The sequence below is a fragment of the Actinokineospora fastidiosa genome, from assembly GCF_014648415.1.
GTDB lineage: Bacteria > Actinomycetota > Actinomycetes > Mycobacteriales > Pseudonocardiaceae > Actinokineospora > Actinokineospora fastidiosa.
Map to the genome: position 1 here is coordinate 1568704 of NZ_BMRB01000002.1, position 226020 is coordinate 1794723.

Below are 226020 nucleotides of genomic sequence, written 5' to 3' on the forward strand. Positions count from 1 at the left end.
CGGTCCCCGGCTGTCGGTGCTGCGCGCGGCGCTGTCCGGGGTCGCCGACCGGGTGACGATGATCGACATGGCCGAGGCGGGCCGCAATCCCGGCCGGATCATCGCCGGGGTCCTGCGCCGCTTCGCCGACGAGCACCCCGGGACCCACGTGCGCATCATCGGCGAGCCGATCTGGCCGGGGCGCACCGCCGACGAGTACCCGGCGTGCGCCCAGCACGAGGCGCTGATCAACGCGGCGTTCACCGGCCGCGATCTGACGATCGTGTGCCCGTATGACGTGGTTGGTCTCGATCCGCACGTGGTGGCCGACGCGCGGGTTACCCATCCGCTGGTGTGGGAGGCGGACAGCCGTTATCCCAGCGACGACTACGCCCCCGAGCGCGTCATCGCCCACTACAACCAGCCGCTCGACGGGCGGGCGGACGCGGTCGCCATGACGGTCACCGAGGTCAACCAGATCACCGAGGCCCGCCGGTTCACCACCGCCCACGCCCGCGCGCTCGGCCTGGCCGAGGAGCGGGTGGCCGACCTGGAGCTGATCGCGACCGAGCTGGTCACCAACAGCCTCATCCACGCCACCGGCTCCTGCGTCCTCCGCCTCTGGCGCCACGGCGACCACCTGGTGTGCGAGGTCCGCGACGCGGGCCACCTGTCCGACCCCCTGGCAGGCCGCCGCCCCGCCCCCGGCGACCAGCCGTTCGGCCGAGGCCTCCTCCTGGTCAACGAACTCGCCGACCTGGTCCGCGCCCACACCACCCCCACCGGCACCACCCTGCGCGCCCTGCTCCGCCTGGTCCGCTAACCGGTCGAGGTACCGGACCACGCCCGCTCCGGCAGGCTCACTGACCGGGCAGGCGGGAGAAGGCCATGAAGCGCGCCGCTCTGGCTCGATTCGATGACCAGCGGGAAAGGTCGCCCCGCTCTACCGGCCGGGGCGCGCCACCACGAGCCCGCACGACCTGCTTTCGCTCAGGAAGATCCACCGACCGATTCAGCGACTCTTGCCGGGCGAGCCCACACGCCCACTCCGGCCAAGCGGGTGGGCGCCGCCCGGGCCGGGGCTGCCTCCCCTGCCGCGCCCCAATCCGGCGCTGATCCCGCCTGCCGGGTGGCGGATCGCGCCCGAAACACCACCACCGCGCACACCGTCCCACGTGCCACACCGAAACCGTGCTGAGCAACCGCAAGCCACGCCCGAACCACCACCAGCACCCCGGGCAGAGCCGCGTGCCTTACCCGAATCGGGCACTGCTCCAGCCTGCGGCCCACGCCTGGAAACACCACACCCGCGGCGGTGCGGGTCAGCCTGCCGGGCGGTGGGCTGCGTCGGGGAACATCAGGAGGGCGCGGAGGGCGGTGCCGAGTTCGGTGACGTCGGCCGGGTCCGTCAGGGAGCGGCCCAGTTCGTCGGTGACGCGGCGGAGGCGGTGGCGGACGGTGTTCGGGTGGCAGTACAGGCGTTGGGCGGTCAGCCGGGTCGAGCCGCCGCAGGTGTACCAGGTGTGCAGGGTCGACAGCAGGACATCGCGGTCGTCGAGGGCCAGTACGGGGCCCAGGACCTGTCGGGCCAGTTGGGCTGAGGTCTCCGGCGCGCCCGCCACCAGGCCGGACAGCGGTGACTGGTCGAACTGGGCGACCTCCGCCGACCCCCTGGGCAGCGACGCCAGGGCCACCCTGGCGAAGTGCAGGGCCTGCGCGGTGTTCCCCAGGCCCGCGTACACCGGGCTCACCCCCACCCGCGCGGTCAGGTCGGCGCGCAGGACGTCCAGGACCGGGGTCAGGACGCCGTGCAGGGAGACCACGCCCACCTGCAGGTCGGGGGTCAGCCGCCAGGCCGAGGCCAGGTGCGCGTCGCGCAGCCGCGCCTCCACCCTGGGCAGCGGCTCCTGGCCGAGCCCGGTCACCTCGGCGGCGACGACGGCGAACGTCCCGTCCAGCGGCAGGTCGAGCAGCCGGGCGATGTCCCAGAGCGAGGCGTCGGTCCCGCCCGCGAACAGCGCCTCCACCAGCGCGGACCGCTGTTTGTGCCGGATCAGCGCCAGTTCGGCGTTGGCCTCGCGGTACTCGCTGGTCACCGCCTCGCTGAAGGCGTCGAACAGCCGCCAGGTGGTGCTCGCCGCGCCGACGACGGCGCGCAGGGCCTCCGGGTCGTCGCCTGCGAGTTCGACCAGCCGGTCCCAGATCAGCGTGAAGCCGATGCGGAACGCCCGCAGCACCTCCGGCAGCGGCGCGCCCTGGGCGGCCCGCTCGCGCGCGGTCACCCGGGCGGGGGGTCAGGTCGGTCGCCCCGCGCAGGCCGGTCAGGGCCGCGCGCAGGTTGGCCGCCACCGAGGCGTGCAGCCGCTCGACCGGGACCACCGCGCCGTACACGGCCATCTCGGCCTCGATCCGGGCGCAGGTGACCGCGGTGAGCGCGTCGACCTCCCGGTCCACCCGGTCGATCAGCTCGGCCACGCGGTCGACGCTGGACACCGGCGCCTCCTCAGTCGTCGTTGTCAGTACAACGACGACCGGGGGCGTCGGGTATCAGCCGAACCGCACGCAGCCCAGCCGGGCGCCCGCCGCGCCGCCCACGTGGGTGTGGTGCTCGTGCAGCACGATCGAGTCGGCCTGCCGGTCGCCGAAGGTCCACGCGACGCGGGAGACCGCGAGCGCGCTGCCGCGCCGGTTGGTGGTGAAGTCGAGCCAGACCTCGTTGCGCGGGTTCGCGTAGGCCGGGTCGGTCGAGGGCTGGTTGGGGTCGGGGACGTTCTGGAAGTGCGGTCCCGAGTCCGCCGGGTTCGGTCCGCACGGGCGGACGTGCACGTGGGCGCCGTACTCGGTGTTCGGCGGCAGGCCGGTCACGGCCAGCGCGACCACCGTCCGCCCGCCCAGGTCGTAGGAGAGCACCGAGGCCCGCGCGCCGACCGGGACCCGGTCCAGCGAGTAGGTGACGGCGTCGGCACCCGGCCGGTACTGCTCGAACACCGCCGTCCGCGCGTGTCCGCCCTCGGCCGACGCGGGCTGCGCCGCTGCCGACGCGGGCACCGCGCCCAAGGCACTCATGATCGTCGCAACAATTAGCGCTCGCACGAGTCGAGTGTTGTCACCCGGGGACAACCCGTCAACTCAGAGCGATGGACCTGCTGCACACAGTTAAACCGTCGTGTTTACGTCTCGTCCCGACTCTCGGGAATCACGATCACGGTCGGTTCCACCCGCTCGGCGGGGACCACGATCGAGTCGATGACGCCCGCCCGGCTCGCGGCCCTGCGCAGCAGCCGCTTGCGCACCAGCGCGCGGGTCGGCGGGAACAGCAGCGTCAGCGCCAGCACGTCGCTGATGAGCCCCGGGACGAACACCAGCACGCCCGCGGCGGCGATCAGCATGCCGTCGACGACCTCGCGGTCGGGCGCCCGGCGGGCGAACACCGCCTGTTGCAGCGCCCCCAGCGCCCGCGCGCCCTCGCGGCGCAGCAGCCAGCCGCCGAGCAGCGTCGCGGCGACCAGGAGCAGGATCGTCGGCAGCACGCCGACCAGGCCGCCGATCCACACCAGGACGGTGATCTCGACGGCCATCGCGAGCAGCAGCAGCACCAGGACCGGCACGGCGGGCCTCCTTCCACGTCTGTACCGGTTCAACGCGCGAACGGGCCCAAACATCCCCGCACCCGCGAAACCGCAGGTCAGGGGCGTTCTGGCGGCGCTGACCCCGTCAAGGGGCACGTGGCGATTTTCACGCGCGCCGTTCGGCCTATCCCGGATACGAACATTTCACACTATTGTCATGAGAACCCCGGAAGATCCCGGGGCGCCAGACGGCGACGGGACCGTGCCAGCGCAGTCCGCCCGACGCTCATAATCACGACATAGCGTCCGCACAGTGAAGTGCGTTGATGACTCGCGCCCGTCGCCAATGGGGTCCGACGGCCGCGCTCCGCACGACGAGGTGCGCTCAACCGCCCGATGCCCGGGCAGTCCAATGTCGCCGGAAGATTCCGGGGACGCCACCGGGCGCGGGGTCCCCGGTGCGCCGCCCTGGCCCCTGGTCCCCGCCTGCCCGCTCGCGTTCCCGCCATATGGGAGGGCCGCTAGCGTGACGACCCGCCAAGACCACCTGCGCGGTGGTCTCTACGACGAGCAGTACGAGCACGACGCGTGCGGTGTGGCCTTCGTGGCCGACCTCACCGGCCGCCGAGACCACGGCATCGTCGCCAAAGCTCTCGTCGCCCTGCGCAACCTGGAGCACCGCGGGGCCCGCGGCGCCGAGCCGGACACCGGCGACGGCGCGGGCATCCTGATCCAGGTGCCGGACGCGTTCTTCCGCGCGGTCGTGGACTTCGAGCTGCCCGCCGCGTACGCCGTCGGCACGGCGTTCCTGCCCGTGGACCCCGACGCCCGCGCCGCCGCCGTCTCAGCCGTTGAGACGATCGCCGCGGAGGAGGGCGCCGTCGTCCTCGGCTGGCGCGAGCTGCCGGTGCGGCGCGAGCACTGTGGAGCCACCGCCGCCTCCGTGATGCCGCACTTCGCGCAGCTGTTCATCGCCGCCGCCGACGGGGTCGACGGGATGGCGCTGGAGCGGCTGGCGTTCTGCGTGCGCAAGCGCGCCGAGCGGGCCGCCGACGTCTACTTCCCGAGCCTGTCCTCGCGGACCATCGTCTACAAGGGAATGCTCACCGAGCCGCAGGTCGCCCTGTTCTTCCCCGACCTGACCGACGAGCGGGTCACCAGCTCGATCGGCCTGGTGCACTCCCGCTTCTCGACCAACACGTTCCCGTCGTGGCCGCTGGCCCACCCCTACCGCTACGTCGCGCACAACGGCGAGATCAACACCCTGCGCGGCAACCGGAACTGGATGGACGCCCGCGAGGCGACCCTGGCCACCGACCTGATCCCCGGCGACCTGCGCCGGATCCTGCCGGTCATCACCCGGGGCGCCAGCGACTCGGCGTCCTTCGACGAGGTGCTGGAGCTGCTGCACCTCGGCGGCCGCCCGCTCCCCCACGCCGTGCTGATGATGATCCCCGAGGCGTGGGAGAACCACACCACGATGGACCCCGCGCGGCGGGCGTTCTACGAGTTCCACTCCACCCTGATGGAGGCGTGGGACGGCCCGGCGCTGGTGTCCTTCACCGACGGCACCCAGATCGGGGCGGTGCTCGACCGCAACGGCCTGCGCCCCGCCCGGTACTGGGTCACCGAGGACGGCCTGGTCGTGCTGGCCTCCGAGGTCGGCGTGCTGGACATCGACCCGACCGCGATCGTCCGCAAGGGACGGCTGGAGCCGGGCAGGATGTTCCTGGTCGACACCGCCCAGGGCCGGATCATCGACGACGAGGAGATCAAGGGCGAGCTGGCCGCCGCGCACCCCTACGGCGAGTGGGTCGAGCGGGGCCTGGTGCGGCTGGAGAGCCTGCCCGCGCGCGAGCGCGAGGTCCCGACGCACGACTCGCTGGTGCGCCGCCAGCAGGCCTTCGGCTACACCGAGGAGGAGCTGGCGCTGCTGCTGGAGCCGATGGCCCGCACCGGCGCCGAGCCGATCGGCTCGATGGGCAACGACGCCCCGCTCGCGCCGCTGTCGAGCGACCAGCGCCCGCTGTACGACTACTTCAGCCAGCTGTTCGCCCAGGTCACCAACCCGCCGCTGGACGCGATCCGGGAGGAGCTGGTCACCAGCCTCGGCACCCAGCTGGGCGCCGAGCCGAACCTGCTGGCCCCGGGCGCGGACTCCTGCCGCCGGATCACCCTGCCGTTCCCGGTGCTGGACAACGACGAGCTGGCCAAGATCGTCCACGTCAACGACGACGGGGACCTGCCGGAGTTCCAGTCCGTCACCATCCACGGCCGCTACGCCGTGCGCGGCGGCGGCGACGCGCTGCGCGAGCGGCTGGGCGAGATCCGCGCCGAGGTGTCGCTGGCGATCCGCGACGGCGCCCGGATCGTGGTGCTGTCCGACCGCGGCGTCGACGCCGACCTGGCGCCGATCCCGTCGCTGCTGCTGGTGGGCGCGGTCCACCAGCACCTGGTGCGGGAGAAGACGCGCTCGCAGGTGAGCCTGGTCGTGGAGACCGGCGACGCCCGCGAGGTGCACCACATCGCCCTGCTCGTCGGCTACGGCGCGTCCGCGGTCAACCCGTACCTGGCGATGGCCACGGTCGAGGAGATGGCCGAGCGCGGCCGGATCCCCGGCGTGGACGCCAGGCAGGCGACCCGCAACCTGATCAAGGCCCTCGGCAAGGGGCTGCGCAAGACCATGTCGAAGATGGGCGTGTCCACTGTGGCCTCCTACCACGGCGCGCAGATCTTCGAGGCGCTCGGCCTGGGCCCGGAGGTGATCGACGCCTGCTTCACCGGCACCACGTCGCGTCTGGGCGGCGTCGGCTTCGACGTCCTCGCCGAGGAGGTGGCGCGCAGGCACCGGGCGGCGTTCCCGGCCGACGGCGTGCGCGCCAGCCACCGCGAGCTGGCGGTGGGCGGCGACTACCAGTGGCGCCGCGAGGGCGAGCCGCACCTGTTCAACCCGCAGACGGTGTTCAAGCTGCAGCACTCCACGCGGACGGGCAAGTACGAGATCTTCAAGGAGTACACCCGGCTCGTGGACGACCAGTCGGCGTCGCTGAAGACGCTGCGCGGGCTGTTCGCGTTCAAGGAGGGCGTGCGCCCGCCGGTGCCGATCGAGGAGGTCGAGCCGGTCAGCTCGATCGTCAAGCGGTTCTCCACCGGCGCGATCTCCTACGGCTCGATCTCCCAGGAGATGCACGAGACGCTGGCGATCGCGATGAACCGGCTGGGCGCGAAGTCCAACACCGGCGAGGGCGGCGAGGACGCCGAGCGGCTCTACGACCCCGAGCGGCGCTCGGCGATCAAGCAGGTGGCCTCCGGCCGCTTCGGCGTCACCAGCGAGTACCTGGTCAACGCCGACGACATCCAGATCAAGATGGCCCAGGGCGCCAAGCCCGGCGAGGGCGGCCAGCTGCCGGGCACGAAGGTGTACCCGTGGATCGCGCGCACCCGGCACTCCACGCCCGGTGTCGGGCTGATCTCGCCGCCGCCGCACCACGACATCTACTCCATCGAGGACCTGGCGCAGCTCATCCACGACCTGAAGAACGCCAACCCGAGGGCGCGCGTCCACGTGAAGCTGGTGTCCGAGGTCGGCGTGGGCACGGTCGCGGCGGGGGTGTCCAAGGCGCACGCTGACGTCGTGCTGATCTCCGGGCATGACGGCGGCACTGGCGCGTCCCCGCTGTCGTCGATCAAGCACGCGGGCGGGCCGTGGGAGCTGGGCCTGGCCGAGACGCAGCAGACGCTGCTGGCCAACCGCCTGCGCGACCGGATCGTGGTGCAGACCGACGGTCAGCTCAAGACCGGCCGCGACGTCGTGGTGGCCGCGCTGCTCGGCGCCGAGGAGTTCGGCTTCGCGACCGCGCCGCTGGTGGTCTCCGGCTGCATCATGATGCGGGTGTGCCACCTCGACACCTGTCCGGTGGGCGTGGCCACGCAGAACCCGGTGCTGCGCGAGCGGTTCAGCGGCAAGGCCGAGCACGTGGTGAACTTCTTCGAGTTCATCGCCCAGGAGGTGCGCGAGCTGCTGGCCGCGCTGGGCTTCCGGACGCTGGCCGAGGCCGTGGGCCACGCCGAGCTGCTGGACACCCGGGCCGCCGTCGACCACTGGAAGGCCAGCGGGCTCGACCTCTCGCCGATCTTCCACGTGCCCGCGCTCGCCGAGGGCGCGGCCCGCCACCAGGTCGTCGCCCAGGACCACGGGCTGGAGCGGGCGCTGGACAACACGCTCATCCAGCTCGCCGAGGGCGCGCTGGAGTCCGGCGACAAGGTGCGGCTGGAACTGCCCGTGCGCAACGTCAACCGGACGGTGGGCACCATGCTCGGGTCCGAGGTGACCCGGCGCTGGGGCGGCGGCGGGCTGCCCGACGACACGATCGAGGTGACCTTCACCGGCACGGCGGGCCAGTCCTTCGGCGCGTTCCTGCCCGGCGGCGTGACGCTGCGGCTCATCGGCGACGCCAACGACTACGTGGGCAAGGGCCTCTCCGGCGGGCGCGTCATCGTGCGGCCGCACCCGGAGGCGCAGTTCGCCGCCGAGCAGCACGTCATCGCGGGCAACGTGATCGGCTACGGCGCCACCAGCGGCGAGATCTTCCTGCGCGGCAAGGTGGGCGAGCGGTTCTGCGTGCGCAACTCCGGCGCGCTGGCCGTCGTCGAGGGCGTGGGCGACCACGGCTGCGAGTACATGACCGGCGGGCGCGTCGTCGTGCTCGGGCCGACCGGGCGCAACTTCGCGGCGGGCATGTCCGGCGGCATCGCCTACGTGCTCGACCTCGACGCGGGCCGGGTCAACCCGGAGATGGTCGACCTCGACCCGCTCGACGCCGACGACCACGACTTCCTGCGCGAGACCGTGGTGTGCCACCAGGCCGAGACCGACTCGGCGGTGGCCCGATCGGTGCTGGCCGACTGGGACAGCGTCGTCAGCCGCTTCACCAAGGTGATGCCCAAGGACTACAAGCGCGTGCTGGCCGCGCGCGCCGCGGCCGAGGCCGAAGGCCGCGACATCGACCAGGCGATCATGGAGGCCGCTCATGGCTGACCCCAAGGGCTTTCTGACCACCCCTCGGGAGAACGCCCCCTCCCGCCCGGTGTTCCTGCGCCTTCAGGACTGGCGCGAGGTGTACGACGAGTTCGGGAACGAGCGCGTGGCCAAGCAGGCCGGGCGCTGCATGGACTGCGGCATCCCGTTCTGCCACCAGGGCTGCCCGCTGGGCAACCTGGTGCCGGAGTGGAACACCCTGGTCTGGCGGGACGACTGGCGCGCGGCGGCCGAGCGGCTGCACGCGACCAACAACTTCCCGGAGTTCACCGGCACGCTGTGCCCCGCGCCCTGCGAGGCCGCGTGCGTGCTGGGGATCAACCAGGACCCGGTGAGCATCAAGCGGGTCGAGATCTCGATCGTGGACCGGGCGTGGGACGAGGGTTGGATCACCCCGGTCCGGCCGGTTGCCCGCACTGGCAAGACGGTCGCGGTCATCGGGTCCGGCCCCGCCGGGCTGGCCGCGGCGCAGCAGCTGACGCGGGCGGGCCACGACGTGGAGGTCCTGGAGCGCGCCGACGCCATCGGCGGGCTGCTGCGGTACGGGATCCCCGAGTTCAAGATGGAGAAGTCCCGGCTGGACCGGCGGCTGGAGCAGATGCGGGCCGAGGGGACGGTGTTCCGCACCAACATCAACGCGGGCGTGGACGTCACGGCCGCCGAGCTGCGCTCGTCCTACGACGCGGTGGTGCTCGCGGGCGGCGCGACGGCGTGGCGCGACCTGCCGATCCCCGGGCGCGGGCTGACCGGGGTGTACCAGGCCATGGAGTACCTGCCGCTGGCGAACAAGGTGGCGGCCGGGCTGCTGGACCGCTCCCCGATCGACGCGGCGGGCAAGCACGTCGTCGTCATCGGCGGCGGCGACACCGGCGCCGACTGCATGGGCACCGCCCATCGGCAGGGGGCGGCGTCGGTGACGCAGCTGGAGATCATGCCCAAGCCGCCGTCGTCCCGCCCGGAGTCCACCCCGTGGCCGACCTACCCGATGCTGTACCGGGTGTCGTCGGCCCACGAGGAGGGCGGCGAGCGGGTCTACTCGGTGTCCACGACGGAGTTCGTCGGGGAGGGCCACGTGCGGGCCCTGCGCCTGACCGACGTCCGCGCCGAGGGCGGCCGGTTCGTCCCGGTCCCCGGCACCGAGCGCGAGATCCCGGCCGACCTGGTCACCCTGGCGATGGGCTTCGTCGGCCCGGAGAAGTCCGCCCTCCTCGGCGACCTGGGCGTCGACCTCGACGACCGGGGCAACGTCGCCCGGGGCGCCGACTTCCAGACGTCGGTCCCCGGCGTCTTCACCGCGGGCGACATGGGCCGGGGCCAGTCCCTGATCGTCTGGGCCATCGCCGAGGGCCGCGCCGCCGCCGCGGGCGTCGACGCCTACCTCACCGGCCGCCGAGTCCTCCCCCGCCCCATCGCCCCCACGGACCGTCCGCTGGTCTAGGGGTTGTGTGACCGGACGGGCCCGCAGTCGACGATGCCTGCGGGCCCGTTCTCTATTCCGGGGCCAGGAATTGCCGCCACCTCGCGCTTAGCACGCGCCACGTGGGCGGGTCGACGGTTCGGACGCACGAGTGGTGGTCGGTCGCCCGACCGCCTGCTTGCTTGCCATCCAGTCCGCTAGGCAGGGGCCCGCCTGGGGCTGGTCCCCTGCCCAGTGGGCCCTCTAGCCCAGCGTCACCGGGAGGGTGGAGAGGCGCCAGGTGCCGGGGTCGGGGGTGCGGTGGGGGGTGCCTGCGAGGGCGAGGTTGGGGTGGTGGCGTAGGAGGGCGGAAAGGGCGAGTTCCGTTTGGACTCGGGCGAGGGGTGCGCCCAGGCAGTAGTGGGGACCGTGGGCGTAGGCCAGGTGTTGGGCTGGCGGGCGGGTGATGTCGAGGGTGGCGGGGAAGGCTCGGGGGTCGTGGTTGGCGGCGGCGATGGAGGCGGTGACGGGCTCATCCGCGGGGATCGTGGTGCCGAAGAAGTCGACGGGCTCGCGGGTGTAGCGGGGTGTGGTGAGGAGTTGGGGGCTGCACCAGCGGGTCAGTTCCTCGACGGCGGTTGGCATCAGGGTGGGGGTCTCGCGGAGCAGGGCGAGTTGGTCGGGGTGGGCGAGCAGGGTCTCGACGGCGTTGGCGATGAGGTTGGTCGGGGTCTGGCCCGCGAGGACCAGGTGCCAGACCAGGGTGACCAGTTCGGTGTCGGTGAGGCGGTCGTCGTCGTTGACCTGGATGAGGTCGGAGAGCACGTCGTCGGCGGGTTCGGCCCGGCGGCGGGCGACGGCGGACTTGGCGCCCTCGATGATCGCGGGGATGGCGGCCATGAACTGCGCGCCGAAGCCCGCCGCGACGGCGGCGCCGTGGGTGCGCCAGTCGGCGCGGTCGGCTTCGGGGATGCCGATGAGCTCGCAGATCACCTCCATCGGCAGCGGGCGGGCGAAGTCGGCGACCAGGTCCGCCGGGTCGGGCAGCTCCGCTGCCAGCCGCTCGACGATCCGCTCGACGCGCCCGCGCACGGCCTCGGCCCTGCGCGCGGAGAACGCGGGCGCGACCAGCCTCCGCAGCCTGGTGTGCTCCGGGCCGTCCTTCTCGGCCATCGTGTGCAGGTACGGCTCCACCTCCGGACCCAGCGGCGGCCGCTGGAAGCTGTCGGCACGCAGCTCGAACCGGGGGTCGCCCAGCATCGCCCGGACGCCCTCGTGCCGCGTCACCACCCACAGCGACCGCATCCCCGGGACCACCAGCCGGGCGAGCGGCCCGGCCTCCCGCGCCTCCCCGTACACCCCGAACGGGTCCCCCAGCACGCGCGGGTCGGTCGCGTCGATCTCCAGCACCGGCACCTCCAGATGATGAGAACATATGATGTGAACATCCGAATGATGCCATCATCTGGATGATGCCATCATATGATCTCAACATCTGGATGATGTGGTCATATGGTGACATCATCTGGGCTGCTATCTTGATCGGCGAAGCACGAGGCGCCAGGGAGGATCACGTGGCCAAGCAGACGAGGCTCGCCACCCGCGAGGGCAACCGGGCGAAACTGATGGCCGCCGCCCGCGCGGAGTTCGCCGAGCGCGGGTACCCGGCGACCAAGGTCGACGCCGTCGCCGCCCGCGCCGGCCTCACCCGGGGCGCGGTGTACTCGAACTTCCCCAGCAAGCGCGCCCTCTACTTCGCCGTCCTCGCCGAGGACGCCGAGGCAGCCGCCGCAGACGGCGGGCAGGCCAGGAAGAAGACCCAGAAGGACGCCCTCGGCGCCCTCGCCCGCGCGTTCGTCGCCCGCCTGCCGCTGGCCACCGCGCCCACCCACCTCGGCGCGCACCTGCTCTCCGAGGTCATGGCCGACGACCGCACCCGTCAGGCCTACACCCAGCTCATGAAGCTGTCGGCGCTGCAGATCGGTTTCGCGCTGGGCCACCTGGGCGGGACCCGCCCGCGCGTGCGCCAGGCCGAGGCCGCGCTGACGATCCTGGAGGGCGCGCGCCAGTTCGCCGCCGCCGCGCCCGGGCTGGTCGAGCCGTTCCACATCGTGCAGACCTGCGAGAACCTGCCCGACCTCGAGACCGCGTGGCGGTTCCCGGACCAGCTGCCGCCCACCAAGGTGCTCGACGACCCGTGGTCGCCCGGCGATGCGACCGACCTCGCGCACGACGCGCCCGCCGACCTGACGAGCACCGGCCTGGTCGCCATCCTGGGCGTGCACCGGCTCTCCGCCATCGAGGAGGCCATCCGCGAGATGCCGGACAACGAGGACATCACCCTCGTGGTGGTCTCCGCCGACCCCGGCGAGCTCGTCGGCCTGGTCCGGCTCACCGTCGCCGAGACGCGCGCGCACCTCCGCCAGGCGTTCCCGCCCGCGAGCGTGCCGCGCCTGCGCGTGGTCGTGGACCCCGACGGCACGATCGCCGCCGCGGCGGGCGTCACCGGTGTCTCCGACACGACCGAGGTCGCGCTCCGCATCGCGGGCGGTCGGATCAAGCTCCGGTCGGAGGGCTTCGCCGCCTGCGCCGCGAGCAGCCTCCACGACACCAAGGCGCCGCGGTAGCCGGGTGCCCGCCGCCGGGCGGACCTATCGTGGGTCCGCACGGAGGAGGCAGGCCATGTCCGTCGACGTACGCCCGGTGACCCTGATCCGCCGACCGCGCGCCGAGGTCGCCGCGTTCATGTTCGACCCGGCCAACGACCTGCGGTGGACCGGCGGCATCCGGTCGAGCAGGCCGGACCGGCCGGGCCCGCTCACCACCGGGATGACGGTCGAGCGCACGGCGCGTTTCCTCGGCCGCGACTTCACCTACGGCTACGTCGTCACCGCGCACGAGCCGGGCCGCATGGTGGAGCTGGACGTCGAGCGCCCGTTCCCCATGCGGATCCGGTACGAGCTGGCCGACGCCGAGGGCGGCACCGAGGTGGCCATCGACGCCAGCGGTTCGCCCGGCCGGTTCTTCGGCCTTCTCACGCCGCTGCTGCGCAAGCAGGTCCACCGCGCCATCAGCGCCGACCTCCGGCGGCTGCGCTCGTGCCTGGAGGAATCTCCGTAGAGTCGGGCGCATGCTCCTGTGGATCAACGGGCCGTTCGGCTGCGGGAAGACGCAGACTGCCCACGAGCTGCGCCGACGCCTGCCCGGCAGCGTCATCTGCGACCCGGAGATGGTCGGCTTCGGCCTGCACCGGATGATGCCCGCCCACCTGCGCGAGGACTTCCAGGACCTACCCGCGTGGCGACAGGGCGTCTACGAGGTCCTGTCGCTCACCCTGGCCAAGCACGACGTCATCGCGCCCATGACCCTGACGGAGCCCGCGTACTTCGACGAGATCGTCGGCAGGCTCCGCGACGACGGCCACGACGTGCGCCACTTCTCCCTGCTGGCGGATCGGGAGACGATCCTCAACCGCCTGCGCGAACGCGGCTTCGGCCACCTCCTCGCGTTCATGGCGGGCAAGGACGCCCCGCTACGCCGGGAGAGCTGGGCGGTGTCGAAGCTCGACCACTGCCTGGAGCGGCTGAGCGGCCCCGAGTTCGGTGAACACGTCTGGACGGACGAGCCGTCGGTGGCCGAGGTGGCCGACCACATCGCTGCCCGAGCGGGCCTGCACCTGACCCCGAACACCGACAGCCCCCTCCGCGGCGCCGTGCGGCGGGCTTGGGTCGGGGTGAAACACATCCGCCTGATCACTTAGCCGGGCGAACGAGCACCGACCGGTGGAGGCTGGCGGCGACGCGGAGCTGCCGAACCCGTGGGCGGCGAGTCGGCGCTGCTGGGGGCAGGTGGAGAGGTTGGCGGGAGCAGGACCGATTCGGCACGGGCGCAGCTGCGCGCTGGACCGCCGGACCAGGTGGGCGGACTCCGGCGGGAGCCGCTTCGGCACAGGCATCGCTATGCGCCAGCCTGCCGGGCTAGGCGACCCGGGTTCGCGGAAGTAGGGCCAGCACACGGCCGCCGCTGCGCGTCGGCTGTGCCGGACCAGGTGGGCGGGAATCGCGCGTCAGGCCCGGTTCGATACGGCTGGGGGCTGCGACGGCAGCCCGGCGACAGCAGCTCGCCGACGGCAGCCCGGCGGCGAGCTGCAACGGCTCGGCAGCTGCTGCAACGGCTCGGCGGCGGCTCGGCTGCTACTGCAGCGGCACCTCGGCTGCGACAGCTCGGCAGTTACCGCAGTGGCAGCTCGGCTGCGGCTCGACGGCTGCTGGAGCGGCAGCTCGGCGGCGGCGGCTGCGGCAGCTCGGCTGCTACTGCAGCGGCGGCTCCGCGGCTGCTGCGGCGGCAGCTCGACTGCTGCTGCGGCTCGACTGCTGCTGCGGCTCGCCAGCGGCTGCTCGCCAGCGGCTCGGTTGCTGCGGCGGCGGCCGGACCAGGTGGCCAGGCAGTTGCCGTCCAGCTGAATCGAGCCGGGGTGGGGAGGACTCGTCCACCTGGACCGGCAGACCGGTCAACAGTGCGACTTCCGCCCGAACACGCCGACACCACCCCGAACCGGCCGATCCCTGCGCGACCGCGCGGGCCGCGCTGGGCGACGAGCGGCTGGTCGGCACAGCGGTCGGCAGGCACCCGCCTCCCCAGCCGCCTAGTCCGACGGGCGGGCGATCACCGAGAACTCCGTGCCGAACGGGTCGAGCAGGACGGCGAAGCGGCCGTAGATCATGTCCTCGGTGTCGACCACTCGGCCGCCTGCCTTGATGGCCTTGGTGGCGGTGTCGTCGGTGTCGGCGACCTCGAAGGTGGTGGACCAGCGGGAGCGGTGGGCGGTCTGCGAGCCCATGATGCCGCCGATCTCGTGGCCGTCGGGGCGGCGGAGGAAGGTGAAGTCCATCGACGGGAGGTCGGGGTTGGTGTCGAGGGTGAAGTCGAAGACGGTGGCGTAGAACCGGCGGGCGGCAGCGGGGTCGGGGGTGGTGAGGTCGTTGCGCACCAGGGCGCCGGGTTCGTTGACCACCTCGCAGCCGACCATCTTCTTGCCCTGCCACAGGCTGAACGGGGCGCCGACGGCGTCGACGGCGGCGGCCATCACGCCGAGGTCGGCCATGGCGTCGGGCTCGTTGACGATCCGGCCGCCCGCCTCCCGCACCTTCTCCGCCGTCGCGGCGCAGTCGTCGGTGGCGAGGTAGACGTTCCACCAGTGGTCCGGGCCCTCGGCGTAGCCGGAGATGCCCGCGACCTTGCGGCCGTCGAGCAGGGCGACGCTGTAGCCCGACCAGTCCTCGAAGTCCCACCCGAAGACGGCCTGGTAGAACTCCTGGCCGCGGGCCAGGTCGGGGATGCCGAGGTCCACCCAGGTCGGGGTGCCGAGGGGCTGGTTCTCGCTGACGTGGCTCATGCCCCCACGCTAACCGGGGTCACCGACACTCGCGTGGGTTCGCCGCGCGCGGGGCCGGGTAGCCGGGTGGATGGCCGATTGCGCGATCACCTTCGTCGGCACCGCCACCACGCTGCTGCGGCTCGGCGGGTTCACCGTGCTCACCGACCCGAACTTCGTGCGGCGCGGCCAGTGGGTCCATATCGGACACGGCCTGGTCAGCAGGCGCAGGACCGATCCCGCGCTCACCATCGGCGAACTGCCGCCGCTGGACGGTGTCGTGCTGTCGCACCTGCACGGCGACCACTTCGACCGGGTCGCCCGCCGCGACCTGCACCGCGACCTGCCGGTGTTCACCACCGAGCACGCGGCGGGGAGGCTGCGCGGCAAGGGCTTCACCGAGGCCGTGCCGATGCGCACCTGGCAGGAGCGGGTCCTGGACAAGGACGGCGAGCGCCTGCGCGTCACCTCGCTGCCCGCCGTGCACACGCGGGGTCCGCTGGCCGGGCTGCTCCCGCCGGTCATGGGCACGCTGCTGGAGTACGAGCCGCCGGACCGCGCGCCGCTGCGCGTCTACCTCAGCGGCGACACGCTCCCCTTCCCCGGCATCGCGGGCATCGCCGAGCGCTACCCGCACATCGACGCCGCCGTGATCCACCTCGGCGGCACGAAGATCCTCGGCATGCTGCTGTCCATGGACGGCGAGCGCGGCGTCGACCTGCTGGACATGGTGCGTCCCAAGAAGGCCCTACCCGTGCACTACGACGACTACGGCCTCTTCCACTCGCCCCTGTCGGACTTCACCCACGAGGTGGAGCGCCGCAAGCCCAGCGCGACGATCGAATACCTGTACCGAGGTCAGACCAAGCCCCTCTAGATGCGCGCCAGGAAGTCCTGCAGACGCGCGCGCAGGTCGGCGATCTCGGCCACGGTGACGTCCGTGTCGCGGAACAGCCCGCCCGGGACCTCGGCGACGCGCCCGCGCAGGGCCGCGCCCTCGTCGGTCAGCTCGACCACGACGCTGCGCTCGTCGTCGGCGCTGCGGGTGCGGCGGAGCAGGCCCGCGGCGGCCATGCGCTTGAGCAGCGGCGAGAGCGTGCCGGAGTCCAGCCGCAGCTCCTCCCCCAGCTCCTTCACCGTCCGCCCGTCGCGCTCGTAAAGGGCGAGCAGGACCAGGTACTGCGGGTAGGTGAGCCCGAGTTCGTCGAGCAGGGGGCGGTACCGGGCCGTCATCGCCCGGGACGCGGAGTACAGCGCGAAGCACAGCTGTTGCTCCAGCGTCGGCGAGACGGCCACGGCTACCTCCGGATGCTCAGGCGACCACCAGGTCGACGTCGATGTTGCCACGGGTGGCCTTGGAGTAGGGGCACACCTGGTGGGCCTTGGCCACCAGGTCCTCCACAACGGACCGCTCGACGCCGGGCACCGTCACGGTCAGCCGCACGCCCAGGCCGAGGCCGTCGGCGGACTTGCCGATGTCGACGGACGCGGTGACCTGCGAGCCCTCGACGGACGCCCCCTCCTGCCGGGCGACGAGCTGCAGGGCGCCGTGGAAGCACGCCGAGTAGCCCGCGGCGAACAGCTGCTCGGGGTTGCTCGCCGCGCCGCCCGGGCCGCCGAGCCCGGTCGGCACCGCCAGGTCCTGATCGATGACGCCGTCGGACGAGCGCACGTGCCCGCCGCGACCCGCACCGGTGGCGGTCGCCTCTGCGGTGTAGAGCACCTTCATCGCTTGACTCCTTCGCGGTCGACTACCCACAAAGCTAGTCTGCAATTAAGTTGTGCACAACTCGAAGTGGCGGGGCTTACCCGGGGCGGACCCCGGGCAACTCCCCTACATGTTGATCATGTGACCGGCGAGGCCGTGGACGGCCTCCTTGACGGCCTCGCCCAGCGTCGGGTGCGCGTGGACGTTGCGGGCGACCTCGTGCACGGTGAGGTCCCACTGCTGGGCCAGGGTCAGCTGCGGCAGCAGCTCGGTGACCTCGGGCCCGATCAGGTGGCCGCCGAGCAGCTCGCCGTGCTTGGCGTCGCTGATCAGCTTGACGAAGCCCACCGGGTCGTTGAGGCCGTGCGCCTTGGCGTTGGCGGTGAAGGGGAACTTGGCCACCTTCACGTCGTAGCCGCGCTCGCGGGCCTGCGCCTCGGTGTAGCCGAAGCTGGCGATCTGCGGCTGGCAGTAGGTCGCCCTCGGGATCATGACGTAGTCCAGCTCCATGGTCTCCGCGCCCGCGATCGTCTCCGCGGCGATGACGCCCATGGCCTCGGCCGTGTGGGCCAGCATCAGCTTGGCGGTGACGTCGCCGATGGCGAAGATGTGTGGCACGGAGGTGCGGCAGAAGCCGTCGATGTCGATGGCCTTGCGCTCGGTCAGCCGGACGCCGGTCTTCTCCAGGCCGTAGCCCTCCACGCGCGGGGCGAAGCCGATCGCCTGGAGCACCTTGTCGGTCTCCAGCACCTGCTCCTGACCGCCCTTGGAGACGGTGACGCGCACCTTCTCGCCGCTGTCGTCGATGGACTCGACGCGGGTGCCGGTGAGGACCTCGATGCCCAGCTTCTTGTACCGGCGGGCCAGCTCCTTGGACACCTCCTCGTCCTCCAGCGGCACCATCCGGTCGAGGAACTCGACGATGGTGACCTTCACGCCGTAGTTGTGCATCACGTACGCGAACTCGACGCCGATGGCGCCCGCCCCCGCGATGACGATGCTCTCCGGGAGCGTGTCGCTGAGGATCTGCTCCTCGTAGGTGACGACGCGGTCGGACAGCTTCGTGCCGGGCAGCAGCCGGGTCGTCGCGCCCGCGGCGACGATGGCGTGGCCGAAGGTGACGGTCTCGGTGCCGCTGTCGGTCTTGACCTCGATGGTGTTCGGGTCGGTGAACGTGCCCCAGCCGAAGAACTGGGTGATCTTGTTCTTCTTCATCAGGTAGTGCACGCCCTTGACCCGGCCGTCGGCGACCGTGCGGCTGCGGGCGAACGCCTTGCCGTAGTCGAAGCGCAGCGAGCCCTCGACCTGGATGCCGAGCGTGTCGGCGTCGTGGGACAGGATGTGCGCCAGCTCCGCGTTGCGCAGCAGTGCCTTGGACGGGATGCAGCCCACGTTGAGGCAGACACCGCCCCAGTAGCGCTCCTCGATGATGGCAGTGCTCAGCCCGAGCTGCGCCGCCCGGATGGCGGCCACGTAGCCGCCCGGCCCGGCGCCGAGGACCACGACGTCGAAGTGTGTGCTCATACCGCCCACACTATTGCCCGCGCCGGTGTTGTCAGGTGCGTGCCCGTCCGAGTTCGGCGAGCACCGAGGCGACTACCTGCGGTGAGGAGAGGTCGCGGCCGGGCACCCGGGCCGTGTGCACCCCGGTGGTGGCCGGGAGGTCTCCCCCGCCGACCACCACCAGCGTGCGCACGATGTGGGAGAACTCGGCGAGCACGCCCGCGGCGAACTCCGCGAGTTCGGCGTCGGCCACGATGTGGGTGCGCACCCGTCGGTCGGCGAGGGTCTCCAGCACGTCCTCGACGGCCTCGGGGCCGGTCTCCGGCCCGGGCGTGGCGCACCAGGCGATCTGGAACGAGTCGGTCAGCGGGACCCAGGCGGCGGGGATGTCGTCCGGCCTGGACCCGGCGGCATCGAGCACGACGAGAGCGGGGCCGTACTCGAGTCCGCGCCACAATGGGCGCGGTGGGAGCCTGAGGGGTAGCAAAGCCGCCTCCGGAAGGTCGGGGGTTCGGCTGAGTAGTACCCATTAGCGTGAGTTTCAAACCCGAACCGGTCATGTTCTTTCAGTCAACGGCGTGGCGGCGGGCGGTGCGCGGGCCTACTGTTTGGCGTACAGGGAGAACTCGGGGAGGGTCCGTGGCACGACCGGTCTGGGCAGGCGCCATCAACTTCGGCCTGGTGACCGTGCCCGTGGAGCTGTACAGCGCGACGGAGGACCACACCATCAGCTTCCGCCAGTTCGAGCGGGGCACCTCCGACCGGATCCGCTACAAGCGGGTCAACGAGCGCACCGGCAAAGAGGTCGCGTACTCCGACATCGTCAAGGGCGCCGACCTCGGCGGCGGAGAGTACGTGATCCTGGAGCCCGACGAGCTCGACGCCATCGCCCCGGGGCGGTCGCGGACGATCGACATCAGCGCGTTCGTCGACCTCGACGAGATCGACCCGATCTACTTCCAGAAGACGTACTGGCTCAGTCCCACGAAAGAGGAGTACGGCCGCGCCTACAGCCTGCTCCTGCAGGCGATGCGGAAGACGAACAAGGCCGGGATCGCGTCGTTCGTCATGCGTGGCAAGGAGTACCTGACGGCGCTGCGGCCGGGTGATGAGCTGCTCATCCTGACGACCCTGCTGTTCCCCGAGGACATCAGGAACCCGGCGAAGGAACTGAAGTCCATGCCGGAGCTGGTCTCCGCGCGCGGCAAGGAACTGGACATGGCGGTCTCCCTGGTCGAGTCCATGGCCGAGGACTGGACGCCGGAGAACTACCACGACACCTACACCCAGCGCGTCGAGCAGCTCATCGAGGACAAGCGCCAGGGCCGCACGATCGTGGCCGAGGAGGAGCCCGCCGAGCCGACGAAGGTCGTGGACCTGTTCGAGGCCCTGAGCGCGAGCGTGGAGAGCCGCAAGAAGGGCAAGACACCCACCCCGAAGAAGGCGGAGCCGGAAGAGGACCTGTCCGAGCTGACCAAGGCCGAGCTGGAGAAGCTGGCCAAGGACCTCGACATCAAGGGCCGCTCGAAGATGACCCGCGAGGAACTGGAGAAGGCCATCGAGAAGGCAGGCACCAGGGCGGCGTCGTAGGCGGGTAGCGAGGCCGGTGCTGTAGAGGCGGCAGCGGGGCCACGGCGAGGGCCAGCAATGCGCCCTGCTGGCGGACGGCAAGGCCACGCCGAGGGCTGGCAACGGGGCCAGGTCGTAGGCAGGCAGCGAGACCACCGCAGACGGCCAGCGAGCCGCGCCGCTGGCGGACAGTGACGCCGAGGGCTGACAGCGAGACGAGGTTGTAGCAGGGCAGCGAGGCCAGCGAGGCGCGCCGCTGGCGGACCGCAACGCCACGCCGAGGACTGGCAGCGCGGCCATGCCGTCGTCGGCGGAGAGCGAGTCGGGGATTGGCAGCGAAAGCACGCTATCGGCGCGTGGCGAAGATGCGTCGCGGGCGGGCAGCGGGCCACCCGTTGGTGGGCGAAAGAGCGCGGCGGGGGCGAGCGGCGCGAGCACGCCTTCGGCGGGCAGCCAGACCACGCCGTCCAGCAGGCGGCGAGACCATACCACCGGCACCCGGCGAGACCACACCACCGGCACCCGGCGAGACCACACCACCGGCACCCGGCGAGACCACACCACCGGCACCCGGCGAGACCACGCCGTCCAGCAGGCGGCGAGACCACACCACCGGCACCCGGCGAGACCACACCACCGGCACCCGGCGAGACCACACCACCGGCACCCGGCGAGACCACGCCGTCCAGCAGGCGGCGAGACCATACCACCGGCACCCGACGAGACCACACCACCGGCACCCGGCGAGACCACGCCACCGGCACCCGGCGAGACCACGCCACCGGCATCCGGCGAAGCCCCGCCGCAGGCGGGCGGCGAGACCAACCGATGGTGGGCAGGGTGGGCGGTGGTGGCGTGGGCATGGCGGTCGGTGATGGTGCGTGGGTGGCTGCAACCGCTGGGTGCTTGTTGCGCGGAGGGCCGGTCAAAGCGGGACTGAGCAGGCGTGGGGAGCTGGTCAGGGGGTGGTCAGCCACTCCCTGTCGGTCGGTGGTTCTGTGGCTGGTGCGCCTCGGCGGGGTGGGTCAGGATGCATGGCGGTCGGCCGTTCTCGGTCCCACCGGGATGAGCCTGGGGTCCACGGTTCCGGCTAGCCAGGCGCGTAGGGCGTCGTTGAACAATGCGGTGTCCTCGATGTTCCAGATGTGGTGCATCCCCGGCGCGAGTCGGAGGATGGATTGGGGGGCGGCTTTGGCGATGTCGGTCAAGGACCGCCGGACGGCGGCTGACTCCTTCTGGCCTGCGATCGCGAGCAGGGGGCCGGTGTAGCGGCCCAGGTCCGCTGGCACGCCGCCCGCGCACACCTCGGCGTTCATCGCGGCCGCGGTCTCGCGGCGTACGGAGAGGCCGTGGGCGACGTACTGGGTGCGGGCGTCCGCCGGGATGCCGAACGCGGCGGCCTGGCCGCGCCAGAACCACGGCATCTGGCAGAAGGCCAGGTGGACCTGGCAGATCAGGCGCAGTCCGACGCCCGCGCGGGTGAGCGGCGCGCCCGTGAGGAACGCCGAGCGCACCCGGTCGGGGTGTCGGGCCAGCAGGCGCAACGCCGTCACCGCGCCCAGCGAGAGCCCGACTAGGTCGAACGGACCCTCGACGTGGGCGGCCACCCGGGCGACGACGTCGTCGGCCGCCGCGTCCAGGCCCGGCCAGTCCTCGCCGACCCGGGCGCCGAAGCCGGGCAGGTCCGGGGTGAGGACCATCCGGTCGGTGAGCGCGGGGAGCTGCGGCTCCCACATCCAGTTGCCGACGTTGCCGCCGTGGAGCATCACGACCGGGCGACCCGCCGCGGGGTGGTGCACCTCGGGAAAGCGGGTCATGCCAGCTCCTCCTCGACGGCGTCGAGCCAGGCGAGTTCGGTGCGCAGGTGGGCGATGCCGTTGTCCAGCGTGGCGAGGCGCAGCCGGGCCGCGCGGTCGGGCGCGTCGGCCTCGGCGCGCAGCCGCTCGAAGCCCGCCAGCCGCGCGCTGGTCGTCTCCCTGCGGCCCGCGATGAGCGCGCGGAAGCCGTCGTCGTCGAGGTCGGCGCCGAAGAACACCCTGGCGAGGAACGGGTCGCGCTCGACCTGGCGTTCCGGCGCGCTTTCCAGCCACGCGGCCAGCGCCGCCCGCCCGGCGGCGGTGATCCGGTGCTCCTGGCGGTCGGGCGCGCCCGCGCCCGCGACGGTCTCGACCTCCGCGAGGCCGTCGGCGACGAGTTGGGCGAGGGTCCGGTAGATCTGGGCCTTGTCGGCCGACCAGAAGTGCCCCACGGTCGAATCGAAGTGCCGCTTGAGGTCGTATCCGGTCATGGGCGCGATGGCGAGCAGCCCCAGGATGATGCGGGAGAGAACCACGCCACTAGTAGACAAGTCCCCTAGGAGATTTGTCAACTAGCAGCACCGCGGGCGGTGTCCTGGGACCTGGACACCGCCCGCGGCTTCAGCGGGTATTCAGTTGTCGACTACCCCCTACAGCGGCGGGTAGGCGTTCGCCATGAGCTCCTGGAACTGGGCGGAGAACCAGTGGCCCGACAGCGGCGCGTTCGGCAGGGCGCCCGACGGGTTGTTGCCGTTGCGGGGGTTGCCCTGGTAGGTCGGGTCGCACATGCGGTCGAAGCCCTTGCCCTCGTCGTTCGGGATCTCCTCGCTGGCGCCGTCGGACTCACCCGGGGGCTTGATCCAGACGTAGGCGTCGATGCCCGGCTCCGGGGCGGCCTTCGGCCGCTCGCCGAGGCCCGCGCCGGACTGGTTGCACCAGTTGCCCTTCTGGATGCGCCGGTCGATCCGCGACTCGTTGACGTAGGTGTCCGGGTTGGTGGACGTCGACTTCGCGGTCGGGCGGTTGGGGCCGCCCCAGCCGTTGCGGGAGGTGTCGATCAGCATGCCGATGGTCGACGGGAAGCCGTTCTTGATGAGTTCGGCGCGCATGCCGGTGGCGAAGCCGAGCTCACCGTTGAAGTCGTTCCAGTCGACCCACTTGGCCTGCTCCTTCACCGGGCGGCCGTTGACGATGTCGTCGACCGTCCAGTAGGGCTCGCGCAGGGCGGAGTAGTTCGCGGTGTTGGTGATGAAGCCGTGGACCATGTCCAGGCGCGCGCCCTCGCGGCCGTTGATCGAGGCGAACATCCGCGCCGAGGCGTGGAAGTTGTCGTACTCGGGGACGGGGTCGCCCCAGCCGATCCAGCCGTGGTGGCCCGCGTCGATGTAGTTGTAGACGTTCGGGATCGCGCCACCGAGGTTGGCCACCGCGTAGGCGACGCCGTTCTGGTAGTTCTCGTTCTGCTTCATCACGTCGCAGTTGGCAGTGGCCGTCGCCCTCGGCGTCACGTTGGTGACGATGTTGGGCAGCGAGTCGATCTCGATGACGGCGACGATGCGCAGCTCGGAGTACTGCGGCCGGGACAGGATGTCCGCGATCACGTCGATGTACTCGCTCTTGTAGCGCGGCAGCTCCGTCGGGCCGAGCTCGCCGTTGGAGGCCAGCGCGGCGCAGTCGCGGCCGGGCAGGTTGTAGATGACGACCTGGAAGACGAGCTCACCGGTGGGCGAGGCCGCCAGCTGGCGAACAGCCTCGTCCAGGTGGTCCTCAAGACCCATGGAGCCCGTGGTCGGCGAGTCGTTGCCGTGGATGGCGCTGATGCGGTCCATCCAGACACCGGTGGGCTGGTTGGCGATCCGCGAGCCGCCCGGCTCGGCCTGGGCGCGGGCCTTCCACTGCGGGTTGACGTACACGCTCGCGCCGACGTACGGGTTGTCCACCTTCTGCCCGGGCGGGTTGTCGCCCGTGGTGGTCGTGGTCGTCGTGGTGGTGGTCGTCGTGGTCGACGTCGTCGTGGTGGGCGGGACGTTGCCGGTGCAGACGGTCCCGTTGAGCCGGAACTGCGTCGGCGCCGGGTTGGACCCGGTCCACGAGCCGTTGAAGCCGGGGGTGACCGTCGCGCCGGTGGCCAGGGACGGGCTCCATCCGGGGTTGCGCACCGTCACGCGGTTGCCGGACTGGGTGAACTCGCCGTTCCAGCCCTGCTGGATCCGCTGCCCCGCCCCGAAGTCCCACTCCAGGGTCCAGCCGCCGCTGATCGCGTCACCGAGGTTGGTGACGGTCACGTTGGCCCCGAACCCGCCGGGCCACTGGCTCGACACGGCATAGTTGACCCGGCAGCCGGGCGCGGCGTTGGCGGTGGTGGTGCCCGCCACGACAAGCGTCGCGGACAGGGCGGCCACCGAGGTCACCGCCATCGCCGTGGCCAGCTTTCGGGATCGGCCAATCTTGCGCAGACTCATGCATCGCCTCCTTGCGAGCAGATCGCCGTTTGAGAGCGCTCCCACTAGAAGTGGATCGTTCCGACATCCGCCGCAAGACTGGGTGGTTGCAGGTTGGGAGCGCTCCCAGCAATGACCGTAACGCAGGACACACCACGGTGACAAGACCGTCACGAGAGGAAACTGGGAGCGCTCTCAGTTCTCGTCAGGCCGTGATCAGCACTCGATCACGTTCAGCGCGAGCCCGCCGCGCGCGGTCTCCTTGTACTTCGTGTGCATGTCGGCGCCGGTCTCGCGCATGGTCTTGATGACCTTGTCGAGGTGCACGACGTGTGTCCCGTCGCCCTGCAGCGCCATCCGGGAGGCGTGGATCGCCTTGGTGGAGCCGACCGCGTTGCGCTCGATGCACGGGATCTGGACCAGGCCGCCGACCGGGTCGCAGGTCAGCCCCAGGTGGTGCTCCAGCGCGATCTCGGCGGCGTTCTCGACCTGCGCGACGCTGCCGCCGCGCACGGCCGTCAGCCCGGCGGCGGCCATCGCGGCCGCCGAGCCGACCTCGCCCTGGCAGCCGACCTCGGCGCCGGAGATCGAGGCGGTCTCCTTCAGCACCACGCCGACCGCGGCCGCGGTGAGCAGGAAGTCGACGACGCCGTCGTCGGACGCGCCGGGGATGAACTTGGCGTAGTAGTGCAGGACCGCGGGGATGATGCCCGCCGCGCCGTTGGTCGGGGCGGTGACGACCCGGCCGCCCGCGGCGTTCTCCTCGTTGACCGCCAGCGCGAACAGGCTCACCCAGTCCATGACGTAGAGCGGGTCGTGCGCGCCGTCCTCGGAGAGCAGCTTCTCGTGCAGCGCCTTCGCCCGGCGCGGCACCCTCAGCCCGCCCGGCAGCACGCCCTCGGCCGCGCAGCCGCGCTCCACGCAGTCGCGCATGACCGCCCAGATGGCCAGCAGCCCGGAGCGGACCTCGGCCTCGGTGCGCCAGGACAGCTCGTTGGCCAGCATGACCCCGGCGACGGACAGCCCCGAGGACTCGCAGTGCGCCAGCAGTTCCGCGGCCGTGCGGAAGGGATAGGCGACCGGCGTGGTGTCCGCGGAGATCACCGGGCCGTCCGCGGAGGACTCGTCCTTCACGAAGCCGCCGCCCACGGAGTAGTAGGTGCGCGCGGCCAGTTCCGCGCCGGAGGCGTCGTAGGCGGCAAACGTCATGCCGTTGGGGTGCAGCGGAAGCGACTTGCGGCGGTGCAGCACGAGGTCGTCGTCGAAGGAGAAGGGGATCTCGTGGGCGCCCAGCAGGGAGATCCGCCCGGACGAGCGGATCGCCTCGACCCGGGCGGGGACGGACGCGGTGTCGACGTCCTCGGGCCGCTCCCCCTCCAGCCCCAGCAGCACGGCCTTGTCGCTGCCGTGCCCGTGCCCGGTCGCGCCGAGCGAGCCGAACAGCTCGCAGCGGACCCGGGCGACCCGGGGGAGATCGATGCCGGAGACGAACATCAGGGCGGCCCGCATGGGGCCGACGGTGTGCGAGCTCGACGGCCCGATACCGATGCTGAACAGATCGAAGACGCTGACGGCCACGACGTTGGGACCTTCCACACTACGCCGGGTGGGGCCGGGTCACGGCCCCACCCGGTCGGGCTCAGCCCAGCTCTGGATAGAGCGGGCGGCGCTTGACCAGCAGGTCCACGCGCTCGCGCAGGGTCTGCTTGGTCGCCTCGTCGAAGTCGGGACGAAGCGCGATGGCGATGATGTCGGCGACCTCGGCGAAGTCCTCGGCGTCGAACCCCCGGGTGGCCAGCGCGGGCGTGCCGATGCGCAGCCCGGAGGTGACCATCGGGGGGCGCGGGTCGAACGGGACCGCGTTGCGGTTGACCGTGATGCCGACCGAGTGCAGCCGGTCCTCGGCCTGCTGGCCGTCCAGCGACGACTCGACCAGGTCGACGAGCACCAGGTGCACGTCCGTGCCGCCCGAGGACAGCTTGACGCCGACCTCGCGGCAATCCGGCCGGGACAGCCGCTCGGCGAGGATCTTCGCCCCCTCCAGCACGCGGCGCTGGCGCTCGGCGAACTCCTCGGACGCGGCGATCTTGAACGAGACCGCCTTGGCCGCGATGACGTGCTCCAGCGGGCCGCCCTGCTGGCCGGGGAACACCGCGGAGTTGACCTTCTTGGCCAGCTCCTTGGTGCACATGACCACGCCGCCGCGGGGTCCGCCGAGGGTCTTGTGCGTGGTGGTGGTCACCAGGTGGGCGTGCGGGACCGGGCTGGGGTGCAGCCCGGCGGCGACGAGCCCGGCGAAGTGCGCCATGTCGACCATGAGCAGCGCCTCGACCGCGTCGGCGATCTCGCGGAACTTGGCGAAGTCGAGCTGGCGCGGGTAGGCCGACCAGCCCGCGATGATCAGCTTCGGCTTGTGCTCGGCGGCCAGCGCGGCGACCTCGTCCATGTCGACCAGGCCGGTGTCCTTGTCGACGTGGTAGGCGACCACGTTGTAGAGCTTGCCCGAGAAATTGATCTTCATGCCGTGCGTCAGGTGCCCGCCGTGGGCCAGGTCGAGGCCCAGGATGGTGTCGCCCGGCTTCAGCACCGCCATCATCGCCGCGGCGTTGGCCTGCGCGCCCGAGTGCGGCTGGACGTTGGCGTGCTCGGCGCCGAAGAGCGCCTTGACCCGCTCGATCGCCAGCGTCTCCACGACGTCGACGTGCTCGCAGCCGCCGTAGTAGCGGCGGCCCGGGTAGCCCTCGGCGTACTTGTTGGTCAGCACCGACCCCTGGGCCTCCAGCACGCCCAGCGGCGCGAAGTTCTCCGAGGCGATCATCTCCAGGGTGTTCTGCTGCCGACGCAGCTCGGCGTCGACCGCCGCGGCGACCTCGGGGTCGACCGTGGCGAGGTCGGCGGAGAAGGAGGTCATGTCTAGCCCTCTTCCTTGGTCAGCTCGGCGTAGCGCTCGGCGTCGAGCAGCTCCAGGTCGCCCGCGACGCGGAACCGGAACAGCCAGCCGTCGCCGAACGGGTCGGTGTTGACCAGCTCGGGGCTGTCGACGACGGCCTCGTTGATCTCGACGACCTCGCCGTCGGCGGGCGCGTACAGCTCGCTGACCGACTTGGTGGATTCGATCTCACCGCACGGCTGACCGGCCGTGAGGTTGTCGCCGACCGCGGGCAGCTGCACGTACACCACATCACCGAGCGCGTTGGCGGCGTATGCGGTGATGCCAACGGTAGCCGCCGCCGGGTCGGCGGCGTCGACCCACTCGTGCTCCTCCGTGTAGGACAGGTTCTGCGGGTTGCTCATGTCGGTGTCGACTCTCCTGGTCAGGCGGGACGCTGGTAGAAGGGCAGGGCCACGACCTCGACGGGGGCCTTCGCGCCCCGGATGTCGACGGTCAACGCCGTCCCCGGAGCGCTCAGCGCGGCGGGGACGTAGGCCATCGCGATCGGGTGCCCGAGGGTCGGCGAGAGCGCGCCGCTGGTGACAGTACCGACCTGGGCGGAATCGGCGTCGAGCACGGAGTACCCGTGTCGGGGGGCGCGCCTGCCCTCCCCGCGCAGGCCGACGAGCGCCCGGTCGGTCTCCTGGCGCTTCTCCAGCGCCGCGCGGCCGACGAACTCGGGCTTCTCGAACTTGACGACGCGGCCGAGACCGGCGTCGAACGGGGTCAGCTCGGCGGTGAGCTCGTTGCCGTAGAGCGGCATCCCGGCCTCGAGGCGCAGGGTGTCGCGGCAGGCCAGCCCGGCCGGGGTCGCGCCGCGCTCGGCGCAGGCTGCCCAGATCTCGGGCGCCTGCGCGGCCGTGGCGTAGATCTCGAAGCCGTCCTCGCCGGTGTAGCCGGTGCGGGCAAGCAGGACGTCGTGGCCCGCGGCGGTGGCGGGCATGCTCGCGTAGTACTTCAGCCCGTCCAGCGTGGCGCCGGTCACCGCGGCGACGATCTCCGCCGACGTCGGGCCCTGCACGGCGATGAGCGCGTACTCCGCGGAGCGGTCGGTGACGGTGGCGTCGAAGTCGGCCGCCCGCTCGGTCAGCGCGGCGACGACGGTGGCCGCGTTGGAGGCGTTGGCGACGACCATGTACTCCTCGTCGGCCAGCCGGTAGACGACCAGGTCGTCCAGCACGCCGCCGTCCTCCGCGCAGAGCATCGTGTAGCGGGCCCTGCCGGGCTTGACCTTGGACAGCGTGCCGACCAGGGCGAAGTCCAGCGCCGCGGCGGCCTGCGGGCCGGTGACGGCGATCTCGCCCATGTGGCTGAGGTCGAACAGCCCGGACGCGGTCCGCACGGCCTTGTGCTCGGCCAGCTCGCTGCCGTACCGCAGGGGCATGGACCAGCCTGCGAAGTCGGTGAACGACGCGCCCAGCGACTGGTGGACCTCGTGCAGCGGGGAGGGTGTGCTCATGGCCTGGCTGGCTCCTTCGGCGCGCGGGAATCGAGACGGCAGCGTGCCACGGTGGACAGGCTGCCGCTGGGTGATGGGAGACGCGGCGAAGGCGGGCGGACTTCGGGCACCAGAGCTCCTGCGGTTCGACGGGTCGGGAGGACCCGCTTCGGTGGCGGAACTCCCCCTCTGTCATCGGCACCTGAGAGCTTCGCCGTCGAGACGGCTTGCACCGTGGGTGAGGCGCTGACCGCGCGCCTGCTTTCCAGAGTGGCCTGGCCTGGGACGGTAGCTTTACCTGAGAGATTCCGGGGAGTTTGCTCCTTCGGTGCCCCGCTCGCTGGCGGAGGCTCTCCCGTCCTGGCTCGTTGCGGCCCTATATGCGGTTGTGCAGGGCAGACACTAGTCCAGGCGGAACCCGAACGGAAGTTCCAACCGGTGCGCGGCCAGCAGCTCGGTGTCGGCGAGCAGGTCGCGGGTGGGTCCGTCGGCCACGACGACGCCGTTGTCGATCAGGACCGAGCGCGGGCACAGCTGCAGGGCGTAGGGCAGGTCGTGGGTGACCATGAGCAGGGTGCGGTCCAAGCCGAGCAGCACCTCGGCGAGCTCGCGGCGGGCCACCGGCTCCAGGTTGGCGCTGGGCTCGTCGAGCACCAGGATCTCCGGGTCGCAGGCCAGGACCGTGGCGAGCGCCACGCGCCTGCGCTGGCCGCCGGAGAGGTGCAGCGGCGAGCGGTCGGCGTGCTCGGTCATCCCGACGGCCGCCAGCGCCTGGTCGACACGCTCGGGGGGCAGGCCGAAGTTGGCCGGGCCGAAGGCGACGTCCTCCCGGACGGTGGGCATGAACAGCTGGTCGTCGGGGTCCTGGAAGACGATGCCGACGCGGCGGCGGATCTCCTTGAGGTTCGGCTTGGCCACCGCCAGCCCGCCGACCTCGACGCGGCCCGCGCCGGGCGTGTGGACGCCGTTGAGGTGCAGGACCAGGGTCGTCTTGCCCGCGCCGTTGGGGCCGAGCAGGGCCACCCGCTCGCCCCGGTCGACGCGCAAGTTGACGCCGAAGAGCGCCTGGTGCCCGTCGGGGTAGGCGTAGGCGAGGCCGTCGACCAGCAGGGCCGGTGGTGTCACAGCGTGCCGACCAGGACGACGGCCGCGGTCGCGGCCGGGACCAGACCGGACAGCCAGGACAGCGGCCGGGCCGGACCGCCCGTGTCGGGCAGCGCGCCCGCGTAGCCGCGCGACACCATCGCCAGATGCACCCGTTCGCCCCTCTCGTAGCTGCTCAGGAACAGTGTGCCGATGCCGCGCGCGGTCGCGCCGACCTGCCACAGGAAGCGGGGGTCGTGGCCGCGGCTGATGCGGGCCAGCCGCATCCGGCGGGCCTCGGCGACGATGACCTCCAGGTACCGCAGCATGAGCGTGGCGATGGTCACGACCACCGACGGCGTGCGCAGCCGCTGCAGGCCGACGACCAGGTCGCGCGGGGTGGTCGTGGCCGCGAGGGTCAGCGAGGCGAGGACGCCGATCGTGCCCTTGGCCACGATGTTCCACCCCGCGAGCAGGCCGCTCACGGAGACCGAGACCCCCAGCACCTCGGTCTCCGGGCCGCCGCCGAGGAACGGCGCGGCCAGCGCGAGCACCACGAACGGCGTCTCGATCAGCGCGCGCTTCGCCATCCAGCCGGGCGGGATGGCCGCGACCACCCACACCGCGGCCAGCACGGCGAGGTACGCGCCGAACGCCCAGTACGCGGTGCGGTCGGTCGCGACGACGCACAGCACGAACGCCAGCGCGCCGACGATCTTCACCTGGGCCGGGAGCCGGTGGACCGGGCTGTCCCCGGGCCGGTGCAGCGGGTTCACCCCCGGGTCGGCGTCCGCCTGCGCAGCAGCCAGAACAGCCCGCCCGCGACGGCGACGGTGATCAGCACGCCGATCACGCCCGCCAGGCCGGTGGTCCCCTCTGCGCCGCTCACGGCGTAGTCGGCCAGCGGGCTCTCGGCGAGGTCGTGGTCGGTGGCGTTCTGCGCGACGCACTGGCCGGTCAGCCCGGCGTCGGTCTCCTCGCAGCCCTGCAGGGTGGCGTGGTCGAGGCCGTCCGGGCTGCTTGAGGCCAAATAGGACACCCCGCCAGCCAGCACCAGGGCGACGATCAGGAATCCGAAGAGGAACGTCCGGTTCTTCACGCCGACACCTCCAGCGGCCGCCGCTCGCCGCGCAGCAGGTAGACCAGGTCGGGCCGGACGGCGGCGATCGCGCCCACGGTCAGTGCGGTGATGATCCCCTCGCCGATGCCGATCAGGCAGTGCACGCCGACGACGGTGGTGGCGATGGTGCCGAGGTCGAACGCGGGGTCGCCGCCGATCGCGTACTCGGCCACGAACCCGAGCGAGGCGACGACCGTGCTGGCGAACGCGGCGACGAACGCGGTCGCCACGAGCCCGCCCCTGCCCTTGCGGACGAGCCCGCGCAGCCCGAGCGCGACCAGGAATCCGACGGCGGTGCCGATGAGCGCGAGGTTGGTCACGTTGGCGCCGAGCGCGCTCAACCCGCCGTCGGCGAACACCAACGCCTGCACGACGAGCACGATCGCGATGCACAGCGCCCCCACCCACGGCCCCACCAGGATCGCCGCGAGCGCCCCACCGAGCAGGTGGCCGCTGACCCCGGGGAGGACGGGGAAGTTGAGCATCTGCACCGCGAAGATGAACGCCGCCACCAACCCGGCCATCGGCGCGGTCCGATCATCCAGCGCGCCGCGCGCCCGCACGAGGGCGAGCAGAACACCGACCCCACCGATGACGAGAAACAACACCGACGCCGGGGCGTCGAGCAGCCCGTCGCTCATGTGCATGGCGAGGGTGGCGGGCATGGCACCTCCCAGTGGGTTTGGGGATCGCCCCAGCTTAGATGCCACGACCTCGCTACCGCCAACATCTGGCCGTAGCGATGTCCTTGCGATCACCCCAAGACTGGCTGGCTACCGTTCGTGGCCCTAGGACGAGCTCGGGATGCGCCGCACCAGGTCGCGGGCGTTCTCGCCCTCGACGGCCACTGTCCACAGCGCGTCGAGCATGCGGTGGTAGAGCGCCAGGTCGTCGGCGTCGTGGACGACCAGCTCGGTGTCGCTGGTCTCGACGATCGCCTGGTCGTCGATGATCCAGAAGCCGTGCAGCGGCACGACGGGAAGTCGCGTGCCGAGCGGGATGACGCCGATGCGGGCGGTGGAGACGTCCAGCAGCGTGGCCAGCCGGTCGAGTTGCCCGGCCATGACGTCGGCCGGGCAGAGCGGGTAGCGCAGTGCCGACTCGGTCATGACGATCTCGATCGTCTTGGCCCGGTCATAGAGCACGGCCTGTCGCCGCATCCGCACCGCCACCGCCTCCTCGACGTCCGTGGAGCGTCCGGCGATCTCGGCGTTGACCGTGAGCACGTGACGGGCGTAGTCGGCGGTCTGGAGAAGGCCCGGCACCAGCGCCGTCTCGAACGCGCGGATGAGGCTCGCCGCGGACTCGATCGTGACGGCGTGCTCCTGGCGGGCTTGGAGGCCTGTGCGTGCCTGCCGCTTCCAACTCGCCGCCGCCAAGCGCAGTTCCCGCGCCTCGGCCGCCAGCCCGGCCGCCTTGGCGCCGGACAGTCCGGTCGCCTCGATCCACGCGCCGATGTCGCTGTCGGTGGCGAGCTGTGCGCCCGTCTCGATGCGGGAGACCTTCGACTGCTGCCAGCCGAGGTGGCGGGCGAAGGCCGCTCCGGAAGCGTGCCCGGCGCGTTCGCGGAGCTGGCGCAGCCGCTCGCCGAAGTCGGCGCGGCGCTGGTCGAGATCGGTCACGGACTCCTCGCGAAGTGGCGGTCGCGGTACTGCGGGTAGGGCGTGGCGTGCTCCCAAGCGAGATCGCGCCACGCCCGGTGCCGGGCCACCGTATCCGTCTCGTTGATCAGCTCAGCACCGCGCCACCGGCCGTCGTCGCCGAAGTGCATCCGGGCGACCAGCCTCCCGTCGAAAAGCCAGAAGTCGTGCTCGGGCAGTCCGAGGGCGCGGGCCTGGCCCTCGGTGATCACGCGGATGTCCTCGCCCGCCTCGACGTTGGCCGGGGTGACGTGCTGCTGCCACCGCAGGTACTCCGTCGGCGGCACGGTGTAGAGCCGGACGCGCTCGAACCGCCGCCCCTCGGCCGCGGCGGCCCGGATGCCGTCGAGCCACCCGGCCATCCACGCCAGGTCGTCGGGCTCGCCCGCGCGCCACTTCCGTAACGGCTCGGCCTCGTAGTCCTCGCAGTAGGCGGGTCGGGCCTCCCACCGGAAGGCCGACCTGGTGAACGTGCGGAACAGCTCGGCGAAGCCGTCCCCGGTGACCAGCCCGGTCATGCGGGCCGGGGCGCGAAGTCGAGCAGGGCGGCCGGGATCTCCACGGCGGTCTCATGGTCGGGCAACCCGCGCTCGCGCAGCGCGGCCAGCGCCTCATCGTCGGTGATCTTGTAGCCCTGGACCACGTAGGTGCCCCGGTCGGTGGCGTAGAGGTTCGGGCACTGGCCCTGCGACGACGTGGTCCCCAGGTGCGTGAGCTTCACGGCAATCTCCACTCGGTCGGCACGAATCTCTCGCATCGTGGTCGCATAGTCCACGCATAGTCAACACCCATTGGAACGGAAAGGACCTGCTGGTTCACACACGCAGTGTGGTCTTCGTGGACCAAATGAGTGCTATGCAAAATCTATGCCAGCTATGCATTGTCAATGCGTGGCGCTTCGGTCACGCTCGCCAGTGTCAACCAACGCTCGCGTCCTAGGCCTCGTCGCCGCCGTCGCCGAGCGCGAACTTCCGCGTCGTCCGACGCGGTGACCTACTGGAGGACGATGTGACCGCTGTGGCAGAGATCGGAGCGGGGGTCGCCGCGCGCGATCCCCGCGAGTGCGTGACCGCCGAGGTCTGGGACCGGGAGGTCCGGTTGATCATGCGGGACCACGGCATGGACCGCGCCCTGGCCGAGCGCACCTTCGGGCAGGTGGTCGCCTACCTGGTGACGTCGGCGGAGAACCCGGACACGCCGATGGGGCCGACGCCGGAGGTCGACAAGGGCGTCCACTCGTTCGTGCTGGACACGCCCCGCTACTGGGACTTCTGCATGCGGCACGCGGGGCGCTACCTGCACCACGTGCCGCACCTGCCCGAGGAACGGGCCTGCCAGCCGAAGGTGCTGCACCAAACCATCCAGGGCATCCGCGCAGCCGGATTCGGCGTCGATGACGAACTCTGGGGCGCTGAGGCGGTGGACTGCCACCAGTGTCACGCGTGTTGCGCGGACAGCCCGACGAGGATGTAGATCGGTCGTACGCTCGCCTCGCGGCCGCACGGCGACGCGAGGCGAGCCCCCGAGGAGAAGGGCGACAGTGAACACACCCGTCGAAGCGTGGGAACGCTATGCCGCGAAGGCCAGCACCCGGCGAGCGGTCAACGCGGCTGGCGCCTCGACGTGGCTCAACTGGACCCAACACCCCGACCACGGACCGGACGAGTCGATCCTCGGCGAGGTCCGCGACAAGCGGGTCATCGAGCTGGGCTGCGGAGCAGGCGCGAACCTGGCGCACCTGGCCACCCTCGGCGCGCACTGCGTCGGCGTCGACATCGTCCCGGGCCGCGTCGCCACCGCCACCCAGACCTGGGGGCACCTGCCGAACCTGGAGTTCGTCGCCGCCGACGCCCTGGAGCACCTCGCCGCCCACCCCGGCCACTACGACATCGTCTACTCGATCTTCGGCGCGGTCTGGTTCACCCCACCGGACACCCTGCTTCCCCTGGCGTGGGCCGCCCTCGTTCCCGGCGGCCTGCTCGCCTTCTCCCACCTGCCCGCGAGCGGCCCGCCACGGGCCGACCGGGTGATCACGAAGTACGACCTGACCATCGATGAGTGGACGGCGACGCTCTCGGCACACGGCTTCGGGCGAACGACCTGCGAGATCATCGCCTCCCCGGAGGCCGCCGCGGACCGGCGCGGCACGCTGCTCGTCCGCGCCCGCCGGGCGTCCTAGGCCGCCGGCGCCTCGCCAACCAGCCAGTGGGAATGTCCTGGGCTGTTCGGGTGATTGAGGGGCGCCGGTGGTGGTTGTTGAGATGTTGCAGACCGCGTGGCAAGCACGTGAGCTTCTTACTCTCGCCGAGGAGCGCAGCAGATGGTCGATCGTCGGTTATGTAGGCGCACTTTCCTCTCCCTGACAGCCGCAACAGCCGCAACCGCCGCCGTCTCCGCTGTTGGCGGTGGTGGTGCAGCCCAAGCGTCCCCCGTGATCGACCGTGCCGCCGGGCCGGTGGGTGGGCGGGTGCTCGCCCTCAGCGGGGGCGCCTGGGTGCTGGCCGACGAGACCGGCGCCGTCCCGACCCGGGGGCTCGACGGGGCGGACGTCATCGCCGTTGCGGCGGGCTTCGTCGCCGTTGGTGCCCACGGTGGCAAGGCCGTCATCTGGGAGTCGGCCGACGGCCTTGACTGGGCCGCGGCCGGCAGGCGCAACGAGCCGCACGCGGTGTTCACCGCGGTCGGGGCGGGGCCGAGGGGGACGCTGGTCCTCGGCTCGCTGCTCTCCGAGGAGGGCACGCCCGTGCGGGCCGTAGCCGCCATCCGCACGCAGTCGCGGGACTGGCTGACGCTGCCGGTGCGGGGGCTCAGCGACGGGCTCGCCGTCACCGCGGTCACCGGGCACGCCGACGGCTGGACGGCCGCCGCCGTCGACCTGCACGGCTCCGTCGTCTTCCACTCCCCCGACGGCATCGCGTGGACCCAGGGCGCCACCGTGCCCGCGAGCGCGGTCCGCGAACTCGTCGGCGACCGCTGGACGGGCAACGCGCTGGATGACACCGCGCCCGTGCGGGGAACCCTCGCAGGCGACCGCGAGGTCGTCGCCGTCCCGCGCGACGCGCACGCCGTCGGCGGCGGCTTCTGGCTCACCCGCGGCACCCTGGTGAGGGAGCGATGATCACCTTCAGCCGCATCGACGGCACCCCCGTCTACTACTGGCGCTCCAACCGGGGCAACACCACCCTGCGCAACTGGCAGTGCACGCAGGCGTTCTACGACTCCCTGGTGCTCTGGATCCGCGACCTGCGCTCGCTGTCCAGCGGGTACGGCAGCATCACCTACCTGGTCTCCGCCGGGTTCTACGTGAACAAGCCCGGCCAGCACGGCGCGGGGACCGCCATGGACCTCGACCACGTGCGCTGGTCCGGCGGCCAGGTCAGCTCGCCGCTGGACCGCCACCACGCCTCCGGCACCCAGTCGCTGCGCCGCCGCTACCTGGCCGTGGACGCCGTCTGCCGCCGCCGCTTCCGCTACGCCCTCGACGGCTGGTACAACGCCGACCACGAGGACCACATCCACGCCGACTTCGCGGGCCTGCCGACCGTCTGCCAGAAGGGCTCCCGCAGCGACACCGTCTTCGTCCAGGCGATGTGCAACAACTTCATGGGCTCCGGCCTGTCCGTCGACGGCGACTGGGGCCCCCTGACCCAGAGCGCCTTCACCACCGCCAAGTCCCGCCTGGGCATCAGCGGCGACCCGCACACCAGCACCACGGCCTGGCGCGCCATGCTCTCCGGCATCGCCCGCCACGGCTTCGCCAACCAGGCCATCTGAACGACGGAGGGCCTGCCCGGGTGCTCACGCCGGGCAGGCCCTCCCCCATCCCAGAGCCCCGATAGCCCTGTCTACGGGATAACGAGCGTCCGCCCGCCACGACCCGCCCGCATCTCGGCGAAGGCGTTCTCGATTCCCGACAGGTCCGTGCGGGCCGTGATCAGCGAGGACGCGTCCAACTGGCCGGTGCGGACCCAGTCGAGCACGCGGGGGACGTCCACGTCGGGGTCGATCTCGCCGTAGACGCAGCCGCTGAGGGTGCGGCCGAACCAGTACAGCTCCAGCGCGCTGAACTCGACCTTGGCCTTCGCCGAGCCGACGCCGACGACCACGACGTGGCCGCCGCGCCTGCTGGCCGACCAGGCAGTGCGGATCGCGGCCGGGTGGCCGACGCACTCGATCACCACGTCCGCGCCGCGCCCGCCGGTCAGGGCGCGCACGGCCTTGCCCGCCTTCTCGTCGGACCGGACGAAGTCCGTGGCGCCGTGGGCCATGGCCAGCTCGGCCTTGTCCTGCACGTCCAGCGCGACGATCGGCCCGGCGCCCGCGATCCGGGCCGCCTGCAGCACGGACAGCCCGACGCCGCCGAGCCCGACGACCGCCACCGACTGGCCCGGCCGCACGCGCGCGGTGTTGAACACCGCGCCCGCGCCGGTCAGCACGGCGCAGCCCAGGACGGCGGCCTCGGCCAGCGGGATGTCGGACGGGATCTTGATCGCGCCGCCCTCTGGCACGATCGTCTCCTCGGCGAAGGCGCCCGCGCCCAGCCCGGGGTACAGCTCGGCGCCGTCGGGCAGGGTCGCGTGCGAGGTGTCCGACCAGTCGGCCCGCTCGCACAGGTGCGGTTCGCCGATTTCGCAGAACCAGCACTCACGGCAGGGCGGCGACCAGTTCAGCAGCACGTGGTCGCCGGGGGCGACGCTGGTCACCCCCTTCCCCACCGCCACGACCGTGCCCGCGCCCTCGTGGCCCAGCACCGCCGGGACGGGCTGGCGCAGCGTGCCGTTGGCCAGCGACAGGTCCGAGTGGCACACGCCCGCCGCCGCGACACGCACCTTCACCCGGCCCGGCCCCGGCTCGCCGACGACGATGTCGGTGACCTCCAGCTGCGTGCCCTGCTCCGCCAGCACCGCGGCCCTGACCATGTGCGCTCCTCCCTGCGTGTGCGTCACCCGAGTGTTCCCGACACCCGCGCGTGCCCCTTCAGCAGGTTGCGGGCGATCGTGCGGCGCTGGATCTCGTCGGTGCCCTCGTAGATGCGCAGCAGCCGCAGCTCCCGGTACCAGCGCTCGACGGGCAGCTCCCGGGTGTAGCCCATGCCGCCGTGGATCTGCAGGACCCGGTCGACGATCTCGTTGGCCTTCACGCCGCCGTACAGCTTGGCCATGGACTGCGCGTGCCGGGAGTCCGCGCCCCGGTCGACCAGCCACGCGGCGTGCAGGACCAGCCAGCGCAGCGCCTCGATCTCCACCGCGGAGTCGGCGATCATCCACTGGATGGCCTGCCGGTCGGCGATGGGCGCGCCGAAGGTCACCCGGGTGCGGGCGTGCTCCATGGCCATCTCGACCAGCCGCTCGCACGCGCCCAGCGCGCGGGCGGGCAGCAGGTAGCGGCCCCGGCCGATCCACTTCATCGCCAGGTCGAAGCCCTTGCCCACCTCGCCGAGCACGTTGGCGCCCGGCACCCGGACGTCCTCGAAGACCAGCGCCGCGGGTCCCCACTCGCCCATGGTGTCGATCGGCTCGGAGCGCCAGCCGTCGGCGCGGTCGGCCAGGAAGCAGGTGACGCCCTCGTCGGTGCGGGCGAACACCATCGCGAAGTCGGCCTCGTTGCCGCCGGTGATGAACGTCTTCTCGCCGTTGATGACCCAGTCGTCGCCGTCGCGGCGGGCCGTGGCGCGGATGGCGCGCGCGTCGGACCCGGCGCCCGGCTCGCTGATGGCGAAGCACGAGCGGCGCTCACCGGCGATCGTCGGCAGCAGGTAGCGCTCGCGCTGCTCGTCGTTGGCGTAGTAGAGGATGTTGTCGGCGTGGCCGCCGAAGCGGAACGGGACGAACGAGCGCCCCAGCTCCGCCTCGATGAGCGCGGTCAGCACCGCGCCCAGCCCCATCCCGCCGTACTCCTCGGGCGTCTGCACGCCCCAGAACCCGGACTCCCTGGCCTTGAGCTGCAGCTCGCGCAGCTCGTCGACGGCCAGGCCCGGCAGATGCGCGCGCTCGCGGCGCAGCACCTCCGGCTCGAGCGGGGCGATCTCCTTGCGCACGAAGGTGCGCACCCAGTCGCGGACCTGGGTCTCCTCGTCCGACAGCGCGAAATCCATGTGTCCGTCCTATGTGAACGCGTTCAGGCCGGTCAGCGCGCGGCCGATCAGCAGCTTCTGGATCTGGCTGGTGCCCTCGTAGAGGGTCATGACCCGGGCGTCGCGCAGGTACTTGGCGACCGGGTACTCGTCGAGGTAGCCGTAGCCGCCGAAGACCTGGATCGCCAGGTTGGCCGCGTTGACGGCGTTCTCGCTGGCGAACAGCTTCGCCATCGACGCGGCGGTGCCGAAGGGCTGCTCGCGCTCGACGAGGTCGGCCACGCGCCAGACGAGCAGGCGCGCGGCGTCGGTGTTGACGGCCATGTCGGCCAGCATCTGCTGCACGAGCTGGTAGGACGCGATCGGCTTGCCGAACTGCGTGCGCTCCTTGGCGTACTGCACGCTGGCGTTCAGCGCTCCCTGGGCGAGGCCGACGCAGCCGGACGCCACCGACATCCTGCCCTTGTCCAAAGCGGACATGGCGATCTTGAAGCCGACGCCCTCGTCGCCGAGCCGGTTCTCCACCGGGACCCGGACGCCGTCGAGCGCCAGCTCGCCGGTGGACTGCCCGCGCAGCCCGAGCTTGCCCTTGATCTCGGTGTGCGCGAAGCCCTCCGCCGCGGTCGGGACGAGGAACGCGCTGATCCCCTTGGGGCCGGGCCCGCCGGTGCGGGCGAAGATCAGCGCCACGTCGGCCCACGTGCCGTTCGTGATGAACATCTTCGAGCCGGTGATCACGTACTCGTCGCCGTCGCGGACCGCGCGGGTCGACAGCGACGCGGCGTCGGAGCCGGTGTCCGGCTCGGTCAGGCCGAAGCACGCCAGCGACTCCCCGGAACACAGCCCGGGCAGCCACCGCTGCTTCTGCTCGTGGGTTCCCCACGCGGCGATCGACTTGCCGACCAGGCCGAGGGAGACGCTGACGATCCCGCGGATCGCCGAGTCGCCTCGGCCCAGCTCCTCCATCATCAGGCAGTACGAGAGCGTGTCGCCGCCGGAGCCGCCGTACTCCTCGGGGATGGTCATGCCCAGGAACCCGACCGCGCCGAGCTTGCCGACGATCGCGCGGTCCACCTGCTCGCGGCGGTCCCACTCCCGGGTGTTGGGCACGACCTCCCGGTCGATGAAGTCCCGCGCCAGGTCCCACAGCGCCTGCTGCTCGTCGGTGAGCGAGAGGTCCATGCGTGCCGTCCCTCATAAACCGTACGGTGTTAGGTAACCTGAGGATAGGATCGCCGAGGACGCGCGGGCAACCGCGCCCGGACGTGACCTGGGAGACAGCGTGATCTGGGACCGGCAGTGCCCCGCCCGCCCGCACCGCTGCTGAGCCGCGAGCGCATCCGCTCGCGCGCGCTCGCTCTGGTGGATGCCGACGGCCTGACCGGACTGTCGATGCGCAGGCTGGCCGCGGAGCTGGGCGTGCAGGCGCCGTCGCTGTACTCGCACTACAAGACCAAGGACGAGCTGCTGCAGGACATCGCCGACGGGATCATGGAGGCGGTCGACACCAGCGCGTTCGCCCTTGACTGGCGCTCCGGCCTGCGCACCTGGGCGCGGTCCTACCGGGCGGCGCTGGCCGCGCACCCCAACATGGTCCCGGTGCTGGCCACCGGACCGGCCCGGCGCGAGGTCTCGCTGGCCCGCGCCGACGCCGTCCACGGCGGCCTCGTCGCCGCGGGCTGGCCGCCGCGCTACGCCACGATGATCGGCGCGTCCACCAAGTACCTGGTGCTGGGCGCGGCGATCAGCTCGTTCTCCCGCGGCTTCGAGGACGACGTGCAGGTCTACGTCGACCGCTACCCGCACCTCACCCAGGCCCACCGGCTGCGCGAGCACGCCGACCAGATCGACGCCGACTCCTTCGAGCTGGCCCTCGATGCCTTCCTCACCGGCCTCGACGCCCTGCGGGCCACCCTCGTGCCGTGAGGGTGGCCCGCCCGCGGGTCACATGTTCTTCCGCAGCACGTCCCACTCCGTGGAGCACAGCCCGCAGTCCGGCCCGACGAACTGGGCACGGCTGGCCGCCTCGCCCTTGAGCTGCCACTTCAGCCAGTGCCCGCCGACCCGGCCGAACTCGCCGCCGTTGGGCTCGGCGAAGGTGCCGTAGTGACCGACGTCCAGGTTGCCCATGAACGCGGGCAGGCCCGCGGGCAGCCGCCGCCAGTCGTCCATCGCGTTCCCGTGGGCGATGTCCTCGGGGCCGCCGATGAAGTAGGCGATCGGGGCGTGGAGCCCCTGGAGCAGGTGGTTCTGCGAGTCGCGCAGCAGGCCGCTGTTCCACAGCACCGTGGTGGTGATCCGCGGGTCGTCGGCGACCTCATAGGTCTCGATGCCGCCGCACGACTGGCCCATCACCGCGATCCTGGTGGTGTCGATGCGGCCGTAGTAGCGGCTGCGGACCCGGGAGTTCTCCGCCACCGCCCAGTCGATCGCCTCGACCAGCATGTCGGAGCTGGTGGAGCCCCAGCCGCCCGGCCTGCCGTTGGCGATGACCAGGAACCCGTGCGACGCCCATTCGGTCAGGACGTTCTCGAACCAGGTGCCGTCCGCGCGGCAGGCGCCGTTGCCCCACGCGACGATCGGCAGCCGCACGCCCGCGGGGAGCGTGTTCGGCCGGTAGATGGTGTGGTCCGGCAGGCGGTAGGTGGTCTCGTAACCGGCCGGGTAGGGGCCGCTTCCGCCCGCCACCGCGGGCGCCGCGCCGGTGATCAGTGCTGCCAGGACAAGGACGCTGAGAATCGCACCGCGCAATCGCATTGGCTTCTCCGTTGCCGTGGGTGAGTGCGACGTCGCGGGTGAACTCTCGCGGACACGGCGGGGTCACGGCCAGTGACGCGCTGCGACACTGGCCAAAGTGCCGATACCCGCTAGCCGAGCACCTCCAGGTCGAGCAGGGCCAGGCGGTCGGGGTCGGTGAGGATGTCCATCGCGGTGATGCGGCCGTCGGCGACGGTGAACGAGGCCACCGAGAAGACCTTGCCGTCGGCCAGGGCCACCGCGCCCGCGCCGCCGTTGACCAGGGCGGGGACGGTGTGCATGGCCAGGCGCGCGAAGGCCACCGCGCCGCGGGACACCGCGTCGACGCCGCGCAGGACCGAGGTGGGGCCGTGCTCGCCGCCGTCGGCGCGGATCACCACGTCCGGGTGCAGGACGGCGACCAGGGCGGCGAGGTCGCCGCCCCGGGAGGCGGCGAGGAAGGCGTCGACCACCGCGCGCTGCTCGGCCACCGGCGTCTCCGGCACGGGCGCGCCCTGCACGCGCCTGCGCGCGCGGCTGGCCAGCTGGCGGGTCGCCGCGGGCGACTTGTCCACGATCGGCGCGATCTCGTCGAAGGGCACGGCGAAGAGGTCGTGCAGCACGAAGGCCAGGCGTTCGGCGGGCGTCAGCGTCTCCAGCACGACCAGCAGGGCGATGCTCACCGAGTCGGCCATCAGCGCCGACTCCTCCGGCTGCGGGCCGTCCGCCGGGGCGACGACCGGGTCGGGGACGTACACCTCGCGCTTGCGCGCGCGCAGCATGTTCAGCGCGACGCGGGCGACCACCGTGGTCAGCCAGCCGCCGAGGTTGTGCACCTCGGTGTCCGAGCGGCTCACCCGCAGCCAGGTCTCCTGGACCGCGTCGTCGGCCTCGGCCAGGGAGCCCAGCATCCGGTGCGCCACCGAGCGCAGGTGCGGCCGGTACTGCTCGAACTGCGTCGCGTCCATCAATCCATCCTCCGTCGCCTCGTCACACCGCTGACACGCGGGGTGGGACGGATGTGACGGCGCGGGTCGGACGGGAAGGACGGAGCCGGGATCGGCCGGGTGACCGATCGCCAGGGAGTCAGCCGACCCCGGCTCCGTGGAGGGCCACCCAGCGGCGCATCGAGTACTCCACCATCGTGATGAGGGTGTTCTTCACCGACTCGCGCTCGCGGGCGTCGCAGGGCACGATCGGCACCTCGTGCGGGATGGCCAGGGCGTCCCTCACCTCCTCGACGTCGTGGTTCAGGTGACCGTCGAAGCAGTTCAGGCCGATGATGTAGGGCAGGTTCCGCTCCTCGAAGAAGTCGATCGGGGAGAACGAGTCGGCCAGGCGGCGGGTGTCGGCCAGCACCACCGCGCCGATGGCCCCGCGCACCAGGTCGTCCCACATGAACCAGAAGCGCTGCTGGCCGGGCGTGCCGAACAGGTAGAGCACCAGGTCGGAGTCCAGCGACACCCGGCCGAAGTCCATGGCCACCGTCGTCGTCGACTTGTTCGGCGTGGCGGCGATGTCGTCGATGCCCGCGCTGGCGCTGGTCATGACCGCTTCCGTCGTCAGCGGCATGATCTCCGAGACCGACCCGACGAAGGTGGTCTTGCCCGCGCCGAAGCCGCCTGCGACGACGATCTTCACCGAGGTCAGGGTCGGCGCGGGGTCAAAGTCGACGGAGTCCACTCAGTACCCTTTCCATCAACACCAGGTGCGCCCGGTTGGCGCCGCCGGTTGCGGTCTTGTGCACGGTGACCAACCCGAGCTGGGCCATGTCGCCCAGCAGCACCTTGGCCACACCCAGCGGCGCGCCGAGCAGCGTGGCCACCTCGGCCACCGACCGGGGTTCCCGGCACAGCTCGCCGATGGCCCGGTGCTCGGACTCGGCGAACGCGGACGCGTCGGCGGCGCGCGGGCTCGTCGACACCATGGTCTCCAGCCGCAGCTCGAAGTTGGAGCGGGTGCGGCCCCGCGTCCAGGCGTACGGCCGGACGATGGCGGCCTGCTCGGCCGCGTCCGGCAGGCGGACCATCGGCACCGACTCCGCGTCCGGCCACTGCGGCTCGACCGGTCGCGCGGGCCTGGGGTCCACATCGGACCGGCCCTTGGCGCGCTTGCGCGATCGGGTGAGCCCGTTCATCACGTCGGCGATGGTCGGCTCGTGCTCGCTGCTCATGTCGCGGTCATGCGGGCTGCCCCACCATCCTCCCGGCCGCGCCCTGCAGCGCCGCGCGCAGCTCCGGGGTCAGCAGCTGGCCGACCCGGTCGACCAGCAGGGTCATCTCGTAGGCGACCTGCCCGATGTCGCAGGTGGGGGCCGCGAGAACCGCTAAACACGACCCGTCCCCGATGGCCATCAGCAGCATGATGCCGCGCTCCATCTCGACCACCGTCTCGCGCACGGAGCCCGCCTCGAAGCAGCGGGCAGCGCCCTGGGTGAGGCTGATGATCCCGGAGGCGACCGCGGCCAACTGGTCGGCGCGGTCCACCGGCAGCCGGTTGGACGAGGTGAGCAGCAGACCGTCCGCGGACACCACAACGGCGTGCGCGACTCCGGTCACCCGCTCCGCGAAGTCGTTGACCAGCCAGCCGAACCGGCTTGGCTTGGACTGCGTGGACGTCATCGTGCTCCATTCGGTGGTGGGGCTGGGCGAGCGGGCGTCACGCATCGCCGTCGCCCTCGTGATCGACACGCCCGGACTGGCCTGCGCCGGAGGACGCCGACCCGGCGGGCACGCCCCGCTGCGCGAGGCTGTCGCGGCCGCGGTCGAGGCCCCGCTGGAACCCGGAGAGCCGGGAGCGCAGCGCCTCGGCGTCGCGTTCCACCCGGGGCCCGGACGCGGGGGCCGCGGTCTCCAGGCTGCCCGGGAGCAGCCGCTCGCGCGGCGTGCGCCGGGGCAGCCCGGTGGGCGTGGTGGCGGCCGGGACCGACCGGGCCACCGCGTCGGCGGCCTGCCAGCCCACGTCCGCGGCGAAGCGCCAGCGCGCGCCGCGCAGGTCGAGGCTGTCCGGCGTGCCGTGCGCGGGCCCGGTGTGGTGCACACCGCGGGCGCGGTGCACGCCGCGCTGGTAGCTCGACAGGCGGTCGCGCAGGTCGTGCGCGCTGCGCTGGGCGAACGAGGGGCGGTGGTGCACGCGCGTGTCCACGCTGCCCGGCACCAGGTTCCGCCGCGGGGTGCGCCGGGGCAGGCCGGAGTCGGTGTACTCCTCGGCCTCGGCGGACGAGACGGTCCGCGCGGTGCGGAACCCGGTGTCCGCGGCGAAGTCCCAGGCGTTGTCCGGGGCGTCGGAGACCGCGCGGAACCAGGCGGACACCATCTCGTCGAAGATCGGCGTGGTCTCGTGCACCGCGGGCGGCCGCTCGTGCACCACCGTGGTGTCCCACCAGCCGGTGTCGGTCGCCTTCGGCTCGGCCGGGCTGAACAGCGCGTCGCCGACGTCGTCCGGGGCGGTCTCCGGGAGGTTCTGCGTGACCTCGGCGTCCACCGGTTTGCGCGGCTGCCTGCGCGGCAGCGGCGCGGGCTCGGCGGTGTCCGGCTCGGACGGCGCGGGCGCCTCGCCGACGGTGTCGATCGGCTTGTCCGGCATGGACGCGCCGTCGCCCGGCGAGAGCAGTTCGAGAAGATCCGCTGTGGACGGTCCGTCGACGACGGTGGTCTCCACCGGGGTCCACGGGGCGAACGGGTCGACGCCGGGGACCGGGGAGCCGTTGGCGTGCCCGTTGGTGTGGCCGTTCGTGCGGCGGGGCAGCGCGTCCGGCTCGGCGGCGTGGCCGTGGGCGCGCCGGGGCTCGGGGCCGTGCCCGTTGGTCCCGTTCACCCCGCTGGTCCCGTTCACCCCGTTCACCGTGGTCTCCGGCGCGGGCGGGGCGGCGGGGGCGGGCAGGACGGGGACCCGGGCGGGCTCGGGGGGCGCGGTCAGGTCGGCGGGCACGGTGATGATGGCCCGCATGCCCTGCCCGATCGCCGGTTCCAGCCACACCCGCACGCCGAGCCGGGCGGCGAGCCTGCCGACGACGAACAGGCCCATCCGGCGCGAGGTGGACGCGTCGACAGCGCCCGCGTCGGCGAGCCGGGCGTTGGCCTCGGCCAGCTCGGTCGGGGTCAGGCCGATGCCGCGGTCGGCGATCTCCACCCGGATCGCGCCGCCGGGGCTGTGGTGGCTGGAGACCGTCACCTGGGTGGCGGGGGCGGAGAACGCGGTCGCGTTGTCCAGCAGCTCGGCGGTGAGGCGCACGATGTCGCCGACGGCGTAGCCGACGACGAGCACGTTCGCGGGCGGCTGGATGACGACGCGCTGGTACTGCTCGATCTCGGAGACCGCGGCGCGCAGCAGGTCGGCGAGCGGGGCGGGCAGGCTGGCCCTGCGGACCAGGTCGGCGCCGGAGAGCACCATCAGGTTCTCGTTGTTGCGGCGCATCCGGGTGGCCAGGTGGTCGAGCTGGAACAGCACGGCCAGCTGGTCGGCGTCCTCCTCGTCGCGCTCCAGCCGCTCCAGCAGGTGCAGCTGGCGCTGGACCAGGCCCTGGCTGCGGCGGGAGAGGTTGACGAAGACGTCGCTGTAGTTGGCCCGCAGGCCCGCCTGCTCGGTGGCCAGCTTGAGCGCCTGCCGGTGCACCGCGTCGAAGGCGCGGGCCACCTCGCCGACCTCGTCGCCGGTGGTGATGGGGACCGGGTCGATCTCGGGTTCGGCAGGCAGGTTCTTGCCGCCGCGGATGCGCTCGACGGCCGCGGGCAGCGACTCCTCGGCGACCCGGAACGCCTCGCGGCGCAACAGCCGCAGCGAGGTGAGCAGTTGGCGGCCGATGGTGATGATGACCGCCGCGGCGATCACCAGGGCGACGGTGAGCACCACCGACGCCAGGCCCGCACCGTCGCTGGCCGCGTCCCGCATGGCCTCCGAGCGGGTGATGATCTCCCGGCCGAGGGTGCCGCTGACGTTGCTGATGCGGCCGGAGGTCAGCTCGGAGGCGCCGTTCCAGTCGACCGAGGTGATCGGCAGCGGCACGCCGACCGGCGGCAGCGTCTCGGCCTCGCCGCCGACGACCAGCCGCAGCAGGCCGACCCGGGCGGCGACGCCGGGCACGTCGAGCATCCGGTCGAACTCGGCGCGCTGGGCGGGGGTGGCCACGGCGCGGAACTCGCGGACGTGCTCGTCGTAGCGGGCCTGCGAGCTGCGCAGCGCCTCCAGCTCGGCCGCGGACAGCCCGCCGCGGGCGATGCCCATGGCGACCAGGGCCTGCTGGTAGTAGACGGCCTCCTTGGCCGCCTCCAGGTGGTGCAGCGCGCCCGCGGTGCCGGACAGGCCCGGGTCGGCGATCTCCTCGGCGGCGGCGCGGTCGAAGGCCAGCAGCGACTCGATGACCGCGGTGTACCCGGCCAGCGCCGACGCGCCGTCGATCTCCCGCTCGGCGACGCGGGCGCGCAGCCCGTCCAGCTCGCCGAGGCGGGTGAGGGCGGCGGCGTGCCGGTCGGCGGTGGCGGGGTTGGCGAACTCCGCGCGCTCGACCGAGCGGACCAGGTTCGCGCGGGCGGCGTCGGCGCTGCGCTGCTCGGCGGTGAGCTCGGAGGTGATGTCCCGGGTGCCGCCGGTGAGCAGCGTCGCGGCCTTGGTGCGCTCGCGCTGCAGCCAGGTGAGGACTTTGCGCAGGTCGTCGTTGACCACGACCAGGCGGTCGACCCTGCGGAAGGAGTCGGCGGTGTCGATCTGCCCGCCGATGGTCAGCCCGCCGAGCACGATGGCGAACACGACGGGGACGAGGATGACGGCGCTGAGCTTGACCGGGAGGTTCCAGTCGCGCCACCGGGTGATGGTGGACCACCGAGTGGCTTCCCCACCCTCGGTGCTCTCGGTCTTGGACGCCATGTCGGTCACGCTCGGCCCCTTACGCATCGTCGGCCGTATCGGCTTCGCCGCGTCACGGGGAATAACAGCCTCACCGCACAGCTCCCTTCCGTGACAGATTCCAGGCAGCACTGATTTCCGACAGCGCCCGCGGTCCCCAGCGGCCGATCCGGCCGCGGACCGCTCGCCCTACTTCCCGGCGGCGACAACGTGGCAGAAGACTACCGGAATCGCCCACTCGGGAAAGCCTCTCGATCTCTCGCCTTTGACCTGGGAAAACGAGCCGTTAACCGGCGCAGGCGGCCCCGATCCGCCGGTCAAGATCGCGTCGCGGTCACCCTTCGCGGTTGTTTTGCCGACTTAATCGCTAGATCGGGTTACATCCGCAGGCGCGTCGTCCCTCGTCGGAGCCCAGGTCAGGCCCACATGCAACTCCCACGACGCAAGGTGACCGATCGATTCACCACTAAGTGTGAGATCGCCTGGGCCCGCGTATCCATACCAGACCGTCATCGTTCCGTGATCTCACGGCTCCGATATACGCAGGCAGGCCTATCCACGGCTCTTTAAAGAGCGCGCGTACACGCTTTGGATCGATAGTGGCCCATACGTCGGCGCATTAGGCGAACCAGCCCCTCGTGGTTACTATGACGCCCGCCCGATTCGGCATTCACCCCTTTCCCCGGAGGAACGCATGACCGAGGTCGTCCCCCCGCGGCCGCGGGTCGCGACGTTCGGCGGCATCGCGCCCGGCGCCGCCGCGCCCGCCCCGCCAGCAGGCCCGGACTTCGCCGCGATCCACGCCAGCCCGGCCTTCGTCGCGCTGCGCGGCCGGTTCCGCCGCTTCGTCTTCGGCATGACCGCGGTGTTCTTCGTCTGGTACCTGACCTACGTGCTGCTCGCGGCCTACGCCAAGGACTTCATGGCGACGCGGGTGACCGGGTCCGTCACGGTCGGGCTGATCCTCGGGCTGCTCCAGTTCGCCTCCACGATCGCCATCACCGCCTGCTACCTGCGCTGGGCGCGCTCGCGGATCGACCCCGACGTCGCCGCCATCCGCGCGGCGGCGCAGGGGGTGGCGCGGTGATCCTGGCCAGCGAGGGCGTCGGCAACCCGACGCTCAACACCGCGGTGTTCGCCGCGTTCGTCGTCGTGACGCTGTACGTGGTGTACCGCGTCAGCTCGCGCAACAGCTCGACCGCCGACTACTACGCCGCGGGCGGGGGCTTCTCCGGCGTGCAGAACGGCATCGCGCTCTCCGGGGACTTCCTCTCCGCGGCGTCGTTCCTCGGCATCGCGGGCGCCATCGCCATCAACGGCTACGACGGCTTCCTCTACTCGATCGGCTTCCTGGTGGCGTGGCTGGTGAACCTGCTGCTGGTCGCCGAGCTGGTGCGCAACACCGGCCGGTTCACCATGGGCGACGTCATCGCCTTCCGCATGCGCAAGCGCCCCGTGCGGGCCGCGGCGGCGACGTCCACCCTGGTCATCTCGTTCTTCTACATGCTGGCCCAGATGGCGGGCGCGGGCGCGGTCGTCGCGCTGCTGCTGGACGTGCAGAGCAAGGCGGGCCAGGCGCTCGTCATCGCCGTCGTCGGCCTGATCATGGTCCTCTACGTGCTGGTCGGCGGCATGAAGGGCACCACGTGGGTGCAGATCATCAAGGCGTCGATCCTGATCCTCTGCGTCGTGCTGATGACGGTGTTCCTGCTCGGCAAGTTCGGCTTCAGCATGACCGCGCTGCTGGAGGAGGCCGCGGCCAACAACAGCAAGGGCGAGGCCGTGCTGGAGCCGGGCGCGCAGTACGGCTCGTCGCCGCTGGACTTCATCTCGCTGTCGCTGGCGCTGATCCTGGGCGCCGCGGGCCTGCCGCACGTCCTCATGCGCTTCTACACCGTGCCCAACGCGACCGAGGCGCGGCGCTCGGTGGTGTGGGCGGTCGGCACGATGACGGTGTTCTACGTCTCGACCCTGGTCATCGGCTACGGCGCGTCCGCGCTGGTCGGCTCGGAGCGCATCCTGGACTCCACCGGCGGGGTCAACTCGGCCGCGCCGCTGCTGGCCTTCGAGATCGGCGGGACGGTCCTGCTGGGCATCGTCGCCGCGGTGGCGTTCGCGACGATCCTGGCCGTCGTGGCGGGCCTGACGATCACCGCGTCGGCGTCCTTCGCCCACGACGTGTACGCCGGGATCTTCCGCCACGGCCGGGCCGACGCGGCGAGCGAGGTGCGGGTGGCCCGCATCACCGCCGTCGTCATCGGCGCGCTGGCGATCATCGGCGGCATCCTGGCCAACGGCCAGAACGTCGCGTTCCTGGTGGCCCTGGCGTTCGCGTTCGCCGCGTCGGCGAACCTGTCGACGATCCTCTACTCGCTGTTCTGGAAGCGGTTCAACACCACCGGCACGCTCTGGGCGATGTACAGCGGTCTCGGGTCGTGCCTGCTGCTGGTGTTCTTCTCACCGGTGTTCTCCGGCTCCCCCAACTCGATCTTCAGCGGCGCGGACTTCGCGCTGTTCCCGCTGTCGAACCCGGGCATCGTCTCCATCCCGGTCTCGTTCGTCTGCGGGTACCTGGGCACCGTCCTGTCGTCGGACAAGGCCGACGAGGCGCTGCAGAAGGAGATGGAGGTCCGGTCGCTGACCGGCATCGGACGCTGACCGCGATCGACCTGGGGGCCGCTCGTCCGGGTGGCCCCCAGGTGTGAGCCGGTCGGCGTCCACCCTGCGCCCGATCCGGTACTAAAGTGCACGCCGTGTTGCACACTTCCCCCGCTCACGGTACGGAGGCCCGGCTGCGCGCGTTCCTCGACGAACACGCGCCCGAGACCCCGTGCCTGGTGATCGATCTGGCCGCCGTCCGGGCGAACTACCGGTCACTGCGGGACGAACTGCCCGAGGCGGGGGTGTTCTACGCCGTCAAGGCGAACCCCGCCCCGGAGATCGTCCGGGCGCTGGCGGTCGAGGGCTCGGCCTTCGACGTGGCCAGCGTCGGCGAGATCGACATGTGCCTGGCGCAGGGCGCGAGCCCGGAGTCGCTGTCCTACGGCAATCCGATCAAGAAGGCGCGCGACATCGCCTACGCGTACGCGCGCGGTGTGCGCCGGTTCACATTCGACTCCGACGACGACCTGGAGAAGCTGGCGGCCAACGCGCCGGGCGCGCAGGTCTGGTGCCGGTTCCTGGTCGACGCGCCGGAGTCGGGGACGCCCTTCGGCCGGAAATTCGGTTGCGCCCCGCAGATGGCGGCGCGACTGTTGGTCCGTGCTGCCGAACTGGGCATGGACGTGCGCGGGGCCTGCTTCCACGTCGGCTCCCAGCACACCGACCCCGCCGCGTGGGTGGCGGGGATCGCGCAGGCCGCGGCGATCGGGCGGGCGAGTGCCGCCCGCGGCGTCGTGCTGACCTCGCTCAACCTCGGCGGCGGGTTCCCGGCCAGCTACGTCACGGCCGCGCCCGCGCTGCGCGAGCACGCCTCGGCCATCCGGGCGGCCGTCGCCGAGCACTTCGACACCCCGCCCGAGCTGCTCATCGAGCCGGGGCGGGCGGTCGTGGCCACCGCCGGGATGATCCGCAGCGAAGTGGTGCTGGTCTCGCGCAAGTCCGACGCGGACGAGCACCGCTGGGTGTATCTGGACATCGGCCGTTACCAGGGGCTGGCGGAGACGGAGAACGAGTACATCGCCTACCGGCTGCGCACCGCGCACCCGGACACCCCGGACGGGCCCGTGGTCATCGCGGGCCCGACTTGCGACGGCGATGATGTGATTTACCAGCGGACCCCGTATCGTCTCCCCCTGGCTCTGCGCGCGGGCGATCATGTCGACATCCTCGACACGGGCGCCTACACGGCAAGCTACGCATCGGTGTCCTTCAATGGATTCCCGCCACTGCCGACACTGTTCGTCGGCTGACACACCCCCGTAGGAGGTTGGATAGATGGCGCACGACCTCACGCCCGCAGCGGGCGTAGGCTTCTTCGCCGGTCGTCACGTACTCGCCGAGTTCGAAGGTGTCGACGCCTCGAAGCTCGACGATCTGGCCTTCCTCCATACGACCCTGGAGGACGTGTTGCGGCAGGCGGGCGCCACGGTCTGCGACGTCATCTCGAAGCAGTTCGAGCCGCAAGGGGTGACGGTGCTGGCGCTGCTCTCGGAGTCCCACGCCTCGATCCACACGTACCCGGAGATCGGCTCGATGTTCGTCGACATCTTCACCTGCGGCGACACCGCCGACCCCGAGCTGGCCGCCGCGCTGCTGCGCGACCGCCTCGGCGCCCGCGAGGCGACCATCCAGACCGTCCACAGGGGACACAAGGTGCCCGCCGCCGGGGTGGTCGCGTGACCACCATCGTCGAGCCGCTGGGCGCCGGGATGACCAGGGTGTGGCAGATGCCCGAGGTCATCGTCGACACCCGCACGCAGTTCCAGCACCTGGTCATCGGCAGGACCGCGCAGGGCGTCAGCCTCTTCTGCGACGACGACCGGCAGAGCACCGAGTTCAGCCAGCTGACCTACCACGAGGCGCTGCTGGTGCCCGCGCTGCTGCTCGCGGCGAAGGTCGAGCGGGTGCTGGTGGTCGGCTCCAGCGAGGGTGTTGTGAGCCAGATCTCAGTGGCCGCCGGGGCCTCGGTCGTCGACCACGTCGACATCGACCGGCAGGCCGTCGAGCTGTGCGCGCAGCACCTGCCGTACGGCTACACGCCGGAGGAGCTGGAGCGCGCGGTCGCGGGCGACGGCCCGGTCCGCGTGCACTACGCCGACGGCTGGCAGTTCCTGGCCGAGACCACCGAGAAGTACGACATCGTGCTGGTGGACCTGCCGGACGAGCGGCCGGAGTTCGCCCAGCACAACCGCTTGTACGAGGAGGAGTTCCTCACCCGCTGCAAGTCCGTGCTCGCTCCCGGTGGCGTCGTGGTGTGCCAGGCGGGCTGCCAGACCATGTGGCGCAACGAGACGCTGCTGCGGTCGTGGCGCCGCTTCCACGAGGTCTTCGGCACGACGGTCTACTACGGCTCCGACGAGCACGAGTGGGCGTTCCTCTTCGGCATGGCCGAGGAGGTCCCGGACACGACCGAGCGCATGGTCGCCCGGTTGGAGACGCTGCCCTACCGCCCGGAGACGATTGACGCCGACGCCCTGCGCGGCTGCTCGGTGCCGCCGTACCGGGTGCGCAGGTCGCTCTAGGCCCGATCAGGGAACGGGGCCGTCTCGCAGCGCGCGGGGCGGCCCCTTCCGCATCCGCCGGAGGTGCTGGATGTACGTCCCCACCCATTTCGCCATGTCCGACGACGACGTCACCGCGATGCTCACCGGCGTCGGCGCCGCGGACCTGGTGACCGCGACGCCGGAGGGCCTGCGCGCCACCCTGCTCCCATTCGTCTATGCCGACGGGACGCTGCGCGGGCACCTGGCGCGGAACAACGACCAGTGGCGGCTGCCGGTGCTCGGCGAGGCGATGGTGATCGTCCGCGGCCCGGACGCCTACGTCTCGCCGTCCTGGTACGCGACCAAGGCCGAGCACGGCAGGGTCGTGCCGACCTGGAACTACGTGACCGCCCACGTCTACGGCGAGGTCACGTTCCACGACTCGGCGGAGTGGGTGGAGCGGGTCGTCCGGGACCTGACCGCCAAGCACGAGAACGGGCGGGCCCGGCCGTGGGCGGTGGACGACGCGCCGGAGCGCTTCATCGCCGGGCAGCTGCGCGCGATCGTCGGCGTCGAGGTGGCGGTGTCCCGCGTCGAGGCGAAGCGCAAGGCGAGCCAGAACCGGTCCGAAGCCGACCGGGCAGGCGTGGCGGCCGGGCTCGCGGCCGAAGGTGACGCGGCGATGGCGCGCGAGGTGTATCCATAAGTCATGTTGGACAACGCCATTCAACTCCCGGACGGCGCGTGGGTGCGCGGGCGGGGGCTGCGCAGGCCGGAGCCGGGCGGCGAGCCGCCGGAGTACGGGCTGTACCTCGGCAACGGCAAGCTGCGGCAGTACAAGCCGGATTGGGAGCACGCCTGGGTCGACTGGCCCGACTTCTTCGTCCCCCGCGACTTCCGGACCGCGGTCACCCTCATCCGGGACCTGCACGCCCGGGCGAAGGCGGGCGCGCGGGTCGAGGTGGCCTGCGGCGGCGGGGTCGGCCGGACCGGGACGGCGGTGTCCTGCCTGGCCGTCCTCGCGGGAGTGCCCGCACAGGACGCGGTGGCGTGGACGCGGGCGCACCTGCACCCGCGCGCCGTCGAGATGCCCTGGCAGCACCGCTGGATCAGGCGGTTCGCCAAGACGGTGTGACCCCGGTGGCGGGACGCGCCCGCCACCGGGGACCGGCTCAGGACTGCAGCGTCAGCCGCGCCCAGTCCAGGGTGCCGCTGTCAGTGCTGTCGTGGTCCCTCACCACCAGCGTCCAGACGCCGTTGACGCCTTCCTCGGTCAGGTCGACCGGGTAGACGGCGTGCAGGTTGTCCGACGAGTCGCCGGGGTTCGCCGCCTTGAGCGGGTAGACGCTGCCGTCGGGCGCCTTCAGGTCGATCGACAGGTCGCCGACGTAGGGGTGGGTGATGTGCACCTCGACGGTGCTGTTGGTGGCCGCGAGCACCCCGCAGTCCTCGACGCCGATCGGGACGTTGACGGTCTGCAGGTTGGGCAGCGGGTAGCTGATGGAGTTCGCCTCGCACACGACCGGCGGGGGCTCGACGACGGTCCAGGTGAACGACGTCTGGCTGATCGGGCCGGAGTTGTCGGTGGCCGACGCGTAGACGTTGTAGGTGCCCGCGGTGGTCGGGGTGCCGGAGATGACGCCGGTCGCCGTGTTGACCGACAGCCCCGGGGGCAGGTTGTGCGCGGCGTAGACGAGCGGGTCGTCGTTGCCGTCCCAGGCCTGCAGGCCCAGGTTCACCGTCTCGCCGACCTCCGACTGCCGGTTGCCCGGGAAGGCGATGCGCTCGGGCAGCTGCACGTCGGCGAGGTAGTGGTCGATCGCCGTGCGCAGGTTGGGCAGCGGGCCGATGTGGTCGAGACCGGACTGCGCGGTGCCGGTGGCGATCAGGATCTCCCTGGCCCTGGCCGGGCTCAGCGTCTCGCCGTTGGCCTCGGCCACGCTCAGCAGCGACGCCAGGGCGGAGGCCACGATCGGCGACGCGCTCGACGTGCCGCTGAAGTACGCGGTGTAGAGGTCGTTCGGCGTGGTGCCGTGCAGGCCGCCGTAGCCGGTGGTGGTGACGCACTCGCCCCAGCCCTGCAGGTCGACGCGGGTGCCGTAGTTGGAGAAGCCCAGCCGCGTCCGGACCGGGCTGGTGCAGCCGGGGGCCGCGCCCGCGCCGACCATGATCGCGCCGGAGTCGGGGCGGTCGTAGGGGAAGCGGGCCCCGAAGCAGGAGCTGTTGAGGTTCTGGTTGCCGTTGCCCGCGGCCTCGACGACGTGCCTGCCGGACTGGACCGCGGTCACGATCGCGTCGTAGACCGAGGGCCAGACCTCCATGGGCGCCCAGTTCCCGCAGTCGTAGACGTGCTGCTCGATGAGGAGCACGTCGCCGACGCCGACGCCCGCCGCGGCGGCCAGGATGCCGTTGGCCAGGTCGTAGCCGTTCTCCTGGCTGCTGACGTTGGTGTAGTGCAGACCGGCGTCGGGGACCAGGCCGGTGACGCCGAAGCCGTTGTCGTCGGCGCCGATCACGCCCATGACCGCGGTGCCGTGGTCGATGCTGCCCGGGTCGAAGCTCGGGGTGCCGTTGGGGATCAGCGCGCCGGGCAGGCGCAGCTTGGAGAGGTCCTCGTGCTGGGTGTTCCAGTTCTGCTCGAGGTCGACGACCTTGACGTTGCCGCCCCGGCCGCCGGGCTTGGTGTGGGCGTAGTCCGCGTCGATGCCGTTGCTGCTCGCCGCGTCGGCGTAGCCCTGCTGCGGGGAGAAGTCCGGGGTGACGGGGTTGCCCGCCTTCGGCTGCGGGTAGGCGACCTCGACGCCGGGCAGCGCGGTCAGCTCGCGCGCCGCGGCCTCGGCGTCCACCCCCGGCGCGAGCTCGACCCGGTGCCAGCGCGACAGTCCGGGCGCCGACGCCCTGCCGTTCCCCCGCAGGGTGGTCAGCCGCTCGTCCAGCCGGTCGAACAGCGGCTTCGCCTCGGCGATCTCGGGCGCGGCCAGCGCCTGCCGCAGCGCGCCGACGCCGTGGCCCGCGCTGAGCTTCACCTCGAGGACGGCGCCGGGTCCGCTCGGCGCGGCCGCCGCGGCGGGAGCGGGCAGCGCCACGGCCGCAGCGCTCACCATGAGCGCCGCGGCCAAGGTCGGTAACGATCTCCTTCGCACAGTCTTCCCCTTCGTCGATCACGCGTGGCGAGGGTGGACGGGGACGTGCGCCGTTGCATTCCGCGCATCGGCTTCGGCGCGGAATGTGGTCGAGTCCCCAGTGCCCCAGTGCTTTCACTTCAGCGCAGATCACCGCCGTTGTCCAGACCAATTGATCAAATGGGCCGATCGGCCCAAGGTCGCTTTGGGACGTTCGCGTGACCGCGCCGCCCTAAGCACACCGAGCGGGGTTCACACAAGGGTGTCTGCCGGATTCCCGGACGCCGCGCCGCTGCGCCACTCTGGAAGCCATGGGGGACAACAATGTCGTGCGCCTAGATTCCGTCAGCAAGTCCTACGGCCGTCTCGTCGCCATCGACGACCTGTCGATCGGGTTCGCGCGGGGGACGTTCACCGCGGTGATGGGGCCGTCCGGCTCGGGCAAGAGCACCTTCCTGCACTGCGCCGCCGGTCTGGACCGGCCGACATCGGGCCGGGTGGTGCTGGACGGGGTCGAGGTCGACGCGCTGGACGAGAAGGCGCGGACCGTGCTGCGGCGGGAGCGGGTCGGGTTCGTCTTCCAGGCGTTCAACCTGCTGCCCGCGCTGACGGTGGTCGAGAACGTCGCGCTGCCGCTGCGGCTCGCGGGCCGCGCGCCGCGGCGCGAGGAGGTCATGGCCGCGCTGGAGCGGGTCGGGCTCGCCGACCGGGCGCGGCACCGGCCGGCCGAGCTGTCGGGCGGGCAACAGCAGCGCGTGGCGATCGCCAGAGCGCTCATCGCCCGGCCCGCCGTCGTGTTCGGCGACGAGCCGACCGGCGCGCTGGACACCAGGACGGCACTGGAGGTGCTCGCCCTGCTCAGGGCGGTCGTCGACCGCGACGGCGGCACCGCGGTCATGGTCACCCACGACCCGGTCGCCGCCGCGCACGCCGACCGCGTGGTGTTCCTGGCCGACGGCCGGATCGCCGGGGAGCTGGCCGCGCCGACGGCCGCCGCGGTCGCCGAGCGGATGACCCACCTGGGCGCATGGGAGCGGGTGCGCTGATGTTCCGGCTGTCCCTGCGGGCGCTGCGCGTCCGTCCGGGGTCGTTCGCGGCCTCGTTCCTCGCCCTGCTCATCGGCGGCGCGGTCGTGCTGGCCTGCGGCGGGCTGCTGGAGACCGGCATCAGGACCGCCGTGCCCGCCGACCGGCTGGCTGGCGCCGCGGTCGTGGTGACCGGCGACCAGGACAACCCCGGCGAGTCCGAGCCGCTGGCCGAGCGGGTGCGGCTCGATTCCTCCATTATGGACACCTTGGGCGGGCTGCCCGGCGTGGTCGCCGTGCCGGACGTGTCGGTCCCCGCTGTGATCGACGGGACACCCGTGGTCGGCCACGGCTGGGGGTCGCTCGGGCTCGGGTCGGCCGAGCTGGTCGGCGGTCGCGCGCCGAGCGCGGACGACGAGGTCGTGCTCGACGCGGCGCTCGGCGACCGCGACCGCGTCCGCATGGCAGTCCGGGGCGAACCGGCGGAGTTCCGGGTCGTCGGTACCGTCCGCGCGGACGGCGCGTCGGTGTACTTCACCGACGCCGCCGCCATCCGGATGCTGGACGGCCGAGTCGACGCGGTGGCCCTGGTCGGCGACGGCGATCCGGAGGCCATCCGCGCCGCGGCGGAGAACGCGCTCGCCGGGCACCGCGCGGTCGCCCTGACCGGCGACGACCGGGGCCTGGCCGAGGTGTTCGACGCCCACGGCGCGAGCGCCCGGATCATCCCGGTGGCCGCGGTCTTCGGCGGCGTCGCGCTCATGGTCGCCGGGTTCGTCGTGGCGAGCACGCTCAGCCTCGCGATCCGCCAGCGCGACCGGGAGATGGCGCTGCTGCGGGCCGTCGGCGCGACGCCGGGTCAGCTGCGCCGGATGGTCATCGGCGAGACGCTGGTCGTCGCCGTGCTCGCCGGGGCGGCGGCGTGGCCGCCCGGGGACGCGCTCGGCGGCTGGCTGCTGGACCGGCTCGTCGACGCGGGCGTCGCCGTGCCGGAGATCGAGTTCCGCGCGGGCTGGCTGCCCGCCGTGGTCGCCGCCGGGTCGATCCTGCTCGCCGCCGTCGCCGCCGCGGCCGTGGCCGCCCGCGCGGCCACCCGGGCGCGGCCGACCGACGCGCTGGCCGAGTCCGCCCTGCCCCGCCGCTGGCTCTCCCCCGCCCGGCTCGTCATCGCGGTCCTGGCGCTGGCGGGCGCGCTCGCGCTGGCCATCGTCACGGCCACGGTCATGTCCGGGCCGGTCGCGGCGAGCACCGCGGGACCGTCGGCGCTGCTGTGGGCGGGCGGGCTCGCCCTGCTCGCCCCCGGCCTGACCCGCGTGCTGCTCGCCGTGCTCGGCGGTCCGCTGCGGGCCGTCACCGGCGCGCCGGGCAGGCTCGCCGTGCTCAACGCCCGGGCCCGGCGGGTGCGGGTCGCCGCCGCGGTCGCCCCGGTCATGCTGGCCACCGGGCTGGCCACCGCGCTGATCTACCTGCAGGTGACCCAGGCCGAGGTCGCCGAGCGGCTGTTCGCCGAGTCGCTGCGCGCCGACGCCGTGGTCACCGCGCCCGGGGGCCTGGCGCCCGACGCGGTGGCCGAGATCGCCTCGGCCCCGGGCGTCACCGCGGCCTCCGCGCTGGTGACCAGCCACGGCCACCTCGTCGAGTCGGACGAGGGGGAAGAAGAAGGAGAAGCGGACACCACCGCGCTCGCGCTGCGCGGGGTGACCCCGGCGGCCGCCGCCGAGGTCACCGCGGACACCCTCACCTCGGGGTCCTTCACCGCCCTTGGCGGCGACGCCGTGATCCTTCCCGACACCCTCGACCGCGCCGTGGGGGAGGAGATCCGCCTGCGCCTGGGGGACGGCGAGGAGATCACCGCGCGGGTGGTCGGGACGGTCGCGGCCACGCCCGGGTTCGAGAGCGCCTACGTCGCAGCCGACCTGCTCCTGCCGCACACGACGACCGGGCTGGTCCCGCAGGTGCTCGTCCGGGGCGACCCGGGCGCGCTCGCCGGGCCGGACCGCGTCGTCGCCGACCGCGCCCAGGTGCTGGCCCGCGCGGGCGACAACACCGGCGCCCTCGTGAACCACCTGCTGGTCGCGATCATCGTCGGCTACGCCGTGGTCGCCCTGGTCAACACCCTGATCGTGGCGACGACCGAGCGCCGCCGCGAGTTCGCGACGCAGCGGCTCGTCGGCGCGACCCGCGGCCAGGTCCTGCGGATGGTGACGGCCGAGGCCAGCCTGGTCGCGGTCTCCGGCATCGCGCTGGGCACCGCCGTCGCCGCGCTCACCCTGGGACCGTTCGGCATCGCGCTGACCGGCGACCCGGCGCCGTCCGGTCCACTGTGGATCTACCTGGCGATCGTCGGCGGGGCGGCGGCGCTGACCGCGCTGGCCACCCTGCTGCCCGCCGCCGCCGTCCTGCGCAAGGCCCCTACCGCTCAGCCTTGAGCGGGAGCAGGCCGCGCTTGGCGAAGACTTCCTTGGCGGTGTGCATGGCGTTGACCGTGCGGGGGAAGCCGACATAGGCCAGGCAGTGGTAGATGGTCTCCACGATCGTCTGCGGCTCCACCCCCACGTGCAGCGCGGCGCCGATGTGGAAGGACAGCTGCCGGTCCGTGCCGCCCAGCGCGATCAGCGTCGCGATGGTGAGCAGCTGGCGCTGCGGGGGTGCCAGCCCCGGCCTGCTGTAGAGGTCGCCGAAGGCGAACTCGGCGACGAAGCGGCTCAGGTCCGGGGCGACGTCCGCCATCGGCTCGAAGATCGCCTGGTAGCCGCCGCCGAGGCCGTCGATGGCGGCGACGCCGCGATCGAAGCGCTCGTTCATCACGCGGAGGCGGGCGCTTCGACCCGGCCGTGCAGGCGGGTGAAGTCGAGGATGCGCTGCCAGGCGTCGGAGCACGCGTCGGCCCACTGGCCGTAGGCGCGGTCGAAGAACGAGTGCGGCGCGCCGTCGTAGACGTACATCTCGTGGGTCTTGCCCGCGTCGGCCAGCTCGGCGGAGAACGCTGCGAAGTCCTCCTGCGTGGTGGCCACGTCCGCGCCCGCGATCAGCAGCAGCGCCGGGATCGCGAAGTCGGGCAGCTGGTCGCGCACGTTCTTGGGCTGGCCGTAGAAGCCGATGACGCCCGCGAGGTCGAGGTCGCCTGCGGAGAGCCGCCAGGACTCGCTGCCGCCGTAGCAGAAGCCGACGGTGAAGACCGGCCCCGGGTTGAGCTCGCGCACCCGCTCGACGGCGGCGGCCACGTCGGCGCGGATGTGGTCGGGGGTGACCTCGGGCAGGTACTTCTCCCAGTCGAAGTCGTCCCCGCGCACGCCGACGCCCGCGTTGCGGCCGTAGTAGTCGATGTTGATCGCGTGGAAGCCCGCCTCGGCGAACCGCTCGGACAGCGCCTGGTAGTACGGGTGCACGCCGCGCACGTCGGGCAGGATGACGACGTTCATCCCGTTCGGCGTCTGCGGAACGGCCTGGTAGGCGGAGAACACCGTGCCGTCGGCGGAGGTCAGCTCCAGCAGGGCGGTCTCGGCGACGGCGCCGTCGATCGGCGACGCGGGCGGCCTGCTGTCAGTGCTGTGGCACATGGTCGGGTTACCTTTCCGTTCCCTGGTCACGCCGTTCACGGCGCTCGGGATCGACGCTATTGCGCTCCCGGGTGGACAACCACGCCCGACTTTTCCCCGTATCAGGGTTCCTGGGTCTGCCAGTACCACCCCGTTGCCTGGTGGCCTCGGTACCAGTACAAATGACGGCAGGTAGTCGGCGGATACGCGGTGTTAGCGTCGGCGGCATGACCGAGCGAACTGACGTGCTCATCGTGGGGGCCGGGCCCGTCGGCCTGGTGCTGGCGTGCGAACTGCGCCACCAGGGCGTCGCGGTGCGCGTCGTCGACCGCAGGCGACGGGCGGCCGCGGTCGGCGGCACGCAGTCCCGCGCGATCCTGATCTGGCCGAGGATCCTGGAGCAGCTGCGGCGCATCGGGGTCAGCCACCGCATGGTCGAGCTGGGGCACCTGCTGCCCGCCGTCGACTACTTCTCGTCGGGCCGCCTGCGCGGCACCGTCCACATCGACCGGTTGCCGGACACGGCGTACCCGTTCATCCTCACGCTGGCCCAGAACGACACCGAGGCCGTGCTGCTCGACCGGCTGCGTGAGCTCGGCGGCGAGGTGGAGGGCGGCGTTGAGCTGACCGCCGTCCACGACCCCGAGGGCGACCTCGCCGCGGAGCTGCGCCACGACGACGGCACGACCGAGACCGTCCGCCCCGGCTGGCTGGTGGGCGCGGACGGCGCGGGCAGCACCACCCGCGGCCTGCTGGACATCACCTTCGCGGCCGACCCGATCGACATCACCTACGGCATCGGCGACTTCCCGATCGACGGGCCGGTGCCCAACACCGTGCAGTACTACTACTCCCGCACCGGCATCGGCGTGATCGTGCCGCTGAAGAACGGCATGTTCCGCATCGCGGGCAACATCCCGCACCGGGCCGAGGGCGAGCAGCGCCCGCCTGCCGAGATGTACCGGACGATGATCTCCCAGCGCACCGGCCTGGACATCCGGCTCGGCGATCCGCTGTGGACCAACTCCTTCCGGCCGCGCTGCGGCGTGGTCCAGCAGTACCGCCGGGGCCGCTGCTTCCTGGCGGGCGACGCCGCGCACGTGGTGAGCCCGGCGGGCGGGCAGGGCATGAACATCGGCCTGCAGGACGCGGTCGAGCTGGGCTGGAAGCTCGGCGGCGTGGTCGCCGGGCGCTTCGGCGAGTCCATCCTGGACTCCTACGAGCCCGAGCGCCGGTCCGCGGCGCGCCGGGTCGCCGACACCTCCGCGGCGCAGATCCGCTTCGGCGCGGCGCCGAGCCGGTGGAAGGCGCTGCAGCGGGACACCGTGTTCGCCGCGGCCGACCGGCTGGGCGTGCTGCAGCGCCGGTTCGCGCCGCTGCTGGCCCAGACCGACTTCACCTACGGCGACGAGCCCGGCGGCGCGCTGTTCCGCGGCGTGCGCGTGCCCGCCCAGGTCGGCGACCGGCTGCCGGTCTTCGCCCCACCCGCGGTGCTCCCCGGCCTGCCCGCCCTCGACCTGCACGACTTCACCGTGCTGCTGTGGCCGGGCGACACCGGGTCGCGGGACTGGCCCGCGCTCCGCGCCCAGGCCCATGCCGCCCTGGCGACCGAGCACACCGTGCACGACCTGGGGTCGCTCTTCGGCCGCGCGGCGGACAACCTGCGCCGCCTGCTGGGCGGCGCGCCCGCCGTCGTCGCCGTGCGGCCGGACGGGCACATCGCCGCCAAGGCCTCCCCCGCTGGGGCAGGCGCGGTGACCGACTTCCTGCGCTCGACGCGCGTGGGTCTCCCCGGCGGTACCGGTAACAAGCCGCCCTTGTTGCTGTCCTGACGCCGCTTTTGACTCTGACTAACCACTTCTGACTCCTTGGGGCGCCCATGTCCACTGTTTCCGTCAGCCCGGAGGCGACCGCGCCGGGCACCGGCAGGCGCGGGCAGCTGCTGCTCGCCGTCCTGCTGGTCGCCCAGTTCACCGTCGCCCTGGACTTCTCGATCCTCAACGTCGCCCTGCCGGACATCGGCGAGGGCCTGGGCATGTCGCTGTCCAACCTGCAGTGGGTGGTGACGGTCTTCGCGCTCACCTCCGCGGGCTTCACGCTGCTGTTCGGCAGGGTCGCCGACCTGGTGGGCCGCAGGCCCATGTTCCTCGGCGGGATCGTCCTGCTGGGCGGGTCGTCGCTGCTGGGCGGCCTGGCCGACGACGTCACCACGGTGCTGGTCGCGCGGGTCGGGCAGGGCCTGGCCACCGCCGTGCTCGCGCCGGTGGCGATGGCGCTGCTGACGACGTCGTTCCCCGAGGGGCCGCAGCGGCAGCGGGCGATCGGCCTCGGCGGCGCCATGCTGTCGGCGGGCTTCACCGTCGGCGCGGTCCTCGGCGGCGTGCTGACCGGGCTGCTGAGCTGGCGGTGGGCGTTCCTGATCAACGTGCCCCTGTGCGTGGTCGTCCTGCTCGCCGCGCCCGGGCTGATCCCCCGCCACCAGGAGCGCGAGCGCGCGCGGCTGGACATCGGCGGCACGCTCACCATCACGACCGGCCTGCTGGCCCTGGTGTACGGCGTCACGTCCGCAGGCCACAACGGGTGGGACAGCACGGGCACGCTGGTGTCGCTCGCCGCGGCCGTGGTGCTGCTGGCGGCGTTCTGGCTGATCGAGTCGCGCGTCGAGCAGCCGCTGGTGTCGCCGAGGGTGCTGCGGCGGCCCTCGGTGACCTGGGGCAACGCGGGCGGGCTGCTCACCTTCACCATGTTCAGCGCGGTGATCTTCCTGATGACGCTGTACCTGCAGCGGGTGCTCGGGTACTCCCCGCTGGTCACCGGCCTGGCGTTCGGCGTGCAGGGCGTCACGGCGTTCTTCGCCGGGGTGTTCGCGCCGAGGCTGATCGGCCGGTTCGGGTCCAGCCGGGCGACGCTGACCGGCGGGCTCGTCCTGCAGGCCGCCGCCACCGGCGCGCTCCTGCTGGCAGGCGACAGCCGCGACTCGCTGGCGCTGGTGGTCATCGCGACCGCGGTGGGCGGCTTCGCCCACGTGCTGAGCGTCGTGTCGTTCATGGTCACGGCGACGTCGGGGCTGTCGAACCAGGAGCAGGGCCTGGCCACCGGGATGACCTCGCTGACCCAGCAGGTCGGCATCACCATCGGCATCCCGATCATGAGCGCCGTGGCGACGGCCCGCATCGACTCGCTCTCGGCCACGTCCAGCCCGGCGGCCGCGGTGCTCGGCGGGACCAGCCACGCGCTGGCGATCGACGCCCTGATCGTGCTCGCCGGGGCGATCGTCATCGGCTTCTTCCTGCGGCGGGCCGCCCGCGTCTGATCGTCTTTCCCCTTGCAGCCCCCGGCCTTTCACGGCCGGGGGCTGTTTGGCTGGTACCAGCAGACCCAGGCTGGAACGGGCGAGGTGGGGCAGACTGGACGCATGGCCGACCAGAACGAGCTGGGCCGCTTCCTCAAGTCCCGGCGGTCCCGGCTGACCCCGGACCAGGCGGGCATCGACGTCCTGACCCGACGCCGCGTCAGCGGGCTCCGGCGGGAGGAGGTCGCCGCCCTGGCGGGCATCAGCGTGGAGTACTACGTGCGGCTGGAGCAGGGCAGGGCCAGCAAGCCCTCCGACGCCGTGCTGGACGCGCTGGCCCGCGCGCTGTTCCTCGACGAGGTCGAGCGCCGCTACCTGGACGACCTGGCCCGACCGAGGGCGGGCGCGCCCCGGGGCTCCCGCGCCGACCGGCCGAGGGCGGAGCTGGTGCAGCTGCTGTCGATGCTGGACCGGGTGCCCGCGCTGGTGCTGAACCACCGGATGGACGTGCTGGCGTGGAACCGGCTGTCCCCGCAGCTGTTCTTCGACTTCGCCGCGGCCGCCCCCCGCGACCGCAACCTGGCGCGCTTCGCCTTCCTGGACGAGGCGAGCAAGGAGCGCTTCCTGGACTGGAACGACGTCGCCAGGGCGACGGTCGGCCAACTCCGCCTGGCAGCGGGCCGCCACGCCGACGACGACGCCCTGGCGACGCTGCTGGGCGAGCTGACGATGAAGAGCCCGGTGTTCCGCACCCTGTGGGCGGGCCGCGACGTCAAACAGCGCACCCACGGCGTGAAACGCTTCCACCACCCGTTGATCGGCGAACTCCCCCTGCGCTTCGAGAACTTCGACGTGTGCGGCGAGAGCGGACAGCGGCTGGTGACGTTCAGCCCGGAGCCGGGAAGCCCGGCGCAGTCGGCCCTGGAACTCCTGGCCATGTGGACAGCGCCCGCCGCGGTGCGGGAGGAAGCGGCGGAGGTCCCGCGGGAGGTCTGAGGGGCACTGCGGCCGTCGGTTCCGGTTTCCTGCGGTGGGCTGGTCGGGGGCACCCGGAAAATCGGTGGACGGGTCGGGTGCGGCCTTGTTCGATCGCGGGATGTCTATCGTGGTGAGCACGCCGGGTGTCGGCGACCTGGACGATGTCGTGCGCGCGCTGGCGCAGTGGCGGCACGAGGGAGCCCCGATGCAGCTGCACCCGGGGGACATCGGGTTCTACTGGCAGTTCGGCCCGGAGGTGACCGCCGCGGCGGTGCGAACCTGGCGCCGCCAGGACCGGATCCTCGCGGTCGGCCTGATCGACGGCCCGGAACTGGTGCGGCTGGCCGTCGCGCCGGAAGCGCGGGAGGACGAAGCGCTCGCCCGGCGGATGGCTGAGGACGTCACCCGACCCGAACGCGGTGTGCTGACGGCAGACAAGGCCTGCGTCGAAGCGCTCTGGGAGGGCCGTTTCCGGGAGTTGCTGCAGGAGGACGGCTGGGAGCCGGATGCGCCGTGGATCCCGATGGCGCGTGACCTGGGCGAACCGGTGGCGGACAGCGGCCTGCGGGTCGAGGTGGTGGGCCCCGAACGGGTCGAGGACCGGGTCGCGGTCCACCGCGCGGCGTTCGCGGGGTCGAGGTTCAGCGTGGAGCGTTGGCAGGCTATGGCCGCCGGGACACCGTACGCCGATGCCCGCTGCCTGGTCGGGTACAACGACCAGGGCGCGGCGGTCGCGGCCACGACTGTGTGGTCAGCGGGCCCGGGGAAGCCCGGGTTGATCGAACCCCTCGGCGTGCACGGCGGCCATCAGGGACACGGTTACGGCAAGGCGATCGCGGTCGCCGCCGCCGCGGCCCTGCGGGACATGGGCGCATCCAGCGCGACCGTGTGCGCCGAAGGCGCCAACTCCGCGGCTGTCGCCACCTACCGTGCCAGCGGATACCGACCGCACCCCGAGGTGCGGGACCTGCGCCGGGTCGGCTGATCCCGCGGCGAGGGCGAGTCGCCTGCCCGCCACCGTTCACGCCCCGCTCAAGGCAACGCCTGTCCCCTGCCGACCGGCACAGCCGCCCGTCCGGAGGGACGGGCGGCTGTCTCCGTTCGAGGCCGGACCAGGGTCAGGGGGACGACTCGAACGGAAGCCCAGCGGCGATCCAGTCGCTCAGGCCTGGCCGGTAGCGGTGGACGTTGGTGTAGCCGAGGGATTCCAGGGCCTCCGCCACGCGCAGGCTGGCGGTGCAGCCGTGGTTGGAGCAGTACGTCACCACCATCCTCCCCCGGTCCGGCAGCAGTGACGAGACCACATCGGCGCGGACGTCGGACGGGGGCAGGTGCACCGCTCCCGGCAGCCTGCGGGCCGCCCAGCTCATCCGCGACAGCGTGTCCACAACGGACACCTCGCCGTCGTCGATGGCCGCGCGGAGGTCCTCTCGGTCGATCAGGCGCACCATCAGGACTCCCAGGCCAGGGCGGCTCGGTAGCTGTCCTCGAACATGTGGTACCGCGTGATCAGCCCGTCCGACACCCGGATGTGGAGGGCGAAGCGGCTGGCGAAGACCTTGCCGGTCGCCGTGACGCGGTGGGCGAATGCGCCGAGCACCACGCCGTCCTGGCCCAGGACGATGATCTGGTCGATGTCGAACTTCTCCGTCGCGATGTCCTCCAGGGCGATGCGGAGGAACTCGTCGATCGCCGCCGTGGTGGTGCGCTCGCCGGTCCAGGGGACCGTGGGGGCGCCGGGGACCGAGAAGTCCGCGTCGGGCGCGAACAGGTCCACCATGCCGGGGCGGTCGCCCGCGCCGAAGCGCGTGAAGAACTCGCTGATGGTGGTGGCGGTGTCGCGGATGGTCGTCGGGGTGGACATCGTTCTCCTTAGACGACGGACAAGACGATCTTGCCCAGGGTGCGGTTGGTCTCGCCGGCCTCGTGGGCCTTGGCCACGTCGGCGAGGGGGAACACGTGCTCGACGTGCACGCGCAGGGCGCCGTCCTGGACCAGGGCGGTCAGCTCGGCGAGCCCGGCGTGGTCCGGCTCGACCAGGAACGGCGTGACCCGCACGCCCAGGTCGGCGGCGCGGGCGGCGACCTGCGGGCTGACGACGCCGATCGGCTGGATCAGCAGGCCGCCGGGACGCAGGCAGGACAGCAGTTCGATCGTGGTGTCGCCGCCCAGCAGGTCCAGGACGACGTCCTGGTCGCGGACGGTCCGGCCGACATCGACCAGCGTGTAGTCGATCGCCTCGTCCACGCCGACATCGGCGAGGAACGCGTGCTTGGCCGTGCGGGCGGTCCCGGTCACGATCGCGCCGCGCGCCCGGGCGATCTGGGCGGCGAGATGCCCGACCCCGCCCGCGGCCGCGGTGATGAGGACGCGGTCGCCTGCGCCGATCCCGGCCACGTCGACCAGGGTCTGCCAGGCCGTCAGGCCCGCCATCGGCAGCGCGGCGGCCTCGACCATCGTCATCGCCTCGGGCTTGCGGACGAACTGGCGGGCGGGCGCGGTGACGTACTCGCCGTAGGCCCCGGCGCGCCGGGGGAACCACAGCAGGCCGAGCACCTCGTCGCCGGGCTGGAACCGGGTGACGCGGGGACCGGCGTCCACCACGCCCGCGACGTCCCAGCCCTGCACGAACGGGTGCGGCCCCAGCGCGCCGGGCGGGAAGACGCCCGCGCGGATCTTCCAGTCGACCGGGTTCACCCCGGCGGCGTGCACGCGGACGCCGACCTCGGTCGGCAGCGGCACCGGCTGGGGCACGGTGGCGGGGGCGAAGACCGCGCTCGCCTCGCCCGCCGCGGTGGTCATCATGACCTTCATCCGGATCTCCTCATCGTGTGGGTGACGGCACCCTGGCCCAGCCGTGCCGGTGGGCGTGGGCGGTCAGGACCAGGTCGTCGCCGACCACGACCGGGCTGCCGACGGCGGCGAGCGCGGCCAGGTCGGAGGCGTCGTCGCCGTAGGAGTGGCAGCCGGCAAGGTCGAGGCCATGGGCGACGGCGACGTCGTGGATCGCCTGCGCCTTGCGCGCGCCGACCATCGGCCGGTCGACCGCGCCCGTGTAGCGGCCGCCGACCTGCTCGGGCTCCGTGCACACCACGACGTCGGCGGCGACGTGCTCGGCGATCGGCGCGACGCACGGGGCGAACGAGCCCGACAGCAGCACGATCAGCTCGCCCGCCGCGGCGTGCGCGCGCAGCCGGGCCAGCACGTGCGGGTGGAACAGCCCGCCCGCGGCGTTCTCCTCGGCGAACCACCGCGCGCCCTCGGCGGCCAGCTCGGCGACCGGCCGGCCGCGGAAGGCCGCGTAGAACGCGCGGTTGGACTCCTCCCGGCCCGCGCCCGCCGCCTTCATCCGGGCCAGCGCGGCCATGACGTCGTCGTAGCGCCGCCGGGGCTCCCCGCGCGCGGCCATGTCGTGGGCGAGGAAGCGGAACAGGCTGGTCACGGTGATCAGCGTCCCGTCGACGTCGAAGAACGCCGCTCGGCGGGCCATGTCAGCGCGTCCGCGCGTCGAGGTAGTCCAGCGCCTCGCGCAGCGTCTGCTCGTGGTGCAGGTCGCCCTCGGGTATGGCGACGCCGTACTCCTTCTGGACCGCCAGCGCCACCTCCATCAGGTGCAGCGAGTCCAGTCCCAGCTCGTCGAAGGTCAGGCCGGGGTCGAGCTCGTCGACGGTCAGCTCCGCCTTCTCGGCGAAGAGCTCCAGGAATCTCGTGGTCGTTGCAGTGTCCATTGTGTCCTTCCGATCAGGCCGGGTCCGGCCACTCCAGGGTCACCGCGCCCCAACTGGCGCCGCCGCCGAACGCGGTGAGCAGCACCCGGTCGCCCGGGTTCACGAGGCCCGCGGCGACGGCGTCGTCGAGGGCGATGGGGATGGACGCCGCCGCGGTGTTGCCGAAGCGCTCGACGTTGACGAACGCCTTCTCCCGGGGCAGGCCCAGCTGGTCGGCCACCGCGCGCAGGATGCGCACGTTGGCCTGGTGCCCCACGAGCCAGTCGACCGCGTCGACCGGCCATCCGGTGCGGGCCAGCACGGTCCGCGACGACTCCGCCATGCGCAGCACCGCGTGCTTGAACACGGCCTGGCCCCGCATGGTGAAGAAGTGGTCGGACGGCGACGCGCCGGTCTTCATCCGCGAGCCGCCCGCGGGCACGATGATCAGGTCGGCCAGCGCGCCGTCGCTGCCGAGGTCGAAGCCGAGCAGCGCGCCGCGCTGGGACTGCTCCCCCGCGGCCAGCACGACCGCCCCCGCCCCGTCGCCGAAGATCGGCGCGGTGGCGCGGTCGTCCGGGTCGATGATCGTGCTGAACGCCTCGGCGGCGATCACCAGCACCCGCTCGGCCGTGCCGAGCGCGATCATCCCGGCCGCGCTCGCCAGCCCGTAGAGGAAGCCGGAGCAGACCGCGGCGACGTCGTAGGCGGCGACGGCGCCGAGGCCGAGCCTGCTCGCCACCGTCGGCGCGGTGGCCGGGCAGGGGTGGTCGGGGGTCGTGGTGGCCAGGACGACGGCGTCCACGTCGGCCACGCCCGCCGACTTCATCGCCCGGCTCCCGGCCAGCACGGCCAGGTCGCTGGTCGCCGTGCCGGGCTCGACCAGCCTGCGCTCGCGGATGCCGGTGCGCGAGCGGATCCACTCGTCGGAGGTGTCCATCCGGGCGGCGAACGCGTCGTTGGTGACGACCCGGTCCGGCACGGCGGACCCGATCCCGGTGAGGACGGCGGCACGGCCCATCAGGACGCCTTGTCCACGGCCCACGCGCGGTCGGACTCGATCGTCATGTCGACGGCCCGGTACTCCTCCTGCGCGCGTTCGATGGCGGTGTCGACGTCCATGACCGGCTGGAAGCCGAAGATCTCCACGATCCGCAGCAGCCGTTCGGTCAGCGTGCCGCCGACGACGTGGCGCGGGATGCCCAGCTCGTCGATGGCCTTGGCGATGCCCTCGTCGGCGAGCCTGCGGAAGCGCTCGTTGACCGGCCGGTGGCCGTCCTTGGCCAGCTCCAGCTCGTTGGGCAGGTGCACGAACGCGTCGTAGGTGGTGCGCACGTGCTCCTTGATGGCGACGCCGAGCTGGTCCATGACCTGCTCGAAGAACAGCATCTCCTGCGTCTTCGCCACGGTCTCCATGTCACCGAGGTGCACGGAGTCGTTGGGGTTGATGCCGACGATCACGCGCACCGAGCCGTAGAGCCACTCCTGCAGCGACGAGCCGTCGGAGACGAAGCCGTCGGTCAGGTGGCTCTCGTGCACGACCCGCTCGACGTGCCTGCGCACGATCAGCTGGATCAGCTCAGCGCCGGTGCACTGCTCCAGCGTCTTGCCGGGGACGGCGAAGGGCAGCAGTTCGCGCATGGTGCGGGCGCGGGTGCGCGGGATGCCGACGTAGTGCGCGAGCGCGTAGGAGGTCAGGGTCTTTCCGGACGAGTACGTGCCGGAGATGGCGAGCTTCATCGTTGTCCGTTTCAGTGGTCGGTCGGAAGGGCGTGGGCGACGGCGCAGGTGAAGGTGATGCCCGCGAGGTCGCAGTGGATCTGCGCGGTGCGCCAGCGGCCGCCGTCCATGTCGATCAGCGCCGGGTCGCGCAGCGTGGTGGTCAGCGGCAGCGCGTCGGCCATCGGGCGGTCGGGACGCGGGACGTCGAGCACGGTCGAGCGCATCCACAGCGTGTTGCTCTCGCTGCGGCGCATGGAGTCGTGCTCGTAGAGCAGGATCTGGGCGAGCTGCAGGCCGGTGGCGAAGGCGTCCACGGTCGTGGGCGCCGGGCTGTACGCGCCCTCGATGCCCTGGTCCGCGGTCGACTGGTCCAGCCGGACGACACCGGATGCCGTCAGGGTGGGCACGTCGACCGCCAACGCGTCGATGCGGTGGACGGCTGTGGCGAAACCGCTGCCGTAGTAGCGCTGGGAGGCCGGGCCGAGCAGCACGTCGGGGTGCGCGTACTCCGCGCGTCCGATGTGGACGTCGCCGCCCCCGTGCACGACCTCACAGCGCACCCGCATGGCGCCCACCTGGCCGTCCACAACGGAGACGCCGTCAGAAGTCCCGCGCAGCCGCGCGCCGAGGGGCAGCTCCCCCAGGTCCTCCTCGGGCGCGCGGCCCGCCCGGATCTTGATCCGGCGCACCCACATGGCCCGGTGCGCCGCCGGATCCGGGCGGAACGCCGAGACCAGGCAGAGCTCGGCGAGCTGGACGCCGAGCAGGATGGCGTCGATGGTGCTCAGGTGCGGCCGCAGGTCGGCCGACGCTGTCTTCTTCGACCAGTCGACCGGGTAGGCCAGGCCGACGGTCGTGGCCACCGTCGCGTCGTCCGCCGCCCGGACGGACACGGTGACCGGCCCGAAGGCGTAGTCCACGCGCCGGTATCCGGCGGAGAAGAAGCGCTTGGCGCCGTCGCCGAGGTAGTCGTCCACGGTCGCGCGCGCCAGGGTTTCGCGCGGCAGAGTCTGATGCGTCATCCAGCCGTCCAATCGCCGAGCACGGTTCGTAACACCGAGAAACAAGGGATGAGCGGGCCGGTCACCCATTCGGACCTCTATGGCCGCCGCTCACCCCGAAGCTATCACCGAGAGCGACGAGCGAGCCTGCGCTGCTTTGTACATGTACGGCCAAACAGGTACCGCGAACACCACGGTGATGTGGGCTACAAACGAATGCCGGGCCGCGCGCCCGCCCGTACACACTGGACCGACCCACCGATTCCCGCGAAGGGCCTGCCCGTGTCCACGAACCTCTTCCCCGTGCAGGTGAATGCCGACTACCAGGCTGAACAGCTCATCGCCAAGCTCGGCATCACGCTCGTCGAGTGCAGGCCGGGACTGGTCGTCGGCACGATGCCGGTGTCCGGGAACCGGCAACCCGTCGGCATCATGCACGGCGGCGCCAACGCGGCCCTCGCCGAGACGCTCGGCTCGTTCGCCGCGTGGCTGCACGCTGGCGACGGCGGCCAGGCCGTCGGCACCGACCTGTCGTGCACGCACCACCGCTGGGTCGCGTCCGGCATCGTCACCGGCGTCGCCACGCCGCTGCACGAGGGCCGCACCAGCGCAACGTACGAGATCGCCATCACCGACGACGCCGGGCGCCGCACCTGCTCGGCCCGGCTCACCTGCGCCATCAGTCGCCGCGTCCGCAGGCCGAGGTGATCATGCTCCACAGTCGACACCCAGCGCCTCGGCCGTCGCGGACGCGGTGATCCCCGGGCGCGGACCGCCAGCGAAGGTGAGCACCGCGCCGTCCACCGCCACGACACCGAGTCCGTGCCGAGGGTGCGGGGTCGGGGTGAGCGATGCCCACGTCCCGGTGTCCGCCGAGTAGGCCTCGACTTGGGCGAACGTCGACGCGCCCTCGCCGCCGATGGCCACCACCACGTCCGGGCACGGCGTCGCCGCGCCCAGACCGCTGCGGGGCGTGGGCAGCGGCTCACGCGTGGACCACTCGCCGCGCGCCGGGTCGTAGACCTCGTGCGCGGCCAGGTTTCCGCCCGCGCGGCCGCCGATCGTGTGCACGGTCCCGCCGATCGCCGCGCCCGCCAGGTGCTCGCGCGCGGTCGGCGGGCCGGGGGCGGTGGACCAGCTGTCGGCGGCGACGTCGTAAACCAGCATGTGCTCCGCCAGGCCGTCCGGGCCGATCCCGCCAGCGAGGTAGACCCGGCCGCCGACGGCGACCGCCACGCCAGCGGCCCGGGGCTCGGGCATCGGGGCGCGGGCGGTCCACGTCGTGCCGTCGAGGCGGTGGACGGCTGTCAGCGGGTCGCGGGCGGCGTCATAGCCGCCGAAGACGTGAACCGCACCGTCCACAGTGGCCGACATGGCATGATGCGCGGGGACCGGCAGCTCCGGGCCGGTCCGCCAGCGGTCGGCGGCGATGTCGTACACCTCGGTGAGCGCGAGCGGGGTCCAGTCGTCCACCAGGCCGCCGACCACGACGACCTCCCCGCCCGCGCGGGCGGCCGTCACCTCGGTCCGCTCGGACGGGGCCTGCGCGAGCGGTCGCCAACCCGCCTGCTCGGGCGTCGTCGTGGCGGTGGACGCGGATCGCGGGGGCACGGAAGGCGCGGGCGCGGGCCGCACCGGCGCGGTCGGCGCCGGAGCGGCGCAGGCCGCGGTCAGCAGCACGGCGGCGAGGGCGGCCAAGCGCATCGACGTCATCTCCCGGCGTTGTGGTCTCGCTACCCAGTGTGCTGAGGCGCGGCCGGAAGTGCCTGGTCCTGTTGTTACCAGTACCCGCCGACCGGGGGACGCCCGCTGCCTGGCCGCGCCCGGCGCGCTGCGGCACGCTGGTGGCACACCCGGGAGTGAGGGGGACCGTGGCCTCAGAGCGCGGCCCGGTTCGGCTGCCCGCCGACGCGGGCCTGTCCACCGGAATGGTGACCCTGTTCGCCGTCGCGGCGGGCATGGCGGTCGCCAACATCTACTACGCGCAACCGCTGCTCACCGCGATAGCGCGCGAGTTCGGCGTCGGCAGCGGCGCGGCGTCCCAGCTGGTGACGGTGACGACCGCCGGATACGCGCTCGGGCTCGTGCTGGTCGTGCCGCTGGCGGACATGCGCGACCGCAGGCGGCTGGTCGTCACGCTGCTGGGCATCGTCGCGGTGCTCCAGGCGCTGTCCGCGGCCGCGCCGACGCTCTGGGCGCTGACCGTCCTGTCCGGCCTGATGTCGGTGCCCGCGGTGGTCGCGCCCATCATGGTCGCCTTCGCCGCCACGCTGGCCGCGCCCGAGCAGCGCGGCAGGGCCACCGGCACGGTGATGAGCGGCGTGCTGGTGGGCGTGCTGCTGGCCAGGGCGGGCGGCGGGCTGGTCGCCGACTGGGCGGGCAGCTGGCGGGCCGTGCACCTCACGGCGGCTGCCCTGATGGTCGGGCTCGCGGTCGTCCTGCACCGACGTCTCCCGGACGCGCCCGTGGGCGAGCGCACGCGCTACCGCGCGCTGCTGCGGTCGGTCGCGACGATCGTGCGGGAGGAGCCGGTGCTGCGGCTGCGCTGCGTCTACGGCTTCCTCGGCTTCGCCGGGTTCAGCGCGTTCTGGGCGTCGTCGGCGTTCCTGCTCGGCGGCCCGCCGCACGACATGGGCGAGGCGCTGATCGGCGCGTTCGGCCTGCTGGGCGTCGTCGGCGCGATCGCGGCGCGGACGGCGGGGCGGTTCGTCGACCGGGGCAGGGAGAAGGCGACGACCGGCGTCCTGCTCGCCCTCGTGCTGGCCAGCTGGGGTGTGATGGCCGTCGACGGCGGTCACTGGCTCCCCGCCCTCGTCATCGGGGCGATCGCGCTCGACCTGGGGGTCCAGGGCGTGCAGGTGACGAACCTGAGCGTCATCTACCGGCTGCGGCCGCAGGCGCGGGCGCGCGTCACCATGGCCTACACCGGGACGTACTTCCTGGGCGGCGCGCTCGGGTCGGCGGCGTCCGGCATCGCCTACGCGGCGGGCGGGTGGCCCGCGGTGTGCCTGACGGGCGCGGTGCTGGCCGCGGCTGCGCTCGGCGTCTGGGTCAGGGTCGGCTAATCGGCGCCGATCATCGGATGCATTTCACGATTGTTTCCTATTCATCTACTCCGCTTCGCATTAGCGCCGGTCGACCGGCACGAACGGGCAGCCTCATACCATGACCGCTTGACATTTACCAGATGAGCGACGATGCTCGCTGACATGGGTAGATCAGGGGGCACAAGCCGTAAACGTGAAGAATTAGCCAACTTTCTGCGCACCAGAAGATCGCGTTTAAGACCGAGTGATTGCGGTTTGTCCGCTTCGCCCGGGCGCAGGCGCACTCCGGGCCTGCGCAGGGAGGAAGTCGCAGTCCTCGCCGGGATCGGCACGTCCTGGTACACGTGGCTGGAGCAGGGCAGGGACATCAACGTCTCGGAGTCGGTGGCGCGCGCGATCGGGTCGGCATTGCGGCTGAGCCCGTCGGAGATCCGCTACCTTTACCAGCTGCTCGATATCAACCCGCCGCCCTATCTGCGCGACGCGGCCGATCCGCGCGCCCTCGATCTGGGATCAATCGTCGACGAATGGATGCCGAGCCCGGCACTGGTGATCGACAGCCTTTGGAACCTGCTCGCATACAACACATCGGCGGCCGTGGTGTTCGGAATTGTCGAATCCGAACCCAATCTGCTGGTGAGCTTCTTCACAAATCCAGCCGTCCGCGCCCGTTACGTCGACCCGCCGCGCACCGGGCGGCTGGCCGTGGCGCAGTTCCGCACCGGCGCGGCCGCGCGCTACGACGACCCGGAGTTCGTCCGCCTGGTGAACGGCCTGCGCGAGCGCAGCCCGGAGTTCGCCGCCCTCTGGCACAGCCACGAGGTCGTCGACGCCTGCCTCAAGGTGAAGGAGCTCGACCACCCCGAGGTCGGGTCGCTCTGCTTCGACACGCAGTCGTGGCAGCTCGACGGGCCGGACATCCGGCTGTTCCTGCACCTGCCCCGGCGCCAGTCCGACACCCGGGCCAAGCTCGCCCACCTGCTGCGCGTGCGCGAGCCCGCGCTCGTCGCGGGGGTCTAGACCTTCTCCCCGGCGCGGACCTTGCGGGTCACGGAGCGCTCGACGATGAAGGACACGAAGGGGATCATCCCGGCGATGAGCACCCACAGCGTGCCCTTGACCGACCAGCGTGCCTTGAGGGCGAGGTCGAACGCCACCACGAGGTACACCGCGTAGAGGAAGCCGTGCGCCGGGCCGACGATCGCCACGAAGGAGGCGTTGTCGAAGGCGTACTTGAGCACCATCGCCGCAACCAGCGCCAACAGGCCGACACCGACGACGTAGGCCAGCACCCGGTAGCGGGCGAGGGCGCCGCGCACCCCGGGGGCGGACACCGCCTGGGCCGGGTTCTCCTCGTCGGTCATGGGGTCGCTCTGTGTCATCGGGGTTCCTGATTCTCGTGCAGCCTGGCCAGGTAGCGGTTGTACGCGGCGAGCTCGTCGTCGCCGGAGTCGTCGATCACCGGGCGCGGGGGCGGGGGCGGCGGCGCGGCGGCGACCGGGTCCTGCGGGCGGGTGCGCAGGCGGTGCCAGCGCCAGAACATGTACGCCGGGGCGAGGCCGAACAGCGGCCACTGCAGGACGTAGCCCAGGTTCTGGAAGGTGCCGTTGGCCTCGGTGAACCGGTCCCACTGCCACCAGGCGAGCGCGCACGCCGCGACCAGGGACAGCAGACTGACCCCGACGATCACGACTTTGCGCAGCACAACCCGATGCTAACCCCCGTGACCTGAGAGATCGCGCTCACGTCCGGCTCTCGCGAGCGTACCGCTCGGCAAGGCCGAACACCTTCTGCCCGTACTCGACGGAGTTGTTGTAGGAGAGCACGCCCGCCCACCAGCCCTCCGGCGTGCGCAGGTCGCGCCCGCCCGCGCAGAGGTACCGGCCCGCAGCGAGGGCGGCGTCGTCGATCTGCTGGGGGTCGCCGACGCCGTCGATGTCGGCGTCGGAGGACCAGCGGGCCCAGGTGGAGGGGATGAACTGCATGGGGCCGACGGCGCGGTCGACGGTGCGGTCGCCGTCCAGCGCGCCGCCGTCGGTGTCGGCGATGGCCTTCACCCCGGGCGAGCCGTCCAGCGGGACGCCGATGATGGGCGTCGACGGGCGGCCGTCGGCGCCGAGGGTGCGGCCCTGGTAGCGGCCGTGGTCGGACTCCACCCGGCCGATGCCCGCCAGGGTGGCCCAGGACAGGCCGCAGTCGGGATCGGTCGACCGCACGACCAGCTCGGCGTTGCCGTAGGCCATGAGCGCGCGGGCGGGGACGTCCGTCCGGGTGGCGACGTCGTCCGCCCAGGCCTTCAGCGGATCGGCCCCAGCCGCCCCCGCCTGCGGCGCGGGCGCCCCCACCCGCACGGGCGCGACGGCCCCCGGCTCCACGTCGACCGCGGGCACCTGCAGAGCAGGGATATCCGCCACCGGCCCGGCAACCGGCGCCGAGGTGACCCGCACAACCCACACAACACCAGCCGCGACGACCAGCACGGCGACCACGACCGCCAACCTCAGCAGTGCGCCCCGCACGTTCCGCCGCTCTCCCACCACACTCCCCTTCCCCCCAGCCCAACGACGGGGGCGAAGCGAACGTTACGCGGTAGTAGGTCTCCCCGCGTCCAGTGGGCGGGGGTGCTGGGCAGGACCGGCAGGCAGGAGCGCTGCCCTCATCGGCAGGTCAACCCGAAGGGGTCGGCGGCCTTTGCGGGGCACCAGCCCGGCGACCGTGCCTGTGGCTCCGCGTGCCGAGGACACCAGCGACGTGGGCGGGGAGGCCGGTACCTGGACGGCGGCCTCCGTGGCAGCTCAGACCAAGACCATGGCGATCCCGGTGGGCAGGGCGATCCCGGTGAGCAGGTTTGCCGAGGTCAGGACCCTCGCGGGAGGAAGGGCGGTGCCCCACGCCCCGCAGAGCGGCATGGTCGTACTTCGAGACCGACCCCGCCAAGCGGCGTCCGGGACTCAGCCACTCACCAGCAGGCAGGACGGTGCCTAGGCGGCCGCCGGTCGACGTAGAGCGCGCCTGGCGAGCAACCGCCCGCCGCGATTCCTCGGCGGCTGGCCTTGGGAGCGACAGGGCCAGCCCCAGCGAGTCCCTTTCGGAGTGGACCGTTGCGCTCGGGACCAGGCTGCACCTCCACCCGCCCGCAGACCGTTCCGGCCCCGAGCCAACCCCACGGCAGGCACGACTCACCCGGCGTGGCGCTGGTGGGGTTGACCCCGTCCTCGCGGCCAGACCGAGTCACCGGCCCACCCGCAAACGATCCCAGAGTTCCAGTTTGTCCCGATTGGGCTCGCCCTCGCAGCCAGGCCGGTTCGCCACCCGCCAGCGAAACGATTCCTGGAGTCAGGCCGCGCCCGGGCCACCACCCGCCGACGAGACAATTCCCGAGGTCAGGCCACCCTTTCGCCGGGCATAGCGGTATCCGGCGTGGGTCGGGTGTGATGGGCCTCGTGGTCAGCCTGGGGTGGGAGGCCGGGACGCGGGCAGGGCGGCATCCTGGTGGACGTCGCCGCCGCGCGTGTGGGGGTCAAGGGGCCCGAGGGGGCGCCTTGGGCCTGGTCAGGCGACGCCTTCGCGGCGTTGGCGGGCCAGGCGGGCTACGCACCAGGCGGGGGCGCTGCCCCTGCGGAGGTGTTCGAGGACGGTCAGGGGGCCGAGCCTGCGGCGCAGGTCGGAGGGGGCCAGGCCCGCCGCCCGGTAGTCGAGGGCTCGCTGGTCGAGGGGGCTGAGACCGGCGTCCCACCACTCCTCGGCCTCGGCGACGCCGCCGACCATCTGCCACCAGCCCGCCGCCTGGGCGAGCAGCTCGGCGGGGACGCCGGGCAGTCGCTTGCGCATGGCGTCCACGTAGCGCGGGTCGGTGGCCTCCACGTCGGCCCAGCGCTGCGCGGCGCCGCCGCGGGCCCGCTGGCCGGGGATTCCCGGCTGCGCGGGCACTGGGGCCTCGGCCAGCCACTCCGACGCGATCCGCCTCGCCTCTACCGCGTCGGCGTCCTGGGCGCGCTCTGCGGTCCACTGCCGGACCAGCGCGTCGACCCCGGATTCGTCGAGCATTCCGCCTCCCTGGAGGTCTCATGATCACTCGATGGCTGAAACCGTAGGGGCAGGCACCGACAGATCGCCAGACCCAATTTCCGCGCCGACCCCACCTACCGGTGGTTAACCCCCGAGATCCACCCGGACGGTCCAATTTGGATCTTATCCGGACACCGGAGATCACCCTGAGTGATCAGGCGAACAGGCTCCGCAGGAAGGTGATGATCGCCTCGGCGCCGTCGCGCAGCCACCCGAAGATCCCCTGGACCGCGTTCGCGGCCGAGTTGGGCTGCGAGATCACGTAGAACAGCACGATCGCAACGCCTGCCACGATCAAGATCTTCTTGACGTCCATCGCCCTCTCCCTGTCCGATCGACGCGCGGTAACCCGTCCGGCGCGCCTCCCGCTGACATGATCGCCCAACTTGTGCACCGGTGACCACGGTTCGCGAGACTCTCCGTGCACAACGGTACGGCAAGCCAGCCTTCGGATACGGGATGTCACCCAACGGGCGCAACCACACGATCACCGGCCGATGATCACTCCATGGAGTGATCTAGGCGATGATCCCATCGGCCCGGAGCTGCGCGATCTCCCCTTCGGTCAGTCCGAGGTCGATCAGCACGGCGGCGGTGTCGGCCCGCGCCTGGCTCGGCGGGCTCGGCGTGTCGGGGGCGGTGCGGCTGAACTTGGGCGCGGGCGCGGGTTGGACGCCGCCGCCAATGTCGACAAAGGTCCCCCGGGCGACGTTGTGCGGGTACGTCCTGGCCTCCTCCGGCGTCAGGACCGGCGACAGGCAGGCGTCGGTGCCCTCGGCGAGCTTCGCCCACTCGTCCCGGGTGCGGGTGCGGATCGTGTCGGCCAGGATCTCGCGGAGCGCGGTCCAGTTCGCGGGGTTGGTGTGCTCGGGCACGTCCTCCAGCCCCAGCACCTCGACCAGCGCCCGGAAGAACCGGTGCTCGATGGCCCCCACGGCCACGTACTTGCCGTCGGCGGTCTCGTAGGTGTCGTAGAACGGCGCGCCGCCGTCGAGCAGGTTCTGGCCGCGCGGCTGGTTGAACGCGCCCAGGTTGCGCAGCCCGTGCAGGTGCGTGGCCAGCAGCGCGGCCCCGTCGACCATGGACGCGTCGACGACCTGGCCGCGCCCGCTGGTCTGCCGCTCGACCAGCGCGGCCAGCACGCCCATGGCCAGCAGCATCCCGCCGCCGCCGAAGTCGCCGACCAGGTTCAGCGGCAGGGTCGGCTTGTGTCCGGCCTGGCCGATCGGGTCGAGCGTGCCGGACACGGCGATGTAGTTGATGTCGTGCCCGGCCGCCTGCGCCAGCGGCCCGTCCTGGCCCCAGCCGGTGACGCGGCCGTAGACCAGGCGGGGGTTGCGGGCGTGCAGGTCGTCCGGGCCGAGGCCCATCCGCTCGGCCACGCCCGGCCGGAAGCCCTCGATCAGCACGTCCGCGTCGTCGGCCATGCGCAGCACGATGTCGCGCCCGACGGGCGACTTGACGTCGACGCCGATCCAGCGCCGCCCGCGGGTGAGCGGGTCGTTGGGGAAGCTGAGCACGTCGAAGCCGGGCTGGGCCCGGTCGACGCGGATCACCTCGGCGCCGAGGTCGGCGAGCATGGTCGCGGCGAACGGGGCGGGCGCCAGGCCCGCCAGCTCGATCACCCGCAGGCCGGTGAGCGGTCCCACGTTCTTCCTCTCCCTCAGAGCGTGCGGGCGATGATTTCCTTCATGATCTCGTTCGTCCCGCCGTAGATCCGCTGCACGCGCAGGTCGGTGAACATGCGCGCGATCGGGTACTCGTTCATGTAGCCGTAGCCGCCGTGCAGCTGCAGGCAGTCGTCGACGACCTTCATCGCGCGGTCGCTGGTCCACCACTTGAGCATCGCCACGGTCGGGATGTCGAGTTCGCCGCGCAGGTGCTTGCTGATGCAGTCGTCGAGGAACACCCGGCACACGCGCGCCTCGGTGGCGACCTCGGCCAGGGTGAACTTGGTGTTCTGGAAGCCGAACACCGGGCGGCCGAACGCCTGGCGGTCCTTCGTGTACTGCAGGGTGACCTTGAGCGCCAGCTCCATGCCGACGACCGACGACACGCCGATGATCAGCCGCTCCTGCGGGAGCTGCTGCATCAGCTGGATGAAGCCCTGGCCCTCCTGCGGGCCGAGCAGGTTGGCCACCGGCACGCGCACGTCGTCGAAGAACATCTCGGCGGTGTCCTGGGCCTTGAGCCCGACCTTGTCCAGCACCCGGCCGCGGCGGTAACCCTCGCGCGCGGTCTCCACGCCGATCAGCGAGATGCCCTCCGCGCCCTTGGTCGGGTCGGTCTTGGCCACGACGATGACGAAGTCGGCCTGACCGCCGTTGGTGATGAACGTCTTCGCGCCGTTGAGCACGTACTCGTCGCCGTCGCGGACGGCCTTGGTCTTGACGTTCTGCAGGTCCGACCCGGTGCCGGGCTCGGTCATGGCGATGGCGCCGACCCACTCGCCGGAGGCCAGCTTGGGCAGCCAGGACCGCTTCTGCTCCTCGGACCCGTAGGCCAGCACGTAGTGCGCCACGATGCCGTTGTGCAGGGACACGCCCCAGCCGGAGTCGCCTGCGCGGGCCTGCTCCTCGATCAGCACGACCTCGTGGGCGAAGGTGCCGCCGCCCCCGCCGTACTCCTCGGGGATCGACAGGCACAGCAGGCCGACCTCACCGGCCTTGCGCCACAGGTCGCGGTCGACCTCCTTCTGCTCGATCCAGCGCTCGACGTTGGGCGTCAGCTCCTTCTCGCAGAACGTCCGCGCCAGGTCGCGGAAGGCGTCGAGGTCGTCATCCATCCACGGCGAGCGGTTCACCGGAGCCTCCACGGGGTGAAAAACAATCAGTCCGGAATGTATCTTCAGGAGCGAAGGTACCCGCCCGGTCGACGGCCCGTAAAGTCCCGCCGAGGACTTGGGAGGTTTCGGTGGCCACACGCACCCACCGCACGCAGCAGGAACGCAGCGAGCAGACCCGGGAGGCGCTGCTCGACGCGACGATCGAGTGCCTGGTCTCGCTGGGCTACGCGCGCACCACGGTGCAGGAGATCTGCGCGCGGGCGGGCGTGTCGCGCGGGGCGCAGCAGCACCACTTCACGACCAAGGCCGAGCTGATGACGGCTGCGCTGCAACACCTGTTCGGCAGGCTGATCACGCAGGTCACCGCGTCGGCGAAGGAGCTGCCGCCGGGCCCGGAGCGGATCAGCCACGGCATCGATCTGCTGTGGGAGGCCTACTCCGGGACGCTGTCGACGGCGGCGGTGGAGCTGTGGGTCGCCGCGCGGACCGACGCCGAACTGCGGGAATCGCTGCGCCCGGTGGACCGCGCGCTCGGCCACGCGACGCTGTCGCTGTACCGGGAGGCGGCAGGCGACCTCCCCGAGGCCGAGGTGGAGACGTTGCTGCTGCTCAGCGTCAACCTGGTCCGCGGCCTGGCGCTGGACGCGATGATGGGCGGCGACGAGGCCCGGCGGGTCCGGCTGCTGGAGGAGTGGAAGGCCACGGTGCTGGAGCGGTATCTCGCCTTCACCGGCTGAACAGCGGTGGCCCACCCGGCCCTCGCTCGGGTGGGCCACCGCTCATGTAGAGATGAGGGCGCAACTACCCGATAGTGACGTTCGCTTTCGCGAACACTTTCCATCCCGGGGTGATCGGTCCACCGGACAGGGGATGACCTGGCCTTAGTCCGCGTACTGCCACCATTCGTCCGACCAATAGGTGTCGGCGACCTCGAACGCGGTGATGCGGTCGGCCTCGCGCCAGGGGGACACCGCGTCGAGCTGGGCGAGGTCCACCCAGTCCGTCTCGTCGTACGCGGTGAGGTTCGGGCGCGGGTCGCCCGCGTCGAGGTCGAGTGTGGACTGGCTGGGCAGCTGGCAGCGCAGGACCCGCAGGACGGCCGGGTCGCCGGTGGACGTGGGCCAGGAGACCAGGGCGCGGTCGGACAGGATGCGGTCCACGCACCGCAGATCGATCGCGAACTCGACGGTGAACAGCTCCGCGAGCGCGCTGGCCTCCGAGCCGCCCTCCGGCACCTCGACGCCCGGCAGCTCCCAGTAGCCCGCCACCGGCTGCGGCCTGCAGCGGCGGGCCACGAACAGGCGTCCCGCGCGGACGATGGCGGCGCCGACGACAACGGTCTCCATGCCCGCCAGCCAATCCCGCCGCGGCGGTCCCGGCGTGGGCCCGGAGGGCGGCCGTCGGGGCGACCGCGTCCGCCCGAACGGGAACGGGCGACCGTGTTGGTCCAGCGATGGGCCACTGGGCGGGGAACGGAGCAGGCGCCACTGCTCCATCCGGGTGGCCGCGGCCGGGCTGACCAGGCGAGGGGACTGTCGCGGAAGCAGTACCGTGCGGGATGATCGCCGCGTGTCCGGTCGGCGGTCGGGTGCCATCGTCCTGTTGGTCTCCCTCGCACTGCTCGGCGCGGCCGGGTGGTGCCTGCTCTCCCGCGCGCTCGCGCCCGGCGACGGGGCGACGGTCAACCTCGGCGACGCCGCGCACTCCCCCGCGGGCGTCGTGGTCATCACCGCCGACGCCGGCAGTCCGCTGCGGCCTGGCGACCTCATCGAGTCCATCGACGGTCGGGAAGTACCTCACGCGGGCGGGTCTGCCGCGCAGGTGGGAGACGTCCTCGTCTACCAGATCGTGCGCGACGGTGTCGCGCAGTCGATCCCGGTCCCGCTGCGCCCCTACCCGCTGACCCGCGACCTGAACAACGGCTGGCCGACGCTGCTGGTCGCCGGGCTGCTCGCGGTCATCTCGATCACCATCTTCCGCGTGCGCCCCAGCGAACCGGCGGCGCGCGCCGCGCTGCTGGCGTCCGGGTTCGCGGTGCTGACCACGACCGGCGCCGCGGTCTTCGGGCTGCAGCCGCTCGACCTCGCCGCGGGCGACCAGTTCTGGCGGTGGTACGTCGGCGAGGCCGCGTTCGTCCTGCTGTGGGGCGCGATGCTGCACTTCGCGCTCGTGTTCACCGGGCCCCGCCCGCTGTGGCAGGTCGGGTCCGCCTACCTCGGCGGGCCGCTGCTGTACGGCGTCGTCTCGCTCATCTCCCCCACCTTCGCCACGACGGCCTCCCCCGCGATGCCCGCCCTGTTCGTCTACCCGATCCTCGTGCTGGGCGTGCTGATCCACACCTACGTCACCGACGTCGAGTCGCGCAGGCGCCTGCGGCTGCTGGCCATCGCGATGGGCGCGGGCGTGCTGACGTACCTGGCGGTGTGGGCGCTGCCGACCGCGCTGGTGGGCGCGCCGCTGCTGCCCGAGCGCTACCACACGCTGGCGTTCCTGCCGGTGCCGATCGCGGTGGCGACGGCGATCCTACGGCACCGGGCGCTGGACATCGAGGTCGCGATCAGCCGCTCGCTGGTCTACGGCGTGGTCAGCGCGGGCATGATCGGCGCCTACATCGGCGTGGTGACGGCGTTGTCGCTGCTGTTCCCGCCGATGGACCGGCTGTGGCAGCAGGCGCTGGCCGCGGCGACGCTGGCGGTGCTCGTGCAGCCCCTGCACGGCTGGGTCCGCGAGCGGGTCAACCGCAGGCTGTTCGGCCATCCGGACGACCCCTACCGGGTGGTGTCCATTCTGGCTGATCGGCTCGCGGGCACCCGCGCGCCCGGCGAGACCCTGCCCGACATCGTGGCCACGGTCGCGCGGGCGCTGCGCCTGCCGTACGTGGCCGTCGAGTTCGCGGGCCCCGCCGGGCCGGAGACGGCGGCCAGCACGGGCGAGCCGACGGCCGACACGCACCGCCTGCCGCTGACGTTCTCCGGCACGCCGGTCGGCACGCTGATCGCGGGCGGGACGGGCGTGCTGCGCCGCCGCGACCGGGTCGCCCTCGCCGACGTGGCCGCGCACCTCGGCGCCGCCGTGCACACCGCCCGGCTGACCCGCGACCTGCGGCGCAGCCGCGACCGGCTGGTCCGCGCCCGCGAGGAGGAGCGCAGGCGGCTGCTGCACGACCTGCACGACGGCGTCGGCCCGACGCTGGCCGCGATCGCGCTCGGCCTCGACGCCGCCCGACGCGGGGTGGACCCCGACTCGCCCACCGCGGCGCTGCTGTCGCGGCTGCGCGCCGAGCTCGCCGACGCCGTGGCCGAGATCCGCAGGCTCGCCCACGGCCTGCGGCCCCCGGTGCTGGACCAGATCGGGCTGGTCCAGGCGCTGCGCGCGTACGCGGGGGCGCTGGCCAGCCGCACCGCGCAGATCGGCGGGCACGAGGGCGTCACGATCATGGTCGAGGTGCCGACAGTCATGCCGAGGCTGCCCGCGTCCGTCGACGTGGCGGCCTACCGCATCGTGTGCGAGGCGCTGACCAACGTCACCCGGCACGCCGCCGCGCGGTCGTGCTCGGTGCGGCTGTGGGTGGACGACGAACTGCACATCGAGGTGGTCGACGACGGCATCGGCCTGTCGGAGGTGGCAACCGCGGGGGTCGGCCTGGCGTCTATGCGGGAGCGAGCGGCCGAGCTGGGCGGCGATTGCCTGGTGCGGTCGGACGACGGCGGCGGCACCCGCGTGCTGGCCACGCTGCCGCTGCCCAAGGAGGGGGTGCCGTGATGACGTCCAGCGCCGTGGCGACGACGCGCGTCCTGGTCGTGGACGACCATCCGCTGTTCCGGTTCGGACTGTGCACCGTGCTGGCGGGCGAGCCCACCGTGGACCTGGTGGGCGAGGCGGCCACCGGGGCGGAGGCGATCGCGGCGGCCGGGGCGTTCGGGCCGGACGTGGTGGTGATGGACGTCCACCTGCCCGACATGACCGGCATCGACGCCACCCGCGAGATCGTGGCGTCGCGCCCCGACACCGGCGTGCTGATGCTGACCATGTTCAACGACAGCGAGTCCGTCTTCGCCGCCATGCGCGCGGGCGCCCGGGGCTACCTGCTCAAGGGGTCGGGCCAGGAGGAGATCGTGCGCGCCGTGCACGCGGTCGCCCGCGGCGAGGCGATCTTCGGCCCGGACATCGCCAGCCGGGTCCTGGGCTTCTTCACGACCCCGCCCGCCGCGCCGGACGTGCCGTTCCCGGAGCTGACCTCGCGCGAGCGGGAGGTGCTGGCCCTGCTGGCCGACGGGGCGAGCAACGCGGCCATCGCCTCCCGGCTCACGCTGAGCCCGAAGACGGTGCGCAACCACGTGTCCAGCATCTTCGCCAAGCTGGCCGTCGCCGACCGCGCGCAGGCCATCGTCCGGGCGCGGCAGGCGGGCCTGGGCAGCGGCCGCTGATTCGGCCGGGTGTCCCCCGGGTACCCGGGGCGGCATGGACGACACCGACATCCACGACCGCATCAAGGGCCTCATCGACGAGGAGCACCGGCTGCGCGAGCGCGCCCAACAGGGCGACATCGAGCCCGACGACGAGGCGCGGCGGCTGCGCGCCGTCGAGGTCCAGCTGGACCAGTGCTGGGACCTGCTGCGGCAGCGGCGGGCGCTGCGCGGCGCGAGCGACGACCCGGACGCGGCGGCGCCGAGGGACGAGAGCACCGTCGAGAACTACCGGCAGTAGGCGGAAAGGGCACCAAGAAGGGTCCCAACCGGGACACCGGTCCCATGCGCCCGGGACGCCTGAAAGGGCAAGGTATCGGGCAGCCGAGCGAACAGGGGTGGGGACCATGTTGGAGCAGAACCGGACCGCCGTCGTCATCAGGGCAACGGACCCGATCTTGCGCAACGGGGTGCACATGGCGCTGCGGACCAGACCGGAGGTGTGGCTGGTCGACGACATCGCCGCGGCGGACGTCAAGGACGCGGTGGCCCTCGTCGTGGCCGACCGGTTCGACGACCGGGCCAACACGCTGCTGAAGTCGGTGCAGTGCCGGGGGTTCGGCCGGATCGTGCTCATCGCGGGCGAGCTGGAGGACACCGAGATCCTGACCGCCGTCGAGGGCGGGGTGTGCGCGGTGGCGCGGCGCAGCGAGACCACGCCGGACGTGCTCGTGCGGCTGGTCAAGGCCGCTGCCGCCGGGGAGGGCGCGCTGCCGCCGGACCTGCTGGGCAGGCTGCTCAGCCGGGTGTCCCGGCTGCAGCGGCACGTGCTGGAGCCGCGCGGGCTGCACCTGGCGGGCATCACCAACCGCGAGACCGAGGTGCTGCGGCTGGTCGCGTCCGGACTGTCCACAAAGGAGATCGCGGACAAGCTGTGCTACTCCCAGCGGACGGTCAAGTCGATCCTGCACGACGTGACCAACCGCTTCCAGCTGCGCAACCGCTCGCACGCGGTGGCCTACGCCCTGCGCGAGGGCCTGATCTGACAGCGTGCACAGGGAAACGGCGCGATCACCCGATCGCGCCGTTTCGCTGTTCCCCGATCAGCCCGCGAGCCTGCCGGAGAAGGACGCGGCGGGGGTGCAGGTGTCGGTGGCGGGGTCCTCGCAGCTGACCGCGAGCACCAACTGCTCGCCGGGGTCGAACGTCCACGGCTCCACCAGGTGGTAGTCCAGGTCGCGGAAGTTCGCCAGCCCGACCTCCAGCAGGACGATGTCGCCTCGGCGCAGTTGCAGCAGTCCGGCGTCGCCGCGCGGGTTCTGGAGCAGGATGTCGGTGATCACCAGCGTCTTGTCCGCCGCGGGGGCCGGGTCCGCGGTGAAGGTGGCGAAGTCGGTGGGGTTGGCCGCCGTCGGGGCGCTGGCGGTGATGCGGAAGTCCGTCGTGCTGCCCGCGGAGATGTCCACCCCGCCCGGGGAGACCACGGACGGCTTCGGCGGGGCGATCCCGCCGTCCTCGACCGCCTTCTGCGCCGCGTCCGCCTTCTGCTGGGCGTCGGCCGCCTGCGCGGCGGCGTTGTCGGCCTTCGCGGCGACCTCGGCCTGCTTCTCCTCGGCGGCCTCGACCGCGGCCTCCCGCGCCGCGGACTGCAGTGTCGGCTTCAGCACGGTGAACCACAGCGTCACCAGGGCGATGGCGATGACCAGCAGGGCGATCAGCGCGGGCAGCAGCCACTTCGGCAGCAGCTGCTGCTGCACGACCGTGCCGTTGGCGTGCACCGGCGGCGTCTCCGGGGCGACCGCGGTCACCTGGAACGGCAGCCTGCGGTCCTGCCCGCGCAGGAACCGGTCGTACGGGCGCACCTTCAGCTTGAGGAACGCCGAGGTGCCCGGCTCGACGGTCAGCGCGGCGTGGTCCAGGCTGAGCTTGAGCTGCTCCTCCGGGTCCGACGGGTGCAGCTCGACCGACAGCGGGTGGTTGCCCGCGTTGTCCACCACCAGCTGGTGGCGCGCCCGCCGCCTGCACGTCGACGTCTTGGGCACCAGCTCCAGCTGCAGGTCGGTGAACGGCGCGACCAGGACCGCGCCCTCCTCGACCCGCGACCCGGTCGGGTCCTCGCGCGAGGCGACCCGCACGCCGAACGGGACCGCGCCCGCGAGCACCTGCGACGAGCGCGGCGGGGCGAAGGCCACCTCGACCTCGGCCTCCTGGCCGGGCATGAGGTTGACCACCTGCGGGGTCACCGTCGTCCACTCGCGCGCCTCGCCGACGACGTCCACGCTGAACTGGTCGACCAGCGGGCCGGAGTTGTGCACGCGCACGGTGGTGACGACCGTCTCGCCCGGGGTGGCGGCCAGCTCGCGGCCCGCCAGCGTCGTGGTGGCTCCCATGCGGGGAAGTGTCTCGATCACCGCGGACGGCGGGGACGCCGCGCGGGGTGCCGGGCCGGGCAGCCCGCGCTGCCCCAACGGGCACCCCACGGCGACCGCTTCGCCACCCGCGCATCTGGTCATCTTCTCCCTCAGCGCGCCTAGGTTCGGCTGCGCAGTCCGCGATCAGGGGAGGTACCGGTGCGCGCAGCGCGATCGGCCGCGGTCCGCCGCGGCGCGCTCGGACTCGTCGTGGTGACGGCGGCGGCGCTGGTCGTCTGGGTCCCCGCGGGCACGGCGGCCGTCGCCCCCGGCGACACCGCGCTGGTGACCCGCTCGACCGAGGCGACGCTGCCGAACTCCGAGGCCGTGGAGACCGCGATCTCCGGCGACGCACGGCACGTCGTCTTCTCCTCCCGCGGCTCCTACACCGACCTGGACAACGACTTCTCGGTCAACGTCTTCGCCCGCGACCTGACCACGGGCGTCACCACCCAGGTCAGCGTCGCCTACTCCGAGGGCGAGGCGGTGTCGCCCAACGGGGACAGCGCCCAGCCCGCGATCTCGGCGGACGGCCGCTACGTCGCCTTCGTCACGACGTCGACCGACATCACCGGCGACGACTACCCGGCGGACGTCGTCGTCGCCGACCGCGACGGCGACGGCAACGGCACGCTCGACGACAGCCTCCTGGAGTTCCACCGGATCTCCGACTCCGACATCTACGAGGGCAGCCCGCGAACGCCGCGCATCTCCGCCGACGGCGGCCGGGTGCTGTGGACCGACGAGTCCATCGGCGACTCCGGCCGCCGGTGGGTGGTCCGCTACCGCGACCTCGACAGCGGCGCGCCGACCTCGCCGATCCGCACCGTCGGCGCCGACCCCGACCCCGACGACCTCCGGTTCGTCGTGGGCGCCTACGACGGCGCGCTGTCCGCCGACGGCACGCACGTCGCGATGACCGTCGACTTCGTCGAGTACACCGAGCCGGGCCTGCGCGGGCGGCCGCTGCTGCGGCTGGCCGGGCAGAGCGCCCCCGCCCCGGACTTCACCGCGATCGTGCTGGTCCGCCTGGCCGTCGGCGACGAGTCCGACGAGGTGTCCAGGGTGGACTTCGACGAGGACGGCGCGTTCCTGGGCACCAGCCGCGAGGTCGGGGTCCGGTTCCCGGCCCTGTCCGGGGACGGCTCGGTCGTGGCGTTCGAGGCCCAGGCCTACGACACCAACTCCGACGGGGCCTGGTTCCCCTTGGCCGACCAGCCCAACGTCTACGTGCACCTGCGCGGCGAGGAGCGGTCGTCGATCGTCTCCCGGAACAACGCGGGCGAGCTGCGCAACGGCGCCCGGCCCGCGCTGTCGGCCGACGGCCGGTACCTCGCGTTCGTCACCGACTCCCTGGACATGCACGACGGCATCGACTGGGGCCCCTACTCCAGCTCGTGCCTGCACGAGACCGACTCGGTGGCCGCCGTCCCGCCGCCGGACGCAGAGCGGGACCTGCGCACCTACTGCCAGGTCGTCGTGCGTGACCTCATCCTGGACGAGGCCCGCGAGACGGCGGGCGCGGACCGCCTGCCGGGCGTGCTCGCCTCCCCCGGGCTCGACCCGTTCTGCTCGGAGAACGTGCCCGATGGCGAGACCTGCGCCGGGAACCGCAGCAGCGGCCTGAGCCCCAGCCAGTGGATCCTCGACTTCGGCGACGGCGAGGGCGTGCCGAGCCTGAGCGCGGACGGCGGGCGGGTCGCCTTCGACTCCTTCTCCGAGGACCTGACCGCCGACGACCCGGCGCCCGAGGCGCGCGAGTGGGACGGCTTCGTCCGCACGTTCCTGCCCACCCTGGTGGCGGACCCGGTGGACTTCGGCGACACCGAGGTCGGCTCGACCCGCGACCGGACGGCGACGCTGCGCGTGGTCGGCGCAGGTCCGCTGACCATCGCCTCGATCACGGTGGACGGCGTCGACTTCGCCCCGGGCGCGGACACGTGCGTGGGCGTCCGCCTGCACCGCGAGGACTCCTGCCTGGCGGGGGTGCGGTTCTCGCCGACCGCGGCGGGCGGGAGGTCCGGTGTTCTGGTCGTGCGGCTGGCCGACGGCCGGGAGTTCGCCGTCGACCTGCGCGGCAGCGGGTCGGAGGTCCCGGTGGTCCCGGGCGGACCCGAGTTCGCCGCGGCGCCGAACCCGGTCGACTTCGGGGCGCGGCTGCTGCTGTCCACCGACCCGACCGCGACCGTGACGGTCACGAACACCGGCGGCTCCCCGATGACCTTCCCCGCGCCGCCGACGGCCGCCGGCGACTTCTCGGTGCGCTCGACCGACTGCGCCGTCCTCGCCCCGGGCGCGTCCTGCGGGGTGGTCGTGCAGTTCCGGCCGACCCGGCCGGGGGCGCGGACCGGGGTGCTGGTCATCGCCAGCGACGCGCCGGGCGCGCCGCACCTGGTGGCGCTGCGCGGGTCCGGCAGTCAGCCGGTGATCGTGGTGAACCCGGGCGTGAGCAGGCCGGGGCGGGTCATCTCGGTGAGCGGCACGGGGTTCCCGGCGAACGCGGCGGTGACGGTGGGCTACCAGGAGTCGATCGAGACCGCGATCGCGCAGTCGTCGAACGAGGGCGCGTTCCGCGTCTCGCTGCTGCTGTTCCCCAAGGCGGCGATCGGGACCCGGACGGTCACGGCCACCGTGGCCGGGGTGGCGCCGGAGCTCATCCAGCCGGGTCGGCTGCTGGTGGTGTACCCGTCGATGTCGCCGCCGGAGTTCCTGACCCGGGGCTGAGGTCGGCGCGCGGCGGGAGCGGCAGCGGCAGCGCGGGCAGGCCGTCCAGGCTCGCGCCGACGTGCGGCTTCTTGGCGCAGTACTCGGCGAACTCGGGATCGGACTTGCGTCCGAAGTGGTCCTCGTGCAGCGTGCGCTCGCCGCGGTACTCCATGAACGGGACGGCGAACCCGCAGGTGTCGCTGATGCGGTTCGCGGTGACGACGATCACGGCGCGGATCGCGGGCTTGTCGCCGTCGGGGAAGCGGGCCGCGAGCGCGGGGAACCGCTCGTCGTCGCGGAAGACGGGCTCGCCGGTCCCGTGCACGCGCACGATGTTCGGCGGGCCGTCGAAGGCGCACCACATGAGCGTGATGCGGCCGTTCTCGCGCAGGTGCGCGATGGTCTCCGCGCCGCTGCCGCCGAAGTCGAGGTAGGCGACGGTCCGCTCGTCGAGGACGGTGAGCGAGCCGGACCGCCCCTTCGGACTGACGTTCACGTGCCCGCCGTCGACCGGCGCGGTGGCGACGAAGAAGACAGGCTGCGCGTCGATGAAGTCGCGCAGCCTGCCGTCGATGCGGTCGTAGGTCTTCCCCATGGCGGGGAGTCTATCGTCGGATGAACATCTCAATCTCCGTGAAGGCCAGGTCGGTGCCCTTGACGGACTTGAAGACGTCGATCACGTGGATCTCCACGCTGCGCGCGCCCTGGCCGTTCTCGAAGCTGATCTCCTGCGGGTCCGGCTGGTCCTTGAGCTCGACGTCGGCGGTGCGGCCGGTGTCGAACACCAGGTGCAGCCTGCGGGGTCGGTGCATGCTCTGGAACCCGTCCTGGGCGCCTGCGCGCACGATGGCCTTCTCCAGGTCGACGGGGCGGTCGTAGGTGAGGATCAGGATGGGCTTGCTGTTGCCGGGGGCGGCCCAGTAGGACTTGGTGTTGCCGTCGACGGCGGCCTCACCGGGGTGGTCGGGCAACGCCGCGGTCGCCTTGACGGCGATCGGGGACACCGGGTCGTACTGCGGGAGGACGAGCTCCTCCACCCACTGCTTGGCGCCGAGCGCGCGTTCGTTGACCCAGCCGCGGAACTGGCTGGAGACCCCGTAGGCGATAGTGGCGATCAGCAGGAGGATGGAGACGACCCTGCGGGTGGCGCGGAAGACGGCGCCCGCGGTCTCGGCGAACTTGGACTGACCCTGGCGAGTCCCCTTGGGACGGTCGCCGGTCTTGCGGACCTTGGCGCCGCCCTTGGGAAGCAGCTTCCGCCACCACGGCGTCTTGACGACCTCGGCGTCGGCCAGGGAGGTGCCGCATCGGCTGCAGAACTTGCGGGTGGGCGCGTTGCCCTCGCCGCACTCGCCGCAGACCAGGTCACCGGGCTTGAGCTTGGCGGTGGGCGGCCGCTTGCGGGTGACGGGCGCCGCAGGCTTCGGCTGCTGCGGCAGCTCCCCCTTCCCGGTCTGCCCGACCCCGGCAACCGGCACCACCAACTTCTTGGCCGCGTCCCGCTCCTCGACAGTGGGCAACCGGGGCGGTTCGGGAGGAGTGCTGTCCATAGGACCGACCTTGTCCGCGGAGGGCTTGGGGGTGATCGCGGGGAGCGGGATCGAGCTAGCCGTCTGCCCGTTGGCGGCCTGCTCGGGCGGGCTTGCCGGTGGGGGAACCTGCGGGAGCGGAGGTGGGGGCGGCGGCAGGGATGGACTGTCGACCGATGCCTTCGGCACAGGTGGCGGCGGCAGCTTGAGCGCACTGCTGGCCGCAGGAGGCCCGGGAGGCGGCACGGCACCGACCGGCTTCGGCGGCGCAGGCGGCGGAGCCGTCGCGCCCGTACTCGCCGGAACCGGCGGCGGAGCCGCAGCGGCTGGCTTCGGCGGAGCAGGGGGCGGCACGGCGGCACCCGGCAATGGCTGGGCCGGGGGCGGTGGGGGCACGACGGCCGCCGGTTTCGTCGAAGCAGGCGGCGGGACCGCCGCACCCGGCACCGCCGGATCGGGTGATGGGGCCGCTGCGCCCGGGTCCGCCTGAGCGGGTGGGGGGCTCGCTGCGGCCGCTGTCGCGGGAGCGGGTGGCGGGACCGCCGCACCCGGGACCACCGGAACGGGTGACGGGGCCGCTGCGCCCGGCACCGCCGAAGCGGGTGGGGGGCTCCCTGCGCCTGGTGTCGCGGCAGCGGGGGGCGGGGCCCCCGCACCCGGGACCACCGGAACGGACGGCGGGGCCGCCGCACCCGGCACCGCCGGAACGGACGGCGGGGCCGCCCCACCCGGCACCACCGAGGCAGGTGGGGGGCTCCCTGCGCCTGGTGTCGCCGCAGCGGGGGGCGGGGCCGCCGCACCCGGCACCGCCGGAACGGACGGCGGGGCCGCCCCACCCGCCACCGCCGGAGCGGGTGGGGGGCTCGCGGCGCCTGGTGTCGCGGCAGCGGGGGGCGGGGCCGCCGCACCCGGGATCGCCGCAGCGGGTGGTGGGGCGGCTGCGGCTGGGGGCGGCGGAGCGGGTGGGGGTGGGGGTGCTGTGGTGCTGGGTTTGGGGGGCGGTGGTGGGGGGACCGCGCTGACTGGCTTTGGTGGGGCTGGGGGTGCGGGCGGTGCTGGGGGTGCGGGAGGCGCTGCGGCGGGGGTTTTTGGGGGAGGTGGGGGGACGGCGCTGGGCTTGGGGGGGACTGGGGGTTTGGGGGGTAGTGGCGGTTTGGGCGGAGGCGGCTTCGGCGGGGGTGGCTTGGGTGGGGGTGAGCCGGGCTTGGGCGGGGGGCTGGGGCGGGACGGGGCGGACGACGTGGAGGGGGTCGCTGAAGGGCCGCCGGGGCGGGGTGGGGCGGGACGGGTGGGGGTTGTGCCCGGGCGGGTGGGGGTTGTGCCCGGGCGGGTGGGGGTGGCGCCTGGGCGGGGGGTGGATTCGACGGGTGGGCGGTTGCCCACGTCCGCGTAGAGGACCGACTGCAGCCGCGACAGGAAGCCGCGCTTCGGGGCGGCCTCCTCCTCGTCCTCCTCCACCGGGGGCGGTGGAGGCGGTTGGACGCGCTCGCCCGTCCACTCCAGGAAAGCGCCGCATTGGCCGCAGAAGGTGTCCTTCTCGGAGTTGTGGTGGCCGCAGCCCTTGCAGACGATCACGTCGTCACCTCCACCCGGTGGACCACGTGGGCTGGTTTGCCCGCGGCCACCGCTTCCTCGACCACTTCCTGCGGGATCGGCGCCGCCGCGCGGACGCGGACGGCGAGGCGGGGGTGGGACTCGCCGGGCAGGGGCGCGCCCGGGTCGGTCGACCACGCGACGCCGCCGCTGTCGGCTATGTCCACGGTGCCGCCGGTCAGCACCTCCAGGTGCGCGCGCAGCCCCGCGACCGTCCCCCGCATCCGGTACATCTCCACCGCCGACGCCACCACAGCCCGTTTGCGCTCCACGGGCCACTCCGGGTCCAGGGCGATGCCCACCCAGCCCGACAGCCACGTCAGGAAGTCCTCCGGCGCCAGCATCGGGTCGACGTAGTTCACCAGGCAGTCCACTGTCGACAGAATGGGCGCCAGCACGTCGTCGAAGCCCGCCACGAACCGCTCGGTGAAGGGGTCCTCCTGGTACACCGCGGGCAGCATGTCCAGCAGCGGGGACGGGGAGGCCAGACCGGGGACCAGACCGCGCATCAGTGGTCCTCCACCTTCACGTGGTGGTCGTACCCGAACACCAGACTGTGCCGGTCCAACTCAAGCCGCTGCGTCTGCGCCCCGCGCTCGCCGGTCACCGGGTTCGCGCCGAACAGCCGGACGTCCTCGACCAGGTCGACGCCGCGCACCCGCTGCAGCAGCGCGTAGACGTCCCCGGCCTGCACCGGCCGCCCGAACGGCCAGCCCGTCCCGTCGGGCCCGCCGCTGATCGGGTTCAGGAACCCGTACAACGCCGCCAGGGCGTCCGTGCGCACCCGCGCCTGGTCCACCCGGGGCCGCGCGATCAGCCGGGCCACCACCGTCACCCCGCGATACCGCGGCGGCGACACCAGCACCCGCGTGCCGATCAGCCGCACCGAGTCCAGCCGGTCGGTGATGCGCGCGAGCATGTCCTCGCCCGGCACCAGGTCGGCGAACTCGACGCGCCCGTCGCGCTGCGCCGCCGCGGGGACGACCAGCACCCGCAGCGAGCCCGCGTCGGCCTCGTCGTCGCCCGCCGTGACGCACCGCACGCGCGCCACGTCCGGGGCGGCCTCGCGGGTGATTGCCTCGTAGTCCTCCGCGGTGACCGCCCGGCTGCGGGTCCGCAGCAGGATGGGCCCGCGCGCCTTGGCCTGCTCGACGGTCTCCCCGTCCACCCCGCCCGATGCCGCGTGCAGGTTCTCCACCGACGCGACGAACGGGATGGACGACTTCAGCGTCCGGATCGTGCCCCGCCCCACGTTGCCCAGCCGCCCGCCGCCCACGGCGTACCGCAGCCGGATCACCGCGGACGGCTCGGGCACGGCGCCGTGCACGCGGAACCCGCCGTCGGCCTCCCGGATGGACGGACCGAAGTAGACGGTCCCGCCCGCCGCGTCGAGCACGTAGTGCCGGTCCTGCGGCCCGCTGCCGACGAAGTGCTCGACCCGGGTCCACTCCTGCCACCCGGCGTCCGACGACACCTCCAGCACCACCCGGTCGGCCACCACGGGACCGCGCTCGATCGGGAACGACTGCCCGGGCACGCCCTCCGACACGCCCAGCACCTCGTCGTCCACCAGCTCGCAGTGCGCGGCCTCCACGGTGCCGCCCACGGTCCCCGCCGCGAGCGCGCCGATGATCGGCGACTCGTGGTAGGTCGGGAACTCCGCGCCGACCTCGACAACGCGGGCGCGCAACCACCCGGCCCGCTCCCCCGCGATCACGCTCACCTCGTGCGTCCCGGGCACGTGCACCAGCACCTCGCCCGCGGTGTTGAGCGCGCCCGTGCTGTCCTTGCTGACAACGCACTCCACCCATTCCGACCCGGTCCACGCCTCCCAGACCAGCGGCGGGTGGTCCGGGTGCACGCCGACGCCCTCGACCCGCGCCGAGACGTCCAACCGCACGACGCAGTGCGGGACGGCCGAGGTCAGCCCGACCAGCAGCAGGTCGCCGGGCGCGGGCACCGCCGAGAACGCCGGGAACGTCTCCCCCATGCGCAGCGCGTCGGTGTGGAAGGCGGGCTCGCCGTCGGTCACCGTCGCCACCGCGTGCACCGCGCAGGGGATGATCGACAGCGGGTGCGCGGTGGAGAACACGACCGACTCCTCCACGTCGGTCCGCACGGTCGCCACCTCGGTCCCGGCCGGGATCCCGACCGGCGCGATCGCCGGGGCCGAGAGCCAGAACGTCACCGGCACCCGCGCGGTCGCGGGCGGGATGAGCCGCAGCCCGATCATCTCCAGGAACTTCACGTACAGCCGGTCGGGCACCTGGTTGAGCCGGAACAGCAGCTGGTCGGTCATGTAGGCGAACGTCTCGATCAGCGTCACGCCCGGGTCGGACACGTTGTGGTCGGTCCACTCGGGACAGCGGCGCATCACCATGCGCTTGGCGTCGTCGACCAGGTCCTGGAAGCGGCGGTCGTCGAGGTTGGGGGCGGGCAGGGCCATCAGTAGTCACTCCCGTCCTCTGGGATGGTGTAGAACGGGAAGACCAGGTTGCGCCGGTCGTTGGTGTCCTTGATCCGGTACCGGATGTCGATGAACAGCGCGCCCTCCGTGTCCGGGTCGGGACGCACGTCCACGACCTCGATGTCCACCCTCGGCTCCCAGCGCAGCAGCGCCCGCCGCACCTCGTGCGCCAGCTCGGCGATCGTGGCCGGGTCGATGGAGCGGAAGACGTAGTCGCGGATGCGGCTGCCGAACTCCGGCCGCATCGGCCGCTCCCCCGGGTAGGTCGCCAGGATGAGGCGCATCGCCTGCTCCAGCTCCACCTCCCGGCGCACGAGCGCGATGCCGCCCTGGGCGCCGACCCCGAGCGGGAACGCCCAGCCAGCGCCCACGAAGTCTGCCGACACCGCGTCCTCCTTCAGTTCAGCTTGATGATCTTGCCCTTGATCTCGGTGGCGGTCTGCCCCTCGATCGCGACCGTCTTGCCCTTGAGCGTCAGCGGGCCGTCGGACTCCAGCTTCAGCCCGGCCAGGCCCGCCTTGATGGTGATCGAGCCCTGCCCGCCGCACTCGATGGTCAGCGCGCCCGGGACCTGGCTGACCGGCGGCGCGGGGTCGCACTTCAGCGAGACGGTCCCGGCGACCTGGTCGATGCGCAGCGAGAGCTTGTCGTCCTTGGTGCCCAGCACGATGTCCGAGCGCCGCGGCCGGGGCGCGGGCGGCACGACCTCGTCGCCGAACAGCAGCCGGTTGCCCGCAGGCGAGGCGATGCCGCGCTCGACGACCGCGCCCGAGCCGTTGACCGAGGTCTCCAGCGAGCCGAAGTCGGAGTTGCGGTTCACCAGCCCGCCGAGCACGTACGGGCGGCGCGGGTCGCCGAACTCGAAGCCCACCAGCACCTCGTCGCCGACCTCGGGCAGGAACAGCATCCCGCTGCGCCGCCCGGCCCCCACCTGCGCCACGCGCGCCCAGTCGGACTCGTAGTCCGGCGCCAGCCACGGCATCGCCACCTTGACCCTGCCGAGGTGGCGCGGGTCCTTGGCGTTGGTGACCACCGCGCACACCAGCCCGTCGGTCGGCGACTGGCGCGCCGACCCGGCGGCGGTGAGCCGCAGCAGCGACCGGTCCTGGCGTCCGCTGACGACGAACCGGGTGTGGTAGCCGCCCTCGGTCGGGTCGAAGACGTGCCGGGCGTTGGTCACCACCCAGTCGCCCTCGAACTGGGCGGGCACGCCCGCGATGGCGACGGTGGCCCCGGCCTGGATCGCCGGGTCGCCGTCGGCGTCCCCGTCGGCCTCGGCGAACGTGCTCGACACGTGGTCGGCGACGCTGCGCGCGACCCGGTCCGCCGCGCTCTGCGCGCTCGGCCCGCTGCCCACCGGGCGGTCGACCACGAGGTAGGCCGTCGCGCTGGGCGTCGGGCCCATGTCCAGCGCGGGCATCCCGGGCAGCGGCGGGGGCGCGGGGACCGGCACCGGCAGCGAGATCCCGCTGCCGAACGAGCGGGCAAGCGCTTGCGGGTCGTCGTCCACACTGGCCGAGCCGGTGGTCGAGTCCGAGCGGCCGACCACGACCTCGGCCGTCGTCGGGTCCCACACCCTGACCTCGACGTCGGGGGTCAGGTTGGCCGCGCTCGTGCGGGCCAGGAACGTGTGCAGGTTGCGCTTGAAGGTCAGCGTCGAGCCGAGCCCGGCCAGCGACGCCGCCGCGTCCACCAGGCCGCCGCCCCCGCCGGAGGCCGAGGAGGCCGCGCGGAAGAAGAACTCCCCGCCCGCGACGCCGGTCTCGTAGCCGATCTCGCGGGCGCGGGCGGTGAGGAAGTCCCAGTCGGTCTGGGCGATCTGGGCGATGTGCTCGTGCGTGCCGCGGGATGCCTCGATCGTCCCGACGCGCAGCCCGGCCTCGCGGGCGATCTTGCGCGCGATGTCGGAGTCGGTCATGTTGACGAACGTGCGGGTGCGCCGCGCCCGCTGCAGCCGGTGCGCCTTCTCGTAGCCGCGCACGACGGTGAGGATCATCGCGTCCTGGCAGACCGCCTCGATCGCGGTCACCTCGCCGGTGATGAGCTCGGTGTCCGACCCGCCCGCCTTGCGGCCCTTGACGGTGACCACCGCGCCGATGGCGAGCCCGGTGTCGGCCACGAGCGTGCCCGCCTCGTCGGTGAACGTCAGCTCGAACATGTCGGGCAGGTGCAGGTGGGTGTCCACGACGGCGCGGATCAGCTGTTGGGAATACATCGGCAGCATCGGCACGCCGACCGGGTGGCCGATCGACACCGCGGGCATGACCACCGCGGAGGCGTCGGAGAACAGGCCCGTCACGCCGTGCCCCCGGTCAGCTCGTGCGGGTTGGGCAGGTAGAGCGTGCGGCCGGGCCGGACCCTGCTCGGGTCGGTGATCCCGTTGACCTCGGCGATGCGCCGCCACAGCCCCGGCCTGCCGTAGCGGGCGGTGGCGATCGAGGTCAGCGTCTCGCCGTCGCCGACGGTGTGCGTGGCGCGGCCGGGCAGGCCGCCGGAGGTCGGGTTGGTGGGCAGGCTGGCCAGCGCGCTGGGCTGCTGGCGCAGCTTCAGGTCCACCTCGGCGCGCAGCGGGATGCCGGTCACGTCGAAGCGGACGAAGGTGATCGCGACGTTGAGCAGGCGCACCTCGTACATGAAGGCCACCATCGGCGGGCCCCACTGGAAGATCAGCTCCGGCAGCGTGGTCTCCAGCGTCGCGCCGCCGATGCCGGTCGCGCCCGGGCCGCTGAACGGGCTCATCCAGCGGATCAGCTGGTCGCAGCGCAGCTTCGCGGTCAGCCCCTCGAAGGTGACCTTGCTCAGCACGATCTCCGGGGCCATCACCTTGCGGGTGATGGTCGCCGTGCCGCCCGCGGGCTCCTGCAGGTCGTGCATGTTGGGGCGGGAGACGTAGCTGGCGCTGCGCCGGATGGAGATCTTCTCCGGGTTGAAGTCGAACGGCACCACGCCCGGGGTCTTCGGGTTGAGGCAGTACAGCACGGCGGGCACGCGCGCGCCCGCGACCACCGCCGCGCCGACCCCCGCGCCCACGACCGCCGACGCCGTGCTCTGCGCCATGTCCATCGGCGTGCTCACCGCGCTCGCGGCCTGGTCGACCGGGCCGCCGGACATCGCCACGCTGAAGTCGGTCACAGGAACCCCTCGTGCACCAGTGTCAACGATTCCATCGCCACGCCCAGCGACGTCGCGTCCAGGTCAGGGCCCTTCCAGCTGCTGGGGTAGACGTTGCGCAGGTGCCAGGAGGTGACCTCCTTGGCGTGCGCGTCGAACAGCGTGATGCGGGCGGTGCCGCCGGGGGCGCCGATCATCGACTGGACCCACGCCTGGGCGCGGTTGCGCAGCCACGCCTGCACCATGGCGGCGCTGGCCTTGTCCATCGCGCGCTCCAGCGTGACCTCGGGGTAGTCGATGTTGCCGGGCAGCACCGGCTGGTAGAGGTAGTTGCCGCCCTCCTTCACCTTGTGCGGGTTGAACTTCACCGCGAGTCCCTTGCAGCGGGCCCAGCCGCCGAGGTCCACGCCGTCGACCGACACGTGGAACCGCGTGGTGAGGGCCAGCATGGTCTTCATGGTCATGGCCACGGCGCACCTCCTCAGGTGGTCAGAACAGCATCCGCTCGTCCGGCAGGAATCCACTGTGGACGAGTTCGAGGGTCTCGACGGAGATCTGGCTCGCCCCGGCGTCGAAGCTGCTGATCGCCCACCGGGCGGGCATGACCTCGCGCAGGTCCCAGGTGGTGACGGGGTCGGCGTGCAGCGCGGTGTAGAGCTCGATCACGCCGTCGAAGACCTCGCAGTTGAACTGGTTCTTGTCGAGCCACTCCCGCACCTGCTTGGTCTCGTCCGACACCGCGCGGGAGAGCTTGACGTTGGTGTACTTGGTGTTGCCCGGGAAGTAGAACCGGTTGTTGCCCTGGTCGCCCGCGCGGTACTCGGCCACGTCGAAGGCCACGTCCAGGCCGTCGGCCTTGGTCCAGCTGCCCAGGTCGTAGACCTTCTTGCCGGACATGCGCACGACGAACCGGTTCGCCATGCCGATCTTGCTGCTGTCGCTCAGTGGCACGATTCGCCCCCTTTCTCTAGCGGAAGTCGGTCAGAAGCCCGGCGCGTTCGCGGTCGACCAGCAGCTCGAGGCGCAACCGCCCGCGCAGCCGCTCGTACAGGCGGGCGGTCAGCTCCTCGATGTCGACCCGGTCGAGGTCGATCGGCTCCTGCTCGCTGCCGTGGCCCGCGCGGTCGTGGCCGTCGTCCGGGCGGCGGATCGGGACGGTCTCGCTGAACTGCACGACGTCGCCGAACACGCCGTCGACCTCGTCCGCCCTGCGGCGGTCCCGGTGGTCGGAATAGCGGTGCGGCCTGTGCTCGTCCTCGTCGTCGGGCTCGACCGGTCGCGGTCTGTCCGGCGTCCGTCCCTGCCGCGCGGGCGCCGGAGCGGGCGCGCCTGCAGAGGGCATCGGCCGGGGCCTGCCGTCCGCGCCGACGACCTCGCTGAACTGGACCACGTCGCCGAACACGCCGTCCGGCGGCGGCGCCGACCACGAGCGGCGCGGGCTCGGCCGGAAGCCGGTGAACTCCTCCCGGTCGAGCCTGCGCTCCAGGCGTTCGAGGTCGGCCTGGTCGAGGTGCCCGACCGGGGGGAGGTTCTGGTAGTCGCGGTCGGTGTTGATCATGTCGAGCATCTCCGCCTCCAGCTCCTGGCGGCGGGCCTCGCGGTCGAACTCCGGCGCAGGCGCGGGCGCGGGGCCGCCGCCGAGCCGGGGGTGGCTCCACTGCTCGACCACGCGGTGGGCGGAGGTCTCGGCGATGTGCGCGATCTCCTCGCGTTCGGGCTGCTCGAAGTGCGACGACTGCACGGCCGTCGGCTGGACGGCGAGCTGGGCTGGTCCGCCGAGCGCCGGGGCGGGGGCAGGCCTCGGGTGGTGGAGTTCGGGGGCGGCGGCGCTGGTGGTCTCGTAGCGGCGTTCGACGGCGACGGCCTCGGCCTCCAGCCTGCGGCCCTGGTCCGGCACCCTGCCGAGCACGCGCTGCTGGGCGACGTGCACGAGTTCGTGGGCGACGAGCGCGCGCGCCTTGGGCGCGGTGAGGGGACCGGCGGCGTCGGGGAGGAACACGGCGCCTGCCCTGGCGAACGCCCGCGCGCCCCGCTCCCGCGCGGCGGCGTCGACGGCGGGGCCGCGGAAGACGGGGACGTCGGTGACGTCGGTGCCGGTCGTCCGGCTGACGTCGTCGGCGATGTCGGCGGGGGCGGTCACCTGCACGATCGGCTCCCCCGGGGCCGGGGGCCGGTCAAAAGGGCGCTCCGACCGGTCCTCCGACCCGGTCGGCGTGGCCTCGGGGTGCACGAGCGGAGGCTGTTCGGCGGTCGCCGCAAGCGCTTCGGGGTGCACGAGCGGGGGCTGCTCAGCGGTCGCCCCAAGCGCCTCGGGGTGCACAAGCGGGGGCTGCTCAGCAGTCGCGGCAAGCGCCTCGGCGAGCGACGGCGGCTGGTCGACCTTGCGCAGACCGTCCAGGGTGTACGGGAACCCGGTGCGAGCGGGCGTCTCCGGCGGGGCATCGGGCTCCACCCGCGAGACCGGCGCGCCGAGCCCGAGCCTGCGCGTCTGCCCCAAGGACCGTCGCCGCGGCGGCAGCGGCCTCGGCGGCGCGGGCGCGGTCCCCTGCTCGGCCACCCGGGCGGGCGGCTCGGGGGACGGTCGCGGCGCCGGATCGGCCTGCTGGGCAGGCGGTGGGGTGAGGGGCGGCAGGACAGCGGGGATGTTGGTGGGGATGGCCGTCGGGATTGACGTGGGGAAGTCCGCCGGGATGGTGCTGGGGATAGCGGGCGCGGCCTCGGGCTTCATCCACTCGGGAATGTGCCGGAGCCACCCGGGCGCCCGGTACGGCTCCGCGGGCTCCCGCGCCTCCCCGACGAACTCGTCGGTCGCCGCGGTCAACGGTTTGCTCTCACCAGCCAGCCCAGCCCGCACCCGCCGCGGCGCGGGCGGCGGCGGCAACGGCGCGGTCGGCCCGGCCACCACCTCAGGCACCGGCAACACCCGCGCCAACCCCTCCACCCGCCCGATCGCCTCCCGCTCCACCACGACGGAGGCTCGAGGATCGATCAACGGCGGCCGCACCGGAGCGTCCCCCACCACCAACGGCGCAACCCCCCGAACAGTGGGCGTCAACGGCGGCAAGGAGGCCCAGGACCGAGCAGACCCACGCCCAGCCCCCGCCCCACCCGCACCGCTCGCCTGGCCAGACCCGCCCGGCCCCGGCGCTCCGCCGCCCGTGGCCGAACCAGCCGAGTCACCAGCCGACCTGTGGCCCACCGGCACCTGACCTGCCGAACCTCCGGCCAGCGCCTGCCCCGCCGCGCCATTCGACGCCTGCCCGACAATGCCGCCAGCCGATGCTTGACCTGCCGCACCGCCCGACGCCTGCTCCCGCGCGCTGCCGCCCGGAAAGGCCGAACCAGCCGAGTCACCAGCAGTCCATTGCTCCACCGGGCCGCCTGCCGAGCCTGCACCGCCGGCAGGCCCCGTGCCGCCTGCGGTCGCACCGGTGGCCCACTGGGCATCCGGGCTTCCCGGCGATCCCGCACCAGCGGGACCGGCGCCCGGCGCTGGACCTGCCGCGCCGCCCGGCGCCGGATGCGTCGCGTCGTCGGGTGGGGCCTGGTCCGCTTTGGCCGTGCCCCAGAACCTCCACCGCATGGGCCCCTCCCTCCTACTGCTCGACTCTGGTGTGGATGCGGCCGATCTCGGTGATCAGCCGGGTGCGCACCGGGTGTTCGAGGTCGAGGATCGAGTCGAACTGCCAGTGCAGGTAGTAGGCGACGTACGCGACCTCCTCCCAGAGGCGGTCGGTCGCGTACGTCACGATCCCCCCGGCGCATCACCGGCGAGGTCCACCGCGAAGCCCTTGCCGCAGTGCGGGCAGTCCACCGCGACCTCGGTGTGCCCGTCTGCGTTGATGCGTCGGTACAGGTCCTGCAGGAACGCCATGTCGGAGGCGAACAGGTTCTCCACCACGAACGTGTCCACAGCGGGCAGGTCGCCCAGCGTGGTGACCGTGCGCTCCAGCAGCAGCACCGTCAGGTACGCCGGGTTGGCGCGCGCCCGCTGGTCGGACTGCGTCGTGATCTCGTCGCGGGCCGTGGCCAGGCGCATGACGCCGGAGCGGTGCACCTGGCCGTGCTCGTCGACGTACCCGCGGGGCAGCGTGAACGGGTACTCCGTGCGCAGCCCGGTCGAGGTGACCGCCGCCGTCACACCGACACGCGCTGGATGCGCTCGGACACGATCGTGACCGTCTCCATCAGCACCTCGCTGGAGCCCGCCTTCAGCGCGCCGATCTCCAGTTTGGACGGCCACGCGTGCTCGAGGTGGTACCGCGCCACCGGCTTGCCGTCCGTGCCGTACATGACCAGCGAGCACGACTTGCGCGCGGCGACGATGTCCCCGGCGAGCACGGCCTCGTGCCAGGCCCACAGTTCCATGCTGGAGTTCTTGCCGCGCTTGAGCACCAGCGTCGCGGGCTTGGTCTTGCCCGGCAGCTTCTTGAGGACGACCTCCTTGTCCGTCGACTCCATCAGCTCGACCGGCTCCACCTCGGTGGTGATGCCCTGCAGCTCGGAGAACGACGCGATCTCGTAGCCGTCGATGGTGATCGAGAACCGCGCCGCGGTCAGCGCGTCGTTCGGTTGGTTGGAACCCAGTCCACCCGCCATGACCTAACTCCTATTCCTCGAGACCGGCGCCCTCGGCGAACTGCGAGATGCGGAACACCACGAACTCGGCGGGCTTGACCGGCGCGATGCCGATCTCCACGGTGAGGATGCCCGCGTCCCGGTTCTCCGGGGGGTTGTTCTCCTCGTCGCACTTGACGAAGAACGCCTCGGCGGGCGACTTGCCGAACAGGGCGCCGTCGCGCCAGACCCGCCGCAGGAACATCGTCACCGTGCGCTTGACCGAGTCCCACAGCTTGGGGTCGTTGGGCTCGAACACCACCCAGTTCGTGCCCTGCAGGATGGACTTCTCCACGTAGTTGAACAGCCTGCGCACGTTGAGGTAGCGCCACTCGGGGTCGCTGGAGAGCGTGCGCGCGCCCCACACCCGGATGCCCTGGCCGCGGAAGGAGCGGATGCAGTTGACCGCGATGGGGTTCAGCAGGTCGTGCTCACCCTTGGTGATGTTCAGCTCCAGCGTCACCGCGCCGCGCACGACCTCGTTCGCGGGGGCCTTGTGCACGCCGCGCTGGGAGTCGTTGCGCGCCCAGATGCCCGCCATGTGGCCCGACGGCGGCACGAACACCTGCTTGCCCGCGACCGGGTCGGCAACCTTGATCCACGGCCAGTACAGCGCGGCGTACTTGGAGTCGTAGCCAGCGAAGTCCTGCCGCCACTCCTTGACCTGCTGCGCCTTGAGCCCGGGCGGGGCGTCCAGGATGGCCACCCGGTCGGCCATGAGCTCGCAGTGCGCGATCATCGCCAGCTGCACTGCCTTGACGTCCTCGCCGCTGAGCGCGCCCGCCTGGTGGGCGGCCATGAGGTCGGGGACGCAGAGCATGGTGATCTCGTCGATGGCCTCCAGCCCGGCGAAGCCGGTGCGGTCGGCGGCGTTGCCCACGTACTCGTTGGAGTCGATCCTGGCGGGCAGGTTGGCGTCCGCTGGCGGGACCAGCGCGGTCTCCCCGGCGTTCGGCACGGCCAGCGCCTTGCCCTTGACCTCCTCGACGGTGATCAGCTTGGACTGCTGCTGCACCACGGTGGCCACGTTGTTGGGGCCGCGCTTGGCGGTGACGTTGTCGAACGTCTCCACCGGCTGGCCCGCCTTCTTGACCACGAGCCGGAAGGTGTCCTCGCCGTCGGGCGTGACCTCGACGGCCAGGTCGGTGTCCATGGGCGAGCGGGCGGCCACGGTGAGGCCGGGGCGGCCCTCGGCGCCGGGCAGCTCGGCCCGCGCGGCGGGGGCGTGCCCGTTGCCCTGCGCGCCGCCGTCGGGCGCGGCGCCGACGCGCACCACGTAGGCGACGCCGCCGCCGTTCTGGAAGTAGCCGTAGACGGCGTGGGCCAGATAGCAGCCCGGCACGAAATCGCCGAAGGTCGTCTTGAACTGGGTCCAGTTCGTCACGAGGACCGGTTCGTGCAGGGGGCCGCGCTCGGCGAACCCGACGAACGCCGCGACCGCGGTGCCCACGGCCTCGATGGGCCGTGATCCGGAGGACACCTCCTCCATGTAGACGCCGGGCGCGAGGTAGCTGCTGGCCATGTCGACTTCTTCTCCCTCACATGCGAGCGGATCCGCCGGTTCCGAGCTTGGGGGGACGCGGCGATCAACCGCAGTCGCCGCGGGGCGGGGGCCGGGGCACCCGCGGCTGCACCTTCGGGCGAACCCGCCGCACCGGAAGGACGGGCGGCGGACCGTGTACAGGGCGTCCGGACCGGGCGAAGACTGGCGCGTGTGATCACCGAGGTGGACGACGCGCTGTGCGTGCTCATCGGCCGCGCCCTGCCCGAGGGCACGGCCGTGCGGCTGGACCCGCCGAAGCCCACCTGGCAGACCGAGCGCCCGTCCGCGGCGATCGATCTGTTCCTGTTCGGCCTGCACGACGACCCGCGCGGCCGCGAGTCGGGATGGGACGACATCCGCGACGAGCGCGGCGCGGTGCGCTCCCGCCGCGCCCCCGCCCGCCGCTGCGTGCTGTCCTACCTGGTCACCGCCCGCGCGGCGAAGGTCGGCGACGAGCACCGGCTGCTGGACCTGGCCCTGCGCGCGATCCTGTTCGCCGACGCCATCCCGCCGGACTGCTTCGAGTCCGACGCCGACGAGCCGGTGACCCTGGCGCTGTCCGGCGACGGCCCCGGCGACCTGTGGAGCAGCCTCGGCATGCCCGCCCGAGCCGCCTTCGTGTTCACGGCGTCGGCGGCCTACCTGCCCGCGTCCGACGAGGACATCGCCCCGCCCGCGGAGAAGCTGGCGTTGCGCTCCGGCCAGAACGTGCCCGGCGCGCTGAGCCCCTCCGCGCCGAAACGGTGGGTGCGCGCATGACATCCGCGGCGAAACAGGCACTGCGCCCGAGCCTGCCCGGTCCGCTCTCCCCGGAACGACGGGTGCGGGCATGAGCTTCGCGGCCAAGATGGGCGACAAGGTGGTCGGCACCGACACGCACGTCGTGCTGGTCCCCTCCCCCGGCGGTCCGGTCGCCACGCCGACGCCGTTGCCGTTCGCGGGCACCATCACCGGGGGGTGCAGCGCCGACGTGCTCATCGGCGGCCAGCCCGCAGCCGTGGTCGGCAGCACCGCGACCAACGCGCCGCCGCACATCGTCCCGCCGCCGTCGACGTTCCAGAATCCGCCGACCAATCAGGGCACGGTGGTCAAGGGCAGCTCGTCGGTCCTCATCAACAACAAGCCCGCCGCCCGCAACGGCGACAAGGTCAACACCTGCAACGACCCCGCCCCGGCCCCCACGGGCACGATCGTCGCCGCGGGCACGGTGATGATCGGCGGCTAGCGCCAGCCGCCGGTGCTCCGCAGGATCGGCGGGTGCAGCACGTCGGCGGTCCCCCTGCGGTACAGCGCGGCAGGCCTGCCGCCGTGCTTGGTCGTGTGGCCGCCGGTCGGGACCAGGAAGTCCGCCACGCCGGTGACCTTGCGGTGGAAGTTGCGCGGGTCGAGGGTCTCGCCCCACACGATCTCGTAGACGTTGCGCAAGTCGGCGACGGTGAACTGCGGCGGGCAGAACGCCGTGGCCAGTGCCGAGTACTCCAGCCTGCTCCTGGCCCGCTCGACCCCGTCGGACAGGATGCGCTGGTGGTCGAAGGCCAGCGTGGCGCGTCGGGTGAGCACCTGGGACACCGGAACCCACCGGGCCGAGCGCGCGTCGCCGCCCGCCGTCGGCTCCGGCAGGTCGGGCACGATGGCCAGGTACGCCACGGCGATGACGCGGCGCCGCGGGTCGCGGTTCGGCGCGCCGTAGGTCCGCAGCTGCTCCAGGTGCAGGTTCTCCGGTCGCAGGCCGGTCTCCTCGGCCAGCTCGCGCCCGGCCGCCGTGTCGACGTCCTCCCGCTCCGAGGCCAGGAACCCGCCGGGTAGCGCCAACTTCCCCGCGTAGGGCTCGATCCCGCGCTCGACGAGCAGGACCTGCAGCCGCGCCGACCGCACCGTGAGGACGACCAGGTCGACGGCGACGGCAACCGCGGGGATCTCCCAGTCGCTGGACATGGCGCAAGCCTAGTTCATGTCACCCGGACGACAAGTGAAACGAATGAAGACCTCCCGACGAGACGACAGGTACGAGGCGCCCGTAATCATCACCTTGACGAGAAGTGCCCGCCCGCCCTAGCGTGACGCCGCGACCGGACCGAACGGAGTCCCATGATCGTCATCCTCACCGCGCTCGACCTGGAGTGCGCGGCCGTCCGGGCGCACCTGACCGACCTGCGGGCGCACCACCACCCCGCGGGCACGGTGTTCGAGGTGGGCACGCTCGCGGGCAGGCCGGACTGCCCGGTCGCCCTCGCGGTCATCGGCATGGGCACCGTGAACGCCGCGGCGATCACCGAACGGGCGATCGCGGAGTTCCGCCCGGCGGCGGTGCTGTTCGTGGGCATCGCGGGCGGCCTGCGGCAGTGGATCGCGCTCGGCGACGTCGTGGTCGCCACCCGGGTGTACGCCTACCACGGCGGTCGGATCGACGGCGAGGAGTTCCTCGCCCGCCCGCAGGCGTGGGACACCTCCCACCGCCTGGTCCAGCTGGCCAAGCTCGTCGACCGGCGCAAGGCGTGGCCGGGCGCGGACGCCACCTCGGCCGAGGTGCACTTCGAGCCGGTCGCGGCGGGCGAGGTCGTGCTCAACTCCTCGACCGCGCCGGAGCGCGAGCGGCTGCGCTCGCACTACAACGACGCGGTCGCCGTCGAGATGGAGAGCTCCGGGGTCGCGCTGGCGGGCCACCTGCACGAGTCGACCCCCACGATCGCCGTCCGCGGCATCAGCGACCTGGCGGAAGGCCACAAGGAGGCCGCCGACTCCGCCGGATGGCAGGACATCGCGGTGCGCAACGCCGCGGCGTTCGCGGCGGGCCTGGTCGCGGCCATCGGCCCAACGGAGACGGCACGGCAGCGGACGGACGCCCCCGGTGGTCCGCTCGTCAGGACCACGCACAACACCGGCGGGAACAGCGTCGGCGACATCGTCTCCACCGGTCCGGTCACGATCGACCAGCGGATCCGGAACTTCGCGGGCGCCCGCCCGGTCACGACCGCGCTGGTGGCGGTGGCCCTCGCCGTCGTGCTCGGCCTGTCAGGCTGGGGCGCGTACCGGGTCGTGGCCGAGGTCGGCGGCCCCGCCACGACCGAGGGCGCCCCCACGACGCAGGCATCCGATCAAAGCACGCCGGAGAGGGCCGTCGCCGATTTCGCCGCCGCGCTCAACGCCAACGACGAGGCTGCCGCGGAGAGGCTCGTGTGCCCGGAGCGGTTCGACTGGCTGGAGACCAGGCTCGGGGTGGTGGACGAATACCGGTCCGGGACCGCAGAGGAGGGCGGCGTCAGCCTCGCAGGCGTCACCCTCACCGTCGTGGTCGTCTCCGTCGCCCCGGCCGACCGGCCGTTCACCGGCGGAAGCACCTACCAGGCCGAACTCGCCTGGACGCACGGCAACCTGCCGCAGGACCTGGACCCCGACCTCAGGCGGCGACTGGAGAAGCCGGACGACTGGAACTCCGGCGTGCGCCGGGAGCCGGACGGCCGCTGGGTCATGTGCGGCTGATCCACCCCGTTCCGAAACCAATTCACCCCGAGATTGGGACTCGCATGGACATGGAAACGGTAGTCGCCTTGCTGGCCGAGAGACCGGCCTCCGGCCCCGCGGTCCGGATCAGGGCGGTGGTCGCCGCGCGGCTCGGCGCCCACCCGGTGATCGAGCGGCTCCAGGCCGAGGCCGACAACGCGGCCGTGACACCGTCCACCCGGGACGAGGCCGCACGGGTGCTGCGGGCGGTGGCCGAGCAGGATCAGCACTTCGCGCGGGAGGTGCTCGCCCCCGTGCCGCCCGCTGGCCGCGTCGTGCACAACGTGGGCGGGAACCACATCGGGGACATCGTCGCGGGCGGCCCGGTCACGATCACCCAGCGCATCAGCAACTACGCGTCCGCACATCCCGCCCGGTTCGCCGCGATGGCCGTCGCCGCGGTGCTGGTGCTGGGTTCGGCGACGGTCGGCGGCATCGACCTCATCGGCCGGGCCACCGCGGACGAACCCGCGGCCTCGGACACGGCGCCCACCCGATCCAGCGTGCCGCGGACGATCAGCCCGACGATGGCGAAGACGTTCACCGTTCAGGGCGGCCTGGACGCGCTGGCGTTCAGCCCGGACGGCAAGCAACTCGCGGTCGGCGTCTACAGGGCGAGCGGGTCGGACGTGCCGGGTGTGGTGGTTCACTCGGTGGAGAGCGGCGCCGTCACCGCGACCCTGATGACCGAGGGCGGCGGTTCCTGGATCTCCTACGGCGCGGACGGCTCGTCGCTCGCGGTGAGCGGGAACGGCGGTGCGGGAGTATGGGCGGCCACCGGGAACCTGACCACGCGGCTGCTGGACGGCGCCACCACGGGCGGCACGGTGGCGAGCGCGTTCGTGCCGGGCGGCTCGACCGTCGCCACCCTCCGCGTCGGCGACGGCAGCTGCGCGCTGGAGTTCTGGGACGCGACGACCGGTTCGCGCGCGTCCACTCTGGACACCGGGGCCGAGGACTGCGCGGACCTGGCCGTCGACCCGGGCGGCAGCCTGATGGCCACCTTCGGCGGGGGATACGAGGTTGACATCTGGGATCTGCGCAGCCAGCGCGCGGTAGGCGGGTTCACGACCGACGGCGTCACGGCGCTGGCCTTCAGCCCCACCGCCCAGTTCGTCGCCACCGCGGGCGAGGAGGCCGTGGCCCTCTGGGCGCAGTCCTCCTGGCAGAAGGTCGCCGACCTGCGCGGGCACCGGGCGCTCATCACGTCGCTGGCCTTCAGCCCGGACGGGAACCTCCTCGCCACCGGCAGCAAGGACGGGACGGTGCGCGTCTGGGATCTGGTCACCCGGGAGTCGATCGCGACGCTGCCCGGGCACGACGAGGACGACGACGGGGTCATGGCGGTCGCGTTCAGCCCGGTCGAACCGCTCCTCGCCACCGCCGACGGCGACGGCGTCGTCCGGATCTGGTCGGTGCCGACCGGCTGATCACGAGGCCACCAGGCGGTCGGGGGCCACCGGGACGGCGGCGAGGACGACCATGCCGATGGCCGACACCTCCTGGTCGTGGCGCTGCATCCACGCGCGGGCGCCGTCCCACGCCGGGCGGCCGCCGTCGGTGCGGGGGCGGGCGGAGACGGCGAGCCGGTAGCGCAGGGTGCCCGCGACCGAGACGGCGGCGCGGGCGAAGTCGACCACGCACAGGCCCGCCGACACGGCGGTGTCGGGCACGCGGAAGGAGCGGGTCGTCTGGGTGAAGCGGTGGCCTGCGCCCGCGGTGATCCTGGGCCGGGGGCCGCTGACGCCGCCGACGCGCACGCCCGTCCCGAGTTCGCGCACGGCGGCCAGGCAGGGCGCGCGGTCCGGGCCCGCGACGGCCACCTCGCCGTCGAGGCTCAGCACGATCCGGACCTCCACGTGTCCTATGTCGACGGACGTGCTGGCCACCGGAGCGCGCGGCAGCCGGTACCGGAACCCGACCATGCCCCGACGGTAGGAACCGGGAGGGCCGAGGGGGAGGTCCCATCGGGCAGCCGTAGGTGCGAACCCGGTCACATCACAGAACGGAAACCCGCACGCCCCCGGCAGGCAATACCGGGCGGGCAGGCTGCTGGCATGGACACACCCACCACCTGGCGGCTGCGGGTGAGCCTCGACGACCGCCCCGGCGCGCTGGCGCGGGTCACCACCCGGCTGGCCGCGCGCGACTGCAACGTCCTGAGCCTGTCGGTGCTGCCGGTGCCCGGCGGCGTGGTGGACGAGATCGTGGTCAGCACCCCGCCCGGCCTGGCCCCGGCGGCGCTGATCGGCGACATCCGCGCCGAGGGCGGCCGGTGCGTGGGCATCACCCGCGCCGACGTGCGGCACCTCGTCGACCGCACCACCGCCGCCCTGCGCGCGACCGCGAGCGCCCTGCGCGACCCGCAGACCACCGCCGAGGCGGTGCGGGTCCTGCTGGGCGCGGACGCGGTCGGGACCGGCTCGCTGGGCGACCACGGGTGCGCCGTCGTCCGGCTCCCCGACGGGACCGAGCTGGCCGCGCGGCGCGGCTGGGCGCCGTTCACCGAGGTCGAGCTGGCCCGCGCGGGCGCGTTCGCCGAGGTGCTGGCCGCCGCCGGGGCCGTGCCCGGACCGTCCGCGGTCATCACGAGGACCGGCGCGGGCGTCGTGCTGCGCGAGGGCAGGGCCGACGACGCCGACGCCGTCACCGAGCTGCACGCGCGCTGCTCGACGCAGACCCTCTTCGCCCGCTATCACGCGGGCGTCCGCACGCTCCCGCGCCGCTGGCTGCACCGGCTGCTCCAGCCGCCGCGCGGGCGCACCCTGCTGGCGATGGCGGGCACGAGCGTGATCGGCATGGCGCAGGTGATCAGGACGACCGACCCGGCCGAGGCGGAGGTGTCCGTGCTCGTCGAGGACGCGTGGCAGCGCCAGGGCGTGGGCTCGGCGATGATCACCCGCCTGGGCGCGATCGCCAGGGCGGCCGGGCACACACGGCTGGTGGCCTGGTGCCTGCCGTCGGAGTCGGGGTTCGAGCGGGCGGCGGCCGCGGCCGGGCTGCCGATGTCCGTGCGCACCGAGGACGGCCTGGCGCGCATCGAGCTGACCGTCGCCCGGGTGACCCGCGCCACTACCCGGTAGCTATTACTCGGAAGTAACATGGTGGCCCCGAGCGAAGGAGCCGCCCCATGACCGCTACCGCCGCCTCCGTTGGCGCCGTCGCAGGCGCGCCGTCGGCCGAACGGGCCGCCGAGCTGGTCGGTCGGGCGGTCGGCGGGACGGCGCCCACCACGGTGGCGATGACCGCGCCGTTCACCGGGGAGCCGATCGCGGCGCTGCCGCAGATCGACGACCCGGACGTGCGGCAGGCGTTCGCCCGGGCCCGGGCGGCCCAGCGGGAGTGGGCGGCCCGGCCGGTAGCGGAGCGGGCGAAGGTCATGATGCGCCTGCACGACCTCGTGCTGGCCCGCCAGGACGAGGCGCTGGACCTGATGCAGGTGGAGACGGGCAAGTCGCGTCTGGACGCCTACGACGAGATCGCCGTGACGGCCATGACGGCCGCCTACTACGGCCGCAAGGCGCCCAGGCTGCTCGCGCCCAAGCGCAAGGCGGGCGCGCTGCCGGTGTTCACCCGCACCACCGAGGTCCGCCACCCCAAGGGCGTCGTGGCCATGATCTCGCCGTGGAACTACCCGCTCGCGCTCACCGGCATGGACGCCATCCCGGCGCTCGTCGCGGGCAACGCGCTGGTGCAGAAGCCGGACAACCAGACGGCGCTGACCGCGCTGTGGCTGCACGAGCTGGCCTCCGACGCCGGCCTGCCCGACCACGTCTGGCAGATCGTCCTCGGCCGCGGCTCCAAGATCGGCTCCGCGCTCATCGAGGAGGCCGACTACCTCGGCTTCACCGGGTCCACCGAGACCGGTCGCGGCCTGGCCGCCCAGGCGGCGGCGCTGCTGACGAGCTACTCCATGGAGCTGGGCGGCAAGAACCCGATGGTCGTGCTGCCCGACGCCGACATCGACCGCACGGCGACGGGCGCGGTCACCGCGTGCTTCTCCTCGGCCGGACAGCTGTGCGTGTCGGTCGAGCGGATCTACGTGCACGAGAGCATCCGGGCGTCGTTCGTGCAGGCGTTCGTCGACCGCACCAAGGCGCTCAAGCTCGGCGCTGGCCTGGACTACAGCTCCGACATGGGATCGCTGACCTCCGCCGAGCAGCTGGCGACGATCAGCGCGCACGTCGAGGACGCCCGGGCGAAGGGCGCCACCGTCCTGGCGGGCGGCAAGGCGCGCCCGGACCTCGGCCCGCTGTTCTACGAGCCGACGATCCTCACCGGCGTGCGCGAGGGCATGACCCTGCACAAGGAGGAGACGTTCGGCCCCGTCGTCTCGGTCTACGGCTACACCGATGTGGACGACGCCATCGCCCGCGCCAACGACACCCGTTACGGGCTCAACGCCAGCGTATGGACGCGCGACCGCCGAATGGGTGAGCGCGTCGCCGCGAACATTCACGCGGGCACCGTGAACGTGAACGACGGCTTCGGCGCCGCGTTCGGCAGCCTCGACGCGCCGATGGGCGGAATGGGTGACAGCGGCGTCGGCAGGCGCAACGGCGTCGAGGGTCTGCTGAAATACACCGAGGTCCAGACGATCGCCGCCCAGCGGGTCGTCCCGCTGCGCCCGACGCGGGCCGTGCCGTCCGCGCTCTGGACCAAGGGCCTCACGCTCGGACTGAAAGCCCTCAAGCGTCTGCCCCGTTAACTGGGAAGATTTCCTGTGTGAATGCGTCTTCCCATACATATCTCCCGCTGCATACGTTCGGGCTCCGTCCCCACCACGCCAGGGAGATAGCTGATGGGCCGATCCCGCACGTTCAAGGCGGCAGGCGTCGCGGCGTTGTCCGCCGTGGCGCTCGCCATCACCCCGTTCGCCCCGAGTTCGGCGCTGTCGGCGGCACCGGTGCTCGACTGCCTGAGTGAGACACCGACGTCGGCCGCGGCCCGCGGCGGCAGACCGCTCGACCACGAGCCGATGTCCGCCGCCGACGTCGCCGCGGTGGAGAAGAAGACCAAGGACCTGTTGGCGCGCAAGCGCGCCGAGGGCTACTACGTGCGCCAGGGCGCCCTCGCCGCGGCGACCGTGCCGGTGTACGTCCACGTCATGGCCGCGGCCAACGGCCGGGGCGACGTGACCGACCAGCAGATCGCCCAGCAGATCGCGGTGCTGAACGAGACGTTCGCGGGCCGGGAGTCCAGCCAGGCCGCGAACACCGGCTTCACCTTCCAACTCGCGGGCGTCGACCGCTTCTACAACGACCGCTGGCACCGGGACGAGCAGAGCAGCACCTACCGCGCGAAGACCCGCAAGGGCGGGATGAACGCGCTCAACATCTGGCTGGTCGAGTTCGACTACCTGGGCATCGCGACGTTCCCGTGGAGCGGCAACCAGCGCATCGACGGCATCCGCGTCCACTACGACTCCCTGCCCGGCGGCGGAATCGCGAACTACAACCTGGGCGAGACGACCACCCACGAGGCGGGCCACTGGTTCGGCCTGTACCACACCTTCCAGGGCGGCTGCACGACCAAGAACGACGAGGTCGCCGACACCCCGGCCCAGTCCAGCCCCACCGACGGCTGCCCCGAGGGCCGCGACTCCTGCTCGCTGCCGGGCGTCGACCCCATCCACAACTACATGGACTACTCGTACGACTCCTGCTACAACCAGTTCAGCCCCGGCCAGAGCCAGCGCATGAGTGACATGTGGACGGCGTACCGCGCCTGATCCACCCGGCCCAGCGGGCCTGCCCGGGGCGCCAGGGCAGGGCCGCTGGGCCTTTCCGTCCTATGCGGACTTCCGACCCGTGGGCAAGCCGAGCACCGCGCGTTCGACGAGGTCGATGTCGTGCGGCGCCTGGCCCCGCTGCTCGCACAGGCGTGACTCCCCGCTCAGCAGCCGAATCCGCCCACGTGTAGCGGTACGACACCGCCCTGCTGCCAGGGCAGGCGCCTACTCCGCTCTCTCCAACAACCCCCGGTCATAGGCCACCGCCACCGCCTCCGCCCGGCGGGTGGCGCCCAGCTTGGCCATGATGCGGCTCAAGTGGACACTCACCGTCTTCTCCGAGATGAACAGCTCGTCCCCCACCTGGCGGTTGGTGCGGCCCTGGGCCACCAGTGCCAGCACCGCCCGCTCCCGGGGCGTGAACAGGTCGATGCGCTCGCGGGGCGTCGCGTCCGGGTCCAGGGTGATGCGGGCGCGGCGGGCCATGCGGCGCAGAGCCTCGCGCAGGGGCTTGGCGCCCAGGGTCGTGGCCACCTCGTCCGCCAAGCGCAATGCCTCGGCCGCGCCCGCGCGGTCGTCGGTCAGCAGGCACGCCTCGGCCAGACGCCAGCGGCACAGGGCCTGCTCGTACACCGCGCCGTAGCCGAAGGCGTCCACCGCGCGGCGCCACAGGTCGGGATCGGCGCCCGTCAGGCGGGAGTGCTCGGCCTCGGCCCTGGCCAGCCACGCGCGGCCCTCCGGGCCCAGCACGCCCGTCCTCGGCACCACGGACCCGGCCGTCTTGCGCGCCAGGTCCAGCAGTTCCGCGGCCTCGGCAGCGATCGCCCCGGTCGCGTCGTCGTCGCGCCGGGTCGCGGCGGCGTGGGCCAGGTCGGCTGCCGAGGACAGGGCGAGGGCGGCCAGCCGGATCGACACCATCTCCCAGCTCACCGTCGCCCACGCCAGGGTCGCCCGCAGGTGCTCCAGCGCCCGCTCCGGCTTGCCGCGCCACTGCGCCAGCTCGGCGGCCACCATCCCGGCCACGATCGGCGTCGGGGTCGCGCGGTGGTCGTCGCTGCGGTAGTCCGCCAGCACCCGGTCCACCTCGGCGAAGCGGCCCCGGGCGACGCTGATCATCGCGCCCAGCATCGCCAGCCGCCCCCACACCACGTGCGACACCCGGTGCCCTGGCTCCGACGACGCCTCCGCGGCGTCCCAGTCGCCGTTGGTGTAGCGGGTGACCATCTGCAGCGCGCGCAGCTCAAGCCCGTACGTGCTCCACGTCAGCCCGACCTCGGACGCCCGCGCCACGCCCTCGTCCAACGTGCGCACCGCGTCCGCGAGGTCGCCGTGGTCGTACTGGTTCACCGCCAACGTGAACCGCGCCCGGATCTCCACCGTGGGCGCGCCCACCGAGTTCGCCAGCGCCATCGCCGTGCGCAGGCCCGCCCGCGACGCCTCCGTCTCACCGCGGCTCTCGTCCAGCATCGCCAAGGTGATCAGCGCGTCCGCCTCCGCGCCGCCGACCGACATCGCGCGCGCCTGGGTGACCGCCTCGCGCGCGTGCGCCGCCGCGTCCTCGGGCTGCCCCAGGCCGCGCAGGATCGTCGCGTACGCCGCGTGCACCCACGCCGTCACCGGCACGCCGGGGCGGTCGGCCACCAGCGCGAGCGCCTCCTCGATGACCGTCCTGGCCTCCTGCTCGCGCCCGTCGGTGGCGTAGAGCGCCTGCGCCAGCCGCCGCCGGACGTGCGCGGCCTGCTCGGGCTCGGCGACCGGGTCGATGGCGGCCACCGCCGCCTTCGCGTAGGCGATCGCCCGCTCCGGCTCCCCGGACGTGCCCGCCACGAACGACGCGCGCTCCAGCAGCCGACTGTTCGATTCGGACGGACGCTCGGCCACCGGCACCGCGGCCCAGATCTTCAGCGCCCGCTCCAGGTGCTCCAGCGCCTCGGCGGGCGCGCCCAGCCGCTCGGCCTCCGACGCCGCCTCCAACGACGCCCGCAGCGCCACGGTCAGCGCGTGGCTCTCCATGCTGTGGTGGGCCAGCGCCGCGGCCACCCCCGGCTCCCCCATCCGGCTCGACAGCTCCCTGGCGTACGCCGCGTGCAGCCGGACCCGCTCCCCCGGCAGCAGGTCGTGGTACACCGCCTCGCGCAGCAGCGCGTGCCGGAACGTGTAGACGTCGCCGTCCTCGGGCACCAGGACGTTGTGCTGGACGGCCTCCCGCAGCCCCGCGTCGAGCCCGGCGTCCATCTCGGCCACGGCCCGCAGCCGCGAGTCCGCCACCCGCCTGCCCCCGACCGAGGCCAGCCGCACGACGTTCTGCGCCTGCGGCCCCAGCCGCTCGATCCGGGCGAGCAGGACGTCCACCAGCGTCGCGGGCAGCGCGTCGGACTGCTCGGCGCAGTCGGAGTAGGCGGCCAGCAGCTCCTCGGCGAAGAAGGCGTTGCCGTCGGAGCGCTCGGCCAGCTCCCGCACGGCGGCGTCGGCCAGCCCGCCCTCCGACAGCGCGCTCACGAACGCCCGCGCGTCGGCCCGGCTGAACGGCGCCATGTCCAGCCGCTCGACGGCGGGCAGGCGCAGCAGCTCGGCCAGCAGGGGCCGCAGCGGGTGGCGGCGGTGCAGGTCGTCGGCGCGGTAGGTGCCGAGCACCAGCAGGGCCTGCGTGCGCAGCCTGCTCAGCAGGAACGACACCAGCCGCCGGGTCGACGCGTCGGCCCAGTGCAGGTCCTCCAGGATCAGCACGACCGGCCGCTCGCAGGCCAGCTCGGCCAGCAGCGCGTGCACGGCGTCGAACAGCTGCAGCTGGTTGAGGTCCTGCTCGGTGCGCGGCGCGCCGGTCGCCGCGGAGTCCAGGCCGGGGTCCGGCAGGCCCAGCTCCACCCAGTCGCCGAACAGCCGGGCGAGCGCTGCCCGGCTGCCCGCGCGCTCGCGGACCGGGCCCAGCGCCTCGACCACCGGCAGGTAGGGCAGTCCCGTCTCGCCGGAGTCCAGGCAGCGGCCGGTGAGCACGAGCGCGCCGTCCTCGCGGGCGATCCTGGCCAGTTCCTCGGTCATCCTGGTCTTGCCGACGCCCGCGTCCCCGGACAGCAGCACCGCGGCGGCCTGGCCACCGGCCGCCGCGGTGTAGGCGGCCCGCAGGGCGCGCAGTTCGCGTCCGCGGGCCACCAGGGGTATTCCGGAACCGAGGCGCGGCATGTGCGGCATGGTCGCACACATTCAGTCGGTGACCCGACCTCCCCGCGTCCGTGATCGCCACAGCCGCGTCCTGCGACCCCGCGCGGAACCCGCGCCGGTGCCCCGGGCGGTGTTGGCCACGCGGCGGTACTCGACCTCGGCCTTGATTCCCTCGATCGTCCAGTTCATCTCGCGACTCCCTCATCCGTGGTGATGACGATGAGATTGCCGCTGAGGCGCGGGCCCCGGCATCGGACGATCGCGTCGTGGACAGCGGACGACCCCTTACCCCCGGCCCCCTGAGGGGGCGCCGGACCCGGGTAAGGGGTCGTCCCTGGTCAGTGCTCGAGCAGATCCGCCTTGACCGCGCCTAGGAACCCGGCCCACGGGCCGCTGGGCAGCGCCAGGTGTCCGTGGTCGGTGTTCTTGGAGTCGCGGATGGCGGCGCCTGTGGTGTGGACCACCAGCTCCACACAGTCGTTGCCCGCTCCGCTGCGGCTGCTCTTGCGCCATTGGGCACGTGCCAGGTCTGCGGTCACGCCCCACTCCTTTCGGTTTCGGGTCGTTGGGCCAACCGGTCGGCGGCCCGCCGGATGAGGTCGACGGTGTCCTCCGGCCGCAGCGCCGCGGCCCGCAGGTGGTCGAACATCAGGGTGTAGCGGCGCACGTCGGAGGGCTGTTCCAGGTAGGTGCCGGTGCTCGTGCTCTCCACGTAGACCACATCCGGGTCGGCGGGCTCGGGAAAGCCCAGGATGAGGAACGGGGCCTCCATGCCCGCGTGCGCGCCGGTGCCGAACGGCACCACCTGCAGCGTCACGTGCGGCAGCGCGGCGGCATCGGCCATGCGCAGCAGCTGGGCGCGCATCACCTTCGGCCCGCCGACGACGCGGTGCAGGACGGCCTCGTCGATGACCGCCCAGTACTCGGGCGGGTGGGGATCGGTGAGCAGGCGCTGGCGGGCCAGCCTGCCGCGCACCCGCTTGTCGATCTCCGCGGCGCCCGCGTCCGGGCGGATCGCCTGGATCACCGCGCGGGTGTAGTCCTCGGTCTGCAGCAGGCCGGGGACGAGCAGCGCCTGGTGCGCCCGCAGCGAGGCGGCCTCGGCCTCCAGGCCGACGAACGCGCCGGTGAACACCTCGGTGTAGGCGTGCCACCAGCCCTTCTGGCGGGCCTCGCGGGCCAGCTGCACCAGGGCCTCGCGGCGGTCGGTGTCGATGCCGTACAGCTCGGACATGTCGCGGACGTCGCGCGGGGTCACCCCGACGTGCCCGGTCTCGATGCGGCTGATCTTGGAGGCCGAGCACTCCAGCTTCTCGCCGACCTCGTCGATGGTCAGGTTCGCCGCTTCCCGGAAGCGCCGCAGTTCGCTGGCCAGCCTGCGCCTGCGCACGGTGGGGCTGTGACCACGCGCCACGTTCGTCACCTCGTCTCTCCCCCGCCTTAACGACCCAGGCGCACCGAGGGGTGCGCGGCCAGTGTCTGCCGAGAGCCGAACGCACACAAGGGACGCGGTCCGGTGCTGGGCATATTCGGTGAAACGTTCACCACGGCGCCACCGCTGTCACCCGATCGAGTGGTGCAACTTGCACAAAGCGATCTGCGAGGCGCAGGCTGCTCACTGTTCCCCTCAGACGGAGACGTCCACCCCAGGGCCGGGCGACCCCGACCACCGAGTCATCGGCAGGTCGCGGTGTCCACTTGAGCCCTCCGGGATGGTCCGCAGTCCACACCGGGCACAGGAGGCGCCGTGCGCGAGTCGCTTTTCGGACACCTTGAAGCGTCACTGCACGGCTACCTCGACGACCTCGACCGCCGCTCCGGCACCGGAGACCCGGCACTGGCCAGGGTGGAGCTGCCGAGGGTGACCACCGCGCTGCGGGCCCTCCTCGACGACCACCGCCCCGACGCGGACGGTCGCTGCCCGACCTGCCGGACCAGGCTGTTCACCCGCGCGCCCGCCCCCTGCCGCGCGTACCTCACCGCCCACCTGTGCCTGCTGGTCACCGAGGACGTGGAGGACGGGATCGCCCAGCAGCACGACGCGTTCCACTGAAAGCCCGGGTAGCGCGGGCCTCTCCCACCCCTCCCGCCCGCGCCCCGCGTCGGACGACCGGACCACCCCAGGTCCACGCCCGACACGACGGCAGGGCCGGAAGCCACCCCGACGGCTTCCGGCCCTGCCGTCCATTCAGGACTCAGTCGATGACGCGCAGCATCCCCTCCTGCACGACGGTCGCGATCAGCCTGCCGTCGCGGGAGAAGAACCGGCCGGTCGCCAGCCCCCGCCCGCCGGACGCGCTGGGCGAGGCGCAGTCGTAGAGCACCCATTCGTCCGCCCGGAACGGACGGTGGAACCACATCGCGTGGTCCAGGCTGGCGCCGAGGACGTTGTCCACTCCCCAGTAGACGCCGTGCCGGGCGAGCACCGCGTCGAGCAGCGTCATGTCGGAGGCGTAGGCGAGCACGCAGACGTGGGTCAGCGGGTCGTCGGGCAGCACGCCGTCGGCGCGCATCCACACCTGGTTGCGGGCATCGCGCGGGCCCGTCTCGCGGGAGCGCCACGCGGGCTCGGACACGTAGCGCACGTCGATCGGGCGGGGCCGCTGCGCCCACGGGCCGAACTTCTCCCGCAGCTGCGGGCTCATCAGCTCCGAGTAGGTCGGCAGCGTCTCCGGGTCGGGCACGACCGGCATCTCCTCGGCGTGCTCGACCCCGGACTCGACCAGCTGGAAGGACGCCGAGAGCGAGAAGATCGGCTTGCCGTGCTGGACCGCCACGACGCGCCGGGTGGTGAACGAGCGCCCGTCGCGGATGCGGTCGACCTGGTAGACGATCGGCACCGCCGGGTCGCCACCGCGGATGAAGTACGCGTGCAGCGAGTGCACCGGCCGGTCGGCTGGCACGGTCCGCCCGGCGGCGACCAGCGCCTGCCCGGCCACCTGCCCGCCGAACACCCGCACCGGCGAGTGCTTGGGGCTCACGCCGCGGAAGATGTCCTCCTCGACGCGCTCCAGGTCCAGCAGCCTGACCAGCCGGTCCAGCACCGTCGGCTCGGCGACGTCCGTCATCTGCCCTCCACCGGCCCGTAGGTTAATCGCGATTAGCCTAACGGCCCGGCGCGCGATCACCACCCTGGCGCGGGGCCGGGGCGGTGTGACGCGTTACGCGTGGTCGTCCTCGCCGAGGCGGTGCACGCGGATGAGGTTGGTGGAGCCGACCGTGCCCGGCGGGGAGCCCGCGACGACCACCACGACGTCCCCGGGCTGGTAGCGGCCGATCGACAGCATCGAGGTGTCGACCTGGCGGACCATGGCGTCGGTCGAGTCGACCTGCGGCACCAGGAAGGTCTCGGTGCCCCAGGTCAGCGAGAGCTGGCTGCGCACGCTCGGCTCGGGGGTGAACGCCAGCAGCGGCAGGTGGGTGTGCAGGCGGGCCAGCCGCCGCACGGTGTCGCCGGACTGGGTGAAGGCGACCAGCGCCTTGGCGTTGAGCCGCTCGCCGATGTCGCGGGCGGCGTAGGAGATGACGCCGCGCTTGGTGCGCGGGACGTGGCTCAGCGGCGGCACGGCGAGCGTCTCGGACTCCACGGCCTCGACGATGCGGCTCATCGTGCGCACGGTCTCGATCGGGTAGCGCCCGACGCTGGTCTCGCCGGAGAGCATGACCGCGTCGGCGCCGTCGAGGACCGCGTTGGCGACGTCGGAGGCCTCGGCCCTGGTCGGGCGCGAGTTGCTGATCATCGAGTCGAGCATCTGGGTCGCCACGATGACCGGCTTGGCGTTCTCCCTGGCGATCTGGATGGCCCGCTTCTGCACCAGCGGCACCTGCTCGAGCGGCAGCTCGACGCCGAGGTCGCCGCGGGCGACCATGACGCCGTCGAAGGCCAGCACGATGGCCTCCAGGTTGGCCACCGCCTCGGGCTTCTCCAGCTTGGCGATGACCGGCAGCCTGCCCCGGCCGACCCGGTCCATCACCTGGTGCACCAGGTCGATGTCGGCGGGCGAGCGGACGAAGGACAGGGCGATGAAGTCCACGCCCAGGTGCAGGGCGAACTCCAGGTCCTCGATGTCCTTGTCGGACAGCGCCGGGACCGAGACGTCCATGCCGGGCAGGGACAGGCCCTTGTTGTTGGAGACCGGGCCGCCCTCGGTGACCTCGCAGACCACGTCCGGGCCCTCGACGCTCAGCACGGTCAGGCCGACCTTGCCGTCGTCGACCAGCAGCCGGTCGCCGGGCTTGGCGTCGTGCGCGAGGCCCTTGTAGGTGGTGGAGACCCGGTCGTGGGTGCCCGCGACGTCCTCGACGGTGATGCGCACGACGTCGCCGGTGCGCCACTCGACCGGGCCGTTGGCGAAGGTGCCCAGGCGGATCTTGGGGCCCTGCAGGTCGGCCAGGATGCCCACCGCGCGGCCGGAGTCGTCGGCCGCCCGGCGCACCAGGTCGTAGATCTGCTTGTGGTCGCCGTGGCTGCCGTGGCTGAAGTTCATCCTCGCCACGTCCATGCCTGCCGCGACCAGCTCCGCCACTCGCTCCGGAGTGCCGGTGGCGGGGCCCATCGTACAAACGATCTTCGCGCGTCGGCTCACGGTCCCAGAGCCTAATACGTCTTGCTTTAACGATCCCGAGATACCGGCCAGTAGGGCGAGTTTCGATTCAGAAAGTTCGACGGACGGTCACTTGCTGTCTGTATGCGCTCCCACACGGTGACGGGCCCAGTCGTTGAACGGCCGCAGCTGCTGCCACGCCTTGCGCACCCGGGTCAGCGCGCCCCGCTCGTGGAGCGTGTCGTCGGGCGGCCACACCCGGGTCGCGTAGACCGAGCGGTACTGGAGCAGGTCCAGGTGCGGGTGGTCCTTGGCGAACCCGCGCGGCGCGGTGCGCATGCGGTCGCCGTGCAGCTCGAAGCCCTGCCTGACGAGCTTGTCGAGGATCGCCCGCAGCTCGGCGCCGCCGGTGTCGACGGCCTGGCGGTACCGGGCCAGCTGGTCGGGGGCCAGGTGGAAGCAGCCGCCGCCGACGCGCAGGCCGTCCGGGCTCACCTCGACGTAGTACGCCCCGCCGCCGCGCCCGGCCTCCACGACGCCGCCGCAGTGGGTCTTGTAGGGCGACTTGTCCTTGGCGAAGCGGACGTCGCGGTACGGCCGGAAGATCTTGCCCGGGCCGAGGCCGGGGGCGAACTCCGGCTCCAGCTCGGCGAGCAGCGCCTGCATCGGCGCGCGGACGTCGGACTCGTAGGTGGCCTTGTTCGCCTCCCAGTACGACTTGGAGTTGTCGACGACCAGGCCGTCGTAGAAGTCGATCGCGTACTCGCCGAACCCCGCGAACCTCACACGCGCTCCTCGGGCACGAGGTCGTGGGCGCGGCGCAGGATGGACGCGGTCTCGTCGTCGACGGCGTACTCGACGTCATCGATGCGGGTGATGGGCCGCACGGGCGCGAGCGCGTTGGTGGCGAACGCCGACCGGAAGCCGGCCAGGTCGTCGAGGGTGACCGGGCGGGTCTCGTGCTTGTGGCCGAGCCGGGTGAGCCCGTTCTGGATCAGCGCGGCGGACACCCCGGGCAGCGCGGGCGCGCTCGGCCAGACGATGGTGCCCGCGTCGTCGCGGAAGCAGATGTTCCAGGTAGCGCCCTCGGAGACCTCGTCGTCGGGGGCGAAGAGGGCGTCGTCGAACCCGGCCATCCTGGCCAGCCTGCGCTGGTAGAAGATCCCGAACGTGCCGACGTGCTTGACCTGCGGCAGGTCCCGGCGGTAGCCGGCCGTGCGCACGGCCAGCGTCGCGCTCTCCTCGGGCGGCGGGAAGGTCTCCACGACGACCGACAGCTCCTCGGGCGTCCCCGGGTCGCGCGGGTTGAAGTCCGGCGCGACCACGGTGACCTTGGCGGCCACCCGCTCGTCGCCGATCGCGGCCCGGATGGCCGCGCGCACGTCCTCCTCGGGCAGGCCCCGCCCGAACACCACCCACGCGTCGCGGTCGAGCCGCTCCAGGTGCCGGGCCAGCCCGCGCACCCGGCCGCGCTCGACCAGCATCGCCGTGTAGTGGCCGTAGTTGACCAATGCTGCGCTCACCTCGCGGAGTCTCGCACGCTCAGAGGCAGTGGGAGGCGATGAGGTGCCCGAGCGCCCGGATGTCGGCCTTGCCCCTGAACTCCAGCCGCACCTTGCCCAGCCCGCTGAACCACAGCTCCAGCTCGGCGTCGAGGTCGAAGGTGCCCGCGGTCTCCACCGAGAACGCCTGGACCTTGGCGAACGGCAGCGAGGTGAAGTCCCGCTTCTTGCCGGTCATGCCCTGCACGTTGACGGCGATGAGCCGCTTGTTCGTGAACACGACGAAGTCCCGCACCGACTTGAACGCGTAGAGCATGTCCTCGCCGTTGACCAGCAGCGGCGCCACGGACCCGCCGATGTCCTTGGGGTCGCAGGGGGACAGCTTGAACACCGAAGCCTTGGAGAAGTCGATCATGCGGACAGCATAGGCCCGCGCACGCCACCCGGAGGACACGGCGCGTCCACCAGGCGATGCGCTTGGGGCTGGCTCCGGGTACCGCCCTCGGCGTTCAGCAGAGGTCGCCGCGGAGGTCGAGGGCGCCGTCGACGCACGGGACGTAGCCGGAGCGGCGCAGGATGTTCTTCGTGGCGTCGGTCTCCATGTGCTTGATGAGCGCGTCGACCAGGCCGCCGGGCTCGGGCGGGCCGTAGGTGTAGAAGTACTCGACCGTCCAGAAGGGATAGCCGGTGCGGACGACCGAGTCGATGTCGGGCTCCTTGCCGTCGAGGCGGACCCGGGCGACGTGGGGGTAGTCGGCGGTGGCGGTGGTCTCGGCGTAGCCGATCGCGCCGGGGATGCGGTCGACCTCGCCGAGCAGGGCCGAGGTCGAGTTGCGCTCGCAGCGCAGCACCGGCGCGGCGCCCGCGAGGGGCGAGCGGTTCGCGCAGTCGGTCGAGGAGACGGCGGGCTCCTGGGCGCCCAGCACCTTGGTCTCGAACGCCTGGCGGGTGCCGGAGCCGGAGTTGCGGCTGACGATGCTGATCGGCAGGTCGTGGCCGCCGAGCTGGCGCCAGTTGGTGAGCCGCCCGTCGAAGACGGCGCGCACCTGGTCGCGGCTGAGCTGGGTGACGCCGACGGTCTTGTTGACCACGACCGAGAACGCCACGACGCCGATGGGGTGCGCCTTGAGGTTGGGGAACCCGGCTACCGGGTCGTCGGACATGGCCATCCGCCGCTCCCGCTGGGCGGGGTCCTCCCGGCCGAGGGTGTCCAGCTCCCGGACGCCGTCGAGGCTGCCCCGGCCCTCGACCCGCACGCTCGCCTCCGGGCACTGCGCGGTGTAGGCGGTGATGATCTCGGTGGCCACCGGGGCGAACGCGCTGGACCCGGCGAGGACCACGTCCCCGTCCGCACAGGCGACCTGCGCGCCGGGCGACTTGCCGAGCGGGCTCAGCAGCAGCACCACGGACGCGCCGACGAGGGTGGACGCGATGCCGCCGAGCACCAGGCTGCGCCTGCTCGGCCCGTTGCCCCGGGTGGTGTCCCGCACGATCTTGCCGTCGGTGACGAAGCCGGTGCAGGTGACGCCGTCCTTCGTGCCCGCGGCCTCGGGCTTGCCGGAGAGCAGGACCAGCACCTTCATCCGGTCGCGCCGGTTGAGCGGGATCCTCGGCAGCGGCAGCTCCGCCCGCCCCACCGGCGGCCACTCGCCGTCGACCATCGCCCGCACCCCGTCGCCGACCTCGATGATCTGCGCGTCCACCACCGTCCGCCCGGCGAACCGCAACGTCAGCGGCGCGTCCCTGGGCACGTCGGTGACCTTGATGCTGGTGCTGCCGGTGTTCATGATCCGCACCAGCGCCAGACTGGGATCGACGACCGTCTCGTCGGCCTTCCGGTTGGTCAACCGCACATCGATCATGTCCGTCGCGTGCGGCGTCACCCCGATGGCGGTGTCCAGATGAACCCGATAACTCACCCGTTTGCGGCGCAGCCACAGCGACAGCAGATACCCGCCGAGGCTGAGCACCAGCGTGACCATGCCGACGAACGCTTCGAGGTTGTCACCAACCCATTTGGCTAACACACGGCCACGGTAAGGATCACCGGTATACCTCGATCACCCCTTCACCCGGCGTTCTCCTGATGTTCGCCCGAGCCCCGGAGTTGCCAACCGATGCCGAGTCTCGCCATCGGCGATCACACCACCGAAAGCGGCAGTGCGGTCGGGTGCACGGGGGCGGGGAGGTCGGACGAGCCCGTCAGGTACGCGTCCACCGCGTGTGCCACCGAGCGGCCCTCTGCGATGGCCCACACGACCAGGGACGCGCCTCGGTGGGCGTCGCCGCAGACGAAGACGCCTGGGGTGGTCGTCTGCCAGTCGGGGCCGCAGGAGAGGGTGCCTCGGGGGGTGCGGGTCAGGTTGAGGTCGTCGAGCAGGGGCATGGGCTGCACGCCGGTGAAGCCGATGGCGAGCAGGACCAGGTCGGCGGGGAGTTCGTGGGCGGTGTCGGAGGTCGGGACGACCTCGCGGACGCCGGTCACCGGGTCCTTGCGGACGCGGACCTCGCGGACGCGCACCGCCGACACCGCGTCCGTGCCTGCGAACTCCTCGACGGCGACGGCGAAGCGGCGTTCGCCGCCCTCCTCGTGCGCGGGGTAGGTGCGCAGCACCCACGGCCAGGTCGGCCACGGGGACCGCTCGTCGTCGCGGGTCTGCGGGGGACGCGGGTACTGGTCGAGCTGGGTCACCGACAGCGCGCCCTGGCGGACGGCGGTGCCGTAGCAGTCCGCTCCGGTGTCGCCGCCGCCGATGATGACCACGTGCTTGCCCCGCGCGTCGATGCGCGCCGGGCCGTCGCCCTCGCAGGCGCGGTTGGCGGTGACCAGGTGCTCCATCGCCAGGTGCACGCCCGGCAGCGACCGGCCCGGGATCTCCGGGGCGTCGCGGCCCTCCAGCGCGCCGACCGCCAGGACGACCGCGTCGTGGGCGGCGCGCAGCGCGGACACCGGCAGGGACGGGCCGCCGACCTCGCAGCCGGTCACGAACCGGGTGCCCTCGGCGCGCAGCTGCGCCAGGCGGCGGTCCAGCAGGCGCTTCTCCATCTTGAACTCGGGGATGCCGTAGCGCAGCAGGCCGCCGAGGCGGTCGTCGCGCTCGTAGACGGTCACCTCGTGCCCCGCGCGGGTCAGCTGCTGCGCGGCCGCGAGCCCGGCGGGTCCCGAGCCCACCACCGCGACCCGCCGCCCGGAGGACACAGTGGACACCCGGGCCGCCACGACGCCCTTCTCCCACGACATGTCCGCGATCGCGTTCTCCACGCGCTTGATCGCCACCGGCTCGCTGGAGATCGACAGCACGCAGGCCGCCTCGCACGGCGCGGGGCACAGCCTGCCGGTGAACTCGGGGAAGTTGTTGGTGGCGTGCAGGCGGTGGCTCGCCGCCTGCCAGTCGCCTCGGCGGACGAGGTCGTTCCACTCCGGGATGAGGTTGCCCAGCGGGCACCCGGCCGACCCGGAGTGGCAGAACGGGATGCCGCAGTCCATGCAGCGCGTCGCCTGCTCGCGCACCGCGTCCGCGTCGTCCGGCCGGTACACCTCGCGCCAGTCGGCGGCGCGCTCGGCCACCGGCCGCTTCGGGATGTCGGCCCTGGGGTAGCGCAGGAAGCCCTCGGGGTCAGCCACGGGACGCCTCCATGATCGCGGTGTCGATGTCGCGGCCCTCGGCCCGTGCCAGCCGCATCGCGGCCAGGACGCGCTGGTAGTCCCGCGGCATCACCTTGGTGAAGCCCGCCGCCCGCCGGGTCCAGTCGCCGAGCAGGGACGCCGCGACCGGGGAGCCGGTCAGCTCGCGGTGGCGGGCCACGACCTCCCGCAGCGCGCGCAGGTCGTCCGCGCCCGGCCGCTGCAGCTCCACCATGTCCGGGTTGACGTCGCGCGGGTCCAGGTCCAGCACGTACGCCACGCCGCCGGACATGCCCGCGGCCAGGTTGCGGCCGGTCGCGCCCAGCACGACGGCCACCCCGCCGGTCATGTACTCGAAGGCGTGGTCGCCCACCCCCTCGGCCACGATCGTCGCCCCGGAGTTGCGCACCCCGAACCGCTCCCCCACGCACCCGCGCAGGTACACCTCGCCGGACGTCGCGCCGTAGGCGATGACGTTGCCCGCGATCACCTGCCGCTCGGCGGCGAAGCGCGCGTCCGGGTGCGGGCGCACGACGACGCGGCCGCCGGAAAGGCCCTTGCCCACGTAGTCGTTGGCGTCGCCGACCAGGTCGATGGTGATGCCGCGCGGCAGGAACGCGCCCAGCGACTGCCCCGCCGAGCCGGTCAGCGTCACCCGGATGGTGTCGTCGGGCAGGCCGTCGCCGCCGTAGCGGCGGGTGACCTCGGCGCCCAGCAGCGTCCCGACGGTCCGGTTGACGTTGCGCACCGGCAGGTCGAGCCGCACCGGGTGGGCGTCCTCCAGCGCCGCCTCGGCCAGCTGCACCAGCGTGCGGTCCAGCGCCTCGGCCAGCCCGTGGTCCTGCGCGCGCACCCGCCGCCTGCTCGTCCCGTACGGCGCGGGCGGCACGGCGAAGACCGGCGCGAGGTCCAGTCCCGCGGCCTTCCAGTGCTCCACCGCGTCGTCGGTGTCCAGCAGCTCGGCGTGCCCGATGGCCTCGTCCAGCGTGCGCAGGCCCAGCGACGCCAGGATCTCGCGGACCTCCTCGGCGACGAACCGGAAGTAGTTGACCACGTGCTCGGCCTGCCCGGTGTAGCGCTTGCGCAGCTCCGGGTTCTGCGTGGCCACCCCGACCGGGCAGGTGTCCAGGTGGCACACCCGCATCATCACGCAGCCCGCGACGACCAGCGGCGCGGTCGCGAAGCCGTACTCCTCCGCGCCCAGCAGCGCGGCGACCACCACGTCCCGCCCGGTCTTCAGCGCGCCGTCGACCTGCACGGTGATGCGGTCGCGCAGGCCGTTGAGCACCAGCGTCTGCTGCGTCTCGGCGAGCCCGACCTCCCACGGCGTGCCCGCGTGCTTGAGCGAGTTCAGCGGGGAGGCGCCCGTGCCGCCGTCGTGCCCGGAGATCAGCACGACATCGGCGTGCGCCTTCGACACGCCCGCCGCGACCGTGCCCACGCCCAGCTCCGACACCAGCTTCACGTGGACGCGCGCATGCTCGTTGGCGTTCTTGAGGTCGTGGATGAGCTGCGCCAGGTCCTCGATGGAGTAGATGTCGTGGTGCGGCGGCGGCGAGATCAGCCCGACGCCCGCGGTGGAGTGCCGGGTCCTGGCGATCCACGGGTACACCTTGTTCGGCGGCAGCTGGCCGCCCTCGCCGGGCTTGGCCCCCTGCGCCATCTTGATCTGCAGGTCATCGGCGTTGACCAGGTACTCGCTCGTCACGCCGAAGCGGCCCGAGGCGACCTGCTTGATCGCCGAGCGCCGCTCGGGGTCGTAGAGCCGGTCGACGTCCTCGCCGCCCTCCCCGGTGTTGGAGCGCCCGCCGATCCGGTTCATCGCGATGGCCAGCGTCTCGTGCGCCTCGGCCGAGATCGAGCCGTAGGACATCGCCCCGGTGGTGAACCGCTTGAGGATCGCCTCGACCGGCTCGACCTCCTCCACCGGGATCGGCGGCCGGTCGGACGTCAGCCGGAACAGCCCGCGCAGCGCGCCGCCCTCGCGGTTGAGCCGCTCCACCTCGTCGACGTAGCGGCGGTAGACGTCCGCGCGGCCGGACTTCGAGGCGTGCTGGAGCAGGAACACCGTCTCCGGGGTGAACAGGTGCAGCTCGCCCTCGCGGCGGTAGGCGTACTCGCCGCCGGTGTCGAGCCTGCGGTGCTCGCGGTCGGTCGGGTTGTCCGGGTGCGCGCGCCGGTGCCTGGCCAGCGCCTCCCGGGCGACGACGTCCAGCCCGACGCCGTCCAGTTTGGACACCGTGCCGGTGAAGTACTCGTCCAGCACGTCCTGGGCCAGGCCGAACGCCTCGAACACCTGCGCTGCGGTGTAGGCGCCGACGGTCGAGATGCCCATCTTGCTCATGATCTTGAGCACGCCCTTGACCAGGGCGGTGACGTAGTTGCGGATCGCCACCCTCGGCTCGACGCCGGTGATCGCGCCCTGCGCGATGAGGTCCTCGATGGTCTCGAACGCCAGGTACGGGTTGACGGCGGCGGCGCCGTAGCCCAGCAGCAGCGCGATGTGGTGCACCTCGCGCGCGTCGCCGCTCTCCACCACCAGCGCGACACGCAGGCGCTCCTTGGTGCGCACCAGGTGGTGGTGCACAGCGGAGACCAGCAGCAGCGACGGGATCGGCGCCATCCGGTGGTCGGAGTCGCGGTCGGACAGGACCAGCGTGCGCGCCCCCGCCGCGATGGCCTCCGATGCCTCCCGGCGCACCCGCGCGACCGCGTCGGCGAGCGCCTGTCCGCCGCCGTCCACCTCGTACAGTCCGGAAAGGACGGTGCAGGCGAAGCCCGGGAGGTCGCCGTCGTCGTTGACGTGGATGAGCTTGGCCAGCTCGTCGTTGTCGATGACCGGGTAGGGCAGCTGGATGTGGCGGCAGGACGCCGGGCCCGGCTCCAGCAGGTTCTGCTCCGGGCCCATGATGCGCTGCACGCTGGTGACGATCTCCTCGCGGATGGCGTCCAGCGGCGGGTTGGTGACCTGGGCGAAGTTCTGCTTGAAGTAGTCGTAGAGCAGCCGGGGCCGCTGCGACAGCGCGGCGGGCGGGGTGTCGGTGCCCATGGAGCCGATCGGCTCGGACCCGCTGACCGCCATCGGGGTCAGCAGGATCTTCAGCTCCTCCTCGGTGTAGCCGAAGGTCTGCTGACGGCGCACCACGGACTCGTGCGTCTGCACGACGTGCTCGCGGTCGGGCAGGTCGGCGATGGTGAGCAGGCCCGCGTGCAGCCACTCCTCGTACGGCAGCTCGGCGGCCAGCCCGGCCTTGACCTCGTCGTCGTCGACGATCGCGCCCGCCGCGGTGTCGATGAGGAACATGCGGCCCGGCCGCAGCCTGCCCTTGGCCACGACCTGGTCGGGCGGCACGTCGAGCACGCCGGTCTCGCTGGCCAGCACCACCCGGTCGTCGACGAGGTGCCACCAGCGGGCCGGGCGCAGCCCGTTGCGGTCGAGCACGGCGCCGACGACCGTCCCGTCGGTGAAGGTGACGCAGGCCGGGCCGTCCCACGGCTCCATCAGGCTGGAGTGGAACTGGTAGAAGGCGCGGCGCGCGGGGTCCATCGTGGCGTGGTTCTCCCACGCCTCCGGGATCATCATCAGCACGGCGTGCGGCAGCGACCGGCCGCCGAGGTGCAGCAGCTCCAGCACCTCGTCGAAGGACGCCGAGTCCGACCCGTCGGGGTCCACGACCGGGAACAGCCGGGTCAGGTCGCCGGGGATGAGGTCGCTGGCCAGCAGCGCCTCGCGGGCGCGCATGCGGTTGCGGTTGCCGCGGATCGTGTTGATCTCGCCGTTGTGGGCGACGTAGCGGAACGGGTGCGCCAGCGGCCACGACGGGAACGTGTTGGTCGAGAACCGCGAGTGCACCAGGGCGATCGCGGTCACCAGGCGCGGGTCGACCAGGTCGCGGAAGAAGCGCGGCACCTGCGCGGTGGTCAGCATTCCCTTGTAGACCATGGTGCGGCTGGACAGCGACGGGAAGTACATGCCGCACCCGGCCGCCGCGCTCTCCCGCTCGGCGCGCTTGCGCAGGGCGAACACCCGCCGGTCCAGCTCGACGCCGTGCCCGTCGCCGGTGACGAACAGCATGGCGAAGTGCGGCATGACGCCGCGCGCGGTGGGCCCGATCCCGGCGCCGTCCGGGTCGACGGGCACGTCCCGCCAGCCGAGGACGGTCAGGCCCTCCTCGTCGGCGATGCGGTGCACGGTCTCCTTGGCCGCCGTCTGGTCGTCGGCGGGCAGGAAGGCGATGCCCGCCGCGTAGCGGCCGGGCGCGGGCAGGTCGAAGGGGACGTCCGCGCGCAGCAGCTCGTCGGGGAGCTGCACGAGGATGCCCGCGCCGTCGCCGCTGGTCGGCTCGGCGCCCGCGGCCCCTCGGTGCTCCAGGTTGGCCAGCGCGGTCAGCGCGTCCACCACGATCCCGTGCGACCGCCGTCCCCGCACGTCCGCCACCATGGCGACGCCGCAGGCGTCGTGCTCGGCGGCGGGGTCGTAGAGCCCCTGCGGGCGCGGCAGGGCGGAGAAGATCATCGCGTAGGGCCCCCTTGGCGTCTCGCGCTCAGGAACGTGATGGAGGACTTGTCACGGCTGGGCACGGGACTACGGCGGCCCGCGTGTCTACTGAGACTAACAGCCTGGAAACGTGCTCGACATCGGATGAACCGGCCTTCAGTGTAACCGATTCGTCGCTGAGCGCGATAAACCTAGGTTCGGGCCACCACGAGCGGGAACGCGAACGTGCGCCCGGCGTCGGCGTCGAGCATCTCCACGGTCTCGGTGGACATCCTGCGGACGAACTCCGTCTTGCCGTGCTCGGCGCACGCCAGCGACCAGGCGCGCCAGTTCTCGACGGCGTTCGGCGCCTCCCTGGCCGACAGGACCGTCACCTGCCCTGGGCGCGACCAGTGGGTCCGCCACCACTCGGCGGTGTGGAAGACGGCGAAGTCGTGCTCCCAGTACCGCTCCAGCCACGGCGGCGGGGTGACGACCTCCGTCCGCACGCCCGGCACGGCGACGCCGATGTAGCCGCCCTTGCGGACGAACGGGGCCAGGTACGGCAGGTAGAGGTCGTCGGTGCCGAAGTACTGGTAGGCGTCGACGCTGATGGCGGCGTCGAAGTAGCCCTTGGCGAACTTGAGGTCGTGCGCCTCGGCGTGGATGGGGAAGACCCGGTCGTCGACACCCGCCTCGGTGAACCGGCGCAGGTTGTCCGTCGGCTTGACCCACAGGTCGCAGGCGAAGACCTGCACGCCGTACTCGCGGGCCAGGAACACCGAGGTCAGGCCCTGGCCGCAGCCGAGGTCGAGCACGCGGTCGCCGGTGCGCAACGGCAGGTCGGCGAGCAGGTCCTCCAGCAGCCACAGCGGGTTGGGGCCCATGCAGCCCTCGATCATCCACATGGGGTCGTACGCGGCGGAGCGGGGGTAGGCGGGCAGGCGGAGTGAAGCGAGGTCGGTCATGGTCGGGGCAGGGCCGTCAGTCGCGCTTGTCCGCGGTCGCGGACGCCTCTTCGCCGTTGGGCTCGTCCTCGCGGTCGGCGCGCTCGCCGTCCTCGTCGGCCGCCCGCTCGCCGTCCGTCACGCGCTCCTCGTCGGTCACGGCCGTGCCGTCCGCGTGGGCCTCCCGGAGCGCGGCCAGGTCCTCCCGGGGGCCGCGCTTGCGGGCGATGACGAAGTACGCGACCGCGCCCAGGAACAGCAGGATCGAGGTCCAGACGTTGACCCGCACGCCGAACACCAGGGTGGCCTCGTCGGTGCGCATGAGCTCGATCCACGTGCGGCCGAGGGTGTAGCCGGCGACGTAGAGGGCGAACACCCGGCCGTGCCCGAGGCGGAAGCGCCGGTCGGCCCAGACGATGACCAGGGCCACGGCGACGTTCCACAGCAGCTCGTAGAGGAACGTCGGGTGCACCGGGCTGCCGTTGATGAGCGTGTGGTCGACGGCGACGCCGTTGAGCGGGTCCTCGACGCCGAACTCGTTGACCCTGCGGTACAGCTCCAGGCCCCAGGGCAGGTCGGTCGGGGCGCCGTAGAGCTCCTGGTTGAAGTAGTTGCCGAGGCGGCCGATGGCCTGCGCGACGACGATGCCGGGCGCGATGGCGTCGGCGAACGCGGGCAGCGGCACGCCGCGCCGCTTGCACCCGATCCAGGCGCCCACCGCGCCGAGCGCGATCGCGCCCCAGATGCCGAGCCCGCCCTCCCAGATCTTGAGGGCGTCGAGGGGGTTCTTCCCCTCCCCGAAGTACCGGTGGTAGTCGGTCGCCACGTGGTAGAGCCGCCCGCCGACCAGCCCGAACGGCACCGCGAACACGGCCACGTCCAACACGGTCCCCGCCGCCCCACCCCGCGCGACGAACCGCTTCTCCCCCCACCAGATGGCCACCACGATGCCCGCGATGATGCACAGCGCGTAGGCGCGCAGGGGGAAGCTGATGAACCCGAGGTCGACCTCCCACACCCCGCGGTCGGGGCTGGGGATGGACGCCAGGACCAGGCTTGAGGCGCTCGTCACGCGCCCACCGTAGCCACCGCGCGTTCGGTCCCGGTGAGGAGGTGCCCCTCAGTCGAGTTTGACGGTCACGGGGACGGGTTCGGTCAGCATGAGCACGCCCAGCATGGGCTCACCGACAGACTCATAGCGACCATGGTCGCCCAGCCGGAAGAGGTCCGTTCGCACGGGCGAGACCAGCGGATCGATGACGACGTAGTGCTGGATGCCCGCCTCCGCGTACAGCTTGCGTTTGCGGTTCCGATCGGTGGCCCGGGAGGAGGGGGACACGATCTCCACCACCATGAGCACGTCGCCCGCTTCGAAGAACAACGCGTCCCGTCCGCAGGCGTCGACCACCGCCAGGTCGGGGATCAGCATGGTGGACATGTTCAGAAGGACGTTGACGCCGGTGAACACCTCCATCGTCGGAGGCAGCGCGGCGTCGATGCCGACCAGGACCCGGCGCTCCACTCGCTGATGCGGGATCGAGGGCGCCGGGCTCACGAGGAGCGAGCCGTCGTCGAGTTCCACCCGCTCGCCCCGGTCCTCGGGGAGCATGAGGAACTCTCCCAGGGTCCACCTGCGCGGAGGTCGGTAGAACGGGTCGCTTGGCATGGCCACTCCGGGTCACCTCCGAGGTCAACCAGTGCCAGGCCAGTCTGGCACGCCGCATGCGGGAGCACGAACCACATGCGCGGAGTATCCGGACCGTGACCGACAGGAACCGGGGCCTTTCAGCGGTCCCGGTTCCGATTCACCCGATCGTGGAAGGGGTGCGGCGGACGCCCTGGGCCAGTTCCTCCGTCAGCGCCCGCACGCCCGCGACGCCGTCGGTGGTCGCGCTGGTGACGTAGGCCGAGCCGACGATCACGGCGTCGGCGAAGGCCGCCACCTCCGCGGCCTGGGCCCCCGACCGCACGCCCAGGCCCACGCCGATCGGCAGGGACGTGTGCTCGCGGGTGCGGGCCACCAGGCCCTCGGCCGCCGAGCCCACCTGGTCGCGCGCGCCGGTCACGCCCATGACCGCCGTGGCGTACACGAAGCCCGACGACGCCTCCACCGTGCGCGCGATGCGCTCGGGGGAGGACGACGGGGCCACGAGGAAGATGCGGTCCAACCCGTGCGCCGAGGAGGCGGCCATCCAGTCGTCGGCCTCGTCGGGGACCAGGTCGGGGGTGATGATGCCCAGCCCGCCCGCCGCGGCGAGGTCGCGGGCGAACGCGTCGATCCCGTACCGCAGGACCGGGTTCCAGTACGTCATCACCACGGCCCGCCCGCCCGCGGCGGAGACCTGCTCCACCACGGTGAACAGCGACTGGAGCCGGAAGCCCGCCGACAGCGCCGTCTCCGCGGCCGCCTGGATCGTGGGCCCGTCCATCACCGGATCGGAGTACGGGACGCCGACCTCGACGAGGTCGCAGCCCGCGTCGACCATGCCGCGCAGCAGGTCGACCGAGCCGTCGACGGTCGGGAAGCCCGCGGGCAGGTACCCCACCAGCGCGGCGCGGCCCTCGGCGCCCACCTCGGCGAACAGCGGCTCCAGGCCCATCACGACTCCCCAAACCCGAAGTACTTCGCCGCCGTGTCCATGTCCTTGTCGCCGCGGCCGGACAGGTTCACCAGCACCAGCCCCTCCGGCCCGAGCTCGCGGCCGAGCACGAGCGCGCCCGCCAGGGCGTGCGCGGACTCGATCGCCGGGATGATGCCCTCGGTCCGCGCCAGCAGCCGGAACGCGTCCATGGCCTCGGCGTCGGTCGCCACGCGGTACTCGGCGCGGCCGGTGTCCTTGAGGAACGAGTGCTCCGGCCCGACGCCGGGGTAGTCCAGGCCAGCCGAGATCGAGTACGCCTCGATGGTCTGCCCGTCGTCGTCCTGCAGCAGGTAGGACATCGCCCCGTGCAGCACGCCCGGGGTGCCCTCCGACAGCGTCGCCCCGTGCTCGCCGGACTCGATGCCGTGCCCGCCCGGCTCGATGCCGACCAGCCGGACGCCGGGGTCGTCGACGAACCCGTGGAAGATGCCGATCGCGTTCGACCCGCCGCCGACGCACGCGGTCACCACGTCGGGCAGGCGGCCCGCCTGGTCGAGGATCTGCGCGCGGGCCTCCGCGCCGATGACGCGGTGGAAGTTGCGCACCATCAGCGGGAACGGGTGCGCGCCAGCGGCGGTGCCCAGCAGGTAGTGCGTGGTGTCCACATTGGTCACCCAGTCGCGGAGCGCCTCGTTGATGGCGTCCTTGAGCGTGCGCGACCCGGACTTCACCGGGATCACCTCGGCGCCGAGCAGCCGCATCCTGGCCACGTTCAGCGCCTGCCGCTCGGTGTCGACCTCGCCCATGTAGACGACGCAGTCCAGGCCCAGCAGCGCGCACGCCGTCGCGGTGGCCACGCCGTGCTGGCCCGCCCCGGTCTCGGCGATGACTCGCTTCTTGCCCATCCGCTTGGTGAGCAGCGCCTGGCCCAGCACGTTGTTGATCTTGTGGGAGCCGGTGTGGTTGAGGTCCTCGCGCTTGAGGAACACCCGCGCGCCGCCCGCGTGCTCGGCGAAGCGCGGCGCCTCGGTCAGCAGCGACGGCCGACCGGCGTAGTCGCGCAGCAGCCGGTTGAACTCGTTGACGAACTCCGGGTCGAGCCGAGCCTTGTCGTACTCGGCGGCCAGCTCGTCCAGGGCGCCGATCAGCGCCTCCGGCATGTAGCGGCCGCCGAAGATGCCGAAGTGGCCGCGCTGATCCGGGTCGTGCGCGCTGTGCGCGTGCGCGTCGAAGTCGGGCTTGTCGTTCATCGGCTCGGCCTCGGGCAGGCGGGGTGCGATCCGGCGGTCACCAGTTGCTGGAGCGCCGCCTTGGGGTCACCGGAGGTGACCAGTCCTTCACCGACGAGCACGGCGTCGGCGCCCGCACCCGCGTACGTCATCAGGTCGCTCGGCCCGCGCACGCCCGACTCGGCGATCTTCACGGTCTCGAACGGCAACCCGGGCGCGAGGCGGCCGAACACGTCGCGGTCGACCTCCAGCGTGTGCAGGTTGCGGGCGTTGACGCCGATGACCGACGCGCCCGCCTCCAGCGCGCGGTCGGCCTCCTCCGCGGTGTGCACCTCGACCAGCGCGGTCATGCCCAGCGACTCGACGCGGTCGAGCAGGGAGGCCAGCACCGGCTGCTCCAGCGCGGCCACGATCAGCAGGACCATGTCCGCGCCGTGCGCCCGCGCCTCGTGCACCTGGTAGGGGGAGATAACGAAGTCCTTGCGCAGCAGGGGAACATCCACCATCGCGCGCACGGCGTCGAAGTCGGCCAGCGAGCCGCCGAAGCGGCGCTGCTCGGTCAGCACGCTGATGACGCGCGCGCCCGCGTCGGCGTAGTCCTTGGCCAGCGACGCGGGGTCGGCGATGGCTGCCAGGTCGCCCTTGGACGGGCTGGCCCGCTTGACCTCGGCGATGACCCCGACGTCCGAGCCGCGCAGGGCGGCGTGGGCGTCCCGGGCGGGCGGGGCCTTGGCGGCCAACTGCTTGATGGTCTCGAACGGGACCAGCGCCTCACGCGCGGCGAGGTCCTCCCGGACACCGTTGACGATGGACTCAAGGATGCTCATGCGGCACCCTCGATCGTTGTGTTGCTCGTGTAATCCCTCACAAGCACTGCCCCTTCCCGCCGGTTCGATGCTAACTCCGGGGCCGTTGGCCACTCCGAACCGGGTAGGCGCTTCACCGCTCCAAGTCGGTGGGATCATCACCATCGCTGAGCGACTGCCACAAGTCCGGCTGCGTCTTCCTGCCGCTTGCCGGCGCCGAGTAGCGCGATCCCATACGGGGCATCCGATGCCCGCTCACCGCGACGACCGCGCCCGCCACCGCCATCAGCGCACCGCCCGCGACGGCCGCCGCCGAGCCCCAGGACGACGATTCCGCGCCCAGGCCGACCCAAACGGGATACACCGCGGCGGCGACCACGACCGGGCCCAGCAGCCTGCGCCAGACGCCCGCGAGCGCCAGCAGTCCGGCGATGGCCGCCAGCGCCAGCAGCGCGACCGGGACGAGCGCGGGCGCGACCTCGGAACCGGGCGTGTCCACCACGATCGGCACGTCGCTGCCCGGCCGGGGCCGGGTGCGCCCGCCCCAGGCCAACGCCGATGCTGCCCAGAGCGCACCGGCGGCGAGCACCAGGGCCAGCAGCGCGGTCCAGAGTGGACGCTTAGCCATCCGTCGGCACGGCCGGGCGCATGGTCCCGGCGGTCGCGATGGCGGCCAGCACCGCGCCCGCCTTGTTGACGCACTCGGTGTCCTCCGAGCGGGGGTCGGAGTCGGCCACGATCCCGGCCCCGGCCTGCACGTACGCCACGCCGTCGCGGATCAGCGCGGTGCGGATGGCGATCGCGGTGTCGCCGTCGCCCGCGAAGTCCAGGTAGCCGACGACGCCGCCGTAGAGGCCGCGCCTGATCGGCTCCAGCTCCTCGATCAGCTCCATCGCCCTGGGCTTCGGCGCGCCGGAGAGCGTCCCGGCGGGGAAGCAGGCGGCGACGGCGTCGAAGGCCGTCTTGCCCGGGGCCAGCTCGCCGGTCACCGTCGAGACGATGTGCATGACGTGGCTGTAGCGCTCGACGCGGAAGAAGTCGACCACGTGCACGGTGCCCGGCGCGCACACCCGGCCCAGGTCGTTGCGGCCCAGGTCGACGAGCATGACGTGCTCGGCGCGCTCCTTCTCGTCGGCGAGCAGGTCCTTCTCCAGGATCTGGTCCTCGTCCGGGTCGACCCCGCGCCAGCGGGTGCCCGCGATCGGGTGCGTGGTCGCCCGGCCGTCGCGCACGGTGACCAGCGCCTCCGGGCTGGAGCCGACGATGTCGAAGCCGTCGAGCCGCAGCAGGTACATGTACGGGCTGGGGTTGGTGGTGCGCAGCACGCGGTAGACGTCGAGCGGGTCGGCGTCGGTCTCGACCTCGAAGCGCTGGGAGAGCACCACCTGGAACACCTCGCCCGCCCGGATGGCCTCCTTGGCGGTGCGCACGGCGTCCTGGAAGTCCTCGGGCGTGCGCCTGCGCCGGTAGACCGGCTGCGGGCGGGTGAAGACGGTGGCCGACGGCGGCGACGGGGTCTGGAGCGCGACGGTCATCCCGTCGAGGCGGGCGACGGCGTCGTCGTAGGCGGCGTCCACGCCCTCGGGCGCGTTGTCCCAGTTCACCGCGTTGGCGATGAGCGTGATGGTGCCCTCGTGGTGGTCGAGCGCGGCGAGGTCGGTGGCCAGCAGCATGACCATCTCCGGCAGCCGCAGGTCGTCCTCGGTCAGCTCGGGCAGCCGCTCCAGGCGGCGCACCGAGTCGTAGCCGATGAAGCCGACCATGCCGCCGGTCAGCGGGGGCAGGTCGGGCAGCGGGTCGGTGTGCAGGACCCGGACGGCCTCGCGCAGCGCCTCCATGGGGTCGCCGCCGGTGGGCAGCCCGACCGGCGGCGTGCCGGTCCAGCGGGCCTCGCCGCCGACGGAGGTGAGCGCCGCGGGGCTGTGCACGCCGACAAACGACCAGCGCGACCAGGAGCGGCCGTTCTCGGCCGACTCGAACAGGAACGTGCCGGGGCGGTCCCCGGCGAGCTTGCGGTAGACCCCCACGGGGGTCTCCGCGTCGGCCAGCACCCGGCGCACCACGGGGATCACCCTGCGGTCCGCGGCGAGGGCGTGGAACTCCTCGCGGGTGGGGCTCACCTCGCCCATGCCGGTGGAGACCGGGTAGCGCGGTTGCACACCGATTGCACTCACCATGCGCGTCATTCTGCCGTGTCGGGGGCGGCCAGCGGCCCCTGGCCTAATTCAACATGTGTTGAGCGCAGGATCGCGGTGGGTCATGATGGGACGGTGACCGCCGAGCCAGAACGCCGCCGCGGCCGCCGCCCCGGCGGGGCCGACACCCGTGCCGCCCTGCTGACCGCCGCCCGCGCGGTGTTCACCGAGAGCGGCTACGACGGCGCCACAGTACGCGCCATCGCCCGCCGGGCGGGCGTCGACCCCGCGATGGTCAACCACTGGTTCGGCGGCAAGGAGGCGCTGTTCGCCGAGGCGGTGCTGCACCTGCCGTTCAACCCCAAGGCGCTCATCGCCGAGATCCTCAAGGGCGACCGGGAGGTGCTGGGCGAGCGGATCATCCGCACCTTCCTGACCAACTGGGACGCCCAGGACGGCGGGGTGTTCGCGGCGATGATCCGCAGCGTGTCCGCCCACGAGCAGGTGGCCAACGCGCTGCGGGAGTTCTTCGTCCACCAGGTCTTCGGCCAGATCGTGAGCGCGATGCACGACGACGGCAGCGCGCTGCTGCGGGCCAACCTGGTGGCCAGCCAGATGATCGGCCTGGGCATGGTGCGCTACGTGGCGCGCTTCGACCCGGCCTCGACCGCGGACGTGGAGACGCTGGTGGCCGCCATCGGGCCGACCATCCAGCGGTACCTGACCGGGCCGATCGGCTAGAGCAGCGAGATCCCGTCGAAGCAGGTGCGGGTGCCGGTGTGGCAGGCAGGCCCCTCCTGGTCGACGACCAGCAGGACCGTGTCGCCGTCGCAGTCCAGCCGGACCTCGTGGACCCGCTGGGTGTGCCCGGAGGTCTCGCCCTTCTCCCAGAGCCTGCCCCGGCTGCGGGAGAAGTACGTGGCCCTGCGGGTCGTCAGGGTGCGGTGCAGCGCCTCGTCGTCCATCCAGGCGACCATCAGGACCTCGCCCGTGCCGCGCTGCTGGGCGACCGCGCACACCAGCCCGTCGGCGTTGCGCTTGAGCCGCCCGGCGACAGCCGGGTCGAGGTCACTCATGGGGCACTCCCTGCAGATGTTCGCGCGCGGGCTTGGTCAGCACCAGGATCGCGGCGTAGATATGGGCGGCGGCCAGGACCCCGGACAGCACGCGGAATCCCCAGTGCACGTCGCCCAGGGCGATCAACATGTGGGCCAGAGCGATGAGCCCGGCGGCGACAAAGGCGGCCATCCCCCCGGAGTGCCAGCGCGCGAGCAGCCCCGCGGCCGCCAGCAGCCCGATCACCGCGACGATGACGGGGAAGGTCAGCGCGGCCGCGTCGCGCAGCGCGCCCGCCCCGACGAACAGGACCGCGCCCGCGACGAAGACGGCGATCGCGACGCGGATCTCCAGCGGGCGGCTCACCGGACCTCCACGCCGGAGGCCCGCAGGGTGTCCTTGACCTCGGGGATGCGCAGCTCGCCGAAGTGGAAGACGCTGGCGGCCAGCACGGCGTCGGCCCCCTCGGCGACCGCGGGCGGGAAGTGCTCCAGCGCGCCCGCGCCGCCGCTGGCGATCAGCGGCACGTCGACCGCGGCCCGCACCAGGCGGATCAGCTCGAGGTCGAAGCCCGCCTTGGTGCCGTCGGCGTCCATGGAGTTGAGCAGGATCTCCCCGACGCCCAGTTCCTGGCCGCGCGCGGCCCACTCGACGGCGTCGATGCCGGTGCCGCGCCTGCCGCCGTGCGTGGTCACCTCGAAGCCGGACGGGGTCTCGGCGCGGCGGGCGTCCACCGAGAGCACGACGCACTGCGCGCCGTAGCGGTGCGAGGCCTCGCGCAGGAACTCCGGGCGGGCGATCGCGGCGGTGTTGATGCTGACCTTGTCCGCGCCCGCGCGCAGCAGCTTGTCGACGTCGTCGACCGTGCGCACGCCGCCGCCGACGGTCAGCGGGATGAACACCTGCTCGGCGGTGCGGCGCACGACGTCGTAGGTCGTCTCGCGCTCGCCGGATGACGCGGTGACATCGAGGAAGGTCAGCTCGTCGGCGCCCTCGGCGTCGTAGGCGGCCGCCAGCTCGACGGGGTCGCCCGCGTCGACGAGGTCGGTGAAGTTGACGCCCTTCACCACGCGTCCCGCGTCGACGTCCAGACATGGGATGACCCGCACTGCCACAGCCATGCCCCAAGCGTACGAGAACGGCCGCCGCGACCAGCGGGAAGGGCCGTCCGGTCCGATGTGGAGCGATCAGACCGGGCGGGTCTCCCTGCGCACCTGGTCGACCAGCGCGCGCAGGTCCTCCAGCAGGTGCTTGACGGCGACGCGCACCTCCTCCAGCTTGAGGTCGCGGTCCACTTGGGCCGCCTCCCTGCCCTGGGCCCCGCGCCACCGGCTCTGCGCGCGTCTGCCGAGCACGGCGGCCCTGCGCACGAGGGCGACGACGGGCCCGTTGGCCTTCACCAGTTCCCGGCGGACCTGCACGAGCCCGGCCTGCAGCCGGTGGTGGGTGGTGCCGACGCCGAGGCGCACCATCTCCTCGGCCATGCGCGTCTGCTTGAGCACGTCGTCGCCCACCGCGAACAGCCCGCTCACCTCGGCCAGCCGCGCCGAGCCGTCCCCACCCGCCTCGATCGCGGCCAGGGTGGCGTCCCAGGCGTCGATGGCCGCCTGGACGAGTTCGACGAAGCCGACGACAGCCGGGTCCGCGCGCAGCTGGCGGCGGTCTTCCCCTAGGCCGTCCAACAGTGTGGACAGTGCTGCAGCAGCGGACATCGCGACCTCTTCTCGATCAGGCGCGGCCCAAAATAGCGATCTCCGCCGGGGCGGGATACCTCTTCTCGGAGGAACTATCTGCCGCCGGAACCGCCCGCCGAGCTGTGACCGGACGGCGGTCCGCGTCGGCGGATCGGGGCACGTTCGCTTGATGATCATGAATCGCGGGCGGCGCGGAACCGACTCCACACGCGACACGGGTTGCAGCGGTCGCGGTTAGATCACCTTGCTGTTTCGGCAACAAAGTTTGTCAGGACGGCATCGGCTGGCGCACTGTCGTGTCATGACACGACAGCGGTACAACGTGGTGATCGTCGGCGGTGGCGCGGCGGGCCTGAGCGCGGCCCTCCTCCTCGGCCGGGCCCGCCGCTCGGTGCTGGTGGTGGACGGCGGCGAGCCCCGCAACGCCCCCGCGGCCCACATGCACGGCTTCCTGTCCCGCGACGGCCTGCCGCCGCGGGAGTTGTTGGCGATCGGACGGGAGGAGGTGCGGCGGTATGGGGTCGAGGTCCACCAGGGCCACGTCCTGTCGGTGTCCGAGGACCTCACCGTCGAGATCGACAACCGCCCACCCGTCCACGCCCGACGCGTGCTCCTGGCAACCGGCATGCGCGACGAACTGCCCCCCATCCCCGGCCTCCGGGACCGCTGGGGCCGAGACGTCCTGCACTGCCCGTACTGCCACGGCTGGGAAGTCCGGGACTCGGAGATCGCGGTACTGGCGACGGGGCCCGCGAGCATCCACCAGGCGTTGATGTTCCGGCAGTGGACGCCGAACCTCACCCTGCTGACCCACACCCACCCGCGCCCCACGGACGCGGACGCCGCAAAGCTGGCGGCAAGGGGGATCTCAGTGGTCCCCGGCGAGGTGACGGCCCTGGAAATTCGCGACGACGCCCTGACCGGAGTCCGCCTACACAACGGTGTCGTGCTCCCGGTGCGCGCGCTAGCGGTTGCCCCCCACTTCTCCCCCCGCCTGCCCGCGACCGCCCTAACCCCGACACCCCACCCGAACGGAATGGGCACCCACATCCCCACGGACGCCACCGGCCGCACCGCAATCCCCGGCCTGTGGGCCGCAGGCAACGTCACCGACCCCATGGCCACCGTCCCCGACGCCACAGCCGCAGGCGCCACAGCCGCCCGAGCCCTCAACACCGACCTGATCGCCGAGGACACCGACCTAGCCCTCCGCGCCGCCCCCCAAATGATCTGACCATCCGACCCACCCCAGATGCCCACACCATCCCAATCCCAGATGCCCACATCATCCGAATGACGTCACCATTTCAAACCCAGATGACCACACCATCCGGACGACAGAACCACCCCAACCCAGATGACCCCACCATCTGGATGACGTGACCATCTGAACGGCGCCATCATTCCAAGCCCCGGCAGCCGATCCAGATGGCGTGATCATCCGAAATTCAGATGATGCCACCATCGGAACCGCCTTCCCTCCGCGCCAGGCGGGCCAGCCAGCCACCAGGGCTCAGGGTGCAAGCCCGACCAGCCCACCGAGCCTGCACCCTGCCGGGCTTACCGGGCTGCCGGACCTACCGCTCCGCCTACCGCGCCTGCCGGGCTTGCCGCGCGCGACCTGCCAGGCGAGCCGGGCCACCTGCCAGGCCAGCCGGGCAGCCTGCCGCGCCTGCCCGACCGGCCGTGCCACCTGCCGGGCTGGCCGTTCAGATGGTGACATCATTTCGATCGTCGTTCGGATGATGTGGTCATCTGTGGGTCGAGCCTCTCGGCCAGTGAGATGGCAATGGTGAGGGCCGAATGGCGGTGCCTCGGCGGGGGTGGGCGTTCCTACCTTCGCAAGTGCCGCCGTCTTGGGGAGGTCCCGTGATCGCCGCTGCTGCCGCCGTGCTCGCCCTGTTGGCCCCCGCCGCGCCGGTCGCTGTGGCGGACGGGGCGGATGCCGCGCCCGCCGTGCTTTTTGGCGCGGCCGCCGGGCCGGTTGGTGAGGGCGCCGTTGGACCCTCCGCGCCCGTCGTCGGGGGTGATCCGTTCTACCTCGATGGGCGGCGGTGCGTCGTGGGGTTCAACGCCAAGACCTCTACTGGTGCGCATCGGCTCCTGGTCAGTGGGGCGTGCACCGGTTCCCCCCGGGCGATCGACGTCATCCTGCCGCCCAAGGGGTCCACCTCCACCCCGCTGGTGCGCGGCCCTGGCGGCACCATCACCGTGCGCGGGGTCAGGCAGGCGCCCGTGGGGGCCGCCGTGTGCGCCAGTGGGCCCACCACCGGATGGCGGTGCGGCACCATCCAGGCCAAGAACGTGACCATCACCTTCCCCGGCGGCACCCTCTACGGCCTCACCCGCACCTCCATCTGCTCCGAGCCCGGCGACCTCGGCAGGCCGGTGATGGCCGGGGATCAGGCGCAGGGGATCACGGTCGGGGGGAGCGGCAACTGCGCCTCCGGCGGCACTACCTACTTCATGCCGCTGCCCCCGACCCTGTCCGCCTACGACCTGACCCTGCACACCGCCTAGGAGCTGACCTTCTGCGTCCCGCTCAGCGTCGCCAGGGACTTGGCGTGGCGGACGCCCGAGGTGGGGCTGAGGCGGTCGGCCAGGTAGTACCAGTCGACCTGGACGCGGGCCCGGGACACGTCCACCACCGAGTACCCGTGCGAGTCCAGCTCGACGTACTTGAGGTGCCAGTTGCGCGCCGCCAGTGCGGCCTCCGCGACCGGCGACAGCGAGCGCGGCGGCACGTTCAGCAGGTCGTCGATGTTGTCGCTGGTCACCGACGGCGTGACGAACTCGACGGCGGCGCTGTTGCCGTTCCACCAGTAGCTCGACCGGTCCAGCGGCACGTCCGCGCCCCACGAGGTGTGGATGTCGCCGGTGAGGAAGACGGTGTTGCCGATCCGGTTGTCCTTCAGGTGCCCCAGGAGCTCCTGCCGGTCGGCGGTGTAGCCGTCCCACGCGTCGGCGTTGGCCGCGACGCTGCCGACCGGCAGGCCGAGCAGTTCGCCGAGGGCCTCCAGGAACCGGGACTCGATGTTGCTCAGCGAGATCGGGGTGACCATCACCGAGTTGCCGACGAGCTTCCACCGCGCGTCGGTCACCAGGCCGGACTTCAGCCACGCCATCTGCGGGTCGCCGGTGATCGTGCGCGCCGGGTCGTTCGGGTCGCCCTGCGATGGCGTCGTCTGCTTGGACCGGTAGCTGCGCAGGTCCAGCAGCGACAGCTCGGCCAGGCGCCCCCAGCGGAACCGGCGGTAGATCTCACCGTTCGGACCCTGCCGCACCGGCATCCACTCGAAGTACGCCTGGTGCGCCGCGGCTTTCCTGGCGCTCCAGGGGCCTTCGCCCGGCTGGTGGTTCTCCGCGCCGTCGGACCACGCGTCGTTGGCGTACTCGTGGTCGTCCCACGTGATGAACCACGGCTTGGCAGCGTGCAGCGCCTGCAGGTCGGGGTCGGACTTGTAGAGGGCGTGCCGCTGCCGGTAGTCGGCCAGCGTCAGCATCTCGTGCGCGGGCACGTGCGGGCGGATGGTGACGCCGCGCGCGCCGTACCCGCCGACCGGGTACTCGTAGAGGTAGTCGCCGACGTGCAGCACGCCGTCGAGGTCGGCGCGCGCCGCGAGGTGGCGGTAGCTGGAGAAGTAGCCCGCCTGCCAGTTGGAGCAGGAGACCAGGCCCAGCTTGAGCCCGTCGACGTCGGCGTCCGGGGCGGGCGCGGTGGCGGTCCGCCCGGTCGCGGACGCGACGCCGTCAAGCAGGAACCGGTAGTGGTACGCCGTCGCGGGCGCCAGCCCGCCCGCGTCGACCTTGACGGTGTGGTCGCGCTCGGGCCCGGTGGTGACCGCGCCCGAGGAGACGACGTCGGCGAACGCGGCGTCCAGCGCCACCTCCCAGCGCACCTCGACGCCGGGGCCGACGCCGGAGCCCGGCGTCGATTCGGGCGTGGGCGTCACCCGGGTCCACAGCAGGACCCGGTCGGGAAGCGGGTCGCCGGAGGCGACGCCGTGCGCGAACTGCGGCACGGCCGCGGCGGCGCGGGCGGCGAGCGCGGCGGGGACCAGCAGGGCGCCGCCTGCGACGGCCGACGTGCGGAGGAACGTGCGGCGAGTGGTGGGAGTCACGCCTGCCAGTGGTACACCGGCAAGGTTTCTGTCACACCCGCTACTCGGGTGAATTACCGCCGAACTCCCCGCGCCCCTACGGTGGACGCCATGACCCCACTGGCTCGCCTGGGCGCGGGCAAGTACGTGCTCGTCACCACCTACCGCCGCGACGGGCGCGCGGTGCCGACCCCGGTCTGGGTGGTGCGCGACGACGACGAGCTGCTGATCTGGACCGTGACCGATTCCGGCAAGGTCAAGCGCATCCGCAACAACCCGCGCGTCGAGCTCGCCGAGTGCGACTTCCGCGGGCGGCCGACGGGCGAGTCCGTGCCCGCGACCGCCCGCCTGCTCGACGCCGACGAGACCGAGCGCACCCGCAGGCTGATGCGCCGCAAGTACGGCATCACCGGGACCCTGACGATCCTGGGCAGCAAGCTGCGCCGGGGTGCGCGCGGCACCATCGGCGTCGCGCTGACCCTGGACTAACGAACGGCGGCGAGCGCGTCCGGCAGGGTGAAGTTGCCGTTGTAGAGCGCCTTGCCGATGATCGCGCCCTCGACGCCGTCGCCGGACAGCTTCGCCAGCTCGCGCAGGTCGTCGATGCTCGACACCCCGCCCGAGGCGATCACCGGGGCGTCGGTGCGGGCGCAGACCTGGCGGAGCAGGTCGGTGTTCGGGCCGGTGAGGGTGCCGTCGCGGCTGACGTCGGTGACGACGTAGCGGCTGCAGCCCTGGGCGTCGAGGCGGGCCAGGATCTCCCACAGGTCGCCGCCGTCGGTGGTCCAGCCGCGGCCCGCCACCCGGATGCCCGCGTCGCCGATGCGCACGTCGAGGCCGACGGCGATCCGGTCGCCGTACCGGTCGATCGCGGCGGCGCACCAGTCGGGGTTCTCGATCGCGGCGGTGCCCAGGTTGACCCGGGCGCAGCCGGTGGCGAGCGCGGCGGCGAGGGTGTCGTCGTCGCGCAGGCCGCCGGAGAGCTCCACGTCGATGTCGAGCCTGCCCACGACCTCGGCGATCAGCTCGCGGTTGTGGCCCCGGCCGAAGGCGGCGTCGAGGTCGACGAGATGCAGCCACCGCGCGCCGTCGGCCTGCCACGCGGCGGCCGCGTCCCAGGGGGTGCCGTACTCGGTCTCGGTGCCCGCCTCGCCCCGGGTGAGGCGGACGGCCTTGCCGTCGACCACGTCGACGGCGGGCAGCAGCTCAAACGTCACGGGTCACACTATGGCACGCCCGCCCAGGGCTCCCGCAGTGCGGAACACCCCGCTGGAACACCCCGCCTAGGCCACCGACACCAGCCAGTTGCGCAGGAGTTGGGCCCCGGCGTCGCCGGACTTCTCCGGGTGGAACTGGGTGGCCGACAGCGGCCCGTTCTCTGCGGCGGCGACGAACTGCCCGCCGTGGTCGGCCCAGGTCACCAGGGGCGCGATCATCGGCGGCTCCGGGTTGAGCTCCCAGGTGCGCGCGGCGTAGGAGTGCACGAAGTAGAAGCGGGCGTCGTCCAGGCCGTCGAACAGCACGGACTTCTCCGGCGCGCGGACGGTGTTCCAGCCCATGTGCGGCACGATCTCGGCGTCGAGCCGCTCGACCGTGCCGGGCCACTGCCCGCAGCCCTCGGTCTCCACGCCGTGCTCGATGCCGCGCTCGAACAGGATCTGCATGCCCACGCAGATGCCCAGCACGGGACGGCTGCCCGCGAGCCTGCGGCCGATGATCCGCTCGCCGCGCACGCTCCTGAGCCCCGCCATGCAGGCCGCGAACGCGCCCACACCGGGGACGACCAGGGCGTCGCACTCGACGGCGGCATGGAAGTCGGCGGTCACCTCGACGTCGGCGCCGACGCGGCGGAGCGCGCGTTCGGCCGAGCGGAGGTTGCCGGAGCCATAGTCGAGTACGACGACACGTGTCACCCCACCAGCCTAGTCGGCTTCCGTCGTGATGGAACCGTGACCTTCGGCGCGATTCGCTCGTCACCCGGCCGGGTACAAGAGCCAGCGGGTGGTGGTGGCGATGCGCGATCGGTTCACGCGGTGGGGACTGGCCTCTGTGCTGGTCGTCGCCGCGCTGCTGGACGGCTATCTCGCGGTCAGCGAGAACGTGCTGTGGCCGGTCGCGCTCGCCCTGCTGTGGGTGGGTCTCGCCGCGGCGCTGCTGACGGCGCGGACCCCGGAGCCCGCCGCGTTCCCCCAGGCGCGGCGGGCCCCGGAACCCCGGCCCGTCGAGGTCTGAGCCATCCGGGCGATCCTGACACTTTCGAGTAACACCGCCTACACGCACCGCGACGCTCCACGCGGGCGCCCTCCTTTCCATCCGCAAGCGGAAGGACGGCAAAATGCGTGTGCGGAAACATCGAAGACGCGGTATCGCGGCGTTGGCGTGCACGGCGATGGCGCTCCCGCTGATCGCCATCCCGGCGGCCGCGGCGCCCGTGCCCGGCACGGACGTGCTCTACACCCTCGACGAGGACTTCGACCAGGGTGTCCTGCAGGACGTCAACCACGACGCCCCCAACAACGACCAGCTCCAGCTCGACCGGACCACCACCTTCTTCCCGTACGTCAACGTCGCCGCCTCCGCGCGCGGCACGATGGTCCGCATCGACGTCGACACCGGCGAGATCGTCGGCGAGTGGCTCTCCGCGCCCGACGGCCGGGGCCGCAACCCCTCCCGGACCACAGTGGACAGACTGGGCAACACCTGGCTGTCCAACCGCAACGAGGCCGAGGGCGGCCGCGGCTCGGTGACCCGGGTCGGCGTCATCGTCGGCGGCACCCGCGTGGACGGCGCCGGGACGCCCGACCCGAACGGCGACTACCTCGCCGGGCCCTTCTCCTACAACACCTGCGTCGACCGCGACCTCGACGGCCTGATCGCCACCAGCCGCGGCCTCGGCGACATCCGGCCGTGGACCAACGCGGGCGGGGTGGACAACGACGGCGGCGTCGAGACCGCCGCTGACGAATGCCTCATCAACTACACGCGCGTGGCGGGGAACAACACGCGCACCGTCGCGGTCGACGCGCAGAACGACCTGTGGACTGGCGGGTCGGACACGCAGCACGAGAAGCTCGACGGCGAGACCGGCGACGTCATCCCCGGCACCCTGTTCTCCCTGGGCTGCGGCGGCTACGGCGGCCTGATCGACCCGGCAGGCACCCTGTGGTCGGCGCGCTACGGCGCCAACCTGCTGCGGTACGAGACCGGCACCGGCACGGGCGCGTGCCTCGACACCTCGCACGGCGACTACGGCCTCGGCCTCGACCCGAACACCGGCGAGATCTGGCACACCAACGTGGCGGGCAACCGCGTCGCGAAGCTCGCGCCGGACGGCACCGTCCTCGGCGCGTTCCAGCACGGCTTCTCCGGCGCCCAGGGCGTGGCCGTCGACGGCGACGGCAACGTGTGGGTCGCGCACTCGCTCAACGGCGGCACCACCGTCGGGCACCTGCGCACCGACGGCACCTTCGTGGGCAACGTGGCGCTGCCCGGCGGCAGCGGGCCGACCGGCGTGGCGGTCGACAGCAACGGCAAGGTGTGGGTCACCAACATCTACACCGACAACGCCCAGCGCATCGATCCGGCGGCGGGCCCGATCGGCGGCGGCGGCTTCCCGGTCGGCGCGGTGGACCTCACGGTCGACCTGGGCGCGGGCGCGGGGCCGTACAACTACTCGGACATGACCGGCTCGGTCCTCGGCGAGGTCACCGCGCCGGTCGGCACCTGGTCGGTGGTGCAGGACGGCGGGTACGCGAACCAGCTGTGGGGCACCGTCACCTGGAACACCGAGCCGCAGGGCAGCGTGCCCCCGGGGACGTCGATCACCGTCGAGGTCCGCACGGCGAACAGCGAGGCCGACCTGGCCGCGCAGCCGTTCACCGCGGTGGGCAACGACGTCCAGTTCACCGCGACCGGCCGCTACATCGAGGTCCGGGCGACCCTGCGGGCGAACTCCGCAGGCGACAGCCCGGTGCTGTCGGACCTGCGGATCCGCACGCGCGAGCGCTCGGGCGTGTTCTCCTGCCAGGCGACGGCGCTCAACCTGGCCGGGATCGTCGTCGCGCGGGCGAACCCGCCGGACGTGCCGTGCGTCGACGACCACGAGCAGGTGGCCAACGTGAACCTGAACGCGGGCATCCTCAACGTCCGGGCGAACGCGCTGACCGCCACGACGACGCAGACCCCGGACGACCCGCTGGTCCCGCCCGCGGCGGGCGACGCCTCGACCGGGTTCGCCAGGGTCGAGTACACCCGGATCGCCTCGCTGCTGGTGACCATCGAGGTCGGCGTCATCGAGGCCCGGGCGGCGGCGACCTGCGTGGACGGACCGGACGGGCTGCGGCCGGAGTTCACCGGCTCCTCGCAGATCGCCAGCCTGAAGATCAACGGCGTCGCGGTGACCGTGGGCAGCGCGCCGCTGACCATCCCGCTGGTGATCGGCACGCTGAGCCTGAACAGCCAGACGGTCTCCGGCGGCACGATCACCCAGCGCGCCTTGGCCCTCGACACCCTGCTGACCGACGTCGTGGTCGGCGAGGCGAAGGCCAACGTGGAGGGGAAGCCGGAGACGCCGTCCGGCAACCCGTGTAGGTAGCGCGGTGGCGGGGGCGGACCCGATCCGCCCCCGCTATTCGCTTGCCCCGGGGTGCTCTACTGGGGTCGCTATGGACGAGAAGACCATGATCCGGCACTCGAAGCGGCTGTCGAGGCTGCTGCGCCACGATCCCCGAGGGCTCACCATGGACGGCGCGGGCTGGGTGCCGGTCGCCGAGGTCCTCGCGGCGCTGCGGCTGTCCCGGGCGGGGCTGGACGAGGTCGTGGCCCGCAACAACAAGTCGCGCTTCGCGTACGACCCGAGCGGCGCGCTGATCCGGGCCAGCCAGGGCCACTCGCTGCCGGTCGACCTCGGGCTCACCCCGGCGGTCCCGCCGGACGTGCTCTACCACGGCACGGTGGCGTCGTCCCTGGACTCGATCAGGGCCGACGGACTGCGGCCGATGGGCCGCACCCACGTCCACCTGTCCCCGGACGTGGAAACGGCCACCCGCGTCGGCGCCCGCCACGGCCGTCCGGTGGTCCTGACGGTCGCGGCGGGCTCGATGCACGCCGATGGCCTACCGCTGTACGTGAGCGAGAACGGGGTCTGGCTCGCCGACCACGTCCCGCCCGCCTACCTTCAGTAGCGCGGCCGGTTCCGGGACGCGAGCCACTGCGCGCCGGAGCCGCCGAGCGCCATCGCCAGGCCGATGGCGGGCATGATCGCGAAGAACAGCGGGAAGATCGTCGCCAGCGCCTTCATGTCCTCGACGAACTCGAAGCCCCCGTCGTCCACGGCGAGGATGCTGATCAGGTAGTACAGGCAGATCGCCAGCTCCAGCCCGGCCCCGATGAGGTACGGGGTGCGGGTGACGCCGCCCGCGAGCTTCACGCCGCCGAGGATCAGCAGCACGCAGCCCGCGAGCTGGGCGAGGACGACGAGAACGCCGAGAACGACGCCCCCGTCGGCGTCGGAGGCCGCGCCGAGGCCCGCGATCAGGATGATCGAGGTGATCAGCGTGATACCGGCCTGCACGTAACCGAGCACGGCGGCCGTCATGATCGTGCCCGGCCGGGTCGGCGGGGCGTGCTCGGGCGGCGCGGCGGGCATCGAGCCGTAGGGCGGCACGCCGCCTGGTGGCGTCGTCGGGTAGCCCGGGGCCTGCGGATACTGCTGGTCGCCGGGCTGTTGGCCGTACGGCTGGGTCATGGAACTCTCCTCATCCCCACGTCAGGTGGGCCAGATACTGGCACAATCGCCGTGATCGCCTCAGCGGTTACGCGGAATCGGAAACCCGCGATCTACTTCGACCAAAGTCGAACCTTCGCCTAGCCTGGGCCGCGTGTCACCGACTCTGCCCGAGCAGCTCACCATCGGCGAGGTAGCCGACCGCAGCGGCATCCCGCACACGGCCCTGCGGTTCTACGAGGAGCGCGGCCTCATCACCGCCCACCGCAGCGCGGGCAACCAGCGCCGCTACCCCCGCGCCGTCCTCCGCCGCCTCGCCTTCATCCGCACCGCCCAACGCGTCGGCCTCTCCCTCGAGGAGATCCGCGACGCCCTGGCCACCCTCCCCGACGGCCGCACCCCGACGAAGGCCGACTGGGCCCGCCTGTCGAAGTCCTGGCAGGCCGAGATCGACACCCGCATCGACGCCCTCCAACGCCTCCGCGACAACCTCACCGACTGCATCGGCTGCGGCTGCCTGTCGCTGAAGTCGTGCACGCTGATCAACACGGAGGACCGCCTGGCGGCATATGGCCCGGGCGCGCCCCGGCTGAAGGCCTCGTCGGAGGGCGGGATCGGCTAGCCCCGGGTGTCGGACGGCAGCCCCAACGCCGCTGACACCTTCTCGTCGACGGTGTTGTAGTTGCCCAGCCCGGCGAGGCCGCATGGCTCTGTGCGCGCGTCCAGCGGGCTGAAGTGCTCATCCACGTACCGCTGAGTCACCGGATCGAGGAAGCAGTGGACGTCCAGCGTCTCCTCCGGGTGAAGCGCGAGGGTGCCTATGGTCTCGAAGTAGCCGCGCGACCACCCGAGCCGGTTGACGATCTCAGGCGGGATCAACAACGTCGGCGGCGAGAGCTCCGCGCGCGACGGCATTCGCTTGTCGGTTGACCGCAGGGCGTAGACGTAGACCATGATCGCCGGGTGTTCCGACCCCGCGCCCCATTGGGCGTCCAGCTTCACGACCCGGCCGTAGTAGTAGACGCCCTCTAGGGGCGACAGGACGAACACGTCGCCCACCTTGGGCGCGGCTCGGGACTTCTTGAGGACCCGCAGGTTCACTGCTGGGTCTGGACCAAGAGGACGGGACACTCACTCCCCCCGCAGGGATCGACGCCCGCTGCGCTCGCCGTCGAGCCGCGGAACTTCACAGGGACAGGTACCAGGCCACCGCGCCGCCCGCCGCCAACAGGGCCAGTACGCCCAGGACGACCGCTGCCGCCTTCGTCGTCTTCCACATCGTGTACGCGCCGCCGACCAGGATGCCTGCGAGGGCTACCAGGCCGATGCTGACCAGGGCGGACATCAGAGGACGCCCTTGGTCGACGGGATGCCGCCGATGCGGGGGTCGGGTTCGGCGGCGGCGCGGAGGGCCCTGGCGAAGGCCTTGTACTCCGCTTCCGTGATGTGGTGCGGGTCGCGGCCGTGGAGGACGCGGAGGTGGAGGGCGATCTGGGCGTGGAAGGCGATGGACTCGAAGACGTGTCGGTTGAGGACTGTCGGGTAGTTGCCGCCGACGGTGAAGCCGATCATCACGTCCGGCTCTCCGGTGTGGACGCAGTACGGGCGGCCCGAGACGTCGACCGCGGCGTGGGCCAGGGTCTCGTCCATCGGGATCCAGGCGTCGCCGAAGCGGCGGATGCCCGTCTTGTCGCCCAGCGCCGCGCGGAGGGCCTGGCCCAGGACGATGGCGACGTCCTCGACGGTGTGGTGGGCGTCGATGTGGGTGTCGCCGGTCGCCTGGACGGTGAGGTCGAAGGCGCCGTGCGCGCCGAAGGCGGTGAGCATGTGGTCGTAGAACGGGACGCCGGTGGCGATCTCGACCTTGCCGGAGCCGTCGAGGTCGATCTCGACGACGACGGAGGACTCCTTGGTCGCCCGCTCCACCCTGGCCGTGCGGTTGGTCATGGGATGATCTCCTTGCTGGCGGCCAGGAACGCGTCGTTCTCGGCCGGGGTGCCGATGGTGACGCGCAGGTGGCCGTCGATGCCGACGTCGCGGACCAGCACGCCAGCGTCCAAATAGGACTGCCAGGCGGCCGCCCGGTCCGCGAACGGTCCGAACAGGATGAAGTTGGCGTCGCTGGGCACCACGGACGCGCCCAGCCCGGACAGCGCCGCGGCGACCCGGTCGCGCTCGGACGACAGCAGCCGCACCGACGCCAGGGTCTCCTTCGCGTGCCGCAGGGCAGCCCGCGCGCCCGCCTGGGTCAGCGACGACAGGTGGTACGGCAGGCGCACCAGAAGCAGCGCGTCCACCACGGCCGGGGCCGCGGCGAGGTAGCCGAGCCGACCGCCCGCGAACGCGAACGCCTTGCTCATCGTCCGGCTGACGATCACCCGCGCGGGGAACTCGTCGATGAGCCGCACGGCGCTCTCCCGCGAGGAGAACTCCGCGTACGCCTCGTCGACCACCACCACGCCCGGCGCGGCCGCGATCAGCGCACGCAGGTCCGACAGCGGGATCGACTGCCCGGTCGGGTTGTTCGGGCTGGTCACGAACACCACGTCGGGCGCGCGCTCGGCGATCGCCTCGGCCGCGGCGGCGGCGTCGAGGGAGAAGTCCGCGCGCCGGGGCGCGGGGACCCACTCGGTGCGCGTGCCGGAGGCGATGATCGGGTGCATCGAGTACGACGGCTCGAACCCCATCGCCGTGCGCCCGGGACCGCCGAAGGCCTGCAGGATCTGCTGCAGGATCTCGTTGGACCCGTTGGCCGCCCACAGGTTCGCCACCGACAGCCGCACGCCGGTCGCGTCGGACAGGTACTCGGCGAGGTCGGTGCGCAGCGCGACGGCGTCGCGGTCGGGGTAGCGGTTCAGCGTCCCGGCGATCTCCCCGACGGCCGCGACGATCTCGGCGACCAGGCCGGGCGGCGGCGGGAACGGGTTCTCGTTCGTGTTGAGCCGCACGGGCACGTCCAGCTGCGGCGCCCCGTACGGGCTGCGGCCGCGCAGGTCTTCGCGCAGCGGCAGGTCGTCCAGCCGGACCCCGGCCCCCGGGGCGCTCACGAGCGGTCCTCGAAGCGGGCGGTGACGGCCTCGCCGTGCGCGGGCAGGTCCTCTGCGGTGGCCAGCGCGACGACGTGCCCGGCGACGGCGCGCAGCGCGTCCTCGGTGTACTCCACGACGTGGATGCCGCGCAGGAACGTCTGCACCGACAGCCCGGAGGAGTGCCGCGCGCAGCCGCCGGTCGGCAGCACGTGGTTGGACCCGGCGCAGTAGTCGCCCAGCGACACCGGCGACCACGGTCCGACGAAGACCGCGCCCGCGTTGCGCACCCTGGCCGCCACCGCCGCAGCGTCGGCGGTCTGGATCTCCAGGTGTTCGGCGGCGTAGGCGTCCACCACCCGGAGCCCGTCGTCCACAGAGGACACGAGCACGCAGCCCGACTGCGGGCCCGACAGCGCGGTCGCGATGCGCTCGCTGTGCTTGGTCGCCTTGACCCGCACGGCCAGCTCGGCGTCGACGGCGTCGGCCAGCTCGACGGAGTCGGTGACGAGCACGCTCGCCGCCAGCGGGTCGTGCTCGGCCTGGCTGATCAGGTCGGTGGCCACGTGCGCCGGGTCGGCGCCCGCGTCGGCGAGCACCGCGATCTCGGTCGGCCCGGCCTCGGAGTCGATCCCGATCAGCCCGCGCAGCAGGCGCTTGGCCGCGGTCACGTAGATGTTGCCCGGGCCGGTGACCATGTCGACCGGGTCCAGCGCGGCGCCGTCGGTGTCCGTGCCGCCGTAGGCGAGCAGCGCGACGCCGTGCGCCCCGCCGACCGCCCACACCTCGGTGACGCCCAGCAGCGCGGCGGCGGCCATGATCGCCGGGTGCGGCAGGCCGCCGAACTCCGCCTGCGCGGGCGAGCACACGACCAGCGACTCGACGCCCGCGGTCTGCGCGGGCACGACGTTCATGACCACGCTGGACGGGTACACCGCCAGCCCGCCGGGCACGTACAGCCCGACCCTGGCCACCGGCACCCACTTCTCCGTCACGGTCCCGCCGGGCACGACCCGGGTCGTGGTGTCGGTGCGCCGCTGGTCGGCGTGCACGCGGCGGGCGCGCTCGATCGACTCCTCCAGCGCCGCCCGCACTGCCGGGTCCAGCTCGGCCAGCGCCCGGTCCAGCTCGGCGGCGGGCACCCGCACGGCGGCCGGGCGCACCCCGTCGAACCGCTCGGTGTACTCCAGCGCCGCGTCGGCCCCGCGCTCGCGCACCGCGTCGACGATCGGCCGCACGTGATGCAGCACGGCGTCCACGTCGACCTGGGCCCGGGGCAGCGTCGTGCGCAGCTCGGCGGGCGTGGGGACGGCGGAGCGCAAGTCGATTCGGGTGAGCATGGTGTCCTTTCAGCCAGGCCCCCAGCGTAGTGCGCGCCGCCCGCGCGCCTGCGGACCGGTAGGCGCAGCTCACACCGTCCCAACCAGCTCCACCGCCCGATCGATCTGCTCGTCGCTGACGAAGTAGTGCGGCGAGGCGCGGACCATGCTCTCCAGCCCGCGCCGGGTCATGTCGAACCGGGTGGAGGAGCGCCTGCTCACCGTGACCGTCACGCCCGCCTGCCGCAGCCGGTCGCGCAGCTCGTCGGCGGCAGTGCCCACCTTGCTGAACGTGACGATGCCGCAGCGCTGTTTGCCCAGGTCGTGGACGGTGACGCCGGGCAGTTCGGCGAGCCCGGCCCGCAGCCGCTCTGCGCGGGCGGCCACCTCGGCGGCGACCACGTCGACGCCGAGGTCCAGCAGGTAGCGGGCGGCGGCGTAGAGGCCGAGCCGGTTCGCGACGGAGTTCTCCCACAGCTCGAAGACGCGGGCGTCCTCGCGGAGCTTGATCTGGTCGGTGTCGGTCCACTCGCCGCCGTGCAGGTCGGGCAGCCTCGGCCGCAGCCGGTCGCGGGCGGCGGCGCGCACCACGAGGAACCCGGTCCCGCGCGGGCCGCGCAGCCACTTGCGCCCGGCGCCGGTGATGACGTCGACCCCGGTCTCGGCCGCCGACACCGGCACCTGGCCGACCGACTGGCAGGCGTCGAGGAACACCAGCGCCCCGACCTCGTGCGCGGCGGCCACGACCTCGCGGACGGGGTTCACCAGGCCGCCGTTGGTGGGCACGTGCACCAGGGAGACCAGCTTGACCCGCTCGTCGAGCATCCCGCGCAGCGCGTCGACGTCGACCTCGCCGTCGGGCGTCGACGGCACGACCTCGATGCGCGCGCCCGCGTTGAGCAGCGGGATCGCGGTGCCGCCGTACTCGACCTCGGTGACCAGCACGCGGTCGTCGGGCCCGAGGTCGAGCCCGGCGAAGGCGGTCAGCCACGACCGGGTGGCGCCGTCGGTGAAGGCGACCTCGTCGGGCTCGCAGCCCAGCAGCTCGGCGAACAGCGGGTAGCCCTGGTCGAGGTCGGCGTCGTCGCCCGCGCGGTAGCCGCCGATCTCGGCCTCCCTGCGCAGGTGTCCGATGACGGCGTCCAGCACCGGCCGAGGCGGCAGCGAGGAGCCCGCGCTGTCGAGGAAGACCTGGTCGAGGCAGCCGGGGGTGTCGGCGCGGACGGCGGCGAGATCGAAGACCATGCCGTCAGCCAACCATCAGCGCGGCGTCCAGTCAGCAAGGTTCCACCACGCGCCCCACGTGTGGTCGGTGACGGGGGCGTCGGTGACCGCCGCGTGGCCTGCCCATGCGTCGCGGTGCACGTAGGCGTGGTTGGCCTGGACGAGGACGACGGCGGCGGGGCTGGTCCGGTTGGCCCGCTGCGCGGCGTGCAGCGCGACGGCGGCCTGGACCGGGTCGGTGGCGGCGCGGGCCTGGTCCAGCGCGGCCGCGGTGGAGCCGCCCGCGGCGTAGAGCAGGCCGCGCAGGGCCGCCTCGGGGTCGACCGGGTTGCCGACGGCCCGGTACTGGGCGCCGTTCTCGCCCCCGGCGCGCGGGGTCACCTCGATGCCGACCTGGGCCGCGGCCTGGGCGAATGCGGTGACCAGCTGCTCGGCCTCCGCGTCGCCCTCCGGGTAGCCGACGACGAACGACGCGCGCACGCCCTTGCGCACGCGGACACCGTCGTCGCCCGCGATCCAGTCGGCTGAGGTGAGCACGGTCGCCGCGGTCGCGGGCTCGAAGGCGAACGCGGCCGCGGGCTCGGCGAACTCGGCCTGCACGTCCGGCACCGGCAGCGAGGTCGGCACGCCGACGCCCGCGAGGACGGTGTCGAGCACGGCCTGCCGGTCGACGGCGAGGTTGAGGGCCAGCCGGACGGCGGGGTCGCCGGTCACCGCGTTGCCCGAGGGCAGGGTGATCGCGCGCAGGTCGGCGGCGCGGTGGGTGTGGGTGGTCATGCCGTCGGCACCGTCGAACTCGGCGGCCAGGGCGGCGGGCAGCGGCGCGCCGTCGACCGTCCCGTCGCGCAGGCGCGCGGCGCGCTCGGCCGGGTCGGGCACGAACTCGACGGTGACCTCGGTGATGGCGGGCCGGTCGCCGAAGTAGCCGGGGTTGGCGGTCAGCACCAGGCGCTTGCCCGGGTCCCACAGGGAGACGCGGTAGGGGCCGGTGCCGACGGTGCGGTCGGTGCCCGCGGACTCGCTGGGCTCGATGCCGAGGGTGAGCACCGAGGGCAGGTCCGGGTACGGCCTGCTCAACGCGAACTGGACGGTGGTGGCGTTGACCGGCTTGACCCGCTCGACCATCCAGAACCGGCCCTCGCCGACGAGCGGCTGGTAGCTGGCGGCGACGTCGGTGGCGTCCAGGCCGGTGCCGTCGTGGAAGGAGACGTCGGTGCGCAGCCGGACGGTCCAGGTGAGCCCGTCGGCCGAGGGCACGGGCGGGGCGGCGGCCAGCGCCGGGCGCGCTCCGGTGGGGCTGAGCTCGATGAGGCCGTCGTAGATCTGGGCCGCGCCGTAGGGGGCGTACCCGGCCTGCGGGTCGAGCGTCTCGGGGGCCGTGCCGACGGCGATCACCAGCGACGTTCCGTCCGGGTCGCCGGACGCGGGGGGCGGCGGATCGCCCGTGCACGCCGCGAGCAGGAGGACGGCGAGCACAATTGACAGCCTGGAGAGCACGGGACCGAATCTATAGGGAGCGACTGTGCGCGTTGCGCTGTGCCAGATCAGCAGCGGCGATGACCCGGCGGCCAACCTGGCGCTGGTCCGGGACTGGACCGCCCGCGCCGCGGCGGGCGGGGCGGCCGTCGTGGTGTTCCCGGAGGCCACCCAGTGCCGGTTCGGGGTGCCGCTCGGCCCGGTCGCCGAGCCGGTCGACGGCCCGTGGGCGACGGCGGTGCGGGCGGTCGCCGACGAGCACGGCGTGGTCGTCGTGGCCGGGATGTTCACCCCGGACCCGTCGGGGCGGGTGCGCAACACCCTGCTGGTGACCGGCCGGGGCCAGCACTTCGGGTACGACAAGATCCACCTCTTCGACGCCTTCGGCTTCACCGAGTCGAAGACCGTCGCCCCCGGTTCGGAGCCGACCACCTTCACCGTCGACGACGTCGTGTTCGGCTTGGCGACCTGCTACGACATCCGCTTCCCCGAACTGTTCCGGGCCCTCGCGGCGAAGGGCGCGACAGCCATGATCGTCGGCGCGTCGTGGGGGGCCGGTGAGGGGAAGCTGGAGCAGTGGGACCTGCTGTGCCGCGCCCGCGCCCTCGACTCGACGTCGTGGGTGCTGGCGTGCGGGCAGGCGTTCGCCGGGATCGAGGGCCCGGCGCCCACCGGCATCGGCCACAGCACGGTCGCCGGGCCGACCGGCGCGGTCGTGGCCCACGCGGGGGCGGACCCGGAACTGGTCGTGGTGGACATCGATCCGGGGGTGGTGGAGAGGGTGCGGGAGACCATCCCGGTCCTGGCCAACCGACGCCTGTAGCGCCGCACTCCGGAGTGCGGGCGCTCAGCGCCGGGCAATCACGCGCAGCCGGGGGCGACTCGGCGCGGAACCAGCGCCCCCCACTCACAGGCGCCCGGCGTGCGGCAGGCCACCTCATGCACGCGCCGCTCAGTGCCGCGGCGGCCCCTGCCGGTCGGGCGGTTCAGCGGCGGGTCAGGATCACCCGGGCGCCTCGCTCCGGGACCAGGGTGATGTTGCGGGAGCGGGCGTCCTCGCGGGGGCCGCCGGGGGTGATGGTGTAGCGCGTCAGGACCTCGCGGAGAACGGCGGCCGCCTCCTGGAGCGAGAAGCCTGCGCCGATGCAGCGGCGGACGCCGCCGCCGAAGGGGATCCAGGTGCCGGATTCCGGGGAGGCGCCGATGAAGCGTTCCGGGCGGAAGTCGGCGGGGGTGTCGTGGTGGTCGGGGTCGGCCTGCACCAGGCCGATGCTGGGGGTGACGATCGTGCCCGCCGGGAGCAGCCGTCCGGCGACCTCGGTGGGCTCGGTCAGCTTGCGGGCGACGCTGTAGATCACCGGGCGCAGGCGCATGGCCTCCTTCGCCACGGCCTGCAGGTACTCCTCGTCCCCGTCGTCGGCGGCGCGCCGGGCCCGGGCCTGGACGTCCTCGTGGCGGGCGAGTTCGTGGAACGCCCAGGCCAGCGCGGTCGCGGTGGTCTCGTGGCCTGCGAGCAGCAGGGTCATCATGTCGTCGCGCAGCTGCGCGTCGGGGGTGTCGGGGTCCGCGGACAGCAGCCGCGACAGGACGTCCTCCCGGTCCGCCAACTCCTGGCCCCGCCGCTCGGCGATCTCGGCGTACAGCAGCGCGTCGGCGGCGGCGAGGTTGTCCTGCATCGTGCGCCACGGCGGCACGCGCTGCAGCCGGGGGTAGGTCCACCCGAAGATCTGGATCGGCCCGACGTCGGTGACCTTGGCGATCCGCGGGCGCAGCCGCGCCAGCCGCTCGCCGTCGGCCATCCCGAACACGACCCGCAGGATGATCTCCAGCGTCACCCGGTTCATCGGCCCGTGGATGGCGAACGCGCGCCCCACCGGCAGCCGCTCCGCCGCGTCGGCGGCCAGCCTGCCCATCATCTCGGAGTAGCCGCGCAGCGCTGCCCCGTTGAACGCGGGCATCAACCGCTTGCGGGAGCGCAGATGCGCGTCCTCGTCGAGGATCAGCAGCGAGTTCTCGCCCATGACGGGCGCGAGGATGTCGTTGCCCTCCCCCGCGTGGAACACCGCAGGCGCGCCCGCGAACACCGCGCGGATGTCCTCAGGCCGGGTCAGCACCACGACCGTCCGCCCCAGCGCGAGCCGCAGCGTGAACACGGGCCCGTACTTCGCCCGCCAGCGCGGCGCGACCCGGTGCCGGGACCGCATGAACAACGCGGTCTGCACGACGCGCGGCAGACGTGGACCCGCGGGCAACCCCAGCACACTCACCGGCCGACCTCCACGTCGCTTGGCTACTCCCGAGTTTATACGCGCGTGTAGATCAGCCGGTCAACAACGGGACTCACCGGAGGTCGAGGCCGAGGTCCAACGCCGGGGACGAGTGCGTGAGCGCGCCGACGGACAGGTAGTCGACGCCGGTCTCGGCGTAGGACCTGGCCACGTCGAGGGTCAGGCCGCCGGAGGCTTCCAGGCGGGTGCCCGTGCCGCGCGCCCTGCGGACCGCCTCGGCGCACTGCGCCGGGGTGAAGTTGTCCAGCAGGACCAACTCCGCGCGCTCGGCCAGGGCCTCGTCCAACTGGTCGAGGCTGTCGACCTCCACCTCGCACGGCAGGTCGGGGGCGTGGGCCCGGGCCGCCGCCAGGGCCTTGGCGACCGAGCCCGCCGCGACGACGTGGTTGTCCTTGATCAGGACCGCGTCGCCGAGGCCGAGGCGGTGGTTGACGCCGCCGCCGCATCGGACGGCGTACTTCTCCAGCAGGCGCAGGCCGGGCAGCGTCTTGCGGGAGTCGCGGACCGCCGCGCCGGTGCCCGCCAGGGCCGCCACCCAGGCCGCGGTGGCCGTGGCGATGCCGGACAGGTGGCAGACCAGGTTCAGCGCCGTCCGCTCGGCGGTCAGCAGGGCCCGCGTGCTACCGCGGACGACCAGGGCGGGCTGGCCGGGCACGGCAGGCGTGCCGTCCTCCACAGAGGACAGAACGGTCAGGTCGGGCACCACGCGCTCGAACACCGCGATGGCGACCGGGACACCCGCCAGCACGCCCGGCTTGCGGGGCGTCATCTCGGCCACGGCGACCGCGTCGGCGGGGACGGTGGCCTCCGTGGTGGCGTCGGGCCCGTAGCGCAGGTCCTCCTCCAGCGCCGTGGCGATGACGCGCTCCATGTCGGCGCGGTCGAGGGTCATGCGGCACCTCGCAGGGACAGCGGCCACGCCAGGACCGGCTGGCCGGACGGGGTGGTGCGGATGAACAGCCGCCGGGCGAGCTCATCGCGCGCCGGGAAGTCGGTGCGGACGTGGCAGCCGCGGGACTCGGTGCGCGCCGACGCCGAGGCGATGAGCGCGCGGGCCACCAGCGTCAGCGCCGCGTCCTCGACGAGCTCCCTCGTGGTCAGCTCGCGGTCCACAGAGGACACATCGAGCACCGAGCCGACGACGGCGAGGCCCTCGGCGTCGCGGCCGATCGCGGCGTAGCGGCTCATGACCCGCTGCAGGGAGTCCCGGGCGGCGACCGGGGCGACCGGCAGCGCGGCGTCCGTCGCGGGCCGGGCGAGCAGGCCTGCGGCGAGGTCGGCGGCGACCGCCTCGGCCGCCCGCCTGCCGACGACCAGCCCCTCCAGCAGGCTGTTGGACGCCAAGCGGTTCGCCCCGTGCAGGCCGGTGCTGGCCACCTCGCCCGCGGCGTAGAGCCCGGCCACCGGGGTGCGTCCGTCCACAGTGGCCACGACACCGCCGCAGGCGAAGTGCGCGGCGGGCGCGACCGGGATCGGCGACACCGCCGGGTCGATCCCCTCGGCGACGCACGCGGCGTGCACCGTCGGGAACCGCGCCGGGAAGGAGTCGATGCCGGTCGCGTCGAGGAACACGTGGTCGTCCACACCCCCCGGGGCGGACGCCGTGTGCCGGGTGATCGCCGCGGCGACGACGTCGCGCGGCGCGAGGTCGGCCAGCGGGTGCACGCCCGCCATCACCCGGTTCCCCAACGCGTCGACCAGCACGGCGCCCTCGCCGCGCACGGCCTCCGTCACCAGCGGGCAGCGCCCCCGCGCGCCTGCTCCGGTGTAGAGCACCGTCGGGTGGAACTGCACGAACTCGATGTCGGCCACCGGCGCCCCCGCCCGCAGCGCGAGCGCGACGCCGTCCCCCGTGGCGACCTCCGGGTTCGACGTCGCCTGGTACAGCTGCCCCAGTCCCCCCGTCGCCAGCAGCACCGCCTGCGCCCCCAGCACGCCCGGCACGCCGGAGCCGTCCAGCACCAGCAGCCCGGCCACCGCCCCCGACGCCGTCCGCACGGCGTCGACGGCGACATGTCCCTCCAGCACGGGAACGCGCCCGTCCCGCGTCGCCGCGAGCAGCGCGCGCTCGACCTCAGCGCCCGTGGCGTCCCCGCCCGCGTGCACGACGCGGAACGCGCTGTGCCCGCCCTCGCGGGTGCGCGCCAGCCGCCCGTCCGGGCCGCTGTCGAACACCGCGCCCAGGTACATCAGCCGCGACACCGCGTCCGGGCCGTCGGCCACGATCGCGCGCACGGCGTCCTCGTCGCACAGGCCCGCGCCCGCGGTGAGCGTGTCGGCGATGTGCCGCTCCACCGAGTCGCCCGGGTCGTGCTCGCCCGGCAGGACGACGGCCACGCCGCCCTGGGCGTACCGCGTGTTGCCGTCCTCGGCCTCGGCCTTGGTGACGACCAGGACCCGCAGGCCCAGCTCCCGCGCGCGCAGCGCCGCCGTCAGCCCGGCGACGCCGGTGCCGACCACGACGAGGTCGGCGCGGGCGGCCCAGCGGGCGGTCACTCGCCGCCGCCGGGGGTGCCGATCTCGATCATCCGCTGCACCGCGCCCCTGGCCTTGCGCGCGGTCTCGGGGTCGACGTGCACCTCGTCGGCGTTCTCCCGCAGCGCGCGCAGCACGGCGGCCGGGGTGATCATCTTCATGTACCGGCAGGACGCGCGGTCGTTGACCGCCTGGAAGTCCACGCCCGGGGCGGCCTTGCGCAGCTGGTGCAGCATGCCGACCTCGGTGGCCACGAGCACGGTCTTGGCCTTGCTCGCCTTGGCCTGGCCCACCATGTCCCCGGTGGACAGGATCTTGACCTGCTCGCTGGGCACGATGCCCTCGCCTGCCAGGTACAGCGCGGAGGTCGCGCAGCCGCACTCGGGGTGGATGTAGAGGTCGGCGTCGGGGTTGGCGGCGGCGCGCTCGGCCAGCTCGGGGCCGTTGATGCCCGCGTGCACGTGGCACTCGCCCGCCCAGATGTGCAGGTTCTCCCGGCCGGTGACCCGCTTGACGTGCGCGCCGAGGAACTGGTCGGGCAGGAACAGCACCTCGCGGTCGGCGGGGATCGACGCGACGACGTCCACCGCGTTCGACGACGTGCAGCAGATGTCGGTCTCGGCCTTCACCTCGGCGGTCGTGTTCACGTAGGACACGACGACCGCGCCGGGGTGCTCGGCCTTCCAGGCGCGCAGCTCGTCGGCGGTGATGGAGTCGGCGAGGGAGCAGCCCGCGCGCGCGTCCGGGATCAGGACGGTCTTGTCCGGGCTCAGGATCTTCGCGGTCTCGGCCATGAAGTGCACGCCGCAGAAGACGATCGTCGACGCCGACGAGTTCGCGGCGATGCGCGAGAGCGCCAGCGAGTCGCCGGTGTGGTCGGCGATGTCCTGGATCTCCGGCAGCTGGTAGTTGTGCGCGAGCAGCACCGCGTCGCGCTCGTCGGCGAGCCTGCGCACCTCGTCGCGCCAGGCGGCGTCCGCCACGACCCCGCCGTAGGGGGTCAGGTCGAGCAGTTCGGCGGTCATCGCGTCCTCCATCCGTTCGGCCGTTTCCGTTCCCGAGGTTTTCGCCTTAGGATCGAAAACATGGCTGATGCTATCACCCCACACAGCGCGCTGGCCCACGAAGTCCTAGCCGCTGTGCTCCAGGTGAGAGAGGGATCACTGCGGGTGCTGCTCTGGGAACGCGCACGGGAGCCGCACGCGCACCGCTGGTCACTGCCGGGCGGGCGGCTCGGCGCGGACGAGGACGTGGAGTCGTCGATCCTGCGCCAGCTCGCCGAGAAGGTCGACGTGCGCCAGGTGAGCCACGTCGAGCAGCTCGCGGTCTTCAGCGCGCCGGACCGGGTGCCCGGCCCCCGGGTGCTGGCGACGGCGTTCCTCTGCCTCGTCCCCTCGCACCTCGACCCGGAACTGCCGCCCGACACCGCGTGGCACGCGATCGACGCGCTGCCCAGGACCGCGTTCGACCACGGCGCGATCGTGCTGCGGGCACGCAACCGGCTGCGCGCGAAGATGTCGTACACCAACATCGGCTTCGCGCTCGCGCCCCCGGAGTTCACGATCTCGGCGCTGCGCGAGTTGTACTCGGCTGCTCTCGGCTATCGAGTTTCCGCCACTAACTTGCAACGCGTGCTCGCCCGCCGTGGCTTGCTGGAGCCGACCGGTCACACGACGAAACCGGGCCGCAGCGGCGGCCGACCCGCGGCGCAGTTCCGGTTCGCCGAGACAGCGATGGTGGTCACCGACCCGTTCGCCGTGCTGCGCCCGCCGTCGACCGGCAGAACCGGCTGAATACGGACGGCGGAGCGGTCCGCTTCGTCGTAGCGTGGTCGCGTGCCCGAGTCGCTACCGCTGTTCCCCCTGCAGGCGGTCCTGCTGCCGGGAGCGAGCCTGCCGCTGCACATCTTCGAGCCGCGCTACCGCCAGCTGACCGTCGACCTGGTCACCGGCGCGGTCCCCGGCCGCGAGTTCGGCGTGGTGGCGATGCGCCCGGCCAACGACCACGAGGTCACCGACGTGTCCCAGCTGCGCGAGATCGGCTGCACGGCGGCCCTGCGCCAGGCCAAGCGCCTCCCCGACGGCCGCTACGACATCATCACCACCGGCGGGCGCCGGTTCCGGCTGCTGGACCTGGACGCCAAGAGCGCGCCCTACCTGGTCGGGACGGTCGAGTGGCTGCCGGACTCGGCGCTGCCGGACAGCGCCCCCGGCTCGGTGGCCGCCCTCGCCGACGCCGCCCGAGCCGCCCACCGCCGCTACTGCGAGGCCGCCTGGCAGGACGACGACTGGTCCGAACCCGACCCCGACCTCGACGTCTGCGCACTGGCCCACGTGATCGCCGCGGACTGCCTGCTCACCCTGGAGGACCGCCAACACCTGCTGGAGGAAACCCGCCCCGTCCACCGCCTACGCCAGGTGGTGCGCCTCCTCAACCGCGAAACCGGCCTCCTCACCCGCCTGCGCGCCGTGCCCGCCCCGCCATCGGAGTTCACCACCCCGATCAGCCTGAACTAGCGCGAACCCTCGATCGACGCGCCTACCTGCGGGGCGGAACGAGCCGAGACGGCGGCCGGGACCGGGGCAGCTGGACCGCCCGACCCCCGCAGGCACCGCGAAGGCAGCGGAGGCGGCAACCGGGATCAGGCTGCCCGCCAGCTGAACCAACAACAGCCACGCCGACCGTCGCTAGCCGAGTCGGCAGCAGAGATAGCCGAGACTGCGGTTGCCCACCAGCTGACCAGCCCCCGCCCGACCTCCGCAACCACCGGAGAGCTAGCCCAAGCGGCGGCCGAGGTCCGGGTGGCCGTTCCAGGCGGCGGCCAGGCTGTAGGCGAGGGCGGTGCCCAGGGGCCAGGCCACGATCACCCACGGCGACTCCAGCCGGGGGGCCAGCGCGATCACGTCGCCGACCTGGGGGGCCGAGGTGATCGCGAAGCGGGACTGGGCCCAGGCCAGGCCGACCTGGGTGGCCAGCCAGGCCGCCAGCGCGGAGCCGCCGGTGGCCGCCAGGAGGACCACCGGGCCGCGGCGCTCCCGCAGCAGCCAGACCGCGGACCCGGTCACCAGGCCTGCGGCCAGGGTGAGCAGCAGGAACAGCACCAGGTCCTCGAACCGGTGGTAGCTCTCAGCCCGCAGCGGCACGTACTTGCCGCCGTCGACCACCGCGGAGAGCTGCTCGGGGGCCAGCCGCGACCACAGCCAGCCGATCGCCATGCCGAACAGCGCCACCGTCGACAGCACGGAGACCGCCGGGAGCAGATCGCGCTTCACCACGACGCGGGGGCGTTGCGGGGCAGGCCAGGGCAGGTAGGCCGGGGCGATCTCCGCCCGGGCGTGGCCCACATCCCGCTGCTGCGTCACGAAACCTCCGCACCCGTGGAAAGAGAAGTCAACGGTGCGAAGCGTAGTGCCTACGCCGTGGGATGCAGGTCAGCCCCGCTGGACAGCTCGCCGTGCCTGCTGCACCGGGCCGTCCACCCCACGGGCGTCACCTGGACGACCATGCGGCGGGCGCACTCGGCGCAGAAGCGGGGCGGCTCCAGGGCGGTGCGGGGGCTGTCGCAGCCGGTGTGCCCGCCCTCGGCCACCGGATTCCCGCAGTGCACGCAGAACACGGCTACAGGCTCTCGCTCAGCGCCTTGATCGGCATCTTCAGGTCGCTCAGCATGTCGAGGTCGCGCTGCGCGGGCCTGCCGAGGTTGGTCAGGTAGTTGCCCACGATGATCGCGTTGACGCCGCCCAGCATGCCCTGCTCCGCGCCGAGGTCGCCCAGGGTCAGCTCCCGGCCGCCCGCGAAGCGCAGCATCGTGCGGGGCAGGGCCAGCCGGAACGCAGCGACCACGCGCAGGGCGTCGCGGCCCTCGATCGGCTCGTAGTCGGCGTACGGGGTGCCCGGCTGCGGGATGAGGAAGTTCATCGGGACCTCGTCCGGCTCCAGCTCGGCGAGCTGGACGGCGAACTCGGCGCGCTGCTCGTCGGTCTCGCCCATGCCGATGATGCCGCCGGAGCAGACCTCCATGCCCGCGTCGCGCACCATGCGCAGGGTGTCCCAGCGCTCCTCCCAGGTGTGCGTGGTGACGACCTGGGGGAAGTGCGAGCGGGCGGTCTCCAGGTTGTGGTTGTAGCGGTGCACGCCCATCGCGACCAGCTCGTCGACCTGCTCCTGGGTGAGCATGCCCAGCGAGCAGGCGATCTGGATGTCGTTGCCGGACTCGCGGATGGCCTTGATGCCCTCGCGGACCTGGGAGAGCAGGCGGGCGTCGGGGCCGCGCACCGCGGCGACGATGCAGAACTCGGTCGCGCCCGTGGCGCGGGTCTGCTCGGCGGCCTTGACCAGGCCGGGGATGTCCAGCCACGCCGAGCGCACCGGGGTGGGGAAGCGGCCGGACTGCGAGCAGAAGTGGCAGTCCTCGGGGCAGCCGCCGGTCTTGAGCGAGATGATCCCCTCGACCTCGACCTCCGGGCCGCACCACTTCATGCGGACCTCGTGGGCCAGGCCCAGCAGCTCCTCCATGCGCTCGTCCGGCAGGCGCAGCACCTGGAGCACCTGGGCCTCGTCCAGCCCGACCCCGCGCTCCAGCACCTGCTCGCGGGCCACGACGAGCACGTCGGTGGTCGTGCGCTCGGCGGCTGCCGTCACGGTGGTCCTCCTTGATCCGGCTACGGCGTTCGACGGGTCAGTCTGCCGCATTCCGCTGACACCGACGCGCGATGTTTCTCACGCCGGATAGCGGCCCGCGAACTCCTTCGGGTCGAACTCCCCGCCCAGCGCAGGCGCCAGCGCGCGGCGCGCGACCAGGGCGAACTCGGCGGCGGGCAGCTCCCCCGCGCCCTCGGGCACGGCCCCGGCCAGCGGCGCGTTCGCCACGGACGGCAGGTCGTCGAGGTTGCAGCGGGAGGCCAGGTCCGGGTCGGCGGGCCAGGACCCGATGACCACGCCCGCGCAGGCGACGCCGCGCGTGCGCAGCGCCTCACCGGTCAGCGCGGCGGCGTTGAGCGTGCCGAGGCCCGCGCTCGCGACGACCAGCACGGGGGCGCCCAGCGACCAGGCGACGTCGGCCAGCGTGCCGCCGTCGGGGTCCAGCCGCACCAGCAGCCCGCCCGCGCCCTCGACGAGCACCAGGTCATGGGTGGCGGTCAGCTCGCCGACGGCGGAGGCGACCTCGGAGGGCCGCACCGGCGGCATCCCGACGCGGCGCGCGGCGGTGTCCGGGGCCAGCGGGTCGGGGAAGCGGCGCAGCTCGACGCCGGTGATCTCGCCCGCGAGCGCGCGGACCACGTCCACGTCGCCCGGCTCGTCCGTGGACACCCCGGTCTGGGCGGGTTTGAGCACCGCGACCCGCCTGCCAGCCGCCACCGCGATGGCGGCGACGGCTGCGGTCACGACGGTCTTGCCGACACCGGTCCCGGTCCCGCTGATCACCAGCACACTCACGTCAGGACAGGCTAGACCTGGCAATTGGTATGGACCTAAACAGGGCGGCGCGACGGCTAGGGTCTCGTCCGTGGAGAACGTGATCGTCTACGGCGCGGACTGGTGCGGCGACTGCCGCCGGGCCAAGGCCTGGCTGCGCCGCGCCGGTGTCGGGTTCACCGAGATCGACGTGGAGCACGACGAGCGGGCCCGTGCCGAGGCCGTCGACCTCGCCGGTGGCCGCAAGAACATCCCCGTGGTGGTGCTGCCCGGCGGCGCGGTGCTGGTCGAGCCCACGAACACCGAGCTGGAGCGCGCGCTCGGCTAGGCGGCGGCCGCCGCGAGGACCCCGGCGGCGATCGCGGCCACGTCCTCGGTGGTGCTGACGAACGGCGGCATGGTGTAGATCAGGTCGCGGAACGGGCGCAGCCAGACGCCAGCGTCCACGGCGGCCCTGGTCGCCGCGGCCATGTCGACCGGGCGGTCGAGCTGCACGACGCCGATCGCGCCCAGCACCCGGACGTCGCGGACGCCGGGCAGGTCGCGGGCGGGCTTGAGGCCCGTGGCCAGCTCGGCCTCGATGCGCTTGACCGTGCCCTGCCAGTCGCCCGCGAGCAGCAGGTCGATGGACGCCGACGCGACCGCCGTCGCCAGCGGGTTGCCCATGAACGTCGGGCCGTGGGCGAGCACGGGCAGCTCGCCCCGGGAGATGCCGTCGGCGATCCTCGGCGTGCACAGGGTGGCGGCGAGGCTGAGGTAACCGCCGGTCAGCGACTTGCCCAGGCACATCACGTCCGGGCTGACGCCCGCGTGGTCGGCGGCGAACAGCGCGCCGGTGCGGCCGAAGCCGGTGGCGATCTCGTCGAAGACCAGCAGGACGTCGTGGGCGAGGGTGAGCTCGCGCAGGACGTGCAGGTAGCGGGGGTCGTGGAAGCGCATGCCGCCCGCGCCCTGCACGACCGGCTCGACGATCACGGCCGCGAGCTCGTCGGCGTGCTCCTCGATGACGGCGGCGAGGTGGGCGACGTAGTCGTGGTCGAACTCGGCTGGTGGGGCGTCGGCGAAGACCTGGACCGGCAGGACGCCGCGCCACAGCGAGTGCATGCCGCCGTCGGGGTCGCAGACGCTCATCGGCTGGAAGGTGTCGCCGTGGTAGCCGCCGCGCCAGGTCAGCAGCCGGGACTTGGCCGGTCGGTCGACCGAGCGCCAGTACTGCAGGCACATCTTGACCGCGACCTCGACCGAGACCGAGCCGGAGTCGCAGAGGAAGACGTGCTGCAGCGGGTCCGGGGTGATCTCGACGAGCTTGGTGGCCAGCCGGACGGCGGGCTCGTGGGTGAGGCCGCCGAACATGACGTGGCTCATCCGGCCGAGCTGGTCGGTGACGGCGGCGTCGAGCACGGGGTTGCGGTAGCCGTGGATGGCCGCCCACCAGGAGGACATGCCGTCGACCAGCTCGCGGCCGTCGGCCAGCGTCAGCCGCACGCCGCTCGCCTCGCGGACGATCAGCGGGTCCTGCGTGCCCGGCATGGGCGAGTACGGGTGCCAGACGTGCGCGCGGTCGGCGGCCAGCAGCTCATCGGGGCTCACGGGCGCCGAGGCTAGTCGACCCCGGCCAGCGCCTTGCGCCTGGCGACCAGCCGGGCGATCTCGCGCCCGTGGTCGGTCGGCACTATCCACTCCCCCGGCGGCACGGTGATCCGCACGGCGGGCCCCGGGGTGACGGTCACCCGGACCTCCCCGACCCCCGGCACGGGCAGCGTGGCCCGCCGGGCGACCATGACCTGCTCGACGCTGCCGACCCCGGACAGCGCCACCGCGGGCCGCACGGTCTTGAACCGCCCGCCCGCCAACGAGATCCGGTCGGTGCCCACGACCAGCTCCAGCCCCCGCGCCCCGCGCGCCTGCCACGGCACCTCGACGGGCGAGTCGGCCAGCTCGGGGGTGTACGGCTCCAGGACGACGGCACGGGCCTTGTCGGCGACCCACCACCCAGCGGCCCCGAGCACCACCGCGGCGACCGGGCACACGACCCACGGCAGCACCGGCGCCCCCGCCGCGATCCCGGCGGCGGCCCCGAGCACAGCGGCCCGCAACGGCCAGCGCCGCGGCCGGAACCGGATCGCCCGGAACCACCCGACCCCGACGACGGCGATGAGCACGGGCACCGCCAGCAACGGCAACCACCCACCGAACCCAAGCACAGACGCGACGCCGAGCAGCGGTCCCAACAGGGTCACCAAAGCCAGGTGACCACGCACCCGCCGCAGCCGCGCCGCCACCACCCCGGAACCTTCGTCACGCCCCCGCACCAACCGAACGCTACCCGCCCACCCGAACGAACGCCGGGTGCCACACCGGATGTCAAGGGCCAATCGTGTCGCCGGTCGGTTCCGGGCAGGCGTCTCCCGCCGGGAAGGGCCGAGTGCACGGGCGAGGACGCCGAGAGCGTCCGTCGCACGTGTCAGAGCAGGGTCAGACCTTGTGCGGGCAGCCAATATCCCGCCAACGAACCGGCGGTGACCAGGATGTGCCACCGGCCGTTGATCGTGGCGCTGGTGCTGAACGGCGCGCTCGTCGTCCGGTCCGGCGTGATGGTCCTCGACGCGGTCGGCGTTCCGGCGGAATCGAACTGGTAGGCCGACCAGGTGCCCGCCGGGATCATCACCGTGCGGGGCAACGGATAGGTCAGGCTCAGCTTGATGCCCGCGAGCCCCGTCCGCGGGTAGTTCTCGGGAACCCAGTACCCCGCGAGCCCTCCTGCCGTGATGCGCAGCATGATGTCGCGTCCCTTGATCCGCTGGCGCAGGTCGGCCGGCGCGCTCGACGGCGCGTTGAGGTCGATCGTCTTGCTCGCCGTGATCTCCCCGCTCGCGGAGAACTTGTAGCCGGTGTGGCTGCCCGCGGCGAACTTGACCGTCCCGCCCACCGCGGGCGGCGGGTAGTCGGCGCGCAACAGGTCGGCGGACCGGCTCCACGCGGCGTCACCCGTGCCCGCGTGCAGCAAGAGCATCTGGTTCCAGTGGATCTCGTGGTACTTCGCCGACAGCACCCACGGGTGGGCAAGGCAGTAGTGGCTGATGTACTGCGGAGAGCGGAAGCCGTGGTCCAGGTACCACCGGGTGTGGGCGAGGGCGCCGTTCCACAGGTCGAGCGCGGTCTGGTCCCCGGTGAGGCGCTGGTAGTCGTAGAGCCCGAACACGGCGAACACGTGGCCGTTGAGCGCGCGGTCGGACGTGCTCATGGGCCAGCGCGGGTACTCCTCCAGCCACAGGTAGCCCGCCGCGTCCACATCGACCACAGAGGGCAGGCCCTCCACGGGCGCGTTGCGGAAACTGGCGAACGTGGCGTGGGCCGCGGCCAGCCACCGCTGCTCGCCGGTCACCTGGTGCAGCCTGGTGAACAGGCTCAGCGCCTGCCCCTGCGCCATGCCGCTGAACCACGGCGCGCGCATCACCTCCCGGCTGTCGCCGTGGAGGAGGAAATCGAACGGGTACGGGTAGTACCACGCGCCGTCGGAGAGAACCCGCCGGTCGATCAGGCGCTGCGCGTCGAGCACAGCCCGGTTCAGGTATCGGGCCTCACCGCTGAGGTGGTAGTCGCTCAGCGCCATGAGCGCGTCCTGCGCCTGCGCCACCGGATGGTCGTAGAGCACACCGTCGAGGAGGTACATCCGCACGCCCGACGCGTCGCGGGGGACGTCCTGGTCGTAGCCGTTGAGGGTGGAGGAGTTGTACGGCAGGCTCTCCCAGTCGAGCGGGCGCGGCGTGTAGCTCGTCTTGGCGTAGGTCCCCAACGGCGGCCGTGCCATGGCCTCGGACCGGGTCTCCATCTCCGATGTCCGCCGTGCGACACCACTGCGGCCCGCCGCGGGCGGGCGGGCGATCCCCACGTCCGGGTCTGTCCCCGGCCCCGTCCCGAAGGGGAGTTCCGCGACCCCCGCGACGGAGGGGGCGACTGCCTCTCGGCCACCAGCGGGTGTCGCGGCGGCCAACGAAGCCGCCAGCGACATCGCCACCGCCACGCTCATGACGAGACCGCTCGTCCTGGTCCGGAATCCGGACGTGCTCCGGCCACGCGACATGGTCACAACCTCGATCCCGTCCCACCGCCGCGGTGGAACCGTCGTCCGTTCCGCCCGTGGGCGTTCGCCCCAGCTTCTTGATCAAATCGCACCGCTCGCTCCCGAGCAATCCCCCAACCCGGCTGCGCGCGAACGGGGGCCGCGATATGTCGTCGCGGCCCCCGTCGGCGGTCGGCAGTGGTGAATCAGCGCAGGCGGACCGGGAGTTCCTCCAAGCCCCGGAGGATCGGGCTGGTGCGGTAGCGCAGGTCGGCCGGGTCCGCGGCCAGGGTCAGGTTCGGGAAGCGGCGGAGGAGTTCGCCCAGGGCTACCTCGCCCTCCATGCGGGCCAAGGGGGCGCCGACGCAGTAGTGGATGCCGTGGCCGAAGGCCAGGTGGGCGCTGGGGGCGCGGCGGACGGACAGGGTTTCCGCGTCCGGGAAGCGGGCCGGGTCGCGGTTGGCGGCGCTGAGGGAGAGGAAGACGAACTCGCCCTCGGGGATCGTCACCTCGTCGAGGGTGAGTGGGGTGGTGGTGTAGCGGAGGGTGGCGATGTTGACCGGGCCGTCGTAGCGGAGGAACTCCTCGATGGCGCCGGGCAGCAGGGTGGGGTCGGCCTGGAGGGCGGCCAGCTCCGACGGGTGGCGCAGCAGGCCGAGGGTGCCGTTGCCGATCAGGTTGACCGTGGTCTCGTGGCCCGCCACCAGCAGCAGGAACGCCATCGACACCAGCTCGGGCTCGCTGAGGCGGTCGTTGTCCTCCGTGGCGTGGCACAGGGCGGTCAACAGGTCCTCGCCGGGGTTGGCGCGTTTGGTGGCGATCAGGTTGAGCAGGTACTGCAGCATCGCCTGGGCCGCGGCGCCCATCTCCTCCGGGCCTGCCGCCGACAGCAGGACCGACGACCACCTGCGGAAATCGTCGCGGTCGTCGTCCGGGACGCCCAGCACCTCGCAGATCACCGTCATCGGCAGCGGGAACGCGAACGCCGACAGCAGGTCGACCTCGTCAGGGCCGCTCTCCATCGCGTCGAGCAGTTCCGTGGTGATCTCCAGGACCCTCGGGCGCAAGCCCTCGACACCGCGGACGGTGAACGCGCGGTTCACCAGTTTGCGCAGGCGGGTGTGGTCGGGCGGGTCGGTGTTGAGCATGTGCGCGGCCAGCTCGGCGGCGAAGGCGTTGGCCGCGCCCTCCTCGGCGTGGCGCTCCACGAGCTCGCCCACGCCCGCGAAGTCCTTGCTCAGCGTCGGGTCCGCCAGCGCGGCGCGGACGTCGGCGTAGCGGGTGACCAGCCAGCCGCGCAGGCCGCCGGGCAGCACGACGCGGCGGACCGGGGCGGCCTCGCGCAGCTCCCGGTAGAGGCTGTGCGGGTCCTGCACGAAGACCTCGTCCAGGCGCACGACAACATCGTCGTCCAAAATGGACACCTGATTACCCCCTCAGGGTCGAATCCCGCCGACCCCAGGGTACCGAAGATCAGGTGAGGCAGCCCGGTCCCAGCAACGCCTTCAAATCGCCCATAAGGGATGGCGAGGGCGTCACGCGCAGCGCCTCGTCCAGCTTGAGCAGCGTCTGCCGGTGCCCGTTGACCAGCTTGAGGTGCACCACCGTCCGCCCGGGATGGGCGGTGAGGACGTCCTTCAGCTGCGTCACCATCTGCGGCGTGCACTTCGTCGCGGCCATGCTGAGCCGGAACGGCGCGTCGGAGACCGTCAGGTCGGGCACGGCCAGGTCGTTGGCGATCAGCGAGATGCGGTCCTCCCGCTTGGCCACCCTGGCCTTGACCAGCACGATCGCGTCCTCCAGCACGCTCATGCCGACCACGGCGTAGGTCTTGGGGAAGAACAGCACCTCGATGCCGCCGTTGAGGTCCTCGACCTGGGCCGATGCCCACGGCTCGCCGTTCTTGTTCACCCTGCGGTTGACCGAGGCCAGGATGCCGCCGACGGTGACCTGCGCGCCGTCGGCGATGCCGCCCTCGAGGATCGCCGCGATCGGCGTGTCGGACTGGGCGGCCAGGATGTGCTCGACGCCGTCGAGCGGGTGGCCGGAGACGTAGAGGCCCAGCATCTCCCGCTCCAGCGCGAGCTGGTGCTTGGACTCCCACACGTCGTCGGGCACGCGCACGTCGAAGACGCTGGTGACGTCCTCGTCGCCGTCGCCGCCCGCGCCGAAGAGGTCGAACTGGCCGACGGCCTCGGCCTTCTTGGTCTCCATCACCGCGTCGATGGCGTCGGTGTGCACCAGGAACAGGCCCTTGCGCGGGTGCTTGAGCGAGTCGAACGCGCCCGCCTTGATCAGCGACTCGACGACCTTCTTGTTGCAGGCCGACGCGTCCACCTTGCGCAGGAAGTCGGAGAAGTCGGTGAACTCGCCCTTCTCCGTGCGCGCGCGGATGATGGACTCGACGACGTTCGCGCCGACGTTGCGGATCGCGCCGAGGCCGAAGCGGATGTCGGCGCCGACCGGGGCGAAGTCGCGGGCGGACTCGTTGACGTCCGGCGGCAGCACGGTGATGCCCATCTTGCGGCATTCCGCCAGATAGACGGCGGCCTTGTCCTTGTCGTCGCGGACGCTGGTGAGCAGCGCGGCCATGTACTCGGCGGGGTAGTTCGCCTTGAGGTAGGCCGTCCAGTAGGAGATGAGCCCGTACGCGGCCGAGTGCGCCTTGTTGAACGCGTAGTCGGCGAACGGGACCAGGATGTCCCAGAGGGTCTTGATCGCGTCCTCTGGGTAGCCGTTCTCCTTCATCCCGTTGGCGAAGTTGACGTACTCCGCGTCCAGGACTTCCTTCTTCTTCTTGCCCATGGCGCGGCGGAGCAGATCCGCTTGTCCGAGCGTGTACCCGGCGAGCTTCTGGGCGATGGCCATGACCTGCTCCTGATACACGATCAGGCCGTAGGTCGTGCCGAGGATGTCCTCCAGCGGCTCGGCGAGCGCCGGGTGGATCGGGGTGATCTCCTGCTGGCCGTTCTTGCGCAGCGCGTAGTTCGTGTGCGACTTCGCGCCCATCGGACCCGGCCGGTAGAGCGCGCCGACGGCGGAGATGTCCTCGAAGTTGTCGGGGCGCATGAGCCGCAGCAGGTCGCGCATGGGCCCGCCGTCGAGCTGGAACACCCCGAGCGTGTCGCCGCGGGACAGCAGCTCGTAGGTGGGCTTGTCGTTGAGGTCGAGCGTCTCCAGGTCCGGCACGGCCTTGCCGTTGCGCTCGATGTTGTGCAGCGCGTCGTCGATGACCGTGAGGTTGCGCAGGCCCAGGAAGTCCATCTTCAGCAGGCCGAGCGCTTCGCAGGTCGGGTAGTCGAACTGCGTGATGATCGCGCCGTCCTGCGGCCGCTTCCACAGCGGGATCGACTCCATCAGCGGCTCGGCCGAGAGGATGACCGCGCAGGCGTGCACGCCCGCGTTGCGGATCAGGCCCTCCAGCCCGCGCCCGGTGTCGATGATCTCCTTGACCTGCGGGTCGGAGTTGTAGAGCTCGCGGATCTCGGTGGCCTCGGCGTAGCGCTTGTGCTTCGGGTCGAAGAGGCTGTTGAGCGGGATGTCCTTGGCCATCACCGCGGGCGGGTACGCCTTGGAGATCCGGTCGGCGATGGCGTAGCCGGGCTGGCCGAACAGCACCCGCGCGGAGTCCTTGATCGCGGCCTTCGCCTTGATGGTGCCGAACGTGATGACCTGCGCGACCTTCTCCGCGCCCCACTTCTCGGTGGTGTAGCGGATGACGTCGCCGCGGCGGCGCTCGTCGAAGTCGATGTCGATGTCGGGGGGGCTGACGCGGTCGGGGTTGAGGAAGCGCTCGAAGATCAGCCCGTGGGCCAGCGGGTCGAGGTCGGTGATGCCCAGGGCGTAGGCGATCAGCGCGCCCGCCGCCGAGCCTCGGCCGGGGCCGACCCGGATGCCGTTGTTCTTGGCCCACTGGATGAGGTCGGCGACGACGAGGAAGTACGCCGGGAACCCCATCTGCAGGATGACGCCGATCTCGAACTCGACCTGCTTGGCGTGCTCGTCGTCGATGCCGTCCGGGAAGCGGCGGCGCATGCCCGCCCACACCTGCTCGCGGAAGAACTCGTCCTCGGTCTTGCCGTCCGGGATGGGGAAGCGCGGCATGAGGTTGCGGAACTCGAACATCCCCGCCGGGTCGACCTTCTCGGCGATCAGCAGGGTGTTGCGGCAGCCCTCCTGCCACGGCTCGGACGAGTCGACCGCGCGCATCTCGTCGGGCGACTTCAGGTAGTAGCCGTCTCCGTCGAAGCGGAAGCGCGTCGGGTCCTGCAGCGTGCTGGCGGTCTGCACGCACAGCAGCGCGTCATGGGCGTCGCGATCGCTGCGGTAGGTGTAGTGCGAGTCGTTGGTGACGACGAACGGGATGTCGAGCTTGCGGGCGATCTCGACCAGCCCGCCGCGGACCCGGCTCTCGATCTCGATGCCGTGGTCCATCAGCTCGACGTAGAAGTTGTCCTTGCCGTAGATGTCGCGCCACGCGGCCGCGGCCTCCAGCGCCTCGGCGTCGTGGCCGAGGCGCAGCCGGGTCTGCACCTCGCCGGACGGGCAGCCGGTGGTGGCCATCAGGCCCTCGGCGTGCTCGGCGATCAGCTCGCGGTCCATGCGCGGCCACTTGCCGAGCTGCCCCTCCAGCGACGCGCGGCTGGACAGCTTCATCAGGTTGGTCAGGCCCTTGGCGTCGCGCGCCCAGATCGTCTGGTGGGTGTAGGCGCCGGAGCCGGAGACGTCGTCGCCCTTCTGCGACGGGTCGCCCCAGCGGATCCGGTCCTTGTTGAAGCGCGACCCGGGCGCGAGGTAGGCCTCGATGCCGAGGATCGGCTTGATGCCCGCGGCGGTGGCCTGCTTGTAGAAGTCGTAGATGCCGTTGGTGTGGCCGTGGTCGGTGATCGCCACGGCGGACATCCCCAGCCGCTCGCACTCGGCGAACATGTCCTTGAGTTTGGCCGCTCCGTCGAGCATCGAATACTCGGTGTGAACATGCAGATGAGCGAAGGAGTCAGCGGCCACCCGGGCACCCTATTACTGACCGCTCGGGCCCACCGGCATTGGGGCCGGGGTGTCATCGAACTGTTCGGCGAGCAGGATGGCGACGTGCGGTTTTCCCCTACGACACAGGAGAAACTGGCCGACGAGGCGACGCAGTCGATCATTGTGGCCGGTCGCGGATCGTGGTCGCGCGCGCTGGTCGACGGGGCCCCGCCGACCGACCCGGGCAGGCTCGCCGACGCCATCGCCGAGCGGCTGCGGGTGCTGGGCAGGCCTGCCGTGCGGGTCCGCGCCGCCGACTTCCTGCGCCCCGCGTCGCTGCGGTTCGAGCGGGGCAGGGAGGACCCCGACGCCCGCTACGAAGCGTGGCTGGACGAGGGCGCGCTGCGCCGCGAGGTGCTCGACCCGCTCGGGCCGGGCGGCAGCGGCCGGGTGCTGCCATCGCTCTGGGACGCCGCCGCGGACCGGGCGACGCGGGCGGCGTACGTCTCACTGCCCGAGGGTGGGGTGGTGGTCGTCGACGGCGAGCTGCTGCTGGGGCGGGGGCTGCCGCACGAGGTGTCGGTGCACCTGTCGATGACGCCCGCGGCGCTGGCCCGGCGCACGGACGAGGCGTGGGCGCTGCCCGCCTACGCCCGGTACGACGCCGAGGTCGACCCGCTGGCCGTCGCCGACATCGCCGCCCGGGTGGACGACCCGCGCAGGCCCGCCCGGCGGCTCAGCGCGATCGGTTGATCACCGACCGGGGTTGGAGACGCGTTGTGGCTCGGCTTCCGGCGCGGGGGGTGAGGCGACCCGGTAGCGTGCGCTGCGTGACGGATGCTGTTGACGCGCGCCTGCTCGGTGTGGTCGCCGAGATGGGCAGGGCGGCCGTGCACGAGGTGGCCGCGCGCATGGGCATGGACCCGCGCGAGGTCGCCTCCCGGCTGGTCGCGCTCTCGGCGTCCGGGCTCCCGCTGCTGGTCGGCGTCGAGTGCGACGTCAACGGGCTCCGGGCCGCGCTGGCGCGGATGGCCCCGCAGCAGCAGCAACAGCCCGGATACGGCTACCCACCCGGCTACCAGCAGCCTTACGCGCAGTACGCGGCGCCCGGCCAGCCGCAGCACCACCCGGTCGCGCCGCCGAGCGGCGCCTACCCGGTCGGGCCGCCGAGCGGGCCACACCAGGTCGCGGGCAATCCTCACCAGGCCGGTCCCCATCAGGCAGGACCCCACCAGGCCGGACTCCACAGCGGACCCCATCAGGTCGCGCCTCCGAGCGGTCCGCACCAGGTCGCGCCCGCGCATCCGGCGGGGCAGTTCGCGGGGCCGCCGAGCCATCCGTTCCCGGCGCAGCAGCCGCCCCTCCCGCCGCCGGACCCGGGCGACCCGATCAACACCTGGGGTCCGCCGCAGACCTCGACCTGGGCGCGCGGCGACCAGCCGCCGAACAACAGCATGGACCGCACCCAGCCATCGCCGCGGCCCGGACGCCGGGACGGGCGGGCGGGCGAGACGCTGGAGACCGAGGGGCTGGAGGGCGAGCGGCTGTCGATCAAGCTGATCGAGGTCGTTGACCCGGCCGACTACCTGTTCACCGCCGCTGGCTACACCCTGCAGCCGGGCGAGCGCTCGGTCGTCGTGCACACCGAGCTGATCAACCGCGGCCCGGTGAAGTTCGCGGGCCTGCCCGACCTGTACCTGGTCCTCGTCGCCGCCGACGGCCAGGAGATCAGCAAGGCGCCGGTCTCGCTGTCCTCGCGTCCGGCCCACCGCATCGGCGTCGCGCCCGGGGAGACCGCGGGCGGGCACACCGTCTACGTGGTCCCCGAGGACACGGTCCTCACCTCGGTGCGCTGGACCCCGCGCCCCGACGAGGAGTCCCGCGCGCTGACCTGGAAGATCGAGGACTAGCGCCCGAAGAGCCTGCCGAAGAAGCCCGGCTTCCTCTCCTGCGCCTCGGGCTGCGCGGGGATGGGCCGGGTCGGCGGCTCACGGTCGTAGGCGGGCTCGTCGACCTCGTCGCCCGGCGACGCCCCGATGACGGGCGGGGCGACGCCGTCGTCCAGGAAGCCGCGGCCGCCGGGGGCGAACGGGTCGTCGTCGGGGGAGCCGTTGGGCGCGTTCATTGCCGACCTCCGCGGAGACTGGTTCACCCGTCAACCTAGCCGACGCGGGACCGGATGGTCAGGACCCGCGCCCTCAGGATTCGGCGGCCAGGATGTCGAGCGCGGTGGCCAGGTCGGTCGGGTACTCGCTGGTGAACTCGACCCAGCGGCCGTCGTCGGGGTGGTGGAAGCCCAGGGTGCGGGCGTGCAGCCACTGCCGGGGCAGGTTGAGCCGCTTGGCCAGCACCGGGTCGGCGCCGTAGGTCAGGTCGCCGACGCACGGGTGGCTCAGCGCGGAGAAGTGCACCCGGATCTGGTGGGTTCGGCCGGTCTCCAGCTTCACGTCCAGCAGCGACGCCGCCCGGAACGCCTCGATCGTCTCGTAGTGGGTGACGCTGGGCTTGCCGCCCGCGACGACGGCCCACTTGTAGTCGTGGCGCGGGTGCCGGTCGATCGGGGCGTCGATGGTGCCCACGCTCGGGTCGGGGTGGCCCTGCACCAGCGCGTGGTACCGCTTCTCGACCGTGCGCTCCTTGAACGCGCGCTTGAGCACGGTGTACGCGTGCTCGCTCTTCGCCACGACCATCACCCCGGTCGTGCCGACGTCCAGCCGGTGCACGACGCCCTGGCGCTCGGCCGCGCCCGAGGTCGACACCCGCACGCCCGCCGCGGCCAGGCCGCCGATCACGGTCGGCCCGGTCCAGCCGGGGCTGGGGTGGGCGGCCACGCCGACCGGCTTGTCCACCACGGCGATGTCGTCGTCCTCGTGCAGCAGGACGAGCCCGTCGACGGGGATGGCCTGCACCTCGACCGGGCGCTCCGGCTCGGGCAGGGTGACCTCCAGCCAGCTGCCCGCCACGAGCCGGTCGGACTTGCCCGCCGGGCGGCCGTCCACCAGCACGTCGCCCGCGTCGGTCAGCGTGGCGATGACCGTGCGGGAGAGGCCGAGCAGCTTGGCCAGTCCCGCGTCGACCCGCATGCCGTCCAGGCCGTCGGGGACCGGCAGGGTGCGCGCGTCCCTCACTTCTTGGCCACCTTGCCGTCGTAGTCGCGGCCGCGCAGCGTCAGCAGCACGATCAGGATGCCGCCGATGGTGATGCCGGAGTCGGCGACGTTGAACACCGGGAAGAAGTCGCCGTTCGGCGCGAACACCGAGACGAAGTCCACGACGTGGCCCTCGAAGACCCCGGGGGCGCGGAACAGCCGGTCGGTGAGGTTGCCCAGCGCGCCCGCCAGCACCAGGCCGAGGCCGACGGCCCAGCCGGTGGAGCGCAGCTTCGGCAGGATCCAGATGATCGCCACGACCACCCCGGCCGCGACCAGGGTCAGCAGCCAGGTCATGCCGGTGGCCATGGAGAACGCGGCCCCCGGGTTGCGCACGAGCTGCAGGTAGACCGCGCCGCCGAGCAGTTCGACCGGGGCCTGGCCCTCCAGCGTGGCGACCGCGATGACCTTGGTGACGACGTCGAGGGCGTACACCACGACGGCCGTCGCGATCAGCCACAGGCCGCGCCAGGGCCCCACGGGTTCGGCCGCCGGTTCGGGCGTGGTCTCGGTCGGGTGTTCGCTGCTCACCCGCCCATTGTCCAACGCGGCGGTCAGGCGGCCAGGAACCGGGGCAGCGGACGGGGGTCGGGCACCGGGCTCCACCGGCCGTCGACGACCTCGTAGTGGGCCCTCGGCCCGCGGGCCACGAGCAGCCGCAGCGCCCGGCCGAGCCGGTCGACGTGCTCGGGCGCGGTGCCCAGCCCGACGCTGGCGCGCACCGCCTGGGTGTCGCCGCGCGCCCGCCCGGCGAGCCTGCGCACGGCGATGTGGGCGCAGAACGCGCCGTCGCGCACGCCGATCCCGTGCTCGGCGGAGAGCACGGCCGCGGCCAGGCCCGCGTCGACGCCGTCCAGGGTGAAGCTGACGACGCCGACCCGGTCGTGGTCGGGCCCGAACAGCGCCAGCTCGGTGAGGCCGGGCACGTGCGCCAGCGCCGAGCGCAGCCGGGCCAGCAGCGTCTCCTCGTGCGCGACGACCTGCTCCCACGCCCCGGCGAGCGTCGTGCAGGCCACGGCCATGGCGTGCACGCCGACGACGTTGGGCGAGCCCGCCTCGTGCCGGTGCGGGGCGTCGGACCAGGTGACGGCGAACCCGTCGCCGACGACCTTGGTGGCCCCGCCGCCGACGAGGTACGGCTCGGCGGCCTGCAGCCAGTCGCCGGGGCCGACCAGCGCGCCCACGCCGAACGGCGCGTACAGCTTGTGGCCGGACAGCGCGACGTAGTCGACGCCGAGCGCGGTGATGTCCACCGGCCGGTGCGGGGCGAGCTGGGCGGCGTCGAGGACGACGCGCGCGCCGTGCCGGTGGGCGACCTCGGCGAGCGCGGCCACCGGCCAGACCTCGCCGGTGACGTTGGACGCGCCGGTCAGCACGACCAGGCAGGCAGGCCGCTCGGCGAGCGCGCGGTCGAGCACGTCGACGGCGTCCTCGGCGCGGTCGGGCGTGCGCAGGTGGCGGGCGCCGCGCCAGGGCAGCAGCGCGGCGTGGTGCTCGGTGTCGAACAGCACGACCGATGCGTCCGACGGCAGGGCGCGGGCCAGCAGGTTGAGGCTGTCGGTGGTGTTGCGGGTGAACACCACGGCCGCGTCCGGACCGGCGCCGACGAAGCGGCGCAGCGCGTCGCGGGCGTTCTCGTAGACCCGGGTGGAGACCCGCGACGGGAAGCCCGCGCCCCGGTGCACCCCGGCGTACCAGGGCAGCAGCTCGTCGACCGCCGCCCGCACCGCGGCCAGGCTGGGCGCGCTGGCGGCGTGGTCGAGGTTGGCGTAGTCGATCAGCCTGCCGTCGATCAGCGGCACGCGCTGGCCCGCGCCGACGACGGCGGGCGGGCCCTGATCGGGCAGGTGCGCGGCGAGCCCCATGGACTACCTCCTCGGGCATGACGTCCTACCGAAGGTAGCGAGGAGCGGGTCACCCGGCCTTATCCCAGAAGGCTCATGCGGTGCCGGTCTCGCCGCGCCAGCGCGCGTACCGGCCCGCGCGGTCGACCGCCCGCAGCCGCGCCTCGGCCGCGTCGCGCACCGCCTCGGTGGTGACGATGAGGACGTGGTCGTCCTCCTGGAGGCGGGTGGTCGGGCCGGGGGTGAACGCCCCGCCCGCGCGGGCGACCAGGCTGACCGTCGCCCCGGGCGGCAGGCGCAGCTCGCTGATGTAGACGCCGTGCAGCTTCGAGCCCTTGGGGATGGTGATCTGCAGCAGGTGCGCGTCCAACTCGTCGAGGGAGGCGACGTCGACCTGCACCTCGTGCGCCTGCGCCGCCGAGTCGAGGCCGAGCACCCGGGCCAGCGGTTTCAGCGTGGTGCCCTGCACGAGGGTGAGCACGACGACGAGCACGAACACGGCGTCGACGAGCAGTTCGGACCCGGGTCTGCCCTGCGACAGCGGGATCACCGCGAGCACGACGGGCACCGCGCCGCGCAGCCCGGCCCAGGACAGGAAGACCTGTTCTCGCCACGGCATGCCGAACCAGGTCGCCGACAGGGCGACGGAGAGCGGGCGGGCGATGAAGGTGACCACCGCGCCCGCGACCAGCCCCGGCACGATCGCGTCGAGCAGCCGTCCGGGGCTGGCGAACAGGCCGAGCAGCACGAACAGCCCGATCTGGGCCAGCCAGCCCAGCCCCTCGGCGAAGGAGAGCGTGTCGGAGCGGTGCGGCAGCTTGGCGTTGCCGAGCACCAGGCCGGACAGGTAGGCCGCGAGCAGCCCGGAGGCGTGCACGGCCTGTCCCCCGGCGAAGGCGAGCACGCAGACGGACACCGCGGCCAGCGGGTACAGGCCGGTCGCGGGCAGCGCGGCCCGGCGCAGCGCCTGCGCGCCCAGCCAGCCGAGCGCGCCGCCGATGAGCGCGCCGACGGCGAGTTCGTAGACCATCAGCAGCGCCGCGTCCCAGCCGATCGGCTCGGTGCCGACGAGCAGCACGACGGCGATGTAGCAGGGGGCGTCGTTGATGCCGGACTCCAGCTCCAGCGAGCCCGCGAGCCTGCGGGTGATCGGCAGCCTGCGCAGCACGCTGAACACCGCGGCGGCGTCGGTGGACGCCAGCACCGCGCCCCACAGCAGGGCTGTCCGCCAGTCAAGGCCGAGCACGTGGTGCAGGACCAGCCCGGCGACCCCGATGCTGATCAACACGCCCACAGTGGACAGCGCGAGCCCGGCGCCCACCGCGGGCCTGATGTCCGACCACCGCGTGGTCAGTCCACCCTCGACCAGGATCAGCACGAGGGCGGCGAGCCCGAGCGACTGGGTGAGTTCGGCGTCGGAGAACTGGATGCCGAGCCCGGACTCCCCGAGCAGCACCCCGATCCCCAGGTACAGCACGAGCGAGGGCAGTCCCAATCGGACGGACACCCGGACGGCCAACGCCGCCACGAGGATCACGGCCGCGCCCACACCCAGGGCCGCGGTCAGCTCGCTCACCCACACCTCCCTCAGCCCGGGTGTCGCCCCGGGACCCGGGTCGCGCCCACACGCGACCGGCGGGCCCCATTCTCCACGGTGGGCGGGCCAGCAGCCCGGCACGCGCCGCGGTCCCGCGCGGCGGCCGCGGCGTGATCACTTGCCCAGCAAGCGTTCCAGCGCCTCGGCGTGATCGCCGGAGATCTCGATCACCTTGTCCCGGCCGCGCTCGCCGACGGCGATCACCACGTCGCGGGCGCGGACGCCGAACGCGTCGGCGACGGCCCTGCGCACGGCCTCGTTCGCCTTGCCCTCCACGGCGGGCGCCTGCACCGCGACGACGAGCGCGTCGCCGTGGCGCCCGCCCACGGCGGTCCGGCGCGCGCCCGGCTTCACCCGGATGCCGAAACGCACACCCGCCATCCTGGCATTCGCCCGGTCGGCGCAGGTTTCTGCCCACTCGATCACCCGTCCGGACGCGGGCGGGCACCACGGAAAGTTGCAGTACGCAAGGGCCTGAACGGCGGTCTAGCATGGGCCGAACCGCCGCGCGAAGGAGGTCGTCCGGGCACCCCATGGCCACCGAACGCTGGAGTACCCGCCCCCACACCGTCGTCCTCCCCCGGCCCACGACCCCGCGCGCCACGCTGATCGCGCGCGGATCGCTGCTCGGCCTGGTGGGACTGGCCGCCGCGATCCGGGTCGCCGCGCTCGACGGGCCCGCGCAGCTCGGCGAGATCGGCCACGTCTTCCAGGTCCACACGCTGCGGAGCCTGGACACCGTTCCCAGCGGGGCGTCCACGCTGGCGCTGCTCCAACTCGCCGTCTACACCACGGCGACGGGCGCGTTCGGCAGGCACGACACCGGCCTGGCCGCCGTCCGCGAGCCGATGGTGCTCGCCGCGGTCGCGGTCGGCGTGGGGATCTGGTGGATGGCGCGCCGGATGGGGCTGTCCCGGTGGACGGCGGGCGCGGCGGTCGGGCTGGTGGCGGTGTCGCCGCTGGCGGTGGCCGCGCAACTCGGCGTGCGGCCGGAGAACCTGGCCGCGGCCTGGGCGGTCGCCGCGCTGGTGCTGTTCTGGACCCCGCACCGGCACCGCACCCTCGCCCCCGACCTGTGGGCGACCGCGTTCCTGGTCATCGCCGTGCTGACCGCGCCGGTCGCCATGGCGCTGGTCCCCACGGCGGCCTGGCTCATGTGGCGCAGGCGCAGGCGCAGGCTCTCGCTCATGGTCGGGTCGCTGTTCGCGCTCGGCGTGGGCATCGGCTGGCCGTCGACCAGCCTGCGCCCGACGCCCGGCCCCGACTGGCTCGCGCTCGACCCGGTGCTCGCCGCCGCCGGGGTGTTCGCCGCGGTCGCCGCCCTGTTCTCCTTCCGGCTGCGCCCGCTCGCCGTGGGCGTGCTCGGGCTGATGGCGGTGGGCGCGGCCGTGCTCGCCGTGCCGTTCGCCGCCATCCTGCTGGCGGGCACGATCGAACGCGGGCTCACCCACCAGGCCAGGACGGGCCGCCACACCCTGGTCCACCCGTACCGCACGCCGACGGCGGCGCTGGCGGGCACGGTTCTGCTGGCCGCCATGGGCGTCTGGGTCCTTTAGGTCCTAACTGATCAGTGGTCCTAGGCGACGGACGACGGCGCGTACGCGCTTGGTGCAGCCGGACCGCTGTTCGATCGGTGGCAGATCGCCAGAAGGGCGAACCAGACCAGGATCAGGATGCCCGCCGGGCGCAGGAACGATTCCGGGAGCACATTACCCACGAAGGAGTACCCGGCCAGCCAGAGACCCGTGACCACGCCGACCACCCGGACCGGCCAGGTCCTGCTGACCAGGGAACTCGACACGATCCAGACGCCTGCGAGGACGTGCCCGCCGAGCCGGACCGCCCAGGCGGTGTCGTAGGCGACGTCGTTGATCATCAGGATGCCCGCGAGCACGTCCAGCGCCACCCAGCCGTACCCAGCCGCCTTCGCCCACGGGGCCGCGTCCAGGCGCGAGACGAGGAAGAGGATGGAGAGGTGGAAGAAGACCCCCAGGTATTCGCCCCACGCCACGTGCGGTTCCACGAAGAAGGCGACCACGGCCGGGAGGAACAGCACGAGCGGGAGAAGCGCAAGAACGCGCAGGCTGGCGTAGTGCCGTCGGGCGTCGAGCATCGAGGAAGTCCTTAGGTGCGAGCTGCTTGTAGGGTCGAACGGCAGAAGGGAGGTGTTGACATGTCAACACCTGGTCCGGCCGAGTCGACGGAGCTGTGGCTGCTGTGGAAGCGCGCGCATGAGCTGGTCCGCGCCGCGGTCGTCGCCGACATGACCACGGCGTCCGGCCTCTCCGAGGCGGAGCTGAGTGTGTTGGTGTGCCTGCACGAATCGGGCGGTGTCCTGCGGCAGAACGCCATCGCCGCGGCCCTGGGCTGGGACCGGACCCGGCTCTCGCACCTGCTGACCAGGATGGAGAAACGCGACTACCTCGTGCGCGCGAAGGTCGCGAACGGGGTCGAGGTCACCCTGCGACCGGCGGGACGGCGCACGGTCGAGGCGTCGGTGCCGAGCCTGAACGACTCGACCCGCCGCCACCTGCTGGACCGCCTCGGCCCCGACGACGCGAAGGCGCTCAGGGACATCGTCGAGCGATTGCTCTCCGGCGAGGACGGCCGCTGACCGACCGACGCAGTCGCCCGCGAGCCGCGTAAGCACGCAGGCGATCCAGCTCAGGACCTGCTCGTCTAGAGCCCGCCGAGGAACCGGCCGACGGCCGTCACCGCGGGCCCGGATGTTCCCGCGCCCTCGACCAGCACCGCGAAGGCGACGTCGCCGCGGTACCCGGCGAACCAGCCGTGCGCGACGCGCCCGTCACCGAACTGCGCCGTCCCGGTCTTGCCCGCCACGGCCCCGTACCGCCCCAGCGCCGAGCCGGTGCCGGAGGTGACCACCGCGCGCATCATCGTCCGCAGTGCGGCGACGGTCCCGGGCGCTGGCGCCTCGTACCCGCGGTTGACCTGCGTCTCCAGCTCGTCGTAGAGGCGCGGGGTCACCGCGTCGCCGCGGGCGACGGTCGCGGCCATGAGCGCGAGCCCGAACGGGCTGGCCTGCACGGTGCCCTGCCCGATGGCGTTCTCCACCTGCTGGGGCGTGCCGTTCGCCGGGTCGACGCCGCCGGTCTGCGTGGTGATCCCCGGGATCTCGAAGTCGGCGGCGAGGCCGAACCGCGCGGCCGCCGCCGACAGCGAGTCGCCGGGCAGGTCGGCGGCCAGCGCCGCGAACGTCGTGTTGCACGAGCGGGCGAACGCCGTCGTCAGCGGCACGGCGCCCAGCTCGAAGCCGTCGTTGCGGATGCGGCGCGTGCCGATCGTGGCCTCGCCGGGGCAGGGCAGCACGGTGCCCGCGTCCGCCGCCCCCGCGGACAGCACGGCCGACGCCGTCACGATCTTGAACGTCGACCCCGGCGGGTACAGCCCGTTGAGCGCGTTCGTCCCCGTGGCCGCCGAGTTCTGCGCCACGGCGAGGATCCCGCCGTCGGAGGCGTCGATCGCCACCAGGTACGCGGGCGCCTTCACCGCGTCCACCGCGGCCTGGGCCGCCGCCTGCGCCTCGATGTCCACAGTGGACGTGATCGGTTTCGCCGAATCGCCCGCCAGCAGTTCCGCCTTCTCCTTGCCCGCGCCGTCGACGATGACGACCGCAGGACTCCCGGCCGACTCCCCGCCTGCCGCGCGGACCATGGCCGGTCCCAGGACCCGTCCGGCCGAGGGCACCGACGCCCCGCCGCGCACCAGCGGCCTGCCGTCGCGGTCGACCACGGCCACCTCCGGGGCGACGCGCAGGGCCAGCCGCGTGCCGTCGGCCAGCTTCGGGTGCACGACGCCCGGCGCCCAGCGCACCTTCCACTGCCCGTCCCGTCGGGCCAGGCCGAACTCGGTGGTGTAGCTCAGGGTGCGGTCGTCATCGAGCGTCCACCCCACCTCCGCGGTCGCCCGCGCGGACTCCCCGGACTCGGCGACCGGCCCGCTGAGGACCACGCTCAGCGTCCGCGGGCCCACCGCCTGCCGCGCGCTCGTCAGCGCCGCCCGCGCCACGTCCGGCCTGTCGGTCAGCGCGGCCGCGGCGGCGTGGTCGGCCCGCGCCCACGCCGCGGCGAAGTCCTCCCCCACCTCCTGCGCGGAGGCCACCGGCTTCTCCTCGGCCACCGGCGCAGGCGGCGGTGAGTCGTCGCCCAGCAGCACGAAGTACGCGAACAGCACGATGGCCACGCAGGCCACGCCGCCGATGGACAGGATCAAGCGTCTGGCGCCGTCGGACACGTCACGAACCCCCAAGCTCCCCAGGCAACGCCCCCACGATGCCAGAGGAGCGGCCCCCGGGACCCGGGAACCGCTCCTCAGCGCACAGAACCGTTACCGCTTCACCACATCCACGCGCACCGCGACGCCGTCGCCCACCGTGCCGGTCGACCCGCCGTCGACCGACCCGTGGGAGACCTCGTCAGCCAGGGTCTCCCCGGCGATGAACTCCCGGTGCGCCGCCGCGGCGTCGAGGACCTCGGCGGGCGCGTCGACCGTCAGCGCGATCCGGTCGGACACCGCGAGCCCGGCGTCGCGCCGCGCCTGCTGCACGACGCGCACCAGGTCACGCGCCATGCCCTCGGCGGCCAGCTCGGCGGTGACGGTCGTGTCCAGCACGACCAGCCCGCCGGGCAGCTCGGCCGTCGCGCCCGGGTCGACCGCGACGAGCCGCCGCTCGTACTCGCCCTCCAGCAGCGCGATCCCGGCCGCGACGACGGCGCCGGACTCGTCCGTCGACCACTCGCCCGCCTTGACGGCCTTGATCACCTTCTGCACGTCCTTGCCCAGCCGCGGCCCGCACGCCCGCGCGTTCACCGCGAGCTCGAACCGGCCGTGCGCGGCGACGTCGGTGGTCAGCTCGACCGCCTTGACGTTGACCTCGTCGCGGATCAGCTCGACGAACGGCTCCAGCACCGCCACGTCCTCGGCGGCGACCAGCAGCGAGGCCAGCGGCAGCCGCACGCGCAGCTTGTTGGCCTTGCGCAGGGCCAGCGCCGACGAGCACACCTGCCGCACCCGGTCCATGGCCGCGACCAGCGCGTCGTCGGCGGGCAGCGCGTCGTCGGCAGGCCAGTCGGCCAGGTGCACCGACCGCTCGCCGGTCAGCCCCCGCCAGACCACCTCGGTGGTCAGCGGCAGCAGCGGCGCGGCGACCCGGCAGACCGTCTCCAGCACGGTGTGCAGGGTGTCGATCGCGTCGGTGTCGCCGGACCAGAACCGGTCCCGCGAGCGGCGCACGTACCAGTTGGTCAGGACCTCGAGGAACTCGCGCACCGACTGGCACGCCCCGGAGATGTCGTAGGTGTCCATCGCCTCGGTGACGGACTCCACGAGCTGCCGGGTCTTGGCCAGCGCGTACCGGTCCAGCACGTGCTGGGAGTCGGTGCGCCACGCGCCTTCCTTGCCCTCGGCGTTGGCGTAGAGCGCGAGGAAGTAGTACGAGTTCCACAGCGGCAGCACGGCCTGGCGCACGGCGTCGCGGATGCCCCGCTCGGTGACGACGAGGTCGCCGCCGCGCAGGATGGGCGAGGCCATGAGGAACCAGCGCATCGCGTCCGAGCCGTCCCGGACGAACACCTCGTTGATGTCCGGGTAGTTGCGCAGCGACTTGGACATCTTCTGCCCGTCGTCGCCGAGCACGATCCCGTGCGCGATGCAGTTGGTGAACGCAGGCCGGTCGAACAGCGCCGTCGCCACCACGTGCATCGTGTAGAACCAGCCGCGCGTCTGGTTGTTGTACTCGACGATGAAGTCGCCCGGGTAGTGGTCCTCGAACCACTCGCGGTTCTCGAACGGGTAGTGCACCTGGGCGAAGGACATCGAGCCGGACTCGAACCAGCAGTCCAGCACCTCCGGCACGCGCCGCATCATCGACTTGCCGGTCGGGTCGTCCGGGTTCGGGCGGACCAGCTCGTCGATCGCCGGGCGGTGCAGGTCGGTCGGGCGCACGCCGAAGTCGCGCTCCAGCTCGTCCAGCGACCCGTACACGTCCATGCGCGGGTACTCCGGGTCGTCCGACACCCACACCGGGATCGGCGAGCCCCAGAACCGGTTGCGCGAGACGTTCCAGTCGCGGGCGTTCTCCAGCCACTTGCCGAACTGGCCGTCGCGGACGTGCGCGGGCACCCAGTTGATCTGCTTGTTCAGCTCGACCATCCGGTCCTTGAACCGGGTGACCGCGATGAACCACGACGACACCGCGCGCTGGATGAGCGCGTTGCCGCAGCGCCAGCAGTGCGGGTACGGGTGGTCGTAGGTCTCGTGCCGCAGCAGCAGGCCCGCGTCCTTGAGGTCGCGGATGATCGGCTTGTTCGCCTCGAAGACCTGCAGCCCCTGGTAGGGCGCGACCTCGGCGGTGAACCGGCCGTGCGGGTCGACCGGGTTGACCACCTCGATGCCCGCGGCGTCGGTGACGACCTTGTCCTCCTCACCGAAGGCGGGCGCGATGTGCACGACGCCCGTGCCGTCCTCGGTGGTGACGTAGTCGGCGGCGAGCACCCGGTGGGCGTTCTCCCGGCCGGTGAAGAAGTCGAACGGCGGGTGGTAGCGGGTGCCGAGCAGGTCGGCGCCCTTGTACCGGGCCTCGACCCTGGGCTCGTCGCCCAGCTCGCGGGCGTAGGCCGACACCCGGGCCTCGGCCAGCAGGTAGCGCCGGTCCGGGTGGTCGAACGCCTCGACCACGACGTAGTCGACCTCGGGGTGCACCGCGGCGGCGAGGTTCGACGGCAGCGTCCACGGGGTCGTCGTCCAGACCAGGGCGTGCACGCCGTCGAGGTCGGTGCCGGGCGCGTCCAGCCGCAGCGACACCGTGACCGCCGGGTCCTGGCGGCTGCGGTAGGTGTCGTCCATCTTCGTCTCGGTGTTGGACAGCGGCGTCTCGCAGCGCCAGCAGTACCAGAGCACCCGGAAGCCCTCATACACCAGGCCCTTGTCCCACAAGGACTTGAACGCCCACATGACGCTTTCCATGTAGTCGAGGTCGAGCGTCTTGTAGTCGTTGTCGAAGTCCACCCAGCGGGCCTGGCGGGTCACGTAGTCGCGCCACTGGTCGGTGTAGCGCAGCACCGAGGTCCGGCAGGCCTCGTTGAACTTCTCGATGCCGAATTCCTCGATCTCGCTCTTGGCGCTGAACCCGAGCTGCTTCTCGGCCTCGACCTCGGCGGGCAGGCCGTGGGTGTCCCAGCCGAAGCGGCGCTCGACGTGGCGCCCGCGCATGGTCTGGTAGCGCGGCACGACGTCCTTGACGTAGCCGGTCAGCAGGTGGCCGTAGTGCGGCAGGCCGTTGGCGAAGGGCGGGCCGTCGTAGAAGACGAACTCGTTGTCCCCGTTCTCGCCAGCCGGGCGGGCGTCCACAGTGGCCTGGAAGGTGCGGTCGGCCGCCCAGAAGTCCAGGACGGACCGCTCCAGCTCGGGGAAGCTCGGCTGGGCGGGGACGTCGGCTGCGTCGCCGTGGTGTGCGCGGGGGTACATCGCGGTAGCTCCTCGTACGGATCGGTCGGACCCACACGGGGACGACGCTCGCGCGCCGCGGTACCACCCCGCTTGCCGCCGGGAACCCGGCGACCTCTCGCTGGTCGGCTGTGACGGGCCGTCCCGTCCGGTTCTACTGGGGCTCGCGCCTGTTCTTCCGGAGGCTCCCCGGTGATGGCCGGATCAGCGCCTTGTGTGACCAGGGTAGCCAATGCCCGCAACCTGGTTTGCGGACCGGTCGGCCGCGACCCGGATCACCAGGTACAGGACGGTGGCGTTGAGCACATGCCAGAGGAAGTGCGTGCCCAGCGGCAGCCATCCGCAGACGGACTCGTCGATCGTGCGCAGGGTCAGCGAGACCGCGAACAGCCCGGCGATGCCCAGGTAGGCCCGGGCGTAGCCGTACATGCGGCGGAAGGCGGCGATCCCGGACATGATCAGCAGGCCGAGCAGGGCTGGCGCGTAGCCGCCGAGGTCGACCAGGGCGTTCACCCCGATGGAGAAGACCACGAACACCGGCGCGGCCACCCACGCCCACCGCCACGGCGCGCCCATGAAGTGCCGGGCGAAGGCGACCACGTAGGCGAGCATGAACAGCAGGATCGGCGTGGTGTCGAGGGTGGCGGCCCAGCGCGTGGCCACGGTGTGGAAGGTGAAGCTGCCCACCCCGATGGCCGTGAGCAGGACCACCAGCGCGACCAGCGTCGGCGGCCGGGTCGACTGCCTCAGCAGGTGCCGGTAGGCGAGGACCGCGGCGATGAGGAACGCCACGTTGGTCAGCGCGTTGACCGGCTCCGACCAGAAGTCGGGGCCCGTCCGTTCGCAGTAGGCGTCAACCGGCATGGGGACATGCCTATCAGATGGCGAAAGCCGCCCTGCTGAACTTCCGCCAAACAACCGCGCTGAGCACGGCCATCGCGCCCGCGGCCACCCAGAACGGCCCGGTCACGCCCAGCCAGACGGCCAGCACGCCGCTCAGCGGCGCGCCCAGCGCCGCGCCGCCGATCACCAGCAGCCGGTAGACGCTGTCGACGCGTCCGCGCAGCTCGTCCGGCACGACCCGCTGGCGGACCGAGGTGGCCACCACGCCCCAGATGGCGCCGTGGCAGCCGAAGACGACGGTGATGGCCGCGGCGACCCAGGCGTCGGTGGCCAGGGCGAGCCCGACGTGGGTCAGCGTCTCCACGACGAGGCCCGCGCGCAGCAGGGTGTGCTCGCCGAACCGCCCGCGCAGCGGCGAGACCAGGGCCGTGCCGATGAGCCCGCCGACCGCGCCCGCGGTGATGAGCACGCCGAAGCCGATCTCGTCGAGGCCCAGGCGCTCCTTGGCGTAGAGCACGTAGATCGCGAACGCGGCCATGAGCAGGAGGTTCATCACGCCCAGGCACAGGCCCAGCGTGCGCAGCAGGCCGTGGCTCCACAGCCAGCGCACGCCCTCCCTGATCTCGCTGGTCAGCCGGGTCGTCGGGCGCTCGCGGGGCGCGGGCCGGTGCCGGATGGACAGCATGACGGCCGAGGCGAGCAGGAAGGCCACCGCGTTCACCCCGAACGGCAGCGCCGCCGCCACCGCGAACAGCGCCGCGCCGATGGGCGGGGCGGCGAACTGGTTGCCCACGTAGAGCACGGCCGTGAGCCGGGCGTTGGCCCTGGGCAGCGCCTCGGGGGCGACGAGCGCGGGCAGCAGCGCGCCCGCGGCGGTGTCGGCGAAGGTCTCGGCGATGCCGATCAGGAAGAACGCCAGGTAGACGACCCACACGGTGGCCAGCCCGCCCCACACCGCCACCGCGAGCCCGGCGACGACGACCGCCCGCAGGACGTCGACGACGGCGATCACCTTCCGCCGGTCCAGCCGGTCCACCCACGCGCCGCTGAACAGGGCGAACAGCAGCCACGGCAACTGCTGGGCGAACACCGCGCCCGCGACCAGCCGCGGGTCGTCGGTCAGCGAGGAGATGAGCAGCGGCCCGGCGGCGAGCGCGATCCCGTCGCCGATGTTGGTGGCGGCCGTCGCCGTCCAGAGCTTGCCGAATTCGCGCCCCAGCCTGGTGCCGCCCCCCATGCCGCACAACCTAGCTTGGTCCGCATGACCGTCTACGACACCATCGGCCGGACGTACACCAGCACGCGCAGGCCCGACCCCCGGGTGGCCGCCCGGATCACCGCCGCCCTCGGCGACGCGGCCACCGTGGTCGACGTCGGCGCGGGCGCGGGCTCCTACGAGCCGCCGACGACGGTGCTGGCCGTCGAGCCGAGCCCGACGATGATCGCCCAGCGCCCGCCGGGGGCGGCCCCGGCGGTGCGGGCGGTGGCCGAGGCGATCCCGCTTCCGGACAAGTCGGTCGACGCGGCGATGGCGGTGCTTACGATCCACCACTGGACGGACCTGGCCGCGGGCCTCGCGGAACTGCGCCGCGTCGCCCGCTCGCGGGTGGTGATCCTGACCTGGGACCAGACGGTGGCGCGGGAGTTCTGGCTCCTGCGCGAGTACCTCCCGGAGGCGATCGCCATCGACGACGCCCGCGCGGTCCCCATCGACCGCCTGGCGGACGCGCTGGACGCCAGGGTGGAGGCGGTGCCAGTCCCCCACGACTGCACGGACGGCTTCCTCGCGGCTTACTGGCGCCGCCCAGCCGCGTACCTCGACCCGGCGGTCCGGGCAGGCGCCTCCGGCTTGGCCCAAACCGGCGACACCCGCCTCCGCCCCGGCCTGGCCCGCCTGGAAGCCGACCTCACCTCCGGCACCTGGACGACCAACCACGCCGACCTACTGATGATGGACGAACTGGACGCTGGCTACCGCCTGCTAGTCGCCGACTTGCCCTGACTCAGATGATGGCATCATCTCGCCCCGACGCTGCGCATGTAACAAGATCGCCTGGATGTCCGACCTATGGGCGACCGACCGACGACCGCGCATCAGAAGGGGTTCCGGCGACTGAGTCATGGAGCTAGGCGTGACTGGCTTCGGCGTCTCGATATTCATGAGCTACCCGAAGCCGTACAACTCTCGGCAACGTCAGTTTGTCAGCGACGTCGTCTCCGACCTTCGCGGCCGCGGTCTGATGCCGCGCACGCTCGGCGTCACCGACTACGACACCGACGCTCCCCTGAAGGCGATCAGGCGGCTGATGTCGGAGTCCTACGGGCTTCTCACCATCGCCTTCCGCAGGGCGTATGTCGAACGGGGAACGGCCAATATCCGCACCGACCTTGAGAACATCCGCGAACAGTCCCTCGACGACACCTGGCTCACCACGCCCTGGGCGCACATCGAACCCGCGATGGCGTTCCAGATCGGTCTTCCGATTCTCATCCTGCGCGAACAGGGAGTCCGCGCGGACGGGGTGCTGGAGAAGGGTGTGGTCGGGCTCTACATGCCCGAGTTCGACCTGCACTCCCACGAGGAGAGCTACCTGAAGAGCCCGGAGTGGCAGCAGATACCCGGAAAGTGGGAGCGCCAGGTCAAGGCCGTCGCGGACCGAAGGAGCGAGCCGCCGGTTCTGTATTGAGGCGCACAACACGGGATAGACCACCGAGCACCGAGGCCCGGGTCTCGTGGGCCGCGACCGAATCCTGCGGCCAGTCAGATGATGCGACCATCCAGATGGTTTCGTCATCTCGATGATGACACCATCCCGATGATGACACCACCCAGATGGTGGCGTCATTCGGATGATGTCAGCATCTGGATCTCGTCGAAGTGGGTGGTAAAGCCGGGGCCGGTGGGGGCGGCGGTCATCACGCCTGCCAGGACGGGGGGATCGGGTGGGAAGTAGGCGAGGCGCAGCATCGTGGTGGGGGTGGCGGGGCCCAGGCCGTAGGTGATCGTCACCGTGTCGCCCGTGCGTTCGGCGGCGATGGTGACGCGGTCCACCTCGGTCACGCCCACGACCGACCAGTCGGAGAAGTCGCGGGTCACCACCGTGCTGATCTGGTAGGCGCCGTCCACGAGTTCGACCCCGGCCTTGATCCAGTTCCGCTCGTCGATGCGCAGCGCGATGCCCGCCTGGTCGTACTGGGCCCCGTAGTCGGCGGTGAACGACGCGCGGAGGGTGAAGTCGCCCACCAGGTGGGTGCCGAAGAGGTGGGCGGTGTCGCGGGCGTAGCCGTAGTGGGTGGTGCGCCAGAAGTCGGTGTCCGGGTCGGCGGTGATCGTCAGGCCGTCGCGGGTGGACCAGGATCGGGGCTCGTTCAGCCACCGCCAGTCGTCGAGGGGCGTCATCTCGGGAGCGCTCACCACCGACCGAAGTGGACGATCTCGTCGAGGTCGCGGCGCGGGATGCGGCGCGGGGAGGCGTCCTCGGACAGCTCCGGCTCGTCGGGGTGGCCGATGGCGATGACGCCGATGGGCTCGTGCGTGGCGGGCACGCCGAAGTCGGTGTGCAGGCGCTCGGCCCCCTCCGGGCCGATGCCGAAGAACACCGCGCCCAGGCCCTCGTCCACCGCCGTCTGCAGGATGAGCAGGGCGGCCATGCCCGTGTCGATGTGCCAGTACGGCACCGGCCAGTGCGACTCGGCGCGGTCGGTCCAGCCCTTGTCCTCGCGCGCGTAGCGCTCCAGGTACTGGTCCTTCACCGAGAACGGGACGATCACCGCGGGCGCGGTCCGCACCGAGTCGGACGTCCAGTCCGCGCCGAACTCCCAGAACTCCGCGAGATCGTCGCCCTGCAGGACCAGGAACGCCTGCCCCTGGGAGAACCCCGCGGACGGACCCCGGCGCGCGTTGCGCAGGATCCGGGACAGGCTTTCCGGGGACACCGGCTCGGAGCTGAACCTGCGCACCATCCGGCGACGGCGCACCACGTCCTGGAACTCCACGGTCCCCCCAGCTAGGTCGTCTGGTCGTGCCGGTGTCGAGCCGCGAGCACGGAGTCGGGCGTGCACACCGCGCATGGGGTGAAGCCGAGTTGGCGCGCCTCCGACACCGGCAGCGCCAGCGTCGGCCGCCCGGACAGCCACGAGCACCTGGCCAGGTGGTACCGGGGCCGCTCGTCCACCACCCGCACCTCGACCGACAGCCCGGCCACGACGAGCAGGTCCGACGCGTCGGTCTGCTCCTCGGCGGGCTCGTCCTCGGGCAGGTCGTCGGGCTCGGCGTCGACCACGGGCTCGTCGTCCGGCGAGTCCTCCGGCTCGGCCTCCGCCTCGTCGACCGCGCGGTCGGCGGCGGCCGCCCGGCGGCGGCGGTTGCCCAGCCAGTCCATGACCAGGACGGCGGCGCCAGCGAGGCTGATCGCGATCGACAGCCACGCCCACAGCGTGCTCGCCGTGGACAGCGCGACGACAAGCATGCCGAGCGCGGCCAGGACCAGCACCAAGACGATGTACAGCACCGTTGCGCCTCACCGACCGGGTCGCGTCAACGACCCGGTCGGCTTCGAGGATCAGCCCGCTTCGGCGCGGGGGCCGAAGGAGTAGCCGCTTTTCTGGCCTGCCGCCCGGCCGCCGTCGGCCGGGGCCGCGGGGCCGCGGTCGCTCAGCTCGCGCAGGCTGGACTCCAGCAGCGACTTCAACCGGGTGCGGTACTCGCGCTCGAACGTGCGCAGCTCGTCGATCTTCTTCTCCAGCGTGGTGCGCTCGGACTGCACCGCGCCGATGATCTCCGCGTGCTGGCGCTGGGCGTCGCGCTCCAGCGTGGTGGCCTTCTCGCGGGCCTGCCGCTCCAGCGTCTCGGCCCGGGTCCTGGCGTCGTTCAGCATGGTCTCCGCCCGCGTGCGGGCCTCGTTGACCATGGTGTCGGCCTTGGTCCGCGCCTCCGAGAGCAGCTGCTCGGACTTGGTGCGGGCCTCGGCGAGCATCCCGTCGGCCTCGGCCTTGGCCTCGCCGGTGAGCCGGTCGGCCATCTCCTGGGCCAGGCCCAGGACCTTGACGGCCTGCACGTGGTGGTCGCCGCCACCGGGGCTGGTCTGCTCCATCGGGCTCGGCGGGGGCACCGGCTGCAAGCGCCGGGACTCCTGCACCGGGGCGGCGCCGGAGCGGGCCTCGTCGAGGTCGGCGCGGGCGGATTCCAGCTGCGCGTCGAGCTGCTCGACCTGCGCGCGCAGGTCGTTGTTCTCCTCGATCAGGCGGGACAGCTCCACCTCGACCAGGTCGAGGAAGGCGTCCACCTCGTCCTCGTTGTAGCCCCGCTTGCCAATCGGAGGCTTGCTGAACGCCACATTGTGCACGTCAGCGGGGGTCAACGACATCTGATCACCTCACGCACTCCAGGGCTGCCAGCACCCGAGTTCCCCGTCACCCGGGATACGCCAGCCGCATCAGGATGAACACGACCAGCAGCAGCACCATAATCGATAGGTCCAGGCCCACGCCTCCGATTCGGACCGTCGGGATGATCCGACGGACCAACCGAACCGGAGGATCGGTCACTGTGTAGATGGTCTCCAGCGTCACCGCAACTCCACCCGCGGGCCGCCACTCGCGCGCGAAAGTGCGGACGAGCTCGACGACCACACGCGCGGTCAGCAACAGCCAGAAGGCGAAAAGCACCCAGTAGGCGATGAGCAGTACCGGTTCCACCCCACAACTGTGCCATCACTCAGCCGCGCCGGTCGAACCCGCCCTCGACGAGCCGCCGCTTGTCCTCCGCGGTGGGGTCGATGTTGGGCGGTGAGATCAAGAACACCTTGGCGGTGACCTTGTCGATCGAGCCGCGCAGCGCGAACGCCAGACCGGCGGCGAAGTCGACGAGGCGCTTGGCGTCGGCGTCGTCCATCTCGGTCAGGTTCATGATCACCGGACGGCCGTCGCGGTAGTGCTCGCCGATCGTGCGCGCCTCGTTGTAGCTGGTCGGGTGCAGCGTGATGACCCGGCCGAGCGGGTAGCCGCCGGGCGCGGGAGCGGTCTCGACCGGGCGCAGCCGGGGCGCGGGCTCGCGCCTGGGCTCCACGGCGAGCGCGCCGTGCGTCGCGGGCTCCGGCTGGGCCCAGGAGGGCCTGGCCGGGCGCTCGGCGTCGAAGTCGTCGCCGTACTCGCGCTGCGCGCCGAGCCAGCGGCGGCGGCCGGGCGGGTAGTCGTCGAACTCCTCGTCGAGGTACTCGGGTCGCCGGTAGCCGCCACGCCGGTCGTAGTCCTCCGACTCGTAGTCGTCGAACTCGTCGGCGGGGACCATGCCGAAGTAGGCCTTCAGCTTCTGCAGTGTGCTCATGGCGTTCCTCCGCGACTCCCCGAGCGTGGCCCGACATTCCCCGACCTGCGTCGATCTACCACGTTCCAGCCCGACTCAACCACTCCCCGGGGTTATGGCAACCGGAACCTCTTACGGGGAGGCTAGACCTCGGCCTCCCAGCAGGGCGGTTCCGACACGCACGCATGTCGACCCGTAGTCGATCGCTTCTTCCAGATCGTTACTCATGCCGCAGGACAGCTCACGGGCCGTGGGAAACTCGGTCCTCAGCTCTCCGGCGACACTTGCAAGACGATCAAAGGCGGCCCGGGGTTCCATCCCGAGCGGCGCCACGGCCATGATCCCGCGGAGGCGAAGATCACTCGATCGAATTACCCCGTGGGCCAACTCCGGGAGCCGGTCGAGCGGACAGCCGCCGCGCGCGGGGTCGCCGTCGATGCTGGCCTGGACGAGCACGTCGAGCGGCTCGGTCCGCTCCCCGGCGTCGCGGGCGGCGGCGACCGCTCTGGCCAGGGCCTCGGCGAGGCGGGGCGAGTCGACGGACTGCACCTCGTCGGCCCAGCGGACGACCGAGCGGGCCTTGTTGCGCTGGAGGCGGCCGACCATGTGCCAGCGGACGGGGGCGTCGACCTCGGCGGCCTTGGCTGCGGCCTCCTGGTCGCGGTTCTCGGCGAGGTCGCGGACGCCGAGCCCGGCCAGGATGGCGGCGTCGGAGGCCGGGAAGGTCTTGGTGACGGCGAGCAGCCGCACCTCCTCGGGGCTCCTGCCAGCGGCTTTGCACGCGGCCTCGATGCGGGCGCGCACGTCGGCGAGGTTGGCGGCGATCTCGGCGGCGCGGTCAGTCATGGTCGACCCAGGTGATCGCCGCCAATCGCCCAGTGGTGCCGTCCCTGCGGTGACTGAACAGCGTCCGGTCCTCGCGGGTGCACCTCGGGTCGACGCCGATGCGCGCCACGCCCGCGTCGGCGAGCTGGCGCCACAGGCCCGCGCGCAGGTCGACGCCGGGGGTGCCGGAGCGGGTCTTGCAGGCGCTGCCGGGCAGCCGGGCCTCCATGTCGTCGCGCATGGCGGCGGGGACCTCGTAGCACTCGCCGCAGATGGACGGACCGAGCAGCGCCTCGACGCGCTGCACGTCGGCGCCCGCCGAGGCCATGGCCGAGAGCGTCGCCGGGATGACGCCCACCCGCGCGCCGACGCGCCCGGCGTGCACGGCGGCGACGACGCCCGCCTCGGGATCGGCGAGCAGGACGGGCACGCAGTCGGCGACGAGCGCGACGAGCGCCAGCCTCGGCTCGGCGGTGACCAGCGCGTCGGTCGCCTCGACCGGCTCACCCTGCGGCCCGTCGACGACGGCCACCGTGCGCCCGTGCACCTGCTCCATCCAGACGACGCGCTCCTCGGGCAGACCGAGCTCGGCCGCCAACCGCGCCCGATTGGCCGCCACTGCCCCCGGCTCGTCCCCGACGTGATCGCCGAGGTTGAACGAGTCGTACGGGGCCTTGGACGCCCCACCCTCACGCGTGGTCACCACGCGACGAATCCGCACGTGGTGAACATTAGTGGGCGCTGGCGGCCCGGGTGGGGTGTCGCCCCCGGCCACGAGTGTCGGAGGTGGCAGGCCGCAGGTGGTCGAGGGGGCAGGGGTTCCTTCACCGGCCCCCGGGCCGCGCCCACGGAGCGGGTGTGGTGAGGGAGGAACGCCGGGCGAGTGGTCGGTTTCCGGGGACGTGGCTAGCGGCCCGGGGAAGGCGAAGCGTCCACCTCGCCTCGAACGGAACACCACGTCCCCGCAGCGCGGCGGCGACGCAGAAACGCCGGAGACGGCGGGCGTGGCTGATGGGCCGCCAACGGTGGGGCATCCGCCTACATACCGCCCTCCCCGGGGGCGCGGGATGACAGCGGATTCACCCGGTGCCGGACGGGAAGCGACACCGCCGAAGACCAAGCCGGTTCCCGGCGGACCTGGCTGATGGGCCGTCAAGGGTGAGGCGCCCGCCTGCAAACCGCCCTTCCCGCGGGCGTGGGATGACAGCGGGTTCACCAGGTGCCGGGCGGGAAGCGAAACCGCCGGAGACCTCGTCGGTTCCCGGCGAGCATGGCTGATGGGCCGTCAAGGGCCGGGGCGTCCACCTGCATACCGCCCTCCCCGGGGGGCGGGATGACAGCAGATTCACCCGGTGCCGAACGGGGAAGCGACACCGCAGAAGACCAAGCCGGTTCCCGGCGGACCTGGCTAATGGGCCGTCAAGGGTGGGACGCCCGCCTGCATACCGCCCTCCCCAAGCGCGGGGTGACAGCGGATTCACCCGGCACTGGGCGGGGAAGCGACACCGCCGGAGACCTTGGGGTCTCCGGCGGTCGCGGCTAGCGGCGCATGAAGGGGGGGACGTCCACCTCGTCGTCCGGGTCCTCGCCGACGGGGGTGGCTCGGCTGGGGAGGGTGCCGGGGGTGGTCGCGGGCCTGGTGACCGGCGGGTAGCTCGGCGTGACGGGGCGGGGTGGGTAGGTGGTGTTCTGGTAGCCGCCGGGGTAGCTCGGGGTGGTGGCGGTGGTGGGCTGCTCGGCCGGGGCAGGCGCTGGCGTCGGCGTCGGGGCCGGGGTCGGCTGGCTCACCGGGGGCGGGGTGGGTTCGGCGGGCTTCTGGACCTCGCCTGCGGTCGCCGTGGCGGTGGCCGTCGTGGGCTTGGCCGAGGACAGGGCCGTCGGGTCGAGCTTCTTGTGGGTCGGCGTGCCGCCGTCGAAGCCTGCGGCGATGACCGTGACGCGGACCTCGTCGCCGAGGGAGTCGTCGATGACCGTGCCGAAGATGATGTTGGCCTCGGGGTGCGCGGCCTCCTGGACCAGCGACGCGGACTCGTTGATCTCGAACAGGCCGAGGTCGGAGCCGCCCGCGATGGCCAGCAGGACGCCGTGGGCGCCGTCCATGCTGGCCTCCAGCAGCGGCGAGTTGATCGCCTTCTGCGCGGCCTGCACGGCGCGGCCCTCGCCGCGGGCGCTGCCGATGCCCATGAGCGCCGAGCCAGCGCCGGACATGACGGACTTGACGTCGGCGAAGTCCAGGTTGATCAGACCGGGCGTGGTGATCAGGTCGGTGATGCCCTGGACACCGGAGAGCAGCACCTCGTCGGCGGAGCGGAACGCGTCCATCAGGGAGACGCCCACGTCGCCGAGCTGGAGCAGCCGGTCGTTCGGGATGACGATCAGCGTGTCGCACTCGTTGCGCAGCGCCTGGATGCCGTCCTCGGCCTGCTTGGCCCGCCGCTTGCCCTCGAAGGAGAACGGCCGAGTGACCACGCCGATGGTCAGCGCGCCGAGCTTGCGCGCGATGGAGGCGACGACGGGCGCGCCGCCGGTGCCGGTGCCGCCGCCCTCGCCCGCGGTCACGAAGACCATGTCGGCCCCCTTGAGGACCTCCTCGATCTCCTCGCGGTGGTCCTCGGCGGCCTTGTGGCCGACCTCGGGGTTGGCGCCCGCGCCGAGGCCTCGGGTCAGCTCGCGGCCGATGTCGAGCTTGACGTCGGCGTCGGACATGAGCAGGGCCTGGGCGTCGGTGTTCACCGCGATGAACTCGACGCCCTTCAGCCCGACCTCGATCATGCGGTTGACGGCGTTCACGCCGCCGCCACCGATGCCGACGACCTTTATCACGGCGAGGTAGTTGTGCGGGGGCGTCATCGAGCCGCCTTCCTGTTCGCTGGACCTGCACTGCCGCCCGGCGAAACCCTCGACCTCAACCAGAGAGTCAGAGCTGTGTCAACCCCGGACCTACGCCAAGAAAGGTAGGCACACGATGACGCCCGATCCAGCCGCCACGCCGAACGGGCCGCCGGATGTTCGTCACCCGGTGTGAGCACACCCGGTGGTCATTCACCGGTGACGCCGTCGAGCAACTCCCGGATGATATCGAGGTGCCCGGCGTGCCGCCCGGTTTCCTCGATCATGTGCAGCACGACCCACCGCACGTTGACCTCGCCCTGGTTGCGGAACGGGACGGTGTCGGTGAGGCCCATACGGGCGGTGACCGCCCGGCTGTTGGCGCACTCGGCCTCGTACTCGGCGATCAGCTGGGCGGTGGGGATGTGGGCGGCGTCCTCGAACTCGGCGTCCGGCCGCTCCTTGGTGTAGGGCGCGGCGTCGGGCTCGCCGCACAGGACGGTCCGGAACCAGTACGCCTCGACCCACCGCAGGTGGGAGAGCAGCCCGGCCACGGTCATCAGCTTGGACGGCAGCACGGCGCGGTGGGCGTCGTCCTCGGAGAGTCCCCGCGCCTTCATCACGATGGTGGCGCGCAGGTAGTCCAGGAACCCCTCGGCCTGGGCGAGTTCGTCGCCCACGTAGGCGGGGTCGATGCGGGTATCGGCAGTCATGGGAGGGCAGTCTGGTCGAGTGCGCGGATCACGGGCCACCGGATTACGGCAGGTCCGGCTAGTGGCGGCCGTGGTGGAGCCCGGGAGAGGTCAAAGGTTCTGCAGGTGACCGCGAGCGCGGACGCATTGGCCAGCGTCACCTCGGCGGCTGCCATGGTCGGCGAGGCAGGAGGTCTCGGGGCCCGCTCGACTGCGGGCAGTGGGCACGCGGCAGCCACTCATGCGCACTCGACGATGGCGCTCACGTTGGCCGAGTTGGGTCGCGTTCACGAACTCGCCGCGAACGCGGCCTCGGCGATCGAGGAGTACCTGGCGGCCATCGCGGGCGCGCCGGGCTCCACGAGCGGATCCGTTGACCAGCGCGTCCATCGGAGACCTCCGCACGGACAAGCCGCCGAGGTCGACCGCGTCGAGCGTCTTCGCGCCGAGTTGCCGCGGCCGATCGACGGGAAGGGCACCGGGCGCAAGACCCACGGGCGGTGGTTCGTCGGAGAGCGATCGGCTCAACCGATCAGGAAGGCGACCACATCGCCGCCACGCCGGACGCGGTCGACGAAGCGCTGGACCACCTCGCCTCCCTCGTGCACGAAGGCGGGCTCGTCGCCGAGGTCACCCGGCAAGGCGACGACGTGACCACCCTTTACGTCGGCATCAACGGCGAGGTGGGCGCCCTTTGCTTCACCGACACCGACGCCGCTCACTACAGCCAGGGCACCCCGTCGGCAAGCGGCGAGGTGTTGAGCTACGCGATGCAGCAAAACGAGATGGAACTCCCCCCCGACGCGGAGCTACCGATCTCGGACGTACGAGCCGCGGTGCACGAGTACGCGAACACCGGAACTCGACCGGTCGGGATTCGGTGGCAGCGGTGGCGTGCGCCGGAAACGCCGGACAGCGCCGTCGCTGATCCGTCCGACACCTCCATCTGGGGATGACGCGCTAGCGGAGGTGGGTGAGGAGGGCTCGAAGGGCCGGGGTGGGGAGTTCGGTCTGGGGGTGCTTGCTGTCGCGGATCGCGGTCATGTCCCGGCGTAGCTCGACGCAGTCGCTTGCGCTGCCGGACCGGGACGACTTGCGCCAGTCCATCACTTCACCTGGCCGATGAGGCGGGTGATGGCGGTTCGGGAGACCTCCAGGACCGCGTCAGGGCGCTTGCTGTCGCGCAGCGCCGCTAGGTCTTGGCGCAGTTCCACGCAGTCGCCTTCGCTGCCGGACCGGGAAGACTTACGCCACTCCATGATCACAACCTTTCCAGCATCCATCCGATGAAGCGCCTGCTGTCCGCCGATGACATGGCCGACTGCTCGATCTTGGCACGGATGTCCTGGTATGGCTTCACCTCTTCGTCGTAAAGGAAGACGGCGCTGCGCATCAGCTCGACGTAGACGACCGGGCTGTCACGGCGGAACTCCATCAACATCCACGAATGCAGCAAGGCCGCCGGGTGCTGGCGGACGATGCGGACACCGATGCCGCGGTCGTAGACCGCGTACAGGTGCTCCAGTTGCTCCCTGAAAGCCTCACGACCGCCGAACGCCGACCGGAGGGCGTGCTCGTGGATGAAGGCGGTGTAGTCGATCTTCCGCAGCACCTCCTGCCGCTTCTGCCGCGCCGCCCACCTGACTTCGACCTGATCGCCCGCGAGGCCGTCCGCGCGCATGATGGCCTCGGAGTAGTGCCTGGTGTGGAGCAGACCCGGAATGACGCTGACCGCCCAGCTGGTGATCTGCCGGGCGTCGGACTCCTTGCTGATGAGGGTGTTGAGGTGCGGCATGCCGGGCAGGTCGCGGGCCCACCAGCCGGTCTGATCGCCCGTCCGGGCGTTGGCGACCATCTGCTCGCGCAGCGGACGGGGCACGCCGTAGATCGCCAGGACGGTGGCCATGTCCTCGGTGGTGATGTGCCGTTTGCCGTTCTCCACCCGGCTGAGTGTCGAGATCGACCAGCCGATCGCCTCGGCGGCTTGCTCCAGTGACAGGTTCGTCCGCTCGACGCGGACCGCTCGCAGTTGTGCCCCTAGGGCGCGATCCCGGCCCTGGGGTGGCTTCCGTTGACCTCCCATTTCGCGGAGAATGCCGTAACGGGCCGACAACTGAACGTGCTTTGCCGCAGTAGCAAGAGGTTTGGGCCGCGAAGATCACCCAATGGTGGGAAACTCGGGAGCGGCCACGTCGTAGACCTTTCCCTTCTGTGTCAACAAGGCCCCGATTACCGCCGCTTTATGCGCGGAATCCTCCACCCCGCCCCACTTGATGACGCGCCCGTCCTTCAACGTCAACCGCACGTCGTGCGCGGTTCGCGCGTCCACCACCCGCACCTGTGGGCGCAGTTTCGCCGGGAGCGCGTGCAATACCTGCACGCCCGCCTTCACCGCCGCCGGTTCCGGCGCCTTCAATGTGGGCAAACCGGCGGGCGCTTTCGCCTTGACCGCGTAATCCACGCCTTCCACGTCCACCAAATGGAACCCGTCCTCGGCGACGATCATCGCCACGGGGGTCCGCTCGGTCACCGTGATCTCCAGCGTGCCCGGCAGCGACCGGCCCACGTCCACGCCCGCGACGCGCGGCAGCTCCAGCACCTTCGCCGCCACCTCCGCCGTGTCGACGCGCGCCAACGGCGTGCCCGACTCGACCGCGGCGACCTTCCGCACCTCCTCGGCCGTCAGCTCCTTGATCCCGACGACCGAGACCTCGCGCACGCCGAGCACCGACGTGAACATCACGACATACACCACCGCCGTGATCACCAGCATCACGCCGATGACCGTCAACCGGCGGACCAGGAACCGCCGCCGGGCGCGCCGCGCCGCCGGGCGGCGGCGCGGCGCGGGCCTGGCGGACCTAGTCACCCGTGCGCCGATCCAGCTCGGCGAGCAGCTCAGGGCCCAGCGACGTCACGTCGCCGGCGCCCATCGTCATCACCAGGTCGCCGTCGCGCACCAGGTCCGCGACCTTCGTGATGACCTTGTCGAACGCGGGCTCGTAGTGCACCCTGCCCTCCGGCAGCGGCACCGCGTCGGCGATGAGCGCGCCCGACACCCCGGGCACCGGCTCCTCGCGCGCGCCGAACACGTCCAGCACGACCACCTCGTCCGCCAGCCCGAGGGCGGTGGCGAACTCGGCGGCGAACGCCTCGGTGCGCGAGTACATGTGCGGCTGGAACACCACCACGATCCGGCCCTCGCCCGCGGCGGGGCGGACCGCCCGCAGCTGGGCGTCGACCTCCGTCGGGTGGTGGGCGTAGTCGTCGTAGACGCGGACGCCGCCCGCGCGGCCCTTGAACTCGAACCGCCTGCGCACGCCGCCGAAGGACGCGATGCCCTCCAGCATCCCGGACCGGGGGGCGCCCAGCTCCTCCCCCGCCAGCAGCGCGGCCAGCGCGTTGCCTGCCATGTGCTCGCCGGGCACGGCCACGTCCAGGTCGAACTCGTCCGACCCGATCCGCACCCGCGCGACGCCGCCGCCGTCGACGGCCCGGTAGTCGAGCAGCACGGCGTCGTGCTCGCCGAAGGCGCGCCGCCCGTACCGGCGGACCCGGATGCTGTGCGCGGCCGCGCGCTCGGCCAGCGCGGCCGAACCCGGGTCGTCCGCGCACGCGATCAGCACGCCGCCGGGCTCGATGCGCTCGATGAACGAGTCGAACACCGCGACGTACGCCTCGACGGTGCCGTGGTGGTCGAGGTGATCGGCCTCCACATTGGTCACCACCGCGACCGACGGCGTGTAGACCAGGAACGATCCGTCCGACTCATCCGCCTCGGCGACGAAGATCCCGCCCGTGCCGTGGTGCGCGTTCGACCCCGACTCGTTCAGGTCGCCGCCGATGGCGAACGACGGGTCGAGGCGGCAGTGCTGCAGCGCCACCGTCAGCATCGACGTGGTCGACGTCTTGCCGTGCGTGCCCGCGATGCACGCCGACCGCTGTCCGACCATCAGCTCGGCCAGCGCCTGCGCGCGGTGCAGCACCGGCAGCCCGCGCCGCCGCGCCTCCGCCAGCTCGGGGTTGGTCTCCCTGATCGCCGTGGACACCACCACGGCCGACGGGCCGCCCGGCAGCAGGTCCAGGTTCTCCGCGGCCTGCCCGACCGCGATGCGGGCGCCCTGCGCGCGCAGCGACAGGAACGAGCGCGCCTCCTTGGCGTCGGAGCCCGACACCGCCATGCCGCGCGCGAGCAGGATGCGGGCGATGCCGCTCATCCCCGCGCCGCCGATGCCCACCAGGTGGGCGCGTTCCAGACTCACTTCCGGTCCTTGAGCGTGTCGAGCACCATGCGGGCGAGGACGTCGGCGGCCTCGCGGTGGCCGCTGCCCTGAGCGGCCGCCGACATCTGCCGCAGCCGGGTCGGGTCGGTCATCATGGGCACCACCAGGGAGGCGACCTTGTCCGCGGTCAGCTCGGCGTCCTGGACCATGAGCGCGGCCCCGGACTTCACCGACGGGCCCGCGTTGAGCGCCTGCTCGCCGTTGCCGTGCGGCAGCGGGACGTACACCGCGGGCAGGCCGACGGCCGACACCTCGGCCACCGTCATCGCCCCGCACCGGCACAGCACCGCGTCGGCGGCGGCGTAGGCCAGGTCCATGCGCTCCAGGTACGGCACCGACGCGTACCGGGGCGCGCCCGGGAACTCCTGCACGGCCAGGGTGTTCTTCGGCCCGTGCGCGTGCAGCACGCCGATCCCGGCGTCGGCGAACGCCTTCGCCGCGCCGGACACCGCGTTGTTGATCGACCGGGCGCCCTGCGAGCCGCCGAACACCAGCAGCGTCGGCGCGGTCGGGTGCAGGCCGAAGAACTCCCGCGCCTGCGCCCGCAGCGCCCGCCGGTCCAGCTTGACGATCGACTCGCGCAGCGGGATGCCCACGACCTCGGCGTTGGCCAGCCCGGTCCCGGGCATCGCGACGGCCACCCGGTCGGCGAACTTGGCGCCCACCTTGTTGGCCAGGCCGATGCGGGCGTTGGTGTCGTGGACGATGATCGGCATGCGGCCGCGGGCGGCCAGGTAGGCGGGCAGGGCGACGTAGCCGCCGAAGCCGACCAGCACGTCCGCGCCGACGCGGTCGAGCACCTCACGGGTCTGCTTGATGGCCGCGCGCACGCGCAGCGGCAGCTTCAGCAGGTCGACGTTCGGCTTCCTCGGCATGGGGACCGGCGGGATCATCTCCAGCGGGTAGCCGCGGGCGGGGACGATGGTCTTCTCCAGGCCGCGCTCGGTGCCCAGCGCGACGATCCGGGCGTCCGGCCGCAGCCTGCGGACCGCGTCGGCCAGCGCGAGCGCGGGCTCGATGTGCCCGGCCGTGCCGCCGCCGGCGACGACAACGCAGGGACCGGTACCTGAACTCAACGACGTCCTCCTTTGCTGGCGCGCGGGGTCGCGCGGCTTGCCTTCTGCCGGGCCTGCGGCACCCGCTTCGCGGTCACCCCGGTCGGCCGCCCCGAGCCGCGCGGGCGCGCGGTGGGCCGCGCGGGCCTGCGCTTCTTCGGCGGCTGGTACGGGTCCGGCGCGGGCAGGCGCATGATCCTGCCGAAGCGGCCCGGCCCCTGTGAGCGTAGCGCCGACACCGCCTCGGGCTCATTGCGCGCGCAGTTGGCGAGGATGCCGAACACCAGCATCGTCACGACCACGGACGTGCCGCCGGAGGAGATCATCGGCAGGGTGATGCCGGTGACCGGGAGCAGGCCGACGACGTAGCCGACGTTGATGGCCGCCTGCGCGACCAGCCACACCGTCAGCGTCCCGGCGACCATCCTGATCCACGGGTCGATGTTGCGGGTGGCGATGCGCAGGCCCACCACGGCCAGCATGGCGAACAGGCCGAGCACCAGCGTGCAGCCGAGCAGGCCCAGCTCGTCGCCGATCAGGGCGAAGATGAAGTCGTTGTAGACGTTGGGCAGGAAGCTCCACTTGGACGATCCCTGGCCGAGCCCGCTGCCGAACAGCCCGCCGTCGGCGAGCGCGAGCCGGGCCTGGTCGGCCTGGTAGTTGAGCCCCTCGGCGTCATCGCCGGGGTTGAGGAACCCGACGACGCGTTCGAGGCGGTAGTCGGTGCCCACGGCCAGCAGCAGCGCCCCGGCGACCGCACCCAGCAGGAGCGCGCCGAACAGCCGCATCGGCGCGCCCGCGAACCACAGCAGGGCCACGAGCACCACGCCCAGGGTGATGGTGCCGCCGAGGTCGGGCTGCAGCATGATCAGCGCGCACATCAGCAGGGCGACCGGCAGGACGGGGACCAGCAGGTGGCGGTAGCGGTGCAGGACGGCCTTCTTCACCACCAGCACGTGCGCGCCCCACAGCGCGAGCGCGACCTTGCCCACCTCGACCGGCTGGAACGACAGCGGGCCCAGCTTGAACCAGCTGTTGGTGCCGTTGATGTTGGCGCCGAGCGGGGTGATGACCAGGACCAGCAGCACGATGCTGACCACCATCGACGGCGCGCTCCACGACCGGATGCGCGCCAGCGGCAGCCGCACGCCGAGCCAGAACAGGCCCGAGCCGACGACCACGTAGATCAGCTGCTTGAGGAAGACGGTGTAGAGGCCCTTGCCGTCGTCGTAGGACTCCACCGACGACGCCGAGAGCACCATGACCAGACCGATCACGGTCAGCAGCGCGAACACCGCGAGCACCAGGTGGAACGACGCCAGCGGCCTGCCCAGCCACGCGGTCAGCGCGGTGCTCGCCGCGCCCAGCTTCCCGCCGACGCGCACCCCGCGCCCGGCGCGCTTGGGCCTCGGCTGCGCCTCGACGGCCATCACCGGGCCCCGGTGCCGCCGTGGTCCTCCCCGGTGAGCCGCCGGACGGCTTCGACGAACGCCTCGCCGCGGTGGGCGTAGTCGCGGAACATGTCGAGGGAGGCCGCGGCGGGGGCGAGCAGGACGACATCCCCCGGACGGGCCAGGGCGCGCGCCGCGCGGACCGCTGCGATCATGGGCTCATCGTCTCCCGACGGGACCCGCTCGACGGGGACATCCGGCGCGTGTCGCGCCACCGACCCCGCGATGACCTCGCCGTCCGCGCCCATGACGACCACGCCGCGCAGCCTGCCGGACACCTCGCGCGCGAGCCCGTCCACGGTCGCGCCCTTGAGCAGGCCGCCCGCGATCCACACGATCGAGTCGAACGCGCGCAGCGAGCCGCCCGCCGCGTGCGGGTTGGTCGCCTTGGAGTCGTTGACGTAGGTCAGGCCGCCCGCCTCGGCGACGACCTCCGCGCGGTGCCTGCCGGGGGTGAACGCCCGCAGCCCGTCGCGCACCGCGTCCGGGCCCACGCCGTAGGCGCGGGCGAGGGCGGCCGCGGCGAGCGCGTTGGCGACGTTGTGCGGGCCGGGCGGGCGGACGTCGGCGAGCGTGGCCAGCTCGGCGGCCTCGTTGACCGGGTCGTCGGTGAACGCGCGGTCGACCAGCAGGTCCTCGACCACGCCGAGGCCGCCGGGGCGCGGGGTGTCCAGGCCGAACCCGACGCGCTGGGTCTCGACCTCGTGCGCGAGGCGGGTGACCAGCTCGTCGGCGGTGTTGTGGACCGCGTACCGGGCTCCGGTGTAGACGCGGGCCTTGGCGCGGGCGTACTCCTCCAGCGAGCCGTGCCAGTCGATGTGGTCCTCGGCGATGTTGAGGATGGCGGCGGCGTGCGCGCGCATCGACGACTGCCAGTGCAGCTGGAAGCTCGACAGCTCCACGGCCAGCACGCGGTGCCCGGCGAGCACCGCGTCGACCACGGGCAGGCCGACGTTGCCGCAGGCCACGGCGTCCAGACCGGCGGCGAGCAGGATCGACTCCAGCATGCCGACGGTGGTGGTCTTGCCGTTGGTGCCGGTGATGGCCAGCCAGACCGGCGGCTCCGGCATCGTCTCGCCGATCCGCCAGGCCAGCTCGACGTCGCCGATGACCTCGACGGCGGCGTTGGCCAGCAGCGGGCTGTCCGGCCGCCAGCCGGGGCTGGTCACGACCAGCTCCGTCCCGGCGGGCGGCTCGGTGATGGCGTGCGCGGTGCGCACGTCCAGCTCCAGCGCGGCCAGGCGGGCCGCGTCGCCGTCGGCGACGGTGACCTCCGCGCCCAGCGACACCAGCGCCCGCGCGACTCCCGTCCCGGCGACCCCCGCGCCCGCGACCAGGACCCGCGTGCCCGCGTAGAGCGTCACCGGCCGCCGCCCAGGGCGAGCCAGTCGGCGTAGAACAGGCCGAGGCCGAACATCGCGCAGACACCCGCCAGCAGCCAGAATCTGATGATGACCGTGGTTTCGGCCCACCCGGCGAGCTCGAAGTGGTGGTGGAACGGGGCCATCCGGAACAGCCGCCGCCGGGTCGTGCGGAAGACCGCGATCTGCAGCACCACCGACATCATCTCGACCACGAACAGGCCGCCGATGACGATCATCAGCAGCTCGGTCCGCGTGGCGATGGACAGGCCCGCGACCAGGCCGCCGAGGGCCAGCGAGCCGGTGTCGCCCATGAAGATCTTGGCCGGGGCGGCGTTCCACCACAGGAAGCCGATGCACGCGCCCATGCCCGCCGCGGCGACCACGGCGAGGTCGAGCGGGTCGCGGGTGTCGAAGCAGGCCGCCTCCTGCACCCGGGCGCAGTCGTGGCTGAACTGCCAGAACGCGATGACGACATAGGTGCCCAGCACCATCGCCGACGAGCCGCCCGCGAGGCCGTCGAGGCCGTCGGTGAAGTTCACCGCGTTCGACCACGCCGACACGGCCAGGTAGCAGAAGACGATGAAGCCGATCGTGCCGAAGGAGACGATCGCGATGTCGCGGACGAACGACAGGTGGTCCGACGCGGGGGTCAGGCCGTTCTCGTCGGGATAGCGCAGCGCGAGGATGGCGAACACGATCGCCACGGCCAGCTGGCCGACCAGCTTCGCGGTCTTGTTCAGTCCGAGGTTGCGCTGCTTGCGGATTTTGATGAAGTCGTCGAGGAAGCCGACCATGCCCAGGCCGGTGGTCAGGAACAGCACCAGCAGGCCGGACGCGCTCGGCGAGTCGTTGCCCTCGCCGAAGGCGTTGAACGCGTGCGCGGCGCCGTAGCCGACCCACATCGCGATGATGATCGCGACGCCGCCCATGGTCGGGGTGCCGCGCTTGGACTTGTGGCCCTGCGGGCCCTCCTCGCGGATCTCCTGGCCGAAGCCCTGCCGGGAGAACACCCGGATCAGGTAGGGGGTCAGGAGGATGGACGCGACGAGCGCGAGCGCCGCCGCGATCAGGATGGACTTCACCGGGTCTCCCCCTGGGGCGACTCCAGCAGCGCGTCGGCCACCCGCCACAGGGCGGCCGACTTGGAGGCCTTCACCAGCACGACGTCACCGGGGGCCAGCTCGGCGCGCAGCAGCGCGACGGCGGCGTCGACATCCGGCACCAGCACCGACTCCTCTCCCCACGAGCCCTCCAGGCTCGCCCCCCGGTGCATGGGCGCGGCCTGCTCGCCGACCACCACCAGGCGGTTGATGTCCAATCTGACGGCCAGCCTGCCGATCTCGTCGTGCGCGGCCACCGACTCCGCGCCCAGCTCGGCCATCACTCCCAGGACGGCCCAGGACCGCCGCCGGTTGCCCATGCGGGCCATCGCGGCCAGGGTCTTGAGCGCGGCGCGCACCGACTCGGGGTTCGCGTTGTAGGAGTCGTTGACGATCGTCACGCCGTCGGGCCTGGTGATCACCTCCATGCGGCGCGCGGACACGCGGCGGGCGTCCGACAGCGCGCGGGCGGCCTGCTCCGGCGTCGCGCCCGCCTCCAGGGCGACGGCCGCGGCGGAGAGGGCGTTGCCGACGTGGTGCGCGCCGTGCAGGCCGAGGGCGACGTCGGCGGAGCCGTTGGGGGTGACCATGGTGAAGCTCGCCCGCGCCTGCTCGTCGAGGCGGATGTCGACGGCGCGGATGTGGGCGTTCATGGCCTCGCCGACCAGCACGACCCGCGCCCTCGTCCGCGACGCCATGGCCGCGACCAGCGGGTCGTCGGCGTTGAGCACGGCGACGCCGTCCTCGGGCAGCTTCTCGACCAGCTCGCCCTTGGTCTGGGCGATGCCCTCGCGGGAGCCGAACTCGCCCACGTGCGCGCTGCCGACGTTGAGCACCACGCCGATGCGCGGCGGCGCGACGTCGCAGAGCGCGGCGATGTGGCCGGGGCCGCGGGCGGACAGCTCCAGCACGAGGAACCGGGTGTCGGCGGTGGCGCGCAGGGCCGTCCACGGGTGGCCCAGCTCGTTGTTGAACGAGCCGGGCGGGGCGACCGTCGGGCCGAGCGGGGTCAGGACCTGGGAGATCAGGTCCTTGGTCGAGGTCTTGCCGGACGAGCCGGTGACGCCGACGACGGTCAGCCGGTCGAGCCGGTCGACGACGTGGCGGGCGAGCCTGGCCAGCCCGGCCAGGACCGCGGCGCCGGAGCCGTCGCGGTCGCCGGTGAGCGCCACCGAGCGGCGGTGCGCCTCGGTGACCGGCGGGACGATCACCGAGGGCGCGTCGACCTCGCGGGCGGCGAGCACCCCGACCGCGCCCTGCTCGACGGCCTGGGCGGCGAAGTCGTGGCCGTCGACCTTCTCGCCCGGCATGGCGATGAACAGCCCGCCGGGGGTGACCCGGCGGGAGTCGAACTCGACGGAGCCGGTGACGGTCTCGGAGCCGTCTGCGTTGTGGAGTCGGCCGCCGGTCGCCTCGGCGACCTCGGCCATGGTCAGCGGGATCATGCGGGCTCTCCCAGGCTGGCGCGGATCGCCGCCTCCAGCTCGTCGCGGTCGGAGAAGGGGTGGACGACGCCAGCGACCTCCTGGCCGGTCTCGTGGCCCTTGCCCGCGACGACGACGACGTCGCCGGGACGGGCGGCCGCGACCGCGACGCGGATGGCCTCGCGGCGGTCGCCGACCTCGACGATGTCGCCGCGGTCGGGGGCGCTCTCGGCGCCCGCGCGCATGGCGGCGCGGATGGCCGATGGCTCCTCCCCGCGCGGGTTGTCGTCGGTGATGACCAGCAGGTCGGCGCGGCGGGCAGCGGCCTCGCCCATCAGCGGGCGCTTGGCGGTGTCGCGGTCGCCGCCGCAGCCCAGCACGACGATGACGCGGCCCTCGGTGCGGGCGCGCACGGCGTCGAGGGCCAGGGCGACGGCCTCGGGCTTGTGCGAGTAGTCGACGACGGCGGTGAACTCCTGGCCGACGGCCACGCGCTCCATGCGCCCGGGCACGCCGACACCGGCCAGGCCCGCGGCGATGGCGTCGTGCTCGACGCCGACCGCGTCCAGGCAGGCGGCCGCGACCAGGGCGTTGGCGACGTTGAACAGGCCCGGCATGGGCAGCACGACGTCGATCGCGCGCTGGTCGGGGGTGTGGATGCGGAAGGACTGCTCGCCGGAGCGGGAGGTGCGCACCTCGCCCGCGGTCCAGTGCGCGTCGCCGGCGAGGGCGACGGTGACGGTGTCGGGGGTGACCAGGCGGCGACCCCACTCGCCGTCGACGCAGACGACCTCGGCCCGGGAGCGGCCGTCGAACAGCCGCGCCTTGGCCCGGAAGTAGTCCTCCATGTCGGCGTGGAAGTCCAGGTGGTCCTGGGACAGGTTGGTGAAGGCGCCCACGGCGAACGCCGTGCCGCCGACCCGCTCCAGCTCCAGCGCGTGGCTGGAGACCTCCATCGGCACGTGCGTGACGCCGCGCTCGCGCATGACGGCCAGCAGCGCCTGCAGGTCGGGCGCCTCGGGCGTGGTGAACGCGCTGGCCAGCCGCTGGCCCGCGATGCGGGTCTCGACCGTGCCGATCAGCCCGGTCGTGGCCCCGGCGGCGGCCAGGCCCGCGTCGATCATGTAGGTGGTCGTGGTCTTGCCGGACGTGCCGGTGACCCCGATGACCTTCAGCTCAAGCGACGGCTCGCCGTAGATGTAGGCGGCGAGCGGGCCGAGCGCGGCACGCGGATCGTCGTGCACGAGCACGGGCACGCCCGCGGCGCGCACGGCGGGCCGGGCGGCCCCGGCGGCGTCGGTGAGGACGGCGACCGCGCCCGCGCTCACCGCGTCCGCGGTGAAGTCGGCGCCGTGCGCACGCGCGCCGGGCAGCGCGGCGAAGACGTCGCCGGGCCGCACGTGCTGGGCGCGCAGCGTGGCGCCGGTGACGGCCACATCGGACACCGCGGGTGCGTCCGGGTCCGGGCGGGCGTTCGCGCGGGTGGCCAAATCGGCCAGCGCGACGGGCGGGATGCGAGTGGGGCGAGGCGGCGCTGTGACTGCCTTGCCGACGAGCTTGGCGGGCACGTCGGGGAGGCTACCCGCGCACGGAGGGCGACCATGCCACCCCTGGTTCCCCGCGCGGGTCCACCGATGAGGTACAACCCGCCGATCACGGCAGCACGAGCGGCACCACCGGGCTGGGCTCGGCCGACAGCGGGATGTTGTAGCGCTGGGCGAGGAACGAGGCCACGTCGTGGAAGAACGGCGCGGCGCTGTGTCCCTCCGGAGTGGAGTACACCGGCCGGTCGTAGACCATGCCCACCACGAACCGCGGGTCGTCGGCGGGCAGGATGCCCGCGAAGGTGACCCAGTACTTGGTGTCGCTGTAGCGGCCCAGCTCCTTGTCGTACTGCTGCGCCGTGCCGGTCTTGCCGGAGATCTGGTAGCCGGTCAGCGCCGCCTTGGGCGCGGTGCCGTCGTCGTAGCCGGGGCCGTCCTGCGCGACCGCGCGGAACATGTCGACGGTGGTGCGGGCGGTCTGCGGGGAGACCACGCGCACGCCCTCCGGGCGCGGCTCCTCGACGCGCGTGCCGTCCGGCTTGATCACCGCCTTGACGATGCGCGGCGGCACCCGGACCCCGTCGTTGGCGATGGTCTGGTACATCCCGGCCATCTGCAGGACGGTCATCGACAGGCCCTGGCCGATCGGCAGGTTGCCGAACGTGCTGCCCGACCACTGGCTCTGCGGGAGCAGCGAGCCGGGACTCTCGCCGGGCAGGCCGACGTTGGTGCGCTGGCCGATGCCCAGCTTGGCGAGCAGGTCGGCGAAGCGGTCAGGGCCGATCTTGTCGGCCAGGATCAGCGTGCCCACATTGGACGACTTGCCGAAGATGCCGGTCGTGGTCATGTTGATTTGGCCGTGCGACCAGGCGTCCCGGACGATCCGGTCGGCGACGCGGGTCTTGCCCGCGACGGAGTACACGTCGGTGGGCGTGGTGAGGCCGTACTCGATCGCGCCCATCGCGGTCACGACCTTGTTGACCGATCCGGGCTCGTACGGCGTGGTGACGGCGGGGTTCGTCATCAGCTCGGGGTCCCAGCCGGACTTGCTCGCGTCGAACGTCTTGTCGTTGGCCAGGCCGTAGACCTCGCCGGTCTTGGCGTCGAGCACGACCACGCTGACCGACTGCGCCCCGCTGCGCTTGGCGTACTCCTCGGCCTTCTGCTGCAGGAAGAACTGCAGGTCGGCGTCGATGGTCAGCTCCAGGTCGGCGCCGTCGACGGCGGGCTGGCGGTTGCGCTCGCTGCCGGGGATGACGACGTTGCCGCCCTCCTTGGTCTCCACGGTGACCGAGCCCGGATTGCCCGACAGCTCGTTGTCGCGCAGCAGTTCCAGCCCGACGAGCCCGTGCAGGTTGTGGTTGGCCTGCTCCGGGTCGTCCATGCGCCAGTTCGCGACGCCGACGATGTTGGCGGCCAGGCTGCCGCCCGGGTACTCCCTCACCGCCCGGTACTCCTCGTTGACCTGCGGGAACCGGTCGGTGATGAGCCGCGCTTTCGCGGGCTCGATGTTGTGGACGAGGTAGACGAAGGACTTGTCGGAGCGCAGCTTCTCCAGCAGGTCGGCCTCGGAGACCCGGCTGCCCAGCACCTCCACCATCAGCCGCGCGAGGTCGGCGGTCTGCTTGTCGTAGTCGAGCTTCTCGGCGCCGGGCTTCTTGTTGTGCTCGGCGATGACCTGACGCTGCGCGCGGGGCCGCCACGCCAGCGACCGCGCCTCCACGCTGAACGCCAACTCGACCCCGTTGCGGTCCACGATGGCCCCGCGCGCCGCCGGGATCGGGATGGTCTCCACGCGCTGCCGCTCCGCCCGCGCGGCGAGCGCCTCGGCCTCGAAGACCTGCACCTGCACCAGCTTCAGGCCCGCGGCCACCAGGGAGGCGATCAGCACGAACCGGGTCACCACGACCCGCACCCGGTGATCGACGCCGGACGCCCGGTTGCGCACCCGGCGGCCCGGGGGCCGCTGGCCCTTGCCCGCCACCCCGGGGCCGTGGGTGCTCGCGTACCCGTAGCCGGACTTGCCCGATGGGGCGGTGCGCCTGCTCGCGGGCCCGTGCGACCGACCACCGCCGCGCGCGGTCGGGTAACCGGACCTGCTGGCTGCGCCCTGCGGGTATCCCGCCCGACCCGCGCCCTGCCCACCCTGCTTGCCGACCGGCCCGTCCCCGCGCCCGTACCGCTGCTGGCCCGCCCCTTGACCGCCCGGCTTGCCGCCGCCACGCCTGCCTGCCTGCCCGTCGGCACGCCTACCCGACCCCTGGGCGGCAGGGTTGCCGTCGCCGCGGTTGCCTGTCTGGCCGTAGCCCTGCCCGTCGGCACGCCTGCCCGACGCGCCGGGCTTGCCGTCGCCGCGCCTGGCTGGCTGGCCGTGGCCCTGCTTGCCCGCGGGGGTTCCGCGCTTGGGCGGGGGCACGTCGCCCTGGTCTCGGGGGCCGCCGGTCGGGCCGCGGCCGTCCCAGCCGCTCCTCGGCCTGCCGTCGCCCGAGTCCCACCTGCTCACAACCAGCTCCCCTGCGCCTTCACCCGTGTGCCCGCCGTCGCGCCCGGCGGGGTCCGGTCTTCCGTTCTAAGCAGCTCACGGCGCCTCCGCGCCCGACGTGGGCGGCGGGGTGGGCACCGGCGTGGGCTCGCCGACCACCGACACCTTCCCGTCCGGGGAGACGACCAGCCACGCGGCGTCGCCCGCCGGGACCATGCCCAGCTCGCGGGCGCGCCGGGCCAGCTCGGGGGCCGACTCCAGCCGCGCGACCTCGCGCTGCAGGACGGCGACCTGCTCGGCCAGCCGGTCGGCGTCGGTCTTGGCCCGCTCCAGCCGGTAGGAGTCGACGATGGCCTGCGTGGACAGCCACAGCGTGGCCACGACGCCGACCACCAGCAGCGCCATGATCACCACGACGAACGACGCCCGCCCAGCGCCGACGTCCCCCGGGTCGGCGGCGCGCTGCCGGTCGGGCTTGGCGCGGCGCACGCGCTCGGCGGCGAAGGCCCGCGCCCGCCCCAGCCTGCCGGGCCGGTCGCCGCGCTCCAGCCGGGCCGGGGCCTCGGTGCGGGTGCCCGCGGAGCCGCGCGGCCTGCGCTTGGTGTCACCGCGACGCCCACGCGCGCGGCGCGGCCGGGTCGCGGGCTGGGCCTCCTCCACCACCCGCTCGACGGCCGCCGCACGCTGCGACCGCCGGACCGGGACGTCGGGCTCCTCCACCCGCTGCGACCGGCGCACCGGCACGGCGGGCTCACCGGACAGCCCCCGGCTCCCGACGGGCTCACCGGACCGACCGCGACTTCCGACGGCCTCGCCCGACCGACCGCGGCTCCCAGCGGCCTCGCCCGACCGGCCCCGACTTCCCGCGCCCTTGCCCGACCCGCCTCGGCCCTCGGCAAACGCGCCGGACCGGCCGCGGCCCCCCGCGGGCTCGCCCGACCGGCTGCGGCTTCCGGCGTCCTTGCCCGACCGGCCGCGCCCCTCGACAAACTCGCCAGATCGGCCGCGGCCCCCAGCGGCCTCGCCCGACCGGCCCCGGCTTCCCGCGCCCTTGCCCGACCGGCCGCGCCCGTCGGCAAACTCGCCAAACCGGTCGCCAGCGAACTCGCCGGACCGGCCACCAGCGGCCGCGCCGGCCCCGCCCCGGCTTCCGACGGCCTTGCCGGACCGGCCGCGATCCTCCACGGGCTCGTCGGACCGGTCGCGACCGTCGGTGGAGTCGATGGGCTCGCCGGGGGCCGTGCGGGGCTGGGCGGCGTGGGGGTCGTCCTCACGGGGACGCCTGCGGGAGCGGGTGGCCGCCCGTTCCTCCGGCGTGCGTCTGCCCCTGCGGGCGCGCTGACGCGCGGCGACCTCGCCGTCCGGGTCGCTCGGGCGGCGGGCGGGGGCGCTCATGTGTCCTCCCGGGTGCGTTCCGCGGCCCGGAGACGGACGGACTGGGCGCGCGGGTTGGCGGCGATCTCGGTGTCGTCGGCCTGTTCCGCGCCGCGGGTCAGCAGCCGGATGCGCGGGGCGTGCTCGGGCAGCTCGACCGGGAGGCCGGGCGGCGCGGTGGACTTCGCCAGCTCCGCGAGCGCGTGCTTGACGATGCGGTCCTCCAGCGACTGGTAGGACTCCACGACGATGCGCCCGCCCACCCGCAGCGCCGACAGCGCCGCCGGGATGGCCCGGCGCAGCACGTCGAGCTCGCTGTTGACCTCGATCCGCAGCGCCTGGAACGTGCGCTTGGCCGGGTGGCCGCCGGTGCGCCGCGCGGGGGCGGGCACCACGGCGTAGATCAGCTCCACCAGGCGTCCGCTGGTGGTGAACGGCTCCCGGGAGCGCTCGGCCACGACGGCGGCGGCGATGCGCGCGGCGAACTTCTCCTCCCCGTACACCCGCAGGATGCGCGTGAGGTCGCCGTGGCTGTAGGTGTTGAGCACGTCGGCGGCGGTGATCCCGGTCGTCTGGTCCATGCGCATGTCGAGCGGGGCGTCCTGGGAGTAGGCGAACCCGCGCTCGGCGACGTCCAACTGCATCGACGACACGCCGAGGTCGAACAGCACTCCGTCCACCCGCGACAGTCCCAGACCGGACAGCGCGTCGGGGAGTCCGTCGTAGACGGTGTGGACCAGGTGCACGCGCGACCCGTGGCGGGCCAGCCGTTCCCCCGCCAGCGCCAGCGCGTCGGGGTCGCGGTCGAGGCCGACCAGCGTCAGCTCGGGGAACGCGGTGAGCAGGGCGTCGGAGTGGCCGCCGAGGCCGAGGGTGGCGTCGACCAGCACCGCGGACGGCGCCGACAGGGCAGGGGTGAACAGCTCGATGATGCGGTCGAGCAGCACGGGCACATGCCGCGGCTCCGTCATCGCCACCCCCTTCTCCTCGCGAGGTCCGCACCGGGTGCCGCCAGGTCCCCGCCCGCTCGTCGGACCTGGCGCCGGGGAAGGTGCGCCAGGGCCGGAAGCGAGCGGACCGAGGCCTCGCGGCACCCGTTCCGTCGTGTTCGGCACGCTCAGAACACGCCGGGCAGGACCTCCTCCCGAGCCTGGGCGTAGCTCTCCTCGTGGTCGTCCAGGTAGGTCTGCCAGGACTGGGCGTCCCAGATCTCCAGCCTGGTGATCGCGCCGATGACCACGCACTCTTTCGACAGCCCGGCGTAACGCCGCAGCTCAGGGGCGATGGTGATGCGGCCCTGGCCGTCCGGCCGCTGCTCGTCGGTGCCCGCGAACAGGTAGCGCTGGTACGCCCGGACCGCCTCGTTGGTCAGCGGGGCCGCGGCGACCTTGCGCGCCATCTCCTCGAACTCCGCGCGCGGGAACACGTAAAGGCAGTGATCCTGACCCTTAGTGACCATGAGCCCACCCGCAAGCGCGTCCCGATACTTGGCGGGCAGTGTCAGCCGCCCCTTGTCGTCCAGCTTCGGGGTGTGGGTGCCCAGGAACATCAGCACTCACCTCCCTGCCGAACCTGACGGATCGGCCGCGGGGACCCCTGCTGCCCCACTGCGGGCCACACTACCCCACTTTTCACCACAGTCAACGCGAATCGCGCGGGTTCCACCCCGGCAAACTCCGCGTTTCCGCAGCTAGACGCCCAGGGGGCGAGGTGGGGGACGCGGTGGGGCACAACCGGGCCGGGTTACCCCGACGCCCCCGGAAACGGCCGTTGACGGCCCGAAACGGCCGCCGATCCGGCAGCCGGGGCGTCGAGTGGGGGACGGTGGGGAAACCCGGTGCGGGCGGATCGGGATCCGCCGGACGGCCTCGCCTGGACGGGTAGCACAGAGTAATCAGTTGACGACGGAGGCAAAGTCCGCTCGTCCGGGCCGGGAAATCCGCACGGACCGCGCGGTTTCCGTTGGGTACTTCGCCCCGGTTTGACACACTCCATGACAGGCTGTCGCGGCCACGGGCGTATCCGTCCGGCAAGCAGCACGGGTTGTGCCGCGGCGACGGCGGAGCCGGAACGAACCGCCGGTCTGCAACCAGGAGGTCGAGTGACGTCTAGTACCCCGCCCACCGCCCTGCCGGGCCACCCCTATGCAGGGCCGGGCCGTGAGGGGACGACCTCCCCGTACGCCACCGACGGGCACAGCCGCTCCGGACTGCAGGACCTGCACGCGACCGTGCAGCGCATCGCCGCCAACGTCGAGCGCGTGCTGGTGGGCAAGCCCGAGGTCATCCGGATCGCGCTGGTCACCCTGCTGGCCGAGGGGCACCTCCTGGTCGAGGACGTTCCCGGCGTGGGCAAGACGTCGTTGGCCAAGGCGCTGGCCCGGTCCATCGACTGCTCGGTCAGCCGCATCCAGTTCACCCCGGACCTGCTGCCCAGCGACGTCACCGGCGTCTCCATCTTCAACCGCCAGACCAGCGAGTTCGAGTTCCGGCCGGGGCCGGTGTTCGCCAACATCGTCGTCGGCGACGAGATCAACCGCGCCTCCCCCAAGACGCAGTCCGCGCTGCTGGAGTGCATGGAGGAGCACCAGGTCACCGCCGACGGGCAGACCTACCCGCTGCAGTCGCCGTTCATGGTGATCGCCACCCAGAACCCGATCGAGATGGAGGGCACCTACGCCCTCCCCGAGGCCCAGCGCGACCGGTTCACCGCCCGGGTGTCCATCGGCTACCCGGACCCGCAGGCCGAGCTGGCCATGGTCGACGAGCACGCGGGCCAGGACGTGCTGCGCACCCTGAAGCCGGTGTCGGACGCCGACCAGGTGCGCTCGCTGATGGAGACCGTCCGCGGCGTGCAGATGTCGCAGGAGGTGCGCCGCTACAGCGTCGAGCTGGTCAGCGCGACGCGCAGGCTCCCGGAGATCCGGCTCGGCGCGTCGCCGCGCTCCACGCTGCACCTGGTGCGCGCCGCGCGCGCCCAGGCCGCGCTGTCCGGGCGCGACTACGTGGTGCCCGACGACATCCACGCCGTGGCCATCCCGGTGCTCGCCCACCGGCTCGTGCTCACCCCGGAGGCGCAGGCGGCCCGCCGCTCCCCCGCCGAGCTCGTCCGCGGCCTGCTCCAGCGGGTTCCGGTGCCGCAGCCGAACCCGGACCGCGGCGGCGCGACCTGGTCCGCCGCCCACCGCTGAGGGGAACGGCATGAGGGGTGCGCTTTCAGGGCTGACCACGCGAGGGCGCTGCCTCTTGGCCGCGGGCGTGGCGGCCGGGCTGTGCTCGCTGGTGCTCAACGAGCGCGATCTGCTGCGGGTGGCGGCGTTCATCATCACGCTGCCGGTCCTGGTGGCCGTGGTGACCGCGGTCGCGCGGGTGGGGCTGCGCGCGCAGCGCCAGATCACGCCGTCGCGGGTGCAGGTCGGCGGCCGCGCCGAGGTGACGCTGCACCTGCAGAGCAGCGGCAGGCTCCCGACCGGCGGGCTGCTGGTCACCGACGGCGTCCCGTACGCGCTCGGCGGCAAGCCCCGGTTCGTGGTGGAGCACCTGCCCCGGCACGGCGGGGCGCAGCTCAAGTACGGACTGCAGCCGATGCTGCGCGGCATCCAGCAGATCGGGCCGCTCAAGGCGGTGGTGACCGACCCGTTCGGCCTCGCCGAGTTCGAGCGCGAGCTGGCCGGGTCGACCCGGCTGGTCGTGGTGCCCAGGGTGGTGCCGCTGCGCGGGGTGCCCGGCGGCTCCGGCCTCGGCTCCGGCGACGACGGCTCGGTGCGGCTCAACGCGGGCAAGGGCGAGGACGACGCCGTCGTCCGGCCCTATCGCCAGGGCGACGACCTGCGCAAGGTCCACTGGCGCTCGACGGCCAAGCGCGACGAGATGATGGTGCGCGTCGAGGAGAGCCCGTGGCGCGGCGGCACGACCGTGCTGCTGGACCGGCGCGTCGTGGGCCACCGCGGCGCGGGCGCGGCCTCCAGCCTGGAGTGGGCGGTCTCGATGGCGGCCAGCGTCTGCGTGCAGCTGCACCGGCACGGCCACCAGATCCGGCTGGTCACCGAGACCGGCGGCGTGCTGATCACCGACCACGGCGACGGCAGCCACAACGACGCGCTGCTGCTCGACGCGCTGGCCGCGCTGCAGCCGGTGCACCAGCGCGAGATCAACTGCCCGGCCGACCCCGGCCACGGCCAGGAGCTGATCGCCATCGTCGGCGCGGCCACCGCGGCGTCGCTGGCCCAGCTGATCCGCTACCGCACGCGCGGCGCGCGCAGCCTGGCCGTCCTGCTCGACGTCGACGCCTGGGGCCCCGGCGACGGCGAGAGCGACCCCGACGGCGCGGCCGCGCTGCTGACCGGGGCGGGCTGGGGCGTGGTCAAGGCCCGGCCGGAGGTCCCGATGACCCAGATCTGGGCCGACCTGTGCCGCACCGGCACCAAGCGCGTCTCGGGGGTCGGCACGTGAGCGGACCGTCGACCCCGCGCCGCCGCGAGCGGCGTCCCGAAGCCCGCGAGGAGGCGTCGTGAGCGAGCAGGAGACCCCGCAGGCGCAGTGGTCGGTGACCGTCACCCCGGTCATCGCGGCGCTGACGGCGCTGTGCGCGTCCACGGCGCTCGCGGGCGTCATCGAGGGCATGCGCTGGCTCGGATACGCGGGCATCGCGCTGATGGTCGTCACCGCGACCGGCCTCGGCCTGCGCGCCCTGCGGACGCCCACGCTCCTGGTCGCGCTCGCCCAGCTGTTCGCGCTGTTGTGCCTGCTCGTCGCGCTGTTCACCAGCAGCGGGATCCTGGGGCTGTTCCCCGGTCCGAAGTCGATCGGCGACCTCGGGACGGTGCTGGAGGCGTCCGTCGAGGCGGTGCGGGTCGGGGTGCCGCCGGTGCCCGCGACCACGCCGGTGCTGTGCCTGGTGGTCATCGCGATCGGCATGGTCGGCGTCCTGGTCGACACGCTCGCCGTCGCCGCGGGGACGCCTGCCGCGTGCGGACTCGTGCTGCTGTGCGTGTACGCGGTGCCCGCGTCGCTGGCCGACGAGATGCTGCCGTGGTGGTCGTTCGTGCTGGGCGCGAGCGCGTTCGCGGTGCTGCTGGCCGTCGACGGCGCGCACCGGCACCAGGTGTGGCGCAACCGCCCGGTCATGCCCGGCACCGGGCGCGGCTTCGGGTCGCCGTCGGCGCTGGTGTCCGCCGCGCTCGCCCTCGGCCTGCTGGTCGGCGCGACGGCGACCGCCGTCGGCACGGTCGGCAGCCTCCCTGGCGGCGGCGCGGGCGGTGGCGCGGCGGGCGGGCTGGCGCTCAAGCCGTTCACCGCGCTGCGCGGCATGCTGAGCCAGGGCGCCAACGTCGAGCTGTTCCGGGTGCGCGGCCTCGGGTCGGAGGGCCGCTACCTGCGCGCCCTCACCCTCCCCCGCTACGACGGCGCGGGCGGCTGGCAGGCGGCCGAGGCGCTGCCGGACAACGTGCCCGCCATCGGCGACCTCCCGCTCGGCCCCGGCGACGACGGCGGCGGGCTGGTCACCCCGATCGAGATCGAGCCGATCAACTCCGAGGACCTGTGGGCCCCGGTGTACGGCACGCCCCGGCAGCTGCGCGACCTGCCGCAGGGCATGTTCTACGACCCCAGCGGCGGGATGGTGTACTCCCGCAACGCGCGCAAGCTGCCGAAGTACGTCGAGGAGGCCGACCTCAGCCAGCCCGAGGCCGACGACCTGCGGACCACCGGCACCGACTACGGCGAGCTGGACCCGGCCTACCTGGTCAACGACGGCATCGACCCCGAGGTGGTCGCCCTCGCCGAGCGCCTGGTCGCGGGCAAGTCGACGGCGTTCGACCAGGCGGTGGCCATCCAGGAGTACTTCGCGCCGTCCAACGGGTTCCTGTACCGCACCGAGACCAGCCAGGCGACGGGCGTGGAGGCGCTGAAGGACTTCCTGTTCGGCGCCAAGATCGGCTACTGCGAGCAGTACGCCTCCGCGATGGCCATCCTCGCCCGGGCCGCGGGCCTGCCCAGCCGGGTCGCCATCGGCTACACGGCCGGCTACCAGGCGGGCGACTACCGCTCGATCACCACGCAGGACGCCCACGCGTGGGTCGAGATCTTCTTCCCCGGCGAGGGCTGGGTCACCTTCGACCCGACCCCCTTGTCCGACGGCCGCGGCTACCAACCGCCGTACGTCGACGACGGCACCAGCACGGACCCGTCGACCGGCGTGACGGAGGAGGAGATCCCGACGGGCGCCGACGAGCCCACGTCGTCCCCCCAGGACGAGGAGACCACCGACGACCCGGGCGCGGC

218 protein-coding genes and 1 riboswitch (2 of these 219 cut by a window edge) are annotated in these 226020 nt (G+C 72.7%); of the genes, 65 read left to right on the plus strand and 153 right to left on the minus strand.

Features of this window, described 5'->3' with window-relative positions; translation table 11 throughout:
* A protein-coding gene (locus tag IEY98_RS17095; RefSeq protein WP_189211395.1) for an anti-sigma factor RsbA family regulatory protein crosses the window boundary here: on the plus strand, positions 1–802 show its 3' portion. Its footprint begins 137 nt before the window's first position; 802 of the gene's 939 nt are visible here — the last part of the coding sequence; its start codon lies off the left edge, out of view; the stop codon is at positions 800–802.
* A gap of 499 nt (positions 803–1301) precedes the next feature.
* Here IEY98_RS17095 and IEY98_RS17100 read toward each other — a convergent pair whose 3' ends face one another.
* The 3 genes from IEY98_RS17100 to IEY98_RS17110 all read right to left on the minus strand — a co-directional run bounded on the left by IEY98_RS17100 (position 1302) and on the right by IEY98_RS17110 (position 3587).
* On the minus strand, positions 1302–2261 hold the full coding sequence (locus IEY98_RS17100; RefSeq protein WP_229786983.1) for a PucR family transcriptional regulator: 960 nt from the start codon (positions 2259–2261) through the stop codon (positions 1302–1304).
* A 265-nt stretch (positions 2262–2526) separates the two neighbouring features.
* Entirely contained in the window at positions 2527–3045 is a 519-nt protein-coding gene (locus IEY98_RS17105; RefSeq protein ID WP_373292405.1) for a superoxide dismutase, read from the minus strand.
* A 104-nt stretch (positions 3046–3149) separates the two neighbouring features.
* A complete protein-coding gene (locus IEY98_RS17110; RefSeq protein WP_189211397.1) occupies positions 3150–3587 on the minus strand; it encodes an FxsA family protein in 438 nt (145 codons plus the stop codon).
* A 487-nt stretch (positions 3588–4074) separates the two neighbouring features.
* On the opposite strand from IEY98_RS17110, the gene gltB (IEY98_RS17115) reads away from it, so the two are divergent.
* Together gltB (IEY98_RS17115) and IEY98_RS17120 are read left to right on the plus strand one after the other, a co-directional pair.
* A complete protein-coding gene (gene gltB / locus IEY98_RS17115; protein ID WP_229786984.1) occupies positions 4075–8586 on the plus strand; it encodes a glutamate synthase large subunit in 4512 nt (1503 codons plus the stop codon).
* Entirely contained in the window at positions 8579–10024 is a 1446-nt protein-coding gene (locus tag IEY98_RS17120; RefSeq protein ID WP_189211399.1) for a glutamate synthase subunit beta, read from the plus strand. The genes gltB (IEY98_RS17115) and IEY98_RS17120 overlap by 8 nt, the downstream gene beginning before the upstream one ends.
* A 222-nt stretch (positions 10025–10246) precedes the next feature.
* Here the strand turns inward: IEY98_RS17120 and IEY98_RS17125 are convergent, their stop codons facing one another.
* Positions 10247–11398 (minus strand): cytochrome P450 family protein, encoded by a 1152-nt coding sequence (locus IEY98_RS17125; RefSeq protein ID WP_189211400.1) that lies wholly within the window; start codon positions 11396–11398, stop codon positions 10247–10249.
* Positions 11399–11556: 158 nt separating this feature from the next.
* Here IEY98_RS17125 and IEY98_RS17130 point away from each other — a divergent pair, with 158 nt between their 5' ends.
* From IEY98_RS17130 to IEY98_RS17140, 3 genes are read left to right on the plus strand one after another with little or no spacing between them, the layout of a single operon-like run.
* A complete protein-coding gene (locus IEY98_RS17130) occupies positions 11557–12609 on the plus strand; it encodes a TetR/AcrR family transcriptional regulator (RefSeq protein WP_189211401.1) in 1053 nt (350 codons plus the stop codon).
* Positions 12610–12664: 55 nt separating this feature from the next.
* Positions 12665–13102, plus strand: coding sequence for an SRPBCC family protein (locus IEY98_RS17135; protein ID WP_189211402.1), 438 nt, complete (start codon positions 12665–12667; stop codon positions 13100–13102).
* 10 nt (positions 13103–13112) lie between these two features.
* Positions 13113–13742 carry an AAA family ATPase gene (locus tag IEY98_RS17140; protein WP_189211403.1) on the plus strand — a complete coding sequence of 210 codons (630 nt, stop codon included), beginning with the start codon at positions 13113–13115 and terminating at the stop codon, positions 13740–13742.
* A gap of 885 nt (positions 13743–14627) precedes the next feature.
* Here the strand turns inward: IEY98_RS17140 and IEY98_RS17145 are convergent.
* Positions 14628–15377 carry a VOC family protein gene (locus IEY98_RS17145; protein ID WP_189211404.1) on the minus strand — a complete coding sequence of 250 codons (750 nt, stop codon included), beginning with the start codon at positions 15375–15377 and terminating at the stop codon, positions 14628–14630.
* Between the two features lie 70 nt (positions 15378–15447).
* Between IEY98_RS17145 and IEY98_RS17150 the strand changes: the two genes are divergently transcribed.
* Positions 15448–16233: an MBL fold metallo-hydrolase gene (locus IEY98_RS17150; RefSeq protein WP_189211405.1), complete on the plus strand. Its 786-nt coding sequence runs from the start codon at positions 15448–15450 to the stop codon at positions 16231–16233.
* Here the strand turns inward: IEY98_RS17150 and IEY98_RS17155 are convergent.
* The 4 genes from IEY98_RS17155 to IEY98_RS17170 form a co-directional block, all read right to left on the minus strand.
* Positions 16230–16589, minus strand: coding sequence for a MarR family winged helix-turn-helix transcriptional regulator (locus IEY98_RS17155; RefSeq protein ID WP_189211859.1), 360 nt, complete (start codon positions 16587–16589; stop codon positions 16230–16232). The two genes, IEY98_RS17150 and IEY98_RS17155, sit on opposite strands and share 4 nt — an antisense overlap.
* A 79-nt stretch (positions 16590–16668) precedes the next feature.
* Positions 16669–17085, minus strand: coding sequence for an organic hydroperoxide resistance protein (locus IEY98_RS17160; protein ID WP_189211406.1), 417 nt, complete (start codon positions 17083–17085; stop codon positions 16669–16671).
* 105 nt (positions 17086–17190) lie between these two features.
* Positions 17191–18588, minus strand: a complete 1398-nt coding sequence (gene lpdA, locus IEY98_RS17165; protein ID WP_189211407.1) for a dihydrolipoyl dehydrogenase — start codon at positions 18586–18588, stop codon at positions 17191–17193.
* 31 nt (positions 18589–18619) lie between these two features.
* On the minus strand, positions 18620–18988 hold the full coding sequence (locus tag IEY98_RS17170; protein WP_189211408.1) for a hypothetical protein: 369 nt from the start codon (positions 18986–18988) through the stop codon (positions 18620–18622).
* Between the two features lie 218 nt (positions 18989–19206).
* On the opposite strand from IEY98_RS17170, the gene ku reads away from it, so the two are divergent.
* Positions 19207–20157 (plus strand): non-homologous end joining protein Ku, encoded by a 951-nt coding sequence (ku, locus tag IEY98_RS17175; RefSeq protein ID WP_189211409.1) that lies wholly within the window; start codon positions 19207–19209, stop codon positions 20155–20157.
* Between the two features lie 1004 nt (positions 20158–21161).
* Here ku and IEY98_RS17180 read toward each other — a convergent pair.
* The 14 genes from IEY98_RS17180 to IEY98_RS17245 all read right to left on the minus strand — a co-directional run bounded on the left by IEY98_RS17180 (position 21162) and on the right by IEY98_RS17245 (position 33307).
* Positions 21162–21953 (minus strand): alpha/beta fold hydrolase, encoded by a 792-nt coding sequence (locus IEY98_RS17180; RefSeq protein WP_189211410.1) that lies wholly within the window; start codon positions 21951–21953, stop codon positions 21162–21164.
* Complete coding sequence (locus IEY98_RS17185; RefSeq protein ID WP_189211411.1) at positions 21950–22468, minus strand: PadR family transcriptional regulator; 519 nt, start codon at positions 22466–22468, stop codon at positions 21950–21952. The genes IEY98_RS17180 and IEY98_RS17185 overlap by 4 nt, the downstream gene beginning before the upstream one ends.
* A 114-nt stretch (positions 22469–22582) precedes the next feature.
* Positions 22583–24394 carry a glycoside hydrolase family 6 protein gene (locus tag IEY98_RS17190; protein WP_189211412.1) on the minus strand — a complete coding sequence of 604 codons (1812 nt, stop codon included), beginning with the start codon at positions 24392–24394 and terminating at the stop codon, positions 22583–22585.
* Positions 24395–24589: 195 nt separating this feature from the next.
* Positions 24590–25951 carry an L-serine ammonia-lyase gene (locus IEY98_RS17195; RefSeq protein WP_189211413.1) on the minus strand — a complete coding sequence of 454 codons (1362 nt, stop codon included), beginning with the start codon at positions 25949–25951 and terminating at the stop codon, positions 24590–24592.
* A gap of 61 nt (positions 25952–26012) precedes the next feature.
* Positions 26013–27284, minus strand: a complete 1272-nt coding sequence (gene glyA / locus IEY98_RS17200) for a serine hydroxymethyltransferase (RefSeq protein WP_189211414.1) — start codon at positions 27282–27284, stop codon at positions 26013–26015.
* Positions 27285–27286: 2 nt separating this feature from the next.
* Positions 27287–27667, minus strand: a complete 381-nt coding sequence (gene gcvH, locus IEY98_RS17205) for a glycine cleavage system protein GcvH (protein ID WP_189211415.1) — start codon at positions 27665–27667, stop codon at positions 27287–27289.
* A gap of 20 nt (positions 27668–27687) precedes the next feature.
* Positions 27688–28764, minus strand: a complete 1077-nt coding sequence (gcvT, locus tag IEY98_RS17210) for a glycine cleavage system aminomethyltransferase GcvT (RefSeq protein ID WP_189211416.1) — start codon at positions 28762–28764, stop codon at positions 27688–27690.
* 255 nt (positions 28765–29019) lie between these two features.
* A riboswitch (glycine riboswitch) is annotated at positions 29020–29111 on the minus strand.
* Between the two features lie 34 nt (positions 29112–29145).
* Complete coding sequence (locus IEY98_RS17215; protein WP_189211417.1) at positions 29146–29868, minus strand: energy-coupling factor ABC transporter ATP-binding protein; 723 nt, start codon at positions 29866–29868, stop codon at positions 29146–29148.
* Positions 29865–30602 (minus strand): cobalt ECF transporter T component CbiQ, encoded by a 738-nt coding sequence (gene cbiQ, locus IEY98_RS17220; protein ID WP_189211418.1) that lies wholly within the window; start codon positions 30600–30602, stop codon positions 29865–29867. Before cbiQ ends, IEY98_RS17215 begins: the two co-directional genes overlap by 4 nt.
* Positions 30599–30925 (minus strand): PDGLE domain-containing protein, encoded by a 327-nt coding sequence (locus tag IEY98_RS17225; protein ID WP_189211419.1) that lies wholly within the window; start codon positions 30923–30925, stop codon positions 30599–30601. The genes cbiQ and IEY98_RS17225 overlap by 4 nt, the downstream gene beginning before the upstream one ends.
* A complete protein-coding gene (locus IEY98_RS17230) occupies positions 30922–31611 on the minus strand; it encodes an energy-coupling factor ABC transporter permease (protein WP_189211420.1) in 690 nt (229 codons plus the stop codon). The genes IEY98_RS17225 and IEY98_RS17230 overlap by 4 nt, the downstream gene beginning before the upstream one ends.
* Before the next feature lie 123 nt (positions 31612–31734).
* On the minus strand, positions 31735–32568 hold the full coding sequence (locus tag IEY98_RS17235; RefSeq protein WP_189211421.1) for a helix-turn-helix domain-containing protein: 834 nt from the start codon (positions 32566–32568) through the stop codon (positions 31735–31737).
* A complete protein-coding gene (locus IEY98_RS17240; RefSeq protein WP_189211422.1) occupies positions 32565–33104 on the minus strand; it encodes a DUF6879 family protein in 540 nt (179 codons plus the stop codon). Before IEY98_RS17240 ends, IEY98_RS17235 begins: the two co-directional genes overlap by 4 nt.
* Positions 33101–33307, minus strand: coding sequence for a hypothetical protein (locus tag IEY98_RS17245; RefSeq protein WP_189211423.1), 207 nt, complete (start codon positions 33305–33307; stop codon positions 33101–33103). Before IEY98_RS17245 ends, IEY98_RS17240 begins: the two co-directional genes overlap by 4 nt.
* 287 nt (positions 33308–33594) lie before the next feature.
* On the opposite strand from IEY98_RS17245, the gene IEY98_RS17250 reads away from it, so the two are divergent.
* The 4 genes from IEY98_RS17250 (at position 33595) to IEY98_RS17265 (ending at position 36360) form a co-directional block, all read left to right on the plus strand.
* Positions 33595–34059 carry a glycine-rich domain-containing protein gene (locus IEY98_RS17250; protein ID WP_229786985.1) on the plus strand — a complete coding sequence of 155 codons (465 nt, stop codon included), beginning with the start codon at positions 33595–33597 and terminating at the stop codon, positions 34057–34059.
* 67 nt (positions 34060–34126) lie between these two features.
* On the plus strand, positions 34127–34765 hold the full coding sequence (locus IEY98_RS17255; RefSeq protein ID WP_189211424.1) for a class I SAM-dependent methyltransferase: 639 nt from the start codon (positions 34127–34129) through the stop codon (positions 34763–34765).
* 252 nt (positions 34766–35017) lie between these two features.
* Positions 35018–35704 (plus strand): hypothetical protein, encoded by a 687-nt coding sequence (locus IEY98_RS17260; RefSeq protein WP_189211425.1) that lies wholly within the window; start codon positions 35018–35020, stop codon positions 35702–35704.
* Positions 35701–36360, plus strand: coding sequence for an extensin family protein (locus tag IEY98_RS17265; RefSeq protein ID WP_189211426.1), 660 nt, complete (start codon positions 35701–35703; stop codon positions 36358–36360). Before IEY98_RS17260 ends, IEY98_RS17265 begins: the two co-directional genes overlap by 4 nt.
* A gap of 71 nt (positions 36361–36431) precedes the next feature.
* Here IEY98_RS17265 and IEY98_RS17270 read toward each other — a convergent pair whose 3' ends face one another.
* From IEY98_RS17270 to IEY98_RS17280, 3 genes are read right to left on the minus strand one after another with little or no spacing between them, the layout of a single operon-like run.
* The gene (locus tag IEY98_RS17270) at positions 36432–37505 is read right to left on the minus strand and encodes an alcohol dehydrogenase catalytic domain-containing protein (RefSeq protein ID WP_189211427.1); all 1074 of its coding nucleotides are present in this window, start codon (positions 37503–37505) and stop codon (positions 36432–36434) included.
* Between the two features lie 23 nt (positions 37506–37528).
* A complete protein-coding gene (locus IEY98_RS17275) occupies positions 37529–38680 on the minus strand; it encodes an acyl-CoA dehydrogenase family protein (RefSeq protein WP_189211428.1) in 1152 nt (383 codons plus the stop codon).
* Between the two features lie 9 nt (positions 38681–38689).
* Complete coding sequence (locus IEY98_RS17280) at positions 38690–39841, minus strand: acyl-CoA dehydrogenase family protein (RefSeq protein ID WP_189211429.1); 1152 nt, start codon at positions 39839–39841, stop codon at positions 38690–38692.
* Between the two features lie 117 nt (positions 39842–39958).
* Here IEY98_RS17280 and IEY98_RS17285 point away from each other — a divergent pair, with 117 nt between their 5' ends.
* Positions 39959–40585: a TetR/AcrR family transcriptional regulator C-terminal domain-containing protein gene (locus tag IEY98_RS17285; RefSeq protein WP_189211430.1), complete on the plus strand. Its 627-nt coding sequence runs from the start codon at positions 39959–39961 to the stop codon at positions 40583–40585.
* A gap of 18 nt (positions 40586–40603) precedes the next feature.
* Here IEY98_RS17285 and IEY98_RS17290 read toward each other — a convergent pair whose 3' ends face one another.
* From IEY98_RS17290 to IEY98_RS17315, 6 genes are all read right to left on the minus strand, one after another.
* On the minus strand, positions 40604–41416 hold the full coding sequence (locus tag IEY98_RS17290; protein ID WP_189211431.1) for a poly(ethylene terephthalate) hydrolase family protein: 813 nt from the start codon (positions 41414–41416) through the stop codon (positions 40604–40606).
* Positions 41417–41526: 110 nt separating this feature from the next.
* Complete coding sequence (locus IEY98_RS17295) at positions 41527–42363, minus strand: sigma-70 family RNA polymerase sigma factor (RefSeq protein WP_189211432.1); 837 nt, start codon at positions 42361–42363, stop codon at positions 41527–41529.
* 118 nt (positions 42364–42481) lie between these two features.
* Positions 42482–43078, minus strand: coding sequence for a GTP-binding protein (locus tag IEY98_RS17300; RefSeq protein ID WP_229786986.1), 597 nt, complete (start codon positions 43076–43078; stop codon positions 42482–42484).
* Positions 43059–43568 (minus strand): DUF742 domain-containing protein, encoded by a 510-nt coding sequence (locus IEY98_RS17305; protein ID WP_189211433.1) that lies wholly within the window; start codon positions 43566–43568, stop codon positions 43059–43061. The genes IEY98_RS17300 and IEY98_RS17305 overlap by 20 nt, the downstream gene beginning before the upstream one ends.
* A 7-nt stretch (positions 43569–43575) precedes the next feature.
* A complete protein-coding gene (locus IEY98_RS17310; RefSeq protein WP_189211434.1) occupies positions 43576–44016 on the minus strand; it encodes a roadblock/LC7 domain-containing protein in 441 nt (146 codons plus the stop codon).
* A 37-nt stretch (positions 44017–44053) separates the two neighbouring features.
* Positions 44054–47257: a sensor histidine kinase gene (locus IEY98_RS17315; protein WP_229787058.1), complete on the minus strand. Its 3204-nt coding sequence runs from the start codon at positions 47255–47257 to the stop codon at positions 44054–44056.
* Positions 47258–47930: 673 nt separating this feature from the next.
* Between IEY98_RS17315 and IEY98_RS17320 the strand changes: the two genes are divergently transcribed.
* The 7 genes from IEY98_RS17320 (at position 47931) to IEY98_RS17350 (ending at position 53515) form a co-directional block, all read left to right on the plus strand.
* Complete coding sequence (locus IEY98_RS17320; RefSeq protein WP_189211436.1) at positions 47931–48323, plus strand: DUF485 domain-containing protein; 393 nt, start codon at positions 47931–47933, stop codon at positions 48321–48323.
* On the plus strand, positions 48320–49894 hold the full coding sequence (locus tag IEY98_RS17325) for a monocarboxylic acid transporter (protein ID WP_189211437.1): 1575 nt from the start codon (positions 48320–48322) through the stop codon (positions 49892–49894). The genes IEY98_RS17320 and IEY98_RS17325 overlap by 4 nt, the downstream gene beginning before the upstream one ends.
* A gap of 86 nt (positions 49895–49980) precedes the next feature.
* The gene (locus tag IEY98_RS17330; RefSeq protein ID WP_189211438.1) at positions 49981–51147 is read left to right on the plus strand and encodes a type III PLP-dependent enzyme; all 1167 of its coding nucleotides are present in this window, start codon (positions 49981–49983) and stop codon (positions 51145–51147) included.
* Between the two features lie 25 nt (positions 51148–51172).
* Positions 51173–51577, plus strand: coding sequence for an adenosylmethionine decarboxylase (gene speD, locus IEY98_RS17335; RefSeq protein WP_189211439.1), 405 nt, complete (start codon positions 51173–51175; stop codon positions 51575–51577).
* 29 nt (positions 51578–51606) lie between these two features.
* Positions 51607–52419, plus strand: a complete 813-nt coding sequence (locus IEY98_RS17340) for a spermidine synthase (protein ID WP_189211862.1) — start codon at positions 51607–51609, stop codon at positions 52417–52419.
* Between the two features lie 70 nt (positions 52420–52489).
* Positions 52490–53086, plus strand: a complete 597-nt coding sequence (locus IEY98_RS17345; RefSeq protein ID WP_189211440.1) for an FMN-binding negative transcriptional regulator — start codon at positions 52490–52492, stop codon at positions 53084–53086.
* A gap of 3 nt (positions 53087–53089) precedes the next feature.
* On the plus strand, positions 53090–53515 hold the full coding sequence (locus IEY98_RS17350; RefSeq protein ID WP_189211441.1) for a protein-tyrosine phosphatase family protein: 426 nt from the start codon (positions 53090–53092) through the stop codon (positions 53513–53515).
* Positions 53516–53552: 37 nt separating this feature from the next.
* Here IEY98_RS17350 and IEY98_RS17355 read toward each other — a convergent pair whose 3' ends face one another.
* Positions 53553–55499, minus strand: coding sequence for a S8 family serine peptidase (locus IEY98_RS17355; protein WP_189211442.1), 1947 nt, complete (start codon positions 55497–55499; stop codon positions 53553–53555).
* A 314-nt stretch (positions 55500–55813) separates the two neighbouring features.
* Between IEY98_RS17355 and IEY98_RS17360 the strand changes: the two genes are divergently transcribed.
* The gene (locus IEY98_RS17360) at positions 55814–56548 is read left to right on the plus strand and encodes an ABC transporter ATP-binding protein (RefSeq protein ID WP_189211443.1); all 735 of its coding nucleotides are present in this window, start codon (positions 55814–55816) and stop codon (positions 56546–56548) included.
* Complete coding sequence (locus tag IEY98_RS17365) at positions 56548–58956, plus strand: FtsX-like permease family protein (protein ID WP_189211444.1); 2409 nt, start codon at positions 56548–56550, stop codon at positions 58954–58956. The genes IEY98_RS17360 and IEY98_RS17365 overlap by 1 nt, the downstream gene beginning before the upstream one ends.
* On the opposite strand, the gene IEY98_RS17370 is transcribed toward IEY98_RS17365, so the two are convergent.
* Both IEY98_RS17370 and IEY98_RS17375 read right to left on the minus strand, forming a co-directional pair.
* The gene (locus IEY98_RS17370) at positions 58940–59332 is read right to left on the minus strand and encodes a carboxymuconolactone decarboxylase family protein (RefSeq protein ID WP_189211445.1); all 393 of its coding nucleotides are present in this window, start codon (positions 59330–59332) and stop codon (positions 58940–58942) included. The genes IEY98_RS17365 and IEY98_RS17370 overlap by 17 nt on opposite strands.
* Complete coding sequence (locus IEY98_RS17375; RefSeq protein WP_189211446.1) at positions 59332–60087, minus strand: dienelactone hydrolase family protein; 756 nt, start codon at positions 60085–60087, stop codon at positions 59332–59334. The genes IEY98_RS17370 and IEY98_RS17375 overlap by 1 nt, the downstream gene beginning before the upstream one ends.
* A 206-nt stretch (positions 60088–60293) precedes the next feature.
* On the opposite strand from IEY98_RS17375, the gene IEY98_RS17380 reads away from it, so the two are divergent.
* From IEY98_RS17380 to IEY98_RS17395, 4 genes are all read left to right on the plus strand, one after another.
* Positions 60294–61898 (plus strand): FAD-dependent monooxygenase, encoded by a 1605-nt coding sequence (locus IEY98_RS17380; RefSeq protein WP_189211447.1) that lies wholly within the window; start codon positions 60294–60296, stop codon positions 61896–61898.
* A 47-nt stretch (positions 61899–61945) separates the two neighbouring features.
* The gene (locus tag IEY98_RS17385; RefSeq protein WP_189211448.1) at positions 61946–63379 is read left to right on the plus strand and encodes an MFS transporter; all 1434 of its coding nucleotides are present in this window, start codon (positions 61946–61948) and stop codon (positions 63377–63379) included.
* A 102-nt stretch (positions 63380–63481) separates the two neighbouring features.
* Positions 63482–64354, plus strand: coding sequence for a helix-turn-helix transcriptional regulator (locus IEY98_RS17390; protein ID WP_189211449.1), 873 nt, complete (start codon positions 63482–63484; stop codon positions 64352–64354).
* A gap of 100 nt (positions 64355–64454) precedes the next feature.
* Entirely contained in the window at positions 64455–65321 is an 867-nt protein-coding gene (locus tag IEY98_RS17395; protein ID WP_189211450.1) for a GNAT family N-acetyltransferase, read from the plus strand.
* 133 nt (positions 65322–65454) lie between these two features.
* Here the strand turns inward: IEY98_RS17395 and IEY98_RS17400 are convergent, their stop codons facing one another.
* The 8 genes from IEY98_RS17400 to IEY98_RS17435 are packed head-to-tail and all read right to left on the minus strand — an operon-like array spanning position 65455 to position 70787.
* Positions 65455–65787 carry a rhodanese-like domain-containing protein gene (locus tag IEY98_RS17400; RefSeq protein ID WP_189211451.1) on the minus strand — a complete coding sequence of 111 codons (333 nt, stop codon included), beginning with the start codon at positions 65785–65787 and terminating at the stop codon, positions 65455–65457.
* The gene (locus tag IEY98_RS17405; RefSeq protein ID WP_189211452.1) at positions 65787–66200 is read right to left on the minus strand and encodes a nuclear transport factor 2 family protein; all 414 of its coding nucleotides are present in this window, start codon (positions 66198–66200) and stop codon (positions 65787–65789) included. Before IEY98_RS17405 ends, IEY98_RS17400 begins: the two co-directional genes overlap by 1 nt.
* Before the next feature lie 8 nt (positions 66201–66208).
* Positions 66209–67141, minus strand: a complete 933-nt coding sequence (locus IEY98_RS17410) for an NADP-dependent oxidoreductase (protein ID WP_229787059.1) — start codon at positions 67139–67141, stop codon at positions 66209–66211.
* A gap of 19 nt (positions 67142–67160) precedes the next feature.
* Positions 67161–67826: an HAD family hydrolase gene (locus IEY98_RS17415; protein WP_189211454.1), complete on the minus strand. Its 666-nt coding sequence runs from the start codon at positions 67824–67826 to the stop codon at positions 67161–67163.
* Between the two features lies 1 nt (position 67827).
* Positions 67828–68064, minus strand: a complete 237-nt coding sequence (locus IEY98_RS17420; protein WP_189211455.1) for an acyl carrier protein — start codon at positions 68062–68064, stop codon at positions 67828–67830.
* 13 nt (positions 68065–68077) lie between these two features.
* Positions 68078–69064 carry a beta-ketoacyl-ACP synthase III gene (locus IEY98_RS17425; protein ID WP_189211456.1) on the minus strand — a complete coding sequence of 329 codons (987 nt, stop codon included), beginning with the start codon at positions 69062–69064 and terminating at the stop codon, positions 68078–68080.
* Entirely contained in the window at positions 69064–69783 is a 720-nt protein-coding gene (locus IEY98_RS17430; RefSeq protein ID WP_189211457.1) for an AAA family ATPase, read from the minus strand. The genes IEY98_RS17425 and IEY98_RS17430 overlap by 1 nt, the downstream gene beginning before the upstream one ends.
* Positions 69784–69794: 11 nt before the next feature.
* Positions 69795–70787, minus strand: coding sequence for an AvrD family protein (locus tag IEY98_RS17435; RefSeq protein WP_189211458.1), 993 nt, complete (start codon positions 70785–70787; stop codon positions 69795–69797).
* 261 nt (positions 70788–71048) lie between these two features.
* Between IEY98_RS17435 and IEY98_RS17440 the strand changes: the two genes are divergently transcribed.
* Entirely contained in the window at positions 71049–71474 is a 426-nt protein-coding gene (locus IEY98_RS17440; protein WP_229786988.1) for a hotdog fold thioesterase, read from the plus strand.
* On the opposite strand, the gene IEY98_RS17445 is transcribed toward IEY98_RS17440, so the two are convergent.
* The gene (locus tag IEY98_RS17445) at positions 71475–72479 is read right to left on the minus strand and encodes a Kelch repeat-containing protein (RefSeq protein ID WP_189211459.1); all 1005 of its coding nucleotides are present in this window, start codon (positions 72477–72479) and stop codon (positions 71475–71477) included.
* A 158-nt stretch (positions 72480–72637) separates the two neighbouring features.
* Here IEY98_RS17445 and IEY98_RS17450 point away from each other — a divergent pair, with 158 nt between their 5' ends.
* Entirely contained in the window at positions 72638–73831 is a 1194-nt protein-coding gene (locus IEY98_RS17450; protein ID WP_189211460.1) for an MFS transporter, read from the plus strand.
* A gap of 144 nt (positions 73832–73975) precedes the next feature.
* Positions 73976–74833, plus strand: a complete 858-nt coding sequence (locus IEY98_RS17455) for a helix-turn-helix transcriptional regulator (RefSeq protein ID WP_268244597.1) — start codon at positions 73976–73978, stop codon at positions 74831–74833.
* Here the strand turns inward: IEY98_RS17455 and IEY98_RS17460 are convergent.
* From IEY98_RS17460 to IEY98_RS17490, 7 genes are all read right to left on the minus strand, one after another.
* On the minus strand, positions 74830–75177 hold the full coding sequence (locus IEY98_RS17460) for a DUF3817 domain-containing protein (RefSeq protein ID WP_189211864.1): 348 nt from the start codon (positions 75175–75177) through the stop codon (positions 74830–74832). The genes IEY98_RS17455 and IEY98_RS17460 overlap by 4 nt on opposite strands.
* 14 nt (positions 75178–75191) lie before the next feature.
* Positions 75192–75518, minus strand: a complete 327-nt coding sequence (locus IEY98_RS17465; protein ID WP_189211462.1) for a hypothetical protein — start codon at positions 75516–75518, stop codon at positions 75192–75194.
* A 37-nt stretch (positions 75519–75555) separates the two neighbouring features.
* Positions 75556–76350: a lytic transglycosylase domain-containing protein gene (locus IEY98_RS17470; RefSeq protein WP_229786991.1), complete on the minus strand. Its 795-nt coding sequence runs from the start codon at positions 76348–76350 to the stop codon at positions 75556–75558.
* Positions 76351–77365: 1015 nt separating this feature from the next.
* Positions 77366–77860 carry a helix-turn-helix transcriptional regulator gene (locus IEY98_RS17475; protein ID WP_189211464.1) on the minus strand — a complete coding sequence of 165 codons (495 nt, stop codon included), beginning with the start codon at positions 77858–77860 and terminating at the stop codon, positions 77366–77368.
* 175 nt (positions 77861–78035) lie between these two features.
* Positions 78036–78197 carry a hypothetical protein gene (locus IEY98_RS17480; RefSeq protein WP_189211465.1) on the minus strand — a complete coding sequence of 54 codons (162 nt, stop codon included), beginning with the start codon at positions 78195–78197 and terminating at the stop codon, positions 78036–78038.
* A 202-nt stretch (positions 78198–78399) separates the two neighbouring features.
* Positions 78400–79530 (minus strand): CaiB/BaiF CoA transferase family protein, encoded by a 1131-nt coding sequence (locus IEY98_RS17485; protein ID WP_189211466.1) that lies wholly within the window; start codon positions 79528–79530, stop codon positions 78400–78402.
* 14 nt (positions 79531–79544) lie between these two features.
* The gene (locus IEY98_RS17490; RefSeq protein WP_189211865.1) at positions 79545–80666 is read right to left on the minus strand and encodes an acyl-CoA dehydrogenase family protein; all 1122 of its coding nucleotides are present in this window, start codon (positions 80664–80666) and stop codon (positions 79545–79547) included.
* 128 nt (positions 80667–80794) lie between these two features.
* On the opposite strand from IEY98_RS17490, the gene IEY98_RS17495 reads away from it, so the two are divergent.
* Positions 80795–81403 (plus strand): TetR/AcrR family transcriptional regulator, encoded by a 609-nt coding sequence (locus tag IEY98_RS17495; RefSeq protein ID WP_189211467.1) that lies wholly within the window; start codon positions 80795–80797, stop codon positions 81401–81403.
* A gap of 144 nt (positions 81404–81547) precedes the next feature.
* On the opposite strand, the gene IEY98_RS17500 is transcribed toward IEY98_RS17495, so the two are convergent.
* Positions 81548–82012 carry an NUDIX hydrolase gene (locus IEY98_RS17500; protein WP_189211468.1) on the minus strand — a complete coding sequence of 155 codons (465 nt, stop codon included), beginning with the start codon at positions 82010–82012 and terminating at the stop codon, positions 81548–81550.
* A 256-nt stretch (positions 82013–82268) separates the two neighbouring features.
* Between IEY98_RS17500 and IEY98_RS17505 the strand changes: the two genes are divergently transcribed.
* From IEY98_RS17505 to IEY98_RS17520, 4 genes are all read left to right on the plus strand, one after another.
* Complete coding sequence (locus tag IEY98_RS17505; protein ID WP_189211469.1) at positions 82269–84428, plus strand: sensor histidine kinase; 2160 nt, start codon at positions 82269–82271, stop codon at positions 84426–84428.
* Positions 84428–85093 (plus strand): response regulator, encoded by a 666-nt coding sequence (locus tag IEY98_RS17510; RefSeq protein WP_189211470.1) that lies wholly within the window; start codon positions 84428–84430, stop codon positions 85091–85093. The genes IEY98_RS17505 and IEY98_RS17510 overlap by 1 nt, the downstream gene beginning before the upstream one ends.
* A 34-nt stretch (positions 85094–85127) precedes the next feature.
* A complete protein-coding gene (locus tag IEY98_RS17515; protein WP_189211471.1) occupies positions 85128–85373 on the plus strand; it encodes a DUF2630 family protein in 246 nt (81 codons plus the stop codon).
* A 106-nt stretch (positions 85374–85479) separates the two neighbouring features.
* Entirely contained in the window at positions 85480–86118 is a 639-nt protein-coding gene (locus IEY98_RS17520; protein WP_189211472.1) for a helix-turn-helix transcriptional regulator, read from the plus strand.
* A gap of 57 nt (positions 86119–86175) precedes the next feature.
* On the opposite strand, the gene IEY98_RS17525 is transcribed toward IEY98_RS17520, so the two are convergent.
* Positions 86176–87462, minus strand: coding sequence for a COG1470 family protein (locus IEY98_RS17525; protein ID WP_189211473.1), 1287 nt, complete (start codon positions 87460–87462; stop codon positions 86176–86178).
* Between the two features lie 180 nt (positions 87463–87642).
* Here IEY98_RS17525 and IEY98_RS17530 point away from each other — a divergent pair, with 180 nt between their 5' ends.
* Entirely contained in the window at positions 87643–90207 is a 2565-nt protein-coding gene (locus IEY98_RS17530; RefSeq protein WP_189211474.1) for a choice-of-anchor D domain-containing protein, read from the plus strand.
* Here the strand turns inward: IEY98_RS17530 and IEY98_RS17535 are convergent.
* The 14 genes from IEY98_RS17535 to IEY98_RS17600 form a co-directional block, all read right to left on the minus strand.
* Positions 90137–90784: a pyridoxamine 5'-phosphate oxidase family protein gene (locus IEY98_RS17535; RefSeq protein ID WP_189211475.1), complete on the minus strand. Its 648-nt coding sequence runs from the start codon at positions 90782–90784 to the stop codon at positions 90137–90139. The two genes, IEY98_RS17530 and IEY98_RS17535, sit on opposite strands and share 71 nt — an antisense overlap.
* 10 nt (positions 90785–90794) lie before the next feature.
* A complete protein-coding gene (locus tag IEY98_RS17540) occupies positions 90795–91739 on the minus strand; it encodes a zinc ribbon domain-containing protein (RefSeq protein WP_189211476.1) in 945 nt (314 codons plus the stop codon).
* A gap of 1550 nt (positions 91740–93289) precedes the next feature.
* A complete protein-coding gene (locus IEY98_RS17545) occupies positions 93290–93820 on the minus strand; it encodes a phage tail protein I (protein WP_189211477.1) in 531 nt (176 codons plus the stop codon).
* A complete protein-coding gene (locus IEY98_RS17550) occupies positions 93820–95757 on the minus strand; it encodes a putative baseplate assembly protein (RefSeq protein ID WP_189211478.1) in 1938 nt (645 codons plus the stop codon). Before IEY98_RS17550 ends, IEY98_RS17545 begins: the two co-directional genes overlap by 1 nt.
* A complete protein-coding gene (locus IEY98_RS17555) occupies positions 95757–96164 on the minus strand; it encodes a GPW/gp25 family protein (protein ID WP_189211479.1) in 408 nt (135 codons plus the stop codon). The genes IEY98_RS17550 and IEY98_RS17555 overlap by 1 nt, the downstream gene beginning before the upstream one ends.
* A gap of 11 nt (positions 96165–96175) precedes the next feature.
* Entirely contained in the window at positions 96176–98077 is a 1902-nt protein-coding gene (locus IEY98_RS17560) for a phage baseplate assembly protein V (protein WP_189211480.1), read from the minus strand.
* The gene (locus tag IEY98_RS17565) at positions 98074–98910 is read right to left on the minus strand and encodes a LysM peptidoglycan-binding domain-containing protein (protein ID WP_189211481.1); all 837 of its coding nucleotides are present in this window, start codon (positions 98908–98910) and stop codon (positions 98074–98076) included. The genes IEY98_RS17560 and IEY98_RS17565 overlap by 4 nt, the downstream gene beginning before the upstream one ends.
* Positions 98907–99353: a phage tail protein gene (locus tag IEY98_RS17570; protein ID WP_189211482.1), complete on the minus strand. Its 447-nt coding sequence runs from the start codon at positions 99351–99353 to the stop codon at positions 98907–98909. Before IEY98_RS17570 ends, IEY98_RS17565 begins: the two co-directional genes overlap by 4 nt.
* Before the next feature lie 25 nt (positions 99354–99378).
* Positions 99379–99840: a phage tail protein gene (locus IEY98_RS17575; protein WP_189211483.1), complete on the minus strand. Its 462-nt coding sequence runs from the start codon at positions 99838–99840 to the stop codon at positions 99379–99381.
* Between the two features lie 16 nt (positions 99841–99856).
* Positions 99857–101803 carry an eCIS core domain-containing protein gene (locus IEY98_RS17580; protein WP_189211484.1) on the minus strand — a complete coding sequence of 649 codons (1947 nt, stop codon included), beginning with the start codon at positions 101801–101803 and terminating at the stop codon, positions 99857–99859.
* Between the two features lie 682 nt (positions 101804–102485).
* On the minus strand, positions 102486–102638 hold the full coding sequence (locus tag IEY98_RS17585; protein ID WP_189211485.1) for a DUF6760 family protein: 153 nt from the start codon (positions 102636–102638) through the stop codon (positions 102486–102488).
* Positions 102635–103030 carry a phage tail assembly protein gene (locus tag IEY98_RS17590; RefSeq protein ID WP_189211486.1) on the minus strand — a complete coding sequence of 132 codons (396 nt, stop codon included), beginning with the start codon at positions 103028–103030 and terminating at the stop codon, positions 102635–102637. Before IEY98_RS17590 ends, IEY98_RS17585 begins: the two co-directional genes overlap by 4 nt.
* Positions 103027–103488, minus strand: a complete 462-nt coding sequence (locus IEY98_RS17595) for a phage tail protein (RefSeq protein WP_189211487.1) — start codon at positions 103486–103488, stop codon at positions 103027–103029. The genes IEY98_RS17590 and IEY98_RS17595 overlap by 4 nt, the downstream gene beginning before the upstream one ends.
* Before the next feature lie 10 nt (positions 103489–103498).
* Entirely contained in the window at positions 103499–105028 is a 1530-nt protein-coding gene (locus IEY98_RS17600) for a phage tail sheath family protein (RefSeq protein ID WP_189211488.1), read from the minus strand.
* Between the two features lie 192 nt (positions 105029–105220).
* Here IEY98_RS17600 and IEY98_RS17605 point away from each other — a divergent pair, with 192 nt between their 5' ends.
* Both IEY98_RS17605 and IEY98_RS17610 read left to right on the plus strand, forming a co-directional pair.
* On the plus strand, positions 105221–105808 hold the full coding sequence (locus tag IEY98_RS17605; RefSeq protein ID WP_189211489.1) for a Pvc16 family protein: 588 nt from the start codon (positions 105221–105223) through the stop codon (positions 105806–105808).
* Positions 105809–105878: 70 nt separating this feature from the next.
* Complete coding sequence (locus IEY98_RS17610) at positions 105879–106274, plus strand: PAAR domain-containing protein (protein WP_189211490.1); 396 nt, start codon at positions 105879–105881, stop codon at positions 106272–106274.
* On the opposite strand, the gene IEY98_RS17615 is transcribed toward IEY98_RS17610, so the two are convergent.
* A complete protein-coding gene (locus tag IEY98_RS17615) occupies positions 106271–106984 on the minus strand; it encodes an NUDIX hydrolase (protein ID WP_189211491.1) in 714 nt (237 codons plus the stop codon). The two genes, IEY98_RS17610 and IEY98_RS17615, sit on opposite strands and share 4 nt — an antisense overlap.
* Positions 106985–107137: 153 nt before the next feature.
* Here IEY98_RS17615 and IEY98_RS17620 point away from each other — a divergent pair, with 153 nt between their 5' ends.
* Positions 107138–108529 (plus strand): 5'-methylthioadenosine/S-adenosylhomocysteine nucleosidase family protein, encoded by a 1392-nt coding sequence (locus tag IEY98_RS17620; RefSeq protein WP_189211492.1) that lies wholly within the window; start codon positions 107138–107140, stop codon positions 108527–108529.
* A 50-nt stretch (positions 108530–108579) separates the two neighbouring features.
* Positions 108580–109980: a WD40 repeat domain-containing protein gene (locus IEY98_RS17625; RefSeq protein ID WP_189211493.1), complete on the plus strand. Its 1401-nt coding sequence runs from the start codon at positions 108580–108582 to the stop codon at positions 109978–109980.
* Here IEY98_RS17625 and IEY98_RS17630 read toward each other — a convergent pair whose 3' ends face one another.
* Positions 109981–110475 carry a hypothetical protein gene (locus IEY98_RS17630; RefSeq protein WP_189211494.1) on the minus strand — a complete coding sequence of 165 codons (495 nt, stop codon included), beginning with the start codon at positions 110473–110475 and terminating at the stop codon, positions 109981–109983.
* Positions 110476–110607: 132 nt separating this feature from the next.
* Between IEY98_RS17630 and IEY98_RS17635 the strand changes: the two genes are divergently transcribed.
* The 3 genes from IEY98_RS17635 (at position 110608) to IEY98_RS17645 (ending at position 114281) form a co-directional block, all read left to right on the plus strand.
* The gene (locus IEY98_RS17635; protein WP_189211495.1) at positions 110608–111633 is read left to right on the plus strand and encodes a GNAT family N-acetyltransferase; all 1026 of its coding nucleotides are present in this window, start codon (positions 110608–110610) and stop codon (positions 111631–111633) included.
* Positions 111634–111680: 47 nt separating this feature from the next.
* On the plus strand, positions 111681–113258 hold the full coding sequence (locus tag IEY98_RS17640) for a succinic semialdehyde dehydrogenase (RefSeq protein ID WP_189211496.1): 1578 nt from the start codon (positions 111681–111683) through the stop codon (positions 113256–113258).
* Between the two features lie 93 nt (positions 113259–113351).
* Positions 113352–114281: a zinc metalloprotease gene (locus tag IEY98_RS17645; protein WP_189211497.1), complete on the plus strand. Its 930-nt coding sequence runs from the start codon at positions 113352–113354 to the stop codon at positions 114279–114281.
* Positions 114282–114506: 225 nt separating this feature from the next.
* On the opposite strand, the gene IEY98_RS17650 is transcribed toward IEY98_RS17645, so the two are convergent.
* From IEY98_RS17650 to IEY98_RS17665, 4 genes are all read right to left on the minus strand, one after another.
* Positions 114507–117470: a helix-turn-helix transcriptional regulator gene (locus IEY98_RS17650; protein ID WP_189211498.1), complete on the minus strand. Its 2964-nt coding sequence runs from the start codon at positions 117468–117470 to the stop codon at positions 114507–114509.
* A 12-nt stretch (positions 117471–117482) separates the two neighbouring features.
* On the minus strand, positions 117483–117629 hold the full coding sequence (locus IEY98_RS17655; protein ID WP_189211499.1) for a hypothetical protein: 147 nt from the start codon (positions 117627–117629) through the stop codon (positions 117483–117485).
* A gap of 149 nt (positions 117630–117778) precedes the next feature.
* A complete protein-coding gene (locus IEY98_RS17660; protein WP_189211500.1) occupies positions 117779–117979 on the minus strand; it encodes a DUF397 domain-containing protein in 201 nt (66 codons plus the stop codon).
* The gene (locus IEY98_RS17665; protein WP_189211501.1) at positions 117976–118854 is read right to left on the minus strand and encodes a helix-turn-helix domain-containing protein; all 879 of its coding nucleotides are present in this window, start codon (positions 118852–118854) and stop codon (positions 117976–117978) included. The genes IEY98_RS17660 and IEY98_RS17665 overlap by 4 nt, the downstream gene beginning before the upstream one ends.
* Before the next feature lie 333 nt (positions 118855–119187).
* On the opposite strand from IEY98_RS17665, the gene IEY98_RS17670 reads away from it, so the two are divergent.
* Positions 119188–119493 (plus strand): hypothetical protein, encoded by a 306-nt coding sequence (locus tag IEY98_RS17670; protein ID WP_189211502.1) that lies wholly within the window; start codon positions 119188–119190, stop codon positions 119491–119493.
* Positions 119494–119635: 142 nt separating this feature from the next.
* Here the strand turns inward: IEY98_RS17670 and tesB are convergent, their stop codons facing one another.
* The 16 genes from tesB to IEY98_RS17750 form a co-directional block, all read right to left on the minus strand.
* Entirely contained in the window at positions 119636–120508 is an 873-nt protein-coding gene (gene tesB, locus IEY98_RS17675; RefSeq protein WP_189211503.1) for an acyl-CoA thioesterase II, read from the minus strand.
* Positions 120509–120601: 93 nt separating this feature from the next.
* Complete coding sequence (gene pyk, locus IEY98_RS17680; protein WP_189211504.1) at positions 120602–122026, minus strand: pyruvate kinase; 1425 nt, start codon at positions 122024–122026, stop codon at positions 120602–120604.
* An 87-nt stretch (positions 122027–122113) separates the two neighbouring features.
* Positions 122114–122770, minus strand: coding sequence for a DUF2461 domain-containing protein (locus IEY98_RS17685; RefSeq protein ID WP_189211505.1), 657 nt, complete (start codon positions 122768–122770; stop codon positions 122114–122116).
* Positions 122767–123507, minus strand: coding sequence for an aminotransferase class IV (locus IEY98_RS17690; RefSeq protein WP_189211506.1), 741 nt, complete (start codon positions 123505–123507; stop codon positions 122767–122769). Before IEY98_RS17690 ends, IEY98_RS17685 begins: the two co-directional genes overlap by 4 nt.
* Before the next feature lie 19 nt (positions 123508–123526).
* On the minus strand, positions 123527–123901 hold the full coding sequence (locus IEY98_RS17695; protein ID WP_189211507.1) for a PH domain-containing protein: 375 nt from the start codon (positions 123899–123901) through the stop codon (positions 123527–123529).
* A 94-nt stretch (positions 123902–123995) separates the two neighbouring features.
* Positions 123996–125513, minus strand: a complete 1518-nt coding sequence (locus tag IEY98_RS17700) for a substrate-binding domain-containing protein (protein ID WP_189211508.1) — start codon at positions 125511–125513, stop codon at positions 123996–123998.
* A gap of 113 nt (positions 125514–125626) precedes the next feature.
* The gene (locus IEY98_RS17705; RefSeq protein WP_189211509.1) at positions 125627–127111 is read right to left on the minus strand and encodes a glutamate synthase subunit beta; all 1485 of its coding nucleotides are present in this window, start codon (positions 127109–127111) and stop codon (positions 125627–125629) included.
* The gene (gene gltB, locus IEY98_RS17710; RefSeq protein WP_189211510.1) at positions 127104–131627 is read right to left on the minus strand and encodes a glutamate synthase large subunit; all 4524 of its coding nucleotides are present in this window, start codon (positions 131625–131627) and stop codon (positions 127104–127106) included. The genes IEY98_RS17705 and gltB (IEY98_RS17710) overlap by 8 nt, the downstream gene beginning before the upstream one ends.
* Before the next feature lie 173 nt (positions 131628–131800).
* Complete coding sequence (locus IEY98_RS17715) at positions 131801–132556, minus strand: SAM-dependent methyltransferase (RefSeq protein WP_189211511.1); 756 nt, start codon at positions 132554–132556, stop codon at positions 131801–131803.
* Positions 132557–132572: 16 nt separating this feature from the next.
* Positions 132573–133607 carry a prolipoprotein diacylglyceryl transferase gene (gene lgt / locus IEY98_RS17720; RefSeq protein WP_189211512.1) on the minus strand — a complete coding sequence of 345 codons (1035 nt, stop codon included), beginning with the start codon at positions 133605–133607 and terminating at the stop codon, positions 132573–132575.
* A gap of 48 nt (positions 133608–133655) precedes the next feature.
* Complete coding sequence (locus IEY98_RS17725; RefSeq protein ID WP_308425903.1) at positions 133656–134201, minus strand: Uma2 family endonuclease; 546 nt, start codon at positions 134199–134201, stop codon at positions 133656–133658.
* Positions 134202–134340: 139 nt separating this feature from the next.
* Positions 134341–135135 (minus strand): tryptophan synthase subunit alpha, encoded by a 795-nt coding sequence (trpA, locus tag IEY98_RS17730; RefSeq protein ID WP_373292406.1) that lies wholly within the window; start codon positions 135133–135135, stop codon positions 134341–134343.
* Entirely contained in the window at positions 135135–136367 is a 1233-nt protein-coding gene (trpB, locus tag IEY98_RS17735) for a tryptophan synthase subunit beta (RefSeq protein ID WP_189211515.1), read from the minus strand. Before trpB ends, trpA begins: the two co-directional genes overlap by 1 nt.
* The gene (trpC, locus tag IEY98_RS17740; RefSeq protein ID WP_189211516.1) at positions 136364–137173 is read right to left on the minus strand and encodes an indole-3-glycerol phosphate synthase TrpC; all 810 of its coding nucleotides are present in this window, start codon (positions 137171–137173) and stop codon (positions 136364–136366) included. The genes trpB and trpC overlap by 4 nt, the downstream gene beginning before the upstream one ends.
* A gap of 112 nt (positions 137174–137285) precedes the next feature.
* The gene (locus IEY98_RS17745) at positions 137286–137780 is read right to left on the minus strand and encodes a Trp biosynthesis-associated membrane protein (RefSeq protein ID WP_189211517.1); all 495 of its coding nucleotides are present in this window, start codon (positions 137778–137780) and stop codon (positions 137286–137288) included.
* Positions 137773–139329: an anthranilate synthase component I gene (locus tag IEY98_RS17750; protein ID WP_189211518.1), complete on the minus strand. Its 1557-nt coding sequence runs from the start codon at positions 139327–139329 to the stop codon at positions 137773–137775. The genes IEY98_RS17745 and IEY98_RS17750 overlap by 8 nt, the downstream gene beginning before the upstream one ends.
* A 93-nt stretch (positions 139330–139422) precedes the next feature.
* Between IEY98_RS17750 and IEY98_RS17755 the strand changes: the two genes are divergently transcribed.
* Positions 139423–140028, plus strand: a complete 606-nt coding sequence (locus IEY98_RS17755; RefSeq protein WP_189211519.1) for a TetR/AcrR family transcriptional regulator — start codon at positions 139423–139425, stop codon at positions 140026–140028.
* On the opposite strand, the gene hisI is transcribed toward IEY98_RS17755, so the two are convergent.
* The 4 genes from hisI to IEY98_RS17775 form a co-directional block, all read right to left on the minus strand.
* Positions 140025–140363 carry a phosphoribosyl-AMP cyclohydrolase gene (gene hisI, locus IEY98_RS17760; protein WP_189211520.1) on the minus strand — a complete coding sequence of 113 codons (339 nt, stop codon included), beginning with the start codon at positions 140361–140363 and terminating at the stop codon, positions 140025–140027. The two genes, IEY98_RS17755 and hisI, sit on opposite strands and share 4 nt — an antisense overlap.
* Entirely contained in the window at positions 140356–140709 is a 354-nt protein-coding gene (locus IEY98_RS17765; protein ID WP_189211521.1) for a PGF-CTERM sorting domain-containing protein, read from the minus strand. The genes hisI and IEY98_RS17765 overlap by 8 nt, the downstream gene beginning before the upstream one ends.
* Entirely contained in the window at positions 140706–141464 is a 759-nt protein-coding gene (gene hisF / locus IEY98_RS17770; RefSeq protein WP_189211522.1) for an imidazole glycerol phosphate synthase subunit HisF, read from the minus strand. The genes IEY98_RS17765 and hisF overlap by 4 nt, the downstream gene beginning before the upstream one ends.
* Before the next feature lie 66 nt (positions 141465–141530).
* Positions 141531–142055: a hypothetical protein gene (locus IEY98_RS17775; RefSeq protein ID WP_189211523.1), complete on the minus strand. Its 525-nt coding sequence runs from the start codon at positions 142053–142055 to the stop codon at positions 141531–141533.
* Positions 142056–142338: 283 nt separating this feature from the next.
* On the opposite strand from IEY98_RS17775, the gene IEY98_RS17780 reads away from it, so the two are divergent.
* Positions 142339–143271, plus strand: coding sequence for an NAD(P)/FAD-dependent oxidoreductase (locus tag IEY98_RS17780; protein ID WP_189211524.1), 933 nt, complete (start codon positions 142339–142341; stop codon positions 143269–143271).
* Positions 143272–143906: 635 nt separating this feature from the next.
* Positions 143907–144557 carry a S1 family peptidase gene (locus tag IEY98_RS17785; protein WP_189211525.1) on the plus strand — a complete coding sequence of 217 codons (651 nt, stop codon included), beginning with the start codon at positions 143907–143909 and terminating at the stop codon, positions 144555–144557.
* Here the strand turns inward: IEY98_RS17785 and IEY98_RS17790 are convergent.
* Positions 144554–146158, minus strand: coding sequence for an alkaline phosphatase D family protein (locus IEY98_RS17790; protein ID WP_189211526.1), 1605 nt, complete (start codon positions 146156–146158; stop codon positions 144554–144556). The two genes, IEY98_RS17785 and IEY98_RS17790, sit on opposite strands and share 4 nt — an antisense overlap.
* A 90-nt stretch (positions 146159–146248) precedes the next feature.
* On the opposite strand from IEY98_RS17790, the gene IEY98_RS17795 reads away from it, so the two are divergent.
* Entirely contained in the window at positions 146249–146626 is a 378-nt protein-coding gene (locus IEY98_RS17795; protein ID WP_189211527.1) for a PPOX class F420-dependent oxidoreductase, read from the plus strand.
* Here the strand turns inward: IEY98_RS17795 and priA are convergent.
* Together priA and hisH are read right to left on the minus strand one after the other, a co-directional pair.
* A complete protein-coding gene (gene priA / locus IEY98_RS17800) occupies positions 146623–147354 on the minus strand; it encodes a bifunctional 1-(5-phosphoribosyl)-5-((5-phosphoribosylamino)methylideneamino)imidazole-4-carboxamide isomerase/phosphoribosylanthranilate isomerase PriA (RefSeq protein ID WP_189211528.1) in 732 nt (243 codons plus the stop codon). The genes IEY98_RS17795 and priA overlap by 4 nt on opposite strands.
* 66 nt (positions 147355–147420) lie before the next feature.
* Positions 147421–148050: an imidazole glycerol phosphate synthase subunit HisH gene (gene hisH, locus IEY98_RS17805; protein WP_189211529.1), complete on the minus strand. Its 630-nt coding sequence runs from the start codon at positions 148048–148050 to the stop codon at positions 147421–147423.
* 100 nt (positions 148051–148150) lie between these two features.
* Here hisH and IEY98_RS17810 point away from each other — a divergent pair, with 100 nt between their 5' ends.
* The 3 genes from IEY98_RS17810 (at position 148151) to IEY98_RS17820 (ending at position 151320) form a co-directional block, all read left to right on the plus strand.
* Positions 148151–148369 carry a hypothetical protein gene (locus IEY98_RS17810; protein ID WP_189211530.1) on the plus strand — a complete coding sequence of 73 codons (219 nt, stop codon included), beginning with the start codon at positions 148151–148153 and terminating at the stop codon, positions 148367–148369.
* Between the two features lie 157 nt (positions 148370–148526).
* Positions 148527–150731 (plus strand): NHL repeat-containing protein, encoded by a 2205-nt coding sequence (locus tag IEY98_RS17815; RefSeq protein ID WP_189211531.1) that lies wholly within the window; start codon positions 148527–148529, stop codon positions 150729–150731.
* Between the two features lie 70 nt (positions 150732–150801).
* Complete coding sequence (locus IEY98_RS17820) at positions 150802–151320, plus strand: RNA 2'-phosphotransferase (protein WP_189211532.1); 519 nt, start codon at positions 150802–150804, stop codon at positions 151318–151320.
* On the opposite strand, the gene IEY98_RS17825 is transcribed toward IEY98_RS17820, so the two are convergent.
* Entirely contained in the window at positions 151314–151883 is a 570-nt protein-coding gene (locus IEY98_RS17825; protein ID WP_189211533.1) for a hypothetical protein, read from the minus strand. The two genes, IEY98_RS17820 and IEY98_RS17825, sit on opposite strands and share 7 nt — an antisense overlap.
* 133 nt (positions 151884–152016) lie before the next feature.
* Here IEY98_RS17825 and soxR point away from each other — a divergent pair, with 133 nt between their 5' ends.
* A complete protein-coding gene (gene soxR / locus IEY98_RS17830; RefSeq protein WP_189211534.1) occupies positions 152017–152484 on the plus strand; it encodes a redox-sensitive transcriptional activator SoxR in 468 nt (155 codons plus the stop codon).
* Here soxR and IEY98_RS17835 read toward each other — a convergent pair.
* The 7 genes from IEY98_RS17835 to IEY98_RS17865 all read right to left on the minus strand — a co-directional run bounded on the left by IEY98_RS17835 (position 152481) and on the right by IEY98_RS17865 (position 158928).
* The gene (locus IEY98_RS17835; RefSeq protein WP_189211535.1) at positions 152481–152963 is read right to left on the minus strand and encodes an immunity 26/phosphotriesterase HocA family protein; all 483 of its coding nucleotides are present in this window, start codon (positions 152961–152963) and stop codon (positions 152481–152483) included. The two genes, soxR and IEY98_RS17835, sit on opposite strands and share 4 nt — an antisense overlap.
* A gap of 85 nt (positions 152964–153048) precedes the next feature.
* Positions 153049–153207, minus strand: coding sequence for a CG2302 family histidine operon protein (locus tag IEY98_RS17840; protein ID WP_189211536.1), 159 nt, complete (start codon positions 153205–153207; stop codon positions 153049–153051).
* Positions 153207–153809, minus strand: a complete 603-nt coding sequence (gene hisB, locus IEY98_RS17845) for an imidazoleglycerol-phosphate dehydratase HisB (RefSeq protein ID WP_189211537.1) — start codon at positions 153807–153809, stop codon at positions 153207–153209. Before hisB ends, IEY98_RS17840 begins: the two co-directional genes overlap by 1 nt.
* A complete protein-coding gene (locus IEY98_RS17850) occupies positions 153806–154909 on the minus strand; it encodes a histidinol-phosphate transaminase (protein ID WP_189211538.1) in 1104 nt (367 codons plus the stop codon). Before IEY98_RS17850 ends, hisB begins: the two co-directional genes overlap by 4 nt.
* A complete protein-coding gene (gene hisD / locus IEY98_RS17855; protein WP_189211539.1) occupies positions 154906–156228 on the minus strand; it encodes a histidinol dehydrogenase in 1323 nt (440 codons plus the stop codon). The genes IEY98_RS17850 and hisD overlap by 4 nt, the downstream gene beginning before the upstream one ends.
* Positions 156229–156297: 69 nt before the next feature.
* Positions 156298–157452, minus strand: coding sequence for an aminotransferase class V-fold PLP-dependent enzyme (locus IEY98_RS17860; RefSeq protein ID WP_189211540.1), 1155 nt, complete (start codon positions 157450–157452; stop codon positions 156298–156300).
* Positions 157453–157467: 15 nt separating this feature from the next.
* The gene (locus tag IEY98_RS17865) at positions 157468–158928 is read right to left on the minus strand and encodes an ABC transporter substrate-binding protein (protein ID WP_189211541.1); all 1461 of its coding nucleotides are present in this window, start codon (positions 158926–158928) and stop codon (positions 157468–157470) included.
* Between the two features lie 25 nt (positions 158929–158953).
* On the opposite strand from IEY98_RS17865, the gene IEY98_RS17870 reads away from it, so the two are divergent.
* Complete coding sequence (locus IEY98_RS17870; RefSeq protein ID WP_189211542.1) at positions 158954–159730, plus strand: carbon-nitrogen hydrolase family protein; 777 nt, start codon at positions 158954–158956, stop codon at positions 159728–159730.
* A gap of 163 nt (positions 159731–159893) precedes the next feature.
* Here the strand turns inward: IEY98_RS17870 and IEY98_RS17875 are convergent, their stop codons facing one another.
* From IEY98_RS17875 to nadA, 4 genes are all read right to left on the minus strand, one after another.
* Complete coding sequence (locus tag IEY98_RS17875) at positions 159894–161174, minus strand: cytochrome P450 (protein ID WP_229786992.1); 1281 nt, start codon at positions 161172–161174, stop codon at positions 159894–159896.
* Positions 161175–161247: 73 nt separating this feature from the next.
* Positions 161248–162087: a carboxylating nicotinate-nucleotide diphosphorylase gene (nadC, locus tag IEY98_RS17880; protein ID WP_189211543.1), complete on the minus strand. Its 840-nt coding sequence runs from the start codon at positions 162085–162087 to the stop codon at positions 161248–161250.
* The gene (locus IEY98_RS17885; protein ID WP_189211544.1) at positions 162084–163691 is read right to left on the minus strand and encodes an L-aspartate oxidase; all 1608 of its coding nucleotides are present in this window, start codon (positions 163689–163691) and stop codon (positions 162084–162086) included. The genes nadC and IEY98_RS17885 overlap by 4 nt, the downstream gene beginning before the upstream one ends.
* A complete protein-coding gene (nadA, locus tag IEY98_RS17890) occupies positions 163688–164695 on the minus strand; it encodes a quinolinate synthase NadA (protein WP_229786993.1) in 1008 nt (335 codons plus the stop codon). Before nadA ends, IEY98_RS17885 begins: the two co-directional genes overlap by 4 nt.
* A gap of 60 nt (positions 164696–164755) precedes the next feature.
* Here nadA and IEY98_RS17895 point away from each other — a divergent pair, with 60 nt between their 5' ends.
* Positions 164756–165463, plus strand: coding sequence for an NUDIX hydrolase (locus IEY98_RS17895; RefSeq protein WP_189211546.1), 708 nt, complete (start codon positions 164756–164758; stop codon positions 165461–165463).
* Between the two features lie 42 nt (positions 165464–165505).
* Complete coding sequence (locus IEY98_RS17900; RefSeq protein WP_189211547.1) at positions 165506–166186, plus strand: LON peptidase substrate-binding domain-containing protein; 681 nt, start codon at positions 165506–165508, stop codon at positions 166184–166186.
* 258 nt (positions 166187–166444) lie between these two features.
* Here IEY98_RS17900 and IEY98_RS17905 read toward each other — a convergent pair whose 3' ends face one another.
* From IEY98_RS17905 to bioD, 4 genes are all read right to left on the minus strand, one after another.
* A complete protein-coding gene (locus tag IEY98_RS17905; protein WP_229786994.1) occupies positions 166445–167032 on the minus strand; it encodes a DUF2567 domain-containing protein in 588 nt (195 codons plus the stop codon).
* Positions 167033–167082: 50 nt separating this feature from the next.
* Complete coding sequence (gene bsaP / locus IEY98_RS17910; RefSeq protein ID WP_189211548.1) at positions 167083–167286, minus strand: biotin synthase auxiliary protein BsaP; 204 nt, start codon at positions 167284–167286, stop codon at positions 167083–167085.
* A 2-nt stretch (positions 167287–167288) separates the two neighbouring features.
* On the minus strand, positions 167289–168311 hold the full coding sequence (gene bioB / locus IEY98_RS17915; RefSeq protein WP_189211549.1) for a biotin synthase BioB: 1023 nt from the start codon (positions 168309–168311) through the stop codon (positions 167289–167291).
* 78 nt (positions 168312–168389) lie between these two features.
* On the minus strand, positions 168390–169106 hold the full coding sequence (bioD, locus tag IEY98_RS17920) for a dethiobiotin synthase (RefSeq protein WP_189211550.1): 717 nt from the start codon (positions 169104–169106) through the stop codon (positions 168390–168392).
* Between the two features lie 70 nt (positions 169107–169176).
* On the opposite strand from bioD, the gene IEY98_RS17925 reads away from it, so the two are divergent.
* Entirely contained in the window at positions 169177–169413 is a 237-nt protein-coding gene (locus IEY98_RS17925; RefSeq protein WP_189211551.1) for a glutaredoxin family protein, read from the plus strand.
* Here the strand turns inward: IEY98_RS17925 and IEY98_RS17930 are convergent.
* From IEY98_RS17930 to dnaE, 5 genes are all read right to left on the minus strand, one after another.
* Entirely contained in the window at positions 169410–170675 is a 1266-nt protein-coding gene (locus IEY98_RS17930) for an adenosylmethionine--8-amino-7-oxononanoate transaminase (protein ID WP_189211552.1), read from the minus strand. The genes IEY98_RS17925 and IEY98_RS17930 overlap by 4 nt on opposite strands.
* Positions 170676–170686: 11 nt before the next feature.
* Complete coding sequence (locus IEY98_RS17935; protein ID WP_189211553.1) at positions 170687–171268, minus strand: hypothetical protein; 582 nt, start codon at positions 171266–171268, stop codon at positions 170687–170689.
* Between the two features lie 281 nt (positions 171269–171549).
* Positions 171550–172917 carry a D-glucuronyl C5-epimerase family protein gene (locus IEY98_RS17940; protein WP_189211554.1) on the minus strand — a complete coding sequence of 456 codons (1368 nt, stop codon included), beginning with the start codon at positions 172915–172917 and terminating at the stop codon, positions 171550–171552.
* Positions 172918–173354: 437 nt separating this feature from the next.
* Entirely contained in the window at positions 173355–174563 is a 1209-nt protein-coding gene (locus IEY98_RS17945; RefSeq protein ID WP_229786995.1) for a cytochrome P450 family protein, read from the minus strand.
* 58 nt (positions 174564–174621) lie between these two features.
* Positions 174622–178155 (minus strand): DNA polymerase III subunit alpha, encoded by a 3534-nt coding sequence (gene dnaE, locus IEY98_RS17950; RefSeq protein WP_268244587.1) that lies wholly within the window; start codon positions 178153–178155, stop codon positions 174622–174624.
* Positions 178156–178239: 84 nt separating this feature from the next.
* On the opposite strand from dnaE, the gene IEY98_RS17955 reads away from it, so the two are divergent.
* Both IEY98_RS17955 and IEY98_RS17960 read left to right on the plus strand, forming a co-directional pair.
* Complete coding sequence (locus IEY98_RS17955) at positions 178240–178869, plus strand: nucleoside/nucleotide kinase family protein (protein ID WP_189211557.1); 630 nt, start codon at positions 178240–178242, stop codon at positions 178867–178869.
* Positions 178870–178991: 122 nt separating this feature from the next.
* The gene (locus IEY98_RS17960) at positions 178992–180026 is read left to right on the plus strand and encodes an AsnC family protein (protein ID WP_189211868.1); all 1035 of its coding nucleotides are present in this window, start codon (positions 178992–178994) and stop codon (positions 180024–180026) included.
* Here the strand turns inward: IEY98_RS17960 and IEY98_RS17965 are convergent.
* The 6 genes from IEY98_RS17965 to IEY98_RS17985 all read right to left on the minus strand — a co-directional run bounded on the left by IEY98_RS17965 (position 180023) and on the right by IEY98_RS17985 (position 185086).
* Positions 180023–180241, minus strand: coding sequence for a hypothetical protein (locus IEY98_RS17965; protein WP_189211558.1), 219 nt, complete (start codon positions 180239–180241; stop codon positions 180023–180025). The two genes, IEY98_RS17960 and IEY98_RS17965, sit on opposite strands and share 4 nt — an antisense overlap.
* A 73-nt stretch (positions 180242–180314) precedes the next feature.
* Entirely contained in the window at positions 180315–181199 is an 885-nt protein-coding gene (locus tag IEY98_RS17970; protein ID WP_189211870.1) for an RluA family pseudouridine synthase, read from the minus strand.
* Between the two features lie 41 nt (positions 181200–181240).
* Positions 181241–181795, minus strand: a complete 555-nt coding sequence (lspA, locus tag IEY98_RS32695) for a signal peptidase II (protein ID WP_229786996.1) — start codon at positions 181793–181795, stop codon at positions 181241–181243.
* A gap of 23 nt (positions 181796–181818) precedes the next feature.
* Positions 181819–183129 carry an aminotransferase class V-fold PLP-dependent enzyme gene (locus tag IEY98_RS32700; protein ID WP_229786997.1) on the minus strand — a complete coding sequence of 437 codons (1311 nt, stop codon included), beginning with the start codon at positions 183127–183129 and terminating at the stop codon, positions 181819–181821.
* 73 nt (positions 183130–183202) lie between these two features.
* Positions 183203–184684, minus strand: coding sequence for a potassium/proton antiporter (locus IEY98_RS17980; RefSeq protein WP_189211559.1), 1482 nt, complete (start codon positions 184682–184684; stop codon positions 183203–183205).
* Between the two features lie 135 nt (positions 184685–184819).
* Positions 184820–185086 carry a DUF167 domain-containing protein gene (locus IEY98_RS17985; RefSeq protein WP_189211560.1) on the minus strand — a complete coding sequence of 89 codons (267 nt, stop codon included), beginning with the start codon at positions 185084–185086 and terminating at the stop codon, positions 184820–184822.
* Between the two features lie 152 nt (positions 185087–185238).
* On the opposite strand from IEY98_RS17985, the gene IEY98_RS17990 reads away from it, so the two are divergent.
* On the plus strand, positions 185239–186261 hold the full coding sequence (locus IEY98_RS17990) for a hypothetical protein (protein ID WP_189211561.1): 1023 nt from the start codon (positions 185239–185241) through the stop codon (positions 186259–186261).
* A gap of 20 nt (positions 186262–186281) precedes the next feature.
* On the opposite strand, the gene IEY98_RS17995 is transcribed toward IEY98_RS17990, so the two are convergent.
* A complete protein-coding gene (locus IEY98_RS17995; RefSeq protein ID WP_189211562.1) occupies positions 186282–186818 on the minus strand; it encodes a hypothetical protein in 537 nt (178 codons plus the stop codon).
* Between the two features lie 60 nt (positions 186819–186878).
* Here IEY98_RS17995 and IEY98_RS18000 point away from each other — a divergent pair, with 60 nt between their 5' ends.
* Entirely contained in the window at positions 186879–187319 is a 441-nt protein-coding gene (locus tag IEY98_RS18000) for a MarR family winged helix-turn-helix transcriptional regulator (RefSeq protein WP_189211563.1), read from the plus strand.
* A gap of 65 nt (positions 187320–187384) precedes the next feature.
* Here the strand turns inward: IEY98_RS18000 and IEY98_RS18005 are convergent, their stop codons facing one another.
* The 4 genes from IEY98_RS18005 to IEY98_RS18020 all read right to left on the minus strand — a co-directional run bounded on the left by IEY98_RS18005 (position 187385) and on the right by IEY98_RS18020 (position 194249).
* Entirely contained in the window at positions 187385–188959 is a 1575-nt protein-coding gene (locus IEY98_RS18005) for a penicillin-binding transpeptidase domain-containing protein (protein ID WP_229786998.1), read from the minus strand.
* Between the two features lie 93 nt (positions 188960–189052).
* Positions 189053–192190 carry an isoleucine--tRNA ligase gene (ileS, locus tag IEY98_RS18010; protein ID WP_189211564.1) on the minus strand — a complete coding sequence of 1046 codons (3138 nt, stop codon included), beginning with the start codon at positions 192188–192190 and terminating at the stop codon, positions 189053–189055.
* A 183-nt stretch (positions 192191–192373) separates the two neighbouring features.
* Complete coding sequence (locus IEY98_RS18015; protein ID WP_189211565.1) at positions 192374–193033, minus strand: ceramidase domain-containing protein; 660 nt, start codon at positions 193031–193033, stop codon at positions 192374–192376.
* A 13-nt stretch (positions 193034–193046) separates the two neighbouring features.
* The gene (locus tag IEY98_RS18020) at positions 193047–194249 is read right to left on the minus strand and encodes an MFS transporter (RefSeq protein WP_189211566.1); all 1203 of its coding nucleotides are present in this window, start codon (positions 194247–194249) and stop codon (positions 193047–193049) included.
* A gap of 24 nt (positions 194250–194273) precedes the next feature.
* Here IEY98_RS18020 and IEY98_RS18025 point away from each other — a divergent pair, with 24 nt between their 5' ends.
* Entirely contained in the window at positions 194274–195014 is a 741-nt protein-coding gene (locus IEY98_RS18025) for a class I SAM-dependent methyltransferase (protein ID WP_189211567.1), read from the plus strand.
* 130 nt (positions 195015–195144) lie between these two features.
* Positions 195145–195699, plus strand: a complete 555-nt coding sequence (locus tag IEY98_RS18030) for a hypothetical protein (protein WP_229786999.1) — start codon at positions 195145–195147, stop codon at positions 195697–195699.
* 155 nt (positions 195700–195854) lie between these two features.
* On the opposite strand, the gene IEY98_RS18035 is transcribed toward IEY98_RS18030, so the two are convergent.
* From IEY98_RS18035 to IEY98_RS18080, 10 genes are all read right to left on the minus strand, one after another.
* A complete protein-coding gene (locus tag IEY98_RS18035) occupies positions 195855–196430 on the minus strand; it encodes a DUF1349 domain-containing protein (protein ID WP_229787000.1) in 576 nt (191 codons plus the stop codon).
* Positions 196424–197008 carry a nitroreductase family protein gene (locus IEY98_RS18040; RefSeq protein ID WP_189211569.1) on the minus strand — a complete coding sequence of 195 codons (585 nt, stop codon included), beginning with the start codon at positions 197006–197008 and terminating at the stop codon, positions 196424–196426. Before IEY98_RS18040 ends, IEY98_RS18035 begins: the two co-directional genes overlap by 7 nt.
* An 11-nt stretch (positions 197009–197019) precedes the next feature.
* Positions 197020–197523, minus strand: coding sequence for a hypothetical protein (locus IEY98_RS18045; RefSeq protein WP_189211570.1), 504 nt, complete (start codon positions 197521–197523; stop codon positions 197020–197022).
* A gap of 51 nt (positions 197524–197574) precedes the next feature.
* Positions 197575–198378, minus strand: a complete 804-nt coding sequence (gene wag31, locus IEY98_RS18050) for a DivIVA-like cell division protein Wag31 (RefSeq protein ID WP_189211571.1) — start codon at positions 198376–198378, stop codon at positions 197575–197577.
* Between the two features lie 46 nt (positions 198379–198424).
* The gene (locus IEY98_RS18055) at positions 198425–198709 is read right to left on the minus strand and encodes a YggT family protein (RefSeq protein ID WP_189211572.1); all 285 of its coding nucleotides are present in this window, start codon (positions 198707–198709) and stop codon (positions 198425–198427) included.
* A gap of 19 nt (positions 198710–198728) precedes the next feature.
* Positions 198729–199337 carry a cell division protein SepF gene (locus IEY98_RS18060; RefSeq protein WP_189211573.1) on the minus strand — a complete coding sequence of 203 codons (609 nt, stop codon included), beginning with the start codon at positions 199335–199337 and terminating at the stop codon, positions 198729–198731.
* Between the two features lie 111 nt (positions 199338–199448).
* Entirely contained in the window at positions 199449–200162 is a 714-nt protein-coding gene (locus IEY98_RS18065; RefSeq protein ID WP_189211574.1) for a YggS family pyridoxal phosphate-dependent enzyme, read from the minus strand.
* Positions 200155–200862: a peptidoglycan editing factor PgeF gene (gene pgeF, locus IEY98_RS18070; protein WP_189211575.1), complete on the minus strand. Its 708-nt coding sequence runs from the start codon at positions 200860–200862 to the stop codon at positions 200155–200157. The genes IEY98_RS18065 and pgeF overlap by 8 nt, the downstream gene beginning before the upstream one ends.
* A gap of 818 nt (positions 200863–201680) precedes the next feature.
* Positions 201681–202991 (minus strand): cell division protein FtsZ, encoded by a 1311-nt coding sequence (ftsZ, locus tag IEY98_RS18075; protein WP_189211576.1) that lies wholly within the window; start codon positions 202989–202991, stop codon positions 201681–201683.
* 188 nt (positions 202992–203179) lie between these two features.
* Positions 203180–203683 carry a DinB family protein gene (locus IEY98_RS18080; RefSeq protein WP_189211577.1) on the minus strand — a complete coding sequence of 168 codons (504 nt, stop codon included), beginning with the start codon at positions 203681–203683 and terminating at the stop codon, positions 203180–203182.
* 479 nt (positions 203684–204162) lie between these two features.
* Here IEY98_RS18080 and IEY98_RS18085 point away from each other — a divergent pair, with 479 nt between their 5' ends.
* The gene (locus IEY98_RS18085; RefSeq protein ID WP_189211578.1) at positions 204163–204618 is read left to right on the plus strand and encodes an Imm1 family immunity protein; all 456 of its coding nucleotides are present in this window, start codon (positions 204163–204165) and stop codon (positions 204616–204618) included.
* Between the two features lie 4 nt (positions 204619–204622).
* On the opposite strand, the gene IEY98_RS33145 is transcribed toward IEY98_RS18085, so the two are convergent.
* From IEY98_RS33145 to mraZ, 15 genes are all read right to left on the minus strand, one after another.
* A complete protein-coding gene (locus tag IEY98_RS33145; protein WP_189211579.1) occupies positions 204623–204769 on the minus strand; it encodes a DUF397 domain-containing protein in 147 nt (48 codons plus the stop codon).
* Positions 204769–204945, minus strand: coding sequence for a DUF397 domain-containing protein (locus tag IEY98_RS18095; RefSeq protein WP_189211580.1), 177 nt, complete (start codon positions 204943–204945; stop codon positions 204769–204771). Before IEY98_RS18095 ends, IEY98_RS33145 begins: the two co-directional genes overlap by 1 nt.
* Positions 204924–205745 (minus strand): helix-turn-helix domain-containing protein, encoded by an 822-nt coding sequence (locus IEY98_RS18100; protein WP_229787061.1) that lies wholly within the window; start codon positions 205743–205745, stop codon positions 204924–204926. The genes IEY98_RS18095 and IEY98_RS18100 overlap by 22 nt, the downstream gene beginning before the upstream one ends.
* Positions 205746–205820: 75 nt before the next feature.
* Positions 205821–206435: a cell division protein FtsQ/DivIB gene (locus IEY98_RS18105; RefSeq protein ID WP_189211873.1), complete on the minus strand. Its 615-nt coding sequence runs from the start codon at positions 206433–206435 to the stop codon at positions 205821–205823.
* A gap of 88 nt (positions 206436–206523) precedes the next feature.
* Positions 206524–207879: a UDP-N-acetylmuramate--L-alanine ligase gene (murC, locus tag IEY98_RS18110; RefSeq protein ID WP_189211874.1), complete on the minus strand. Its 1356-nt coding sequence runs from the start codon at positions 207877–207879 to the stop codon at positions 206524–206526.
* Between the two features lie 41 nt (positions 207880–207920).
* Positions 207921–209021, minus strand: coding sequence for an undecaprenyldiphospho-muramoylpentapeptide beta-N-acetylglucosaminyltransferase (gene murG / locus IEY98_RS18115; protein WP_189211582.1), 1101 nt, complete (start codon positions 209019–209021; stop codon positions 207921–207923).
* Positions 209018–210430 carry a putative lipid II flippase FtsW gene (gene ftsW / locus IEY98_RS18120; RefSeq protein WP_189211583.1) on the minus strand — a complete coding sequence of 471 codons (1413 nt, stop codon included), beginning with the start codon at positions 210428–210430 and terminating at the stop codon, positions 209018–209020. Before ftsW ends, murG begins: the two co-directional genes overlap by 4 nt.
* Positions 210430–211815: a UDP-N-acetylmuramoyl-L-alanine--D-glutamate ligase gene (gene murD / locus IEY98_RS18125; RefSeq protein ID WP_189211584.1), complete on the minus strand. Its 1386-nt coding sequence runs from the start codon at positions 211813–211815 to the stop codon at positions 210430–210432. Before murD ends, ftsW begins: the two co-directional genes overlap by 1 nt.
* Entirely contained in the window at positions 211812–212897 is a 1086-nt protein-coding gene (gene mraY / locus IEY98_RS18130) for a phospho-N-acetylmuramoyl-pentapeptide-transferase (RefSeq protein WP_189211585.1), read from the minus strand. The genes murD and mraY overlap by 4 nt, the downstream gene beginning before the upstream one ends.
* The gene (locus IEY98_RS18135) at positions 212894–214360 is read right to left on the minus strand and encodes a UDP-N-acetylmuramoyl-tripeptide--D-alanyl-D-alanine ligase (RefSeq protein ID WP_189211586.1); all 1467 of its coding nucleotides are present in this window, start codon (positions 214358–214360) and stop codon (positions 212894–212896) included. The genes mraY and IEY98_RS18135 overlap by 4 nt, the downstream gene beginning before the upstream one ends.
* On the minus strand, positions 214357–215907 hold the full coding sequence (locus IEY98_RS18140; protein WP_189211587.1) for a UDP-N-acetylmuramoyl-L-alanyl-D-glutamate--2,6-diaminopimelate ligase: 1551 nt from the start codon (positions 215905–215907) through the stop codon (positions 214357–214359). The genes IEY98_RS18135 and IEY98_RS18140 overlap by 4 nt, the downstream gene beginning before the upstream one ends.
* An 85-nt stretch (positions 215908–215992) precedes the next feature.
* Entirely contained in the window at positions 215993–218386 is a 2394-nt protein-coding gene (locus tag IEY98_RS18145; protein WP_229787002.1) for a peptidoglycan D,D-transpeptidase FtsI family protein, read from the minus strand.
* A 75-nt stretch (positions 218387–218461) separates the two neighbouring features.
* Positions 218462–219760 carry a cell division protein FtsL gene (ftsL, locus tag IEY98_RS18150; protein WP_189211588.1) on the minus strand — a complete coding sequence of 433 codons (1299 nt, stop codon included), beginning with the start codon at positions 219758–219760 and terminating at the stop codon, positions 218462–218464.
* Entirely contained in the window at positions 219757–220710 is a 954-nt protein-coding gene (rsmH, locus tag IEY98_RS18155; RefSeq protein ID WP_189211589.1) for a 16S rRNA (cytosine(1402)-N(4))-methyltransferase RsmH, read from the minus strand. The genes ftsL and rsmH overlap by 4 nt, the downstream gene beginning before the upstream one ends.
* 146 nt (positions 220711–220856) lie before the next feature.
* The gene (gene mraZ, locus IEY98_RS18160; RefSeq protein WP_189211590.1) at positions 220857–221288 is read right to left on the minus strand and encodes a division/cell wall cluster transcriptional repressor MraZ; all 432 of its coding nucleotides are present in this window, start codon (positions 221286–221288) and stop codon (positions 220857–220859) included.
* 552 nt (positions 221289–221840) lie between these two features.
* Here mraZ and IEY98_RS18165 point away from each other — a divergent pair.
* The 3 genes in view from IEY98_RS18165 to IEY98_RS18175 are tightly spaced (at most 58 nt apart) and all read left to right on the plus strand, a layout consistent with a single transcriptional unit that may run on beyond the window.
* Positions 221841–222929, plus strand: a complete 1089-nt coding sequence (locus IEY98_RS18165; protein ID WP_189211591.1) for an AAA family ATPase — start codon at positions 221841–221843, stop codon at positions 222927–222929.
* 10 nt (positions 222930–222939) lie between these two features.
* Positions 222940–224190 (plus strand): DUF58 domain-containing protein, encoded by a 1251-nt coding sequence (locus IEY98_RS18170; RefSeq protein WP_189211592.1) that lies wholly within the window; start codon positions 222940–222942, stop codon positions 224188–224190.
* Between the two features lie 58 nt (positions 224191–224248).
* Positions 224249–226020: the 5' portion of a transglutaminase TgpA family protein gene (locus tag IEY98_RS18175; protein WP_229787003.1), read on the plus strand. It continues 607 nt past the right edge of the window; the window shows 1772 of its 2379 coding nt (coding positions 1–1772); the start codon lies at positions 224249–224251; its stop codon lies off the right edge, out of view.

Excerpts from the sequence above, each read along its gene's own strand:
- IEY98_RS17970 (WP_189211870.1), bottom strand. The coding sequence starts at position 181,199 with ATGCGGGTCGACGCGGGACTGGCCAAGCTGCTCGGCCTCTCCCGCACG.
- IEY98_RS18065 (WP_189211574.1), bottom strand. The coding sequence starts at position 200,162 with ATGACTGACCGCGCCGCCGAGATCGCCGCCAACCTCGCCGACGTGCGC.
- IEY98_RS17265 (WP_189211426.1), top strand. The coding sequence starts at position 35,701 with ATGATCACCTTCAGCCGCATCGACGGCACCCCCGTCTACTACTGGCGC.
- IEY98_RS17940 (WP_189211554.1), bottom strand. The coding sequence starts at position 172,917 with ATGGAGACCCGGTCCGAGGCCATGGCACGGCCGCCGTTGGGGACCTAC.
- IEY98_RS17305 (WP_189211433.1), bottom strand. The coding sequence starts at position 43,568 with ATGAGCAGCGAGCACGAGCCGACCATCGCCGACGTGATGAACGGGCTC.
- IEY98_RS18105 (WP_189211873.1), bottom strand. The coding sequence starts at position 206,435 with ATGCTGGTGATCACGGCGGTGGTGTATGTCGTGATGTTCACGTCGGTG.
- gcvH (WP_189211415.1), bottom strand. The coding sequence starts at position 27,667 with ATGAGCAACCCGCAGAACCTGTCCTACACGGAGGAGCACGAGTGGGTC.
- IEY98_RS17570 (WP_189211482.1), bottom strand. The coding sequence starts at position 99,353 with ATGACCATGAAGACCATGCTGGCCCTCACCACGCGGTTCCACGTGTCG.
- IEY98_RS18100 (WP_229787061.1), bottom strand. The coding sequence starts at position 205,745 with ATGGGAGGTCAACGGAAGCCACCCCAGGGCCGGGATCGCGCCCTAGGG.
- hisD (WP_189211539.1), bottom strand. The coding sequence starts at position 156,228 with ATGCTCACCCGAATCGACTTGCGCTCCGCCGTCCCCACGCCCGCCGAG.
- IEY98_RS17350 (WP_189211441.1), top strand. The coding sequence starts at position 53,090 with ATGTTGGACAACGCCATTCAACTCCCGGACGGCGCGTGGGTGCGCGGG.
- hisB (WP_189211537.1), bottom strand. The coding sequence starts at position 153,809 with ATGACCAACCGCACGGCCAGGGTGGAGCGGGCGACCAAGGAGTCCTCC.
- IEY98_RS17750 (WP_189211518.1), bottom strand. The coding sequence starts at position 139,329 with ATGGTGAGTGCAATCGGTGTGCAACCGCGCTACCCGGTCTCCACCGGC.
- ftsL (WP_189211588.1), bottom strand. The coding sequence starts at position 219,760 with ATGAGCGCCCCCGCCCGCCGCCCGAGCGACCCGGACGGCGAGGTCGCC.
- IEY98_RS17140 (WP_189211403.1), top strand. The coding sequence starts at position 13,113 with ATGCTCCTGTGGATCAACGGGCCGTTCGGCTGCGGGAAGACGCAGACT.
- nadC (WP_189211543.1), bottom strand. The coding sequence starts at position 162,087 with ATGACCCTCGACCGCGCCGACATGGAGCGCGTCATCGCCACGGCGCTG.
- IEY98_RS17460 (WP_189211864.1), bottom strand. The coding sequence starts at position 75,177 with ATGACCGACGAGGAGAACCCGGCCCAGGCGGTGTCCGCCCCCGGGGTG.
- IEY98_RS17635 (WP_189211495.1), top strand. The coding sequence starts at position 110,608 with ATGGACACACCCACCACCTGGCGGCTGCGGGTGAGCCTCGACGACCGC.
- IEY98_RS17275 (WP_189211428.1), bottom strand. The coding sequence starts at position 38,680 with ATGGATTTCGCGCTGTCGGACGAGGAGACCCAGGTCCGCGACTGGGTG.
- IEY98_RS17815 (WP_189211531.1), top strand. The coding sequence starts at position 148,527 with ATGGCGCTCCCGCTGATCGCCATCCCGGCGGCCGCGGCGCCCGTGCCC.
- IEY98_RS17230 (WP_189211420.1), bottom strand. The coding sequence starts at position 31,611 with ATGCCCGCCACCCTCGCCATGCACATGAGCGACGGGCTGCTCGACGCC.
- IEY98_RS17190 (WP_189211412.1), bottom strand. The coding sequence starts at position 24,394 with ATGAGTCTGCGCAAGATTGGCCGATCCCGAAAGCTGGCCACGGCGATG.
- IEY98_RS17155 (WP_189211859.1), bottom strand. The coding sequence starts at position 16,589 with ATGACGGCCCGGTACCGCCCCCTGCTCGACGAACTCGGGCTCACCTAC.
- IEY98_RS17135 (WP_189211402.1), top strand. The coding sequence starts at position 12,665 with ATGTCCGTCGACGTACGCCCGGTGACCCTGATCCGCCGACCGCGCGCC.
- IEY98_RS17515 (WP_189211471.1), top strand. The coding sequence starts at position 85,128 with ATGGACGACACCGACATCCACGACCGCATCAAGGGCCTCATCGACGAG.
- hisF (WP_189211522.1), bottom strand. The coding sequence starts at position 141,464 with ATGGCTGTGGCAGTGCGGGTCATCCCATGTCTGGACGTCGACGCGGGA.
- IEY98_RS17610 (WP_189211490.1), top strand. The coding sequence starts at position 105,879 with ATGAGCTTCGCGGCCAAGATGGGCGACAAGGTGGTCGGCACCGACACG.
- IEY98_RS17620 (WP_189211492.1), top strand. The coding sequence starts at position 107,138 with ATGATCGTCATCCTCACCGCGCTCGACCTGGAGTGCGCGGCCGTCCGG.
- IEY98_RS17995 (WP_189211562.1), bottom strand. The coding sequence starts at position 186,818 with ATGCTCGACGCCCGACGGCACTACGCCAGCCTGCGCGTTCTTGCGCTT.
- IEY98_RS17400 (WP_189211451.1), bottom strand. The coding sequence starts at position 65,787 with ATGGTGCGCCTGATCGACCGAGAGGACCTCCGCGCGGCCATCGACGAC.
- hisI (WP_189211520.1), bottom strand. The coding sequence starts at position 140,363 with ATGAGTGACCTCGACCCGGCTGTCGCCGGGCGGCTCAAGCGCAACGCC.
- lpdA (WP_189211407.1), bottom strand. The coding sequence starts at position 18,588 with ATGAGCACACACTTCGACGTCGTGGTCCTCGGCGCCGGGCCGGGCGGC.
- IEY98_RS17415 (WP_189211454.1), bottom strand. The coding sequence starts at position 67,826 with ATGGCCCGCCGAGCGGCGTTCTTCGACGTCGACGGGACGCTGATCACC.
- IEY98_RS17860 (WP_189211540.1), bottom strand. The coding sequence starts at position 157,452 with ATGGTCTTCGATCTCGCCGCCGTCCGCGCCGACACCCCCGGCTGCCTC.
- IEY98_RS17405 (WP_189211452.1), bottom strand. The coding sequence starts at position 66,200 with ATGTCCACCCCGACGACCATCCGCGACACCGCCACCACCATCAGCGAG.
- IEY98_RS17315 (WP_229787058.1), bottom strand. The coding sequence starts at position 47,257 with ATGGCGTCCAAGACCGAGAGCACCGAGGGTGGGGAAGCCACTCGGTGG.
- IEY98_RS18015 (WP_189211565.1), bottom strand. The coding sequence starts at position 193,033 with ATGCCGGTTGACGCCTACTGCGAACGGACGGGCCCCGACTTCTGGTCG.
- IEY98_RS17510 (WP_189211470.1), top strand. The coding sequence starts at position 84,428 with ATGACGTCCAGCGCCGTGGCGACGACGCGCGTCCTGGTCGTGGACGAC.
- IEY98_RS17160 (WP_189211406.1), bottom strand. The coding sequence starts at position 17,085 with ATGAAGGTGCTCTACACCGCAGAGGCGACCGCCACCGGTGCGGGTCGC.
- IEY98_RS17295 (WP_189211432.1), bottom strand. The coding sequence starts at position 42,363 with ATGGACGCGACGCAGTTCGAGCAGTACCGGCCGCACCTGCGCTCGGTG.
- IEY98_RS18060 (WP_189211573.1), bottom strand. The coding sequence starts at position 199,337 with ATGAGCACACTGCAGAAGCTGAAGGCCTACTTCGGCATGGTCCCCGCC.
- IEY98_RS17550 (WP_189211478.1), bottom strand. The coding sequence starts at position 95,757 with ATGGCCCTGCCCGCCCCCAACCTCGACGACCGCCGCTTCCAGGACCTG.
- IEY98_RS17545 (WP_189211477.1), bottom strand. The coding sequence starts at position 93,820 with ATGCGCGGTCTGGTCCCCGGTCTGGCCTCCCCGTCCCCGCTGCTGGAC.
- IEY98_RS17840 (WP_189211536.1), bottom strand. The coding sequence starts at position 153,207 with ATGTCCGCCCTGGTCAGCATCGGCCTGGTAGCCCTCGCAGGCATCCTG.
- IEY98_RS18025 (WP_189211567.1), top strand. The coding sequence starts at position 194,274 with ATGACCGTCTACGACACCATCGGCCGGACGTACACCAGCACGCGCAGG.
- ftsZ (WP_189211576.1), bottom strand. The coding sequence starts at position 202,991 with ATGACGCCCCCGCACAACTACCTCGCCGTGATAAAGGTCGTCGGCATC.
- IEY98_RS17645 (WP_189211497.1), top strand. The coding sequence starts at position 113,352 with ATGGGCCGATCCCGCACGTTCAAGGCGGCAGGCGTCGCGGCGTTGTCC.
- IEY98_RS17500 (WP_189211468.1), bottom strand. The coding sequence starts at position 82,012 with ATGGAGACCGTTGTCGTCGGCGCCGCCATCGTCCGCGCGGGACGCCTG.
- trpC (WP_189211516.1), bottom strand. The coding sequence starts at position 137,173 with ATGAGCATCCTTGAGTCCATCGTCAACGGTGTCCGGGAGGACCTCGCC.
- IEY98_RS17375 (WP_189211446.1), bottom strand. The coding sequence starts at position 60,087 with ATGTGCCACAGCACTGACAGCAGGCCGCCCGCGTCGCCGATCGACGGC.
- IEY98_RS17825 (WP_189211533.1), bottom strand. The coding sequence starts at position 151,883 with ATGACCCAGCCGTACGGCCAACAGCCCGGCGACCAGCAGTATCCGCAG.
- IEY98_RS17655 (WP_189211499.1), bottom strand. The coding sequence starts at position 117,629 with ATGAACTGGACGATCGAGGGAATCAAGGCCGAGGTCGAGTACCGCCGC.
- IEY98_RS17475 (WP_189211464.1), bottom strand. The coding sequence starts at position 77,860 with ATGCTCGACGAATCCGGGGTCGACGCGCTGGTCCGGCAGTGGACCGCA.
- IEY98_RS17380 (WP_189211447.1), top strand. The coding sequence starts at position 60,294 with ATGACCGAGCGAACTGACGTGCTCATCGTGGGGGCCGGGCCCGTCGGC.
- IEY98_RS18080 (WP_189211577.1), bottom strand. The coding sequence starts at position 203,683 with ATGACTGCCGATACCCGCATCGACCCCGCCTACGTGGGCGACGAACTC.
- IEY98_RS17385 (WP_189211448.1), top strand. The coding sequence starts at position 61,946 with ATGTCCACTGTTTCCGTCAGCCCGGAGGCGACCGCGCCGGGCACCGGC.
- IEY98_RS17595 (WP_189211487.1), bottom strand. The coding sequence starts at position 103,488 with ATGGCGGGTGGACTGGGTTCCAACCAACCGAACGACGCGCTGACCGCG.
- IEY98_RS17520 (WP_189211472.1), top strand. The coding sequence starts at position 85,480 with ATGTTGGAGCAGAACCGGACCGCCGTCGTCATCAGGGCAACGGACCCG.
- IEY98_RS33145 (WP_189211579.1), bottom strand. The coding sequence starts at position 204,769 with ATGGACTGGCGCAAGTCGTCCCGGTCCGGCAGCGCAAGCGACTGCGTC.
- nadA (WP_229786993.1), bottom strand. The coding sequence starts at position 164,695 with ATGACCGCCGAACTGCTCGACCTGACCCCCTACGGCGGGGTCGTGGCG.
- IEY98_RS17780 (WP_189211524.1), top strand. The coding sequence starts at position 142,339 with ATGACACGACAGCGGTACAACGTGGTGATCGTCGGCGGTGGCGCGGCG.
- gltB (WP_189211510.1), bottom strand. The coding sequence starts at position 131,627 with ATGATCTTCTCCGCCCTGCCGCGCCCGCAGGGGCTCTACGACCCCGCC.
- IEY98_RS17455 (WP_268244597.1), top strand. The coding sequence starts at position 73,976 with ATGGGTAGATCAGGGGGCACAAGCCGTAAACGTGAAGAATTAGCCAAC.
- IEY98_RS17180 (WP_189211410.1), bottom strand. The coding sequence starts at position 21,953 with ATGACCCGCTTTCCCGAGGTGCACCACCCCGCGGCGGGTCGCCCGGTC.
- IEY98_RS17370 (WP_189211445.1), bottom strand. The coding sequence starts at position 59,332 with ATGAACGAGCGCTTCGATCGCGGCGTCGCCGCCATCGACGGCCTCGGC.
- IEY98_RS17270 (WP_189211427.1), bottom strand. The coding sequence starts at position 37,505 with ATGGTCAGGGCCGCGGTGCTGGCGGAGCAGGGCACGCAGCTGGAGGTC.
- IEY98_RS18135 (WP_189211586.1), bottom strand. The coding sequence starts at position 214,360 with ATGATCCCGCTGACCATGGCCGAGGTCGCCGAGGCGACCGGCGGCCGA.
- IEY98_RS17615 (WP_189211491.1), bottom strand. The coding sequence starts at position 106,984 with ATGTCCAGCGACTGGGAGATCCCCGCGGTTGCCGTCGCCGTCGACCTG.
- IEY98_RS17150 (WP_189211405.1), top strand. The coding sequence starts at position 15,448 with ATGGCCGATTGCGCGATCACCTTCGTCGGCACCGCCACCACGCTGCTG.
- IEY98_RS17145 (WP_189211404.1), bottom strand. The coding sequence starts at position 15,377 with ATGAGCCACGTCAGCGAGAACCAGCCCCTCGGCACCCCGACCTGGGTG.
- IEY98_RS17820 (WP_189211532.1), top strand. The coding sequence starts at position 150,802 with ATGGACGAGAAGACCATGATCCGGCACTCGAAGCGGCTGTCGAGGCTG.
- rsmH (WP_189211589.1), bottom strand. The coding sequence starts at position 220,710 with ATGACGGAGCCGCGGCATGTGCCCGTGCTGCTCGACCGCATCATCGAG.
- IEY98_RS17105 (WP_373292405.1), bottom strand. The coding sequence starts at position 3,045 with ATGAGTGCCTTGGGCGCGGTGCCCGCGTCGGCAGCGGCGCAGCCCGCG.
- IEY98_RS17340 (WP_189211862.1), top strand. The coding sequence starts at position 51,607 with ATGACCAGGGTGTGGCAGATGCCCGAGGTCATCGTCGACACCCGCACG.
- IEY98_RS17320 (WP_189211436.1), top strand. The coding sequence starts at position 47,931 with ATGACCGAGGTCGTCCCCCCGCGGCCGCGGGTCGCGACGTTCGGCGGC.
- IEY98_RS18020 (WP_189211566.1), bottom strand. The coding sequence starts at position 194,249 with ATGGGGGGCGGCACCAGGCTGGGGCGCGAATTCGGCAAGCTCTGGACG.
- IEY98_RS17745 (WP_189211517.1), bottom strand. The coding sequence starts at position 137,780 with ATGGCTAAGCGTCCACTCTGGACCGCGCTGCTGGCCCTGGTGCTCGCC.
- IEY98_RS17725 (WP_308425903.1), bottom strand. The coding sequence starts at position 134,201 with ATGCCAAGCGACCCGTTCTACCGACCTCCGCGCAGGTGGACCCTGGGA.
- IEY98_RS18000 (WP_189211563.1), top strand. The coding sequence starts at position 186,879 with ATGTCAACACCTGGTCCGGCCGAGTCGACGGAGCTGTGGCTGCTGTGG.
- wag31 (WP_189211571.1), bottom strand. The coding sequence starts at position 198,378 with ATGTCGTTGACCCCCGCTGACGTGCACAATGTGGCGTTCAGCAAGCCT.
- IEY98_RS17290 (WP_189211431.1), bottom strand. The coding sequence starts at position 41,416 with ATGCGATTGCGCGGTGCGATTCTCAGCGTCCTTGTCCTGGCAGCACTG.
- IEY98_RS17240 (WP_189211422.1), bottom strand. The coding sequence starts at position 33,104 with ATGACCGGGCTGGTCACCGGGGACGGCTTCGCCGAGCTGTTCCGCACG.
- IEY98_RS17390 (WP_189211449.1), top strand. The coding sequence starts at position 63,482 with ATGGCCGACCAGAACGAGCTGGGCCGCTTCCTCAAGTCCCGGCGGTCC.
- IEY98_RS17360 (WP_189211443.1), top strand. The coding sequence starts at position 55,814 with ATGGGGGACAACAATGTCGTGCGCCTAGATTCCGTCAGCAAGTCCTAC.
- ileS (WP_189211564.1), bottom strand. The coding sequence starts at position 192,190 with ATGTACCCCCGCGCACACCACGGCGACGCAGCCGACGTCCCCGCCCAG.
- IEY98_RS17410 (WP_229787059.1), bottom strand. The coding sequence starts at position 67,141 with ATGATGACCACCGCGGCGGGCGAGGCGAGCGCGGTCTTCGCCCCCGCC.
- glyA (WP_189211414.1), bottom strand. The coding sequence starts at position 27,284 with ATGACCTCCTTCTCCGCCGACCTCGCCACGGTCGACCCCGAGGTCGCC.
- IEY98_RS17715 (WP_189211511.1), bottom strand. The coding sequence starts at position 132,556 with ATGACCGACCTCGCTTCACTCCGCCTGCCCGCCTACCCCCGCTCCGCC.
- IEY98_RS17120 (WP_189211399.1), top strand. The coding sequence starts at position 8,579 with ATGGCTGACCCCAAGGGCTTTCTGACCACCCCTCGGGAGAACGCCCCC.
- IEY98_RS18095 (WP_189211580.1), bottom strand. The coding sequence starts at position 204,945 with ATGGATGCTGGAAAGGTTGTGATCATGGAGTGGCGTAAGTCTTCCCGG.
- trpB (WP_189211515.1), bottom strand. The coding sequence starts at position 136,367 with ATGAACGACAAGCCCGACTTCGACGCGCACGCGCACAGCGCGCACGAC.
- IEY98_RS17960 (WP_189211868.1), top strand. The coding sequence starts at position 178,992 with ATGGGCAGGGCGGCCGTGCACGAGGTGGCCGCGCGCATGGGCATGGAC.
- IEY98_RS17985 (WP_189211560.1), bottom strand. The coding sequence starts at position 185,086 with ATGGCGGGTGTGCGTTTCGGCATCCGGGTGAAGCCGGGCGCGCGCCGG.
- IEY98_RS17280 (WP_189211429.1), bottom strand. The coding sequence starts at position 39,841 with ATGGACCTCTCGCTCACCGACGAGCAGCAGGCGCTGTGGGACCTGGCG.
- IEY98_RS17650 (WP_189211498.1), bottom strand. The coding sequence starts at position 117,470 with ATGCCGCACATGCCGCGCCTCGGTTCCGGAATACCCCTGGTGGCCCGC.
- IEY98_RS17490 (WP_189211865.1), bottom strand. The coding sequence starts at position 80,666 with ATGGATGACGACCTCGACGCCTTCCGCGACCTGGCGCGGACGTTCTGC.
- IEY98_RS18170 (WP_189211592.1), top strand. The coding sequence starts at position 222,940 with ATGAGGGGTGCGCTTTCAGGGCTGACCACGCGAGGGCGCTGCCTCTTG.
- gcvT (WP_189211416.1), bottom strand. The coding sequence starts at position 28,764 with ATGAGCACACCCTCCCCGCTGCACGAGGTCCACCAGTCGCTGGGCGCG.
- IEY98_RS17990 (WP_189211561.1), top strand. The coding sequence starts at position 185,239 with ATGGCCACCGAACGCTGGAGTACCCGCCCCCACACCGTCGTCCTCCCC.
- IEY98_RS17810 (WP_189211530.1), top strand. The coding sequence starts at position 148,151 with ATGCGCGATCGGTTCACGCGGTGGGGACTGGCCTCTGTGCTGGTCGTC.
- IEY98_RS17430 (WP_189211457.1), bottom strand. The coding sequence starts at position 69,783 with ATGAAGCTCGCCATCTCCGGCACGTACTCGTCCGGAAAGACCCTGACC.
- IEY98_RS32700 (WP_229786997.1), bottom strand. The coding sequence starts at position 183,129 with ATGGGGCTCGCCGCGCACCTGCCCGATCAGGGCCCGCCCGCCGTCGTC.
- IEY98_RS17445 (WP_189211459.1), bottom strand. The coding sequence starts at position 72,479 with ATGACGTCGATGCGCTTGGCCGCCCTCGCCGCCGTGCTGCTGACCGCG.
- IEY98_RS17395 (WP_189211450.1), top strand. The coding sequence starts at position 64,455 with ATGTCTATCGTGGTGAGCACGCCGGGTGTCGGCGACCTGGACGATGTC.
- IEY98_RS17365 (WP_189211444.1), top strand. The coding sequence starts at position 56,548 with ATGTTCCGGCTGTCCCTGCGGGCGCTGCGCGTCCGTCCGGGGTCGTTC.
- IEY98_RS17775 (WP_189211523.1), bottom strand. The coding sequence starts at position 142,055 with ATGTCCGCTGCTGCAGCACTGTCCACACTGTTGGACGGCCTAGGGGAA.
- IEY98_RS17525 (WP_189211473.1), bottom strand. The coding sequence starts at position 87,462 with ATGGGAGCCACCACGACGCTGGCGGGCCGCGAGCTGGCCGCCACCCCG.
- trpA (WP_373292406.1), bottom strand. The coding sequence starts at position 135,135 with ATGGGCCTGGAGCCGCTGTTCGCCGAGGTGGGCGCCGAGGGCCGCGCC.
- IEY98_RS17310 (WP_189211434.1), bottom strand. The coding sequence starts at position 44,016 with ATGACGTCCACGCAGTCCAAGCCAAGCCGGTTCGGCTGGCTGGTCAAC.
- IEY98_RS17480 (WP_189211465.1), bottom strand. The coding sequence starts at position 78,197 with ATGGACGTCAAGAAGATCTTGATCGTGGCAGGCGTTGCGATCGTGCTG.
- IEY98_RS17420 (WP_189211455.1), bottom strand. The coding sequence starts at position 68,064 with ATGGACACTGCAACGACCACGAGATTCCTGGAGCTCTTCGCCGAGAAG.
- IEY98_RS17640 (WP_189211496.1), top strand. The coding sequence starts at position 111,681 with ATGACCGCTACCGCCGCCTCCGTTGGCGCCGTCGCAGGCGCGCCGTCG.
- IEY98_RS17630 (WP_189211494.1), bottom strand. The coding sequence starts at position 110,475 with ATGGTCGGGTTCCGGTACCGGCTGCCGCGCGCTCCGGTGGCCAGCACG.
- tesB (WP_189211503.1), bottom strand. The coding sequence starts at position 120,508 with ATGACGGACGTCGCCGAGCCGACGGTGCTGGACCGGCTGGTCAGGCTG.
- IEY98_RS17600 (WP_189211488.1), bottom strand. The coding sequence starts at position 105,028 with ATGGCCAGCAGCTACCTCGCGCCCGGCGTCTACATGGAGGAGGTGTCC.
- ftsW (WP_189211583.1), bottom strand. The coding sequence starts at position 210,430 with ATGGCCGTCGAGGCGCAGCCGAGGCCCAAGCGCGCCGGGCGCGGGGTG.
- IEY98_RS17695 (WP_189211507.1), bottom strand. The coding sequence starts at position 123,901 with ATGATCGACTTCTCCAAGGCTTCGGTGTTCAAGCTGTCCCCCTGCGAC.
- IEY98_RS17425 (WP_189211456.1), bottom strand. The coding sequence starts at position 69,064 with ATGGGCCGTGCCGCCGTCCTCACCGGGATCGGGTCCGCCGTGCCGGAC.
- IEY98_RS17895 (WP_189211546.1), top strand. The coding sequence starts at position 164,756 with ATGGCTGATGCTATCACCCCACACAGCGCGCTGGCCCACGAAGTCCTA.
- IEY98_RS17625 (WP_189211493.1), top strand. The coding sequence starts at position 108,580 with ATGGAAACGGTAGTCGCCTTGCTGGCCGAGAGACCGGCCTCCGGCCCC.
- mraZ (WP_189211590.1), bottom strand. The coding sequence starts at position 221,288 with ATGTTCCTGGGCACCCACACCCCGAAGCTGGACGACAAGGGGCGGCTG.
- IEY98_RS17345 (WP_189211440.1), top strand. The coding sequence starts at position 52,490 with ATGTACGTCCCCACCCATTTCGCCATGTCCGACGACGACGTCACCGCG.
- IEY98_RS17540 (WP_189211476.1), bottom strand. The coding sequence starts at position 91,739 with ATGGACAGCACTCCTCCCGAACCGCCCCGGTTGCCCACTGTCGAGGAG.
- speD (WP_189211439.1), top strand. The coding sequence starts at position 51,173 with ATGGCGCACGACCTCACGCCCGCAGCGGGCGTAGGCTTCTTCGCCGGT.
- murC (WP_189211874.1), bottom strand. The coding sequence starts at position 207,879 with ATGAGCGGCATCGCCCGCATCCTGCTCGCGCGCGGCATGGCGGTGTCG.
- IEY98_RS17435 (WP_189211458.1), bottom strand. The coding sequence starts at position 70,787 with ATGACGCATCAGACTCTGCCGCGCGAAACCCTGGCGCGCGCGACCGTG.
- IEY98_RS17965 (WP_189211558.1), bottom strand. The coding sequence starts at position 180,241 with ATGAACGCGCCCAACGGCTCCCCCGACGACGACCCGTTCGCCCCCGGC.
- IEY98_RS17795 (WP_189211527.1), top strand. The coding sequence starts at position 146,249 with ATGACCCCACTGGCTCGCCTGGGCGCGGGCAAGTACGTGCTCGTCACC.
- IEY98_RS17535 (WP_189211475.1), bottom strand. The coding sequence starts at position 90,784 with ATGGGGAAGACCTACGACCGCATCGACGGCAGGCTGCGCGACTTCATC.